The sequence below is a fragment of the Ectopseudomonas composti genome, assembly GCF_001567565.1.
Lineage (GTDB): Bacteria > Pseudomonadota > Gammaproteobacteria > Pseudomonadales > Pseudomonadaceae > Aquipseudomonas > Aquipseudomonas composti_A.
On the sequence record NZ_LSSW01000017.1, the window covers coordinates 1 to 221,493 of the forward strand.

Sequence of the window (221,493 nt, forward strand, 5' to 3'; positions counted from 1 at the left end):
GCGCGGCATCGGCAGGCGCGCCCGAGGCAAGCGTGGTTGAGCAAGCCAAAGGGGCTATTGGCTCCTTCATCAATCCGCTTGGCCAGCAGGCGCCTGAGCAAGACAGAAAGAACCCCGCCAGCTACCTGACCGACCGAACACCTCGGGTGCCGCAGCTCCCGGCCTCGGCTCCGATCTATGACGACCTGACCAAGCCTAAGGCCTTTCCGCGGCTGTACTGCATGTCCAGCCATGACCCCGATATCTACGCCCGCAAGTTCGCCAGCGCCCCGAGCGCCACCGTCAACGGCAGACCGACTGTGTGCCAGTGCTACACCCAGCAGGGGACCAAGGTGAAAACTGATTTTCGGTTCTGCCTGGATATCGTCGAGAACGGCTATTTCGATCCCGCGATACCTGATCGCACCCAGCCCGAGTACAGCCAGGCCCCCGCCGCCCAGCCTCCCAGCTCGCCCCCTGCTCAGACGCCCCCACAGCCGCAGCCAAGCAACGGCGTCACCATCGTGACCTATGAGAAGGGGCGTTTCTTGTGGTGATCCCTCGGGGCGTCCTGGGCGTGTTCTGCATACGCCTGCGAGGGACGAGCGGGCGCGCAGAACGCGCCTGCTGACGCCCTTGTAGCACGTCAGATAAACCGATTTCGAAATGGCAAGTAATGGCCAGTAAGGAAACCCAAGCATGAAAGTTAAAGACTTTGCCCGACTCGACCTGAACGGTGAGCACAATCCATTGGGCCGTATCTTTGTTGATCCTGGTACTGCTGAAATCGTCGATCTGTCGAAAGCCAGAATCTTGGCCTGCAGCGTCGATACCGTCCGCCAGCTGTACCGTGGCCTGATCCGCCCGGAAATCATGTGTCTGTTCGACAAGCCAGGGACCATCGTCGATTTCGCTGGCCAGCGCTGGCACTCCGGTCGTGTCAGTAAGGACTCTGGTTACCAGTACAAGCTCCAGAATGCAGACCTGGGCATCATCCTGCTGGTGAAGAACTTCAACGCCAAAATCGAGAACATCGGCCCCCACCTGAAAATTGAGGTGTCACCGCATGCCATCGATCAGTTCTGCCCCGAGCGCCTTCAGGAACGTCTCGACTACTACGCCGGCCACGTCCTGACCAACATTGAGCGCAACCAATGCGCCGTCCACCTCGCGCTAGACCTGCAGGGATGGCAACCGCCTGCTGATCTGGTCGCCCGTATGCACTGCCGCGCACGTGCTGCCCGTGATATTTCCGGCATCAAGGAAATTCAGTGGACTCTGGAGTCTGCCACCTACGGCAAAGGCCAGTCCTACCTGTTCGGCTCCGCTGGTGGCGTCCAGCTGGGGATCTACAACAAGACCGAACAGGCCCGCTCCATCGACAAGCTCGACTATTGGGAAAACGTCTGGAAGCGTCGCGACAGCTTCGACGAAGCCGACCCGGACAACTATGACCCCGAGCAAGACGTGTGGCGCGTAGAACTGCGTTATCACCACTCGGTTATCCAGCAATTCGCGTCCGGCTCGTTCGACCTGCAGACCAGTAAGATCATCGAAACCAACAGCTACGCAGCATTCGCACCGCACCTAGACGGCCTGTGGCGCTATGGCCTGCGCCAATTCAAGCTGCTGGCTCGCCCTGGCTACTTTGAGCCCATCTGGACCCTGATCCGCGACGATGTGCGCGTAGATCTGCCAGTCGATTCCCTGTTGGATGACACCGAGTACAAGCGCCAATACAAGACCTCGCGGGGCTTCTCGGGAAAGAACGTCGAGCTATTCCTGGGAAACTTCGTCAGCCTGCTGGCACGGGAGCGAGTGGGCGCTAGAAAGGCTTTCTACCGGCTCAAGGATTGGGAATGCTGGCCGGTGATCCGCGACCACTATGCCGCCAAAGGCATGGATGAAGACGGGCTGTATAAACACATCAAGGGCATCCTTGAAGAACGGCATGTGCGTTGGGGGCGTGCTGTCTGATGGCAATAGAGCAACTGCCTGACGGACGCTGGAAAGTCGACGTTGAACCCATCAAGGGCCGTCGCTTCCGCAAGACCTTCAAGACCAAGGGTGAAGCCCAGCGCTTCGAGGCCACCTGCAGGGCCAAGGTCATCAATGCACCTGAGTGGGCACCCAAGCCAAAGGACCGTCGCAAGCTCTCAGAGCTGATCGACCGTTGGGCAACACTGCATGCCCATACCTTGAGCGATGGTGAAGCAAGGCGTCGCTTGCTGGATGCGCTGGCCAAAGAACTGGGCGATCCGGTAGCCATCAAGATGACCGGCAACGAATATGCCGAGTATCGAACTCAAGCCATCAAAGCCGGTGCCAATCCGAAGACGTTGAATAATCGCCTGGGCTACCTGCGCTCAGTGTTCAACGTACTGCGCCAGCTCGGCGAAATCGACTACGCCAATCCGCTCGCTCGCGTCCGCCCTCTCCGCCTGCAGGAAAAAGAGCTGGCCTACCTGACCGATGACCAGATAGAGACCCTGTTCGCCACCATTCACCGCTATTGCCGGACGCCCCACGTCGCCATGGTCGCCGCCATCTGCTTGGCCACGGGCGCTCGTTGGGGTGAGGCTCAGGCACTGACACCCGACCGGGTACGCAACCAGTTGGTTACGTTCGTGAACACCAAAGGCAAGCGAGTACGCTCTATCCCTATTGCCCTTGAGCTGGAGCAACAGATACACCGGCACTTCAAGCAATACGGCCTGTTCAGCAACTGCCTGAACAGTTTTGGCAAGGCCCTGGGTGAGTCTCGCTTGCCAGTGCCTGCTGGCCAATCGTCACACGTGCTTCGGCACACCTTCGCCAGTCACTTCGTCATGAACGGTGGCAACATCCTGACACTGCAGAAAATCCTGGGCCACACCACTCTGGCCATGACTATGCGTTACGCGCACCTTGCATCCGATCACCTGCAGGACGTCGTCAGGTTCGGACCGGCTAGCGATCACCAGCGCTTTCTCGGCATCATCACCCCATAGCCATATCGAACCATGGGGGGCATCATGCGTGACTTCATTCAACAGCAGTGTAAGGCCAGGCAGCATGATGAATTCTTGCAACGCAAGGTTGCCGCTGCCAGGGCATCGCTAGAGTCTGGTCGTGGTCGTTCCAATGACGATGTAGAGGCTGAATTTTCCGCTCGTCGTGCCAAAACCTAGCCTTATCGCGCTGACAAGAAGTCAGCACGAGTACATTCCTTATTGGCGCGGCGTCAGTTCGATGTCGTGAATGTTCTGGTTACCCACACTCTTGGTGTAAATGTTGTAACCGGGGGCGTTCACGAAAATGACATGCTGAGGAATAAATGGGCCGGTAACTGAATAGGCCCCCATGGCATTTGTCGTGGTGCTTACGTTGTTTATCGTTACCGCTGCCGATGAGATCGGGTTGCCAGTAGGTTTATCGCGTATCACGCCGCTTACGGTCGTGCAGCCTCCAATGAAGGCAGCAAAAGGGAGAACTATAAGAAGCTTCTTGAGGGATGGCATACATCTTCTTCCATGGTTGTAGTGTGCCAATGATTAGCACTTTGCCACTACGTGTCTAGCTTTCCTTCCTCGCTTTCGACACTTCTTCGACACCTTGCATGCCGCAGATAGCAAAAGCCCCCGAAACTCTAGGAATTTCAGGGGCTTAGGCTTGAGATATGGCGGGAAGATAGGGATTTGAACCCTAGGTGCCATTGCTGACACAACGGATTTCGAATCCGTCCCGTTCGACCACTCCGGCATCTTCCCAAGCGGCGCGCATGATAACAGTTGATTACGCTTTGGCGAAGCTTATTTTGAATTTTTTTCGTTTTCTATCAGGCGCTTGTGAAAAGACCGAGCAGTGCTCGGCCTTTTCCGGTGATGCTCAGCAGGTTCAGGCCATTAAACGCGTCAGCGCTTCGCGGTACTTGTCGGCCGTTTTCTGGGCCACGTCTGCCGGTACGGCCGGAGCAGGTGGTTGTTTGTTCCAGCCGGTGGATTCCAGCCAGTCGCGCACGAACTGCTTGTCGAAGCTCGGCGGGTTGCTGCCTTCGGCGTAGCTGTCGGCCGGCCAGAAACGGCTGGAATCGGGGGTCAGCACTTCGTCCATCAGGGTCAGGGTGCCGTCTTCGTCCAGGCCGAATTCGAACTTGGTGTCAGCGATGATGATGCCGCGGGTAGCGGCGTACTCGACAGCTGCGCTGTACAGCTTGATCGCGGTATCGCGCACCTTGGCCGCCAGCTCGGCGCCGATGATGGCTTCGCACTGCTCGAAGCTGATGTTCTCGTCGTGGTCGCCTACAGCGGCTTTGGTCGACGGGGTGAAGATCGGTTGCGGCAGCTTGGCCGCTTCCTTGAGGCCAGCCGGCAGCGAGATGCCGCAGACGGTGCCGCTCTTCTGGTATTCCTTCCAGCCGGAACCGACGATGTAGCCACGCACGATGGCTTCTACGGCAACTGGCTTGAGGCGCTTGGCCACGACGGCACGGCCTTCGACCAGCGGCAGCTCAGCGGCGGATACGACGTCCTCGACCTTGTCACCGGTGAAATGGTTGGGCACCACGCCTGCCAGTTTGTCGAACCAGAAGTTGGAGATGGCGGTGAGGATCTTGCCCTTCTCCGGAATCGGCTGCTCGAGGATGACATCGAATGCCGACAGACGATCGGTGGCCACCATCAGCATGCGCTTGTCGTCGATTTCGTAGAGGTCGCGGACCTTGCCCGAGTAGATCTTCTTCAGGCTCAGGGTGGTGGGTGTGCTCATGTCGGCATTTCCGTTTCTGGCAAACAAAACAGGCGAAACCTTTGCGGGTTTCGCCCATCGATTAACAGCTGAGGCGCGCTGCGCCGATCAGCCGAGATTATCCTGGATCAGGCTCAACACGCGGCGCGATACGTCGGCCGGGGCAACGGTGTTGAGGTCTTTCTCCACGGTGACCTGTACGCCATCGCCAACCGGCGTCAGACGCACCTGATAACGCTCGGCGCGGGCATCGATCTCTTCCTTGCTCGGCGCGCTGCCGAACATGCGACCGAAGAAGCCCGGCTTCTCCTCGTTGACCTGAGCACCTTCGGCCAGGTTGATGTAGTACAGACCCAGGCTGCGGTTGAGGTCGTCGACGCGCACGTCACCCAGCTCCAGCGAACGACCGACGCCCGACCAGGCACGGTCGAAGTCTGCGCCAAGGTTGAGCACCGGGTTGCCGTTGCCGTCTTCGCTCAGGCTCACACGGCTGGGAGCGTCGAAGTCTCGTGCAGCGAGCAGCGATACGGAACCGCCCTGCTCCACACCACGGGCCATGCTCACCAGCATTTCGTCGAGCAATGCGGCTTCGAGGCTGGCGTTGCCGCTATTTGCAGCGAAATCGACATCTGCAGTGCTGCCCGCAGGACGCTCGGCGCTGGTGACGAAGACTTCACTGGTGTTGCGCTGTACGCCCGGCTCGATGCGCACTCGCACGCGGGTTTCGGCATCCGGCGCAACGCCGGAGACGCGGCTGCTCAGGCGCCGGGCCATGCCGGTGGAGAGTTCGTCGAAACGCTGCCAGGAGGTGGTGAATTCACCGACCTGCGGGCGCTCGCTGGCGATACGAAAACCGTTGTCTTCGAAGAACTGGCGCGCCAGCGGCCAGACTTCGGCCGGTACGCGCTGAGCTACGACCCAGCGCGAATCGCCGCTGCGCTGCAGGCTGAACTCGCGCTCGTCGGCACGCACTTGCAGGCCTTGCGGGCGCGGCACCTCGAACTCGGCCGGGGTCGCGGTGGTGCTGGCGATCTGCGCGGGTACCGGCAGCAGGGGATCGAGGCGCTTGGCATCGACATCGGCAGGCAACTTCATGGGCGCGGTTTGTCGCGCTTCCAGGTAGTCGCTGCCACGATCACGGAAATAGCCGTTTTCACCCCAGAGCCAGCCACAACCGCTGGTGCTGGAGACGATCAGAGCAAGGGCGGAGAATCCGGCCAGTCGCTTCATGCGTAGAATCCTTGAGTTAAGCCAATACACCGCACTGGCGCATGGCCTGGCGCAGCGGTTCGTGACAGCGCGGGCTGAGCCAGGTCAGAGGCAGACGAATACCGTCCCCCATCAAGCCCATTTCATGCAGCGCCCATTTCACCGGAATCGGGTTGGATTCGAGGAACAGTGCCTTGTGCAGCGGCATCAGGCGGTCGTTGATTGCACGGGCGATGGCAGCCTCGCCACGCATCGCGGCAGCGCACAGGTCGCTCATGGCGCGCGGCGCAACGTTGGCGGTAACCGAGATATTGCCCTTGCCGCCTAGCAGCATGAGTTCGACGGCGGTGGCGTCATCACCGGAATAGACGAGGAAGTCCTTGCTGACACGCTCCAGGACGTCCTGGGCGCGCTGCAGGTCGCCGGTGGCTTCCTTGATGCCGATGATGTTGTCGATCTTCGACAGGCGCTCGACGGTCTCCGGCAGCATGTCGCACACGGTGCGACCCGGCACGTTGTAGAGAATCTGCGGAATGGATACTGCTTCGGCAATGTGGCGGAAGTGCAGGTACAGGCCTTCCTGAGTCGGCTTGTTGTAGTACGGGGTGACCAGCAGGGCCGCATCGGCGCCGACGTCCTGGGCGGCACGGGTCAGTTCGACCGACTCGCGGGTGGAGTTGCCGCCGGTACCGGCGATCACCGGGATACGACCGGCGACCTGCTTGACCACGCGTTTGATCACTTCGATATGCTCACCCACGTCCAGCGTGGCGGACTCACCGGTGGTGCCGACCGCGACGATGGCATTGGTGCCCTCTTGCAGGTGGAAATCCACCAATTTGCTCAGGGCCTCCCAATCAAGACCACCCTGCGCATCCATGGGCGTGACCAGTGCCACCATACTGCCCGCAATCATGCAACCGCTCCTGCCGGAAAAATTGAGCCGTAATGGTACTGGTGCCACCAGTCCGGCACAAGCAACGGACAAGGGCTTATCGGTGCTGGCCGTCGTCCGATGTACACGGCTGCGCCATTCCCCTCGGCGGTGCTTTTCGCTAACCTGCTGCCTTTGGTCCACGGCTTCTCGTGCGCGGACCGTTCATCGCTTTAGGAAGGCTGCATGTCCACCCCCCCCGTTCGCGAACAATTCCTCGTTATCAGTGCTCTCGGCCGCGACGCCATGGCGCTGACCAACCTGCTCAGTCGCACCAGCCATGAGAATCGCTGCGCGGTGATCAGCACTCGGCTGAGCCGCCACGGCGAGTACAGCGCGCTGGTGCTGCAGGTGTCTGGTAGCTGGGATGCACTGGCGCGCCTGGAGTCGAGCCTGCCGCTGCTGGCCAAGAAGCACGATTTCAGCGTCGATCTGATTCGCAGCGCCGCCGCCGAAGTACGCCCGCAAGCGCTGCCCTATGTCGCTTACGTCAGCGCCGTGTATCGCCCGGACATCCTCAACGAGCTGTGCCAGTTCTTCATCGATAACCGCGTCGAACTGGAAGCCCTGACCTGCGACACCTACCAGGCGCCGCAGACCGGCGGCACCATGCTCAACGCCACCCTGACCGTGACGCTGCCGGCCGGCACGCAGATCAGCTGGCTGCGCGACCAGTTTCTCGACTTTGCCGATGCATTGAATCTTGATGCGCTGATCGAACCCTGGCGCCCGCAAAACCCCTGATAGCCGCAAACAAGGAATTTCCATGTCCGTTGAACTCGACAAAGCCGTTGCCGACTTCCAGGCCGAAGCCACCAGTGGCCAGCAGGTAAAGCTGTCCGACCTCAAGGGCAAGCAGGTCGTGCTGTATTTCTACCCGAAGGACGCCACTCCAGGCTGCACCACCGAGGGTATGGACTTCAGCGCCCGCTTCGAGCAGTTCAAGGCAGCCAATACGCTGATCTTCGGCGTATCGATGGACAGCCTGAAGAAGCACGAAAGCTTCAAGTGCAAACAGGCCTTCCCCTTCGAGTTGATCAGCGACGAGGAGCACCAGCTGTGCGACCTGTTCGGCGTGTATCAGCTGAAGAAGAACTACGGCAAGGAATACATGGGCATCGTGCGCAGCACCTTCCTGATCGACAAGGACGGCGTGTTGCGTGAAGAGTGGCGCAACCTCAAGGTCGCCGGCCATGTCGACAAGGTGCTGGCCGCTGCGCAGGAACTGCACAAGCGCTGAGACCCGCCACCGTAGGAGCGGCTTCAGCCGCGAAGCTGACAAGCACCTCTGCCGGGCTATCCCGTACTCACGGAGAAGTGCGCATGAAAAAGGCCGCGAATGCGGCCTTTTTCGTTTGACCGGGGATACCGGCCCAGTCATGCACCTGTTTCGCGGCTGAAGCCGCTCCTACGGCCGGCCCTCTCAGGCTTGTGCAGGTTCTGGCTCGGTACGCGGCCAGGCGTTGATCACCGCCTTGAACAGCGTTGCCAGCGGGATGGCGAAGAACACGCCCCAGAAGCCCCACAGGCCACCGAACAGCAGCACCGCACAGATGATCGCCACCGGGTGCAGGTTGACGGCCTCGGAGAACAGCAGCGGCACCAGCACGTTGCCATCGAGCGCCTGGATAATGCCGTAGACCACCATCAGATAGAGGAACTGATCGCTCCAGCCCCACTGGAACAAGCCGATCAGCGCCACCGGCACCGTCACCACCACCGCGCCGATATAGGGCACCACGACCGATAGCCCGACCAGCAAAGCCAACAGTGCCGCGTAGTTGAGCCCCAGGTAGGCGAAGGCGATGTAGGTGACCACGCCGCAGATGATGATCTCGATGAACTTGCCGCGGATGTAGTTGGCGATCTGCTGGTTCATCTCCTGCGCCACCTGGGTGATCAGCGCGCGCTCGCGCGGCAGGTAACTGCGGAACCACTGACCGATCTGTTCGCGGTCCTTGAGGAAGAAGAACACCAGGATCGGCACCAGCACCAGATAGATCATCACGCTGACCAGCATCGGCAGGCTGGACAGGGAGAACGACAGCGCCCACTGGCCAAACTTGCCGGCCTCGCCACGCATGCTGGTGATCAGCTGCACGATCTGCGCATCGGTGATCAGGTTCGGGTAACGCTCCGGCAACAGCAGGAACACCGACTGCCACTCGGCCGCCATACGCGGCAGCTCGTTGAACAGCGTGCTCAGCTGCTGCCACAGCAGTGGCATCAACACCAGCATGAACACCGTCAGGCCGCCCATGAACAGGGCGAACACCAGCCAGACCGCCAGTACTTGCGGTACTTTCAGGCGCTCCAGACCGTTGACCAGGCCCTGCATGAGAAACGCCAGCACCAGGCCAGTCAGCACGGGCGCCAGCATTCCGCCCAGCGTCAGCACCAGCGCAAAGCCCAGCACCAGCAACACGGCCAGCACCACGGCCTGCTCATCGGAGAAGTAACGGTGCAACCAGTCGCGAATAACCTTGACCATCAACAATCCTTAATCTGCAAAAGAGCGGCGCTCTCTATTTTTAGCCTGCGTGATGGGGTACGGCTCAGGCCTTACGCAACCAGTAACGATAAATACCCGCGTCGACCTCTTCATGCAGCAGCGCATGCCCGGCCAGGCTGGCGAAGGCGCGAAAATCGCGCTGCGAGCCAGCATCGGTGGCGCTGACCTTGAGTACGGCGCCGCTGGCCAGGCGATTGAGCTCGAGCTTGGCTTTGAGCAAGGGCAACGGGCAGTTGAGCCCGCAGGCGTCGAGTTCGGCATCGAAGGCCGGTACGTCTGTCATCATCTACTCCTGATCGGTCGGCTAGGATACCCAAGCCGCCACAACCCTGGCCAGCGTGGTAGCTGGCCGGCTACAGTAACGCCTTTGCCTCCCGAGAGTCCTGAGTGCATGACTTTTCTGCGCCCTACCCTGCTGACGCTGGCCTGCCTGTTCGCCGCCCACACGGGTGCCAGTGACCTGCCGTCGCTTGGCGACGCCAGCTCCTCGATCGTCTCGCCCCAGCAAGAACACCAGCTGGGCCGTGCCTGGCTCGGCCTGCTACGTGGCCAGGTCTCGCAACTGGACGATCCGCAACTCAAGGACTTCGTCGAGTCGAGCGTCTATCGCCTGTCGGAAACCAGCCAGCTACAGGACCGACGCCTTGAGTTCATCCTGCTCAACAGCCCGCAACTCAACGCCTTCGCCGCGCCTGGCGGGATCGTCGGGGTCAACGGCGGCCTGTTCCTCTATGCCCAGACCGAGGCCGAGTACGCCTCGGTCATGGCGCACGAACTGGCGCACTTGTCGCAGCGCCACTTCGCCCGTGGCGTCGAGGCGCAGCAGCGCATGCAATTGCCGCTGATGGCCGCAATGCTTGCCGGCATCGTCGCTGCGGCGGCGGGTGCCGGCGACGCCGGTATCGCCACCATCATGTCGACCCAGGCAGCCGCGATTCAGGAACAGCGGCGTTTCTCCCGCCAGAACGAACAAGAGGCCGACCGCATCGGCCTGGTCAACCTGGAAAAGGCTGGCTATGACCCGCGCGCCATGCCGTCGATGTTCGAACGGCTGATGCGCCAGTACCGCTACGACGCCAAGCCGCCGGAGTTCCTGCTGACTCACCCGGTGTCGGAGTCGCGTATCGCCGATACCCGCAACCGCGCGGAGCAATACCCGGCCAAGGGCCGCGAAGACAGCCTGCGCTATCAGTTGATGCGCGCCCGCGTGCAGCTGACCTACGAAGAAACGCCGGGCCTCGCGGCCAAGCGTTTCCGCGCCATGCTCGACGAGAATCCAGGCCTCGATGCTGCGCGCTACGGCCTGGTGCTGGCACAGATGAAAACCGGCCAGCTCGCCGAAGCCGGTGAAACCCTGGCTCCGCTGCTGGCCAAGGCCCCGGACGACATCACCTACAACCTGGCGCAGATCGAACTGGATATGGCGGCCAATCGTCTGGATGCGGCGGAGCGTCGACAGAAGCGCATGTTCACCCTGTACCCGAGCAATTACCCGCTGCAGCAGACCCGTGTCGATCTGCTGCTCAAGCAGCAGCGCATCGCCGACGCCGAACGCGCCCTGGACGACCTGCTCAAGAGCCGCGACAAGGACCCGGACGTCTGGTACCAGGTTGCCGAGGTGCGTGGCCTGAGCGGCAACACCATCGGTCTGCACCAGGCACGTGCGGAATACTTCGCCCTGGTCGGTGATTACAACCAGGCCATCGAGCAGCTGGACTTCGCCAAGCGCCGTGCCAGCAACAACTTCCAGCTGGCCTCGCGTATCGATGCGCGTCAGCGCGAACTCGCCGAGGAAAAGCGCCTGGTCGAGCAGATGCTGCGCTGATCGGGAATGCAGCGAATAGCCTGATAGTGGCGGTGTGCACGGCGCACCCTACCTCCCTGATCCCGGATTGCATCCGGGCTTGGGATTTCCGTCTAGCGAGACAGACGACTCGCGGCGCTACCACCCTCTCCCCCAGCGTGCCCCCAGGGGCGCATATTGCGTAGAACGTGTGTCGTAGCCCGGATGAAATCCGGGGCGCTTTGCGCCTGACCTCGGATTGCATCCAGGCTACGCGACGGAACATATCCAACTGTATGACATGAAAAAGCCCCGCACTTGGCGGGGCTTTTTTATTTCAGCAAACGACTCAGGCGCTCTGCGCCAGATCCATCAGCTCACGGTTGGCCACGGCATACATGGCGTAGTCGGTGCCGGTGGCCGAACGCAGGTCGGCCAGCATCGCCTTCCAACGGTCAACCAGACGCTGATGCTGGTCGAGCCACAGCGCCACGCGCGCCTCGATTTCCTGCGGCCCGTCGACCATCTGCAGAACCGAGACAGTGACCGCCCGCTGCTGCCAGTCCAGATCGTCGCGGAACGCCTCGCGCGCCAGCGCCTGCCAGTTGTTCTCCACCGGCAGGCTGGTGATCTGCTGCAGATACCAGGACAGTTCCAGCGCGCCACCCACGGCGAAGTAAGCGGTGGCCACTTCAGTGGCATCCTTGCCGGTGACATCCGCCGCTTCGATGATCGGCAGCAGGGTGTACAGGTGGCCGGTACCGGCAACCACGCGCGCCAGCTCCTCTGGCGTGCCGGCCTCGACGAAACTCTGATAACGCGCCAGCCACTGCTCACGCGCCGGGCCTTCGAGCAATTCGTCCAGACGACCGACCAGCGCCTCGATACGCGGCGCGAAATGCGCCACGTCACGCGCAGCGTCCAGCTCGTTGCGGCGGCTGCGCAGGAACCAGCGGGTGGCACGACGGCCCAGGCGCATGAGTTCGTCCATCAGCTGCAGCTGCAGGTCGGCCGACACCTTGTAGTCCAGCGCCTCGATCTGCGCCCACCAATGCGGCAGGCGGAACAGGTCACGCACGATCACGTAGGCACCGGCGACATTGGCCGCGCTCATGCCGGTGGACTCCTTCAGGCGCTGCACGAAGGTGATGCCCATGTGGTTGACCAGATCGTTGGCGATCTGAGTGCTGACGATCTCGCGCTTGAGGCGGTGACGGCGCATGGCATCGCCGAACTTCTCGGTGAGGATGGCCGGGAAGGCCGTTTCCATCTCGCGGGCCAGGTAGTCGTCATCCGGCACCTGGGACTTGAGCAGCGATTCCTTGAGGTCGATCTTGCTGTAGGAGATCAGCACCGACAGCTCCGGCCGGGTCAGGCCCTGGCCGTTGTTGGTACGCTCGTTGAGCTCGTCGTCCGAGGGCAGGAACTCCAGGGCGCGGTCTAGCTTGCCGGCGCTCTCCAGCGCGCTCATCAGGCGCTTGTACTCGCCGACCCGCTCACGCGCGCGGCGCTCGGCCAGCGACAACGCCTGGGTCTGCTTGTAGTTGTTGCCCAGCACCAGCTCGGAAACATCGTCAGTCATCTGCGCCAGCAGCTTGTTGCGCTGCTTCTCGGTCATGTCGCCGCCCGAGACGATCTCACCCAGCAGGATCTTGATGTTGACCTCGTGGTCGGAGCAGTCCACGCCGCCGGCGTTGTCGATGAAGTCGGTGTTGCTGGCGCCGCCACCCAGGCCGAACTCGACGCGGCCGAGCTGGGTCATGCCCAGGTTGCCGCCCTCGCCCACCACCTTGGCGCGCAGTTCACGACCGTCCACGCGCAGGGCGTCGTTGGCCTTGTCGCCGACATCAGCGTGGCTCTCCTTGCTGGATTTCACGTAGGTGCCGATGCCGCCGTTCCACAACAGATCGACCGGTGCCTTGAGCAGTGCATTGAGCAGCTCGGTCGGCGCCAGGCGGTCGGCAGCGATGTCGAAGCGGGCCTTCATCTGCGGGCTGATGGCGATGCTCTTGGCGCTGCGCAGGAAGATGCCGCCGCCCTCGGAGATCAGCTTGGTGTCGTAGTCGGCCCAGCTCGAACGCGGCAGCTCGAACAGACGCTTGCGTTCGACGAAGCTCTTGGCCGCATCCGGATTGGGGTCGATGAAGATGTGCATATGGTTGAAGGCGGCGACCAACTGCAGGCTTTGCGACAGCAGCAGGCCGTTGCCGAACACGTCACCCGCCATGTCGCCGATGCCGATCACCGTGACATTGTCTTTCTGCACGTCGATGCCGCGCTCACGGAAGTGACGCTGCACCGAAACCCAACCGCCCTTGGCGGTGATGCCCATGCCCTTGTGGTCGTAACCAGCCGAACCACCGGAGGCGAACGCATCGCCGAGCCAGAAGCCGTACTCGGCAGCGATGCCGTTGGCGATGTCGGAGAAGGTCGCGGTGCCCTTGTCCGCTGCCACCACCAGGTAGGGATCGTCAGCGTCGTGACGTACCACGTTCTGCGGCGGCACCACCTCGCCATCCTTGAGGTTGTCGGTGATGTCGAGCAGGCCACTGATGAAGATGCGGTAGCAGGCGATACCCTCGGCCAGCACCTCGTCACGCGAGCCACCGACCGGCATCTTGCGCGGCACGAAGCCACCCTTGGCGCCCATCGGCACGATCACCGCGTTCTTCACCTGCTGCGCCTTGACCAGGCCGAGCACTTCGGTGCGGAAGTCTTCCTCGCGATCCGACCAGCGCAGACCACCACGGGCGACGTCGCCGAAACGCAGGTGCACGCCCTCGACGCGCGGGCTGTAGACGAAGATCTCGAACTTCGGCACCGGCCGCGGGATGTCCGGAATCAGACGTGGGCTGAGTTTGAAACTGAAGTAGGCCTTGCCCTGACCGCCTTCGCCGTTCTGATAGAAGTTGGTACGCAGGGTAGCCTTGATCAGGTCCAGGTAGCGCCGCAGGATGCGGTCTTCGTTAAGTACCGCAACGTTGTCCAGCGCGGCGAGAATGGCCTGTTCGAGCTTCTGCTGCTTGTCGTCGAGGTCTTCGGCGCTGAGCTTGCGTGCCAGGTAGAAACGCGTGCGGAAAAGGCGCACCAGCTCCTTGGCGATGTCGGCATGGTTGACCAGGGTCGCAGCGATGTAGCTCAGCGAGAACCCCAGGCGAATCTGCTTGAGATAGCGCGCATAGGCACGCAGCAGCGCCACTTCGCGCCAGGGCATGGCGGCGGTCAGCACCAGGCGGTTGAAGGCATCGCTCTCGGCATCGCCCCCGACGATATGGATGAAGGCATCCTGCAGGGTGTCATTGAGCTGCTGGATGTCCACGTCCAGGCCTTCGGCATAGGTGAAGGCGAAATCGTGAATCCAGAACTCGCGGCCATCGGCACGCCGCAATTTGTAGGGGAACTCGCCGAGCACACGCAGCCCGAGGTTCTCCAGAATCGGCATGACATCGGACAGCGGCAACGGCGCATCGGCGTGATACAGCTTGCAGTGCAGCTGCTGCCCGTTCTGCGCCAGTGGCTGGTAGAAACTCATCACCAGCGGCTTGTCGCTGCTCAGGCTGAGCAGATGCTGCATGTCGACCACCGCCGAGTGCGGGGCGAAACGCTCGCGGTAACCGGCTGGAAAGCCGTCCGGGAATTCGGCCAGCACGTTGGTGCCCTGCGCCTCGCCGAAGCCCTCCACCATCAGGCTGGCGTAGTCGTCCTTCCACGAACGGCAGGCCTGGATGACTTCCTTCTCCAGACGCACGGGGTCGATCTGGGTCTTGTTCTTCGGGTCGACACGCAGGATGAACTGCACGCGCGCCAGCACCGACTCAGAGAAGAAGGTCCAGAACTCGCAGTCGGTGGCCTGCAGACGCTCCATCAGCACCTGCTGGATCTTCACTCGGGTTTCGGTGGAGTACACGTCACGCGGCACATAGGCCAGGCAGTAGCAGAAGCGGCCGTAGGGGTCACGGCGCAGGAACACGCGAATCTTGTTGCGCTCCTGGATCTGCACGATGGACAGCGCCGTGCTGAACAGGTCATCCACCGGTGTCTGGAACAGATCGTCACGCGGCAGCACTTCCAGTACCTGGGCCAGCTCCTTGCCCAGGTGAGCGCTGCTGTCGAACCCCGAACGCTGCTTGATCACATCCACCTTGCGGCGGATATAGGGAATGTTCCATACGCTCTCGGCATATACCGCCGAGGTGTACAGCCCCATGAAGCGGCACTCCTTGACCACGTTGCCCTTGGCATCGAGCTCGCGGATGGAGACGAAATCCGGGTAGGCCGGACGGTGCACGCGGCTCGGAACCGCAGCCTTGGCGAATGACAGCAACTGCGGCTCGCGCAGATAGGCCACCGCCTCCGGCTCGATGTGCAGCTCCTCGGCCGACAGGCCGGTGCGCAGGCGCCTGGACAGACCGAGCAGGGATTTCTCGTCGTAGACCATGCTGCCGCCATCGGCGGTTGGCGCGACGGTGAACTCCTCGTAGCCGAGGAAGGTGAAATGGTTGTCCAGCAACCAGTTCAGGTAAATCTTGATTTCATCCAGCTCGGCCTTGTCCACCTTCAGTTTGGCGCGATCGAGCCAGGCCAGCAGTTCGCGCGCCTTGGCCTTCATTGGCTGGAAGTCGGCGACGCTCATGCGCACGTCACCGAAGACTTCGTTAATGGACTTCTCCAGGGTTTTCAGCTCGGCAGCGCTGGAGCAGCGATCGATTTCCAGAAACATCAGCGCTTCCTGCAACACGCCTTCGCCCTGAGTGCCGCGCGGCAGGATTTCCAGCAGCTGGCCGTTCTTGTCGCGACGCACACTGAACACGCTGTTCTGCAGGGTATGGATGCTGTAACCGTGACGGTTCAGCTCCATGCGCACGGAGTCGACCAAAAACGGGATGTCGCCATGCAGGATTTCCACCGCGGTGTGGGTGGACTGCCAGCCGTGCTTTTCGTAATCGGGGTTGAAGGTGCGTACTTGCGGGCTGGCGTGATCGAATTGCTCCAGCATGCGCCAGGCCGACAGCGTGCAACCGACCAGGTCGGACAGGCGCCGCTGGGTCAACTCTTCGAGGGCGATGATGCCGAAGAACTGTTCGGCGAAAAGGGCTACCTGTGGCAGCGCCTGCTCACTCACGTGCTGTGCCAGGGCTGCTTGCAGTTGGTGCTGGAAGTCAGCTTTGCTGGCCGCCGTAAAGAACGCCATGGTTTTGCTCCATTGGGCTGATGGTTCGACAGGAGGTCTGAATCGCTGCCGCTGGGTATTAGCAGGCTGTTGAAAAACTACCTACGTTGCCATTGCTGCGTTAAAAACAGGCTCAAAATGCTCATTTACAACTCGTAAACTGCGCTTTTTCGCCTGTTTTTGCCTTGCACTGGCTGCCTCGTCTACGTTTTTCAACGGCCTGCTCGTTCAACGTTAGTCCATGAAGCGACAATGACACTTGCGAGTCGCATGCGGACCGGCGTGAGGGAGCGACCGACGGGTCACATATAGCCGTTGAGCTTAACGAGGGACGCCCCATGACCGCTTGCGACGCTGCGACATTTTCTTTCAATGCTGCACCGACACGGTGCAAAGGGAAAAGAACCACGGCCCGCCACCGGAGAAGGGAACGGGCCGTGGAGAGACCTCAGGCCCCACGCATGGCCTCCGGAAGGCCGAGGACGATCTGCGGAAACACCGTGATCAGCACCGCTGCCAGGACCAGCAGCATGAAGAACGGAAAGCTGGCTCGCGCCACCGCGCCGAGGTTGCGCCCGGTGAGGTTCTGGATGACGAACAGGTTGAAGCCCACCGGCGGCGTGATCTGCGCCATCTCCACCACCAGGATGACGAAGATGCCGAACCACAGCAGATCGATTCCAGCGGCCTGAACCGCCGGCAGAATCACTGCGGTGGTCAGCAGGATGATGGAGATACCATCGAGGAAGCAGCCCAGCGCGATGAAGAACAGCGTCAACGCCAGCAGCAACAGATAGGGCGACAGCTGCTTGGCGATGATCCAGTCAGCCAGCGCGGCCGGCAGTCCGGTGAAGCTCATGGCCGAGGTCAGGTACGCCGCACCGAGCAGGATGAAGAAGATCATGCACGAGGTGCACACCGCGCCCATCAGGCTGGCCATGAAGGTTTCCCGGGTCAGCGCGCCGGAGCACAACGCGATCAGCAGCGCACCGACCACCCCTACGGCAGCGGCCTCGGTGGCCGTGGCGACGCCGCCATAGATCGAACCGATCACCGCGATGATCAGGCCCAGCACCGGAATCAGCAGCTTGGCCCGACGCAGCTTCACCATAAACGGCAGACGCTCGCCCTCCTCCGGCAGCTTGCTGCGATTGCAAGCTGCCCAAAGCATCAAATAGCCGCTGAAGATCGCCAGCAGCAGCAGGCCCGGCAGAATGCCGGCAATGAACAGTCGCGAGATCGACACCTGCGCTGCCACACCGTAAACGATCATCATGATCGACGGCGGAATAAGTAGGCCGAGCGTGCCGGCACCGGCCAGCGAGCCCATGGCGATGGACTCGGGGTAGCCGCGCGACTTCAGCTCCGGCAGGGAAATGCGACCGATGGTGGCGGCGGTGGCAGCGGAAGAACCGCTGACCGCCGCGAACATGCCGCAGCCGAACACGTTGACGTGCAGCAGCCGCCCAGGCAGCCCACGCATCCAGGGCGCCAGACCGTTGAACATGTCTTCGGAAAGACGCGTGCGATAGAGAATCTCGCCCATCCAGATGAACAGCGGCAGCGCCGTCAGTGTCCAACTGGCACTGGAAGCCCAACTGGTGGAAGCGAGGATCGAGCCGGCCGGCGCACCGCCGAACAGCTCCATGCCGATGATGCCGACGCCAAGCAACGACAGGGCAACCCAGACGCCGCCGCCAAGCAGAACGAACAGCGCCAGCAGCAGGGTGATTGTAATAATTGTGTAGTCCACGGGTTCACTCACGAATGCAGTGCGGCGATGGCCGCAATTAGGGGTCGAGCCCGCAGGCTCACTCGCTCATCGCCGTGCCGGCTTCGGCAGCTTCGAAGCGTTTGCCCTGACAGCTCAGCACCAGGCGCTCGGCCATGGCCACCACCAGAATCAACGTGCCGAACAACATCGGCAGCTGCGGCAACCACATGGGAATCGGCAACAGACCGGACGACACTTCCTTGAACTCGTAAGACTCCAGCACGAACAACGCGCAGTACCAGGCCATGTAAGCGGCTATCGCCAGGCCCACCAGCGTGGCCAGCACATCGACCACGCGGCGCCCGCCAGCGGGCAGCAGACGCAGCATCAGTTCCACGCGGATGTGCGCGCCGCGCTGCAGTGCATAGGGCAAGGCGAGAAAGCCCGATGCGGCCATCGCGTAGGCGGCGAACTCATCGGCAGCAGGCACCATGGTGCCCAATTGGCGAGCGACGATCTGTGCCACGACGAGCAGGCAGATCAGGACGAGAAACACACCGGACAACCATCCGGACAGGGTGTAGAGCTTGTGCAGTGGGGTCATGAACATCGGGCTCCCTGGGCAAGCCACAGAAAAGCCCGCCGCCAGGACGGCGGCGGGCAGCAGAATCAATGCTGGTAGCTATCAAGGATCGCCTTGCCATCGGCGCCGGCGCGCTTGAGCCACTCCTCGGTCATGGTCTGGCCGATCTGCGCGAAACCGCTCTCTACCGCCGCGGGCGCCTGTTCGGATACCTGCATGCCGTTGTCGGCCAAGATCTTGACCAGCTCACCAGTCTTCTCCTGGGCAATCGCCCAACCGCGCTGTTCGGCACGCTTGGCAGCATCCAGCACCGCCTTCTGGGTCGCCTCCGGCAGGCGGGCAAAGGCACGGGCGTTGACAATGACGAAGTTCTTCGGAATGAAGGCCTTGACGTCGTAGTAATAGGAAGAGAAGTCCCAGGCCTGGGAATCCACACCGGTGGTCGACGAAGTAAGCATGCCGTTGATCATGCCGGTGCTGAAGGCCTGCGCGATTTCACCGGTCTGGATCACAGTCGGCACTGCGCCCATCAGCTCAGTCATACGCGAGGTGGCCGGGTTATAGGCACGGAATTTCATGCCCTTGAAGTCGTCCATGCTGGAGATCGGCGTCTTGGTGAAGATGCTTTGCGGCGACCAGGGCATGGCGTACAGCAGCTTGATGCCCTGCTTGGCCAGGCGCGCCTCGACGGCAGGACGACTCGCATCCCACAGAGCCTGAGCCTGCTCGTAGTTGCGCACCAGAAACGGCACGCTGTCGATTTCGAAGATCGGATCTTCATTGCCCAGCACCGACATCAGCACGTCACCCACCTGCACCTGGCCGGTCTGTACGGCACGCTTGACCTCAGGACGCTTGAACAGCACCGAGTTGCCGTGCACGCGGATCTGCAGCTCGCCGTTACTGGTTTTTTCCACGTCCTGCGCGAATTCCTTGGCCACGGTGGTGATGAAGTTGCCGTCGGGATTCTCGGCGGTCATGTTCCAACGCTCGGCAGCCTGGGCGCCAAAGCCCAGTGCACAAGCCAAAGCGGTCATGGCGAAACGCGATGCGATGCTCTTCATGGTGCTCTCCTGTTCATTCTTGTTTGTGCGCCGCAAGGCGCGGCTGGAAGACGATTTCGAGTCTCAGCGCATCGCCCGACCCTGTCCAACTAGAAAAACCGGAGGCACATGATCAGAAATCGTTATGGGATGAATAGGTGCATTCCAGTGGCGAATGCACCAGCAGCGGGCATCCATTGACGGGCCCGCAGGCTGTTGCGCAACGGCGATCAGGCGCTTTGCTGTTCCGGCGTTGGCGCGACCCGTGCCATGCATGCCTCGCCCATCTCCTCGGCATAGACGTCCAGCGCCTCGCAGGCCAGGGCAATGATGTCTTCACTGAGTTCCAGGCCCACGCCCGTGCGCCAGGTGGCGACCACCGGCAAGGGCGGCGGCTCCGGCACCTCGTCGAGCGTGGTCAGCACCCCCTGCTTGAGCTCGTCATGCACCAGCGCTGGCGGCAGCGCGCCGATACCGAAACCGTCGCGGATCAGACGCGTCATCGCGGCGATGGAGTTGACGCAATTGATGCGCGGCGCGCTGACGCTGCCAGCATGCAGCAGGTTGAGAATGTCCTGATGCGGCCGCGAGTTCTTCGAGAAGGTGATGATGCGCTCGCGTGCCAGCTCCTCCATCGAGGCGTAGCGGCGGTGATACAGCGAACCGGTCGGCACGATCCAGCGCACCGGAAATGCGGCCAGTTCCAGATTGCGCACGCTGTCGCCGTTGACCATGTCGGTCTGGAACACGATATCCAGATAGCCCTTGAGCAGTTGCTCGTTGAGGTTGCGCGCAGTGTCGGCGGTCAGCTCGATCTCCACCGCAGGGTAGCGCTCCATCACTCGTGTTACGAACGGACTCAACCAGGTGTGAATGACGGTATCCATCGCGCCGACGCGAATGCGTCCCTGAATGTTGCCGGTATCGCTGATCGACTGCTTCAAGGCCTGCATGGTGTCGATCATGCGCTCGGCGTATTCGAGCACCTTCTGCCCTTCCGGCGTCAATGACACACCTTTGGAGTCGCGCAGAAAAAGACGGGTACCGAGTTCATCCTCGAGCGCGGCAATACGGCTGGAAATGGAGGCCTGGGTGCTGAACAGCTTCTCGGCTGTCAGGCGGAAGCTCTTGAGCCGCGCCACCCAAACGAAGGTCTCGAGAAATCTCAGATTCATGCCGTAACGCCTCTTCGCAATGTTCTCATAAGGGGCCGATTTGCAGCGCCCACGCAGCCTCAGGCGTAGCAGGTTGTATGCCAGAGGTTTTTCGCGCAGCCGATGAATTTTCCTATCGCTGGCCCCCTGTTTTTTCTCGTTGGACGCCGCCGAACAACGCTTTGAAGAATGGCGCCGCGCTCTGCGCAGACCACAACAACATCATTCAAAACGCGCTCTGCCAAGCAGCCGCTCTCGCCGCTGCGCGCTCCCAACAGGAGACACTGCAACCATGAAAACCTCTTACCCATTGGCCTCTGCGCTGCTGCTCGGCAGCGCCATGCCGACGCTGGCACTGGCCGACTTCATCGACGACAGCAAGGCCAGCGTCGAGATGCGTAACTTCTACTTCAACCGCGATTTCCGCCAGAGCGGCGCCCGTGACAAGGCCGAGGAGTGGGCGCAGGGCTTTCTGCTGCGCATGGAATCGGGCTATACCGAGGGCACCGTTGGTTTCGGTATCGATGCATTTGGGATGCTCGGCCTGAAACTCGACTCTGGTGACGGCACCGCCGGCAGCGGCCTGCTGCCGGCCGACCGCTCAGGCGGCTCGCAAGATGAATATTCCAAGCTCGCCCTGACCGGCAAGGTGAAGCTGTCCAACAGCACGCTGAAAGTCGGCGCTCTGCAGTTCCGCAGCCCGATCGTCTCGGCCAACGACTCGCGCCTGTTGCCGCAGACCTTCCAGGGCGCCCTGCTCAACGTGCAGGAAGTCGACAACCTGACCCTGCAGGGCGGCAAGATCAACCGCATCAAGGCCAACAGCTCCACCGACTACACCGAGATGACCGGCAACCGCATCGGCGGCAGCAGCGACTCCTTCATGTTCGGCGGCGGCGAGTACAAGATCACCCCGCAGCTGACCGCCGGCCTGCATTACGGCACCCTCGAGGATATCTACCAGCAGTACTACGGCACCCTGTTACATGTGCTGCCACTGGGCGATGGCCAGTCGTTCAAGACCGACCTGCGTTACTCGCAAAGCCGCGAGGACGGCAACTTCCGCGACCTCGACAACAAGGCCTTCGGCGCCATGTTCACCTACAGCCTGGGCGGCCATGCCTTCGGCGCCGGCTACCAGCGCATGAGCGGTGACGATCCGTTCCCGTACATCGCCAGCAGCGACCCGTTCCTGGTCAACTTCGTGCAGATCAACGACTTCGCCAACGTCGAAGAACGCTCCTGGCAGGTGCGCTACGACTACAACTTCGCCAGCATCGGGATCCCCGGCCTGACCTTCATGACCCGCTACATTTCCGGCGACAACGTCGAGGTCGCCGGTCGCAGCAGCGAAGGCAAGGAATGGGAACGCAATACCGATATCGCCTACGTGGTCCAGGACGGTCCGCTGAAGAACCTGGGGCTGAAATGGCGTAACGCCACCGTTCGCTCCAACTTCGGCAACGATCTCGACGAGAATCGCCTGATTCTCAGCTACACCCTGCCGCTTTGGTAAGCATTAAACCGATGACGGGGCCCTTGCGGCCCCGTTCGCATTTCTCGGAAAGCAAGAAGACCATAGACTTTTAATCAAGTTGTATGACAACTTGCCGATTCCTGAGCATCATCCCGAAGAAGATGGCGAGGCGTTATCGTGAGCTTTTTACTGTCCTGGCAACAAAAATTCCGCGCCCTTGTCGCGCTTACCCTGATCAGCCTGATGCTCATGGCGGCCGCCTCTCTGTGGGCCAGCCATAGCGTCAGCAGCGCATTACAGGCAAGGGAGCGGGCCGCTGCCTATGCCAGCGCGAGTACCCAGCTGATGAACCACTGGTGGCAACAGAACGCACTGCGCCAGCAGATCACGCCTGACCTGCAGGGCGCATTCGGCAACGGCCTCGATGAACTGCAAGAACTTGTCGGACATCTGTTAACACAAGCTCAAGCGTTGGACGATGACGCGACCGTGCAACACGCCCGGCAGATCCAGGCCGTACTGCTGGAGGAACTGGCGCAACAGCGCCAGTGGCTGAGCCTGAACCAGGCGCTGGGCCTGACGCCCTTCGAAGGCCAACGCAAAACGCTGACCGAGAAAGGCAAGGCGCTGGAGGCGATCAGCTTCGATCTGATCAAACCCTTCATCAGCAGCGCCCTGAGCAGCCAGCGTGACTACCTGTCGACTTTCGATCCAGCCTTCGCCCAGATTGCCCTGACGGCAATCGGCAAGCTGCAGGAGCAGATCGCGGATCTCGAATGGCAGGACACGCCGATCGGCAAGAACGTGCAGGGCTATGCCCAGGCGTTCACTGATATCCATGACAACATCGAGCGTATCAACGCGACCAATCAGCGTTTGCGTGAGCTCGGCGAACAGCTGCAGACGCGCGTCGAAGAGCAGGCGCAAGCCCTGCAAGGCGGCCTGCTGCTGCGCCGTACGCAGGAAGCCGAACAGGCCCGCCTGTCGGCACTGTGGATCATGGGCCTGAGTTTCCTCGCCGTCGCCGCCCTGCTCTGCTTTACCCTGCTGCAAGCGTCACGCACCCTGGTCACACGCCTGCGCAACGTCATTCAACTGCTCAGCCAGGTGGCCTCCGGCGATCTCACCGGCAAATTGCCCGTGGGTAGCAACCCGCGCGACGAATTCAACCAACTGGCCGATGCCGCCAACCGCATGATCCAGGGCATCGGCGGCATCGTCGCCGAGGTGGTGCGTGCCAATGGCGAGCTGAGCCGCCTGCATAATCACCTGGGCGACGCCATGCAGCAGTTGGGCGACAACAGCACCCAGGTGGAAATGCAGACCGAGCAGGCTGCCTCAGCCTCGCACCAGATCAGCGCCACCCTCAACGACATGGCGCAGCGCACGGCGCAAGTCGGCACCGCCACCACCAGCGCCTACGATGCCGCGCGTAACGGCGGCGAAGTGATCGCTGCCAGCGTCGACAGCATGAGTCGCCTGGCGCAGTTGATTCAGGACACCCACAGCCAGGTCGATGCCCTCGGCCAGAGCAGCGCGCGGGTCAATGGCATCGTCGATGTGATCAACAGCCTCGCCGATCAGACCAACCTGCTCGCGCTCAACGCGGCCATCGAGGCGGCGCGCGCCGGCGATGCTGGTCGCGGTTTCTCGGTAGTGGCCGATGAAGTGCGTTCGCTGGCACAGAAGACCGTCTCGGCAACCACCGACATCAGCGCCATCGTCGGCGAGTTCCAGCAACAGACCCGGCACATGCATCAGCTGATGAGCAACGGCCTGAACCTGGCCGCCGACAGCGAGCGACATGCCGCCCAGGTGGCGGATGCGATCACCTCCATCACCTCGGCGATGGAGCGGCTGACCGGCGAGATGAACCAGGTTGTGGTGGCCATCGAGGAAGTGTCCACCACCACTGAGGACATCGCCGACAAGATGGAAACCATCAACCTGCACACGGGCCAGAGCAAGGATCTGCGCCACGCCCTGGATGGCCACACCGAAGGGTTGTCGTCCCAGGTCGACGCACTGGGGCGCAGCGCCAGGCAGTTCCGCCTGGCCTGAGTAAAGCGAATACCCGCTCGGCGCTGTGCCGAGTGGGCATTGGCACAGGTGCGCTAACGTGGCTGTGCGTCGAGATAAGCTTCGATGATTTGCGCATGATCCTTGCCCGCACGCGCCAGCCATTCCTCGGTGAGCTGCTGCCCCACCTCGCTCAGCCCCCGGTGCAGTTGCGGCTCGATGTCCTGCACCACGGTCATGCCACGCCTGGCGAGCATCCGCGTCTGATAACCGGTCAACGCCCAGGACAATTCCCACCCGGCCCGCTCGGCGCGCTCAGCGGCATGCAGCAGTGCATGTTGCTGAGCCTTGGGTAATCGTTGGAAAGCACGCTCGTTGACGATGACGATGTTTTTCGGAATGAAGGCGCGCACATCGTAGAAATGCGAGACGAAGTCCCAGGCGCGCAGATCCATGCCTGTCGCGCTGGAAGTGAGCATGATATCCACCTGGCCATCGCGAAACGCCTGCGGTACATCCTCGGTGTTGATGGTCGTCGGCTGCGCATGGAGCAGATGGGCCAGACGCGAAATGGTTGGGTTGTAGCTGCGAAAGCGCAGGTCACGAACATCCTCGATAGCCCGCAGCGGGCGATTGCTGAACAGGCTCTGCGCCGGCCAGGGCACCGCGTAAAGCAGACGCACGCCATCAGCAAGCAGGCGCCGCTCCACCGCCGCACGGCTCAACGCCCACAGCTTGCGAGCCTGCTCGTAGTCGGTGGCGAGAAAAGGCAGGCTGTCGAGCTCGTAGATCGGATCCTCGCTGCCCAGCACGGACATGAACACATCACCCATCTGAATATCGCCGCGGGCAACTGCCGGCTTCACTTCAGGACGGCGATACAAGGTTGAGTTGGGGTGGACGCGAATATCCAACTGGCCATTGGTGGCCTGACGAACATTCCTGGCGAAGTCCACCGCCACTCGGCTGATGAAGTTGCCGGCGGGCTGTTCCACGGACATGGACCAACGTTCAGCGCCGTACAGGGGTAAAGCCAGAGGTAGAGCGACGAGCAATGCGCAGAGCGCGGGCATGCCAGGTGCGGTCTTCATTGGGATTCCCCCGTAGACTGATGGCCAGTTACTGAGTCGACTCGAAAGAAACGCAAAAACCCCCGGGTACGGGAGACGCCGGGGGTTGCGCCAGGACGGCGCCAAGGAGCGTCTCACCCAAACTACTGTCGAGGGCCGCGATAAGGCTGTCCAACGGGAAAAACCAGCGTCTGGCGATCGAAAAATCCGATGCCTGCCACCATCAGCTTTTCCTATCTCCGGCGGCTGTTTTTATTAGTTGGACGCCCTCAGGCGGCAGCGGAAAAATGAAGCCACACCGCAGAACAGCCCCTAGCTGTCGGACCACATCCATGCACGTCATGATTAGGATGCTCACTTGAACAGCCTGCTTTTGAATTGCGACATCGGCGAAAGCTTCGGCGCCTGGACCATGGGCCTGGACGCCGAGGTCATGCCTTATATCGACTGCGCCAACATCGCCTGCGGCTTCCACGCCTCGGACCCCAGCGTGATGCGCAAGACCGTGGCCCTGGCCATGGCCCACGACGTACGCATCGGTGCGCACACCGCCTATCAGGACCTGGTCGGTTTTGGCCGCCGTTCGATGGACTGCACACCCCAGGAAGTCGAAGACCTGATGCTCTACCAGATCGGCGCGCTGGAAGGCATCTGCCGTAGCCAGGGCGCGCACGTCAGTTACGTCAAACCGCACGGCGCGCTGTACCAGGACATGATGCGCAAGCCCGCCACCCTGCGCGCGGTGATGAGCGCCGTGGCCAAGTACGATCGCCAGCTGCCGCTGATGCTGATGTGCACCCGCGACAACGCTGCCGCCCAGGCACTGGGCGACGAATTCGGCCTGACCCTGTGGTTCGAGGCTTTCGCCGACCGCGCCTACGACGCCGACGGTTTTCTGCTCGGCCGCAGCCTGCCGGGCGCCGTGCATCACGACAGCGAGGTGATCGTCGGCCAGGCGCTGGCCCTGGCGCGTGGCGAAGCCCTTCAAGCCAACGACGGCAGTGCTCTGACGCTGGCCGCACAGACCCTGTGCGTGCATGGCGATAACGCCAGTTCGGTGGCCGCCGTGCAACGTATCCGTCAGGCCTTCGACAGCCTGACTCAAGCATGAAGGCGCCCAACCTGCGGCTGGAAGTCGCCGGCATCGACAGCCTGATCCTGCGCCTGTTCGACGTGATCGATGAAGCCAACATGCCGTGGATGCTGGCAGCCCGCACGCGCCTGCAGGACGCATTCGGCGAGGCACTGATCGATCTGGTGCCCTCCTACACCACGCTGCTGCTGCACTACGACCTGTGCCAGCTGGGCAGCGAGCAGGCGCGAGCGAAAGTGGCCGAGGCGCTCGACGGCTTGCAACCCGCCGACCTGCAAGGCGGCCGCGAGCACCAGTTGCCGACCTGGTACGACCGCAGCGTCGGCCCTGAACTGCAACTGCTGGCGCGCCGCAGCGGCCTCAGCGAAGCGCAAGTGATCGCCCGCCACAGCGGCCACGCCTACCAGGTATTCGCCCTGGGCTTCGCCCCCGGTTTTGCCTTCATGGGTCTGGTCGAGGAAATCCTCGCCACACCGCGCCTGAGCACGCCGCGCAAGCGCATCGCGCCCGGCAGCGTCGGCATCGCCGAGCGGCAGACGGCCGCCTACCCGGTGGTATCACCCGGCGGCTGGAACCTGATCGGGCGCACGCCAAGCCGCCTGTTCGGCAGCGACATCGAGGGTTACAGCCTGCTGCAGCCTGGCGACCGCGTACGTTTCGTGCCCATCGACCACGCCGAATTCATCCGCCTGGGCGGCGACGACAGTCCGCTGGAGGCCAGCCAATGAGCGCTATCGACGCCGGCCTGCGGGTCTTGCGCAGCAGTCCTTTCATCCAGCTGCAGGACGGCGGTCGCTTCGGCGTGCGCCATCTTGGCGTGACCCAGTGCGGCGCCCTGGACTGGATCGCTCATCGCTGGGCCAACTGGCTGTTGGGCAACCCTCTGACGGCCGCCGTGCTGGAGATCCCCCTGGGCAACGCCGAATTCGAATGCAGTCGCGACGCGACTCTGGCGCTGACCGGTGCCGACCTTGGCGCACGACTGGATGACCAGCCGCTGGCGCCCTGGCGCAGCTTCGAGGTGCGCAAAGGCCAGCGCCTGAGCTTTGCCCAACCACGCCAAGGCGCCCGTGCCTACCTGGCAGCGCCGGGAGGATTCCAGGCGCCCCTGGTGCTCGGCAGCTGCGCCAGCATGCTGCGCGAAGGTCTCGGCGGCCTGCACGGCGACGGCCGCGCCATCGCGACCGGTGACTCGCTGGGCTGGGGCGCGAGCGCCAGTGCAACGCGGCAAATGCCTGCCGAGCTGGTTCCCGAGTATCAGCATGCACCGCGCCTGCAGCTGGTGCTGGGCGCGCAGATTGGTGACTTTCGCGGCCAGAGCCTGTTCGACGCGTTCAACAGCCCATGGCTGATCGACCAGCGCGCCGACCGCATGGGCATTCGTCTCGATGGCCCGCCATTGCACTGTCAGCGCGGCTCGATGATTTCCGAGGGCATACCGCTGGGCGCCGTACAAGTACCGCCGGACGGCCAGCCGATCATCTTGCTCAACGACCGCCAGACCATCGGTGGCTACCCGCGCCTGGGGGCGTTGACGCCACACGCCGTGGCGCTGTTGGCGCAATGCCTACCAGGGCAGACCGTGCGCCTTGCACCCACCACCCAGGACAGCGCCCTGCACGCCCAGCGCCGACTCCTGGCGCAGTGGCAGTAGCGCAGCGCCGGGCGCCTCGATGGCCCGCCTGTACCAAGGGCGGGCCCATCGAAGCACAAGCGACGCCCTGCTCATTTTCTATTGCCAGACGGTTCATCACCAACGCCGCCGATAGCGGCTGAAGCGGCAAATGCATTAAAGTCGGCGGTCTGCACGCGCAGCCATAAAAAGCCGCGCCCATCTGCCAGAAGAGCCCGACGATGGAACACCGAGAAGCGCTGGTTGCATTACGCCAATTTCTCTCCACCCAGATTCTCGGTCAGGAAAAGCTCATCGAGCGTTTGCTGATCGCGCTGCTCGCCGACGGCCATCTGCTGGTCGAAGGTGCACCGGGCCTGGCCAAGACCAAGGCGATCAAGGAGCTGGCCGAAGGCATCGAAGGCGAGTTCCATCGCATCCAGTTCACTCCTGACCTGCTGCCCGCGGACATCACCGGCACCGAGATCTACCGCCCGGAAACCGGCAGCTTCGTGTTCCAGCAGGGGCCGATCTTCCACAACCTGGTGCTGGCCGACGAGATCAACCGTGCGCCGGCCAAGGTGCAGTCGGCGCTGCTCGAAGCCATGGCCGAGCGCCAGGTTTCGGTCGGCCGCTCGACCTACGACCTGTCGCCGCTGTTTTTGGTCATGGCCACGCAGAACCCCATCGAGCAGGAAGGCACCTACCCGCTGCCCGAAGCGCAGCTCGACCGTTTCCTGATGCACGTGAAGATCGGTTTTCCCGACGCGGCAGTGGAACGCAAGATCCTCGCCCAGGCCCGAGGCGATGCGCTCAACGGTGAAGCCAAGCCCGAGCACCGGGTCAGCCAGCAGGCTGTGTTCGCGGCGCGCAAGGAGATTCTCGGCCTGTACATGGCCGATGCCGTGGAGGAATACCTGGTGCAGCTGGTGATGGCCAGCCGTACACCAGCCAAGTTCGACACCGAGCTGGCCGACTGGATTGCCTATGGCGCCAGCCCACGCGGCTCCATCGCCCTCGACCGCTGCGCGCGCGCCCATGCCTGGTTGGCCGGCCGCGACTTCGTCAGCCCCGAGGACATCCAGGCGGTGCTGTTCGACGTGCTGCGCCACCGCATCATCCTGTCCTTCGAGGCCGAGGCTTCGGGCGTCGACCAGGACCGTGTGATCCAGCGCATCCTCGACGTGGTGGCGGTGGCCTGATGCAGCCGCGCCCCATGCGCCTGTCCCACGTAGCCCGGATGCAATCCGGGGCAGATCACGCAGCCTCCCCGGATTGCATCCGGGCTACGGGCTGAGCCCATGCAAACCCCAGCCAGCCAACCCGGCATCCATATCGCCCTCGGCGAGCTCATCGACATGCGCCACAAGGTGCATGAAGTGCCGCTGTTTTCCACCCCGGCCCGGCGCAGCCCGCTGACTGGCCTGCATCACTCCAAGCTGCGCGGTCGTGGCGTGGACTTCGACCAGGTGCGTATCTACCAACCGGGCGACGACGTACGCACCATCGACTGGCGCGTCACCGCACGTACCCAGGAGCCACACACCAAGCTGTTCCACGAAGAGCGCGAGCGCCCCATCTTCATCATCAGTGAACAGAGCCAGCGCCTGTTCTTCGGCTCCGGCCAGTGCTTCAAATCCGTGCTCGCAGCGCGCGCCGCCGCGCTGATCGGCTGGGCTGCGCTGGGCCATAACGACCGCATCGGCGGTCTGGTGTTCGCCGACAACGAGCATCACGAAGTCAAGCCACGGCGCAGCAAGCAGAGCCTGCTGCAACTGCTCAACCTGCTGGCCCGCGCCAACCAGGCGCTTGGTCCGCAGAGCCAGGCCAACACCGGGCGCGACAATTTCGGCCTGGCCCTGCGCCGCGCTCGCGAGGTGTTGCGCCCGGGCAGCCTGGTCATCGTGCTGTGCGATGAGCGCGCCCTCAGCGACAACGCCGAGCAGCAACTGACGCTGCTGGCGCGCCACACCGATCTGCTGCTGCTACCGCTGTCCGACCCACTCGATCACGCGTTGCCGGCTGCCGGCCTGCTGCGTTTCACCCAGAACGCTGCGCAGCTGGAACTCGACAGCCACAATGGCGACCTGCGCCAGGCCTATCGCGCCCAGGCGCAGGCCCGTGAAGCGCGCTGGCAGCGCCTGGCGCAGAAACTGGGGGTACCGCTGCTACCGCTGAGCACTCAGTTCGAGCTGGTCGAGCAATTGCAGGAGCAGCTCAGCACCCTGCATTCGAGAAAGTCGCTATGAACCCCATCGACCAGTTGCAGCCGCTGATCGACCCAGCGCCCGTGCCCTGGTGGCCGCCAGCACCGGGCTGGTGGCTGCTCGCCGTGCTGCTGCCGCTGCTTGGCTGGGGACTCTGGCGTCTGCTGCGCAGCTGGCGGCGGCGCCAGCCCCGTTCACAGACGGAACAAGCGCTCGACCCACTGCGCCAGGCCGCACTCGACGAGCTGTCACGCCTGAGCAAGCCCTACGACGGCGCACCAGCCGGCCCCTGGCTGCAACAACTCAACGCCCTGCTCAAGCGCCTGTGCCGCGAACGCTATCCTGAGAGCGCCAGCCACACCCTGAGCAGCCGCGCCTGGCTGGCGTTTCTCGACAATCGTTGTCCCGCAGCCGGACTGACCCGCTGGATGATCCTGGTCGACGGCAGCTACAGGCCGCAGTGCACCCTGAGCGACAAGGCCATCACCGAGCTCGATCAGGCCGTCGCCACCTGGATTCGCAAGCATGTTTGAGTTCGCCTGGCCCTGGGTCTTTCTGCTCGCGCCACTGCCCTGGCTGTTGCGCCTGCTGTTGCCGCCCGCTGACAGCGGCGACGCAGCGTTACGCGTCGGTTTTCTCGACGAGCTGCAAGCCCTGAGCGGCCGGCGCGCTCGTGCCGCCCTGCCCAGCTGGCGTCAGCAGGCGCCTCTGGTGTTGCTCTGGTGCCTGCTGCTGTGCGCTGCGGCGCGGCCTCAGTGGGTCGGCGAACCACTGCCGCTGCCAGCCAGCGGCCGCGATCTGCTGCTCGCTGTGGATGTTTCGGGGTCGATGGATTACGCCGACATGCAGTGGGACGACGAGCCGATCAGCCGCCTCGAACTGGTCAAACGCCTGCTCGGTGACTTCATCGAGGGGCGCCGTGGCGACCGAGTCGGCCTGATCCTGTTCGGCAGCCAGGCTTATCTGCAGGCCCCGCTGACGTTCGATCGCGTCACCGTGCGCACCTGGCTGGACGAGGCCCTGATCGGCATCGCGGGCAAGAACACGGCCATCGGCGACGCCATCGGCCTGGCCGTGAAACGCCTGCGTCAGCGCCCGGCGCAGAGTCGCGTGCTGGTGCTGATCACCGATGGCGCGAACAACGGGGGCGAGATCGATCCGATGGTAGCTGCGCAGTTGGCCGCCGACGAAGGGATACGCATCTACACCATCGGCATCGGCGCCGACCCGCAGCAAAGCGGTGCGTTCGGCAACTTCGGTTTCAGCGCCCTGGACCTGGACGAAACCAGTCTGCGTGCCATCAGCGATGTCACCGGCGGCGAGTACTTCCGCGCACGCGACCAGGCCGAGCTGCAACAGATCGAACTGACCCTCGATCGGCTAGAGCCGGTTGCCCAGCAGCCCACCCTGGCCCGCCCTGCCCTGGCCCTCTATGCCTGGCCACTGGCACTGGTGCTGCTGGGCTCGCTGCTCCTGGTCGGCCAGGTGCTTTGGCCTGATCTGCCGCAGCGGCTGCGGAGGCGCGCATGAGCATGCTCTGGCCGGAATGGCTGCGCCCATTGTGGTTGCTGGCGGTGCCCGTGCTGGCCTGGTTGCTCTGGCGCCTGTGGCATCGCGAGCGCCAGAGCGGACGCTGGCAACTGCTGCTGCCGGCCGCCTTTCATCAGGCGCTGCTTACAGGCGGCAGTGGCCGCTCCAGCAAGCTGCCCTGGCTGGCGCTTGGCCTGGCCTGGTTGCTGGCCGTGCTGGCGCTGCTCGGCCCGAGCTGGCAGCGCGTGGAACAGAGCCCGCAGAAACCGGCCGATCCGCTGTTGATCCTGCTCGAACTGACGCCGCAAATGCTTGCCACCGACGGCCGCCCCAATCGACTGGAGCAGGCGCGGCGCAAGCTGCTCGATCTGCTCGAGGCACGTCGCGACGCCCAGACGGCCATCATCGTCTATGCCGGCAGCGCCCACAGCCTGGTGCCGCTTTCCGACGACCTGGCCACCAGTCGCAACCTGCTGGAGGCGCTGAAACCATCGTTGATGCCGGAACCGGGCCGTCGCGCCGACCTGGCAGTGGCCCGCGCGTTGCAACTGCTCGACCAGGCGCAACTGGGCCAGGGTCGCCTGTTGCTGATCACCAGCGCCCTCGATGCAGAGGAACGCAGCGGTATCCAGCAGGCACTGGAAAAGCGCAAGGTGCCGCTGCTGATTCTCGGTGTAGGCAGCCGCGAAGGCGCTCCGGTGGTGCAGGAGGACGGCAGCTTCCTCAAGGACCAGCGCGGCGCCATTCAGATTCCTCGCCTCGATGCGCGTGGCCTGCGGGAGACCACCGAAGCCCATGGCGGCCGCTACGCGCCGATCCGCCTGGACGACGAAGACCTGCGTCGTCTGGGCCTGCTCGATGGCCCACAAGCCATGCGCGCTGCGGGTGAGCCGACATTGCTCGATAGCCACATCGACCAGGGCTACTGGCTGTTGCTGCCCCTGCTGTTGCTGGCGGCCTGTGCCGGCCGCCGTGGTTGGCTGTTCTGCCTGCCGCTGCTGCTGATGCTGCCGCCACAAAGCAGCCAGGCCTTCGAATTCGAGGACCTCTGGCTGCGCCCCGATCAGCAGGGTCAACGCCTGCTCGAAGCCCAGCGCCCGGACGAGGCCGCACAGCGCTTCGTCGATCCGCAGTGGCAAGGCAAGGCGCTGTATGAGGCCGAGGACTATGCCGCCGCCGCTGAACGCTTCGCCAAGGGCGACAGCGCAGTTGACCACTACAACCGAGGCAACGCCCTGGCCAAGGGCGGCGAACTGGAGGCCGCGCTCGACGCCTACGAGCAGGCCCTGGAGCGCCAGCCTGAACTGACTGCCGCACAACACAACAAGGCGCTGGTGGAAGAAGCGTTGCGCCAGCGCGAAAACCAGCAGCAGTCCACCGATGGCGATTCGGACGAGCAGCAGGAGCCCGCCAAGGAGCCGCCGCAGGAGAACGAATCGTCAGCCGGGCAGCCCGCCGAGAAGGACACCGGGCAACCGGCCAAGCCAGGCAGCGCTGGCGAACACAGTGAGAGCAACGAGGTCCAGGGCAGCGCCAACGGCGCCGGTGAGGACGACGTGCAGCCCGCCCCCGGCAATAAAAGCCTGGACGACCTCGAGCCCGTCGAGCAAGCGCGTACGGAGGCCGACCTAGGCACTGCGGCAGAACGCCGGCAAGCGCTGGAACAATGGTTGCGGCAGATCCCGGACGACCCGGCCGAACTGCTGCGGCGCAAATTCTGGTATGAACAGCAACAGCGTCAGGACTCGAACCGATGAACCGTCTGGTCTTCCTGCTTCTCCTACTGCTCGCGGGGCAGGCCTACGCCGACGCCTTTTTCGCCAGCGTCGACCGCACTCGCTTAAGCGAAGGCGAAACCGTGGTGCTGACGCTGGAATCGACCGACCCAACCCGCTTCGGCCGACCTGACCTGAGCCCGCTGGATAAGGACTTCGAAGTGCTCGGCAGCCGCCAGGTCAATCGCCTGAGCAGCATCGGCGATACGCCACGCGCCAGCACCCGCTGGATCCTGACCCTGCAACCGCGCAGCAGCGGCGAGGTGACGATCCCGGCTATCCACCTGGAGGATGCCCAGACCCTGCCGATCACGCTCAGCGTCGAAGAAGCCGTCAGTGCCGGCGACGGCGACAAGCTGGCGCCGGTGTTCATCGACGCCAGCCTCGATCAACCCAGCGTCTACGTGCAAGCCCAGGCCGTGTTGACCCTGCGCATCTACCACTCGGTGTCCATGTATGACGACAGCAGCTTGACGCCGCTGCGACTGCCCGATGCACGCGTCGAACAACTGGGCGAACCGCGCACCTACGAAAAGAGCATCGGCGGTGTGCTGCACGGCGTGATCGAATTGCAGTACGCCATCTATCCGCAGCGCAGCGGTGAGCTGGTCATTCCCGGGCAAACCTTCAGCGCGACCCTGGTCGACCGCTCGCGCAACAATGAGTTTCTGCCATTCGGCCCTCGTGCCGGCAAGGTTTCGCGGGTCAAGTCGCCCGACATCCCGCTGCAGGTCAAACCCAAACCGGCTGACTACCCGCCTGACGCGCCCTGGCTGCCAGCACGCGCGCTGGGCCTGGCGGAAACCTGGAACCCGCAACCGGAGCAGAGCCAGGTCGGCGATTCCCTGACCCGCCGCCTGATTCTCAAGGTCGATGGCCTGTCCAGCGCACAGCTGCCGCCCTTGCCGGCGACCCGCGTCGATGGCCTGCGTCGCTACCCGGACCAGCCGCAGATGAGCGACCAGAAGAGCGAGAACGGCATCATCGGCACCCGAGAAGAACGCGAGGCACTGGTGCCCAATCGCAGCGGCAGCTTCGAACTGCCGCCGCTGGAAATATTGTGGTGGAACACCCAGACCGACACGCTGGAACGCACCACCCTGTCCGCCCGCACCCTGCAGGTCGCCGAAAACCCGCTACTGCAGAACGACGAACAACCCACTACACCGATGGTCACGCCCCAGGTGATCGAGGGGCCAGAACTCTGGCCCTGGCAACTGGCCTGTGCCCTGCTGAGCCTGACCACCCTGCTCGGCTTCGGCCTGTGGTGGCATGCCCGCCGGCAACCGGCAATCCAGCGCGCGGCACAGGCCGGGCCCAGCCCGCGCACGCTGCTCGATGATCTCAAGCGCGCCTGCCAGGCTGGCGATGCCCAGGCCACCCGCCATGCCCTGGACGCCTGGGCCCGCCAACAACCGGAAACCCTCGCCGACATGGCGGCGCGCTATGTGCCGCTGTCGGACGCACTCGATGGTCTCAACGGCGCGCTGTACAGCGAGACGGGCCAGCAGTGGCAAGGCGAGGAACTGTGGAAAGCGATTCGCAACCTGCCCGCCGCACAGGAACCCAGTGCGGCGCAGCAGGACAGCAGCGCACTACCGCCGCTGTATCCGCGCTAAGGTATCCACGCGCCCCGGATTGCATCCGGGCTACGGGCCAAGGCATCCGCGCCACGCATTGCGGTTGGGAAAAGCGGCCAAGCCGCATCCACCATGCGCTCTGAACAGTATCGCGGCTGAGGCCCGGCCACTCCCCCCACAACAGCGCGCGGGTGCCCCGGCATGGCGCATGGCACCTGCGGGAGCGGCTTTAGCCGCGATCAAAGCTCGCCGCTAAAGCGCCTCCCCCCCCATCGCCGCACGACGGCTCGTGGCCCGGATGCAATCCGGGGCCAGCGCTCAACTGCATCGCAAAAAACAAAAACCGCGGCCCGAGGGCCGCGGTTCTGGTCTTGCGAGCCAGGCTTCAAGCCTTGGCGCGCAACTTCTCCGGGTTGATCAGGAAACGCGCCAGTGCCGGCAGCAACCAGATCGCGCCGATCATGTTCCAGAGGAACATGAAGGTCAGCATCAGCCCCATGTCGGCCTGGAACTTGATGGCCGAGAAGATCCAGGTCGCCACGCCGATGGCCAAGCAGATACCGGTGAACAGCACGGCCTTGCCGGTGGACTTGAGCGTCTCGTAGTACGCGTCCTGCAGGGACAATCCCTGACGCAGGTAAGTCTCCAGGCGGCTGTAGATGTAGATGCCGTAGTCGACACCGATCCCCACACCCAGCGCGATCACCGGCAGCGTTGCAACCTTGACGCCGATGCCCATGAACGCCATCAGCGCGTTGCCCAGTACCGAGGTCAGCACCAGCGGCAGGATCACGCACAGCGTCGCAGCCAGCGAGCGGAACGTCAGCAGGCACATGATGCTCACCGCCGCATAGACCGCGATCAGCATGGTGGTCTCGGACGCCGCGATCACCTCGTTGGTGGCGGCCTCGATACCGGCGTTGCCCGCTGCCAGTACCACCTGCAGATCATCGGTGCTGTGCTGAGCGGCGAACTCTTCGGCGGCGGCCACGGCGCGCGACAGGGTCTCGGCCTTGTGATCCTCGAGGAACACCAGCACCGGTGCCACCGAACAGTCTGCGTTGTACAGCCCTTCAGCTCGGGCGATGGAGTTGTTCAGCACGTCCTGGTTGCGCGACAGGGTTTCCCATTTCAGGTTGCCCTCGTTCATGCCCTTGATCACCTGCTTGGACACGGTGACCATGGAGATGGCCGACTGCACGCCTTCGGTGTTCTCCATCTTCCACATCAGCTCGTCCATCGCCGACAGCGCTTCGTAGGTGGAACAGCCTTCGGTGGGCGTCTTGATCATCACCACCAGCACGTCGGAACTGGTCGAGTAGTTGCGGATGACGAAGTCGTTATCCAGGTTGTAGCGCGAGTCCGGATGCAGCTCCGGCGCGCCCTGGTCGAGGTCGCCGATCTTCAGGTTCTGGCCGTACCAGACACCGCCAGCCAGCGCCACCACGGCAACCACGACGGAGATGGGCGCCACCATCGGATGGGCAAAGTTGGAAATGGCACGCCAGAACGGATGGTCCTTGGCCGCCTCTTCACGACTGATCTTCACCGCCTTCTGACTGATGCCGATGTAGGAGATCATCACCGGCAGCAGGATCAGGTTGGTCAGAATGATCACCGCCACGCCCATCGATGCGCCGATGGCCAGTTCGCGAATCACGCCGATGTCGATCAGCAGCAGGGTGACGAAACCGACGGCGTCGGACAGCAGCGCCACCAGGCCAGGAATGAACAGCTGACGGAACGCCATGCGCGCGGCGGACAGGGCGTCGGTCGCCTCGCCCGACGCCATGGCGATGCCGTTGATCTTCTGCACCCCGTGGGAAATACCGATGGCGAATACCAGGAACGGCACCAGCATCGAGTAAGGGTCAAGACCGAAGCCCAGGGTGTGCAGCAGCCCCAGCTGCCAGATCACCGCGATCAGCGTGGTGGTGACCACCGCCAGCGTGCTCTTGAAGCAGTGGGTGAACCACAGCAGCAGGACGAAGGTGATACCGATGGCCACGGCGAAGAACAGCGCCACACCGATCAGGCCGTCGATCAGATCACCGACCTTCTTGGCGAAACCGATGATGTGCACTTTCACATCGGGGTTTTGCGCCTGGTACTTGTCGCGGATCTTCTCTTCCAGCTCGTGGGAGAACTTCTGGTAGTCGAGCTTGATCAGCTTGCTCTGATCGTTCGGGTCCGGGTAGGACTCCAGCAGCGGGATGTCGACGATGCTGGACTTGAAGTTGTTCGCCACCAGGCGACCGATCTGCCCGGACTTGAGGATGTTGCTGCGCAAGTCCTCGAGGCTGTCGGCAGAGCCGTCGTAGGTCTGCGGGATCACCTCACCACCGGCGAAGCCCTCTTCGGTCACTTCGGTCCAGCGTACGCTGGGACTCCACAGCGACTTCAGGCCGGAGCGGTCGACACCGGGAATGTAGAAGGCCTCGTCATGGATCTGCCGCAGCGTCTCCATGTACTCCTTGCTGAAGATGTCGCCATTGGTGGCTTCTACCGAGATACGTACCGTGTTGCCCAGGTTGGCCAGGTCGTTACGGTGTTCGAGCATCTTCTGGATGTAGGGGTGGCCCAGCGGAATCATCTTCTCGAAGCTGGTCTGCGGGCGCACCTGCGCAGCCTGATAGAACAGGAAGATGCTGATCAGCAGGCAGATCAGAATAACCGCCGGGCGATTGTTGAAAATCAGCCGCTCAAGGAAGGAAGCTGGCTGTTGTTGATGCTTACTCATGCAAAGGCTCCCGGCTTGTTATTGTTGGCCCAGATCGGCGCCATTCGAGGCGGCGAGGTGAACGCCGCCCTGACCCACCAGAATCAGGTTGCCGTTATCCAGTGCAGTTACCCCGGCCAGGGAAAGACGGTCGGGGCGATTGATCAGGCTGAAGGTCTGACCATGATCCTTGCTGCGCAGCACGGTGCCGCCATGCCCCACCACCACGACGCTGCCATCCTTTAGCAGCGTGCCATCGGCCAGACCGAACTCCAGCGGGCCATTGTTCGGCGTGTTGAGCATGACCTGCTGCCAGCTTTGCCCGAAGTCGGTGGAACGAAACAGGTGGCCGCGCAGACCGTAGACCAGCAAGGTCGCCGGCTGGTCGGTACCGACCACGCCGAACAGCGAACCCTCGTAAGGTACGTCCTCGATGCGCTCCCAGGTCTGTCCCCAGTCGGCGGAGCGGAACATCTGCCCCAGCTCGCCGACGATGAACAGACCGGAGTCCTTCACCGCGGCAATGGCATTGAGGTGATAGGCGTCTTCGTTGTCGAGACGATCGCTGACGTCTTCCCAGTTCTGGCCGCCATCGGTGGTTTCCAGCAACGCCCCATACGCCCCAACGGCGTAACCGGTTTGCAGGTCCTTGAACCAGATGTCCAGCAGCGGCGCTTCGCGCTCGAGGTCCTCGAACTGTTTGGTCCAGGTCAGGCCACCATCGCTCGTTGCGAGAATCTGCGCATCGTGACCGACCACCCAACCATGCTGGGCATCGACGAAGAACAGGGACGTCAGCATCTGCCGGGTTGGCACCTTGGCCTGCTGCCAGCTTTGTCCCTGATCGTTGGAATAGAGAATGTGGCCGCGGTCGCCAACGGCAACCAGGCGCTCGCCGGTGTTGACGACATCGAGCAGCAGGCTGTGTACGGCCTTGGGCGACTCGATGGCATAGCCGGCCTCGGCTTTAGCCGTGGTCTCGGCCTGCAAGGGTGCGGCAGCGAAGGCCAGGATGGAAAGCACACTGCACAGCGAGAGCGCTTTAGCCAGCGGCGAATGGACACGGAGCGCCGATTTGCGCGCCAGATTGGGCGCCAGACCGGACTGGGTGCGCCGCATGACGGGCTCACTCATATACCTTCCCCCTTTCTTGTTATAGGCGGTACTACTGATCACGCCCATCCTAGCGAGCTTAGGAAAGCCCTGACAATTGGCGCGACGTTATGTTTTGTTAAAGCAAAAGCCGCGTTATAGAAGCCTATTCGCCACGCTGATGCGAAAAGGCCGCTACTACTGTAGCGGCCTTCGCTGGAGACTACACAACTATTATCGAGTGCCGCGGCGACGCAGGGCAGCTGGCTTGAAATAGCCGTCGTCCGGAACCGCCTGGGTGAAATCGATGGTGTTGTTCTCTTCGTTATCCAGGTTCTGCACGTGGTAGCGACGCGCCTGCAGGTCATGGAACACATCGAGCGCAGACCAGGTGGTCGGCAGATCGTAGTAGTTCTTCAGGTAGGCGATGGAAACGCGCCACAGCTCACCACGACCGTCGTACTGATCGACCACTGCAGCCTGCCAGCTGTCCTCGTCGAGGAACAGAGTGCGCTTGGAGTAGATATGACGGGCGCCGGACTTCAGCGTGCCTTCCACAACCCATACGCGGTGCAGCTCGTTACGGGTCAGCGCCGGATTCAGGTGACCGACCTGCAGCAGATCCTTGTACTTAACGTCAGGGCTGGTGACCTTGTAGTTGTTATACGGGATGTAGATTTCCTTCTTGCCGACCAGTTTCCAGTCATAGCGATCCGGGGCACCGTTGAACATGTCGGTGTCGTCGGCAGTACGCAGGCCGTCGGCCGCAGCGATCGGCGTGTCGTAAGCCAGGTTCGGCGCACGGCGCACACGACGCTGACCGGCGTTGTAGCCCCAGGCCTGACGCGGTTCCTTCACCTGATCGAGGGTCTCGTGAACCAGCACCGCACCACCGGCCAGACGCGCCGGGCTGGTGGTGAAGGACAGGTAATAGAACATGATGTTGTTCAGGTCGGCGAAGGAGCCATTCTGCAGGTAGTACTTGAACAGCGCTTCCTGCTGGGAGGTGACCAGCGAGTAGGCACCGTTGCGCTGTACCGCCACTTCCGAGGCACGCCGCACGATGTAGGTGCCGCGGTAGCGGGCGATGTGGTTCCACAGCGCTTCCACGCCGTTTTGCGGAATCGGGAACGGGATACCGCCGTAGGCATCGGAGAAGCCGTTGCCGCCATCGACCAACTTGGCAGTGGTGGCGTTCTTGATAGTGTTGTCATAGACCCACTGCGGCGCAGAGCCGGAGCGGCGGGTCTGGTAGACCGGCATCTGGTAGGTTTCCGGGTAGGCCTTGAACATGGCGATCTGACCGGGGGTCAGGTTGGCCTCGTACTGGCTCAGGTTGGCCGCGGTAATGGTGAACAGCGGCTTGTCATCCGGGAACGGATCGATGTGGTGCTGGCCGGAACGGGTGTAGCCAGCCGGGGCCTGGGTGATGCCACCGGTCCAGGCCGGAATGGTGCCGGCAGCGTTGCCAGCCTTCTCGGCGCCGAAGGGGGTCAGCGTGTCGCCGAGCTTGGCCGCTTCCTGCGAGGAAACGGCAGCCAGAGCGGAGCCGGCAGAAAACGCCAGTGCAACGGCTACGGCCATCAGCCTGTGCTTGTTCAGCATGGGTAATTCTCCGTGAAGAGTCTGGCCGGGCGCCCGAGAGCGCCCGGCGTGTTTCTGGTTATAGGTACACAGGGTGTCTGCACAGCAATACAGCAGCCAATGCAGACGCCCCCCCTTAGAAGGAGTACTTGACGTTCAGGCCAATATTGTCGCGATCACGCGAACCGTTGTTCTGGCCAGCGCCATAGAACTCGGTGTACTGGATCTCGGCTTCCAGGCTGTTCAGGTAGCTGGCGCGCATACCAACGGTGTACGCCTTGCGACCCTCGATGAAGTTGCCGGTCTGGTGCGAGTTACCCTCGAAATCGTGCTTGAACACGGCGAACGGCGACAGGTTCACACCAGCATAAACGTCGTTCCAGGTACCCGAGAGCACCAGGGTATAGCCGTAGGCGTTCTTGTTGACCTGATCGTCACGATCGTAGCCGGAGATGTAGGAGCCGTTACCGCGGCCGGCGTAGTAGCGCGTGCCGTTGCGCGAGTTGTACTGCAGGCTGTCGCCACGCAGGTGCTCGGAGGCCAGCTCGGCAACGCCGAACAGCGAATCGAAACCAAAGCTCGGACCGAAGTTGTAGATGGTGCCCAGGGAGGTATTGAAGGCTTCGACACGGGTGTAGTTGTGGATCTGGTCACCCAGCTGCACTTGCTGGCCGCCGATATTTACACGGCTACCGCCAGCCAACTGAGGCGCCTGGGTCAACAGATCGCCAAGCAGGTCATTGGTGGCTGCAATACCTACCGGCAGGTTGGGACGGTAAGACAGCTCACCGAATACCGAGGCATTGCCAACAGTGGTGTTGAAGCTGAAGCCGTACATACGAATGTCTTCGGCATACTCACGGCGAGCGTTGACTTGGTTGGCAACGTCGATGGTGGCAACGCCACCTGCAGCCTGAGCGAAGTTAGCGAGCACAGTGGGATCCAAGCAAAGAGCGCCTAAACCAGCTGCACCACAAGCACCTTGCGCAATGGCAGTTAAATCCAGCCCCTCGTAGGCCCCTAAATCCGCGTAAATAGTCGGCTCTTTGGCATGGTAATTGACGAAGTAGAAACCAAACTCGGTGGAATTGAGCTCTTCAGCGATATAACGGAACGCGACACCAAACTGGCCATCGTTCTTGGCGTTGATATCCGGACCGACATTGGCAACCTTGATATTCCCGTTCGCGTCAACTGTGCGTCCACCCTGAAGTCCGCCAACACCGGCGGCGCTTAGACCGGAATAGAGGTCTGCTGCGGGAATAAGCGCTGTCTGAGTCGAATAGGCCGTGTTACCACCATCGGCAAACAAGTCGGTCTCAGAGAAATAAGTCCCTACCGGATCGATAGCGGTCTCTTTCCAGTTCCACTGGTAAAAGGCCTCCATGGACAGGTTGTCGGTCAGGCCCAGGTTGAAGCTGAGCGCCTCGACCGGCACCAGTACTTCCTTCACTTCGGAGCCTGGCAAACGGAACTTGGCAGCATCGACCGGGTTGGTGGTATTGATGCCGTTGCGGTAGAACAGGCCTTCACCCCAGTTGAACACCTGCTTACCCAGGCGACCGGAAACCGGCATATTGCCCACATCCCAGTTGCCATAGACGTAAGCATCGAGAATCTGTGCGTCGCGGCCGGCCTTGTGACGGGTTTCGCGAGTGAAGCTATTGTCGCGAGGAGCACTCTGACTCGGCTGAGCGGGAGAGTTGGCGTCGTAGTAATCGTTGCGTTTGTCCATGATCTGAGTGTCATAGAACGCGGTACCGCGGATAAACACGCCGTAATTCTGGTAGGACGCCTCCAGATCCGAGGTGATCTTGAACACCTCGGAGACCAGGCCGGTATCGAAGTTGCGATTGCCATCGTTGGTGTTGATGTCGTCGTTGGTCTTGTCCTGACCCTGTACACGCCACAGTTGACCGTAGGAGACGGTGGTATCGATGGAGCCGGTGATTTCGTTATCGGCGAAGCTGAACTCCACCGCCTGAGCATGAGCGGCAACCAGCAACGGCAGAACACCAGCGAACGCAAAGCCGGCCTTGGCCGGGGCAAAACGTAGAACGGGCTTGCGGGACTTAATTTCCATCGAGACTCACTCCGTGGACAGATCATTCTTTTGAGCGATCCCGTAACCGGGTCGCGATATGCCGCACTGGCGACGGCTTCTTTTTTATTTGCTGCGACGAGTTCCAACGACCGACGAGCGCGCACTCGCGGTCAAATCCTGTTCAGCACTGCAACCATGGTGCCAATTCAAACAGTTGTATCAGCGCAAACAGGCTTGGGAGAGCCATCGCCGAGTTTCATTTCGTGACTGATCAGCCACTGACCAATGCGTCAGCTATTCCACGAAAAAATGGCGCACTTTGTCCTACGATCCGACGCTTTATGCCACTCACCACGGGCCCTGTAGCGATGCCAGACTGCGAAGACACATTCGCTGTCAAGCCACGGCGCCCTAACTTAAGTGTGCAAACGAATAACGAATCGCATACATATTTCATTGGGTAACAAAAAAGTGTTACCAACCAGAGGTCGGTAACACTTCTTGTAGAGCAAAACCCGCCTTAGGCCAGGCTTTTGCTCACCACCTCATAGACGTCGCTGGACAGCTCACCGGACGCGAGGATGCGCTCCAGCTCAGCCTTCATCTGCGCCTGGCGCGCCGCACCGTACTTGCGCCAGCGGGTCAGCGGCGCCAGCAGGCGCGAGGCGATCTGCGGGTTGAGGGCGTTGAGGGTGATCACCTGATCGGCGAGAAAGCGATAGCCCGAGCCATCGGCCTGGTGAAAGTTGATCAGGTTCTGGTTGGCGAAGGCGCCGATCAGCGAACGCACCTTGTTCGGGTTCTTCAGGGTGAAGGCTTCGTGCTGCATCAACGCATGCACACGCTCCAGGCCGCCCGGCAGCGGACAGCCCGCCTGCACGCTGAACCACTGATCCATGACCAGTGGGTTGTCCTTGAAGAAATCGGCGAACATCGCCAGGGCCTTGCTCTGCTCTTCCTGGAACGGCGAGTTGACCAGCACGGCCAGAGCCGACAGGCGCTCGGTCATGTTGTCGGCGTTATCGAACTGGTCGACGCAGGCCGCCAGCACCTCGGGCCTCTCGCTGAGCATCAGGTACGACAGCGCGATGTTCTGCAGGCTGCGACGGGCGAAGTGCGCCGCCTCGGCCACGTAAGGCGTGGCCTTGGAGACTTCGCGGTTGTCCTGGTAACGCTTGAGCAGCGGTGCGAACAGCGCATCGGCCAGTGTCTTGCGGGCGAACTCACGCGCCGCGTGGATGGCCTCGACATCGGCCACTTCACTGATCTCGGTGAGGTAGGCCTCGCCCGGTAGCGAGAGCATCTCCGCGACCATGGCCTGGTCCAGCGACTCGTCTTCCAGCAGGGTACGCAGCGCGGCGACCAGGCGCTGATCCAGCACCAGGGCCTCACCGCGCTGGTGCTGGCCGATCAGTTCCTGCAGCACCTGCACTGACAGCTGCTGGCCGGCTTCCCAGCGGTTGAAGCCATCCGAATCGTGCTGCATGAGGAACATCAGCTGATCGCGGCTGTAGGGGAAGCTCAGCTTGACCGGCGCACTGAAGCCGCGCAGCAGCGACGGCAGCGGTTGTTCGGCGATGCCCTCGAAGGTGAAGGTCTGCTCGGCTTCGGTGACCGACAATACGCGGCTGTTGCCCTGTGCGGCCGCTTCGCCCAATAGACGCAATGGCAGCTCATTGCCCTGCGCATCGAGCAGGCCAAGCGCCACCGGAATCACGAACGGCAGCTTCTCGCTCTGCCCCGGCGTCGCCGGGCAACTCTGGCGGAAGGTCAGGCTGTAGGTCTGCGCGGCAGCGTCGTAAGCCTCGCTGACCTGCAGACGCGGCGTGCCCGCCTGGGTGTACCAGCGCTTGAATTGGGTCAGGTCGATGCCACTGGCATCTTCCATGGCCTTGACGAAATCGTCGCAGGTCACGGCCTGGCCGTCGTGGCGCTCGAAGTACAGATCCGAGCCCTTGCGAAACAGCTCCGGGCCGAGCAGGGTGTGGATCATGCGCAGCACTTCGGCACCCTTCTCATAGATGGTCAGGGTGTAGAAGTTGGAGATTTCCATGTACGCATCCGGGCGCACCGGGTGAGCCATGGGGCCAGCATCCTCGGCAAACTGGTGAGTGCGCAGGTAGGCCACGTCCTCGATGCGTTTGACCGTGCGCGAGTGGGTGTCGGCGGAGAACTCGCTGTCACGGAACACGGTGAAACCTTCCTTGAGCGACAGCTGGAACCAGTCGCGGCAGGTCACGCGGTTGCCCGACCAGTTGTGGAAGTATTCGTGCGCCACCACCGCCTCGACGCGCTGGTGCGCAGCATCGGTGGCGGTGTCGGCCTTGGCCAGCACGCAGCTGGAGTTGAAGATGTTGAGGCCCTTGTTCTCCATGGCGCCCATGTTGAAATCGTTGACCGCGACGATCATGAAGATGTCCAGATCGTACTCACGGCCGTAGACCTCCTCGTCCCACTTCATCGAACGCTTGAGGCTGTCCATGGCGTGTTGCACCTTGTCGATGTTCTCCGGCTCGACGTAGATACGCAGCGCCACTTCGCGGCTGCTCATGGTGGTGAAGCTGTCCTCTACGCACCACAGATCGCCGGCGACCAGGGCGAACAGATAGGCCGGCTTCTTGAACGGGTCTTCCCAGGTCGCCCAGTGGCGACCGCCCTCTTCCGAGCCGCTGGCAATCGGGTTGCCGTTGGACAGCAGCACCGGGTAGGCATGCTGCTCGGCGCTGACCGTGGTGGTGAACTTGCTCATCACGTCCGGGCGGTCGAGGTAGAAGGTGATCTTGCGAAAGCCCTCGGCCTCGCACTGGGTGCAGAACATCGTGCCGGACTTGTACAGGCCTTCCAGCGCGGTGTTGCTCTCCGGGTGGATGCGCACGCTGCTGTCGACCACGAAGCGCTCCTGAGTCGGCTGCAGGGTCAGGTGGCTGTCGGTCAGGCTGTAATCGCCCGCACCCAACTCGCGGTCATCGAGTTTGAGCTCGAGCAACTCGAGCTGCTGGCCATCGAGCACCAGCGCTGGCAAGCCGGCACCGGCCTCGGGGTTACGACGCATGACCAGTTGCGCATGCACCAGGCTGTGATCCTCGAACAGCTCGAAGGTCAGGTGAGTCTCGTCGATCAGGTAATCCGGTACCTGATAGTCCTTCAGATAAATGGTCTTGGATTGTTCGGTGCGCATGGCTCTCGGCCCCTTGTCGGCGGCGCCGTCCGGCGCCGGGTAGCAATCAGGTATCAGCCGGCGATCTCGTGGACAGCCAGCTGGTAAGCGGTGTACTTGCGGATATTGATCACGCCGGTGTCGAACATCAGGTACTGGCCCTTGATACCGAGCAGAGTACCCTCGGCCAGCGGCTGCTTGTCCAGATTGAAGCTGGTGATCTTCGCCGGGTAGGCCTCGATCGGGTAGCGGATGTCCAGCACCTCGGCATCATTCAGCGGCTGGATGGCCTGCAGGCCGAAACGCTGCTGCAGCTCGGCAATGCCCGCGCCACAGCTGTCGAACAGCTGTTCGCGAATCGCCGGCAGATCGACCGGTGCGGCATCGCCCTTGAGCAACGCGCGCCAGTTGGTCTTGTCCGCCACGCGCGTACGCAGCAGATCCTCGACGAAGCCGGACTGCTGCCGGGTGGCCACGCGCAGGATCGGCAGCGCCTGGGTCGCGCCCTGATCGATCCAGCGTGTCGGCACCTGGCTGGAACGGGTGATGCCGACCTTCACGCCACTGGAGTTGGCCAGATAGACGATGTGGTCGGTCATGCAGAACTGCTCGCCCCAGCTCGGCTCGCGGCAGGTGCCGGCGTCGTAGTGGCACTTCTCGGGACTCATGATGCACACGTCGCATTGCGCCAGCTTCTGCATGCAGGGGTAGCAGTAGCCCTGGCTGAAACTGGTCTTGGTCTTGCGCCCGCAGTGCGTGCAATGAATGGCGCCGAGGTACTCAAGGCGCAGGCTCTTGCCCACCAGCGGGTTGACCGGCACCTCTTCATCGCCCAGGCGAAAGGCGTACTGCACCGGCGCATCCAGATGCGCCTTCATCTTGCTCAGCGAGCCACGTCCAAGCTCGAACATCAGTGCAGAGTCTCCGAGGACTTGAACAACAGGTTCGGTACCAGCTCGGACTTGGACTTGCACGCCTGCTCGCCCATGTAGCCGGTGCGTTCTTCTTCCGGCAGATTCTGCATTTCCCAGGCGATCATCGCCTGCAGGCTCAGTTCTTTCTGTTCCTGGGTCAGCTTGCGGCCATCGGGCCATTTGCCGATCTCCACGGCCAGCTTGAGACTCTCGTAAATTTCCGGGGTGATGTTTTCAATCGCATCGAGAAAGGACGACATTCAGGTCTCCAGATAAATCGTAGAGCGGGTAGGCCCCGCCTATACACTGCATTGGCGAGCGGCACTCGCCCTGCAGGTCAAAACAGTCGAATCAAGCGCTACGTCGGGCCAGCATACCGCCAAGCAAGCCTGTCAGGCAGCCGGTGAGCAAGCCGCCGACATGCGCACCGTTGGCAATGGCACCCACACCCAGCGTTTCGAAGATGCCGGTCATGCAGACCACCAGCCAGATCAGCATCATCACCAGCACGCCGGGCGGCAGACGATACGCAGCGTTAGGCGCCAGACGCTGGTAGATCCAGCAATGCCCGAGCAGGCCATAGAGCACGCCAGACAGGCCGCCGAACAACGAGGGGCCGGCCCACCAGTATTGGGCGAAATTCGACGCAAGGCCGAACAACAGGGTCAGCCCCAGCAAACCAACGGCGCCCTGGCGAAACTCGATACGCCGCCCCAACTCCCAGTACCACAGGCTATTCATCGCCAGATGCAGCCAGCCAAAGTGGATCAGCATCGGAGTGATCAGCCTCCACCACTGGCCGCTTTGCAGCGTGGCGTCCAGGTAATTGAGGTAGATGTTGCCGCCATCGATACGGTAGTCGACGAAGCTGAGCCAACGAATCGCGGCGTGGTTCTCGCCGGCCAGGGTCACGGCGAAGACGATGAAAGTCGCCAGCAGCACCAGCGCCGTGACCGGATTGCGGCGCAACTGAGTGAAGAAGCTGTCGCGCACAGGGGCAACGCTTACCGGCAACTCTGTGCCGGCGTCACCCTGCGGGTGATTGGCATAGAGCTCGCGCACCTGCTCGGCCAGTTCCTGCCCCGGCACCCAGAGCACCTGCTCACCGCCCTCTTCCGCCACCCGGTGCGGTACGCGCAAGCGCTGCAGCAGCGCGACGAAGCCGCTCAAATCGGTATCCAGCGGCAAGCGCAATACCACTACTGCCGTCATCGTGGTGCCTCCTGCGGATCGACATCGACCCAGACGAATTTACCCGCATCAAGACGTGTTTCCTGATCCAGGCGATAAGCAACCAAACGGCCACCGACCACCGCACTGTAATCCAGGCAGGCCAGGTTGGGCCTGATCGGCGCGGGCTTGCCGCGCCGCCAGTAGTGCCCGACGAACAGCAGCGGCTCGTGCGCGCCATACCTCAGCAGCTCGTCTTTCTGCAGTTCGGTCAACGGCGTCTGCGCCGCCAGCTCTGGCAAGGCATCAGGCTGGAACACGATATCGCCGTAGGTTTGCGGATTTTCTTCCCAGAACTTGGTGCGAAAGAAGGAACGCGTGAAGCCGTCGCCGCCGGTCAAGGTCAGGCCATGCGGCAGGCGCATGTCGGTACCACGCAGCAGGCGGTCGAGCGCCATATTGGCGAAGCTGCCAGGTACGGCGGCCGCCTGAAGGAAATGCTCGTCGATGCAGCCGTCGGGAAACTGTGCCTTGAGCGGCGTGATCAGCTCGGCATCCCAGCAGGCGTGCACGACACGAAAGCGCCCGGCGTCGATGAATAGCGGCATCTCGTAGAACCAACGGAGGAATTCACGCCATTCCTGCGGATAATTCTCGAACTGCGCCAATGTCTCGCGTATCAGCCGTTGGTGGCGCGGGCTGTGCTCGCGTACGTACTGACGACCACTACCCGGCGGTGCCGGCGTACTCCAGCCCAGCGCGTTGAATTCGTGGTTACCCATGATGCACAGCGCCTGACCGGTACGCACCATGTCATGCACCAGGTGCAGGGCCTCGCGAATGCCAGGGCCGCGGTCCACCAGGTCGCCGAGGAAAATCACCATGCGCGTCGGGTGGCGCCACACGCCACTCTGCAGGCTGTAACCGAGGCGTTCGAGCAGGCGTTCGAGGGTGCGCGCACAACCGTGGATATCACCGATCAGGTCATAGCCACGATGGGGGTCGAGGGACATTCAGTCCTGTCCTCCCAGGCGGCTGCCCCAACCCAGTTTGGTACGGCAGACCTCGTAATAGTTGTGATCCAGCGGATGGATCAGACGCAGCTTCTGCGCCTTCTTGGCCACGTGCAGGGTGTCGCCCGGCGCGCAGGTAAAGTGGTTCTGGCCATCGCAGGACACCTGCGGGTAGATGGTCATGTCAGGCGACACCACCACTTTCAGCTCACTGTGGCCATCGACCACGATGGGCCGACTGGACAGCGTATGCGGGTACATCGGCACCACCACGATCGCGTCGAGCTTGGGATGCATGATCGGCCCGCCTGCGGACAACGCGTAAGCCGTCGAACCGGTGGGCGTGGCGACGATCAGGCCATCGGCCTTCTGGCTGCAGACGAACTGACCATCGATATACAGCTCGAACTCGATCATCCGCGTCGACTTGCCGGGGTGCAGCACCACATCGTTGAGCGCATCGCCCTGACCGATGGCCTCACCCTGGCGGCGCACCTCGACTTCCAGCAGGAAGCGGTTTTCAGTGAGGTACTGGCCTTCGAGCACCTGCGCCACCTTGAGCTCCAGCTCATCGGGGCGAATATCGGTGAGAAAGCCCAGACTGCCACGGTTGATCCCCAGCACCGGCACCTTGTGCCGCGCCAGGGCTCGGGCAGCGCCGAGCATGCTGCCGTCGCCACCGACGACGATCACCAGGTCACAGACCTCGCCGAGCATCTTGCGCGAGGAGGTCTGCAGGCCATGCCCTGGCAGCACATCAGCGATGGTGTCCTCGAGGATCACATGCAGGTGACGGTCGATCAGAAAACGCTTGAGTCGCCGCACGGTTTCCAGAACCCGCGTGCTGCCCAGGCGCCCGATGATGCCGACATTGCGAAATTGCTCCATGGGACTCCCGCCAGACAGATAAGAAACGATGAGGGATTATCGGCCAAAGGCCTGGGCCGCAGCAAACCGAGGCTGTTACTGCGCTATGCTCGGGGTCATGACCCCTGCTGACTTGCTGCATGACCTTCTGCAGAGCCTGCGCACCCCTGCCGTGCGCGACCTGGCCTGGGCGCTGTGTGCGCCTCCCTTGCTCGGTGAGACCACGAAAACCCAGCGTCATCCGCTACAGGCCAGTTGCTGGTCACACCAGCCGCAGCGGCTGGCAGACTGGCTTGCGCTGCAGGACAGGGATCCCAGCGCCATTCACACCTGGCTGGCGGCAAAACCGGTGCGCCGCCTCGGCCTCTATTACGAACGCCTGTGGCAGTTCGCCCTGCACGCTGCGCCTGATGTCGAGGTGATCGCCGCCAACCTGCCGATCCGCCAGGGCGGCCAGACCCTGGGCGAGCTGGACTTGTTGCTGCGCGACGACGAAGGCGAACATCATCTGGAGCTGGCGGTGAAGTTCTACCTGGGCACGCAGGGCAGCGGCGCAGCCGATTGGCTGGGCCCCGGCAGCCATGATCGTCTCGATCTGAAACTCGGCCACCTCGCGCAGCACCAACTGCCCCTGTCATCACGCCGCGAGGCACGCGGGACCTTGAACGAACTGCAGTTAGCCGAGCCTCGATCCGCCTTCTGGCTTGGCGGCTACCTGTTCTACCCCTGGCCCGATGCCTGCCCGCCACCTCGCGGCGCCACGCTCGAACACTGTCGGGGCAGCTGGTTACGCCAGCGCGACTGGGCTGATTTCGCCGCAACGCAGGCGCACGCCCGCTGGCAACCACTGCCGAGGCTGGCCTGGCTGGCACCGGCGCGGGTAAGTGCCGACGGGATCTGGCCCGCCGCAACCTTCCAGCAATGGCTGAGTACGCTGAGGCCCGAGGCCAACGCGCAGTTGCTGGTAAGGCTGGAAGCAGATGATGCCGGGGACTGGCGGGAAATCGAGCGGGTCTTTCTGGTCAACGATCAGTGGCCAGTGCAGTCATAGTCCAGGCCATCGGCCAGCTACAGGCGTCGAACCGCTCAACGACTGCGCTCGGTTCGACCACCGGAACGCGCCAGGTACCCCGCACCGTTTTCGCACAGCAGCGCATCACGCTGCACGCCCGGCAAGGCATCCAGACCACCGCGCAAGGCGTAAACGCTGTAACCCAGTTGCGCCAGGAGAAATACGGCGCTACCACTGCGTTTGCCACTGTCGCAGTAACAGAGATAGGTGCGTGAACGTTCCAGCAGGCGCGCCTTGAGGCGCAACAGCTGCAGCGGCATATGCAACGCCTGAGGGGCGTGCGCCTTTTCGTACTCCTCCTGCAACCGCACATCCAGCCACTGAGCGCCCTGCGCAAGCAGTCTGGCGGCCTCGCCCAGCGACACTTCGGCCACCACTGGCGCCTTGAGCAGGGCGAAGAAATCCTGACGATCGAGGCGCAGCACGCTACCGGCTTCGACCATGGTTACCGTGGCATTGCGCGGCCGATCGGCAAGCAGCGCTTCCTCGCCGAAACAGGCGCCTACCTCGAGTTCCGCCAACACCTGATGATTGCTGCCGGCACGGCGAATCACCTCGGCGCGGCCACTTTCCAGGAAATAACAGCAATCACCGCTGGCGCCCTCCTCGAGAACCTGGCTGCCTGCAGCAAGCTCGACCCGCTGCAGGCGCGCCAGCATGTTCTGCACATTGGCGGGCGGCACCTTGGCAAACAGCGGATTTTCCAACAGCCGCTCCAGCCATTCCATATCGGCGCCAGCCTGCTGCAGCGCCAGCAACAGGTCCTGATGCGCCAGGCGCCAGGTCAGCAGACGATCCAGCGTGGCGCTGTCGATCATCAGCACACTGACATCGGTCAAGGCGCGGGCGTCATGCAGCCGTGGCAAGCTCGGCGACAACGGATGGCAGCTGATCTCGCTACCGGCTTGCAGGGTCTGCGTACGCCCCTCGGCATCCTGCAACTGCAGCTCACCAGCGAGCAGATAGCAGGTCAGCCGAGCCTGGTCGCCCTGGCGAAACAGCAGCTGCCCGGCCAGCAGGGGCTGCGGTACCAACTGGCTGCGCAACTCCCGCCACTGCTGCTCGGAAAGCACATTGAGCGGGGTCAGGCTGCGCAGCTGTTCGGGGGTAAGGGGTTCGCTCATGAGGATTTCCAGGCTCCGCTGGTCAGACCTGAGTGTAGTCGGCACTGGCGCCCATCAACACCCGACGACCTTGCAAGCCGCCAGTATGAATGAAGATCAGCCGAGTGCCGCGTGCGAATAGGCCACGCTCGCAGAAATCGCGCAGCGCCATGAGCGCCTTGCCGGTATACACAGGCTCCAGCGGCAGAGCGCAGGCCTGTTCGGCGTGCAGGATGAATTGGCGTAACGGCTCATCGAGCCGCGCAAAACCGCCGCGCGCGGCCTCGATCAGTTGGTAGCTGCGCCCCGACACCCCAGCCTCGTCGAGCAGCGCGGCGACCTGGTTGGCAACCCCGTGATCGCCGGGCACCGCCTGCGCAGCGAAAACCTTGCGCCGCGGCTCACCCAGCAGCAGACCGGCCATGGTGGTTCCCGTCCCAGCCGCCAACCACCAGGCATCGAAATCAGCCCAACCGATATCGGCCAACTGCGCCTCGGCCATCTCCACCAGCGCGCTGCAACCTCGAGCGCCCTGAAGCCCCAGACCACCCTCGCCCACCACCTGAAAATCCGGATACCGGTTCAGCCAGGGCGTCCAGAAATCCGCCTGATGACGCGCGCGATAGCCGCCATAACCCAACCAGTGCAGCTGCATGCCCATGCGCTGCAGGTCATCTATGGTGGGCGTCCGTTGCGGCTCCCCACGCAGCAGGCCGATGCTGGCGAAGCCAAACCGCTGGCCCGCCGCGGCCAGCGCATGCAGATGGTTGGAGTGTGCACCACCCAGACTGATCAGGCCCTGCGCACCGTCGGCAACGGCCTGCTCGACATAGGGCGCGAGCTTGAACCACTTGTTGCCGGAAACCAGCGGATCGACCAGGTCCAGACGCAGGCAGGCAAGCTCGACGCCGGCAGCGTCGAGCCAGGGAAGCGTGAAGGTTTGCAGCGGCGCCTGAGGGCGCCAGTGCGCAATCCGTACCGCCAAACGTCAGCCGACAGTACGCAGGCGGCTACTCGCCTTGTGCCGCGCACAGCAATTCGAATCACCCAGCGTGAAGCGACTGGGCGTATCGACGCGATCGATGGGAATGGCGCAGCGCTCGCCACTGGGCAGGGTGGCATCACAACTGGGCTGCTGATAATGCGCCAGCCAGTGACGGTATTGCTCTTCGGAAACGAAGCACTTGCCAGCGGCGTAGGCCATGGGGCTGTCCTGGTAACGGGCAACGTCCTGCAGCGGAATGGTCAGGTGCCCGGCGCCAGGATGGTACACCACGAACACCACGCCGAGTTTGGCCAGGCGCTCCAGCACCTGATCACCGCCCTGACTGGCGAAGGCGTCACGTTCACGCTTGAGACGCTCGATTTCCGCCTGCCGCTGAGCATCCAGCTCGTTGCGATAGGCCAGCTCGACATCACGTACGTCGATCTGCTCCTTGTACTCCGCCACCGCAGCCGCGATCTTCGCGCGCATTTCGCCCTCGAACTGCGCACGCAGAATATCGCCCTCGGTACGCCCATGACGCTCGAGCGCACGCAGCTGCTGCGTCATCTCCTCGCGGCTGCTCTGAAAGCTTTCTGCCTGCGCGCTCAGTTGCGCCTTGAGATTGGCATTGAGCTCTTCCTGCTGACGCAGGGCCTGGTGCAGCCCATGCAGCTGGGCCTGCAGGTTCTTGCTCTGCTCCTCACTGGCCAACTTGAGCTTGGCCAGCTCTTGCTCATGCTGCTGGGTCAGGCTGGTAATGCGCAGGCGTTGCTGCTGAATCAGTTGCGCGGTCTTGGCGCGGTGTTCCTGGTCCATCTTCTGGGCCAACTGATCGGCCACTTCCTTGGCCGGATCTGGCGCATACCATTTGTCTTCCGAAGCCACCTGCAAACGCTCGGCGACCACCGCCTGGGCACTGTCGTCCTCGATGAGCAAGCCGAGTTGGTTGCGCTTGGCGGCATCACGCAGCAGCACCAGATCATTCTGCCCCGGCGCCAGACTGGGGTCCCACAGATGCATCTGGTGCCAGGACACCGGGCACTGGCTACGACAGGCCAGGCGAATCGGCCCGGCGCCGAGGTCGGGGCCTCGACCGGCACGTTCGGCCAGGTGTTGCAGCGGAATGTTCCAGCCCTTGTCGGGACGACCGTCCTCGTCGAAATCCAGAAAGAAGAACACCGCAGCCCTGACCAGCAGGCGCGGATTGATCACCACGAACACCGCGCGCATCTGCTCGTCCGCAAACTCAGGCATGTTCACCACACCGTCGAGCAACGCCTCGAACTCGGGGAACATCATCTGTTTGCAGATACCGCGTTCACTGAAGAACATCACGGCTTCCACCATCTGCGGCTTGTTCTGCATGCTCATTTAGGACCCTCTGGACCAACCGGGGAGTACGCGCGCACGTAGTCGCGTGCCGGAGCAGTGAATGCGCTGACACGAAATATCGTCCCTGACACGTCTGGCAAGTCTAGGGGAAAACCGAACCAGAGCAATGTGACTGGGTTGGCAGTCAGTCCGCGAGCCGGGCCGGAAAGATCACAGCTAGTAGCAAAATGTGACGAGAGCGCAGCATCGCCCCCTTTGCCAGGCGCCGGCGGCCGAAAATCTCTCGACCGATTCAGCCCCCATGCAGCCAGCCAATCGGCGGATTCTTGCCATTTTCCCCAGACAGACAAGCAGCTTTCCGCCGATGCGAAGCCGCGAGCGATCAGTCGCCAGGCTCTAGAGCAGTGGTCTGACAACCTGGCACGTCATCTGCTCGGGCCGAATGAGCTCGCACTGCCGTCGCGCGGGCCGGACTGATAAAAAAGACAAGAGGTCAGCCATGTTCTGCCATCGTTTGCCCATCCTGCCTCTCACCTCGGCCCGCCGAAGAAGACCATCAACGCAACGCTGACACCGCCTTAGCCAAACAAAATAACAACAATGGAGAATTCCCATGCGCTTAGCCAAGTCTCTTGGCCTGCTCGCTGCTGCCGCAATCCTGGCCACCAGCCCCAACGCTCACTCCAATCCAACCTCGATCAACATCCTCACAGGCGGCACCAGTGGCGTCTATTACCCGCTGGGCATGAGCCTGTCCGAGCTATACAGCGAGAACATCGCGGGCTCCAGCACCAGCGTGCGCGCCACCAAGGCGTCGGTGGAGAACCTCAACCTGCTGCAGATCGCCCGCGGCCAGTTGGCTTTCGCGCTGGGTGACTCGGTAGCCGATGCCTGGAAAGGCGACGAAGAGGCCGGTTTCAGAGCCCCTCGTGACCGATTGCGGGCCATCGCCGGGATATATCCCAACTACATCCAGATCGTTGCCAGCCAGGCATCGGGAATCAACAGCCTGGAAGATCTACGCGGCAAGCGCATTTCCGTCGGGGCGCCACGCTCGGGCACCGAGCTCAACGCCAGGGCGATCTTCAAGGCCGCCGGCCTGAGCTACAGCGACATGGGGCATGTCGAATTCAAGCCCTACGCCGAATCGGTAAGCTTGATCGAAAAGGGCCAGTTGGACGCCACCCTGCAATCGGCCGGTCTGGGCATGGCAGCGATTCGTGAGCTGGCCGAACGCGTACCGGTCAACTTCGTCGCCATTCCAGAGCAAGTGGTGTCGCGCATCGGCGGCAGCGCCTATCAGTCAGGCACCATCCCGGCCGGCACCTACAAAGGCCAGACCAGTGACGTGACCACGGCGACCATCACCAACGTTCTGGTCAGCCAGACCAGCGTCTCCGACGATATCGCCTACCAGATGACCAAACTGCTCTTCGAAAACCTCGATCGCCTGGCCGAAGCACACCCGGCCGCCAAGGCCATCCGACTGGAACGGGCGACCAGCGGCCTGCCAATTCCGCTGCACCCTGGCGCGGAGCGCTTCTACCGAGAAGCGGGCGTTCTCAAGTAACGCCTGACTCAGCCCTTGGCGGCGGCGAGAAAGGGCGCCAGGCGCTGCGCCATCTCGGCGCCAAGCGCCTGCAAGCCGCTCATCGGGCGCACCATCACCTCGAACTCGACGATGCGCCCCGACTCGTCGAAGCGGATCATGTCGATGCCCTTCAATTCGCGCCCGCCGACCCGCGCGGAGAACTCCAGCACTACATTGAGACCGTCGGTGCTGGCCAGTTCGCGGTGATAGGCGAAGTCTTCGAACACCTTGAGCACAGTATTGAGGATCAGGTTGACCACCTGCGCACCCGGATAAGGCGTATGTGCCATGGGAGAACGGAACAGCGCCTGCGGATGCAGCAGCTCGGGCAAGGCGCTTAGGTCCTTGGCGGCGACGAACTGGTGCCAGCGCGCCAGAGTGGCTGCGGCTGCAGGGTTGAGCTGGGCGTCGAGTGACATCGGCTTCTCCTTGTTATTTTCAGGCCAGATAGCCAACGCCCCGCACTGGGCGGGGCGCTGTTCCGATCAGAGTTCGGCCGCCAGGCGCGAGCCCTGGTTGATGGCCCGCTTGGCATCCAGCTCGGCGGCGACATCCGCGCCGCCGACCAGATGCACGCGCTGGCCGGCGCTTTCCAGACCGTCCTGCAACTCACGCAGCGGATCCTGGCCGGCGCAGACGATCACGGTATCGACCGGCAGCACCTGCTCCTCGCCACCGGCGATGCGAATATGCAGACCCGCATCGTCAATCTGCAGGTACTCGACGCTGTTGAGCATCTGCACGTTCTTGTTCTTCAGGCCAGCACGGTGAATCCAGCCGGTGGTCTTGCCCAGGCCATCGCCGACCTTGGATTTCTTGCGCTGCAGCAGGAACACCTGACGCGCTGCCGGGTGCGGATGGGCCGCGACGCCCGCCACGCCACCACGGGCCTCGAGCGCGGGGTCGATGCCCCACTCCTTCCAGAACTCGTCACGGTCGAGGCTGGTGGCCGTACCCTGATGAGTGATGAACTCGGAGACATCGAAACCGATGCCACCAGCGCCGATCACCGCCACGTTCTGACCGACCGGCTTGCGTTCAAGAATGGCGTCCAGATAACCAATCACCTTGGCATGCTCGATACCCGGAATCTCCGGGGTACGCGGGGCGATGCCGGTGGCCAGAATGATCTCGTCGAAGCCGCCCTTGACCAGGTCGTCCACCGAAACACGGGTATTCAGGCGTACATCGACGCCGGTGGTTTCCAGCTTGCGCTTGAAATAGCGCAGGGTCTCGAAGAACTCTTCCTTGCCCGGTACGCGCTTGGCCACGTTGAACTGGCCACCGATCTCGCTGGCCGAATCGAACAGCGTCACGCTGTGGCCACGCTCGGCAGCGACGGTGGAGGCCGCCAGGCCAGCCGGGCCGGCACCGACCACGGCGATCTTCTTCACCTGCGTGGTGGGGATGTAGTTCAACTCGGTCTCGTGGCAGGCACGCGGGTTGACCAGGCAGCTGGTCAGCTTGCCACCGAAGGTGTGATCCAGGCAGGCCTGGTTGCAGCCGATGCAGGTGTTGATCTCGTCCGCGCGGCCCTCGGCGGCCTTGTTGACGAAGTCCGGGTCAGCGAGGAACGGACGCGCCATCGAGACCATGTCGGCATCGCCCTCGGCCAGCACCTGCTCGGCGACTTCCGGGGTGTTGATGCGGTTGGTGGTGATCAGCGGGATCGACACCTCACCCTTGAGCTTGGCGGTGACCTTGGTGAAAGCCGCGCGCGGTACCTTGGTGGCGATGGTCGGGATGCGCGCCTCGTGCCAGCCGATACCTGTATTGATGATCGTCGCCCCGGCCTGCTCGATGGCCTTAGCCAGCAGCACGATCTCGTCCCAGGCGCTGCCGCCCTCGACCAGATCGAGCATCGACAGACGATAGATGATGATGAAATTCGGCCCGACCGCCTCACGCACGCGGCGGACGATCTCCACCGGTAGGCGCATGCGATTCTCGAAGCTGCCGCCCCAGCGGTCGCTGCGATGGTTGGTGTGGGTCACCAGGAACTGGTTGATGAAGTAGCCTTCCGAGCCCATCACCTCGACACCGTCGTAGCCGGCCTGCTGCGCCAGCGACGCGCAATTGACGAAATCGGCGATCTGCTTCTCGATACCCTCCTCGTCCAGCTCACGCGGCTTGAACGGGTTGATCGGCGCCTGGATGGCGCTCGGCGCCACGGACTTTGGGCTGTAGGCATAACGCCCGGCATGCAAGATCTGCATGCAGATCTTGCCACCGGCCTCGTGCACGGCCTGGGTGACGACCTTGTGCTTCTCGGCCTCTTCCAGCGTGCTCAGCTTGGCCGCGCCGGCATAGACACCGCCCTCCTCGTTCGGACCGATACCGCCGGTAACCATCAGGCCAACGCCGCCCCGGGCACGCTCGGCGAAATAGGCCGCCATGCGCTCGAAGCCGCCCGGTTTTTCTTCCAGCCCCGTGTGCATCGAGCCCATCAGGGTGCGGTTCTTCAGCGTGGTGAAGCCCAGATCGAGCGGGGCCAGCAGGTGCGGGTAACGAGCAGTCATGGAATTCTCCACATCGCGGTGCAGTTCACGGATCGCCGCGGTCTCATGGGCACGCGGTCGGTTATGGAGCCAGACGATAAAGAGGCCAAACGACAGGCTCAATGATCAAATCTGACAAGATAATGATCAAAAATAACAGCCTTGCTTGGCTTCGGGCTTCGTCCGACCTACCCTGAACAGACCAACCAGCGAAAGACACCCATGCGTCGATTGATCAACCTTTGCCTCGCCTGCCTGCTGCTCGGCAGTCTCACGGCCTATGCCTACTGGTGCGGGCAGCGACCGCAAGTCCCCTACCTGTCGGACCTGCGCAGCCATCTGGCCCTCAATCAGGGTAGCCCCGGCGCGGACGGCAACCTGCTTGGCATTCAGCCCGAACTGGTCACCGGCGACTATCAGAGCCTGGAGCGCCTGCACCTGAAGCTGTCGGCTTACCTCGACCGGGCCCGCGATCTGGGCCTGCTCAATCCGCGCACCGTGGTGGTGTTGCCCGAACATATCGGCACCTGGCTGTTCGCCATCGGCGAGAAGGATGAGCTGTATCAGGCTCGCGACCGCCAGCACGCCTTGCAATGGTCAGCGGCGAGCAACCCCCTGGATTTTCTCCCGGCGCTGCTCACGGCCGAAGGCGACGCTCGTCTGCAGGACGCCCTGCTGCGCACCAAGGCTAAGCGTATGGCACATGACTACCAGCAGCTGTTCGGCGGCCTGGCACGTGACTATGCCGTGACCCTGGTGGCCGGCTCCATCGTCTTGCCTGAACCACGCCTGGAGCATGGCCAGCTGCAGGTCGCCAGCGGCCCGCTGTACAACGCCAGCCTGGTCTTCGACCGCTCCGGCAAACCACTGGGGCAACCACAGCGCCAGGCCTTCAGCGCCGCCACAGCCAGCAGCCTGGCGCCAGATACACCGCAGGCCGTCGACACACCGGCAGGCCGCCTGGGCATAGTGCTCGGCGGCGATACCCGACACATAGCCGCTCACGACCAGCAGTCCATCGAGCTGCTGGTCATGCCCAGCGATATCGACAACAAGCCGGATGCCTCCGAATTCGCTGCGCACCTGCAAGCCCAGGGCATCCGCGCAGCGCTGCAAGTCCACACACGCGGACGCCTGTGGGAACGCAGCGGCCAGGCGCCAGCGCTGGCCTTCTCGGCCGGGCAGGTCAGCCTGGGCGACAGCAGCCGTGGCGCGCAACTGATCAATCTCTGGTTATGAAAGCCTCACGCGTTCGCCTGGGCGATCTCTCCGTCGGTTTCACCCAAGCGCTGGCAGCCGCGCTGAGCGCACATGACCATGATCCACGGCCCTTGCTACAGCAGTTCGGCCTCGATACCACGCGCCTGAGCGAAGCGCGCGCACGCCTGTCGATCCCGCGCTTCATGCGCCTCGGCCACAGCGCCATCGCGCTGTGCGGCGAACCTGCGCTGGGCCTGGACATGGGTCGTCACAGCCACCCAAACCAGATCGGCCTGGCCGGCGTCTGCGCCATGCAAGCGCCCGACCTACGTGAAGCGGCGCGCACGCTGACGCGCTTCGAGCCGCTCTACGCCGCCAACTACCGCGGCCGCTCGAGCTTCGATGAGGACCCGCGCGGCGCCTGGCTGCACTTCTATTCCATCAGCCCGTACAACGCCTACAACCGCTTCGTGGTGGATTCAGTGCTGGCTGGCTGGCAGGTCAATCTGGCGCATGTGGTCGGCCACGCCATCAACCTGGAAAGGGTCGAAATCGAATTTCCGGCACCGCAATACGGCGAGCGCTACGAAAGCCTTTTTGGCTGCCCGGTGGAGTTCGCCGCCAGCGCCAATCGCTTGCGCCTGAACAACGAAACCCTGGCCCTGCGCAATCCGCACCACTGCCCCGGGACCTGGCGCCACCTGCTGGAGCTGTGCGAGCGTGAGCTGGAGCAATTGACTCGCACCCGCAGCCTGCGCGAACGGGTCATCCAGCTACTCGGACCGCTGCTGCACGGCCACGAACCGGATCTGGAGGAAGTGGCCCGGCGTCTGCACCTGCCGAGCTGGACGCTGCGGCGCAAGCTCGCCGAAGAAGGCACGCAGTTTCGCACCATCCTAAACGACACCCGCCGCGACCTGGCCACGGCCTACATTCGTGATACCGAACTGGCCTTCGGCGAGATCGCCTATCTGCTCGGTTTCGCCTCGGCCGAAGCCTTCCAGCGCGCGTTCAAGCGCTGGCTCGGGCAAACGCCCGGTGACTATCGCCGCGCTCAGCGCAGGGCCACTGGCGACGCTCAGAGCTCGGTAGCGTCGTCCGATTCGGTCACGTCTTGATCGAAGGCATCGCGTTCGAGCAATTCTTCCTGATAGTCATCCATCTGCGTTCTCCTGGATCATTTATCTGCTCATTAGCAAGCTACTTTGCCTGCATGAAGACAAGATGACGGAACGCCGCAGGGGCGCTCGACCGGACAGGAGGCAATAAAAAACCCGTCGATCTTGCGATCAACGGGTTTCGTATATGGCGCAGCGGACGGGACTCGAACCCGCGACCCCCGGCGTGACAGGCCGGTATTCTAACCGACTGAACTACCGCTGCGTGTCGGTTGGACTTTCGTCCATAAAACTCTTGAAGCTCTGTAGCGTCTGATGGCACCCTTGCGGGTTTTGCCACCTCAAACCGACGAAACGTCGATCTGGGAAATAATGGCGCAGCGGACGGGACTCGAACCCGCGACCCCCGGCGTGACAGGCCGGTATTCTAACCGACTGAACTACCGCTGCGCGTCGGTGGACTTTCGTCCTTCTCACTAGGCTATGGTGGGTGATGACGGGATCGAACCGCCGACCCTCTGCTTGTAAGGCAGATGCTCTCCCGGCTGAGCTAATCACCCGTGTGCCTTAGCGAGGCGCGCACTTTATGCAGGCGGCGACGCTAAGTCAACACCCTGCTTGAATTTTTTCTGAAAAAAGCACGCCACTCTCAGTCCATCTCGCCGCACAGCTCGGCCGCTCTCAACAGGGCCGCGGTCAGGCTATGGCGCTCCCAATCGGCCAAAGCGGCAAAACGCTGGTTGAATTCCGGCGGCATCAGCGAGGGCGCCTGCTGAATCAGCTCGCGCCCGGCATCGCTGATCAACAGCCACTGACGCCGGCGATCCTGATCATCGCGCTGGCGCTGCAGCAGGCCATGCTCTTCGAGACGGTCGAGTAGACCGGAGAGCGTCGCAGCGGTAAGGCTGACACGGCTGCTGAGCACGCTGGCGGTCATCCGCGTTTCGGTGGCCAGCACTTGCAGCACCATCAACTGCACGGGCGTGAGCCCGCCAAAACGGGCCAGGCGCTTGGCATGCACCTCACCTGCCTGCTGCAAACGGCGCAAGGCCTGGAACAGTGGCATTTCAACGGCCATGACAGATGACAAATCTATTTCATCAGGAACTTTTTTATCACTCACAAGCACCAACCCACATTACCAAAAACTTTGACATGAAAGCATTTTCTTGTTTTGGTGTAAAAGGTTCGGCTGAGCCGAGCCCCATCCCCAACGGCAATACCGGTAAGGAATTATGTGCGGAATAGCTGGAGAACTACGTTTTGATCGACGCCCCGCGGACCTGGCGGCAGTCGAGCGCATCACCCACCACCTAGCCCCTCGCGGCCCCGATGCTCATGGCTTTCATAGCCAGGGCCCCATCGCCCTGGGCCATCGCCGCCTGAAGATCATGGATCTGGCCGAAGCCTCGGGCCAGCCGATGATCGATAGCGATCTCGGCCTGTCGATGGTGTTCAACGGCGCCATCTACAACTACCCCGAACTGCGCGCCGAGCTGGAGGCGCTGGGTTATCGCTTCTTCTCCGGCGGTGACACCGAGGTGCTGCTCAAGGGCTATCACGCCTGGGGTGAAAAGCTGCTGCCCAAGCTCAACGGCATGTTTGCCTTCGCCGTCTGGGAGCGTGACAAGCAAAGCCTGTTCATTGCCCGTGACCGTCTCGGCGTAAAACCCCTCTACCTGTCGCGTACTGGCGAGCGTCTGCGTTTCGCCTCGTCGTTGCCCGCCCTGTTGCAGGGTGGCGACATCGCCAAGACGCTGGATGCCGTCGCGCTCAACCACTACCTGAATTTCCATGCCGTGGTGCCGGCGCCGCGCACCATCCTGGCGGGCGTGGAGAAGCTGCCGCCGGCCACCTGGATGCGCGTCGACGCCGACGGCAAGGTCGAGCAACAGACCTGGTGGACGCTGCAGTTCGGCCCGCAAGGCGAGGAAGTGAATTACGGCTTCGAAGAATGGCGTGACCGCACGCTGGAAACCATGCGCGAGGCGGTGGAAATTCGTCAGCGCGCGGCCGTGGATGTTGGCGTGCTGCTCTCCGGCGGTGTCGATTCGAGCATGCTGGTCGGCCTGCTGCGCGAGGCGGGCGTAGAAAACCTGCTGACCTTCTCCATCGGTTTCCAGGACGCCGGCGGCGAACGTGGCGACGAATTCCAGTATTCGGACCTGATCGCCCAGCGCTTCGCCACCCGCCACCATCAGTTGCGCATCGGCGAGCACGAAATCATCGACCAACTGCCGCAGGCCTTCCGCGCCATGAGCGAGCCGATGGTCAGCCACGACTGCATCGCTTTCTACCTGCTCTCGCGTGAAGTCGCCAAGCATTGCAAGGTGGTGCAGAGCGGCCAGGGCGCCGACGAGCTGTTCGCCGGTTACCACTGGTACCCGCAGGTCGACGGCGCCAAGGATGCCTTCGCCGCCTACCGCGCCGCCTTCTTCGACCGCGAGTACGACGAATACGCGGCCTGCGTGCAGCCAGCCTGGCTGACCGGCGACATGGCCGGTGAGTTCGTCCGCGAGCACTTCGCCATGCCCGGCGCCAGTGCTGCAGTGGACAAGGCGCTGCGCCTGGACAGCACGGTGATGCTGGTCGACGACCCGGTCAAACGGGTGGACAACATGACCATGGCCTGGGGCCTGGAGGCGCGCACGCCGTTCCTCGACTACCGCGTGGCGGAGCTGTCGGCGCGCATCCCGGCGCAGTTCAAGCTGCCCGAAGGCGGCAAGTACGTGCTCAAGGAAGCGGCGCGCAAGGTCATCCCCAGCGAGGTGATCGACCGACCCAAGGGCTACTTCCCGGTACCGGGCCTCAAGCACCTGGAAGGCGCCACCCTCGGCTGGGTGCGCGATCTGCTGCTCGACCCCAGCCAGGATCGCGGCCTGTTCAACCCGACCATGCTCGACCAATTGCTGACCAACCCGCAGAGCCAGCTCACCCCGCTGCGCGGCTCCAAGCTGTGGCAACTGGCGGCGCTCAACCTGTGGCTGAGCGAACAGGGTCTGTAACGGTAAAGGAGCGGCTTCAGCCACCAAGTTCGGTGGTCAAGCCGCTCCCGAGCGTTCAATGCACGGTCGTCGCCCGGATGTCATCCGGGGTTGTCGCGACTCAACACTCGATCCGGCTCAGACCGGACGTAGCGATCAAGGACAACTCATGCGCTCCCCTGCCTTCAAACAACGCCTGATCCGCGGCCAGACGCCCTCCTACGAGCGCCTGCAGGCACGCCTGGCCGAAGATCACACCAGCGAGCCGAGCCAGCCGCAGGCCATCCACTGCGGCTGGGGTCGACTGCTGGTCGGCCACACGTACCCGGACGCCACCGCGCTGGCCGAGTCCCTGCTCGATGAGCAGCCCGGCGAGCGCGACATCGCCCTGTACGTCGCGGCGCCGCATCAGGTGCTGGCCCACGCGCCGCAGCAGCTGTTCCTCGACCCCTCCGACACCCTGCGCCTGTGGTTCACCGATTACCGCCCGGCGCGCCGCAGCTTTCGCGGCTTCCGTATTCGCCGTGCGCAAAACGATGCCGATTGGCAGGCGATCAACTGCCTATACCAGACCCGCAACATGCTGCCGATCGACCCGGCCAAGCTCACCCCTTACAACGAAGGCGGGCCGACCTACTGGCTGGCCGAAGACGAGGACAGCGGCGCGGTGATCGGCAGCGTCATGGGCCTCAACCATCAGCGCGCCTTCCGCGACCCGGAAAACGGCAGCAGCCTCTGGTGCCTGGCGGTCGACCCGCAGTGCAGTCGCCCTGGCGTCGGTGAAGTGCTGGTACGCCACCTGATCGAACACGGCATGAGCCGTGGCCTGAGCTACCTCGACCTGTCGGTGCTGCACGACAACAAGCAGGCCAAGAAACTCTACGCCAAACTGGGCTTTCGCGAGCTGCAGACCTTCAGCCTCAAGCGCAAGAACGGCATCAACCAGCCGCTGTTCCTCGGCCCCGGGCCACAGGCCGAACTCAACCCCTACGCACGCATCATCGTCGACGAAGCACTGCGCCGAGGCATCGAAGTGCAGGTCGATGACGCCGAAGCCGGGCTGTTCACCCTGAGCAACGGCGGTCGCCGCATCCGCTGCCGCGAGTCGCTGTGCGACCTGACCAGCGCGGTGAGCATGACCCTGTGCCAGGACAAGCGCCTGACCCATCGTGCCCTGTCACGCGCCGAACTCAGCGTGCCGGCCCAGCGCCTGGCGGGCAGCGCCGAAGACAACGCGGCATTTCTCGCCGAGCACGGCTCGGTGGTGGTCAAGCCGGTCGATGGCGAGCAGGGCCAGGGCGTCGCCGTGGACCTGCGCACCCCCGGCGAGGTGCAACAAGCCATCGAGCGCGCCAGCGTGTTCGACCAACGCGTACTGCTGGAAAGCTTTCACGAAGGCCACGACCTGCGCGTACTGGTGATCGGTTTTGAAGTGGTGGCGGCCGCCATCCGCCGCCCCGCCGAGATCATCGGCGACGGCCGCCACAGCATCGGCGAACTGATCGACGCGCAAAGCCGCCGTCGCCAGGCCGCCACCGGTGGCGAGAGCCGCATTCCCAAGGACGCCGAAACCCTGCGCACCTTGCACGGTGCCGGCCTCGACTACGACAGCGTGCTGCCGGCTGGCGAGCGCCTGGCGGTGCGCAAGACCGCCAACCTGCACACCGGCGGCACCCTGGAAGACGTTACCGCGATCCTGCACCCGACGTTGCGCGACGCAGCCATCAAGGCCGCACGCGCGCTGGACATTCCGGTGGTCGGCCTCGACCTGCTGGTACCGGCCGCCGACCAGCCCGAGTACGTGTTCATCGAGGCCAACGAACGTGCCGGCCTGGCCAACCATGAGCCGCAGCCGACCGCCGAGCGCTTCGTCGACCTGCTGTTCCCGCTGAGTCAGGCCAACGGCTGACTGCAGCAGCACCTGCGTCCGCACCTGCCGAGAACCTGACGGCAGGTGCCGATCCGGGCGCTACACCCGATAGACAAGGAGACACCATGCAGCCACTTCCCGCACCCGATCTCGACTACCTGCAGAAAGTCCTGCTGGAAATGCTCGCCATACCCAGCCCTACCGGTTTCACCGACACCATCGTGCGCTATGTCGCCGAGCGTCTGGAGGAGCTGGAAATTCCCTTCGAGCTGACCCGGCGCGGCACCATCCGCGCCACCCTGCGCGGGCGCCAGAGCGAATACGAGCGCTTCGACCGTGCCGTTTCCGTACACCTGGACACCATTGGCGCCATCGTCCGCGAGATCAAGGACAACGGCCGCCTGGGCCTGGCCCCGGTGGGCTGCTGGTCGAGTCGCTTCGCCGAAGGCAGCCGCGTCAGCCTGTTCACCGACAACGGCGTGATCCGTGGCAGCGTGCTGCCGCTGATGGCCTCCGGGCATGCCTTCAACACCGCCGTCGATACCATGCCGGTGAGCTGGGATCACGTCGAACTGCGCCTGGACGCCTACTGCGCCACCCGCGCCGATTGCGACTCGCTGGGCGTTTGCGTCGGCGACTTCGTCGCCTTCGACCCGTTGCCGGAGTTCTCCGAAAGCGGTCATATCAGTGCCCGCCACCTGGACGACAAGGCCGGCGTCGCGGCCCTGCTGGCGTCACTCAAGGCGATTCGCGATCACGGCCTGCAACCGATGATCGACTGCCACCCGCTGTTCACCATCACCGAGGAGGTCGGCTCCGGCGCCGCCGCTGCCCTGCCCTGGGATGTCAGCGAGTTCGTCGGCATCGACATCGCCCCGGTCGCACCCGGCCAACAATCCAGCGAGCATGCCGTCAGCGTCGCCATGCAGGACTCCGGCGGCCCCTACGACTATCACCTGTCACGCCAGCTGCTGCGCCTGGCGGCCGAACAGGAAGTGCCGGCACGCCGCGATCTGTTCCGCTATTACCACAGCGACGCACAATCGGCGGTCACTGCCGGTCATGACATTCGAACCGCGCTGCTGGCCTTCGGTTGCGATGCGACTCACGGCTATGAACGCACCCATATCGACAGCCTCAACGCCCTTAGCCGCCTGCTTACGGCGTACATGATGAGCCCACCGGTATTCGCCAGCGATGCGCAACCGGCGCAGGGCTCGCTGGAGCGCTTCAGCCATCAGCTGGAGCACGACGCGCAGATGGAAAGCGATACCCGTGTCCCACCCGTGGACAGCCTGGTAGGCCAACATGATCGGGAGACTTGAAGGCCTCCGCGCATAAGGGCAAAGTGACACGAAAGGACGACAGGGGAGCACCAGCTCCCCTTTTTCTGGCCTGCAGTCAGTGGCCAACCTTCAGGTCGTCGCCAAGCGACGTTGAACATGACACTCCGGCCATTTTCCATGGCCTTCTGAGGTTCACGGATGCCTCGCGTCTTTCTGGCTGTGTTGCTGTTCTGGCTCGCCTGCCCAAGTTGGGCCCTTACCCCTGCGCCGCTGAATAGCGACGACCTGCGCCTGTCCCTGGGCCCCTACACCGGCTATTACGAGGACGTGAACGGCACTCTCAGCGTCGAGCAGGTGCAGGCACTGGATGATGCCGCCTTCAAGGGGCTGAGCGGCGAACATGCCAACCTCGGCAAGAACGCATCGGTGTGGTGGTTCAAGGTTCGCCTGGTCAACGGCCTCAACCATCCACTGGGCGGCTATCTCGAAGTCAACTATCCGCTGCTCGATCATCTGCAGGTTCATCTGATCACCCCTCAGGGCAAACGTCTGGAACAGGAAAGCGGCGACAGCTTCGCCTTCTCCCAGCGGCCGGTACAGGTGCGTAATTTCTGGTTTCCCATGCAGCTGGAGCCCGGCGCCAGCACCCTGCTGGTCCGCGTGGAAACCACCAGCACGGTGTTCGTGCCGCTGTTCTTCGCCACCTACGGCGCCAGCGCGGCTGCGCAGGAAAACCTGATGGGCTTCAACGGCGCGTTCTATGGCGTGCTGTTCGCCATGTTCTGCTACAACCTGTTCCTCTATCTGTCACTACGTGAATCGGCCTACCTCTGGTACCTGGCCTACAACCTCAACGTCGGCCTGCTGGCAGCCTGCTTCGACGGCATGCTGTTCAAACTGCTGCCCGAGCACGTGGCCTTGCAGTCGGTCAGCATCTACATCCTGATGTATGTGCACTGCCTCACGGCCATCCAGTTCAGCCGCCATTTCCTGCACGCACGCCAGTATTTCCCGCGCCTGGACACCGGCCTGCGCCTGCTGATGCTGATCTGCGTCGGCTGCCTGCTGTCGGTGCCGCTGATCGGCTTCGCCGCCTGGAACATCCTGGCCAGCGTCACCGTCTCCGTGGTGTCGCTGATTCTGCTGCTCACAGGTATCTACATCTGGCGCCGGGGCGTGCGCTACGGCTCCTACTACACCCTGGCCTGGGCCATTCTGTTGTTCGCCTTCATCCAGGCCACCACCGGTTCGCTGGGCCTGGAGGTGTTCGGCGTATTCGGTGCCACGGTAGTGAAGATCGGCGTCACCATCGAGCTGATCACCCTGTCAATCGGCCTGGCCGACCGCATCAACCTGCTCAAGGAAGAAGGCTTCAAGTCGCGTCGCGCCGCCGAGCAGGCGGCGTTCGAAAGCCAGGCCAAGAGCCGTTTCCTGGCCAAGATGAGCCACGAGATCCGTACGCCGCTCAACGGCGTGCTGGGCATGCTGCAACTGTTGCGCGAAACCCGCCTGGATCGCAGCCAGCGTTTCTATGTCGACACCATCTCCAGCTCCGGCAGTTCGCTGATGGCTGTGATCAACGACATCCTCGACTACGCTCGCATCGAGTCCGGCAAGCTCAGCCTGGAACAGATCGAGTTCGACCTGGAAGACATGATTTCCGAGACGCTCAGCCTGTTCACCGGCCAGGCGCTGGATAAGCGCCTGCGCCTCTACGTCAGCCTGGAGAACGGGGTGCCGCGGCGCATTCAGGGCGACCCGACACGGCTCAAGCAGATCCTGATGAACCTGCTCAGCAACGCCCTGAAATTCACCGCAGAAGGCCATGTGGCAGTCAGCGTCAGCCGTCGCAGCGACAGCCTTGGCAATCCGCATCTGGTGTTCGCCGTCAGCGACAGTGGTATCGGCATCAGCGAGCAGGCCCTGGCGCAACTGTTCGAATCCTTCGCGCAAGGGGACTCCAGCACGACCCGTCGTTACGGCGGCAGCGGCCTGGGCCTGGCCATCAGCAAGGAGCTGGTGGAGATGATGGGCGGTAGAATCGAGGTGCAGAGCACCCTGGGCCAGGGCACTCGCTTCGCCTTCGACATAGCGCTGCTGGCCGAGCAGGATACGCCCGACGAGCTGGGCGGCCTGTTGGCCGGACGTACCGCCCTGCTCGCCTCTCTCGATGGCCTGGGGCTGGATGCCTTGAGCCGCTTGCTTGGGCGCTGGGGCATGCGCACCGAGCGCTGTCAAACGCCGGAGCGACTGCTGGATTATCTGGAGGACTTCACCGCACCGCCGCTGCTGGTGCTGATGGCGCCCTGGCCTGGCGGCGTCAGTCACTGGCTCGATTCACTCAGGCCCCAGCTGCAACCGCAACAACGCGTGCTACTGGTCTGTCCACCCGAGGCCTGCCAACATCTGCCAGCGCGCCACGGCCTGCGTTTGCAACACCTGGCCCAGCCAGTCGCGATCAACGCACTGCGGCAGGCCTTGAGCGAGCTGTACGAAGAACCCAGAGCACAGGTACATCAGTTGGTCAGAGAAATACGCAACGACAACAGCAGCGCCCCCTGCATCCTGGTGGCGGAGGACAACCCGGTGAACCAGCTGGTGGTTCAGGGCTTCTTGAAGAAACGTGGCTACAGCGTGCGCCTGGTAACCGACGGTCAGGCGGCCGTGCAGGAATACGGCCGCGACCCGGCTGCAGTGCATTTGATCCTGATGGATTGCGAGATGCCGGTGATGGACGGTTTCGAAGCCACGCGGCAGATCCGCCGCCTGGAACGCAGCCAGCAACTGGCCGCCGTGCCCATCATCGCGCTGACCGCGCATATCCTCGAAGAGCACCGCCAGCACGGCCTGGACGCCGGCATGGATGACTTTCTCGGTAAGCCGTTGGATAGCGGGCTGCTCTACAGCACACTGGAACGCCACCTCAAACGCACCAGCGACTTGCACTGAGCGCACTCGCAGCGCGGCGCCCTATGGCTCTATCATGGGCGCCCAACAGGCCGCTGAAAAACCCAGGCGACGACTGCATGAATGCAGAAGGCCAAAGCCGAGGTAGTTTTTCACCCGCCTGCCAACACTGGAGTCATACGTTGTGCTGATCCCCGCCGACCTGCTGCAAGCCGACACTCTCACTGCGCTGATCGAAGACTTCGTCACCCGCGACGGTACCGACAACGGCGATGAAACCCCGCTGGAAACCCGCGTACAGCGCGTGCGCCGCGCCCTGGACAAGGCCGAGGCGGTGATCGTCTTCGACCCTGACAGCCAGCAATGCCAACTGGCGATGAAGCGCGATGTGCCCAAGGAGTGGCTGGAGGCCTTGCAGCAATCGCTCAATGATTGACCGTATGCGCCAGCATCACCGATAGCTGACACAGCGGTCGACCACTCTCGGCCCGCCACTGGTTGAATGCCGCCTGCACTGCCGCCAGGTCTTTCAAGCTGGTCGGCGCCTTGTCGATGATGTCCTGCGCCTTGAGCGCGGCGACCATGTCATCGGTGGGAATGAAGGTGTCCTTGCCCACCATGCGCAGAAAGCGCGGTGCTGACAGGCCGCCAAGCTGGCTACCGTGCTTGGCCAGGTACTTCCACAGACCGACGATGTCGCTGACCGGCCAATCGGCGATCAGCGCGCCATAGCTTCCTTTCTCGCGGCGCACATCGAGGATGAACTGAGCGTTGCGCGGCACGCTCTTGAGCTTGCCCAGATGGCGGATCAGCCGCGCATCCTGCATCAGGTTCTCCAGGCGCTCGCCGCCCATCAGCACCACCTTTTCCGGGTCGAAGCCGAAGAACACCTCCTCGAAAGCCGGCCACTTGGCGTCCACCAGGCTGTGTTTGAGGCCAGCGCGGAAGATGCGCAGGCTGATCAACGACAGGTAGCGGTCATCGCTCAACGCGCGCAGCTCGGCATCGCTGCGCGGCTGCGGCAGCATGGCCTCCAGCGCCTTGGCCGAGCCGAAGCGATTAAGGCAGAACTCGTGCAGCCACTTGTAATCACGCATGAATCGAATCCTTCATGAAACGGACGACGAAGCCTGCACGCAGATGCCCACCTCTCGCAAGACTCAAGCGCGCAAACGCTCAGCCGCCTGACGCAGCGCCAGCTCGGTACCACTCCAGCCCAGGCAGCCGTCGGTGATCGACACGCCGTAACGCAGCTCGCCGGAGAGCGCCTGGCAACCCTCGAACAGGTGGCTTTCCAGCATCACCCCACGCAGACTGCCGTCGCCGCTCAGGCGCTGATCGATCACGCTCTGCAGAACCGCAGGTTGACGCAGCGGATCCTTACCGCTGTTGGCGTGGCTGCAGTCGACCAGAATGCGCGGCTCGATGCCCTGACGCTGCAACGCCTCACGCGCGGCGGCAACACTGGCCGTATCATGGTTCGGCGCGCCATGACCGCCACGCAGCACCAGATGGGTGTCCGGGTTGCCTGCCGTGTGCAGCAGCGCCGGGTGGCCAAGATCGTCGATGCCGAAGTGCCGATGCGGGTGCGCCGCCGAACGCATGGCATCGCAGGCGATGCCGACACTGCCATCGGTGCCGTTCTTGAAGCCCACCGGCAGATCCAGGCCGCTGACCATCTCGCGGTGCACCTGCGACTCGCTGGTGCGTGCGCCAATCGCCGCCCAGCCGAGCAGATCATCGAAGTAACCGACGGCCATCGGTTGCAGCAGCTCGGTGGCCAGCGGCAGGCCGCGCTCGAGGATGTCCAGCATCAGTTGCCGCGACTGGCGCAGGCCTTCGGCCATGTCACCACTGCCATCGAGATGCGGGTCGTACAACAGCCCTTTCCAGCCCACCGTAGTGCGCGGTTTTTCCACGTAGGCGCGCATCACCAGCAACAGTTGGTCATCGACCTGCGGCGCCAGCTCGGCTAGGCGTTCAGCGTATTCGAGCGCCGAGGCGCGGTCATGCAGGGAACAGGGGCCGACCACCACCAGCAGGCGCGGGTCACGGCCATCGAGCACGGCGCGGATGGCGTCGCGGTCAGCGGCGATACGTTCGGCGAGTGCAGAGGGCAATGGCAGGCGCTGGCGCAGTACGGCGGGGCTGGGCAGCGGTTGAGCACTGCGGCGGGCGATGGAGGTGACGGTGGAGGCGAGTTGAGCGGAGCTGTTCATCATCTGGCGGTTCCTTGGCCGGCGCGGTCTGCGCCGCGCGGCGCTAACTGAGTGTTCGTTGCAAAGGTGTCAGGGCGGTGGTGACGCTGCTAAATCGCCAGTCATAGCGGTAGTTGCGGTAATAACGGTTCATCTGTGAATCCTCGGTCTGTGGCCGTTTTCGGCCGGAAAAAACAAAACCCCCGGTCGGGTTGCCGACCGGGGGTTTTCTGGAAAACGTCTCTGGTGGCGACCCTGGTGTCTCAGGCCGCCTGTGGGTATCAGGCGCGCCTGTGGCTAAACCAATACCCAAAGAAATAATACGCCGCCGCCACGCACAGCTGCGCACGCGCCAGCGCGGCGCGCGAGGCACCGACTTGCAGCATGGACAGAAGATTGAGGCTGGTGGACATGGAGTTCTCCAAAGCGATGGCCGCACCATACTCCAGGCCTTTGCGGCCTGGCAAGCGTCGCGGCTAAAGCCCCTCCCACGGTTCGTACGGGGCGTAGGGTGGATGTCGCCTTTTACATCCACCAATCCCCATGCCGGTGGATCGGTGAAGCGTGATCCACCCTACAGGCTCATCACATCGAGAAAGCGCGGCGTGGCGCTGTCGTCGATCTTCAGGCTCTTGAAGTCGAACAGGTTGCGGTCGGCCAGCTGCGAAGGGTGCACGTTCTGCAGCGCACGGAACATGATCTCGACCCGGCCCGGGCTCTTGCGCTCCCACTCCTGCAGCATCTCCTTGACCACCTGGCGCTGCAGGTTCTCCTGCGAGCCACAGAGGTTGCACGGGATGATGGGGAATTCCTTGAGCTGGCTGTAGGCCTCGATATCGGCCTCGGCGCAGTAGGCCAGCGGGCGGATCACCACGTTACGGCCGTCATCGGAGAGCAGCTTGGGCGGCATGGCCTTGAGCGTGCCACCGTAGAACATGTTGAGGAAGAAGGTTTCCAGAATGTCGTCGCGGTGGTGCCCCAGCGCCATCTTGGTCGCGCCGATCTCGTCGGCGTAGGTGTACAGCGTGCCACGACGCAGACGCGAGCACAGCGAGCAGGTGGTCTTGCCCTCGGGGATCTTTTCCTTCACCACCGAGTAGGTGTCCTTCTCGATGATGTGATACGGCACGCCGAGGGCTTCCAGGTAGGCCGGCAGCACGTGCTCGGGGAAGCCGGGCTGCTTCTGGTCCATGTTCACCGCAACGATCTCGAACTTGATCGGCGCTACCTTCTGCAGATACAGCAGCACGTCGAGCATGGTGTAGCTGTCCTTACCGCCGGACAGGCAGACCATCACCTTGTCGCCATCCTCGATCATGTTGAAATCGGTGATGGCTTCGCCGGCCAGGCGGCGAATGCGCTTCTGCAGTTTGTTCTGGTTGACCGAGAGGGTGCCCATGGTGCGTCGAAATCCGAGGGAGTGGGAACGAAAGCGCGACATTTTACGCACAATGGCGTCTCGCCCCTACCCCACCTGCAACGAAATGCTAGGCTCGGCCGATGAATGACGACCTAAACCCCACTCATGACCTCGCCGAGCAGGTGCTGCAATTGCTGCAAGCCGCTCCCGAGGGGCTTGCCGAATACGCGCTGATCCAGCAGCTGAAGGAGCGCCACAGCGGCCACATCCCCAATTTGCCGCTGGCCGACAAGCTGGTGCTGTTTCGCACGCATTTCCTGCTGTTCAACGCCCTGTATCGCCTGCGCGACCAACTCTGGCAACAACGCACGCACCTGCTGCAGATCAGCCCGCTGAGCATCCGCCTGCTGCCTTACCAGCCAGGCAGCGCGGCGCTCAGCGTGCGTGATGAACTGCGCGACTACTACCTGGACATGCGCAACCTGCAAGACACCGACGAGCGTGACGTCGAACGCCTGCTGACCAGCTTCTGGACGCGCATGCAAGGCGGCGAAGAGAAGCAGGCGGCGCTCGAACTGTTCGAGCTGAGCGATGAACGGGTGATCGATCTGCCCCGTATCAAGCAGCGCTACCGACAGATGGTCAGCGAGCACCATCCGGACCGAGGCGGCAGCACAGAGCGGTTGCAGTCGATCAACCTGGCCATGGAAATTCTGGAGCGCTATTACCGCTAGGCCCGAGAGAGCGATTTGCTCTAAAGCCAGACACCACGCCTGCTCCAGGGCCTGCCTATACTGCGACATAAGGTCGCATAGATTCGGCCTGACACCCGGTAGCGCTGTACACGCGCGCCGGGCGTCCGCTGGGGGGCGACCGTCATAAGAATGAGGAGGTGTCTGGCATGATCCACCACGTTTGGGGGCTCTTCACCCATCCTGACCAAGAATGGCAAGAAATCCGTGGCGAGGAAGAATCCATCAGTCACATGTACCTGACCCATGTGCTGGTTCTCGCAGCGATTCCCGCAATTTCAGCCTACATCGGCACCACCCAGGTTGGCTGGGCCATTGGTGACCGAGCACCCGTAATGCTCACCGAAGGCAGTGCGGTGGTGATGACCATCATGTCCTACCTGGCGATGCTCGCTGGCGTGGCCGTGATGGGCGCTTTCATCCACTGGATGGCGCGTACCTACGATGCCAATCCCAACCTGACCCAGTGCGTGGTATTCGCGGCCTACACCGCCACCCCGCTGTTCATCGGCGGCCTGGCAGCGCTATATCCACACCTGTGGCTGGGAATGATCGTCGGCACGGTGGCGATCTGCTACACCGTCTACCTGCTCTATGTCGGTATACCGACCTTCATGAACATCCCCGAGGACGAGGGCTTCATGTTCTCCAGCTCGGTGCTGGCAGTCGGTCTGGTGGTACTGGTGGCGATGATCGCCAGCTCGGTGATCCTCTGGGGCATGGGGGTCGGTCCGGTCTACACCAGCTAGCGCTGACGCGCGTCGACAGGGAGGGCCGGCAGCGATGTCGGCCCTTTTGCATGTGGGCAACCATTCGTCGGCCGGGAAGACGGTGCGGCCCGCAGGTCAGGGCAACTTCGCCGTATCCCTGGTGCTTGCGGCATAATCCCCCGTCGAACCGCAGCCGCTACCTGCCATGCCCGAACAGATTGATGCCCGCGTCGAAGCCTGCTACCAACAGGCCGAGGCCTTCTTCAAGCAACGCTTTGCCCGCCCCGAGGTCAGCTTCAAGCTGCGTGGGCAGAAGGCGGGTGTCGCTCACCTGACGGAAAACAAGCTGCGCTTCAATCTGCAGCTGTACCAAGCCAATCATGAGGACTTCCTGCGCCAGACAGTGCCGCACGAAGTCGCCCACATGATCGCCCACCAGCTATTCGGTCCGCGCATTCAGCCACATGGCGAGGAGTGGCAATTGATCATGCGCGGCGTTTACGAATTGCCCCCGCATCGCTGCCACAGCTATGAAGTCGAACGACGCGAGGTCAAACGCTTCATCTACCGCTGCAGCTGCCCCGATGGAGAGTTCCCCTTCTCCGCCCAGCGCCACGCCTTGGTCGCCAAGGGCCGTCGCTATTACTGCCGACGCTGCAAGGTGACGCTGACCTTCACTGGGGAGCAGCGTCAGGCGTGATGCACTGCGCGAAGGCAGCGAGAGCGGCGTCTAGGGTTCGAAAGACTCCAACCAGCGGGTGCGTGCCTGCGCCTGCTGCGCGTGGCACTCCGACTCCCAGAACCCGGTCCAGGGCGATCCTTGCACTCGGCTGCGAGCGTACAGGCTGCAATCCTGCTCACGGAGCTTGATCCACAGGCGCTGGGCGTCCCGTAGTTCATTGGCGAGCGCCGGATCATACTGCTTGAGCGAGGCCATCACGCGCTCGTAGGTATCCTGCAGCCTTTGCTCGGCGGCCTTCCAGGCCGGTCCCTGGCACATGAAAGCCGCCATGGCGCTACCCTGCTGGCACGGATCGTCTGGGTCCTCAGCGGCCTGCACTGGCATCAGGGCAACGGCCAATCCCGCCGCCAAGATCCATCCCGCGATGCCTGGCACCCTCCCTGCGACTCCCTTCATGCATGACGCTCCTCCGCGAAAAAGGCGCCCATCCTAAGCCGGCCCCATAGCGGGTTCAACCGAACACCCGGGCCTCGCGTAGCGCCGCAATTCGCTCGCTGTCATAACCCAGCTCCGCCAGCACTTCGGCGGTGTGCGCACCGACTGCCGTGCCGACATGCCGTGGAGGCGGCAAGCCTGCGGAGAACTTCAGCGGGCAGGCTAATTGCGACTGCGCCGGCAAACCCTCACGCGGCACTTCGACGACTAGCCCACGGGCCTTGACCTGCGGATGTTCGACCGCCTCGGAAAGCGCCAGCATGGGTTCGACGCAGGCATCCAGCTCAGCGAAGATCGCGCACCACTCGGCGAAATCGCGCTTCTCGAACTCGATCTCGAGTTCGCGCTTGAGCGCCTGCTGATCCTCGGGCATCTGCGACAGCCCCCGCGCCGTCAGCTCGGGGCGACCAAGGGCGGCGCAGAACTGCTGCATGAACTGCGGCTCCAGGCTGCCCACGGAAAACCAGCGACCGTCACGGGTGCGGTAGTAATCGTAGAAGCTGCCACCATTGAGCGCCTGGTTTTCCATCTGCGGCTCGACTCCGGCACCGAGATAGCCCGCCCCGGACATACCATGCAGGCTGAAGGCGCAATCGGTCATGCTCACATCGACCTGCTGACCCAAACCGCTGACCTGGCGCTGCACCACAGCGGCGAGCAAGCCGATCACGCCATGCAGCGAGCCGCCCGCCAGGTCGGCCAGCTGCACGCCGAGGGGCAGCGGGCCACTGTCGCGACGCCCGGTGTAGCTGGCGATGCCGGCCAGCGCCAGGTAGTTGATGTCGTGTCCGGCACGGTCACGATAAGGTCCGCTCTGCCCGTAGCCGGTGATCGAGACATAGATCAGCCGTGGATTGATCGCCTTGAGCGCCTCATAGCCGACTCCCAGCTTGTCCATCACACCGGGTCGAAACTGTTCGAGCACGATGTCGTACTCGCCGACCAGTTGCTTGACCACCTCCACCGCTTCCGGCCGCTTGAGGTCGAGGGCGATGCTGCGCTTGTTGCGGTTGAGATAGGCATGGCTGGTGGAGACGCCGCCGTCGTGCGGTGGCAGCACGCGCACCAGGTCCATGCGAGTGGGCGACTCCACCCGCAGTACCTCGGCGCCCATATCCGCCAGCAGCAGTGACGCGAACGGCCCTGGCAGCAGCGTGGAAAAATCGAGAATCTTCAGCGATGACAAAGGACCGGACATGGCGACTCCAGATTGCAAAGAATGACGTAGCGCCGATCAGCCCGCCCCCAGACCGTCGACCTGGCACCAGCGGCAGTCATGCAGGACGCCCTTGACCGCCGGCAGCTGGTTGAAACACGTGCGAGGCCGTTGCAGGGCCTGGGCCAGGCATCTTCTTTGTTATTGGATTTCTCCAGGTCATCGGGGTGTAAGCGTTATGACGATAGACCTCGATGGCGCAACCGTGCGCAAACCTACAACTTCATTGCGCGACTGATGATCTCCTTCATGATTTCCGAGGTGCCGGCGAAGATCCGCTGAATCCGCGCATTCGCGTACATCTTGCAGATCGGGTATTCCCACATGTAGCCCCAGCCGCCGTGTAGCTGCACGCCCTCGTCCACCACCTTGCCGAGCAGTTCGGTGGTGAACAGCTTGGCCTCGGCGGCCACCTCCGGGGTGAGCTTCTTCTGGTTGTGATCCATCACGCAGCGGTCGGTGAAGACCTGAGCCACATCGATCTGCGTACGCATCTCCGCGAGTTTGAAGCGGGTGTTCTGAAAGTGCGCCACCGAGCGGCCGAAGGCCTGGCGCTCCTTGACGTACTCGATGGTGGCCTGCAGCGCCGCCTCGGCGCCGGCCACCGCACCACAGGCATTGGTCAGACGCTCCTGGGCGAGCATGTTCATCAGGTAGAAGAAGCCGCCCTTGGCGTCGCCCAGCAGGTTTTCCTTGGGCACCCTGACCTCGTTGAAGAACAGCTCGGCGGTGTCCTGGCTGTGCATGCCAAGCTTCTTCAACTTCTTGCCGCGCTCGAAACCCGGCATACCGCGCTCCACCAGGAACAGGCCCATGGCGTGCTTGTTGGCTGGATCGGTCTTGGCCGCAACGATCACCACATCGGCCAGATAGCCATTGGAGATGAATACCTTGGAACCGTTGAGCAGCCAGTGATCGCCCTTGTCCACTGCCGTGGTGCGCATGCCGGCCAGGTCCGAGCCTGCCGCAGGCTCGGTCATGGCCACGGCGAGGATGGTCTCACCGCTGATGATGCCTGGCATGAACCGCGCTTTCTGCTCGGCATTGCCGTATTCGGCGATATAGGGCCCACATAGCGCCGAGTGCAACGGAATCATGAAACCGGGCTCATTGATGTGCGCCAACTCCTCGCACATGATCTGCTCGTAGCGAAAATCCTTGAGCCCCGCGCCGCCATATTCCTCATCCGCCCAAGGCAACAGAAACCCCATCTCGCCTGCCTTGCGCCACACGCTGCGATCCACCATGCCGGCCTCTTCCCAGGCCTGCTGATGGGGCACCACTTCCTTCTGCAAGAACGTCGCGAAGGCATCGCGGAACAGGTTGTGCTCGGTGTCGAAATGGTTGCGTTGCATGAGGCGGGTCCTCCGCTGTTGTTATGCAGCTGAGGTTAAGTGCCACGCCTATCTCCCTCAATGACCCATACGCTCAGCCTCGCTTGACCCAATCGCTCGGCTGGCTTGCCGTGGCCGAGAGCAACTGCCTACCATCGACCTCCATCGACAGCGGAAGCCCAGCATGCGCGAACGCACCATCGCCAGCCACTTCGTCCGCGCCGCCTTGCGCGGTGCCAATCGCCGCGGCCTGGCCTGCGAGGCGATTCTGCGTCAGGCTGGCATTCAGCCCGCCGTGCTGGTCGAGCCGCGCGCACGCATCGCCCCCGAGCAGTTCGCCCGACTGATGCAGCTGTTGTGGGAAGCACTGGACGACGAATACCTGGGTTTCGGCCGTCAGCCGAGCAGACCCGGCACCTTCGCCATGATGGGCCACGCCATCATCCACTGCCACAACCTGGAAAAAGCCCTGAGCCGCGGCGCGATGTTCTACGGACTGTTCGCCGATGCACCGAGAATCCGCCTGCAACGCGAAGGCGACTGGGCACGACTGAGCGTGGACGACAGCACGCTGTGGGACCCGGACCATTTTCTGCTGGAGAGCCTGCTGGTGATCTGGCATCGCCTCGGCAGCTGGCTGATCGGCCAGCGTATCCGCCTGGAAGAAGCGAGCTTCGCCTACCCCGAACCCGAGCACGCCGCCGAGTACGAACTGCTGTTCCCCTGCAGCCGCCGTTTTGCTGCCGGGCAGACCAGCCTGCTGTTTCACGCGCGCTACCTGACGATGCCGTTACTGCAGGACGAACGCACCCTCAAGCAGTTCCTCCAGCACTCCCCTGCCGACCTGCTGGCGCGGCCCGACGGCGGCGCCAGTTTGATCAGCCAGATTCGTCGCCTGCTCGGTCGCGACTGCCGCACCTGGCCCGACCTGGAACACACGGCCCAGCAACTGCACACCAGCCCACAGACGCTGCGTCGCCACCTGCGTGAAGAAGGCACCAGTTTTCAGGAACTCAAGGACCACCTGCGCCGCGACCTCGCCATCTACCACCTGGGCCGCGACGAGCTGGCGATTCAGGATATCGCCGAGCAGCTCGGCTTCTCCGAACCCTCGGCCTTTCACCGCGCCTTCAAGAAATGGACAGGGCTGACGCCGGGGGCCTATCGAGCTCAGGAAGGATGAAGTTAGTGCCGTTGCGGCTCAGTCGTACAAACGCACCCTGAAGCAGGCGCCGCCCAACTCGGAGTCTTCCAGGCTCAGCTCGCCGTCGTAGCTTTCGACGATATCTTCGACCACCGCCAGGCCGATGCCCTGCCCCGGATTCTGCACGTCCAGACGCTCGCCGCGCTGCAGCACCCGCGCACGCTGATGCGGTGGCACGCCAGGACCGTCGTCTTCGATGGTGATCAGGCAACCGCCGACCTGAGGCTGCAGCCTGACGCGCACATGACGCAGGCAAAGGCGGTAGGCGTTCTCCAGCAGGTTGCCGAGCAGCTCCATCAACGCGCCACGCTCCATGGTGATCTGGCTGTGCTCGGGCACTTCCAGCGTCGCTTCCACGCGCTTGTCGCGATAGACCTTGTCCAGCGAACGGCACAAGCCTTCGAGCAGCGGCCAGACCTGCTCACGATGACGCACCAGGCCGCTGCGACGCAGGCTGGCGCGCTGCAGTTGGTAGCCAACCTGCTGACTCATGCGCTCGATCTGCGCCTGCATCAGCTGCGCCTGCTCGCGATTCTCCGGGTGCACGGCGAGGGTTTCACCGATGCCCTGCAGCACGCTGAGTGGCGTTTTCAGGCTATGGGCGAGATCTTCCAGCGAATCGCGATAGCGCTCGCGCTGACGCCGCTCGCTGTCGAGCAAGCGGTTGAGGGAGTTGGTCAGGCGCAGCAGTTCGCGTGGATGCTCGTCACTCAGGCGCTGCCGAGTGCCTGCCTCCACACCGTCGAGTTCGTCGCTAAGACCGCGCAGGCTGCGAAAGCCCCAGGTCAGGCCAAACCAGAGCAGGCCCAGCAAAACCAGCAAGGCGATACCCAGCCACAAGCGCAGCTGCCAGGCAAAGCCGTTGAACAGCCCCTGGTACTCGCGCGTGGGCTGCATGGTGACGATGCTCAGGGCGGTTTCATCACCCCGCAGCAGATCCACCTCGATGTCATACACGAAGTATTCCTGGCCGCCGTCATCGCGAATGCGGATGAACTCGTGGCCACGACCATCGTAGCGCGGCAGGTAGCGCACCAGCTCGTCGGTGGACGAGCGCGAACGCCAGATCATCTGCCCGTCACGGTCGAAGATGAAACCCAGCAGGTGTGAATCGAGGTTGTCGAATTCCTCGTCCGGCATCTTGTCCGGCATATGCAGCTGGCCGTCATGGATGCGCGCAGCAGAAATCAACGCGGCCGCATCGGAGGCCAGACGCTTCTCCACGGTCTGCTCCAGGGCCATGAGAAACACACCCTGCAACACCGGCATCAGCAACAGCATGAACAGCATCGCCAGCGCTGCGCTGGCCAGCATCAGGCGCAGGCGCAACGAGCGAAAACGCATACGCAGTTTGCGCAGAACCACGCGCGCTCGGCTCACTTGCAGCGCTCGTTGAACATGTAGCCCTGGCCGCGCACGGTTTCAATCGGCTTGCCGCCGATCACCCCTTCGAGCTTGCGGCGCAGACGACCGACCAGTACCTCGATGACGTTGGGGTCGCGCTCGTCATCGCCTGGGTAGAGCTGCTCCATCAGGCGCTCCTTGGCCACCACCTGCTGGTGATGCAGCATGAGGTACTCGAGGATGCGGTATTCATAGGCGGTCAGCTGCAACGATTGCTCGTCTACCGTGGCCTGCTTGCGGTTGAGATCCAGCACCAGCGAACCGGCCTCGATGGTCGACTTGGTGAACCCGGAGGAACGGCGCAGCAACGCGTTCAGGCGCGCTTCCAGCTCTTCGAACTGGAACGGCTTGACCACGTAATCGTCGGCACCACAGGAGAGGCCTTCGACCTTGTCCTGCCAGTTACCGCGCGCGGTGAGGATAAGAATCGGAAAGTTCTTGTCCTGGCTGCGCAGCTGACGGATCAGGTCGATACCGCTCATGCCAGGCAGACCAAGGTCGACCAGGGCCAGATCATGATTGAAGGACTCAGCGCGATACAGGGCTTCTTCGGCGGTGCGTACGGCATCCACCACGTGCCCGTTTTCGCTGAGGCGAGTGAACAGATGGTGACGCAGCAGCGCCTCATCCTCCACCACCAGCAATTTCATGAGACTCCCCCTTTCAATAGTACGAAGGCCGGACTGATGCCCGGCCCGGTAACGCGAAGCCCTCGTTAGAAGGCAAAGTTGGCGCCAAGGTAGAGCTGCGAACTGCTGTGCAGATCCAGCGACCCGGCCTTGCCTGCACCCTGCGGTGCCATTTCTGTGCTGGCGTTGGTACGCAGGTAACGATAGCCGGCTTCGATCGATGTATTGCTGTTCAGTTCCTGCAGGATACCGGCCTGCAGACCCGCGGCAAATCCGATGTCGCTGTCGCGGGAAAAGCCGCGGCTTTCCTGCTCGAGCTTGACCAGACCGGCGGTTACACCACCGAACAGCTTGGTGTTGTTGTCCCCCAGCGGTACGAACATGTCGTAGCTGCCGAGAAGGTTCTGCTGACGCAGCTTGTAGCCATTGTGACTGTCCGAGACATTCTCATAAGTCGCGTAATAGCGACCATCGGCGCTTTTCTGGCCGGCACGGAGGCCCCAGGTACCCTCGCCGTTGATCACCTTGTCCAACTTGGGATTGCCGAGATTGGCATTCAGCGCGTTGGACTTCTGAATGTTGTTGTCAGTCTGCCCCCAGGTCAGCCCAAGGAAATTGTCGTTGGCCTGGGCAGCGCTTGTGCCCAGAGCCAGGCAGCTTGCCAATGCAATACGGTTCAGGGTGATTTTCATTGAATCCTTCCTCTCGTTGCAGTTTTGATCAACTCGGCAACGAGTCTGCGGGAAGACTACTGAATACCCGCTGAATCCTCCTTGAACCTGCACTGAACGGCTGGCGAACAGCCTAAATACGCCGTACCAGAGCCCCTGCGACAACGAACAACGAAGCCAGAACGGCCAGCAGCGCCAGCCAGCCGGCGTGCTCCCAGACATACCCTCCCACGTAGCCCACCAGGCTGGAGCCGAGGTAATAGGCACACAGGTACAGTGCCGAGGCCTGCGCCTTGGCCCCTTGCGCATGGATACCGACCTGCCCGCTGGCAACCGCATGGGCGGCGAAGAACCCCAGGGTGAACAGTGCCAGACCGATTACCGCCGAACTCAACCAGGGCATCGCACACAGCGCCACCCCCAGCAGCATCAGCCCGATACCGCCGTGCAGGACCTGACGTGCGCCGAAACGCGGGACCAGACGCCCAGCCCAACCAGCGCTGAAGATACCCAGCAGGTAGACGGTGAACAGCAGGCCGATTACCGTCGCCGACAGATTGAATGGCGCACTCGCCAGGCGAAAGCCGACGTAATTGAACATGGCAACGAAGCCGCCCATGAGCAGGAACGCCAGGGCGAACGGCACGCGCAGTCGCGGGTTGCTCAGGTGCTGGGCGAAGTTGCGCAGCAAGCCAGGCACGGAAAGCGCCTGCGCGGTGAAATGCCGCGACGGCGGCAACAGCCAGAGGAACAGCCCCAGCGCCAGCAGACCGAGCCCGGCAATGCCGCCAAGGGCCCAGGGCCAACCGCCCAGGTCACTGAGCAGGCCCGCCAGCAAACGCCCGAGCAACCCACCCAGCGCCGTACCACCGATGTAGAGGCCCATGGCGGCCGGCAGCGCTTCGGGATCGAACTCCTCGCCAACGTAGGCCATGGCCAACGCAGGCAAACCGCTCAGAGCCAAACCCAACAGCGCCCGTAGAAACAGCAGGCTGCCCCACTCCTCCACCAGTGCGCAGGCGATCCCCAGTATCGCCGCCAGCCCCAGCGCCGCAGCCATCACCGGCTTGCGCCCCCAGCTCTCGGCCAGCGCGCCGGATACCAGCAGGCACAGCGCCAGGCTCAAGGTGGTCAGCGACAGCGCCAGACTGCTGCTGGCCGCAGAAACCTGAAAATGCGCCGCCAATAGCGGGAGCAGCGGCTGCACGCAGTAGAGCATGGCGAAAGTGGCGAAGCCGGCGCAGAACAGCGCCAGGGTGGCGCGCCGGTAACCGGCGCTGCCGCGGGTGAGATGGGTAGCGGACATCAGGCAGACTCATGAAGCACGGCGCAGGTTCGGCCGGAGCAAAAGCTTAGCATGCTACCTATTGATGCGACCGCCCACCGCAGTGGTTTTCGTCGTCTCTCTACTGGCCGCGCAAGCGCTTGAGGTGCTCCTGCAGCCCTGCGGAGGTCTGCTCGCCCACCAGGCGTTCGCGCAGTTTGCCGTCAGCATCGACGATGTAAGTCACCGGCAACACATCGTTGTGCGGCAGCTCGAAGCGCGCCGCCGGGTCTTGCGCCAGCACGGTGAAACGGATGTCGAAGCTGTCCGCCGCCCGCTTGAGGTCCTCGCCCTGCAAGGCATCGAAGTTGACGCCGATCACACGCGCCGACTGGTTTTTCAGTTTTTCCTCGAGCGCGTTGAGCTCAGGAATTTCCGTGCGGCACGGCGCGCACCACTCGGCCCAATAATTAATGACCAGCCACTGGCCATCCAGGCTGTCAGCCGTTACCTTTCGTCCATGCTGATCAGGGCCGAAATCTTCGGCACAAGCCGTCAGCAGCAGACCGGCGCAGATACCCAAAACAGCCTTGCCGACATTCCGGAGCCCTAAGCCCATGTACTCGATCCTCGTCCACTCGGGGTTGATATGACGCTGGATGCCCTGCGCCTGGAAGTACCGGACATCCGCGAGGACAACAGCGTATCGCCAGCGGAGGTCGCCCAGCGACTCGCGGCAGCTCGCCACCTGGAGCCCGAACATGGCCTGCAACAAGTGCTCGGCCTGTTGTTTTCGCTCAATCGCAGCGGCCTGACCTTACTGGAAAGGCAGCGTGCGCTGCAAAATTTCAGTGACGAATATCGTCATTACGCCAGCCTTGCCATTCACCAGCACTCGCCGAGCGCGCTGTTCGTGCGCCTGTGCGGCGAGCTGGCGACTGGTTTCAAGCGCCTGCTGCTGCAAATCCTGCAAGGTCGCCAGCCGTCGCTGCCGCATCTGGCCTGGTGCCTGTACATGGCCCAGCATTTCCTCGCCCAGCAGTTGCTGCGCCACTACCAGCTATATCAGGAGCCACCGGCGGCACTGTGGCGCGACAGCCACTTGCTGTACTGGATCGGCGAGCACCAGCAGTGCCTGGACGAGCCAGTGGCTGCCGCCTTCGAGCCGAAGCCGGCCAGCGACCTGCGCGGGCTGTACCAGCAGATGTTGCTGCTGGCATTGAGCAATCCCTTCCACCTTGACGAAGGCGAATGCCTGACGCTGTTCGGTGCACTGGCTCCACTGGCTGGGCTGGCCAGGCTGCAAGCCTGGGACGAGGAGGACGAAAGCGAAGGCCCGATAGTCGACCTCAGCGAATCGCAGGCCTGCCTGGGCTTCGAGCAACCGGTGGAAGGCGAAGCGGCCAATCTGCGTCGCTTCGAACTGGGTGCGTTGCTGATCGCCCTGCACGAACCGGCCCCCCTGCAAAGTGCCCAGGAACGCCAGTTGCTCGAACGCGTACGTCAGCACTGGCTGGGACGCCAGCAACGTCGCCATGAGCGCGCCGAGCTGGACGGGCAATGCAGCCTGGTGGTTGGCCTGCCCGCCATCCATGCGCAACTGCTGGACAAGCTGCCGCAGCGTACCGAGGCGCAGTTGCTCGATGCCAGCCCAGGCGGCGCGCGCCTGCTGTGCAACGCCGACGAAGGTGGGCAACTGCAGGTAGGGCAACTGGTCCTGCTGCTCACCAACGGCACGCCGACGCTCGCCCTGGTGCGCTGGCGCCACCTCAATACCGAAGGCCTGCATCTGGGATTGCGCTACCTCAAAGGCCTGCCACGGCCGGTGTGGCTGCGCCGTGCGCCCAATGCCCAGACTCACCCGGGTGTGCTGCAGAGCACCCCCGCTCCGGGTAATGGCTGGCACCACGGCCTATGGCTGCCCAATGGCCAGTTCACCTACGGCGAACATCTCTGGCTGCAGCTCGCCAGCGTAAATAACCAGGCGATCCTGCCGCTGCCCGAGAGCAACCTGCAGACCTCATCGGTGAGCCGCCATCCTCTGCGCCTGGCCTGATATGCGAAACTGCGACCCCAATCACGCGCTCTGTCTGCCGAGTGCACAGTTTCACCAGCAGGTGGCTGCTTATAATTCCTGGCACTGAAGTCTCACCAGCCTGGAACTCCACCATGTCCCATGTGCAAGACAAGCTGATTGGCTCCGTGCCCTCGCGCATCGTCGACGTCGCTCGCCTGCTGGTAACGCCCTACGAGGGCCGTGTGGCCGAATACAACGTCGCTACCTGGCTGCAATTGCCCGGCCTGGCCAACCTGCCGGTATCGCTGCTGATCAGCTATCGCGACGGTGACAAACGCCGCGAAGTCAGTGTCGACCACGGCAAGGTCAATGCCCACGGCAAGATCCTGCTCTCCGGCATCGCGCGCATGCCGGTGCGGCATAAAATCGAAGACATGCAGGTACGCCTGCGCTCGGCGGTGCCGGCGCAGAGCCTGGTCGTCGAGGAATTCTTCGTGCAGGCCGTCGAACTGTCCAACAACGAGAGCCTGCAGGCCATGGCCTGAACCTCAACGGCAACGACGACCCCGCGCATCGACGCGGGGTTTTCGTTTTAGCCGGAGGAAATGCCTGAGCTGGGCGCAGGCTGCGCCGCTGAGTCGTCGGCATCGTGCTGCAGATCATCTGCAGCGACATGCTCGAGCAGCGACTCCGGCCAGCGGGCGAAACGCAGCCCGGTGATTCGGTTGAGCCGCGTGAGCGCTTCCTGCGGATCGCGCCGGTGAAGGTGGATGACCTTGTTCTTGCCCGTCATTACTGCCTGAGTCCTCAGCGATCCCTGCCCTGCTGGCAGTTCGATAGCAACTGATTCTGCAACTGCCAAAAGCGTGCCAGTCCGTTAAAAGCGCCATCAGTGACGCCCAGTCTTGCCGCAACGCCACAAGGCGGTGGGATGACGCCGCAAACTGACGTTTTTTGTCACACCGGACAGACCAATGCCAGGTGGCCTCAATCCACTGCGCTCAACCCTTGCCCGGCAACCATTCGCCCAGGCTGGCGCCGAACTGCTGCTCACGCTCGGCCTGCAAATGTTCCAATCCCTCGCGCAACGCCGGGTACCAGGGCTCATCGAGCTTGGCAGGCAACTGTGACAGGCTCGGCAACGGCCAGGGACTGCACTCGAACAGCTGATGTACGGAAAAAGCGTGCAGATCACGGCTCAACACCCAACCGCCGCCACTGGCCTTGCACGCCAGACGCTCGCGCTCGAGAAAATCCATCACCTGAGCCCACTCGTCCTCAGGCAAGCGCCAACCAGCACGCTGCATATCGCCGTAATGCAGGGCTTCGCCCTTCTGCTGACGCTTGAGCATAAGCCGCAGCACCACCAGCAGAATCAGCCCTTTGGGGATCGGCTCGCGGCGCCAGTGCCGTGGTTGCGACAAGCCGTATACCAGCTCGGCGCCCAGCAGCACGATCAGCCAGGACAGATAGATCCACACCAGAAACAGCGGGACCGTGGCGAAGGCACCATAGATCAGGTGATAACCGGGAAACAGGCGCACGTAGAGGCCGAACAGCGCCTTGGCCACCTCGAACAGCACGGCGCTGAACAGGCCGCCGAGCAGAGCGTGGCGCAAAGGTACCCGAGTATTGGGAACTGCCGCATAGAGCAAGGTGAACGCCGCGATACTGGATAACAACGGCGTGAACGCAAGCAGGGTCTTGGCGCCCACCACGGCATCCGGCCCGGAGATCAGCGAAAGCGAAGCGATATAGGTGCTCACCGCAAAACCGGCCCCCAGCAGCAGCGGCCCAAGGCTGAGAATCGCCCAGTACAGCAGGAAGCTGGACATACCACGGCGCGGCTGACGCACCCGCCAGATCACGTTGAAGGTCTTCTCAATGGTGACCAGCATGAGAAAGGCGGTGACGGCCAGCAACCCGACGCCGAACCAGGTCAGTTGCCGGGCCTGGGAGGTGAACTCACGCAGGTACTCCTGCACCGTTTCACCGGTGGAGGGCACGAAGTTATGGAAGATGAAACCCTGGATCTCCTCGCCCACGCCCTGGAACGCCGGAATCGCCGACAGCATGGCGAAGGTCACGGTCATCATCGGCACCACGGCGAACAGAGTGGTATAGGTCAAGGCTGCCGCGTTACCTGCACCGCGGTTCTCCATGAAACGCTGATACAGGCACACCCAGAAACCCAGCCAGTCCTTCAATCGCCCCCGCATGACCTCTCCTTAGCCCCAAAACCGTTCAGACAGTGCACCGCGTGAAAAGGTCGCAGCAACAGCCCGTTAGCGGTATGCGTGCATCTGCCTATCAGGCGGTTAGAATAGCCGCCACCTCAAGCCGGATGCGAGTCCCCATGACCGACCTGACCCTCTATCACAACCCGCGTTGCTCGAAATCCCGCGGTGCTCTGGAGCTGCTGGAAGCACGCGGCCTGCAACCGAAGGTAGTGCGCTATCTGGAAACGCCCCCCAGCGCCGCTGAACTCAAGAGCCTGCTCGGCAAGCTGGGCATCGCTGCGCGCGACCTGCTGCGTACGGGTGAAGACGAATACAAGGCACTGGGCCTGGCCGACGCCAGCTTGAGCGAAGCGCAGCTGATCGAGGCGATGGTCAAGCATCCCAAGTTGATCGAGCGCCCGATCCTGATCGCTGGCGACAAGGCGGTCATCGGTCGCCCACCGGAGAACGTGCTGGAGCTGCTGGCATGAGTGCGCCCTACATCCTGGTGCTCTACTACAGCCGCCATGGCGCCACTGCGCAGATGGCCAGACAGATCGCCCGTGGTGTCGAAATGGCCGGCCTGGAAGCTCGCCTGCGCACCGTACCGGCAGTCTCCAGCGAATGCGAAGCCGTAGCGCCGAGCGTGCCGGAAGAAGGTGCCATGTACGCCACCCTGGACGATCTGAAGAACTGCGCGGGCCTGGCGCTGGGCAGCCCGACCCGTTTCGGCAACATGGCTGCGCCGCTGAAGTACTTCATCGACGGCACCAGCAACCTGTGGCTGACCGGCGAGCTGGTCGGCAAGCCAGCCGGTGTCTTCACCTCCACTGCTAGCCTGCATGGCGGCCAGGAAACCACCCTGCTGTCGATGATGCTACCGCTGCTGCACCACGGCATGCTGGTCTGCGGCCTGCCCTACAGCGAAGCGGCTCTGCTCGAAACCCGTGGTGGTGGTACGCCTTACGGCCCCAGCCATCATGCCGGCGGCGACGGCAAACGTGCGCTGGACGAACATGAAATCGCCCTGTGCCGTGCATTGGGTCAACGCCTGGCGCAAACCGCCAGCAAACTGGAGCGCTGAACGTGGCCCGAGCGAAGAAACCCTTGCCCAGTCTCGAATGGCTGCAGCCGCGGGTAAAACTCAGCCGAGCGCTGAGCCTGTTCAGCTTCATCGCCCTGCTGACCCTGCTGCTGGTGTGGAACCTGGCCTTCGCCGACCTGCATGGCGCGCGGATTGGCGTGGTGCTGGCGATCCAGTTGCTGCCACTTGCGCTGCTCGCCCCCGGGATACTGATGGGCAACGCCCGCGCTCATGCCTGGGTATGCTTCGTGGTCAACCTTTACTTCATCCAGGGCGTACTCGCCGCCATCGACCCGGCGCGTGCATTGTTCGGCGCACTGGAGGCGGTGATCAGCTTCGGCCTGTTCTGCTGCGCCCTGCTCTACACCCGCTGGCGCTTCCAGTACGATCGCAAGTTGGCTGGGGAAGCCTGATGCGCCTGGTGCTGCTGCCCGGTCTGAACGGCAGCAGCCACCTCTTCGCACCACTGCTCGACGAACTCCAGGACATCGATTGCCAGGCCCTGAGCCTGCCTGATCACGGGCCGCAGGACTACGACAGCCTGGCCGACATGCTGATCCAAGACCTGGGCAACAGGCCTTTCATGCTATTGGGCGAGTCCTTTTCCGGCCCGCTGGCCTATCGCCTGGCGTTACGAAACCCCGAAGGTTTGCGCGGCGTTATCTTCGCGGCCTCATTTCTGAGCAACCCTTTCGCACCTCTGGCATTGCTCAGGCACTTGCCCATCCCCCTGGCTCTGGCGACGCGCCCCTGGATGCTCCGCACCCTGTGCCTCGGCGACGGGGCCAACGACGAAACGCTCAGGCTTGTACAAGGGGAAATCCGTCGTCTGGATCGGTCGCTGCTACGTGCTCGCCTCGCCAGCCTGGCAACACTGCACGCCCCGCAACAGCGCCTCGCCCTACCGGCCCTGCATCTGTGGCCACAGCAGGATCGACTGGTCACGCCCCATAGCGCCAAGCGCCTGGCCGAGCACTGCGACGACTTGCGTCAGGTGCGCCTGAAAGGCCCGCACTTCATCCTGCAGACGCAAGCACAAGCCTGCGCGGCAGCGATTCGCACCTTCATGGCGGAACAGGCGCCGGATGAAACGCGACAAGGGTGAGGATCACTTCGCTACCTCGCCCCTCTTGCGTCTACCAGCCCAGGGTTTCCTTGAGAAAAGGAATGGTCAGCTTGCGCTGGGCCTGCAACGAGGCCTGGTCGAGGCGTTCCAGCAACTCGAACAGCGCGCTCATGCTGCGCTCGCCACGGGTGAGGATGAATCGGCCGACCTCGTCGCTCATCTGCAGGCCACGGCGCGAGGCACGCAACTGCAGCGCACGCAGCTTGTCTTCGTCGGACAGCTCATGCAGCTGAAAGACCAGCGCCAGGGTCAGTCGTGACTTCAGGTCAGGCAGTTGAATCGGCAGCTCGCGCGGCGACATGGTGCCGGCCAGTAACAGACGTCTGCCGCTGTCACGCAAGCGGTTGAACAGATGGAACAACCCCTCTTCCCAGTCGCTGCGTCCGGCTATCGCATCGAGGTCATCGAGGCAGACCAGCTCACACAGCTCAAGGTTGTCGAGCAACTCAGGGCCATGTTGCACCACCTCGCCGAGTGGCAAATACACCACGGCTTCGCCACGCTGCTCGAAACGCAGACAGGCGGCCTGCAGCAAGTGGCTGCGGCCGACGCCTTCGGCGCCCCACAGGTAGATCAGGCTTTCCGTCCAGCCGGCATCCGCCTCGCACAGACGCTCGACATAGCCCAAGGCCGCGGCATTGGCGCCGGGATAGTAGTTGGCGAAGGTGGCGTCATCACGCAGACGCACCCCCAGAGGCAGCTGGATTGGTTTCATGCAGGGGGCTCGTCGGAACCGCTGGTCTCTCCGTAAAGGCCGGAAAGTTTATACAAATCATGGGCATGGCGCAGCAAAACCATGATCACAGCGGCAACTGGCAGGGCCAGCAGCACGCCGGTAAAGCCAAACAGCTGGCCGCCAGCGAGGATTGCGAAGATCACCGCGACCGGATGCAGGCCAATGCGATCCCCCACCAGCATGGGCGTCAGGACCATGCCTTCGAGCAACTGTCCGATCATGAACACCACGCCGATACCGATCAGCGGATACGGCTCGAGGCCGAACTGGAACAGCGCAGCGGTCAACGCCGCACCGATACCGACGATAAAGCCCATATAAGGCACGATGCTCGCCAGGCCCGCCAACACACCGATCAACAGCCCCAGTTCCAGCCCAACCAGCATCAGCCCGCTGGCATAGATGACGCTCAACGCCAGCATCACCAACAGCTGTCCGCGCAAGAAGGCGCCGAGCACCTCGTGGCATTCGCCAGTCAGCTTGACCACCAGGCCTTCGCGCTGACGTGGCAGCAGCCTACGCACACGTTCGACCAGCACATCCCAGTCACGCATCAGGTAGAAACTCACCACCGGAATCAGCAGCAGGTTGCCCAGCCAGCCCAGCAGTGCCAGCCCGGAGGATGTCGCCTGGGCCAGCACCGCCTTGAGCACATCGGTGGTCTTACCGATGTTGTCGGTGAACACCTGTTTGAGCTGATCGACCTGCAGCAGGTCATTCTGCAAACCGAGGTGCGACTGTGACCAGGGCAAGGCCGTGCCCTGCAGCCAATCGAGCATTTCCGGCGCCAGCTGATAAAGACGTACCAGTTGCCGCCCCAGCATGGGCACCAGCACCAGCAGCAGGATGAGGAGTACCAGCGCGAACAGCGTGAACACCACGATCACTCCACCGGTGCGTGACAGCCGGTGGCGCTCCAGCCGGTCGACCAGCGGGTCGCCCATGTAGGCCAGCAGGATGCCGATCAGAAATGGGGAAAGAATCGGGTGCAGCAGGTACAGCAACCAGCCGAGCAGAAACAGCCCAGCCATCCATAGCCAACGGGTGGAATCGGTCATGCTCGCGTCCTCGATGCGAAACGGCGCCTTGAAGGCGCCGCGTAACTGGGCCTTGATTCAGCCGCTGCAGAGCTTACCAGCGAAAACGCAGCTGATCGGTGCTCGGTTTCACCTGCGGCGCCTCGGTTGCGCCGGCCTCCGGGTTGGTTGCAGGCTCGGTCGCCTCGAGCGGCTCACTGACTTCCTGCAGCTGCCCCAATGCCAGCTGCGCGCGCAGTTGCTCCGGGCTGGCACTGACCTGATAGACCAGACGCTGGCCATCGACTTCCTGCAAACGTGCGGCGAAGGGTTCGAGCAGACGCTCCAGCGCGGCGAAACGCGCCAGATCAGCGCCTTCGACCACCAGCGTCAGGCTTTGCGCGGCCCCCGGCTTGACCAGAAAACGCGGCGCCAGGCGCTCGGCCACCGCCAGCATCACGGCATCGGCCAGTGCAGCCTGGTCGGCGGCCTCCGCCTTGCCCTGCTCGCGCTCGTCCCCCAGCCACAGACGCCAGGTCGCTTGCCAGCTGCCGCCGCTGTCGGTCGCCTGCACGGCCAGCAAGGCATCGGCCGCGTAGCGTTCGGAAGCCTCGCGCAGGGCCTGCGGGTCGTTGGCCAGCAGCGCATCGGCAGTGCCCAGCGCCTGCTCGCTCAGGTCCGCCAGCGGCAAACGCAGTGGCAGACCACGATGTTGAGCGGCGGCGCGCAGCAGCGCCGACGCACTCTGGCTTTCGCCAACCAGTTGGCTGCCTTCGGGCGAATCGTTGAGCCACCAGGTCAGGATGGCCGGACGATTGGCGCCCCACAGGGCCAGGCCAGCCTGGCGCAGCTGGCGCTCGGTGCTGCCCGGATCGAACTCGACCAGCAGTGCATCGCCTTCGTAACCGTACTGGCTGACGATCTGCTGCGGATCCTTGCGTAGCGCTTCCAGCCCGGCGTTCTGCACCGCCTTGGCATCACCGGTCAGACGCAGCACCAGCGTCTGCAGGGCCTTCTGCATGGCGGCGTCGCGACTTTCCGGCTGCTGATCGGCCACAGGCTCGCGCACCTGATACAGATCGGTAACCGGCGCGGCCAATGCCGACAGGCTCAGGAGCGACAGACAGAAGAACAGCAGGCGGACAGACAGACGCATGGGGCGGGCTCTCGCGAAGGATGGCGGCGCGCTTGCCGACCTCTGAAAACCCTGGGCGAGGCAGCCAGTGCAAGGCGCCACGGCCAACGGGGTTCACAGCCTAGGACTGGCCCGATGGGGGAGCGCCAACGCATCAAACAGGCGAGCAACGATCGGGTCGGACTCGACCTGACGGGTTGCAAACAAGGATTGCGAACCTGTTTTCAACGCAGCAATGGCAACGCGGCTGGTTTTTCAAATGCCTGACGGCGTGCGCAAAGGCCTATACCTTAAACAGCCGCCTGCGCCCCGGCAACCAGAGCCCACGCCTGCGACGAAGCGCATGCACGCGAGTGGCCGCTACCGGGCAAGCCTGATAAAATCGCGCGCCTTCGCCAGCCGGTACGCGCGCCGGGCTCCTTGGATGAGCCTGCGCCACGTCGGCGCCTACACGAACTCCCCATCCAAAGGCCCGGATCTATGAGCAAGCAACCCTCCATCAGCTACAAGGACGCAGGCGTCGACATCGATGCCGGTGAAGCCCTGGTCGAACGCATCAAAGGCGTGGCCAAGCGCACTGCCCGTCCGGAAGTCATGGGTGGCCTGGGCGGCTTCGGCGCCCTGTGCGAGATCCCGGCCGGCTACAAGCAGCCCGTGCTGGTATCCGGCACCGACGGCGTCGGCACCAAGCTGCGCCTGGCGCTGAACCTGAACAAGCATGACAGCATCGGCCAGGACCTGGTCGCCATGTGCGTCAACGACCTGGTGGTCTGCGGCGCCGAGCCGCTGTTCTTCCTCGACTACTACGCCACCGGCAAGCTCAACGTCGACGTCGCCGCCACCGTGGTCACCGGCATCGGCGCCGGTTGCGAACTGGCCGGCTGCTCTCTGGTCGGGGGTGAAACCGCCGAAATGCCGGGCATGTACGAAGGCGAAGACTACGATCTGGCCGGTTTCTGCGTCGGCGTGGTGGAAAAGAGCGAGATCATCGACGGCTCCAAAGTCGTCACTGGCGACGCCCTGATCGCCCTGCCGTCCTCCGGCCCGCACTCCAACGGCTACTCGCTGATCCGCAAGATCATCGAAGTCTCCGGCGCCGACATCGAGCAGGTGCAACTGAACGGCAAGGCCCTGGCCGATCTGCTGATGGCGCCGACCCGCATCTACGTCAAGCCGCTGCTCAAGCTGATCAAGGACACCGGTGCGGTCAAGGCCATGGCTCACATCACCGGCGGCGGTCTGCTGGACAACATTCCGCGCGTATTGCCGCAAGGCGCCCAGGCCGTTATCGACGTGGCCAGCTGGGATCGCCCGGCCGTGTTCGACTGGCTGCAGGAGCAAGGCAATGTCGACGAGCATGAAATGCACCGCGTGCTGAACTGCGGCGTCGGCATGGTCATCTGCGTCGCCCAGGAGCAGGTCGAAGTGGCCCTCGCCAGCCTGCGCGCCAGCGGCGAGCAACCCTGGGTCATCGGCCAGATCACCGCAGCGGCAGAAGGTGCAGCCCAGGTTCAGCTGAACAACCTGAAAGCTCACTGATGCCCTGCAATGTCGTCGTCCTGATCTCCGGATCAGGCAGCAATCTGCAAGCGCTGATCGACAGCGTCGCCCACGACGGCAATCCGGCCCGCATCGCCGCGGTTATCTGCAACCGCGCCGATGCCTATGGCCTGGAGCGAGCGCAACAGGCCGGCATCGCCACCGGCCTGCTCGACCACAAGCAGTTCGACGGTCGCGAAGCCTTCGACGCGGCCCTGATCCAGACCATCGACGCCCACCAACCCGACCTGGTGGTGCTGGCTGGCTTCATGCGCATCCTCACACCGGGTTTCGTTCAGCACTACGCTGGCCGCCTGCTGAATATTCACCCCTCGCTGCTGCCCAGGCACAAGGGGCTGCATACCCATCAGCGAGCCCTGGAAGCAGGCGACACCGAGCACGGCTGCAGCGTGCACTTCGTGACCGAGGAACTCGATGGTGGCCCTCTGGTCGTACAAGCTGTGTTGCCGATTAAGGCAGACGACACGGCCGAAAGCCTTGCTCGCCGTGTACACCAGCAGGAACACCAGATCTATCCTCTGGCGGTACGCTGGTTTGCCGAGGGCCGCTTGCGTCTTGGCGCTCAAGGCGCAATGCTGGATGGCCAGCCGCTGCCCGCCAGCGGCCACCTGATTCGAACCTAGGAGAGTCTATGCGTCGTGCCCTACTGTTCGCCCTGACACTGTTCAGCCTGCCAGCCCTTGCCGAGAACCTGCTGCCTTTCTCCGCCAGCTACACCGCGGACTGGAAGCAGTTGCCCGTCAGCGGCAGCGCCGAGCGCAGCCTCAAACACGAGGACGACGGTCGCTGGACCCTCAACTTCGAAGCCTCGATGCTGGTCGCCGGCCTCACCGAAGAGAGTACCTTCCGCGTCGATAACGGAACCCTGATGCCGCTCACCTACCGCCTCAACCGCAGCGGCCTGGGCAAAGGCAAGAAAGTCGAACAGGACTTCGACTGGGAACAGAAACAGGTGATCGGCAGCGACCGTGGTGACGCCGTGCGCTTCCCGCTCAATCGCGGCCTGCTGGACAAGTCGACCTACCAGATCGCCCTGCAACAGGACGTTGCGGCCGGCAAGAAGAGCGTGAGCTACCAGGTGGTCGACGGTGACGAAATCGAAACCTACGACTTCCGCGTGCTGGGTGAGGAAGTGGTGCGCACCAAGGCCGGCCTGATCGATGCGATCAAGGTCGAGCGCGTGCGTGACCCCACGCAAAGCACCCGCAAGACCGTGCTGTGGTTCGCCAAGGACTGGGGCCACCTGCTAGTGCGCTTGCATCAGGTGGAAACCGACGGCAAGGAATACCAGATCATGCTCAAGGAAGGCACGGTCGACGGCAAACCGGTCGAAGGCCGCCGCGACTGATCCGCAATCGAATAAAAAACCGGGCGAATGCCCGGTTTTTTATTGCCCGCTCGGGCGCTGTCAGCCAGCGCCCGCCAAGCGCCTCAATCCTGGCTGACCGCACCGATCTTGTGAATCGACAGATCGGCGCCGTTGTATTCGTCTTCCTGGCTCAGGCGAATGCCCAGCGACGCCTTGAGCAGGCCGTACACCGCAAAGCCGCCGACCAGCGCAACCGCCACGCCCAGTGCAGTGCCGATCACCTGACTGGTGAGACTCACCCCGCCCAGGCCACCGAACGCTTCCAGCCCGAAGATGCCGCAGGCAATGCCCCCCCAGACGCCGCACAGGCCGTGCAGCGGCCAGACACCGAGGACGTCGTCGATCTTCCACTTCACCTGCGTGGCGGTGAACGCCCAGACGAACAAGGCACCGGCAATCGCCCCCGTCACCAGGGCACCGATCGGATGCATTAGGTCCGAGCCAGCGCAGACCGCGACCAGACCGGCCAACGGGCCGTTGTGCAGGAAGCCCGGGTCATTGCGCCCCACCAGCAGCGCGGCGACCGTACCGCCGACCATGGCCATCAGCGAGTTGACCGCCACCAGGCCACTGACGCCTTCGAGCGTCTGCGCGCTCATCACGTTGAAGCCGAACCAGCCGATGATCAGGATCCAGGAACCCAGCGCCAGGAACGGAATGTTCGACGGCGCCATGGCCACCAGCTTGCCATCGCGATAGCGGCCATTGCGCCGCCCCAGCAATACCACCGCGCCGAATGCCAGCCAGCCACCCATGGCATGCACCACCACGGAACCGGCGAAATCATGGAAGCCTGCACCGTAACGCGCCTCGAGCCAGGCCTGGAGGCCATAGTTGCCATTCCAGATCATGCCTTCGAAGAAGGGATACACGAATGCCACGATCAACACCGTGGCGCACAACTGCGGGCCGAACTTGGCGCGCTCGGCAATACCGCCGGAGATGATAGCTGGAATCGCAGCGGCGAAGGTGAGCAGGAAAAAGAACTTCACCAGGCCATAGCCATGGTTCTGCGTCAGCACCGCAGCGGGTTCGAGGAAATTGATGCCGTAGGCGATCCAGTAGCCGATGAAGAAGTACGCCAGGGCGGAGATAGCGAAATCCGAGAGAATTTTCGATAACGCGTTGACCTGGTTCTTCTGCCGCACCGTGCCCACTTCGAGGAAGGCAAAGCCGGCATGCATGGCCAGAACCATGATGGCACCCAGCAGGATGAACAGGGTATTGGAGCCGTGGATCAGTGTGGCCACGGCACTGTTGATGTTTTCCATCGAGAAAGAAAACTCCGGAGGCAGAAGAAAAGGCACCAAACAAAGGCACAAAGCCGAAAATGCGCACCACAATGCAGCCACACAATGAAGCGCGCCCTCGAAAAGTGCCGTCCAGTGGCCCTGAAATGGCGCCACCGAAATCTGACTGATCGATGCTTATTTCTTGTTAATCAAATGGTTATGCGCGAAATCGACCATCCTGAGCCTTGCCGATAAAGCCCCATCAAGGGGCATTACCCGACCTTCGCGCACCAGCAAAATGCAATCGCTATACCAAACGCCAAACCGGTCACTTCCCGACTATGCTTGCGGAACCCTCGCGCTACAGAACACTCGTAATACAGTACACACCCAACGCAGAGGACTGCTCACCATGCCACGCAAAGCCGCTACGCCAAGCACCAAGGACGCCCTGCTGGATGAATTCCAGGCTCTGGTCAGCGACACCGAGAAGCTCCTGCAACATTCCGCCAGCCTCGCCGGCGAACAGGCCGAAGCCCTGCGCGATGACATTCGCGACAGCCTTGGCCGCGCCCGCGACACCTTGCACAAAGCCGAGTCCGGCTTGCGCGAACAAGGCAAGGTCGCCGTCGACGCCACCGAGGACTACGTACACAAACATCCGTGGCAGGCGCTCGGCCTGTCGGCCGCTATCGGCCTGGTACTGGGCCTGCTGATTAGCCGCCGTTGACAGCGCCCATGCCCAACGGACCGTCGCCACGGCGCTTGGGAGCGGCCCTTCTGGGGCTGCTCCAGGGCCATGTGGCGCTGCTGGCCCACGAACTCGAAGAGCAACGTAACCAGGCACTGCGAGCGCTGCTTCTCGGCGGCCTGTGCCTGGCCTTCGCCCTGCTGCTGCTGATCGGCCTATCCGCCCTGCTGCTGATCATCTATTGGGACAGCCATCGCCTGGCGGTAGCCACCGGCCTGTGCCTGTTCTACGGTTGCGGTCTGCTCGGCTGCGGCACATGGCTGCTGATCAGCCTGCGCAACGCTGAAACGCCATTCAGCGCCAGCCTGGAAGAACTGCAACGTGACCGCGAGCAACTGCTGCCATGACCTCGACCCTGCCCCCGGGCGCTTCGCGCCGCCAGTTGCGTAAAGCCGTCCTGCGCATGCGCCTGGAAATGCACCGCCAGGAACTGCGTCATGAAATGCTGCAGATCAGCCAACCGTTGAAGCAGGTACGGGAGTACGGGCAACGCCTGCGCCAAGGCAATGCACCATTTTTGCTCACTGGCGGCGCACTGGCGCTGGCCGGCCTGCTCGGCGGTAAGCGCGGCTGGCGACGCTGGCTGCGCCTGGCATTGATCATTGCGCCGCTGCTCCGGCGCCGGCAAAACGGCGTCGACTGAAACAGTCATTGGCCTGAACCTGGACTGGCCGCGATCTTGCTAGGTTGAGCAACCCGGCCGCCATTAGGCGGCTCAACCGCTGAGCGCTAAGGACACCCCAGGTGATCGACGGACTTCCTTTTGCCGTCTTCCAACCCTTCATCGACACCGCTACCGGCCGTATCGCTGGCGTCGAGGCGCTGGCACGGCTGCGCACCGCCGATGGCCAGGCGCGCTCGGCCGGACCTCTTTTTGCCGACCCGAAGACACCGCCCGCCGCCCTGCGCCGCCTCGACCGCCAAGTGCGCGAGGATGCCTTGCGCCGCTTTCACCAGGCTCCGGCGGACTGGTTTCTGAGCCTGAACATTTCGCCGCGCTGGATCAGCCGCTTGCGCCCGGCGCAACCCCTGCCTAGCCTGATCCAGCTGCAACGCAGCGGCATCGACCCGACACGCATCGTCTTCGAAATCACCGAACTCGGCGGCGCCAGCCAGCGACTGCCTGACGTGGTATCGCGCTACCGCGATGCCGGTGCCCGCATCGCCATCGACGATTTTGGCGCCGGCTACTCACAACTCGATCGGGTGCTGGCGCTGCAACCGGACATCCTCAAACTGGACATGCGCCTGTTCCAGGAAGCCGCCCGCGGAGGCCCCAGCGGCGAAGTGGTCAAGGCACTGGCGCAGATGGCCGAAAAAACCGGCTGCTGGATCATCGCCGAAGGGGTGGAAACCGAAGCCGAGCTGAACTTCGCCTTGGAGTGCGGCGCACGCTACGTGCAGGGGTTCCTGTTCGCCAAGCCGGAAGAAGAGCTGTTTGCCAGCGATGCCTTCGTCGGCCGTTTCGCCAGTCTGCGGGACAACTACGTGCAACAGAAACTCGCCGAGCGCGCGCGCCTGGTCAACCTGCGCCAACAACTGGCCGAGCTGATGTCCGAACTCAGGCTCTGGGCCGAAAGCGGCGCCCCGGCAGCACAGCTGATGGCTCCGGACAATTACCCCTGGTTGCTGCGCATCTATCAGTGCGACCGCCACGGCACCCAGCTCACGCCGAATCTGGAGTGGCGCCACGGCGCATGGCAGGCCGATGATCGCTACCTCGGCCACAACTGGTCATGGCGCCCCTACTTCTATCAACTGCTGGCCGAAGGCTGGGAAGAACGCCGCCTGACCCTCTCCACCACTTACCGCGACGCCACCACCAACCAGTACTGCCTGACGGCAGGCCAGTTCATCGACAACGGTCGTAGGCTGCTGCTGGTGGACATCGACGCCGCCGGCCTGTAAGCAAAGCGGGGTTGCAGCCGACAGCACGAACACCCAAGCTAGGCGCCTGGATCAACCTGGCGAGGACAGGCCTTGGATTGGCACACCCTGCTCAACCGCGAACGTCTCGGCAAACCTGCACCCAGCTCGGCAGAGCTAGGCCGTAGCCCCTTCCACAAGGATCATGACCGCATCATCTTCTCCGGTGCGTTCCGTCGCCTGGGACGCAAGACCCAGGTGCATCCGGTTTCGAGCAACGACCATATCCACACACGCCTGACCCACTCGCTGGAAGTCAGCTGCGTCGGCCGTTCGCTGGCCATGCGTGTCGGCGAGATGCTGCGTGACGAACTGCCCCACTGGTGCACGCCGAGCGACCTAGGCATGGTGGTGCAGTCGGCCTGCCTGGCCCACGACATCGGTAACCCGCCGTTCGGTCACTCCGGCGAAGATGCGATTCGCCACTGGTTTCAGCAGGCCGCCGGGCGCGGTTGGCTGGATGCGATGAGCGATGCCGAGCGCGCCGACTTTCTCAATTTCGAAGGCAACGCCCAGGGTTTTCGCGTGCTTACCCAACTGGAATACCACCAGTTCGACGGCGGCACGCGGCTCACCTACGCGACCCTTGGCACCTATCTCAAATACCCCTGGACCGCCCGCCACGCAGACGCCCAGGGCTACAAGAAGCACAAGTTCGGCTGCTACCAGAGCGAGCTGCCGCTGCTCGAACAGATCGCCGCCAAACTCGAACTGCCACAACTGGAGACGCAGCGCTGGGCACGCCACCCGCTGGTCTATCTGATGGAGGCCGCGGACGACATCTGCTACGGCCTGATCGACCTGGAAGATGGCGTGGAAATGGAGCTGCTCGACTACACCGAAGTCGAGGCGCTGCTGCTCGACCTGGTGGGCGATGACCTGCCGGAGACCTATCGCCAGCTCGGCCCGAAGGACTCGCGCCGACGCAAACTGGCGATCCTGCGCGGCAAGGCCATCGAACACCTGACCAACGCTGCAGCCAGCGCCTTCGTCGAGCAACAACAGGCGCTGCTGGGCGGCGGTCTGCAGGGTGATCTGGTGGAACACATGCACGGCGCCGCCAAGCATTGCGTGCAGAGCGCAAAGTCCCTGGCGCGCGAGAAAATCTTCCATGACAAGCGCAAGACCCTGCACGAGATCGGCGCCTACACGACGCTGGAGATTCTCCTCAATGCCTTCTGCGGCGCGGCGCTGGAACAGCACAGCGGCCGTGCACTGTCGTTCAAGCACCGGCGCATTCTCGACCTGCTCAGTTACTACGCCCCGGAACCGGGCTGGCCACTGTATCGCTCATTTATGCGCGTGATCGACTTCATCGCCGGCATGACGGACAGCTACGCTACTGAAATGGCGAGGGAGATGACGGGCCGTTCGAGCCCGGTCTGACGAAAACAGCGCATGAAAAAACTGCTTCGCAACAGTTTTACCTGGCACGCCGGCCCGCCGGCCTGGGGTTCGGCCGTGGTCGCCGTGCTGGGCTGCGCCTTGCCGCTGGTGCTGGGCCTGTTCACCGCGCACAGCGGCTTTCTCTGGGCGTCTGCAGGAGCCTTTCAGGCGGCTCAGGCCACCCCCCTGCACCGCTTCGGCATGCTGCGCATGCTGCTGCTCACCGGCCTGGGCGCCTGTAGTGCCGGCCTGGGTTTCTGGGCCGGCAATTACCCGCTTGTCAGCCTGTGCACGTTCGCCGCGTTCGGCCTGCTACTGGCCTGGCTGCAACGCTTTGGTAGCGAGGCTGGCAAGCTCGGCATCGGCCTGTGCATCTGCCTGTGCCTCGGTCAGGGACAGTTCGGTATCGGCAACCTGCACAACCCTTATGCGGTGGCCATGCTGTTCATCCTCGGCGGGCTCTGGGTGATGCTGCTGGCCTTCGGCCTGCGCGGCCTGCATGGCCTGCGCATGTGGCCATACATGCCGCGCTTCATCAGCATCCTCAAGGTACTCAAGCGCCACGCACAGCGCCTGCCACGGCAGCAGTGGCGCCTGCACGCCCTGGCCTGCATGCTGGCTTTCGCCGCATCGGGACTGATCGTCAACCTGGCCGGCCTGTCGCGCGGCTACTGGTTGACCCTGACCGTCATCAGCACACTGCAGCTGGAATTTCAGGGCAACCTGGTGCGCGCCCTGCAGGCGAGCCTGGCCAGTCTCGCCGCCGCCGGCCTGCTGATCATCCTCGGCCACAGCCTGCAAAGCCCGCCAATGATGGTGATGATCCTGCTGGTGCTGGTATTTCTCAGCCGGGCACTGCAGGCCAATCACTACGGCCTGTTCGTACTGCAGACCAGCCTGTGCTTCGTGCTCCTGGCCGAGAGCCTGGCGCAGGACTGGCACCTGGCCGAAGTTCGCCTGCTCAACGTGCTGATCGGTGTCGCCCTGAGCCTGACGATCGCGCTCGCAGTGCATGCCCTGCGCCTGCAACTGAACAAACCCGGCAAGCCCGAGGACAGTTCGCAGCGGCCTTTATAGCGTTTCGGCAGATTCGCTCACTCTTCACTATGCTGTTGAAGCCTGCAGCGCCCGCAAGGAGTGAAGTGCGATGCCCAACTCTGCCGTTCCCCGTGAACGCCGCTTTCCCCTGCACGTTCATATCAGCATCCTGTTCACCTTTCTGCTGCTGTTCACCGGCGTGATACTCGGGTTGTTCAACTACCAGCAGACCAGCCGACTGATCTTTTCCAGCAGCTCGACGCTTTTCGAACGCATTCAGTACGACGTACAGAAGGACCTCGACAGCACCTACCGCCCCATACGCCACGTACTGAGCCTGCTGGCACTGCACCCGGCCTCGCAGGCCGGCACGCTCGACGAACGCCTGCAGATGCTGCCACTGTTCGTCCAGGCCCTGCGCGACAATCCCAAGCTGGCCTCGATCTATCTCGGCTATGAAGATGGCGACTTCTTCATGGTCAGACCGCTGCGCAGCGACATGCTCAAGCAGCGCTTCGATGCGCCGGACAAAGCCGCCTACCAGGTCTGGGCCATCGACCGGAGCAGCGCCGGAATCGAGAGCGACTACCTGTTCTATGACGGCTCGCTGAACCAGATCAGCCGCCGGCAGAAGCTCAGTGAACCCTACGATCCGAGGCAGCGTGAATGGTTCAAGCGTGCACGTGGCGACGGCGGACAGATCACCACTGCGCCCTACCTGTTCTTCTCCACCCAGGAGATCGGCACCACCCTGGCCAGGCGCGCCGGCCTGACCACGGTGATCGGCGCAGACCTCACCCTCGATGACCTATCCGCCACCCTGGCCAACCACAAAGTCACCCCCAACAGCCAGGTGGTACTGGCCGACAGCCAAGGCAACGCCGTGGCCTACCCTGATAGCAGCCGCCTGCTCAAGGAGGTCGATGGCAAGTTTTCGCTGGTGAAGGTCAGCGAACTCAACCCCGCCCTGGGTGAACTGCTGGCCGGTCAGTTGAGCGATCAGGACGAGGGCGTCGTCGAACTGTCCAAACAGCGCTGGGTCATGGCGCACCGGCACATTCAGGAAGGCGGCCCGCAGGGCTTGGATCTGGTACTGCTGGTTCCCGAACACGAATTGCTGGCACAGGCCTACCGCATCCGCTGGCAGGGCGCCCTGATCACCCTCACCACCTTGCTGCTGTGCCTGCCACTGGGCTGGCTGACTTCACGCCTGGTGGTCAAACCGCTGCGCAGCCTGGTGCAGGAAGCGCAGGCCATCCGCCGCTTCGATTTCGCCTTTCCGGCCACTGGACGCTCGCCCATTCTCGAGGTCGACCAGTTGGCGGTATCGATGAGCAGCATGAAGGACACCCTGTCCAGCTTCCTCGACATCGCTGCCAGCCTGTCTGCAGAAACCCATTTCGAAGCGCTGATCAAACGGGTAATGGACGCCACCGTCTCCATCAGCGAAGCACAGGGCGGCCTGCTCTATCTGCTGGATAACGACAGCGGCCGACTGGAACCCCAGGGGCTGATCATCGACGGCCAGGGCCGTAGCCTCGCCGATCTGGGCATCCAGGGTCTGGCCCATGACGATCCAACCCTGCCCGCCTGGTTGCAACGACCGGCCAGTGGCGGCGACAGCGTCGCCACCTCCATCGGCTTCGATCAGGCTGGCAAATTCCAGGGGCTGCTCTCGGCCATGGACAGTCCGCGTCTACACCTGATCGCGGCGGGCCTGCACAACCGTCAGGGTGATACCGTCGGCGTACTGGTGTTGCTGCAGCGCGATACCGGGGAGAATAGCGAGAGCATGCTCAGCCCGGACCGTATCGCCTTCGTCGACGCCGTCTCGGGCAGCGCTGCTCTGTGCATCGAAAGCCAGCGCCTGCTGGCTCGGCAGAAGCAGTTGCTGGACGCCTTCATCCAACTGATCGCAGGCGCCATCGATGCCAAGAGTCCCTATACCGGCGGCCACTGCCAGCGAGTACCGGAAATCACCCTGATGCTGGCACGCGCCGCCGCCGAGAGCGACGCGCCGGAGTTTCGCGACTACAGCCCCACTGACGAAGAATGGGAGGCCCTGCATATTGCTGCCTGGCTGCACGATTGCGGCAAGGTCACCACCCCCGAATACGTGGTCGACAAGGCGACCAAGCTGGAGACCCTGTACGACCGCATCCACGAAGTGCGCATGCGCTTCGAGGTGCTCAAGCGTGATGCCTGGGTCGCCTACTGGCGTGCACGCGCCGAAGGCGGCGAGGAGACGGCACTGGCCGCACTGCGTGACCGGTTGCTGAGCGATCTGGATGACGAATTCGCCTTCGTTGCACGCATCAACCTGGGCGGCGAGGCTATGGCCGATGCCGATCAGACACGCCTGCAGCAGATCGCCGAGCGACGCTGGCTACGCACGCTGGACAACCGTCTGGGGGTTTCCTGGGAGGAAGCCAAACGCCTGGAGCGCTCGGCGCCAAGCAGTCTGCCGGTGGAAGAACCACTGCTCGCCGACCGCCCGGACCACCTGATCGAGCACACCAACCAGGAAGTAATCACGCCGGATAATCGCTGGGGCTTCAGGCTCGAAGTGCCGCAGTACAAGTTCAACCGCGGCGAGCTGCACAACCTGAGCATCGCCCGCGGCACGCTGACGGCCGAAGAGCGCTACATCATCAACCACCATATCGTGCAGACCATTCTGATGCTCGACCGCCTGCCCTTCCCCAAACACCTGCAGAACGTCGCAGAGATCGCCGGCGGACACCACGAGAAAATGGACGGCAGCGGCTATCCCAAACGCCTGACGCGTGAGCAGATGAGCCTGCCGGCACGCATGATGGCGATCGCCGATATCTTCGAAGCCCTGACGGCGGTGGATCGCCCCTACAAGAAGGGCAAGACGCTGTCGGAGGCGCTGAACATCATGGTTGGCATGTGCAAAGGCGCGCACATCGATCCGCAGCTGTTCGCCCTGTTCATCCGCTCCGGCATCTATCGGCGCTATGCCGAACGCTTCATGCAGGCCGAGCAGATCGATCAGGTAGACGAGCAGGTGCTGCTGGAAAAGGCGGGGGTCATCTAGGATGCGCCGGGCGCATTGAGCGCCGGCACCAGGTCAGTTGCCCGCTGCGCAGCAACGCCCTGGCAGGGGCCATAAGGCGCCGGAGAACCCGGCGCCAAATATCGCTTACGCCTGGTTGATCGGGTTTTCCGGATACCAGACATCCTGCAGCGGGCTGAGCTCGAACTTCTCCAGTTCGTCACGGCCCTTCAGCCAGGCCTCGACGGCAGCGCGCTGCTCCTCGTTGACCGAGCCACGCTTGGCCAGACAGACCAGACCGAAGTCTTCGCCACCGACATAATCCAGGCCATTGCCAGCGATAGCCTGATCGAGGAACTGATCGACGAAATCGTCGAGGGTCTGGTCGCTCAAGTCGGCCTTGAAGTTCAGGGTCAGCTCGAAGCCCAGCTCCTGAAATTCATCGACACAGAGCTTCTTGCGCAGACGGCGGGAACGGTTGGTCGCCATGAAACAATCCTCAAAGGTGATAACGCGCGGCACTCTAGCAGTTTCGCCGGCCGAGCGCCCGCCTTGTGTCGCACCAACAGCCCTTCTCAGATGTTGAACGCCAACTGTTTGCAACCATTGTTTTTAAGCGGGCGCGGCCGACTGCGGGCAGAATCTTGCGGCATAATGCCGGCAACTTTTCCCCGATTCGGACTGTCGTTTGTCTGTCTCCCTCGTTACTCCCGCCTGACTGCGGAAGGTCCTCGTCCATGATTCAACGGTTTCGCCAACTGGCGCTGAGCGTCGTGCTTCTCCCCCTCGCCCTGTCCTGCCACGCTGCCAGCGCCGCGCTCCCTGCAAAGGTCGAGCAAGCGCTGAAAGCCAACAAGATTCCCGACCATTCGCTGTCAGTGGTGACCGTGCCACTGAGCGGGCAAGCTGGCGGCCTGCAATTCAACGCCGATGTCTCGGTCAACCCGGCCTCCACCATGAAACTGGTGACCACTTACGCGGCGCTTGAGCTGCTGGGGCCCAACCATCAATGGAAGACCGAGTTCTACGCCGACGGCCCGCTCAAGGACGGCGTGCTGCATGGCAACCTCTACCTCAAGGGTGGCGGCGACCCGAAACTCAACATGGAAAAACTCTGGCTGCTGCTGCGCGACTTGCGCATCAATGGCGTGCGTCAGGTTCAAGGGGACCTGGTGCTCGACCGCAGCTTCTTCCTCGCTCCGCAGCTGCCGGCCTTCAATGACGACGGCGGCGATTCCAACAAACCCTTCCTGGTCAAACCCGACTCACTGCTGGTCAACCTCAAGGCACAACGCTTCATCACCCGTGCCGAAGACGGCAAGGTGAAGATCGCCATGGACCCGCCCATCGCGGCCATCCGCATCGATAATCAGGTTCGTGTGCTCAAGGCCGCCAAATGCCCGGCCTGGCCGGACATCCGCTACAACGCGGTAGACCAGTACGATGGCACCACGCTGATCGTCAGCGGCCAACTGGCCGAGGGCTGCACTGCGCAGACCTACCTGTCCCTGCTCGACCACCCCAGCTACGCGGCCGGCGCAGTGCGCGGCATCTGGCAGGAGCTGGGCGGCAAGATTCTCGGCAAGGACCGCCTGGGACCGGTGCCGGAAGACGCCCGCATGCTGGTGCGCGCCCTGTCCCCGGACGTGGTGGAAATCGTCCGCGACATCAACAAGTACAGCAACAACACCATGGCCCGGCAGCTTTTTCTCAGCATCGGTGCGCAGTTCCGTACCGACGCCGACAAGGACGATGCCCTGGCCGCACAGCGCGTGATCCGCAACTGGCTGGCACGCAAGGGCATCACCGCACCGCATCTGGTGATGGAAAACGGCTCTGGCCTGTCACGTGCTGAGCGCATCAGCGCACGGGAAATGGCACTGATCCTCCAGGCTGCCTGGCGCAGCCCCTACGCTGCGGAATTCCGTAGCTCGATGCCGCTGGTAGCGATGGATGGCACCATGCGCCGCCGCCTGCAGCGTACGCCGCTGGTGGGCGAGGCACATATCAAGACCGGCACCCTGAACAACGTGCGCGCCATCGCCGGCTACAGCCGCGACAGCAATGGCCAGGACTGGGCCGTGGTCGCCATCCTCAACGACCCGAAACCCTGGGGCGCCACCTCGATTCTCGATCAGGTGCTGCTGGAAACCTACAAACAGCCCAAGCGCTGACGACCACGTGGCCCGGATTGTTCCGGGCTACGCAATCAGCGTGCGGTAAAACGCCAGGCGCGGTGGATCTTGGGATTGCGCGCGAAATCCGGATCCAGCGTCTGCGCACTGATCTCCTCGACCTGGTAACGCGCCACCAGGCTTTCATCCAGCTGGAACTTGCGGAAGTTGTTGGAGAAATACAGCACACCGCCGCGGGCCAGACGCGCCATCGCCAGGTCGAGCAGTTCGACATGGTCGCGCTGTACATCGAACACGCCTTCCATCCGCTTGGAATTGGAGAAGGTCGGCGGATCGATGAAGATCAGCTCGTACTCGCCGCGGTCTTCGCCCAGCCAGGCCATCACATCGCCCTGCTCCAGGCGATGCTTGTCGGAAAAGCCGTTGAGCGACAAATTGCGCCGCGCCCAGTCCAGGTAAGTTTTCGACAGGTCGACGCTGGTGGTGCTGCGCGCCCCGCCCTTGGCCGCATGCACGGTCGCCGTGGCGGTGTAGCAGAACAGGTTGAGGAAACGCTTGCCGGCCGCCTCGCGCTGAATACGCAGGCGCAGCGGACGATGATCGAGAAACAACCCGGTATCCAGGTAGTCGGTGAGATTGACCAGCAGCTTGACCCCGCCTTCGTTCACCTCCATGAACTGGCCCTTAGCAGCCTGACGCTGATACTGCTTGGTGCCGGCCTGGCGCTCACGTCGCTTGATCACCACCCGCTCCTGCGCCACGCCCAGCGCCTGCGGGATCGCTGCCAGGGCATCGAGCAGACGCGCCTGCGCCTTGTCCGGGTCGATCGAACGCGGCGCCGCATACTCCTGCACGTGCACCCAGTCGCGATACAGGTCGACCGCCAGGGCGTACTCAGGCATATCGGCATCGTACAGCCGGTAGCACTCGACGCCTTCGCGGCGTGCCCACTTACCCAGCTGCTTGAGATTCTTCTGCAGGCGATTGGCGAACATCTGCCCGCCTTCGGACAAACGCGCTTGCTGGGGCGCCTCCGCAACCGGCTCATCGGCGGCCTTGGCGCGCCGTTCACCGGTGACGAACTGCTCGGTCTGCACCTTGATCAACAGCAACTTGCAGGGCAATGCACCGTTCCAGAAGGCGTACTGCTTGTGGCTACGCAGCCCCATGCGCTTGCCCAGCTCGGGAGCGCCGGTGAACACCGCCGCCTCCCAGCCCAGACAGGCCTGACGCAAGCGATCACCGAGATTCTGATAGAGGTAGAGCAGGCTGGCTTCATCGCCCAGGCGCTCGCCGTAAGGGGGGTTGCTGATCACCAGACCCTTCTGGTTCTGATCCGGACGTGGTTCGAAGCTGCCCAACTCACCCTGATAGATCTTCACCCAGTCGGACAGACCGGCGCGCTCGACGTTGTTGCGCCCCGGCTGAATCAAACGCGGGTCAGCTTCATAGCCACGAATCCACAGTGGCGGCTTGGCCAGGCCCGCTGCAGCACGCTGCTCGGCCTCGGCATGCAGCTTCTTCCAGATTGCCGGCACATGGCCAAGCCAGCTGGAGAAGCCCCAGCGCTCACGCTTGAGATTGGGCGCGATGTCAGCGGCCATCAACGCCGCCTCCACCAGGAAGGTGCCCACACCGCACATCGGGTCAGCCAGGGCGCCCCCTTCGGCGGCGATACGCGGCCACCCGGCCCGGATCAGTACCGCGGCAGCCAGGTTCTCCTTCAGTGGTGCGGCGCCCTGCTGCAGGCGATAACCACGCTGGTGCAAGCTATGCCCGGAAAGGTCCAGAGACAGCACCGCTTCGCCACGATCCAGACGCAGATGCACACGCAAGTCAGGGTTGAGTTTGTCGATGCTGGGACGTTCACCACCGGCCGTACGCAGCCGATCGACGATCGCATCCTTGACCTTGAGCGCACCGAAATGGGTGTTGTCGATGCCCGAACCATTACCGCTGAACTCTACCGCCAGGCTACCCGAAGGCTCGAGATGGTCGCGCCAGTCGACCGCCTGGACGCCATCGTAAAGCTCGTCGGCGTTGTTCATGGCAAAGCGCGACAGCACCAGTAGCACGCGGTTGGCCAGGCGCGACCACAGACACAGGCGATAGGCCACCTCGATCTCGGCATGCCCCCGGACCGCGGCAGTCTGCTCGCGCGCTTCCTCCAGGCCCAGCGCCTTGGCCTCTTCCAGCAACAGGCCTTCGAGCCCCTTGGGGCAGGTCAGCACGATTTCATAACGGTCAGACATGGATGTTCCACTGCCTATGGCAATCAGGGAGGTGCAGCGGCGCACCTCGACTCAAAATAAGTGACAAAAGGTCACAGCGCGACCCTTCGTCGGAATAAGCAAGCACTCTCATTTGCACTAGCAAAATGAAGTCATCGCCGTGCATAGCCAGATATGACGGCGTCTGGCTAAAAGAGGCTGGATATATTCCCAGCCTCCTTATGGCTTCACCCGCATTTAGGTTACGCCCTTATGACAAAACGATCATTCACAGGCCCCGGTGCATTCGTTAGAACACTACCTAAGGCTTTCGCTGCAACAGCGCAGGCACAGAAGGTTCGCCACGCCGGCAGCGGACTTTCGTAGGCAGAAAATTTCTGCCTGGCCTTGCTACAAGGCCAACGGGACATAACAGTCAACAGTGAGGGCAACACCCTATGAGAAGACTTAAGCGTGATCCGTTAGAAAGAGCTTTTTTGCGCGGCTATCAGTACGGCATCAATGGTAAATCCCGCGAACTTTGCCCCTTTACCCTACCCTCGGTTCGTCAGGCCTGGCTCAATGGCTGGCGTGAGGGCCGTGGTGACAACTGGGATGGGCTGACCGGCACCGCCGGTATTCATCGACTCAACGAACTTCACGCTGTCGGCTGATCAGGATCACACCCGACTTCACCATGCCGACCCCATCCGGGCGGCGGGCGCAAGCCCAAGGGCTCCTTCGGGAGCCCTATTTATTTGCGCAGCTTATTTAGGCAGCGCGGCAATCGCATCCACGGCCTCACGGATCAGCGCAGGCCCCTTGTAGATAAACCCCGAATAGATCTGCACCAGACTCGCACCCGCAGCGATCTTCTCTGCAGCATGCTTGCCTTCGGTAATACCACCGACCGCGATGATCGGCAGACGGCCCGACAACTCGCCCGCCAGCACCTTGACGATATGCGTGCTCTTGTCACGCACTGGCGCACCCGACAGACCGCCGGCCTCATCGCCATGGGCCAGCCCTTCGACACCTTCACGACTGAGCGTGGTGTTGGTGGCGATCACCGCATCCATATCGGCGCCCAGCAGTGCTGAAGCCACCAATGCGGTCTCTTCATCGCTCATGTCCGGGGCAATCTTGATCGCCAGCGGTACACGCTTGCCGTGCTCCTGAGTCAAATCTTCCTGACGACGACGCAGCGCCTCGAGCAGCTCTTTGAGCGAATCGCCGAACTGCAGGCTGCGCAACCCCGGAGTATTGGGCGAACTGACGTTGACCGTGACGTAGCTGGCGTGGGCGTAGACCTTGTCCAGGCAAATCAGGTAATCGTCCACCGCTCGCTCGACCGGAGTATCGAAGTTCTTGCCGATATTGATACCCAGCACGCCCTTGAACTTAGCCGCCCTGACGCGCTGCAGCAGATGATCGACGCCGTGGTTGTTGAAGCCCATGCGGTTGATCACCGCCTCGGCCTCCGGCAAACGGAACAGGCGCGGCTTGGGATTGCCCGGCTGAGGACGCGGGGTAACGGTGCCGATCTCGACGAAACCGAAACCGAGCTGGGCGAAGCCGTCAATGGCATCGCCATTCTTGTCCAGCCCTGCTGCCAGCCCGACCGGATTAGCGAACTGCAGGCCCATCACGTTTACCGGCAGGCTGGTCGGTGCCTTGGTCAGCAGGCCATTGAGCCCCAAGCGGCCACCGGCACCGATCAGGTCGATGGACAGCTCATGAGAGGTTTCCGGGGACAGTTTGAACAGCAGCTCGCGGGCCAGTGAGTACATGGGCAGGCTTAGCTCGACAGGTTGAAGGTGGGCAGGCCGGCGATTATAGCCGCGCAGGCACCGACGGCGCGAGGCAAGCGCGCCAGATCAATCCAAAGGGCGTAAGCTCAGCAACTCGCCGCTGCTGCTGAATTCCAGCACGAAGGAACCATAGATCCCGGCATGAGTCAGATACGGCCGCAAGTGATGGGCCGGTAAACTGACGCGACGCCCGTCGCGGCTTTGCGCCATAATCCGGCTGGCATGACCCCGGTAGATGGCCTGCAATCGTTCGGCCGATAACGCGATATCCAGCACCAAGCTGGGCATGGAGGCACCCTCGCAAATGAATGCGGCTATTTTGCCACAGACCCACAGCGCGACAGGCACGCAAGCGCCGCGCTACGCTATACGAGCAATAGCCGTCCACGTCTGCCACACTGCGGTAGACGCTTCAGGAGCGATCTGCCGGCCATGAGCCTGTCCGAATCCTCAACTCTCAGTAGCCGCCTGGCAGCCCTGGCTCAGCGCATGGGCCTGCTCGGTCGCAGCTCACGACAGATCTTCGCCAAAGCCAGCGGCCTGCGCCTGCCCTTCAAACCGCTGCCGGCGGCGGTAGAGAGCATCTGCTGGCATGAAGGTCCGCAATTACAGCTGTTGTTCAACCTGCCGCTCGGCGCGCTTTCAGGCCCCGTACAGGAAGACAAGGCCCAAGCGCACGCGGCGTTGTCTCAGGTAGTGGAAGCTCAAATCGAACAGCTACAGTCCTTCGACCTGCGTCTGATTGACGGCTTTGCCTGCTCGCCCGCGTCTGGCTACGCAAGTTTCGAAGACTACGCCGCAAGCGAGCACTGCAAACAGGTGCGCATCATCAGTTACAAGGACTTCGTCAAAACCATCAGCGTGGCGCTGCCACGCTTTCTGGCTGGCGAACCGATCGAGCTGCGTCAGGCCAACTGGCGTGGCGCTCGGACCTTCTGGTCGGGGGAAATACAGGGCGAAGCCTTCGCCGGGGCGATCGCCTATGCGCGCAGACGCGGGCTGGAAGTGTTTCTACCAGCCAACCTGCTGCGTTATCGATTGAATGAGACAGGCCTGGACAACCTGCAGAGTCGCTATCACGTACTCGCCATGCCAGAAGCGGCCTGGAGCGACCCTGGCTTCATGGGGTTGCTGCTGGACAACGGCATCCCCTATGCGCGCCTGTCACTACTGAAAAAAGCCGGCACGCCAGAGTTCCTCCTGCTACCCAAAGAGCATCAGGAGGCCACGGCATTGGGTGAGGGTTTGCGCCTGGCCGGAGCACCTGACGTACCGGGCCATTTGCGCCAATTGGCGATCCAGCCAACCTGAACAGAGCGGCGCTCTATTCGTCGCAACCTCGCAGCAAACGCCCGATCATATCCAGCGAATAACCGCGATAGGCCAGAAAACGACCTTGCTGAGCACGTTCGCGGGCGTCAGCCGGTAGCTGACCGGCGAACTTGCGCTGCCAGGTTTCACGCAACTGCTCGAACCAGTCGATACCACTTTCACGCAGTGCCTGGTCGACGTCACCACGAGCCAGTCCACGCTGGCCAAGCTCTTCACGAATACGCAGCGGCCCGTAACCGGCACGTGCCCGATAAGCGACGAAGCTTTCCAGATAGCGGGCCTCGGATAACAGACCCTCCTCTGACAACCGCTGCAAAGCGGTCTCAATCATGTCTTCGGGAGCGCCACGCTTGCGCAGCTTGCGCGTCAGCTCGACGCGGCCGTGCTCGCGTCGAGCCAGCAAGTCCATTGCCGCTCGCCTGACGGCGAGCGGGTTATCCAGCACAACCGCCATGTTCGGTCAGCTTAGAAGTCGACTTCTGCGTCGGCCAGATCGTCAGCGGAGGCTTTGGCCGGCGTGCTGGGAACCAGCAACTTCTGGCGAATCTGACCTTCGATCTCACGCGCCACTTCCTTGTTGTCTTCAAGGAACTTGGCGGCATTGGCCTTGCCCTGGCCGATCTTGTTGCCCTGATAGCTGTACCAGGCACCCGATTTTTCGACCAGGCCCTGTTGCACACCAAGGTCGATGATCTCGCCATTACGGTAGATGCCCTTGCCATACAGAATCTGGAACTCTGCCTGACGGAACGGTGGCGCGACCTTGTTCTTGACGATCTTCACGCGGGTTTCGCTACCCACCACCTCCTCGCCTTCTTTCACCGCGCCAGTACGGCGGATGTCCAGGCGAACCGAGGCATAGAACTTCAGCGCGTTACCGCCAGTAGTGGTTTCCGGGCTACCGAACATCACGCCGATCTTCATGCGAATCTGGTTGATGAAGATCACCAGGCAATTGGCGTTCTTGATGTTACCGGTGATCTTGCGCAGTGCCTGGCTCATCAGGCGAGCCTGCAGGCCGACATGCATGTCGCCCATCTCGCCTTCGATCTCGGCCTTGGGTACCAGAGCCGCCACGGAGTCGACGATGATCACGTCGATGGCGTTGGAGCGCACCAGCATATCGGTGATTTCCAGAGCCTGCTCACCGGTGTCCGGCTGCGAGACCAGCAGATCATCGACGTTGACACCGAGCTTGCCGGCATAATCCGGATCCAGCGCGTGCTCCGCATCGACGAAGGCGCAGGTCGCGCCAAGCTTCTGAGCTTCAGCGATGACCGACAGGGTCAGCGTGGTCTTACCAGACGACTCCGGACCGTAGATTTCAACGATACGGCCTTTCGGCAAACCGCCAATACCCAGCGCGATATCCAGGCCCAGCGAACCGGTGGAAATGGCCGGAATTGCCTGACGCTCATGATCGCCCATGCGCATGACTGCGCCCTTGCCGAACTGCTTCTCGATCTGCCCCAGGGCAGCCGCCAAAGCGCGCTTCTTGTTCTCGTCCATTACCATCCTCACGTGTTCAGAAGGGCCTCAGCGGCCGCCAACAACTGTATAAGTAGCCAGTATTATTCCACAGAGCAAGTCGTCCGCCTACCCCATTGCCGGATTTTCCTCTGCCAACAGACGCAGAAGCCCGGCCAGCGCGGCCTCGACCGTTTGTCGGCGCACCTCGTCCCGATTGCCGGTGAACTGCTCACGCACACTGAAGAGACGCTCGCCATCCCCCCAGGCCAGCCACACGGTGCCTACCGGCTTTTCCTGCGAACCACCAGCAGGCCCAGCCACACCACTGACGGCAACCGCGTAACGCGCACCGCTGTGCGCCTGAGCGCCGCGCACCATGGCTTCGACCACCTCCCGGCTAACCGCGCCGACACTGGCGAAAAGCTCCGCGCAGACGCCCAGCTGCTTGGTTTTCTGAGCGTTGGAGTAGGTCACGTAGCCCGCCTCGAACCAGGCAGAGCTCCCGGGTATACGGGTGATCGCTTCCGCGATGCCGCCACCGGTACAGGACTCGGCAGTGGTGACCTGCGCAGCCTTCGCGTTCAAGGCTGCACCCAGCTGCTCGGCCAGTTGGCTGATTCTATCCATGCCCGCTCCTCACTCATCGGAACGACAAACCCTACACAGCTTGACCTGTCAGTGGAAACGGCAAATTTCGTCTACTGCCACTTAGGACGACGAAACGAAAAGAGGCACTGCAGAAAGCCATCATCATTCCAATCATTCGCGGCATTGCCGAGCAGGCCAAGCTACTGGCGCTCAATGCCGCCTGGCGATGTGATTCGCGAAATTCGCAATGAGCCTTAACGCGTGGTCGAAGCCGTGGTCCAGTTCTCGGTGACCTTCAGCGACTGACGGGTAATTGCGTCAGATTCGCAGCCCACCCGAAGGGCGAAGTATGGGAAAATTCCTGGCTTCGTCACACCCACTGCACGTAAGGCCTGGCATGACCGATCTCTCCGCACACACCCCGATGATGCAGCAATACTGGAAGCTGAAGAACCAGCACCCGGATCAGTTGATGTTCTATCGCATGGGTGACTTCTACGAGATTTTCTACGAAGACGCGAAGAAGGCAGCCAAGCTGCTGGACATCACCCTGACCGCACGCGGCCAGTCGGCTGGCCAATCGATTCCCATGTGCGGCATTCCTTTCCATTCGGTCGAGGGTTACCTGGCCAAGCTGGTCAAGCTTGGCGAGTCGGTGGTGATCTGCGAGCAGATCGGCGACCCGGCCACCAGCAAGGGCCCGGTGGAGCGTCAGGTAGTGCGCATCATCACCCCTGGCACCATCAGCGACGAAGCGCTGCTCGACGAGCACCGCGACAACCTGCTGGCCGCCGTGCTGGGCGATGAACGCCTGTTCGGCCTGGCCGTGCTGGACATCACCAGCGGCCGCTTCAGCGTGCAGGAAATCAAGGGCTGGGAAAATCTGCTGGCCGAACTGGAACGCCTGAACCCCGCCGAACTGCTGATCCCGGATGATTGGCCACAGGGCCTGCCCGCCGAGAAGCGCAAGGGTTCGCGCCGCCGCGCCCCTTGGGACTTCGAGCGCGACAGCGCCTTCAAGAGCCTGTGCCAGCAGTTCGGCACCCAGGATCTGAAAGGCTTCGGTTGCGAGAACCTGACCCTGGCCATTGGCGCCGCCGGCTGCCTGCTCGGTTACGCCAAGGAAACCCAGCGTACTGCCCTGCCCCACCTGCGCAGCCTGCGCCACGAGCGCCTGGACGACACGGTGATTCTGGACGGCGCCAGCCGTCGCAACCTGGAGTTGGACATCAACCTCGCCGGTGGTCGCGACAATACCCTGCAGTCGGTGGTGGACCGTTGCCAGACCGCCATGGCCAGCCGCTTGCTGGGGCGCTGGCTGAACCGCCCGCTGCGTGATCGCGCAGTATTGGAAGCACGTCAGGACGCCATCGCCTGCCTGCTCGATGGCTACCGTTTCGAAACGCTGCAACCGCAGCTCAAGGAAATCGGCGACCTGGAGCGCATCCTCGCTCGCATCGGCCTGCGCAATGCCCGCCCACGTGACCTGGCTCGCCTGCGTGACGCTCTCGCCGCGCTGCCCGAACTGCAGCAGGCGATGGCCGCACTGGACATACCGCACCTGCAACAGCTGGCCAGTACCATCGCCACCTATCCGGAACTGGCCGACCTGCTGGCCCGCGCCATCATCGACAATCCGCCGGCAGTGATTCGTGACGGCGGCGTGCTCAAGACCGGCTACGACGCCGAGCTGGACGAACTGCAGGCGATGAGCGAGAACGCCGGGCAGTTCCTCATGGACCTGGAAGCCCGCGAAAAAGCTCGTAGCGGCCTGGCCAACCTCAAGGTGGGCTACAACCGCGTACACGGCTACTTCATCGAGCTGCCGACCAAGCAGGCCGAATCGGCGCCGGCCGACTACATCCGCCGGCAGACGCTCAAGGGTGCCGAGCGCTTCATCACCCCCGAATTGAAAGAATTCGAAGACAAGGCGCTGTCGGCCAAGAGCCGTGCCCTGGCACGCGAGAAGATGCTTTACGACGAGCTGCTCGAGCGCCTGATCGGACATCTGGCGCCGCTGCAGGACAGTGCCTCGGCCCTGGCCGAACTGGACGTGCTGAGCAACCTTGCAGAACGCGCGCTGAACCTCGACCTGAATCGCCCGCGCTTCGTCGACGAGCCCTGCATGCGCATCGACCAGGGCCGCCACCCGGTGGTCGAACAGGTGCTGACCACGCCCTTCGTGGCCAACGACCTGAACCTCGACGACAACCGCCGCATGCTGGTCATCACCGGCCCGAACATGGGCGGTAAATCCACCTATATGCGTCAGACTGCGCTAATCGTGCTGCTGGCCCATATCGGCAGCTTCGTCCCGGCCGCAGCCTGCGAGCTGTCACTGGTCGACCGCATCTTCACCCGTATCGGTTCGAGCGATGACCTCGCTGGCGGTCGCTCCACCTTCATGGTGGAAATGAGCGAAACCGCCAATATCCTGCACAACGCCAGCGAGCGCAGCCTGGTACTGATGGACGAGGTCGGCCGTGGTACCAGCACCTTCGATGGCCTGTCACTGGCCTGGTCGGCAGCCGAACACCTGGCCCACCTGCGCGCCTTCACGCTGTTCGCCACCCACTATTTCGAGCTGACCGTGCTCCCCGAAAGCGAACCTGTAGTGGCCAACGTGCACCTCTCGGCGACCGAGCACAACGAGCGCATCGTCTTCCTCCATCACGTGCAACCCGGCCCGGCGAGCCAGAGCTATGGCCTGGCCGTGGCGCAACTGGCCGGCGTGCCTGGCACGGTGATCAGCCGTGCGCGCGAGCACCTGGCGCGCCTGGAGGCTACCAGCCTGCCGCACGAACCGCCCCGCCAGGAGCCCGGTAAACCGCAGGCGCCGATGCAGAGCGACCTGTTCGCCAGCGTGCCGCACCCGCTGCTGGAGCAATTGGGCAAGATCAATCCGGATGATCTGACTCCGCGCAAAGCGCTGGAGCTGTTATATACATGGAAGACGCAGATCTAACGCTCAATACAACAAACTGCTAGAATCGCGCGCAATTTTACGACCGCCCGGTTTACAGCCTGAGCCGCGGCCACAGACAGAGCGCCTGGCAGCCCTTCAGAGAAAGAGCCCAGAACGCCGCCCGAGGAGAGAATCAGACATGACCTTCGTCGTCACCGACAACTGCATCAAGTGTAAATATACCGACTGTGTGGAAGTCTGCCCGGTGGACTGCTTCTACGAAGGCCCGAACTTCCTGGTCATTCACCCGGACGAGTGCATTGATTGCGCCCTGTGCGAGCCGGAATGCCCTGCCCAGGCGATCTTCTCGGAAGATGAAGTACCGGAAGATCAACAGGAGTTCATCGAGTTGAACGCCGACCTGGCGGAAGTGTGGCCGAACATCACCGAGAAGAAAGAAGCACTGCCGGACGCCGAAGAGTGGGATGGCGTGAAGGACAAGCTGCAGCATCTGGAGCGCTGAGTTCGCCCAGAAACACAAAGACCCGCCAAGTGCGGGTCTTTTACTTTCAGCAGCTCACACTGCTCGGCAAGCCTGCAATCTTGAATGGCGGGCAAAAAAAGGGGCGGCTCACGCCGCCCACTTTTATTCCCTAGTCCCTTTGTTTCCCAACTCATCGTCCTGATGAATCGCTTCTTGCGATGTTCCTGGTCATCATCCTGATGACCTGTGCTTGTCCCTGAGCACGGTTGTGATATTAGCCGTTCCAAACAGAGGCACAACCCGCCAATTCTCGCCCAGCAGGCGAGCATTAATTTTTAAAAATCCTTACAAAACAACAATTTAATAAAAAAACCAGTGAAAACTCTGGGTTTTCACAACAAACACTGACAGCTTATGTAAGCGATGACTTACATCAAGGCGCATAAAAAACCCGGCCGGAGCCGGGTTCGTGATCGAGGCGATCACCTCACTGGAACAAGGCGTCGCTGGACAAGCCGTTCTTCTCGAGGATCTCCCGCAAACGCTTGAGCGCCTCAACCTGAATCTGCCTTACTCGTTCGCGAGTCAGGCCGATCTCCTGGCCAACCTCTTCCAGGGTACAGCTCTCATGACCGCGTAAGCCGAAGCGACGCACGACGACTTCACGCTGCTTGTCGGTCAGGTCAGAGAGCCACTGATCGATGCTCTGCGACAGGTCATCGTCCTGCAACAGCTCGCAAGGATCGGTCGGACGATCATCGGTCAGGGTATCGAGTAGCGTCTTGTCCGAGTCCGGACCAAGCGAAACGTCCACCGAAGACACCCGCTCGTTGAGGCCGAGCATACGCTTGACCTCACCCACCGGTTTCTCCAGCAGGTTGGCTATCTCTTCCGCTGAAGGCTCATGGTCGAGCTTCTGGGTCAGTTCACGCGCCGCGCGCAGGTAGACATTGAGTTCTTTGACCACATGAATCGGCAAACGGATGGTTCGCGTCTGGTTCATGATGGCGCGTTCGATGGTCTGGCGAATCCACCAGGTTGCGTAAGTCGAGAAACGGAACCCCCGCTCCGGATCGAATTTTTCCACGGCGCGAATCAAGCCGAGGTTGCCCTCTTCGATCAGATCGAGCAGAGAAAGACCACGGTTGACGTAACGCCTGGCGATCTTCACGACCAGACGCAGGTTGCTCTCGATCATGCGCTTGCGCCCGGCAGGATCGCCCTTCTGCGCCAGACGCGCGAAGTGCACTTCCTCTTCGGGAGTGAGCAAAGGAGAGAAACCGATTTCGTTGAGGTAGAGCTGAGTGGCGTCTAGCGCCCGGGTGTAGTCGATGTATTTGTGCTGCTTGGAGGGGGTGGCGTTCTTGGCCTTGGTACGTGCGACCGGTGCTTCCACCTTATCGCCCGGAACCTCGCCGAATACGATGCCAGGCTCCATGAGGAGCAGTTCATCGTCGACGTCAAACTCCGGCGCTTCTTTTTTGATGAGAGCCATTGTTGTTGTCCCTAGCTGAGTTCGACAACAGACTCTGGCTGAACCGTCCTGGCCATACCTGAGCCCGTCCCACCTACGTGATGGAATGAGTCAGCGGCGGATCAACGACGTGGCAGATATTGCAGCGGATCGACAGGTTTACCTTGGCGGCGAATCTCGAAGTGCAGTTTCACCCGGTCGGCCCCTGTGGACCCCATCTCGGCAATGCTTTGCCCGGCTTTGACCTGCTGCCCCTCCCGTACCAACAACCTGCGGTTATGACCGTAGGCACTTACGTAGGTATCGCTGTGCTTGATGATGATCAACTCGCCGTAGCCCCGCAAACCACTCCCGGCGTACACCACTGAACCATCAGACGCAGCTAAAACAGGCTGTCCTAATTCCCCCGCGATATCAATGCCTTTATTCAAACTACCGTTTGAGGAGAATCGACTGATCACCGCGCCCTGAGTGGGCCATGACCAGCCACTGGCAGAGCGGCTCACCGGCGTCACCGGTGTGGTCGCCGGCGTGTTGGTTACCGGCGGTCGGGCCGGCTGCGTAGCAGGCGGCGCTGTCACAGCAACGGGCGGACGATTGGGCACCGGCCGGGTGACTACAGGTGAAGTGGCAGGGGTCGAGGCAACTGGGCGGCTGCTGGCTACCGGCCGGTTGTCGAAACGAATCGCCTGACCAACTCGGATCACGTAAGGATCGCGCAGGCCGTTATGAGCAGCCAGCGCCTTCCAGTCCCAGCCGAAACGAAATGCAATGGAATAGAGCGTATCGCCACGCTGCACCACATAGTGGCCGTTGCGCACGGGCTGACGCTGTATCACCGGAGCACGCCCCTGGTTCTGCCCGCGCTCGACCACCTGCACACCACCTGGAGGCGAGCTTGCGCAGCCGACCAGGGCGCAGGCAGCAAGCATCGCCAGAGGCAGGCGAACGGCTGCTACTGCGCGGACTAGCACGTGAAGGACGCTCCAACTCACCCAACTGCTCCCTGAATGATTCCGAGTAAGACGTCTATTGTGCCGTATTTATTCACTGCGGCCAGTATCGACCGGCCGACGACTTGCCAACCACTCAAGACCCAATACCAGAACGACACCGCCGATTGCCAGCGCCACGGCGAACATCACCTGCGGATCCTGACCACTGACTTCGGCAAAATGCCCCGGCAGAAGATTGCTTTCCAGCAATGGCACCTGCTCGCCTTTGCTGTCGATACGCCAGCTCAGGGTTTCTTTCCAGGGCCATACCTTGTTCAGCGAACCCAGCATCAGGCCGGTCAGAAACGCCAGGCTCAGATCGCGCCAGCGTGAAAGCAGCCAGCTGAGTAGGCGAGCGAAGCTGAGAATACCCACCAGACAGCCACTGGCGAACACCGCCAGGACCAGCAGATTGAAGTCCTTCACGGCCCCCAGCACCACCGAATACAGGCCCAGCAGCAGCAGAATGAAGCTACCCGAAATACCCGGCAGGATCATCGCGCAGATGGCGATGGCACCCGCCAGAAACAGGGTCGGCAGATCGCTGCCCCACTGCATGGGCGCGGCGACGGTGATCCAGTAAGCGAAAGCCAGGCCGAGCACGAAGCTCAGCGCCCGGCTCCAGTTCCAGCGGTTGATTTCCCGCCCAACCAGGTAGGCGGATACCAGAATCAGGCCAAAGAAGAACGACCACACCGGAATCGGGTGGTGGTGCAGCAGGTATGTGATCAGACGCGCGAGCGTGAGAACGCTGGTGAGGATGCCGCACAGCAGCACCAGCAGAAAGGTCGCGTTGGCCATCTGCCAGGCGTCCTTGATGCGACCGCGCAGCAGCAGCAGGAGCGCTTCGGGAACATGAGCGATGGAACGCAGCAACTCGTCGTAGATGCCGCTGATGAAAGCGATGGTGCCACCGGAAACGCCGGGCACGACATCCGCAGCGCCCATGGCCAGGCCCTTGGCATAGAGCAGGAAATGTTTCTTCATGGATCCTTCCAGATCGATAGAGCGATCAGGCCAAAGGCCCGTTGAGTAGCGGTACGAAGCGCACGGCATCGAGGATGTGGCGGGAAAAACCATCCTCTTCACGAATGATCAGCAGCAGCTGCTGGACATCGCCGCTACCGACCGGAATGACCAGGCGCCCACCCGGGGCCAGTTGGTCGAGCAAGGCCTGCGGCACCTGCGCTGCGGCAGCCGTGACGATGATGCCGTTGTAAGGGCCGAGTGCGTTCCAGCCTTCCCAGCCATCACCCCAGCGAAAGACCACGTTGCGCAGCTTGAGTTCGACCAGGCGCTCCTTGGCGCGATCCTGCAGCACCTGTATGCGCTCCACCGAGAATACCCGCTCGACCAGCTGCGCCAGCACGGCAGTCTGGTAACCGGAACCGGTGCCAATCTCCAGCACCTTGTCCAGCGGGCCGGCGGCCAGCAGCAGCTCGGTCATGCGACCGACCATGTACGGCTGGGAAATGGTCTGGTTATGGCCGATGGGCAGCGCGGTGTCTTCGTAAGCGCGATGGGCCAGCGCCTCATCGACGAACAGATGACGCGGTGTACGGCGGATCACTTCCAGCACCCGCGCGTTGGACAGCCCTTCCTCGTAGAGGCGCTGAATCAATCGTTCACGGGTACGCTGCGAGGTCATGCCGATCCCGCTTCGCTGCATGTCGTCCTGTCCACGCATCAGAAGATACCCTCCAACCAGCCATCCATAGTTTCAAGGGCCTCATTGAACGTGCGATCGAGCCGTAGCGGCGTGATCGATACATAACCCTGCATCACAGCATGAAAATCGGTGCCCTGGCTGCCGTCCTCGACATCCCCGGCCGCCGCGATCCAGTAACCTTCCTTGCCGCGCGGGTTGACCACCTTGACCGGCGCCGCAGCGCGGGCACGATGGCCCAAGCGGGTCAATTGCACGCCACGAATGTGCTCCAGCGGCAGGTTCGGCACATTGACGTTGAGCACCGTGCGCGGTGGCAACTCCAGGGTCGCATGCGCCTCGACCAGCTTACGCGCGAAGTAGGCAGCGGTGGGCAAGTTGTCGGGCAGGCGCGAAAGTAACGAAAAGGCGAACGCCGGCTTGCTCAGAAAGCGACCTTCCAGCGCCGCAGCAACGGTGCCGGAATAGAGCACGTCATCGCCCAGATTGGCGCCCAGGTTGATGCCTGAGACGACCATATCCGGCGTCTGCTCGAGCAAGCCATTAAGGCCCAGGTGCACACAGTCGGTCGGTGTGCCATTGAGGCTGATGTAACCGTTGGCCAAGGCCATCGGGTGAAGCGGACGATCGAGCGTCAGCGCACTGCTGGCACCGCTCTTGTCTTCGGCAGGCGCGATCACCACACATTCGGCGTAGTCAGCCAGAGCCTGGTGCAACGCAGCGATACCGGGGGCGTTCACCCCATCGTCGTTGGAAATCAGAATTCGCATGGAGTATCCGTCTGCCCTGCTGGCACCAGATCGAGCAGTTCGCGCACCACCACGGTGGCGAAACACCCGGCCGGCAGGACGAATGCAAGTTGCAGAATATCGGGCTCGGGATAATGCCATGACAGGCCGCCAATGGGGAGGCGCAGAATTCGCCGTTCGTGCTCCATGTCCGCCTTGATCAACCATTGCACCAGTTGCGCAGCCTCATCGGCCACGCTTTGCTCAAGCTGCTGGGTCTGCCCAGCAGTCGGCAAAGGCCCGTCGCCCCACAGCGGACCGGTCGGATGCAGATCGAGAATGGCCAGGCGTGGGTCAGCGCACTCGGCCTCGCCGGCCATGAAGAAGCTGCGACTGCCGGTGAACGCCAGCAGGTCACCGATCTGCGCCTGGTTCCAGGTGCCGGCAGCCACGCGCCTGGCCAGTACCTGGTTGAACAGGTAGCTGCGTGCCGAGGAAAGCAGGCGCGAGCGCAGGTTGCGTTGCACCGGCAGCTCTAGCCGCGAGGCGAAGTCACGTGCCTGCTCGACATTGCCGCCATCGAAGCCGAAACGCTGCAAGCCGAAATAATTGGGCACGCCTTGTTCGGCGATACGCTGCAGGCGTTGCTCCAGTGCATCGCGATCCGCGTCCAGGGCAGTCAGGCGCAAGGTGAAACCATTGGCAGCATGAGCACCACGCTGCAGCTTGCGGTTGTGCCGCTGAGCGCTGAGAACAGCCAGGTCATCGCCCTGCGCTGCAGCCAGATCGGGATCGGCCTTGCCCGGCAGATGCAGGCTGAACCACTGCCGAGTCAGCGCCTGACGATCCTTGAGCCCGGCATAGCTGACAGCCTTGAGCGGCAGACCAGCAGCGCGGGCGATACGTCGGGCGGCCTCCTCGGTATTCAGGCCACGTTTTTCCACCCACAACCAGAGGTGCTCGCCCTGGCCGGTGAGCGGAATGTCCAACACTTCGTCGACCTGGAAATCCTCGGCCGTGGCCTTGAGCACCGCACGCCCACAGGCCTCGCCATGAGCGCGCGGGCCCAGCAGTTGCAGCTCGTTCATGCCTTGACCAGCAGGGTCACGGCGTGCACCGCGATACCCTCCTCGCGCCCGGTGAAACCGAGCTTCTCGGTGGTGGTGGCCTTGACGTTGACCTGATCCAACTCGACACCCAGATCCTCGGCGATGCGCTCGCGCATGCTCTGGATATGCGGCGCCATCTTCGGTGCCTGGGCAATGATGGTTGCGTCGACATTACCCACCGCGTAACCCTTGGCGCGCACCAGCCCCATCACATGGCGCAGCAGCACACGGCTGTCGGCGCCCTTGAAGGTCGGATCGGTATCGGGGAAGTGCTTGCCGATATCGCCCAGCGCCACCGCACCGAGCAGGGCATCGCTCAGGGCATGCAGCAGTACGTCGCCATCGGAATGGGCGACAAGACCGAATTTATGGGGAATCCGCACGCCGCCGAGGGTGATGAAATCACCTTCGCCGAAGCGGTGTACGTCATAACCATGACCGATACGCATAAAGAACAACGCCCTGAAAAAGTCAGGGCGTGATTCTACATGCACCGGCACCACCTGGGGTGCGCGTTGCGCACCTTACGCCAGGGCATCCGCGTGGTGGCGCAGGTGATCATCGATGAAGCTGGCGATGAAGTAGTAGCTGTGGTCATAGCCTGGCTGCATACGCAGCGTCAGCGGGTGACCGGCAGCCTTGGCAGCAGCCTGCAACGCCTGCGGCTTGAGCTGCCCTTCGAGGAAGTCGTCGCGATCTCCCTGATCCACCAGAATCGGCAACTTTTCGCTGGCCTCGGCCATCAGCACGCTGGCATCCCACTCACGCCAGCGCGAACGCTCTTCACCCAGATACAGTGAAAGCGCTTTCTCGCCCCACGGACAGTTCATCGGATTGCTGATCGGCGCGAACGCCGATACCGATTGATAGCGCCCCGGATTCTTCAGCGCGCAGATCAGCGCCCCGTGACCACCCATGGAGTGACCGCTGATACCGCGCTTGTCCGAAACCGGGAAGTTGGCCTCGATCAACGCCGGCAACTCCTGCACCACATAGTCATACATGCGGTAGTGACGCGCGAAAGGCTCCTGAGTCGCGTTGACATAGAAGCCGGCACCCAGACCGAAGTCATAGGCACCGTTGGCGTCGTCGGCCACGCCTTCGCCACGCGGACTGGTGTCCGGCGCAACGATGATCAGCCCCAGTTCAGCAGCCATGCGCTGGGCACCGGCCTTCTGCATGAAGTTCTCATCGGTGCAGGTCAGGCCACTGAGCCAGTACAGCACCGGCAGCTTGCCGCCCTGCTCGGCCTGTGGTGGCAGATAGACGGCGAAGACCATGTCGCAATTGAGGGTGGTGGAACGATGACGATAACGCTTGTGCCAGCCGCCGAAGCTCTTCTGGCAGGAAATGTTTTCCATGAAACCTCCCGCGAAAGAGGAAACTGCGGCCCGGGGCATCAGGCCCCGGGCGCGTCAGTGACTCAGAAGTGAATGACGGTACGGATGCTCTTGCCTTCGTGCATCAGCTCGAACGCTTCGTTGATCTCGTCCAGGCCCATGTTGTGGGTGATGAAGGTGTCCAGCGGAATCTCGCCCTTCTGCGACTTCTCGACATAGCTCGGCAGCTCGCTGCGGCCTTTCACGCCACCGAAGGCGCTGCCGCGCCAGACGCGACCAGTGACCAGCTGGAACGGACGGGTGCTGATCTCGGCACCGGCCGGCGCCACGCCGATGATGGTCGACTCACCCCAGCCCTTGTGGCAGCACTCCAGCGCCGCACGCATCAGTTGCACGTTGCCGATGCACTCGAAGCTGTAGTCGACGCCGCCATCGGTCATCTCGACAATGACGTCCTGAATCGGCTTGCTGTGCTCTTTCGGGTTGACGAAGTCGGTCACACCCAGCTCGCGGGCAACCGCTTCCTTGGCCGGGTTTATGTCGATGCCGATGATGCGCGAGGCCTTGGCCATCTTCGCACCGATGATCGCCGCCAGGCCGATGCCGCCCAGACCGAAGATGGCCACGGTCGCACCCTCTTCCACCTTGGCGGTGTTGAGCACGGCGCCGATACCGGTGGTCACACCGCAACCGAGCAGGCAGACCTTGTCCAGCGGAGCTTCTTTGGGGATCACGGCAACCGAGACTTCCGGCAACACGGTGTACTCGGAGAAGGTCGAGCACCCCATGTAGTGGTAGACCGGCTCACCGTTGTAGCTGAAGCGGCTGGTGCCGTCCGGCATCAGGCCCTTGCCCTGGGTGGCACGCACCGAGCTGCACAGGTTGGTCTTGCCGGATTTGCAGAATTTGCACTCGCCGCACTCGGCGGTGTACAGCGGGATCACGTGGTCACCGACCTTTACCGAGGTCACGCCCTCGCCGACAGCCTCGACGATACCGCCACCCTCGTGACCCAGCACGCAGGGGAACACACCTTCGGAGTCCTGACCGGACAGGGTGTAAGCGTCTGTATGGCAGACACCGGTAGCGACGATGCGCACCAGCACCTCGCCAGCCTTCGGCGGCTCGACATCGATCTCGACGATCTTCAGCGGCTCGTTAGGAGCGAAAGCGACGGCAGCACGGGACTTGATCATGAAAGCTCTCCTGAGCGTTACGAAAGTGCGGAGTAGTCTAGGTCAAGGCAACGCGGAGATAATCAGCCAAATATCAAAACATTATTGCAGCACAGGGATAATATGCACTACCACGAATACCAGAGGAGAACGCCATGAGTCGCTGGGAAGGACTCGACGAGTTCGTCGCAGTCGCCGAATGTGGCCAGTTCAGTGCTGCCGCCGAGCGCCTGGGCCTGTCCACCTCGCAGGTGAGTCGTCAGGTGGCGCGCCTGGAAGACCGGCTGCAAAGTCGCCTGTTCTATCGCAGCACACGCCGTGTGGCCCTGACCGAGGCCGGTGAACTGTTCCTGCAGCACTGCCAGCGCCTGCAGGATGCGCGTGAAGAGGCATTGCGAGCGGTCGGCGACCTCGGAGCTGAACCCAAGGGCCTGCTGCGCATGACCTGCGCGGTGGCCTACGGCGAGCGCTTCATCGTACCGCTGGTGAATGACTTCATGGCCCGCCACCCGCAGTTGCGCGTCGAGATCGAACTGTCCAACCGTCAACTGGATCTGCTGCACGAAGGCCTCGACCTGGCCATCCGCCTCGGCCGCCTGCAGGACTCGCGACTGATGGCGGCGCGCCTGGCACCGCGCGAGATGTACCTGTGCGCCGCCCCCGAGTACCTGCAGCGCTATGGCCGTCCGCACTCGCTGTCGGAGCTGGCCCGCCATAACTGCCTGATCGGCAGCAGCGAGCATTGGAGCTTTGCCGAGAACGGCCGCGAAACCCAGGTACGGGTCCAAGGCAACTGGCGCTGCAACAGCGGCCAGGCGGTACTCGACGCAGCCCTGCGTGGATTCGGCCTGTGCCAGTTGCCGGACTATTACGTACTGGAACACCTGCGCAGCGGCCGGCTGACCTCCCTGCTGGAACAGCACCGCCCACCCAATACAGCGGTCTGGGCGATCTACCCACAACAACGCCATCTCTCGCCAAAGGTGCGTCAGTTGATCGACTCGCTGCGCCTGGGCCTGAGCCAACGCGCCGAATACCTCGATCCGAGCTGACGCCCTGCAACAACCTTGTCACTCAACTGAACGGTCACGGAATGTCACAAGCCGGGGCGAAACTTGAGCCAGGCCGCCGCGTCACAACCAATGCCCCACCGAACGGGGCCTCACGAACTCAGCAGCATGAGGAAATGGTTATGCAGGTTCTGGTCAACAGCGGTAAGCACGTTGCCTCGTCGATGACCTTCAAGGAGGACATCAGCAGCCGCGTCCGCGAAAAGCTCCAACGCTACGAGGATCGCCTCACCCGCATCGAAGTCCACCTTTCCGACGAGAACGCGCTCAAGAGCGGCCCCCAGGACAAACGCTGCAAGGTCGAGGCACGGATGAAAGGCCGTGACCCGCTGACGGTGTCACACGATGCCGAAGAACTTCATCAAGCCATCGAAGGCGCCATGAACAAGCTGACCAACGCGCTGGATCGCAACCTTGGCAAGGACGCAAAACGCTGGACGCACTGAGGTCGGAACCGACTCAATGGCCGTGCGGCCATAGCGACTGCAGATAGTGCAGATCTTCCGGGCGGGTGACCTTGAGGTTGTCCGCCCGGCCCTCGATCAGACGTGGCGCCAGTCCCACCCACTCCATGGCGGAGGCCTCATCGGTGATCGCCACCTGCGCCTGCAGGGCCTGAGTCAACGCGCGATGCAGAGCCCCGAGGCGGAACATCTGCGGCGTGTAGGCCTGCCAGATCACGCTGCGATCCACTGTCTGCGCCACGCGGCCATCCGCTCCGGCACGCTTGAGCGTATCGCGCGCCGGCACCGCCAGCAGACCGCCGACAGGGTCATCGGCCAGATTGTCCAACAGACGATTCAGGTCATCCCTGGCCAGATTGGGACGTGCGGCGTCATGCACCAGCACCCAGTCCTCGGCGCCAGCGCCCTCGGCCAGCAGCGCCTGCAACCCTGCCAATACCGAATCGGCCCGCTCGCGCCCACCAGGCGCGCGACGTACACGCGGGTCGCTGGCAACCGGGAGTTGCGGCCAGAACGGATCGTCCACCGCCACGCACACCGTGGCGCCCAGCAGGCCGGGGTGATCGAGGAAGCAATGCAGGCTGTGTTCGAGAATGCAGCGACCTGCGATCTGCAGGTACTGCTTGGGGCGGTCGGCAGCCATTCGCGCACCAACGCCGGCAGCTGGAATCACCAGCCAGAACCTGGTGCTCATTCGGTCAGCAGATAGAGGGTTTCACCCTCTTTGAGCATGCCCAGCTCCTGACGCGCACGCTCTTCCACGGTTTCCATACCGCGCTTGAGCTCCATCACCTCGGCCTCGAGGATCCGGTTACGCTCCAGCAGGCGCTCGTTCTCGCCTCGCTGCTCGGCAATCTGCTGCTGCAGGCGACTCACCTGGGCAAGGCTGCCCTCGCCGACCCACAGGCGATACTGCAGCCCGGCCAGCAACAGGATCAGCACGATGAACAGCCAGTACGGACTACGCATGGAGCGACTCGCAGATTGAGTAATCGGCATGGTAGGGGCTGCGTTCATGCTTGAAAAGAAGCCGGCTGATGAGTGACATGGGGTTTCAGTACCTGCATCCGTGCAATGGTTCCCAGAGATCGACGAAGCGTCCACGAAAAAGGCCATATCAGCAACGGCGCAAGGTTTGTAGGAGCGGCTTGAGCCGCGAAAGATCGCGGATAAATCCGCTCCTACATGCCGCACCAGCGCTGGAGCCGCCACGAAAAAGGGCGACTTGCGTCGCCCTTTTCTCATACGCAGTGCTTAGCCGCGGAACTCGGCACGGCCCTTGTAGGGTGCCTTACCGGCCAGCTGCTCTTCGATACGCAGCAGTTGGTTGTACTTGGACACGCGGTCGGAGCGGCACAGCGAGCCGGTCTTGATCTGACCTGCGGCAGTACCCACTGCCAGGTCGGCGATGGTGCTGTCTTCGGTTTCGCCACTACGGTGCGAAATCACCGCGGTGAAACCGGCAGCCTTGGCCATCTGGATGGCTTCCAGGGTCTCGGTCAGCGAGCCGATCTGGTTGAACTTGATCAGGATCGAGTTGCCGATCTTCTCGTCGATACCGCGCTTGAGGATCTTGGTATTGGTCACGAACAGATCGTCGCCAACCAGCTGTACCTTCTCGCCGATCTTGTCGGTCAGGACTTTCCAGCCAGCCCAGTCGGACTCGTCCATGCCATCTTCGATGGAGATGATCGGGTAGCGCTCGGTCAGACCGGCCAGGTAATCGGCGAAGCCTTCGGCGCTGAATACCTTGCCTTCACCTTCCAGGTCGTACTTGCCGTCTTTGAAGAACTCGCTGGAGGCGCAGTCCAGAGCCAGGGTCACGTCGTCACCCAGCTTGTAGCCGGCATTGGCAACGGCTTCGGCGATGGCCGCCAGGGCGTCTTCGTTGGAAGCCAGGTTCGGCGCAAAACCACCTTCGTCACCGACGGCAGTGTTCAGGCCACGGGCCTTCAGGACGGCCTTGAGGTGGTGGAAGATTTCCGCGCCCATGCGCAGTGCGTCGGCGAAGTTCTTGGCGCCAACCGGCTGCACCATGAACTCCTGGATGTCGACGTTGTTATCGGCATGCTCGCCGCCGTTGATGATGTTCATCATCGGCACCGGCATGGAGTACACGCCCGGCGTGCCGTTCAGGTCAGCGATGTGCGCGTAGAGCGGCACGCCCTTGGCCTGGGCAGCAGCTTTGGCGGCAGCCAGGGACACGGCGAGGATGGCGTTGGCGCCCAGCTTGGCCTTGTTCTCGGTACCGTCGAGCTCGATCATCGCGTGATCCAGAGCCTGCTGATCGGCCGCGTCCTTGCCCAGCAGCAGGTCACGGATGGGGCCGTTGATGTTGGCGACAGCTTTCAACACGCCCTTGCCCAGGTAACGGCTCTTGTCGCCGTCACGCAGCTCCAGCGCTTCGCGCGAGCCGGTGGAGGCGCCGGACGGAGCGCACGCGCTGCCGACGATCCCGCCTTCCAGAATTACATCCGCTTCCACGGTCGGGTTGCCGCGGGAGTCGAGAACCTCACGACCCTTGATGTCGACGATCTTTGCCATTCTTGATAACGCTCCAAAGGTTGACGATAAGACGGCAGCAGCAGGCTGCACTGGGCCATCGCTGCCCGAGGGCAAAGCGACGGCTCACTCTGACTCACGGGTCAGGGGGATTTTTCTCGGGCGGCACTTTACCGGATTACGGCCGGCTCAGGCAGTCTCGATTGGCGGAAAACTCTTCACCAGATCGTCCAGCTGCTTGAGTTGGGCGAGGAACGGCTCCAGCTTGTTCAGGCGCAGCGCGCAAGGGCCATCGCACTTGGCGTTTTCCGGATCCGGGTGCGCTTCGAGGAACAGCCCGGCCAGGCCCTGGCTCATGCCGGCCTTGGCCAGGTCGGTAACCTGGGCACGGCGACCGCCAGCAGAGTCGGCGCGACCACCCGGCATCTGCAGGGCGTGGGTCACATCGAAGAACACCGGGTACTCGAACTGCTTCATGATGCCGAAGCCAAGCATGTCCACCACCAGGTTGTTGTAACCGAAGGAGGAACCACGCTCGCAGAGGATCAGTTGATCATTACCGGCCTCTTCGCACTTGGTCAGGATGTGCTTCATTTCCTGCGGGGCGAGGAACTGCGCCTTCTTGATGTTGATCACCGCGCCGGTCTTGGCCATGGCCACCACCAGGTCGGTCTGCCGCGAAAGGAAGGCCGGCAACTGGATGATGTCGCACACCTCGGCAACCGCAGCCGCCTGATGCGGCTCGTGCACATCGGTGATCACCGGCACGCCGAAGGTCTTCTTCACTTCCTCGAAGATCTTCATGCCCTCTTCCAGGCCGGGGCCACGGAAGGAAGTGACGGAGGAGCGGTTGGCCTTGTCGAAGCTGGCCTTGAACACGTAAGGAATGCCGAGCTTCTCGGTCACCCGCACGTATTCCTCGCAGGCCTGCATGGCCAGGTCACGCGACTCGAGCACATTAATGCCGCCGAACAGCACGAAAGGCTTGTCGTTGGCGATCTCGATGTCGCGAACCTTGATGATCTTCTGTGCCATGGATCAGACCTTCTTCGCTTTCTGCGCCAGAGCGGCGTTGACGAAACCGCTGAACAGCGGATGGCCATCACGCGGCGTGGAGGTGAACTCCGGGTGGAACTGGCAGGCGACGAACCACGGATGCTCCGGCGCCTCGACCACTTCGACCAGCGCGCCATCGCCAGAACGACCGGTGACCTTCAGGCCCGCCTCGGTCAGGCTCGGCAGCAGGTTGTTGTTCACCTCGTAACGGTGACGGTGCCGCTCGACGATCACGTCCTTGCCGTAGCAGCCGTGCACCAGGGAGCCGGCCTGCAGCTGGCAATCCTGCGCGCCGAGGCGCATGGTGCCGCCCAGGTCGGAGCTCTCGCTGCGCTGCTCGACGCCGCCTGCGGCGTCTTGCCATTCGGTGATCAGACCGACCACCGGATGCTGGCTGGCCATGTCGAACTCGGTGGAGTTGGCATCGGCCCAGCCCACCACGTTGCGGGCGTACTCGATCACCGCCACCTGCATGCCGAGACATATACCCAGGTAAGGAATCTTGTTCTCACGAGCGTATTGCACGGTCTTGATCTTGCCTTCCACGCCGCGCAGGCCGAAGCCGCCCGGAACCAGGATGGCGTCGACGCCTTCGAGCAGAGCAGTGCCCTGATTCTCGATGTCTTCGGAGTCGATGTAACGCAGGTTGACCTTGGTACGGTTCTGGATGCCGGCGTGACTCATCGCTTCGATCAGCGACTTGTACGCATCGAGCAGCTCCATGTACTTGCCGACCATGGCGATGGTGACTTCTTTTTCCGGGTTGAGCTTGGCGTCGACCACGCGATCCCACTCGGACAGGTCGGCACCGCCGCACTCCAGACCGAAGCGCTCGACGACGAAGTCATCCAGGCCCTGGGCATGCAGCACACCCGGGATCTTGTAGATGGTGTCGACGTCTTCCAGGCTGATCACCGCACGCTCTTCGACGTTGGTGAACAGGGCGATCTTGCGCCGCGAGGAAACGTCGATCGGGTGATCGGAGCGGCACACCAGCACGTCCGGCTGCAGGCCGATGGAGCGCAGTTCCTTGACCGAGTGCTGGGTCGGCTTGGTCTTGGTCTCGCCAGCGGTGGCAATGTAGGGCACCAGGGTCAGGTGCATCAGCATGGCGCGCTTGGCGCCCACTTCCACACGCAGTTGGCGGATGGCCTCGAGGAACGGCTGCGACTCGATGTCGCCCACGGTGCCGCCGATCTCCACCAGGGCCACGTCGGCATCGCCGGCACCCTTGATGATGCGGCGTTTGATCTCGTCGGTGATGTGCGGAATGACCTGGATGGTCGCGCCCAGGTAATCACCACGGCGCTCCTTGCGCAGCACATCTTCGTAAACGCGACCGGTGGTGAAGTTGTTGCTCTTGGTCATCGTGGTGCGGATGAACCGCTCGTAGTGACCCAGGTCGAGGTCGGTCTCGGCGCCGTCGTGGGTGACGAACACCTCACCGTGCTGGAACGGGCTCATGGTGCCCGGATCGACGTTGATATAAGGGTCCAGCTTGAGCATGGTGACCTTCAGGCCCCGCGCCTCCAGGATGGCCGCCAGTGAAGCCGAGGCGATGCCTTTCCCCAATGAAGAAACAACACCACCCGTGACGAAGATGTAGCGCGTCATGAAAAACCCTAGAAGTCTGCGTTTAAGCGGTCAATGCCGCCGGGGAAAGCGAAGGAGCGCCATCAATAGCAAAAATGGCAAGCTCGCCAAGCTCCCTGAGGGAGTCGGCAAAAGCTGTAGTAAGACGGGAGCGTAGTCTACCCGAAAGGCCTTACCAGCTCAAACCTTGCACGCCGATAGGCGGCGACCAGCGCACATGCGCCCCGCTCGCCTCGATTACTGACGACTGCGTCAGATTTGCCACCGCCACCAGCTCATCGCCATCGAACAATAGCGGCAGGCGCGGACGCACGAATGCCGGTACCCTCAGCTCATTGAGCAGACGCTTGAGATCGCGCCGACCGCGCCCTGGCACTTGCAGCGACTCCCCGCCCTGGCGATAGCGCAGACGCCAGCGACCTGGTGGCAGCTCACCGAGCACCTGCACATGACCGTTACCGGGAAGCGCCAGAGGCTGCGAACACAGATCGGCGGACAGATCGATCGACTCAGGCGTGCCGAGCCACTCGCCGCCGAGCCACCACAGCCGCCCATCGGCACGGTGCAACTCGCCATCGGCCAGCTTCCAGATCGGCGTCGCATCGATATCGGCGTCGCGCAGATCGCGCCAACCAGCCCAGTGATCCTGATCGGGCATGCGGGTCAGCGGCGCCAGCCAATGCCGCAGCAGATTGCGCTGACGCGCATCACTCAGAGCGGCTAGCGCCGACAGCTGCAGAGACGGCAACGCCAGCCAGGAAAATGCCGGAACGCCACGGGCAGCACACAAATCCATCTCAGCCAACTCATCCAGCAGTTGCCGAGACTCCGTCTGATGGGCTGCGCTGCGCGCCAGGCTGGTGACCACCTGCGGCCAGCGCTCGGCCAGCAGCGGGATCACCTGGTGGCGCAGGAAATTACGACTGAAACGCTCATCGGCGTTGCTCGGATCCTCGATCCAGACCACACCCTGATCCTGCGCATAGGCCTGCAACTCGGCTCTGGAACAGCTGAGCAGCGGCCGGACCAGGCTACCCTGCCCCAAGGCTCGACTGGACGGCATCGCCGCCAGACCACGCACACCGGCGCCGCGCAACAGACGAAACAGCAGGGTTTCGGCCTGATCATCGCGATGCTGGGCACTGAGCAGCACCTCGCCAGGCTCGAGCCGCTCAGCAAACGCCTGGTAACGCGCACGGCGCGCCGCCTGTTCGAGGCTGGCGCCTGGCGCGACGCGAACCCTGACCGTGTCGAGCGCGATGCCCAACCGCTGGCAGACCCGCGCACAATGCTCAGGCCAGGTGTCGGCCGCCGCCTGCAGGCCATGGTGAACATGGATGGCGCGAAGCGGTGGCAGATCCTCGCGCCGGGCGAGATCCGCCAGCAAGTGCAGCAGCACACTGGAATCCAGGCCACCGGAAAAGGCGATACGCCAGGCACGGGCCGCACGCCAGGGCTGCAGAGCCTGGCGCAGGCGAAGTTCGAGAGCTGTCATGGGCCAAGCTTAAACAACAACGGGCCCGAAGGCCCGTTGAGATGTACGCAGGAAGAACTCAGGCGATGCCGTAGCTCATCAGGCGATCGTAGCGACGCTTGAGCAGCGCGTCGGTGTCGTGCGTCTGCAGGCTGGCCAGTTGCTTACTGAGCTCCTGACGGATCGACTCGGCAGCCGCAGCCGGATCGCGATGAGCGCCACCCAGCGGCTCGGCGATGACCTGATCGACGATACCCAGATCCTTCAGACGCTCAGCGGTGATGCCCATGGCTTCAGCGGCATCCGGCGCCTTCTCGGCAGTGCGCCAGAGAATCGAGGCGCAGCCTTCCGGCGAGATCACCGAGTAGGTGGAGTATTGCAGCATGTTCAGTTGGTCGCAGACGCCGATGGCCAGCGCGCCACCGGAACCACCTTCACCGATGACGGTGGCGATGATCGGGGTTTTCAGGCGAGCCATCACACGCAGGTTCCAGGCGATGGCCTCGCTCTGCCCACGCTCTTCAGCATCGATGCCCGGATAGGCGCCGGGGGTGTCGATGAAGGTGAGGATCGGCATCTTGAAGCGCTCGGCCATTTCCATCAGGCGACAGGCCTTGCGATAGCCTTCCGGACGCGGCATGCCGAAGTTGCGGCGCACCTTCTCACGCACTTCACGGCCCTTCTGGTGACCGATGATCATGACCGGCTGCTCGCCCAGGCGCGCGATACCACCGACGATGGCAGCGTCGTCGGAGAAGTGACGATCACCATGCAGCTCATCGAACTCGGTGAAGATGTGCTGGATGTAGTCCAGGGTGTAGGGGCGGCGCGGATGGCGAGCCAACTGCGCGATCTGCCAGCTGGTCAGGTTGCCGAAAATGCTTTCGGTCAGAGCGCTGCTCTTGTCCTGCAGGCGGGCAATCTCATCGCCGATGTTCAGCGAATTGTCGTTACCAACCAGGCGTAGCTCTTCGATCTTGGCTTGCAGGTCGGCGATCGGCTGTTCGAAGTCGAGGAAATTCGGGTTCATAGTCATCCGTCTTGCGTCGACGGCCAAGTGGCCGGGGAGCTGTATCCATTAGGCGCCCTACCTTAAGGGATAGGGCGCAGCGGGTCGACACCCTCGGGTGCCTTTGCCAATGAGCAAGGGGTTTAGCCCCCTCTCGCATCAGCGGTAGTGCAAAAAGACGTTGTCGCGCCCGAACTGGTCACGCAATGCCTGAATCAAAGTGTCGGCCGGGTCGATTCTCCAGGCCTCGCCAAACTGAAGCAAGGCGCGTGCCTGCTCGCCACTATAGTCCAGCGTCACCGGGCAAGCGCCCTTGTGCTTGCTGCACAGCTCGGCCAGCCAACGCAGGCGATCGCCCTTGAGTGCCTCGCTGGCGACCTTGACCCGCAGGCTGTCGGCCAAACCGGTGCGCGCCTCCTCCAGGCTCATCACGCGCTTGGCACGCAGACGCAGGCCACCGGAGAAGTCGTCGTTACTGACCTCGCCCTCGACCACCACCAGCGCATCGTTCTGCAGCAGCGCCTGGTTGCTGGCAAAAGCGTCGGCGAACAGTGAGGCCTCGATACGCCCGGAACGGTCGTCGAGGGTGATGAAGCCCATCTTGTCGCCCTTCTTGTTCTTCATCACCCGCAGGTTGACGATCATCCCGGCGATGGTCTGGGTATCACGCGCCGGCTTGAGTTCGACGATGCGCTGACGGGCAAAACGGCGAATCTCGCCTTCGTACTCATCGATGGGGTGACCGGACAGGTAGATACCCAGCGTGTCCTTCTCGCCTTTCAGGCGCTCCTTGATCGGCAGCTCGCGGGCCTTGCGGTGGTTGGCGTAGACATCCGCCTCGGGCTCGGCGAACAGGCCGCCGAACAGGTCCATATGGCCGCTCTCGGCGCTACGCGCGGTCTGCTCGGCGGACTGCACGGCCTCTTCCATCGACGCCAGCAGCACGGCGCGGTTCTTGTCCACGCTGGCCTGGTAGGCCTTGAGCTCGTCCTGATAGTAGGGGCCGAGGCGATCCAGCGCGCCGCTGCGAATCAGCGCCTCGAGGGTGCGCTTGTTGATGCGCTTGAGGTCGACGCGGTTGCAGAAGTCGAACAGATCCTTGAACGGCCCGCCTTCGGCGCGGCATTCGACGATAGCCTCCACCGGCCCTTCACCCACGCCTTTGACCGCGCCGAGGCCGTAGACGATACGACCGTCGTCATTGACGGTGAACTTGAACTCGGAGACGTTCACGTCTGGCGGCTCGATGCGCAACTTCATGTTGCGGCACTCTTCGACCAGGATCACCACCTTGTCGGTGTTGTGCATATCCGCCGAGAGTACCGCCGCCATGAACGGCGCTGGGTAATGCGCCTTCAACCAGGCCGTCTGGTAGGACACCAGGCCGTAAGCGGCCGAGTGCGACTTGTTGAAGCCATAACCGGCGAACTTTTCCACCAGGTCGAAGATGTTGCCCGCCAGGTTGGCGTCGATACCGTTGCTGGCACAACCTTCGATGAAACCGCCGCGCTGCTTGGCCATCTCCTCGGGCTTCTTCTTGCCCATGGCGCGGCGCAGCATGTCCGCCTGGCCCAGGGTGTAACCGCCCATGACCTGGGCGATCTGCATCACCTGTTCCTGATAGAGGATGATCCCGTAAGTCGGCTTGAGCACCGGCTCCAGACCCGCGTACTGGTAGTCCGGGTGCGGGTAGGACAGCTCGGCGCGGCCGTGCTTACGGTTGATGAAGTCGTCCACCATGCCGGACTGCAGCGGACCGGGGCGGAACAGCGCCACCAGTGCGATCATGTCTTCCAGACAGTCGGGCTTGAGCTTCTTGATCAGCTCCTTCATGCCGCGCGATTCAAGCTGGAAAACCGCGGTGGTCTCCGCCTTCTGCAGCATGTCGTAGGTTTTCTTGTCATCCAGCGGGATGAAGTCGATGTTGACCAGGTCCTCATCCGGCGCACCGTCGCGCTTCTGGATGCGGTGGACGGTTTCCAGCGCCCACTTGATGATGGTCAGGGTGCGCAGGCCGAGGAAGTCGAACTTGACCAGGCCGGCCTGCTCGACGTCGTCCTTGTCGAACTGGGTCACCAGGCCGCCGCCTTCCTCGTCGCAGGCAATCGGCGAGAAGTCGGTGAGCTTGGTCGGCGCGATCACCACACCCCCGGCGTGCTTGCCGGTACCGCGCACCACGCCTTCGAGCTTGAGCGACATGTCCCAGATTTCCTGGGCCTCTTCGTCGTTCTTGAGGAACTCGCGCAACGGCTCCTCCATCTCGAAGGCCTTTTCCAGGGTCATGCCCACTTCGAAGGGGATCATCTTCGACAGGCGGTCGGCCAGGCCGTAGGACTTGCCCTGCGCCCGCGCCACGTCACGCACCACCGCCTTGGCCGCCATGGAACCGAAGGTGATGATCTGGCTCACCGCGTTGCGCCCGTATTTCTCGGCCACGTAGTCGATCACCCGGTCGCGGCCGTCCATGCAGAAGTCGACGTCGAAGTCGGGCATGGAAATCCGCTCGGGGTTGAGGAAGCGCTCGAACAGCAGGTCATAGGCCAGCGGGTCGAGGTCGGTGATCTTCAGCACGTAGGCCACCAGCGAACCGGCACCCGAACCACGGCCCGGGCCGACCGGCACGCCATTGCTCTTGGCCCACTGGATGAAGTCCATCACGATCAGGAAGTAACCGGGGAAGCCCATCTGGATGATGATGTCGAGCTCAAAATTGAGGCGGTCGATATAGACCTGCTTCTTCGCCTCGTAGTCCGGCGTGTCCTTGGGCAGCAGCACTTCGAGACGCTCGTCCAGGCCTTCGAAGGAGGCATGCCGCAGGTAATCGTCGATGCCCATGCCGCCTGGCGTGGGGAAGTCCGGCAGGAAGTATTTGCCGAGCTGCACCTCGATGTTGCAGCGCTTGGCGATCTCGACGGTGTTCTCCAGCGCCTCGGGCAGGTCGGAGAACAGCTCCCACATCTCTGCGGCGCTTTTCAGGTACTGCTGGTCGGAGTAATGGTGCGGCCGACGCGGGTCGTCCAGGGTGCGCCCTTCGCCGATGCAGACACGGGTTTCATGTGCTTCGAAGTCGTCCTGCTTGATGAAGCGCACATCGTTGGTGGCCACCAGCGGCGCCTCGACACGATCAGCCAGGGCTACGGCGGCGTGCAGGTATTCCTCGTCACCGACTCGGCTGGTGCGCTGCACCTCCAGGTAGAAACGATCTGGAAACACCGCCATCCACTCGCGCAGGCGCGTTTCGGCCAATGCCTGGTCACCGGCCAGCAACGCCATACCGACCTCGCCCTCGCGAGCACCGGACAATGCGATCAGACCTTCGGCGGCGTCCTTGACCCAGTCACGCTGGATGATCACCAGGTCGTTGCTCTGCCCTTCGAACCAGCCGCGGGAGATCAACTCGGTGAGGTTGCGGTAGCCCTTGGCGTTCATCGCCAGCAGGGTCAGGCGCGTCAGCGGGCCGTCCTCTTCGGCGCTTGCCAGCCAGATGTCAGCACCACAGATCGGCTTGACCCCGGCGCCCATGGCCGCCTTGTAGAACTTCACCAGCGAGCACATGTTGCTCATGTCGGTGACGGCCACCGCAGGCATGCCGGCCCCGGCGACGGCCTTGATCAGCGGTTTGACCCGCACCAGGCCATCGACCAGGGAGTATTCGGTGTGCAGACGCAGGTGGACGAACGCTTGAGTCATGGGCGGCCTTGCAGGTGGAAACGACAAAGCGCGGATTGTAGCCTAAGCAGGTCTGGCTGAGGGCCAGAGGTTCAGACTTCGAGAAGCGCGCGGACCGGCCCGAAGGAACGCCGATGAATCGGTGTCGGCCCCAGACGCTTGAGCGCCTCGAGGTGCACCGGCGTGGGATAGCCCTTGTGCCCGGCAATACCATAGCCGGGGTAGAGACGATCGATCTTGAGCATCTCGCGGTCACGGCTGACCTTGGCCAGGATCGAGGCCGCTGCAATGGCCGGCACCCGGCTATCGCCCTTGACCACCGGCGCACTCGGCACCGCCAGTTTCGGGCAGCGGTTGCCATCGATCAGCGCCAGCCTCGGCGTCACCGAGAGTCCTTCTACGGCGCGCTGCATGGCCAGCATGGTGGCATGCAGGATATTCAGGCGGTCGATTTCCTCAACCTCAGCGCGGGCGATGCACCAGGCCAGCGCTTTTTCGCGGATCTCGTCGAACAGTGCTTCGCGGCGCAGCTCGGTCAGTTTCTTCGAGTCGTTCAGCCCGAGGATCGGCCGCGCTGGGTCGAGGATCACCGCTGCCGTTACCACCGCACCGCAGAGCGGGCCACGGCCGACTTCGTCGACACCGGCGACCAGTTCTTCAACCAGCGTGAAGTCGAGCCCCAGCTGCATCAGGTACGCCCCGCAAGCTTGATCACCGCATCGGCTGCCGACACCGAAGCATCACGGCGCAGCGCACGATGGATCACGTCGAAACCCTCGGTCTGCACCTGACCACCATCGATCAGTGGCGCCACAGCCTGAGCCAGAGCCTCTGGAGTCGCCGCATCCTGGATCAGCTCGGGCACCAGCAGGCGCTCGGCCAGAAGATTGGGCAGCGAGATATAGGGACTTTTGACCAGGCGCTTGAGAATGCGATAGGTCAGCGGCGCGACGCGGTAGGCCACCACCATGGGGCGCTTGTACAGCAGCGCCTCCAGGGTAGCGGTACCCGACGCGATGAGCACGGCATCACAGGCAGCCAGGGCATCATGCGAGCGGCCATTGAGCAGAGTCAGCGGCAGATCACGTCCGGCCAGCATCTGCTCCAGCTGCTCGCGACGCTCGGGCGTGGCGCACGGCAGCAGGAATCGAACCCCCGGGCGAAGCGCACGCAGACGAATCGCTGCATCGAGAAACAGCTCACCGAGACGCGCCACCTCGCCGCCGCGACTGCCCGGCATCAAGGCCACGACCGGATCGTCCTGCGGCAAATCCAACGCTTCACGCGCGGCGGCACGGTCGGCCTGCTGGGGAATGGCATCGGCCAGTGGATGGCCTACGAAGCGCACGGGCACCTGGTGCTCGTCGTAGAACTGCGCCTCGAAGGGGAACAGCGTAAGCATCAGGTCGCAGGCTTCGCGAATCTTCAGCACGCGCTTCTGCCGCCAGGCCCAAACCGAAGGACTGACGTAATGTACGGTCTTGATTCCGGCACGGCGCAACTTGAGCTCAAGCCCCAGGTTGAAGTCGGGCGCATCGATGCCGATGAATACGTCGGGCTGTGCAGCGATCAGATCACGCGCAAGCTGGCGCCGGCGACCCAGCAGCTCGAACAGGCGGCCGAGCACCTCGACCAGGCCCATGACGGCCAGGCGCTCCATCGGGAAATAGGATTTCAGACCCTCGGCCTCCATGCGCGAACCGCCAACACCGATGAACTCGGCATCTGGATGGCGCTGCCTGATGGCCTGCATCAGACCGGAGCCGAGGATGTCACCGGACGCCTCACCGGCGACCAGTGCGACGCGAAGGGGTCTGGTCATAGATATTTAGAACCTGTCCGATATGTCGCAAGCTGGAGCCATGCAAGGCAAGAGCAGGCGAAAACGGAGTTTTAGTGGGTGAACACTGTATTCGGACTCATGCCCGAGCCTGCTCTCAGCGCAGCAAGGCCGATACGCAGCAGATTTGCACAGGCTCTTAGCGGGTAATGCCGCGCGTAGAAGCCTGGATCGAATCGCGGAAGATCGCCACCTCAGGGAACTGAGCAGCGGACTCGGCCAACTCGGCCAGCGCCTGCTCAACGGTCAATCCCTGGCGATAAACCAGCTTGTAGCCCTTGCGCAGCGCCACGATGGCCTCGTTGGAGAAGCCACGACGACGCATGCCCTCGAAGTTCATGCTGCGCGCTTCGGCAGGGTTGCCAAATACGGTGACGAAAGCCGGTACGTCCTTGCCGATCGCAGTGCCCATGCCGGAAAAGCTGTGCGCACCGATACGGCAGAACTGGTGCACCAGGGTGTAGCCGGACAGAATCGCCCAGTCATCGACCCAGACATGGCCAGCCAGCGCTGTGTTATTGACCAGGATGCAATGGTTGCCGATCACGCTGTCGTGGCCGATGTGGGCATAGGCCATGATCAGGTTGTGATCGCCAATGGTGGTCTCGCTGCGATCCTGCACGGTGCCCCGGTGAATGGTGACGCCTTCACGGATCGTGTTGTGATCACCAATGACCAGGCGTGTTGGCTCACCCTTGTACTTGAGGTCAGGGGTATCTTCGCCAACCGAAGAAAACTGGTAGATGTGGTTGTGCTTGCCAATCACGGTCGGTCCTTTGAGCACAACGTGCGGACCGACTACCGTACCCTCGCCAATTTCCACATCGGGCCCGACAATGCTCCACGGGCCGACGACGACGTCGTCGGCCAATCTGGCACTGGGGTCGATGATCGCGCGAGGGTCAATCGAACTCATAGTTTGCGTTCCGCACAGATGATTTCAGCGGAGCAGACTTCCTTGCCGTCGACGGTGGCGCGGCACTCGAATTTCCAGATGCTGCGGCGGTCGCTCAGGTACTTCGCCTCCAGTATGAGCTGGTCACCCGGAGTAACGGGAGAACGGAAACGCAGCTTGTCGGAGCCGACGAAGTAATACAGGGTGCCATCGGCCGGCTTCACGCCCATCATCTTGAAACCGAGAATCCCGGCTGCCTGCGCCATGGCTTCGATGATCAGCACGCCCGGCATGATCGGGTGCTCGGGAAAGTGGCCATTGAAGAACGGCTCATTGATGCTGACATTCTTGTAGGCGCGAACGGTCTTGCCTTCGACGTCCAGGTCCACCACACGATCCACCAGCAGGAAGGGATAGCGGTGCGGCAAATATTCACGAATTTCGTTGATGTCCATCATGTCCGGTTAAGCCTTAAGAAAAGAAAAGAGCACGGCAACGCCGTGCTCAGACATCAGATGAGACGTTCGCCGTCTGGGTCACGGCTGCCAGCTGTTTTTCCAGCTCACGCAGACGCTTGGCCATCTCGTCCAACTGACGAATACGCGCCGCACTCTTCTTCCACTCGCCAGCTGGCTGCATGGCGGTACCCGAAGAATAGGCCCCAGGTTCGGTGATCGAACGAGTCACCATGGTCATACCGGTGACGAACACGTTGTCGCACACCTCGATATGACCCACCATGCCGACGCCGCCAGCGATCATGCAGTTCTTGCCGATCTTGGTGCTGCCGGAAATCCCACAGCAGCCGGCCATAGCCGTGTTGTCGCCGATCTGCACGTTGTGCGCGATCATGATCTGGTTGTCCAGCTTGACCCCATTGCCGATCAGGGTATCGGACAGCGCACCACGATCCACCGTGGTGTTGGCGCCGATTTCGACGTCATCGCCGATGGTCACCCCACCGATCTGCGCGATCTTCTGCCAGACGCCCTTCTCGTTGGCGAAACCGAAGCCTTCACCACCGATCACCGCTCCGGACTGGATCACCACACGCTTGCCTATCTGCACGTCGTGGTACAGCGTCACGCGCGGTGCCAGCCAGCCGCCCTCACCGATCACGCTGCGCGCACCAACCACGCAATGCGCGCCGATGCTGACATTGGCAGCAATACGTGCACCACTTTCGATGACAGCGTAAGCACCGATGCTGGCACTCGGATCGACCTGCGCGTCATCGGCAACCTGCGCAGTCGCATGGACCCCAGCAGCAGCCTTGGGCTTGCGATCGAACAGGTGTGAAAGCTGCGCGTAAGCCAGATAAGGGTTGGCAACGACCAGGGCATCTCCTGCATAACCCTCAGCGTCGGCAGCGGTGAGCAGCACGGCACCGGCCTGAGTCTGAGCCAGGAACTTGCGATACTGGGCATTGGCCAGGAAGCTCAACTGCTCGGGCCTGGCCTCCTGTAAGGTGGCCAGGCCCGTGATGACCTTCCCTTCGGCGCCACGCAGGGTGGCGCCCAGGCGCTCGGCCAACTGGCCGAGGGTGTATGTAGCGGTCATGCTCAACGCATCTTGTTCATGCGCTCGATGACTTGGCGAGTGATGTCGTACTGAGGTTTGACATCGATCACCGCGCCGCGCTCGAGCACCAGATCAAAGTTACCGTTCTTGATCACTTCTTCGACGGCCTTGTCCAGGTTCGGCTTCAGCTTGGCCAGCATCTCGCGGTCAGCGATGGCTTTGGATTCGTTCAGCTCCTTGGACTGGAACTGGAAGTCACGGGCCTTCTGCTTGAATTCAAGCTCCAGGCGCTCGCGCTCGGCCTGCTGCATCTTGTCGCCATCTTTGACCATGCGATCCTGAATGCGCTTGGCGTCGCTCTCCAGGGTCTTGAGCTTGCTCAGTTGCGGGCCGAATTTTTTCTCGGCATCGACGGCGTAGCGCTTGGCCGCATCGGACTCGAGCAGCGCCATCTGATAGTTCAGCACGGCCACTTTCATCTCGGCGAACGCCGGAGTGGCGATCAGAGCGGCGGTGAACAGAACCAGTTGAGTCAACTTACGCACAATGCACTCCTGCAACAAAACTGTTGGCTTTCGGTGAATGAGTTTTTAGAACGTCTGGCCCAGGGAGAACTGGAACACCTGAGTATCGGCATCATCCGGCTTCTTGATCGGCATCGCCAGGCTGAAGCTCAACGGCCCCAGCGCGGTGATCCAGGTCAGGCCGACACCCACGGAGCTGGCCATACTGCTGAAATCGATATTGCAGCTGTCGCTGAGCTTCTTCTGGGTGGACGAACAGTTGGTATCGAAGACGTTACCCACATCCCAGAACAGCGCCGTGCGCAGCGACCGCTGATCCTTGACGAACGGCAGCGGGAAGAGCATCTCGACACCACCCTGGACCAGAACGTTACCACCGAACGGCAGCGGATCCTGGTCCGGGTCACGCAGCGTGCCGGGCTTGGCACCGGTGCTCGGGGTGCTACGCGGGCCCAGGCTGCTGTCCTCGAAGCCACGTACCGAGTTGAAGCCACCGGCATAGTAGTGCTCGTAGAACGGCAGTTCCGCAGTACTACCGTAGCTGTCGCCATAGCCAAGCTGGGTGTGGAAGCGCAGGGTGTAGTTCTCGCTGATCGGGGTGAACACCTGGCCACGGTAGTCGAGCTTGTAGAACGACAGGTCGCTGCCCGGCAGAGTGGTTTCCAACACCAGGCTCTGCGAGTGGCCACGGTTGGCCAGCACGCCACGGTTCAGGGTCGACTCGCTCCAGCCGATGGAGCCCTTGAAGTTCAGGTAGTCGTCACCCTCGGCGTCGATGAAGTCGAAGATCTCGTCGACGGTATAGCGCCCCGTACTGATGCTGTCCTGCTGCACGGTCAGGCCGTAAGTCAGGCGCGCGGTCTCGCTGATCGGGTAACCGATGTTGACGCCTGCCCCCAGGCTGTCCACCGAGTAGCTGGATACATCGACATCGAGCTCATCGTAGTCAGTGGTGCGGTAGAAGGCGTTGTAGCCCAGGCTGACGCCATCGACGGTCCAGTAGGGATCGACGAAGCCGAAGCTGTAGCGGGTCTGGTATTCGCTGCGGGTCAGGCCAATGCTGACCTTGTTACCCGTGCCGAGGAAGTTGTTCTGACTGATCGAACCACCGAGGATCAGACCGGCGTTCTGGGCAAAACCGACGCTGGCCGTGATCGAACCGGAAGGCTGCTCTTCGACGCTGTAGTTGACGTCGATCTGATCGTCAGTACCAGGCACCTGCGGGGTCTCGACGTTGACTTCCTTGAAAAAGCCCAGGCGCTCCAGACGTGTCTTGGACTGATCGATCAGATAGGTCGAAGCCCAGCCACCTTCCATCTGACGCATTTCGCGGCGCAGCACCTCGTCTTCGGACTTGGTGTTGCCACGGAAGTTGATGCGGTTGACGTAGGCGCGCTTGCCCGGATCGACGAAGAAGGTGATCGAAACGGTGTTGTCCTCATCGTGCGCTTGCGGCACGCCGTTGACGTTGGCGAAGGTGTAGCCCTCGTTACCCAGGCGACGGGTGATCAGCTCGCTGGTAGTGGTCATGATCTTGCGCGAGAAGACCTGCCCTTCCTTGACCAGCAGCAGCGCACGCACGTCCTCTTCCGGCACCTTGAGGTCACCGGACAGCTTCACGTCGCGGACGCTGTACTTCTCGCCCTCTTCGATGTTGACGGTGATGTAGACGTGCTTCTTGTCCGGGGTAATGGATACCTGGGTGGAGCTGATATCCATGTTGATATAGCCGCGATCCAGGTAGTAGGAGCGCAGACGCTCCAGGTCGCCGGACAGCTTTTCGCGAGCGTACTTGTCGTCGTTCTTGAAGAACGACAACCAGTTGGTGGTCTTGAGTTCGAACAGGTCAGTCAGGTCTTCATCGCTGAACACGGTGTTGCCGACCACGTTGATGTGCGAGATCGCCGCCACCGTACCTTCATTGATGGTGATCTTCAGCGCCACGCGGTTACGCGGCTGCGGAATCACTTCGGCTTCGATCTCGGCCGAGTAACGGCCCTGAGCCACGTACTGGCGCTGCAGTTCGTTACGCACACCTTCGAGCGTCGCACGCTGGAAGATCTCGCCCTCGGCCAGACCGGACTGGTTCAGGCCCTTGAGCAGGTCTTCGGTGGAAATGGCCTTGTTGCCTTCGATCTCGATACCGGAGATGGAAGGACGCTCGACCACGGTGACGACCAGCACATCGCCATCGCGACCGAGCTGGATGTCCTGGAAGAAGCCGGTACGGAACAGGGAACGGGTGGCGTCGACCAGTTGGCGATCATCCACCTGCTCGCCCACATTGAGGGGCAGCGCGCCGAATACGCTGCCCGCGGAAACCCGCTGCAGGCCGTTGACGCGTATATCGGAGATGGTGAAGGACTCGGCGTGAACTTCGGCGATCATCAATGCGGACAGTACCGCAGGTAGCAGCAGACGTTTCATGAAGTCCTTTCTTATTCCAACTGACGATAAAAACTGCCGCTTGAGCGACACTTCTTTTGAATCTCAAGAACGTGATTCAGCAATGCTCACAGGCGGCTGAGGTCGTTGACCAGGGCAAGCAACATGACCCCGATGACCAGACTGATACCGATCTGCATCCCCCAACCCTGAACCCGCTCAGACAAGGGGCGACCACGCACCCACTCGACCAGATAAAACAGCAGATGCCCACCATCCAGTACAGGAATGGGCAGCAGATTGAGAACCCCCAGGCTAATACTCAGATATGCAAGGAATTTCAGGAAATCCCCCAGCCCTGACTCAGCTGAAGCGCCCGCCACTTTAGCAATGGTTATCGGCCCACTCAAGTTTTTTACCGAGAGCTCTCCGAACAGCATTTTCTTCAGCGAATCGAGGGTCAGCACGCTCATCGCCCAGGTCTGGCGTACGCCTTCGACCACACCATCGAGCGGCCCGTAGCGCACCTCGCGCAGCATCTCGGGCGGCCATTCGACGCCCTGCACGCCTGCGCCAAGGTAGCCACTGCGGGCCTGCCCTTCGCCGCGCGACGCCAGCGTCAGCTGCACATCCTGCTCCCGTCCAGCGCGCTCGAAGCGCAGCGTGACCAGCTTCCCAGGCAAGGCCCGTACGCGATCGACCAAATCCTGCCAATCGGCCAGCGGCTCACCATTCAGAGCCAGCAGGCGATCCCCGGCCTGCAGCCCGGCGGCATGGGCCGGCCCCTTCGAGTCGACCTCGGCCAGCACCGGCTCCAGCACCGGACGCCAGGGGCGAATGCCCAGCGAACCGATCGGATCCGGCTCATCGACGCCACGCAACCAGTTATCCAGCCGCACCTGCTTGGGCGTTTCCACCGTAGAGCCTGGCTCGATCACCCGCAGATCGAGCGTGCCGCTCTCACCCAGGCGCCTTACCAGCTGCAGATTGACCGCCGCCCAACCGCTGGTCGCCTCGCCGTTGATTGCCGCGATCTCTTGCCCCGCACGCAGCCCGGCCGCTTCCGCCAGGCTGTCTGGCTGTACGGCGCCAATGACAGGTCGCACCTGCTGACTGCCGAGCATGGCGACAAACCAGAAGAACAACAGCGCCAGCAGGAAATTGGCCAGGGGGCCGGCTGCAACGATGGCGATGCGCTGGCGTACGCTCTTGCGATTGAAGGACTGCTCGACGAGCTCGGGCGGAACATCGCCCTCACGCTCGTCGAGCATCTTGACGTAGCCGCCCAGCGGAATGGCGGCAATGACGAATTCGGTGCCATGGCGATCATGCCAGCACAGCAAAGGCGTACCGAAGCCAACGGAAAAACGCAGCACCTTGACGCCGCAACGGCGCGCCACCCAGAAGTGTCCGTACTCGTGAAAGGTGACCAGGACACCCAAGGCGATCAGGGTGCCAACCAGCATGTACAACCCACTCATTTCACTTCTCCAGCCCCTGGGGCCGTTCAAATTCTGATGCAGGCCAGACCCATGCCGGCCGTGTCAACGACCCGCCAGCCACTGCCCAGCCAGTTCACGCGCACGCGCATCGGCTTCGAACACCGCATCGAGCGCTTCGACAGCCTGCGCCGGCTGCGCGTTCAATACCGAATCAATCATACGCGCGATATCGGTGAAACGGATGCGCCGCTGCAGAAACGCCTCGACCGCCACTTCGTTGGCCGCATTGAGCATCGCCGGCGCACTGCCGCCGGCCTGCGCAGCTTCACGCGCCAGACGCAGACAAGGAAAACGCTGCTCGTCGGGACGCTCGAAATCCAGGCGCGCAACGGTAAACAGATCCAACGGCGACACCCCCGAGTCGATGCGCTCCGGCCAGGCCAGGGCATGGGCGATGGGCGTGCGCATGTCCGGGTTGCCCAACTGGGCCAGCACCGAACCGTCGACGTAGTCGACCAGCGAATGAATCACGCTTTGCCGATGGATGACCACCTCGATCTGCTCGGGGCGGGCATCGAACAGCCAACAGGCCTCGATCATCTCGAGCCCCTTGTTCATCATGCTGGCCGAGTCGACGGATATCTTGCGCCCCATCGACCAGTTCGGATGCGCGCAGGCCTGCTCCGGCGATACACGCTCCAGCTCGTCCAGCGGCGTTTCGCGAAAGGGACCACCGGAGGCAGTGAGCAGGACACGCCGGACGCCGACCGCCTGCAGGCCTCGCGAGTAGTCACCCGGCAGGCACTGGAAAATGGCGTTGTGCTCGCTGTCGATGGGCAGCAAAACCGCCCCGCTCTGCCTGACCGCCTGCATGAACAGCGCGCCGGACATCACCAGCGCTTCCTTGTTGGCCAGCAATACCTTCTTGCCGGCCCGGACAGCCGCCAGGGTCGGCCTGAGACCTGCCGCACCGACAATGGCCGCCATCACGCAATCGACAGCCGCATCGGCCGACACGGCGCACAATCCCTGCTCGCCAACCAGCACCTCGGTCGCCAGCCCGGCAGCACGCAGATTGCTCTGCAACTCGAGCGCCGAATCGGCATCAGGCACCACGGCGTAGCGCGGGCGATGCTGGATGCACAGAACCTGAAGCTCGGCCAGACGCGAGAAGCCGGTCAACGCGAATACGCTGTAGCGCTCGGGGTGACGGGCAATCACATCCAGCGTGCTGAGGCCGATGGAGCCGGTCGCTCCCAGCACCGTGACCTGCTGCACTGCGCTCACAGCGAGCCCCAGCCTGCCAGCCAGAGCAACGCAGCAAACAGCGGAACGGCCGCAGTAAGGCTGTCGATGCGGTCCAGCACACCACCATGACCCGGCAGCAGATTACTGCTGTCCTTGATCCCTGACTGACGCTTGAACATGCTCTCGGTCAGATCACCGACCACGGAAATCAGCACCACCACAGCAGCGCCCGCCAGCGCCAGCAGCAGCCCTGTAGCGGACCAGCCCTGCTGAAGACCGACCACCAGCGTGATCAGCAAGCTGGCAGCAAGGCCACCATAAAGCCCTTCCCAGCTCTTGCCGGGACTGACCTTGGGCGCCAGCTTGCGCTTGCCGAAAGCCTTGCCGGAAAAGTAGGCGCCAATGTCCGCCCCCCAGACCAGCACCATCACCGCAATGATCAGCGCATTGGCCTGCGGCCACTGCTTGAGCAGGACCAAGCCCTGCCAGGCCGGCAGCAAAATCAACAGACCAATCAACAAACGTCCCGGCACACCGCCCCAGTAGCGACTGCTATCGGGGTAGGTCAGCACCAGGAAAGTCGCAGCCAACCACCACAGCACCGCCACCACCAACAGCACTGGCGCGAAGACCGGAACCACGTAAAGCGCAGCGAGCAACACGGCCACCACTGCGGCATAGGCTACGCGCCTGGACTGCGCCTGAAACCCCGCCAGGCGGGCCCATTCCCAAGCCCCCAGCGTGACCACTGCCCCGATGAACAGAGCAAAGGCAGCGCCGTCGAGCAGGAAAAATCCACCCAGGGCGATGGGCAGCAGCACCAGCGCCGTGATGATTCGTTGTTTCAACATTAAGAGCGCGCCTCAGCTTCCACCTGCTCGCTGGTCTTGCCGAAGCGACGCTGGCGGGTAGCGAAATCGGCCAGCGCCTTGCGCATGGCCTCGTGCTTGAAGTCCGGCCAATAGAGGTCGGAAAAGTACAGTTCGCTGTAGGCGAGCTGCCAGAGAAGGAAATTGCTGATGCGGCGCTCGCCCCCGGTACGAATGCACAGGTCGGGCATAGGCAGATCGCCGGTAGCCAGACAGCCCTGCAGCAATTGCGCAGTGATGTCTTCGGGCTGCAGATGGCCTGCCTGCACCTCACGCGCCAGGCGCTGAGCGGCCTGGGCGATGTCCCACTGACCGCCGTAGTTGGCGGCGATCTGCAGGGTGAAACGGCGATTGCCGGCGGTCAGCAACTCCGCTTCGCGCATCGCCGCCTGCAGCTCGGGATGAAAGCGCGAGCGATCACCGATGATGCGCAGGCTGATGTCGTTATCCTGCAGCCGTCTGGCCTCTCGGCGCAGCGCCCCCAGGAACAGCTCCATCAGTGCACCGACCTCATCGGCCGGTCGCTGCCAGTTCTCGCTGGAGAAGGCGAACAGCGTCAGCACCTCGACACCCGACTCGGCACAGACCTCGATCACCGCGCGTACCGCGTCGACCCCCGCCTTGTGCCCAGCCACACCTGGCAACAGGCGCTTTTTCGCCCATCGGTTGTTGCCATCCATGATGATGGCGACATGCCGCGGCACCGCCCCCTGCTTGTTCTTGTCCATGTATGGGCGCCCAGCCGTCAAACGGCCATCAGGTCCGCTTCTTTCACCTCGAGCGCCTTGTCGACTTCACCGATGAACTTGTCGGTGATCTTCTGCAGCTCATCAGCAGCGCGACGCTCTTCGTCTTCACTGATTTCCTTGGCCTTGGACAGCTTCTTCAGCTCAGCCAGGGCATCACGACGCACGTTGCGCACGGCCACCTTGGCATCTTCGGCAACGCCACGCGCCTGCTTGGTGTAACCCTTGCGGGTTTCTTCGGTCAGCGCCGGCATCGGCACGCGAATGGTGGTACCGGCACTGCTCGGGTTCAGCCCCAGGTCGGAGGTCATGATGGCCTTCTCGATGGCCGCACCGAGGTTCTTGTCGTGCGCGACGATCTTCAGGGTGCGCGCATCCTCGACAGTGATCGCAGCCACCTGATTGAGCGGCATGTCGCTGCCCCAGGCCGGCACCTTGACGCTATCGAGAATGCTCGGATGGGCACGGCCCGTACGGATGGAAGCCAGGTTGCGACCCAGCGCCTCCAGGGACTTGCTCATGCGCTCCTGAGCGTCTTTCTTGATGTCGTTGATCATTGTGCATCCTCCTCGATCAGAGTTCCTTCAGCGCCACCCACTACAACGTTCAGCAGGGCGCCGGGCTTGTTCATGTTGAAGACCCGCAGCGGCATGGCGTGATCACGGCACAGGCAGATGGCAGTCAGGTCCATCACGCCCAGCTTGCGATCGAGCACCTCGTCATAGGTCAGGCGCTCGAATTTCTCGGCATGCGGATCCTTGAACGGGTCGGCAGTGTACACGCCATCGACCTTCGTCGCCTTCAGTACCACGTCGGCATCGATCTCGATGGCGCGCAGGCAGGCGGCAGAATCGGTGGTAAAGAAGGGATTGCCAGTGCCGGCAGCGAAGATCACCACCTCACCGGTCTTCAGATGGCGCATGGCCTTGCGGCGGTCATAGTGATCGGTGACACCGACCATGGAGATGGCCGACATGACGATGGCCGGGATGTTCGAGCGCTCCAGCGCATCGCGCATGGCCAGCGCGTTCATCACGGTCGCCAGCATGCCCATGTGGTCGCCGGTGACGCGATCCATGCCCGCAGCGGACAGCGCCGCACCACGGAACAGGTTGCCGCCACCGATCACCAGGCCGACCTGTACGCCGATGCCGACCAGCTGGCCAACTTCCAGCGCCATGCGATCGAGCACCTTGGGATCGATGCCAAAATCTTCCGAGCCCATCAGGGCCTCGCCGCTGAGTTTGAGCAGAATGCGTTTATAGCGAGGTTGGCGACCAGTCGTCTGCTGAGCCATTGCAAGTCTCTCCTGCGGCGATATGAAATGCTTGAGCAACACCCTCGAGCGTTGCAATTATCCGGCACTTCGAACGTGCCGACGACCTTAGGTTGCAAGGCCGCTGTAGATATTTGTCATCCCTTATTCGGCAAAGAGGCTGCACGCGCAAGCGGGCAGCCTCTTTGGGACAACTAGCCGTACCGCCGATTACTGCTTGCTGGCAGCAACCTGAGCGGCAACTTCGGCAGCGAAGTCGGTCTCGGCCTTCTCGATGCCCTCGCCCACTTCGTAACGAACGAAGGAAACGACTTCAGCACCGGCTTTCTTGACCAGGTCACCGACCTTGACTTCCGGATCCATGATGAAGGCTTGCTCGACCAGGCTGGCTTCGGCCAGGAACTTGGCGATACGGCCTTTGACCATGTTCTCGACGATGTTTTCCGGCTTGCCGGCGATCTTCTCGGCGTTCAGCTGCAGGAAGATTTCCTTTTCCTTGGCAACCAGCTCTTCGGAAACCTGGTCCGGCGAAACAACGGCCGGGTTGGAAGCTGCAACGTGCATGGCAACGTGCTTGGCCAGTTCGTCGTTGCCGCCTTTCAGGACAACCAGAACGCCGATACGGTGGCCGTGCAGGTAGGCACCAACGGTGTCACCGGAGACAGCGGTCAGGCGACGGATGTTGACGTTCTCGCCGCACTTGGCAACCAGCGCTTCACGAGCGGATTCGCGCGAGGCGATCAGCGGAGCGGCGTCAGTCAGGTTCTTCTCGAAAGCTTCATCGAGGCTTTCTTTGACGAAGCCCTTGAAGTCATCCTGCAGAGCCAGGAAGTCGGTCTGCGAGTTGACTTCGATGATCAGGCCACGGCCGCCTTCGACGCGAACGGCAATGGAGCCTTCGGCAGCGATGTTGCCAGCCTTCTTGGCAGCCTTGATGGCGCCCGAAGCACGCATGTCATCAATGGCTTTCTCGATGTCGCCACCAGCGGCAACCAGGGCCTTCTTGCATTCCATCATGCCTTGGCCGGTACGCTCGCGCAGTTCTTTAACCAGGGCTGCAGTAATCTCTGCCATCTTGAAAATCCTCTCGGTAGGTCTTCAACCAAATCAAAATCTGTGAGTGGCAAAAAGGGGGCCTAGCCCCCTTTTTGCTCAGCACGTAACGCTATATGAGCGACGTTACTGCTTAGCCTTCGGCAGCTTCAGCGGCCGGAGCTTCTTCGATGAACTCTTCGGTGGCGCCGCCAGCGTTGCTGCGACCACGAATCACGGCGTCGGCCATGGCACCCATGTACAGCTGGATGGCGCGGATGGCGTCGTCGTTACCCGGGATGATGTAGTCAACGCCTTCCGGGCTGCTGTTGGTATCGACGATGCCGATGACCGGGATGCCCAGCTTGTTGGCTTCGGTGATAGCGATGCGCTCGTGGTCAACGTCGATCACGAACAGAGCGTCCGGCAGACCGCCCATGTCCTTGATACCACCCAGGCTGCGATCCAGTTTTTCCAGATCACGGGTACGCATCAGGGCTTCTTTCTTGGTCAGCTTGGCAAAGGTGCCGTCCTGGGACTGGGTTTCCAGCTCGCGCAGGCGCTTGATCGAAGCACGGATGGTTTTGTAGTTGGTCAGCATGCCGCCCAACCAGCGGTGATCGACGAACGGCGAGCCGCAACGAGCAGCTTCTTCGCGAACGATCTTGCCAGCGGAACGCTTGGTGCCGACGAACAGGATCTTGTTCTTGCCAGCAGCCAGCTTCTCAACGAAAGCCTGAGCTTCGTTGAACATCGGCAGGGTTTTTTCGAGGTTGATGATGTGAATCTTGTTGCGCGCGCCGAAAATGTACTTGCCCATTTTCGGGTTCCAGTAACGGGTCTGGTGGCCGAAGTGCACACCGGCCTTCAGCATATCGCGCATGTTGACTTGGGACATGATAGTTCCTTGATAAGTCGGGTTAGGCCTCCACGTATCCCAGCTTCCAACCCTCGAACTTGTCGAAAGGCACCCAGGAAACCGTGTCGATACGTGTGTGGGTTTAGGCTTTCGGGCACGGATGCCCGTAAAGCGGCGCGTTTTATACCACACAAAGCCGGCGCAGGCTACAAGCGCGGGCAAAGAACGCTGTAGCGCCCCACGCCCTTTGGGGCTGGCGCGGCGAAGCTGCTAATATAGCGCCCTTTCCGTTCGTGCCCGAGAGCTTCATATGACCGTCACCATCAAATCCGCCGAAGAAATCGAGAAAATGCGCGTCGCCGGCCGCCTGGCTGCCGAAGTGCTGGAGATGATCGGTGAGCACGTCAAGCCAGGCGTCACCACTGAGGAAATCGACCGCATCTGCCACGACTACATCGTCAACGTGCAGCAGGCCATTCCAGCCCCGCTCAACTACAAGGGCTTTCCCAAGTCGATTTGCACCTCGATCAATCACGTGGTCTGCCACGGCATCCCCAACGACAAGCCCCTGAAAGACGGCGACGTGCTGAACATCGACGTCACCGTGATCAAGGACGGCTACCACGGCGACACCAGCAAGATGTTCATGGTGGGCAAGGTCGCCGAGTGGGCCGAGCGCCTGGCCAAGATCACCCAGGAATGCATGTATAAAGGCATCGAACTGGTCAAACCCGGCACGCGCCTGGGCGACATCGGCGAAGTGATCCAGAAGCACGCGGAAAAGAACGGTTTTTCCGTGGTCCGCGAATACTGTGGTCATGGCATTGGCGCGGTATTCCATGAGGAGCCGCAGGTGCTGCACTACGGCAAGGCCGGCACTGGCATGGAGCTCAAGGAAGGCATGACCTTCACCATCGAGCCGATGATCAACCAGGGCCGCCCGGAAACCCGCCTGCTCGGCGACGGCTGGACCGCCATCACCAAGGACCGCAAGCTCTCCGCACAATGGGAGCACACCGTGCTGGTCACCGCTGACGGCTACGAGATCCTGACCCTGCGCAGCGACGATACCCTGCCGCGCACCTCGTCCGGCCAGTAATTCGCCGTTTCAGCCCATGGTGCGCGCCGCGCACCTTACGACCTATATAAGGAAGGCGACTGCATGCCGCAGATGGACCCCGAACTGTTTGACCGCGGTCAGTTCCAGGCCGAGCTGGCGTTGAAATCCAGCCCCATCGCCGCATTCAAGAAAGCCATCCGCAGGGCACATGAGGTACTGGACGCGCGTTTTCGCGACGGCCGCGACATTCGCCGCCTGGTCGAAGATCGCGCCTGGCTCGTCGATCAGATCCTGCAGGAAGCCTGGAAGCGCTTCACTTGGAGCGAGGATGCCGAAATCGCCCTGCTCGCGGTCGGCGGTTACGGTCGCGGCGAGCTGCACCCCTACTCGGATATCGACCTGCTGATCCTGCTGGGCAGCGACGATCACGAGATTTTCCGCGAGCCGATCGAAGGCTTCCTCACCCTGCTGTGGGACATCGGCCTGGAAGTCGGTCAGAGCGTGCGCTCGGTCGAGGAATGCGCCGAGGAAGCGCGCGCCGACCTGACGGTGATCACCAACCTGATGGAAAGTCGCACCATCGCCGGCCCCGAGCATCTGCGCCAGCGCATGCAGCAGGTGACCAGCACCGATGCCATGTGGCCGAGCAAGCACTTCTATCTGGCCAAGCGCGAAGAGCGCAAGGCACGCCACGGCAAGTACAACGACACCGAGTACAACCTCGAACCCAACGTCAAAGGCTCGCCCGGTGGCCTGCGCGACATTCAGACCGTGCTCTGGGTCGCGCGCCGTCAGTTCGGCACGCTCAACCTGCAGGCGCTGGTCAGCCACGGTTTCTTGCTGGAAAGCGAATACGCCCTGCTCTCCTCCAGCCAGGAATTCCTGTGGAAGGTGCGCTACGCCCTGCACATGTTCGCCGGGCGCTCCGAGGACCGCCTGCTGTTCGACCACCAGGCCAGAATCGCCGCGCTGTTCGGCTATCAGGACGGTGACGGCAAGCGCAGCATCGAACACTTCATGCAGAAGTACTACCGGGTGGTGATGGGCATTTCCGAGCTGTCGGACCTGATCAACCAGCACTTCGAGGAAGTCATCCTGCGCGCCGGCGAACGCGGCCCGGCCACGCCACTGAACAGTCGCTTCCAGGTGCGCGACCGCTACATCGAAGTCACTCACCCCAACGTCTTCAAACGCACCCCCTTCGCCATCATCGAGATTTTCGTGCTGATGGCGCAGCATCCGGAAATCAAGGGCGTGCGTGCCGACAGCATTCGCCTGCTGCGCGACAGCCGCCACCTGATCGACGACGATTTCCGCAAGGACATTCGCAACACCAGCCTGTTCATCGAGCTGTTCAAGTGCAAGGAAGGCATTCACCGCAATCTGCGCCGGATGAACCGCTACGGCATCCTCGGCCGCTATCTGCCGGAGTTCGGCCATATCGTCGGGCAGATGCAGCACGACCTGTTCCACATCTACACGGTCGACGCGCACACGCTCAACCTGATCAAGCACCTGCGCAAGTTCCGCTGGCCGGAGCTGGCGGAGAAATTCCCGCTGGCCAGCAAGCTGATCGAAAGGCTGCCCAAGCCAGAGCTGATCTACCTCGCCGGTCTTTACCATGACATTGGCAAGGGCCGTGGCGGCGATCACTCGGAACTGGGCGCAGTGGACGCCGAAGCCTTCGCGCGCCGTCATCATCTGCCCGCCTGGGACAGCGCCCTGATCGTCTGGCTGGTACAGCACCACCTGGTGATGTCCACCACCGCGCAGCGCAAGGACCTGTCCGACCCGCAGGTGATCCACGACTTCGCCCAGTTCGTCGGCGACCAGACCCACTTGGACTACCTCTACGTGCTGACCGTGGCCGACATCAATGCCACCAACCCCAGCCTGTGGAACTCCTGGCGCGCCAGCCTGCTGCGCCAGCTCTACACCGAGACCAAGCGCGCCCTGCGCCGCGGCCTGGAAAACCCGCTGGACCGTGAAGAGCAGATTCGCCAGACGCAAAGCGCGGCCCTGGACACTCTGGTACGTGGCGGCACCGACCCGGACGACGCCGAGCAACTGTGGAGCCAGCTCGGCGACGACTACTTCCTGCGCCACACCGCCAGTGACGTGGCCTGGCACACCGATGCCATTCTCCAGCACCCGGGCGATGGCGGCCCGCTGGTATTGATGAAGGAAACCACCCAACGCGAGTTCGAGGGCGGCACGCAGATCTTCATCTACGCGCCGGACCAGCATGACTTCTTCGCCGTGACCGTAGCTGCGATGAGCCAGCTCAACCTCAACATTCACGATGCGCGGATCATCACCTCCACCAGCCAGTTCACCCTCGATACCTATGTGGTGCTGGATGCCGACGGCGGCTCGATTGGCAACAACCCGGCGCGCATCCAGCAGATTCGCGAAGGCCTGATCGAAGCCCTGAAGAACCCGGACGACTACCCGACCATCATCCAGCGCCGGGTACCACGCCAGCTCAAGCACTTCGCCTTCGCCCCGCAGGTGACCATTCACAACGACGCGCAACGCCCGGTGACCATACTCGAGCTGACCGCACCGGACCGCCCCGGCCTGCTGGCACGTATCGGGCGCATCTTCCTCGAATACGACCTGTCACTGCAGAACGCCAAGATCGCCACGCTGGGCGAACGCGTCGAGGACGTGTTCTTCGTCACCGACGCCAACAACCAGCCGCTGTCCGACCCCGAATTCTGCGCGCGCCTGCAGGAAGCGATCATCACCAAGCTCTCGGAGCCCAGCACACCCAGCCCGGCGCAGATCACCTTCTGAGCCGTGGATGCGCCGGCGGCGCATCCACGGCCGGGCTCAGATCCTGAAGCTGTCCACCAGTTGCTTGAGGCGCCCGACCTGCTGATCCAGCTCGGTACAGGCGCTGAGACTGGCCTGCAGATTGCGCACGCCATCCTGGTTCAGCGTGTTGATCTCGGTGATGTCCATGTTCAGGCTCTCGATCACCGAGGTCTGCTCCTCGGTGGCCGTCGCCACTGACTGGTTCATGCCGTCGATCTCGCCGATACGATGGGTCACGCCGCGCAGGTTTTCCCCAGCCTGACCGCCGATGCGCACGCTGTCATCGCTGAAGCGGCGGCTCTCGGCCATGGTCGCCACGGCGTCGCGGGCGCCAGTCTGCAACTGCTCGATCATCTGCTGAATCTCCAGCGCCGAACTCTGCGTCCGCTGCGCCAGGTTACGCACCTCATCGGCCACCACGGCGAAACCGCGCCCGGCCTCACCGGCACGCGCCGCTTCGATGGCGGCATTGAGTGCCAGCAGGTTGGTTTGCTCGGAAATGCCCTTGATCACATCGAGAATCTGACCGATGTCGTTGCTCTTCTCGCTGAGCAGTTCGATGTGCCGACCGGAAGCCTGGATCTTCTCCGACAGCTCGCCCATCGAGCTCAGCGTGCGCTCCACCATGCCCTGGCCTTCCTCGGCATCATGGCGCGCATCGCTGGCCTGCACCGATGCATCGGCAGCATTGCGCGCGATTTCCTGGGCAGCCGCGCCCAGCTCGTTGATCGCCGCCGCGACGCTGTCGGTGCGTGCGGCCTGCTCGCTGGAGTTGCCCATGGACGCGTTGGAAGCCTGCACCACGGTGCTCACCCGCGCATGCACCTCACGGGTCGCCGAGGCCACTTCGCGGATGGATTCGTGAATACGCTCGACGAAGCGGTTGAAGGCTCCGGCCAGCTCACCGAACTCGTCACCGGAAGCGATCGTCAGGCGCTGGGTCAGATCCCCTTCGCCGTCGGCGATACCGCCCATGGCGTGGCTCATCACGTGCAACGGACGCAGCAGGATGCGGATCAGCGCACCCAGCAGGATCAGGATGGCGACCACGCCGATGACCGTGACCATCAGCGCAGAAACGCGAAACTCGCTGAGCGCGGCGAAGGCCTTGCCCTCGTCGACGGACAGGCCGACGTACCAGCGCACGCCTGCCAGCCCCTGTACCGGCAGGAAGGTGACCAGCCGGGCACTGCCATCGCTGGCCGACGCCCCCTGCAAGCCCGGCTGCAGTCGCGGCGCACCGCTAGGGAACGCCTGCGCCAGGGTCTTGAGCACCAGGCTCTTGTCCGGATGCACCAGCACCGTGCCCTGCTCGTCGACCAGAAAGGCATAGCCCATCCCGCCAAGATCGAAGGAATTGAGGATGTCGTCGATCGTCTGCAGCTTCAGGTCGCCGCCGACCACGCCCTGCAAGGCGCCACCAGCGCTGACCGGCCGGGTGATGGTGATCAGCAGACCGTCACGCGGATCGGCCGCCAGATAAGGCGCGGTCAGCCCCGGGCCACTGCTGCCCAGCGCACTCTTGTACCAGGGGCGCTCGCGCGGATCGTAACCGGCCGGCAGCTCACTGGCCGGGAACTGGGTGTAAGTGCCGTCCGCCTGACCGAAATAGGCATAGAGGAAGGCCGAGGCAATGCTGCGGTGCTGCAGGTTGCGGCGCAGCGAATCGGAGGAGCTGTCGTCCTGTATCGATTCGGCGAGGTTGTCCAGCAATTGCATGCGCCCATCGAGCCAGTGCTGGATGTTGCCGGTCGACACCAGGCCGACGTCATTGAGGTAGTTCGACAGGTTGTCGCGGATCGCGTTGCGCTGCAGGTAATCGTTGTACAACGCAAACGCCGCGAAGGCTGCGACGACCACCAGGGAAGCAGCCAGCATGATCTTGTGACTGAACTTGAGAGTACGCATGGAGAGAGCTCGCCAGAGAGGGTTAAGCGGATAGCGCGAAAATTATCGGCTGGGCCTCCGCCGCCTTGAGCCGCAACGGCATCGGTTTGGCGACCTAAACGGATGGAAAACGGACGGACGAAGGGAATTTCCCAGAAAGGCCTGCCGTGCTAGTGTCGCCAGCTTTGTCGCCGCCTCACAAAGGACCCGTCGGATCATCATGAACCACGCCCTCGCCCAGCTGCAGCCCTACCCGTTCGAAAAGCTACGCGCCCTGCTCGCCGGCGTGCAACCTGCCGCCGACCGTTCGCCGATCGCCCTGTCGATCGGTGAACCCAAGCACCGTTCGCCGGACTTCGTCGGCCAGGCACTGACCGCCAACCTGGACAAACTGGCGGTGTATCCGACCACCCTGGGCCTGCCAGAACTGCGCCAGAGCATTGCCAGCTGGTGCGAGCGCCGCTTCGGCGTGCCAGCTGGCTGGCTGGATGCCGCACGCCACGTTCTGCCGGTCAATGGCACGCGCGAAGCGCTGTTCGCCTTCACCCAGGCCGTGGTCGACCGCGATGCCAAGGGCCTGGTGGTCAGCCCTAACCCGTTCTATCAGATCTACGAAGGCGCAGCCTTTCTCGCCGGCGCGCAGCCGCACTACCTGGCGTGCCTGGAAGACCATGGTTTCAACCCGGACTTCGATGCGGTGCCGACAGAGGTCTGGCAGCGCTGCCAGATTCTGTTCCTCTGCTCGCCGGGCAACCCCACCGGCGCACTGATCCCACTCGAAACACTGAAGAAACTGATCGCCCTGGCCGACGAGCATGACTTCGTCATTGCCGCCGACGAGTGCTACAGCGAGCTGTACTTCGACGAAGACGCTCCGCCGCCCGGCCTGCTCAGTGCCTGCGCCGAGCTGGGCCGCAGCGATTTCGCCCGCTGCGCGGTGTTCCACAGCCTGTCCAAGCGCTCCAACCTGCCTGGCCTGCGCTCGGGCTTCGTCGCTGGCGACGCCGAAATCCTCAAGCACTTCTTGCTCTACCGCACCTACCACGGCTGCGCCATGCCGGTGCAAACCCAGCTGGCCAGCGTGGCCGCCTGGAACGACGAAGCGCACGTGCGCGCCAACCGTGACCTCTATCGTGAGAAGTTCGATGCCGTGCTTGAGATCCTCGCCCCGGTGATGGACGTGCAGCGCCCCGATGGCGGCTTCTACCTGTGGGCCCGCACACCGGGCGACGACGCGCAGTTCACGCGCGCACTGTTCGCTGCCGAGCACGTCACCGTGGTGCCCGGCTCGTACCTGTCGCGCGACGTGAACGGCGTCAATCCGGGTGCCGGGCGCGTACGCATGGCGCTGGTTGCGCCGCTGGTCGAGTGCATCGAGGCCGCCGAGCGCATCGCCCGCTTCATTCGCGGCGCCTGAGGGCCTCAACCGTCGCGGCTAAAGCCCCTGCACAGGGGGTCTAGCCGCGAACGCCAGCCTGCGGACTACGCCTCTAGCGAATCAACTCCTGTTCAGGCGCGCCTCGGCGATATCCAGATCACGCAGGATCTCGCTCAGCATATCGTCGTCCAGCTCGTTGTCCTTGCGCATGCGATACAGCTCCAGGCGCTGAGTGCGCAGCGCCTGCAGACGCAGGCGATACTCCAGGCGGTCGACCTCACGCTGCTGCTCGCGCGCTTCGTCACCCCCACGGGCACGCTCCAGCAGATCGCGGTATTCGCTCATCAGCCGCGCCTTCACCTCCACCGAGGTGATCGCACCCTCGGCATCGGCCGCGCGCTCATCCTCGGACTCCAGGTAGCGAATCGCCGACTCCAGCATCAACGCGCGATGGCGATTGAGTTCGCGCTCGCGCAGGGCGGCGTTGTCCTGCGGCAGTCGCGGCAGAATCCGCGGCAGGGCCACGCTGGCCACCAGCAATGACAGCAGGATCACCCCGGCAGCGAGCAAAATCAGCAGGTCGCGCTGCGGAAACGCCTGGCCACTGTTGAGCAGCAACGGCAGCGACATCACGCCGGCCAGGGTCACCGCACCGCGCACACCACCCAGGGTCAGCACCGCACTCAGGGCGATACGCGACTGCCCGGAAAAACGCGTCGCCTCCCCACGCAGGCGCCGCAGCGCACCCGAGACCCGCCAGTAGCTGTAGACCCAGACGAAACGCAGCAACATGAGCACCGCATAGACAGCCAGCACCATGCCCGCCGCTTCCAGCGCAAACGACCAGGGCGCCGCGTGTTCGCCCACTGCAGCGGCAAGGATGTCGGGCAACTGCAGGCCCAGCAGCAGGAAGATCAGACCGTTGAAGGTGAACTCCAGCAAGGTCCAGACACTGCGGTTGAGCAGGCGCGTGGAGGTCTGCCTGGGCAGCAGATCGAGGCGGCTCTGCATCATCCCCGCCGCGACCGCCGACAGAATGCCGGACAACCCCAGGTGCTCGGCGGCCACATAGGCGGCGAACGGCAGCAGCAGAAGCAGCAGTACGTGCGGCGCCGGGTCCTCCCAACTGCGGGCGATCATCCAGGCGCGCAAACGTCCCAGCATGAAGCTGAGGGCGACACCGATGGCCAGACCGCCGAAGGCCACCAGGACGAACTGCAGGCTGGCATCGGTGATCGAGAACACGCCGGTCAGGGTCGCCGCCACCGCGAACTTGAACGCCACCAGGCCGGAGGCATCGTTCATCAACGCCTCGCCCTGCAGCAGGTTGTTCAAGGTACTCGGCAAGCGCCCGTGGGTGATCGCCGAAACCGCCACGGCATCGGTCGGCGACAACACCGCAGCCAGGGCGAAACAGGCCGCCAACGGCACCTGTGGCAGCAGCCAGTGGATGAAATGCCCCGCCCCGAGAATGGTGAAGAACACCAGGGCGAAGGCGAGCAACAGGATCGGTGTACGCAACTGGCGAAACTGCCCCTTGGGCATACGCCAGCCGTCGACGAACAGCAGCGGCGGAATGAACAGCAGCAGAAACAACTCGGGATCGAGCCGAACATGCAGGCCCAGCGCGGGAATCGCCAGCAGCGCGCCGATCAGAATCTGCAGCAGCGGCAATGGCAGGGGAATGAACTGGGCAGTAATACGGGTGCCACTGACTACCAGCAACATGGTCAGAATGGTGTAGAGCAATTGCATGGCGCGAAACCGGCGGGAACGAGCGGGAGGCCGCGATTCTAGCGCCGCAACACATCACAGCGACAGCCACCGCCCAGCCGCGACATGACGTGGCATAATGGCCCGCCGTATTTCCCGGACCTTCCGGCACGCCACTCATCAGAGGAAGATCAATGAGTTACGTCCTGTATGGCATCAAGGCCTGGGACACAGCAGCAATGCGCAGATTTTCCTTCAATATCAACGCATTAGGCCGATTTCGGCCATCAAAAAAGCGTCCGCTGGCGTAACCACAGAATCAGGCGTGCAGCTATGGTTTTGGGGAAAGCAGGCGCACCCTCTTCGCCCGTCCTGGGCAACTACTCTCCCCATCACTGACACGCTTCGATAGCAGCCTCCAGCCGCAGCTCATAGGCCTGGCGCTGCTTCCTTTCCGCCCGCAGGGCGCGCATCTGCTTGTCGATCGACGCGCCGATCGGCAGCGCGTCGACGGCGAACGCCGGCTTCTGCACTCGATCAGTTCGGCACGGTACCTGCACCGGTACCTCTACGCGCACGACCTGCGGCTCAGGCTGATCTGCAACCTGGCCGGCGCACCCGGCAAGCGCTGCGCACAGTGCGATCGCAACAACCCTCATAGCTCGCGCTCCCGCTTCAGCTCATTGTCGAATGCAGCCGAGGCATCAGCGCACGCATCAGCCCCGATCGGCGTCTGCTCCTGCAGGACCTCCTGCGCTTGTCGATCGACATTGGCGGCGTCCACCTCTGCCTTCTGCTGATCTTCCTTGGCCTTGGCCGATCGCTCCTGCTCTGCCGATCGCAGTCCGGCGATCGCGCTGTTCTGCTCGATCACCTGACCGAGCAGCGTGGTGCGGGTGGCGCGGCAGGCGCCAAGCTTCTCGCTGGCTTCCAGCAATGATGACCGCTCGGTCTCAAGCTGGGACTGAAGACTGTAGACGCGGACCTGCTGCACGCCGCCGACCACCATGGCCAGTACCATGCCTGCTGCGCCGGCCCAGGCCCAGGACGGGACCAGCTTCAGCCAGGGGATCATGACGCGGCCTCGAACATAGCGCGCTCGGCAGCACGGCGAGCAACAAGCCCCTTCAGCACCTTGCCGCCCGCCTTGTTCCATCGATCTAACTGAGCCGCAGCGCCCATGTAGTCGCCAGCGTTGAGCAGGCGCGCCAGGGTAGAGTTGGCCAGGTTCCCGGCGCCGAGGTTGTATGTGAACGACACCAGTGCATCGAACTGGCCTTGCTTCAGTGGAACCTTGATAGTGCGCAGAACCTGTTCCTCTACCTTGGTCACGTCATCGCGCAGCAGTTCTTCGGCGCGCTCCGACGTGATCACCTGCCCAGGCTGTACGCCGTAAGTCGTGCCGTAGCCGATAGTCCACACGTCAGCCGGGCACTTATAGGCAGACAGGCGAAGCCCCTCGAAAGACTTGATCAGGTCAAGCCCTTGCTGTGATGTACGCATGATTTCTCCAGGCACAAAAAATCCCGCACTAGGCGGGCTTGATCAGAAGAACTGGCGTTCGATATCCGCACGACTGGCTCACCGTCCATGAACCTCCAGGCGTCGTCCCGCCAGTGAACTCAGCAAAGCAGGCACTCGCAGCGCACGGCTGACCAGTTGTGGTGTCCCCCTGATTAGACGCCAGCGGGTATGCGGTGACGCTCGCACCGGTTGATACGCCAGCTCTGGCAAGGACGTTCATCTGCAGGTAATTAGCAGATGCCTGGCTCACTGTGCCGGCATTCACGGTAAGCGTCGTTCCGCTCGTACCAAGTGCTGCCGTGGCGCCCTCAATTACCGGACTGCTTACATTGAATGTCCCAGCCGTGAACGTCACAAGGCGGCTTGCTCGCCGTCCTGAGCCAGTCGAGACAAACACGGGGTCAGCGTCTCCCGACTGAAGGATGCGCCACACAACGTCACAGGTAAGCGCCGGAGAGCCAACCCCGTAACGGCTAACTCTTGTCCAACCGGCCGGGTCTGAAGCGGTCGTGTTGGCCGCCGAAACAACTGTGACGATTACGCAAAGCTGGCCCGCGCTCCAGCCTGCTGGGAGCGTTACGGTATGGCTCGTTGCAGAGGTCAACTGCTGTACGCCGGTATGCGAGACGATCTCGGGGAAAGATGCCGGCGGGGCTCCGGCGCCGAAGACGTATGGATTAATGATCATGCTCATGTTGGAGTGCCGATCAGCGCGACCTTCAAGCCCTTGGCGGTTCCGTCGCCGATCTGGTCTACGTCAATGGTGATCTCGGCGTCGTCAGCCAGGCTGCTGTCTGAAATTACCGCCGCTGTAGCTGCGGTAGTGCTGGTCTTCTCGGTGTTATCAATTGTCAGCTTTGTGCTGAGAATGGACGTTCCGCCCTCGTTTATGTCGATGGTGACGATGCTGCCACCCGTTTGAGGGGTAGAAAGGGATGCGCGCACAGATGTGAGCGTGAACGCATACGGCATGCGGAAAGTCACCTTTCCCGCGCCCGCGGTAATCGCTGTGGTTTCGTCACTGCATGCGATGATTATGGATTGACTTTCACCTGATGCTGCAGAGTCGATCACCCAGGCGGAACCATTCCACCGATAGTCCTTGGCCTCGTCGCTAACCCAAACACGCCAACGGTCATTTGCCCCCGGCACCAGAAAAGACCACGCGCCCTCCGCCGTCAGGTAGAAAGCGATCTGACCAGACTTGCCAGACCATGCACCTGTTGCACCTGCCGCCACAATGTACGCTGCTCCATTGGCCGGAGAACCTGGCGGCGTGGCCAGATCCTTATCAATTACTCGCTGGTGAACAAGCTGATCTATCTGCGCAAGCGCCTTGTTCACGTTAAGGTAATTTGACTGCCCGTTTGCGGTTTCTTGAAGTTGGTTTTTTGCGGTACTCACAAGCTCACCTCATAGGCATATCCGCGCCCAACAACTGCGCTAATTTGATAGATGCGAAATATAATTGACGACTGAGCAGATCCAAAATCAGTGGTCTGGTCTGCCGCTGAATAACTGAAGGCTGGAGAGCCTACGCTGATGGTCCTTACCACTGAAGAACCATTTATCACGTCAATCTGATAGGACTCTGATTCCTCGCCAATTTGTGCCTCAACTCCATTTGTCCACCAGCTGCTGCTGAGTCTGCTACGCCTAGTAAATGAGCCGCTGAAATTGCCAGACACATCACGAACGCCTCTACCATAAACAGGGCTAAGGCATTTAAGGTTTACCCCATCATATTCGAATGAGACATCAGAAGCGCTGTCAATCGATGCTCCTGCTGTAACTCCACGGTACAGGCGACCCAATCCAATAGACTCAATTGGCGAACCAATGAAAATATTGTCAGGGTCATCAAGAAGAACAAAATAATCACCAGCCTGGTGAAGCCCTGTAGTCCATTCAGTTCCTCGATCACCCCTGACAAAACCACTGACAATGTAGCTGCCGTCAGACTGCAGAGCAGCATTCTGAAATCTGATTATTTCCCATCGTCCATCAGCGCCATAGGCGGCATAGTTCGCACCTAAAAGCATTTGGTCTCTTGTTACGCTTTCAATCTCACCCGTAAGCAAGTCGACTATAAGGCCTCTACTGTCAATCAGCGTGCAGCTGCTTACAGGGAGAGTCCCTCTGGCTGTTCCAATCGTTGCTTTTCCGCTAAACCCCTGGATCTCTGCCCATGTCTGCCCATCATCATTGGATCTGACCAATATTGCGCCAGGCCATCCAGAAGTGATTCCAGTCATAGCCCCAACAAAACCAACATCGTTTTGCACCAGCTCATCAACAACGGGTATATCGAGAGGAACGAATACGGAGGCGCCAAGTAATGGCACGCTTCCTTCAGGATCAATACCACTTCCGCCTGAAGCGCTGGGAATGAACAATCCTGCAGCGCTCTTTCTGGCTGTACACATGATGCGACCAGAGCTCGAATACTGCGCCTCTGCAATGCGCAGTTGATAAACAGCATCATCCGCATCAACAGTGACGATATCCGATGGCTCTATCCCTAGGTAGGTGGGCGGTAAACTGAATGTGAACACCGACCTTTCCAGCCACGCCAGGTTTTGAAGAACCTCAGCAACACCTGCAGCTTCGTCAGCAGTCAGCACAACCGGAATTTCACGGTCAACTCGGTTGACAGCTTCAGTGCCGATTCTTTCTGAAGTCTGCGGTAGCACAGAATATTCACGGCCGGCATCAATTACTGTGATAGTAGTGCTAGCAGGAAGCTGAGTATCCATCTCTCGGGTTTCTTTCAGAAAGTCAACTGACTCTGATGAATCAGATGCCCCGAGATCGCTCCATGGGACTGTCAACAACGATACCTGTCCGCGCGGCACGCACTTAATCTTGTATCCAGACTGAATAACATCGAATGGGAATGCAGCCTGAAGAGGCTCAATGGCAGAGCGAATCGACCCACCGCTTACCCTGTAACCCCTTGTGCTTGACGTAATGCCAGAAACAGAAACATCTGAATCTGTCAGAAGAGATGACAATGAAACTTCGCTTTGTATAATCTGAGATACAGGGAATTGGCCGGCGTCCAATATAAAAGGGGCATTTGCAACGATGTCGTATCGGCCGACGCCGCTAAACATAGAAGACGCTATTAGCCCATCCCTAAAAGTTATTGAAGACGGAACATGTGCTATGCCAACAGGGAAGTTATTTAACTCATAGTAACCTATCAATGAAACAGGACTTGTGCTTATGTGAAGATAAGCACCAGTGCCAGGAAGAGATGGGTTTCCTGGGGCCGATAGGTTACCAATCGAAACCCATAAAGTTCCGTCATCTGCTTGGTACCCAACCGACGATGCGCTTGTTACCTGCAATGATCCCATTGCATCGCTTCTAGTAAGCGTGAACGTTCCCGTATTAATTATGTCAAATTCTTGGTCATACGACGAAACTGTTACCGTTGCCGTGTTCTGCAATGATTCCATTTGAAAGTTTACAGAAACGACGCCGCCGTCATATTTTGGGATGATGCACGAAGAAACTGTGAACAGATCAGAATATGCTTCTATTTCATATACACCGCCACCCCTGGTAAGCCTTGCTACATACTTCCTGCCAGAAACAGCAGGGAATCCCGTTGCTAGAGAGAACGATACAAATAGAAAACCAGCTCTTTCATAAAAACCTGGAGATATAAAATCATAGGCGAGAGTGTTATTTCCAAATGAAAAATCATCAGCAGTTATTAATGCAGGAGGCGTCGACCCATCTCCATCCGCTCCGGTCCAAAATACAGCACTAAGCGTATCTAGTGATGAGTTTGAAAATGAATTGCTAATACTGTAATCAACGTCATAACCAAGCTCTTCCCATATATTCTCAAACCTTGGGACTTTGATAGACTGAACGATACCGTTTATTCTCCTAGCGTACAGTGTTGGTGAAATGTCGCCAGGGTGGATTATTGAGTAGTAAGATGAATTTGATCTTCCAAACGGGTTATGTGTAAGCCGTGCGCTTGTCGCACCTGTAGCGCTTGAAAAAGAGATGCTTTGCGAAACAGTATTAGCGCCAATTCCAACAACCTCGACTTTGAATTGAGCCGCCTGCAATGTATTGCTGAAGTCGGCCAGGGCGAAATCATAGAATGCCAGATATGCAACGCCGCGATACGCAGGAGCATTACCAGCCCCAACACTTGCCTCATACCTAGGATCCGGCATCTGATCGTCCGTGCCAAGGTATAAGCGCCACCCGGAAGCCGCTTGGTTGCTAGCAATAATTGTCTCTAGATCATCGCTTCCTGCGTTATATATAAGTTTGTCCATACACCATATCCTGCGCACGCCAACAATAGGACCTTGGCACAGCGCAAGAATAAATGTTGCCGAATAACTAAACGTCTCAATGGTTGAGCTTCCGCCGCCGCCCTTCCCGCCTGATTTCTTTTTCCTGGATGTTTCTCTAAGCCGATTATTCTCAAGCCAGACAATATTTCCTGAGATGCCGACAGTTCCATAAATTCTCGGGATGAATGCGCCGTATGTACTTGTCTGTACAGTAAGGTCAGACAGTCTAGGCCCGCTTACTGTTGGGCCTTTGGGTGGATCTAAAGCCCCGCCAAGAGCGGCACCGTATGCTGCGCCGTAAACAGCACCGACAGGGCCGCCGTAGGCGAAAAATCCAACTACAGCGCCAACTACGGCACCAGCAATTTGACCGCCAGAACTCATATCGCGCCCTCAAACCGGTAGGCCCTGACAACGCGTTTTTGCCATATGTCGGCAAAGCGGTGCTCGACAACCTTCCCGGATTTCTCGTAGGAGTGAATAACAGTTTCTCCAGCATGAATTGCAATATGCTGAGGCTCGCGGTCAAAGCGCATCAATAGAATGTCGCCAGATTGCATCTGCGCCAATGGAACCTTTACCAAAAATGGTTGACGTTCTATGCACTGCTCCAGCAGACCTTTGAACGGATTGCGACCGTATCCGACCTCATCAATGACTGGGAGACCAAGCACTCGGCAAACATGCACAAAGACCCCGGCGCAATCAAGGCCAATCCCTGGAACCCTACCCTGGTGCCTGAATGGAGTTTCTTTAACGCTTCTTGCCGCATTAAGAATTTCGTCTACAGTCATCATCTTCTGCCTACCTGATTTGCGACAGATGGGGCCGGGATATGCGGATGACCGCCAAAATTGATTCCGTTACTCCACTTGCCAATGCAGTCATCTGCATGGCGCTTCCTGCATCCAGGGATCATTTCATATTCATCACCAACTTCAGGCATATAAAACAGTTCTTCATGCAGCAAGATTGCTCCGCCTGAAGTAAACGCCTTGATCTGCACAGGCTTTAGGCCGGCATTTGCGCCAGTAGTAAATCTGATAGTTCCATATGAAAACCAATCAGCAGCTTCAGATCTTGATGAATCAGAAAACATGTACTGATCAGTAACGGATGTTAGCGATCCTGATACTTTGAAGTCATCCAGCGCCGGTCCGTCTGGATTTGCGCGTGGTCCGGTGCACCGGCTTTGCGATACCGGCAGAACACGACCATCAAGCGTTTCGTCGAATAGCGTCCATGGGCATGATGGTGCATAGCTTCGGCCGGTTGACTGACTAAGCACGTCGATTGCACCCATTAGTTGGGTGGTATAACGCCCATCAGTTATCTCTACCTTTCCCCAAAAGAACAGGCCGCAGTCCTCTTCATCCTCAATCGGATCAGCCCACGAAGTTGCAAATAGATAGACGCGAGCGTTGTCGTAAACGCCAGATGCAAGGTCGATCTTGCTTACTGCGCCTTGCTGCAATATTCCGCTTAGATCAAGACTTGAACTTGCAAAAGTGCTGGTGCTGTCAAGGCCAGAAAAATCATACCCGCTTTCGGTTAGGTATACCTCGCCATTGCTCATCGGCAGGTCAACCGGATAACCAGCCAGACGCACGATTGGCGCATCATTGGCCGGCTCAATGCGGACGCAATAAACTCGCGTCTGCCAGTCTGCTACGTGTGATTTCATGGGGTTGGCTCAGGGATTTAGTATTTCTAAGAGCTGGATGCTCGGCGTAGCCAGCGTGTCCCACTGCGAGAAGTTGCCGCCAAGGTCGGCGTTGAAGCGCATGGGTACATGGAACTTGAAACCGGCCTTGAGAACCTCGCCGGGAATCGGCTGGGTCTGAACTGTGCCGCCGCTGACGTAAGTCGTGAACGCGCTGGAATTGATGTTGACCGTGATTCGGTTTGCATCCGGCTTGGCGGTAATCGTGCCGCGCAGTCCGTTGATCTGCGTCATGCCAGAAACACCGCTGATTGCGACCGTCTCGCCGATTGCAAAGGTGTTGGCACCAACCTCGATGACGGCGCTTGATGCCTGGGTTATTGAGGTTATGCTGCGCGATTTGTTAACCGCCATGCTGACCAGACCGGTAGTTGAGCTTACGCTCCACTGAGCAGATGGCAGCACGATTGATCCAATGCTTACAAGAACAGTTCCGGCTTGCGGCTTTCGGATGCGGCGGCGGGCACAGGCCGGATTACTGCTATCGCCGTACCAGCGAGTTAGCTGGTAGACCCCAGCTACTGCAGGATTGGCCAAAGGAAGCAGCTGATCGAATGCTGTAGGTACGCCAGAGTAGGAATTGCTTGAGTAGTCAATAGGATGGAGAACCCTGAAGCCGCGCAGAGTGCCGCCTGCCCGGTTGTTCAGATCGATGATCTGGTCTACTACGAAGTTGGTCTGCCGCTCAAATTCGATAGTCAGCGTCGCCTTGACGAACGGGTGGCGCTGGCTGCGGTACTCATCACCGCCAGCGGTAGTGACAATCTGGTTGGAGTATTCAGCAGAAAATCCGCTGCCATAGTCGGCTTCTTGCGGGAACTGCTCTTCGAGGAACATGGCCATCAGGTGTACCTCGCCGATGATTGAACGACCTGGGCGATTTGGCGTGCTGCTGTGGCAGTAGCCTGGCGCGCTTCCTTCGCGTCGGTTATGCCGGGGAACACCATCTGGCCGATCTGCACGGTGCGGGAATTCATCATCTGCGCGGTATCCTGGCGCCCTGTCACGTTGGCGGGTCCGCGAACCAGTTCGGGGCCGCGCTCACCAACCACGCCCCAACCTCCAGCCGGGATCCTGCCACCAGAGTCGAAGAAGCCGGCAAAGCTGGAAATCAGGCCAAGCCATCCTGCCGCATTACCGGTACCGCCTGCCCCACTGCCTGCTGATGCCCCAGCCGCGCCACCGAATGCGCCAGATAGGCCGCTCGCTGCGCTTGATACGAGCTGACGAGCGGCTATCCTTGCAAGGTCGGCAAGGATGGAGTTGGCCAGGTCGGTAAAGCTCAGTTTGCCAGTAGTGACGAACTGCGTGATGCCGTCTTCAAGACCGGTTAGCGTGGTATTGGTCACGTCCTCGAACTGCGAGGCCAGGTCGTTTGCGTTGTTGATGTAGTCCTGGGTCGCCTTGTTCACGCCATTGATGCCGTTGGCGCGCGCTTCGTCCTTGCGGCGCTCTCCTTCTTCGACAAGGCGGATTTCCTCTTCCATGGCGCTTCGCAGTGCGTCTACGCGTGCTTGGTAGGCTTCCTGGCTGAGCGCTGCTGAGGTGCCCTGTGCCCTGGCCAGCTCTTCCAAGCGCTTGGCGTATTCGAACTCAAGCTCGTTCAGCTGACGCAGCGTCTCTGCCTGTCGTTCACCGACGCCGATGGCCTCGATTTCGATATCAATGGAGTTGCGGCGAGCCGTGATCTGGTCGCGCAGCGCAGCCACGTACTGCTCTGTGGCTGCCGCCTCTTCGCGGTTCTTCTTGATCTGATTGAGCTTGTCGATTTCCTCGGCCAAGCCGATCAGTCTTTCCTGCTGGGCGCCATTAAGCTTGGCCAGCTCTCCGTTCTCGACCTCATAGCGAACCCTGGCCGCTTCTGTGGTCTGGCCAAACAGGGCGACTTGGCGTGCCAGCCCCTGCTCTGTGCTCTGATACAGCTGCTGCAGGCGCTCAGCGTTGCGCTGCGCCTCCTTGGCTGCCTTGTCAGCGCCACCGGCACCGCCAAGGATGATCTCTCTACCCTGCAGTCCTTTGCGCAGGTCTGCGATCTGTTGCTGCCGAGCAGCACGGTCGGCGTCGCGCTGCTTGCGTTCCTCGGATGCGCGCTGGCGGCTTGCCTCGGCGGCCTGAAGGATTGCGTCACGCTCGCTCAGGATCGTGTCCAGGCTTTCGCCGCGCACACCGTTGATGCGGACCAGCGTTTGCTCAAGCTCTTGCGCAGCCTGGGCCTCTGTGGCGTCCGTGAAAGCTGCTTTGATGGCGCTACCGGCGTATTGCGCATAGGCAACAGCCTTGTCGAACAGTGAGGCGACCTCGACTGTCGCGATCTGAACCGCTGAACGCAGGTTGGCCGGCATCTGCTGGAAAGCGTCCGCGAGGAATGAGGCGACGCTGCTGCCATTCTCCTGCAGGCCGTCGAACTCCAGTTCTAGCGATGCGATGTCGTTGCCAATGGCGTCGATGCTGGCCGACCAGATGTTGAAGGTCTCGATCAAGCCGTCGGTGAGGCGGCCTGAGTCGAGGAAGCTGGCCAAGCCAACCACTGAATCGGCGAAAAGCGCGCTGGAACCGGTGGCGCTGTCGAGTTCGCCAATGACCTTGGTCAGACTGTTACCCAGCACGGTCAGCGCCTGTCCGCCCGTGGTCTGGATGTTGCCGAATGACTGATCAACTGCATCGCCGCTCTTGATGATGGCCTGGGCAACTGCGTCGGCGGTGAGCTTCCCTTCTGCGCCGAGCTTGCGTAGCTCGCCCACGGTTACGCCTAACCCGTCAGCAATGGCCTTGGCAAGCGGCGGCGCGGCCTCAAGTACGGCGTTCAGTTCCTCGCCGCGCAGCTGGCCGGATGCGAAGGCCTGACCCAGCTGAACCAGGGCGCCAGATGCGGCTGCCGCGCTGCTGCCGCTGATAGCCAACGTCTTGTTGACCGTATCCACCACGGACACGATCTCGTTCGCCGACAGCCCCAGTTCCTGAGAGTTTGCGGCAATCCGCTGGTAAAGCTCTGCTGTCGCTGACAGTGGCTGGCGGGATTCCTGGGCGATCTTGAAGACAGCATCTTGCGCCGCTACGAGCTCTTCCGTACCGTTCGTAACCAGGCGCAGGCGGTTCGTCAGGTTGGTGTAGCTCTCTGCGGCCTGGGCGATCTCTCGCGCACTGATGACGGCCGCAAGGGGGCCAGCCAGACGGCGAAACGCACCGGTTAGCTGATTGGTTGTCGACTCAGTACGGCCAGCCGTCCGCCCAAGTCGGTCAAGGTCGCTATCAGCCGTGCGCACCTGTCGGCTGTCGACGCTGACGACAAGCTTCGCGTATTCGGTCATATCCAGACTCGCTGCAGATCGGCCAATACCTCAGCTTCCCAAGCGCGCAGATTGCGGCGGGTTAGCTGAGACCAGTGGAAAAGCTCGGTGAAGTTGAAACTGCGCGGTAGTTGCCAGAACCATTCCCACAGGTAGGAGAGTTCGGCGGGGCATTCCGGGTGATCGGCCAGTTCCTTCGGCCGGTGCCCGGTGACTTTCTCGATTTGCTGCAGGTGCTCGCGCAGTGGTCGATCAGACCCAGGCGGCGGGCGCAGCAGGATCAGCTCAGACTTTCCCCACTCGACAAGCTGGCTGATCCTTTCCCGAAAAAACGCCGGTCGTCCTCGGCGATCTTCTCGACGTGAAGCAGGATTTGCGGGGCCTCCAGAAGGAAGTCGAAGGCAGCCTGTTCGCTGAACTCCAGATCCTCGAAAGACCATGCAGCGATCAGCGAGGCCGAAAGCTTGGCGCGACGCAGGCGGTCGGCCTCATGCTTGAGGTCGGCCGCTTCCTCCGGGCTTGCTTCGGCAAGACGTTTGCCGTCCTCGATGGCCTGGCGGATCAGCTCAGATCGGGCGGACTGGTAGTCGTCAGACCATACCGAGCGGACCTGCAGCCAGTGCTCGGTCGGCGTTCCGTCCGGTTGCGCTAGGGCGATGCGAATCCCTTCGTTCGCCTTGCTGCGCGTCTTGAATGCGTCGATTCCCGTCATGCTTAGCTCCGGGTGATGCTCATGGTGGTGGTGCCGTCATAGCCGGCAGAGAAGGTGTACTGCGGAATCACCGCGCCTGGGCCGCTTACTTGCTTCTGGCCCTGGGTGTAGCGCAGCTTCGGCAGCTCGATGGTGTAGCTATCTGCGCCCTCTTCCAGCACCACAACGTGGTTGGTCTCGGTTTCATTCAGCACCTTGGCCCACAGAGTGCCGTCCTTCAGGTAGGCGCTCATGGTGCCGCTGACGGAGGCGATGCCGTTGGTGACGCAGTAGGCCTCGCGCTGGAACAGGGAGAAGGCCGCTTCCATGCCGTTGTCCAGGGTCACGTTCCATTCGGTAGCGTAGGTGATGGCGTCGCCGTCTTCGGTAAGGGAGCCGTTCGTGGTCACCATCATGTCGCTGGTGGTAGCCGCAGCGAAGGTAGCGCCGCCAGGTACGGTGTATTCCTCGGCCTTGGTGCCGATCATGCCGAAGGTGATGGTGGCTTTGTCGCCCAGCGGAGCGGAGATGTTCATGGTGGCCACGCGGCAACCGCGATACACGTAGTCCTCGTTGATGTCCGTATGACGCTCCAGAATCGCAAAACTGCGCTCAGTGGAACCAATCACCAGTTCATCGGCGGTCCAGGTGCCTTGCATGGCGGCCTCGATCAGATCGTCAAAGCTGGCGAAACTCACCTCGGCGGCGATCTCGCCGGCAACGCTGTAGGTGCCGCCACGGCTCGGGGCGCGCTGACGGGCTTGGTTGATCTCGTTGGACTGGATCTGGTTGATGTTTGGGCTCAGGCCTTCGGAGACGAAGCGGATCGGCTTGAACTCCGGGTTTGCCGGGATTCCGCCTTCCTGAGTGATGGTTACGGTGTCGCCGGCCGCCTCGTCCACCAGCGTGACCGCGTTGCCGTAGATATCGGTAACGGTCATGGAACCGGCGACCACGGTAGCGACCTTGAACTTGCCGTTGTTAGCGGCAGTGGTGAAGCCGGACACCTCGATGATGTGGCCAACGGCGAACTTGCCGGCACTGATGAAGCCAGAGCCGGAATCAGCGAACGTCGAGCCGGAAGCGGCTGCGCTGATGGTGTCGGCTGTCATCGTGCCGTATTCGCGCACGTAGAAGAGCTTGACGGCAGAGCCGTTCGCAAAGCAGGTCATGGGTTATACCTCCGGGCGGATGGTGTAGGCGCTGTAGTAGATGGAGACGTTGATTTGCTGCCAGCCGTCGACGGGCCGGAGGTTGTTGCGGGTGACGCGCTCGACCTTCACGCACTGGCCTTGGTAGACCAGGCGGCGGCCGGCGACGAAGTAATCGCGGAGCTTTTGGACGGCGGACAGGATGTTGGCCGTGCCGTCGTTGAGCGGGTAATTCAGGTTGACCTGGAAGATGCCGGTGGTTTCGTCGTTGCCACCGACGCCGAGCGATGCCACGTCGGTGGAGGCTGGCAGGTTGAACCAGTCGGCCCAGGCGGTTGTGGGGCTTGGCGGCTTAAAGTCTCTGCCCTCGCCGCCTGTCGCAATGCCGAGCGCAGCGGCGTTATAGCCCTGCACTAGCGCGGCCTGAATTTTGACTTCGGACATGTCAGACCCTGAATTTCGAGATAGCGGCTTGGACGATGCGCTGAACGCGGGCCAGGTTGCGACGGACCATGCCGGACGGGGCCTGCTGGCTGTAGCCGTACTCCAAGCGGTCGATGTACGGAAGCGAATTGGCCATGGTCGTTTCCTGGCCTGCGCCCTCTGGCGTCTTGGCGATGACCTCGGCGATTGCTGCGGCGCCGGACGTGTCGTCGCGCGCGATCACGCCTTGGGCTGGAGTGCCGACCTGGGTCACCCAGTTGCCACGGGCACGTCCGGTATCCACCGGGGTATCGCGGATGGTGCCGCTGAATAGGTCGATTGTCGCGGTGCGCACGATCTGGTTATGCGCTTGCTCAATCTTGCGCGTCGCCCTGGCCATATCGCTCTTGAAGCTCATCACTTACGACCCTGGCAGAAGTAAACGAGCGGCGTACCGGCCGGGTTGGCTTCCTTGACGTTGACGATCTGCCAGAGCACGCCGTCGACATCCACTTTCGTAGTGAGCGAAGGCGGCCAGGCTAGATCCTTGGCGGCGATGATGATCTTCTTGTCGCCTTTCTGGATCTGCGAGCCCTCGGCGTACATCAGTCCGGATTCCTGCAGCGTGTAGTCCAGCAGGATGAGCTGTGCGGGCTGCTCAAGGTCGGTTGGCTCAGTAGTCCACTCCCCAGCGACTTCGTCGTACACGCCGGCTGTCACGTCGCGCAGGGTTTGTTCGGAGCCGAAGCGCGCGATCAGTCGCAGCGCCGTAGCCGCCATGCGGTCATAGAACGCACTCATGCGCGCACCAACTTCCCGCTGTACTGACCCAAGGTGTACTTCGAGAAGAAGCCGTCCGACTGGCGGCCTGACACAGGCTTCCCCTTGTAGCTGGTGATCTCGGCGTACTGCACGTCGACAGCACCTTCCACTCGCTCGCGGGTCACCGCACCTGTTCTCGCCTCGGGCGGATCGGTGTCGTCTTGGTAGATTTCGCATGCCAGCGCCATCTGACCCAGCTTGATTGCGCGCGGCAGCGATGCGCCGTCAGCGATGAAACCGCGACGGATCGTGTAGTAACGCGGCCAGGGCAAGCCCTGCTCGTCGTGGTACTGGTTGCCGACCCATTGGAAGCGCCACATCTCAACGCCGGCACGGCGCAGCAGAGATTCCTGATCTGCGGTACCGGCCGGCACGGTGAACCCGTAGTCGACGGCGAACTGTGCGAGCTCGGCAGCCGTAGCGAACGAGTCCGCGTCAGCCTTGCCGCTGCCGTCTTCGATTACGAGTGCCATGCGCTTACTCCACCACGACGAAAGAGGCTTGCTGATGCGCGGTGCGAGCCAGCGGCTCAACCTTGCGGCCATGCTTGGCGATCCATTCGCACAGCGCTTTCCACTCACCGTCACGCCAGTTCGGATACCAGGACTCGGCGAAGTCGACCAGCTCGTCGAACACAAGCACGGTTCCGGGCACGATGCGGTTATTCATGCCGCTGAGCACTTCGGCGGCCGACTCGTACAGATCGCAGTCGATGTGCACCAGGGCAAGATGCTCGTCATGCTCTGCCAGCCAAGCCGGAACGGTGTCGGCGAACCAACCCGGGACCAGGTGGGCGCGGTTCGGCAGGTCAGTCGGCAGGTCAGTGGCGAAGTGGCCGACAGGGTGCGGCTCACCTGCGCCGGTATCCCAGGCGCTCGGCAGGCCCTCGAACGAGTCGAAGCCGTAGGCCAGGCCCTTGCGCACGTCGATGATCGCGGCAAGCGAGTTGCCAGTGAATACGCCGAACTCTGCCGCCGTTCCTGCCGGCGCCTTGCGCGCAGCGTGCTGCAGGTGCTCACGGCGGCTATCGATGACTGGCGCGGCCTTGATCGCGTCCAGCAGGGCGACTTCGGCGGCCGGTTGGGCAGCCTTCTTCACCACTTCGGCGGCCGGTTGGGCAGCAGGTGCTCCACCAGAAACCGCGCTGCTGTTCCGCTTCGAAACTCTTGCCATGTCCATTGCCCCCAAGCGCACCGGTAGAAGTGCGCGAGACGTTGATTGATGTCCGGCAACTGCTCGCCAGACAGCGATTCCCAGGCGGCGCCAGGGAAAGTCGAGATGACCGGCACGCCGGCCAGCAGGGCGTCATGCCCCATGTTGCTGTTGCCTGTTACGACCAGGCGCGCACCTGCCAGCGCATCGCCCATGTCGGGCGGTGCCAGCGTTAGTCCGTAGGTCAGTTCAGGCGATTTCGGGTGCGGCCTGATGCGCGCTTTGGGATAGCACTCGGCCTGTTGCTGCACCCATGCCGCCATTGCGCCCAGATCGCAGCCGTGAGCGGCGTCTCCGGGCATCTGCGGGCATATCAGGGCGTATCCATCAGGATCGCCACCGCGTTCTGCTACACGCAGCCCAAGCGCATCAAACCGGTCAGGCGGGCAATCCCACGGCGGGAGCTGATTCAGGCCGCCAAGACCAACCTGCCAATGGCCTGTCTGAAAGTCGGCCTCGCCGTGCACGCGCCGGAGATAGCCATAGTCGACGACGACAACCGGCGTACCGGCGTAGTCGGCGCGGATGATGTCGCCTTTGCCGCGAAGGCCGAAGACAGCGACAGCATCAAACGATTCGGTGCAGCCAGGCGCGTGGTCAGACAGCGACCTTAGCCTGGCTTGGTGTCCCGCTTCGACGAGGCCCTGGCGAAACGCCAGAGCCCCCTCGAATCCATCACGGGCGTAGATGCCCCACTGCATTAGCGGGACTGGATCACCACGCCGGCGAAGTCCTTGTAGGAGCCGCGAACAGCGTCCCAGTTGGAACCGGTGCCCAGGGTGGCGTCGGACGGGTTGGCACCGCCGTTGGCGATGTCCCACTTGAAGCCCTTCACGCCCAGGTTGTAGGCGAACTCGCCTTGCATCCGGGTGATCAGGTTCTCCTTGCCGGTGACGTTCTCGATCACCAGTTCTTCTTCCTCGGTGTTCTCGACGATGAGCGCATCGGCGGTCAGACCCAGGGCGAAGTAGTCGGTGGTCGCGGCCGAGCCGGAGCCAGCGGTGACAACGAGCGCGTCGGAGTCGGTCACCAGAACCGGGCGGTTCAGGGTAACCGGAGTGCCGGTAGCCACGTTGAAGTTGGACACACCGTCGATGTTGGCGGTGATCTGAGCCTGCACCAGGTCGTAGTACTGCTTGGAGTGCATGACCCAGCAGACGATCTGGCCAGCGGCGTCGCCGAACTTCGACAGACCGGTTACCAGGCCAGCAGTGTTCAGGGTGCCGTTGGTGGCGATGGTGTGCTTGACCGCCGACTGCGCGTTCAGAGCAGCGCGACCGGCGCGCAGGGCGGAGTTCAGCATTTCCACTTGCATGGCCTTGGCAGCCATCTCGCCGAGCAGGAAGCTCATTTCGTCTTCAGCCAGACCAGCCATGATCTTGCGGAAGGCGTCCTTGGTCTGGTCGACCGGGCCGATCTTGCGGTTCAGCTTGACGCTGATCCACTCGTCCTGGGCCATGCCGAGGATGGTGGCGTCGGATACCGAGGTGGTATCGCGGCGGGTGATCAGGTTCGCCACGTTCTTGAAGAACGCCTGCTGCGAATAGTCACCGCGACGGCTCAGGGTGCTGAGGCTGATGGCGCCGGCCGAAGCGGCGTTGAATGCGTTGCTGTTCTGGGTCAGGGTCTCGACGATACCTGCCTGGAACTGGTCCTGATAGACCTTGAAGTCAGAAGCTTTACCTGCGGCCATGATGGATTCTCCCGATATGGCTTGATTCAGTTAGGGAGCGCCAGATAGGCGTCTTTCCCGTGTTTGCTGATGAAAGCGGCCTTCTGCTTGGCAGACATCTGGCTGCGCGGCGTACCTGGCCGTGCGTCGCTGCCGGTCGGACCCGAGCCACTGCCGGTGGCGTTGGCGGGGAACCAGTGCGGGCGCGTTTCTTTCATGTCCGCGAACCACTCCTTGAGGGTCAGCGGCTTACCGTCTTTGCCGAAGCGACCTTCTTTGGCGATGGGGTTGCCCTCGTCGTCCAGTTCGAAGTCGCGCGAAGCAGCCAGCATGGCGTCCTCCATGGCGAACTTGTGCACACCGGCTTCGGATGCGGCACCGATCACTTCGCCCTTGAGCACGCGGGAAGCGAACTTCTCGGTTCGGGACTGGTGACGGGTGGCTTCCTGGCGAGCGGCCTCAAGGTCGCGGTCATAGCTGGACTTCATGCGTTCGGTGCGCTTGTTCAGCACTTCGTCGAGTTTGCCGGCTGCGATCAGCTTGGCTTCCTCGTCATCTGCAAAGCGCTGCAGGATTCCGCGTACTGCGTCGGGGTCGATCCCTTCGAAGCTTCTCAGCTTCTCGCGTTGCTCTGTGAGCTTGCCGATCAGCTCGCCGTTTTTGGCCTTGAGGCCGCCAACTGCTGCGTTGACCTGAGCATCGATCAGAGCTTGGATCTCGGGAGTGATCTCCGGCCCTTGGCCGCCACCACCGTTACCGCCGTCGCCGCCTTCTTCCTGCATGAACAGCTGCTTGAGTTGGAACATGTGTTATCCCCTTGGGACTGTTGGCGCCCTTGGCGCATAAAAAAGCCCCGGCATTGCCGAGGCTGGAAATTTGTGCTCTGTGTGTCCCTTGTCCCAGGACAGCGGACATGAAAAAGCCCGCTCAGTGGCGGGCTTTGGTATCAATCATTTTCTCTGGAGGATCGCTTGCGTCGCCGTACCAGATAATTGGCGGCGGCGGCAAACCTTTTTCTTTGCCTACCCAAGTACACCCGTGCGGGCTGAATGGGATTGGTCGGTCATACGGCACGTTGTTGTTCAGGCTGATGACGCTCTGATCGCTTCGCAGAACATCGCGTATAAGGTCAATGATTCGTTTCATCCAATCACCACCCTCTACTCGCTCACTCGCCGGCCAGCCTAACGTCACATCCAGCATAAACACCGGAAGGATACATTTCGCTGACGACATGTCGCTCCATGACTTGAATGCCAACTGCGGTTGGTGTGTCGCCAAACTCTTGCTTGATCTCAGAGAATGCCGCCTGCATATGACGGTCGATTATTGCCCGCATATCTGCCTTGATAGCGCGATATTCACCGATTGTTTTCTCGATGCTCATAAAACCACCCTCTCCCCACGCATGAAACAGGAAGCGCACAGCAACTGCTTCGTGCCGCCGCTCTTCTTGCCGGCCTTGATCGTCACGCCGGTCTTGGTTTCGATGACTTCCATTCCGCCGCATCTGTGGCAGCTGACGATATCAGCCGGCCGCGACGCCTTGATCCGATCCAGCACACGCTGTTTCGGCGTGTCTGGCGGTGGCGTGCCGTTGATGACGGTGAATGTTGGCTTATCGGTCATGCGGCGATCTTACGCCGCAATCCCAGCCCGCTCAAACAGCGCTTCGTCTCGCTTACGCAGCTCTTCCAGGGTGTAGACCTTGCCCTTGTCGTTGGTGAAGCGGTCGATGTCCACTTTTCCTTCGCGGAACAGCTTGCCACGCGTGGCGCCCAGGACTTCATCCTGAAACGCTGCCGGCTTGTTGCGCAGCCACTGCGTGTAGGTCACGTCGTCTGCCACGTAGCCGTCCATGCTCGCCTGTGTGCCCTTGCCGATCTCTTCGGCGGACAGGCCTAGCTCTCGCCAGCCCTTGATCACCGGAACCGACGTGCTGCGGCAGTTGATGTGGCGCGGCGGCTGCGGGCCTTCGCCAATCGGGAAGGTCTTGCCCGACAGACTTGCGCAGGTAATGGTGGTGCGCCCGTCCAGGGTGGCCAGAAACTGCCACTCGCTGACCAGATCGTCGTTCGCCGCGTAGAAAGCCTGCCGCGTGTAGTTGCTCAGGTGGTTGACGGCTGTCCTGACAATCGCCTCAGCATCTCGGCGGTCAGTCTCAAGCAGCCCGTCAGCGTACCCGTTGGCGCGCGTGCCACGAATGCGGCGCACCATCTGGTCAACCGTCTCGCCTTCCACGAACCCGATGCGGATTGCATCGCGGATTCGTGTCAGTCGGTTGGCCTCGATGTTCTGCGTGTACTCGCGTAGCAGCTTGCCCTGAAAAGGCCTGGCCATCGCTGCGGCGTAGACTTGCTGAGCGTTTACCGAGTTGATCGGCACCACGACCTGCACGGCCTGCGGGATGGTCGCGGTCAGCAGGTTCTGCTGAAAATTTGCCTCATACTCGGCATAGGCCAAAAGCTCTGCGTCCAGATCGCTCCGGAGCGCTGCGTAAGCCTGCGAGTTCAGCGACTGAACCGACAGTAGCAGCTGATCCAGGCGTTCAACGGTGAAGCTGCCAGGCGGCATCTGCTCGATTGCAGCCATGAGGCGAGCAAACAGGTCAGCGTCCACCCGGTTCAGCAGCGCGATCATGCGCCGTACAACGCCGTTGCTGAACCGCTGCATGCTCACGGCATGGCTGATCTCGGCGTCAGCAAGGATGTTATTGACGGTGGCCATCAGACCAGACCCAAGCTAGGCCCTTGCTGATCCAGGCGCTCGCGCTCGTTTGCCCAATCCAGCTCACTGGCCAGCACGCCACGACGCTTGTACTCGCTGAACAGGGTCTCATCAGACAGCTTGCCTTGCGCGGCCATGTTGAGCAGCAGCGGCAGGGTTGTCTCGGGAACGTAGTCGGCGGCGAAGTTACCATTGGCCTGGACGTGGCCGCCCTCTGCCTCGCCTATGTAGTCGGCCATGATCTGCAGAACCTGGGCGTAGGCGTCTTCGAACTGGGTTGCCATCATCTGCAGCGGGGACATCTCGATTGCTGCGTCTTCCTTGGCCTGCTCGGCGGTCTTCGGCGATGCATTCTCGACGCGGAGCAGCTTGGCGCCGGCAATGCGCATCTCTTCCAGCAGATCCTTGAGCGATACGCGGCCGGCTTCTATGGCCTTGCCGGTGTGCTCGACGAACGAAAGCTTGGACTCGGCGTTATCGTTGCGCACCAGGCGACCGCCGCCCACTTCGATCTCTGCATCCTTGTCGAAGCCGGCGCCGAACAGGATAGGGACGCGGGCATAGTGCAGGATGGTGTCCTGATCACTCTGGCTCTGCCAGTGCTTGACGTTCAGATGAGCCAGCTCAAGCAGCGGGGGCTTGGCCGACATGAAGCCTGTGCGCTTGGTGTAGAGCGCCACGATTGGGATGTAACCCAGACTGGTCACACCTTCATCGTACAGCGCCCATCCGTCCTTCCCGTTGTTGCGGTAGACAGCCCAATAACCAGGCTCCAGCACGCGAACTTGCTCGATGTGCTTCTCGGCGAATGCGCCCTGCTCTTCGGAAACCATCTCCATGAAACGGAACTGGGTCAGCTGGCCGCCGTCCTCTTTCCAGCCAAGCAGCTGCTCAGGGCGGACGTGGATGGCATAAGGACGGGCATTGACTGCAATCAGGTCAGCCGCCGTCACCACGCCTTCAGGCTGATCGGGCTGCGCGATGTTCTGGAAATCGACATAGGCAAAGCTGATGGCCTTGCCCAGGGCATCCTCGAACCAGACGCGCCCGAACACGGTGCCATCGTTGCCCTGCTGGTCGATGTCCTGCCAGTACTCCATCAGGCGCGCCGGCACATCGTCACCAAGCTGGATCGGCTCGGCAAACACGCGGCTGCCCATGTTCGATATGGTCTCGCTGTATGCTGGCAGCAGCGTCGAAGTCAACAGGCGGCACTTGTACGCCTCGGAGTCCTCAGCCGGCCAGCGCGGCAGCAGCGCTTCCCCAGCCTCGCGCATAGCCAGCGTTCCGCCCAGCAGCGGGCCGACGATAGACAGGTACTCGCGCATCTTCACCACAGCCGGGTGCAGTACGCTCGGGTCGTCGGTCATCGGTCACATCCTTAGAGGCTGAGAGGTCGCCACTCGGCGAACAATCGGGTATTCGTGGTGTATGAAGTAGCCCCCGGCGTCAGGCCGGTGGTCATTGCCCTGCGACTTGTCGGGCTCGCCATTGGCTGCCCAAACCTGCTGCTCCAGGTCGTCGGCGTACATGGGGCACTTGTCGGCGTTGACCTTGTACCGGCGCTCGCCTGCTGCGTTGTGAAACATTGCGTTCATGGCGTTGACCCGATCCTTGACGGGCGGGTTAGCGGCCGGGGCCTTAACCTTGAAGCCTGCCTGCTTGAGCAGGTCGATATCGGTCGCGCTAGCGTTCACCGACTTGCGGGAATCGCCAGAGGCGTCCGGGTAGATCAGGATCTCGCACGTCTTCTGGTACGCGCCGTTCTCGTAGCGCCAGTAGCGCTCCTTGATGCGCTTGATCATGTCCGGCGTGTCGTAGCCGTCCACCAGCTCATCCACGGCGCATGGCATGCCGTCGCGCTTCACGTGGGTGATCGCGCTCATCTTGCCGACGTTGAAGTCCATCCCGATGTGCAGCGCCTCACCAGGCTGGTGCACTTCCTTGCATCCGTTCAGCTTGCGGTCGTAGGCGTGGTAGACCGTGCCAGACAGCAGGTTGACGAACTGGCCATCCAGATAGGCCTGGATCAGCTGCGGCGGGTAGGACTCTTTGAGGGAGTCGATGTAGTCACCCGGCAGGTTCAGCTCGTTGTCGTAGGTTGACGCCTGAATCAGCCCGTACAGCGCCTGCAGGTGCGGCTTCTCGCGCAACTGCTTCACGAACTGCTGATAGACGAACTTGAATCCCTCGGGTGTGGTCGTCACGTCGACGCCGTTCTTCAGGCCGTCCACGTTGTAGCGCATCCGGGCAATGATCTTGCGCCAGGCATGCTGCGCCTTGAGCACCGGCAGAACATCAAGCTCATCGACCAAGGCGTGTCCGATCTTGAAGCCTACGATGGTCTGCGGCTTCTCCATCGACCGACAGATGGTCGTGCTGCGCCACCGTCCACCAGAGTAAAACTCGACCTCTTTGTCGCCTTCCTTCGTCTTGACCTTCAGGCCCCAGTCAAAGGCAACTTCCTCGATGGTCGGGAAGAAGATGTCGCGGATCTGCGGGTACGTCGGGGCGAAGTAGCCGGAGTTGATCCCTGGCCACTCCCAAACGTGCTTGCAGATGCCAGCCGAACCTACCCAGGTCTTGCCTGAGCCGAACCCGGCAACGAATGCCCTGAACTTGTGCGGCAGGCCAATGAACTGCCCTTGCGGCACGTTAAGCGTCGGCATCGCGCTTCCTGGCGTCGACGATCTCGACCTCTACCCTGGTCGGCGTAGTGTAGCCCGGGTCAGCCTCGGCCTTGGTCTGCCGATTTACGTAAACATCGCCGCATTCCTTCGCAGCCTGCTCGAGCACCTGCAGGGCAAGGCGAGCGTTGCGGCTGCTCTCGGCTTTCTCGACCAGCCGGCCCAGCATGCGGAGACGGTACGATCGATTGGCGATTGGAATCTCGGCAGTGTCTTCGCGGAACCGCTTGCGGGTGTCGTGGAACAGCGTCACCCAGCGCTTGGCGAGATCTCGCCCCGCCCGCTTGGTCGGGTCGTGCTGCTCACACTGCTGGCGGCTGACCTCAATGCCAAACTCTTCCTTTACCGAGGCGGCAACTTGCGACGGCGTGTCAAAGCAGGCCAGGGCCTGAACTATGAAGCTCTTCACCTCATTATTCAGAGCTGCCATAGGTTCACGTCCGTCTCGGGTCTGTCAGAGGTCATGCCGACTTCAGCAGACAGGTTCCGCAGGCCCTCGCAATGTTGATCTTGGCCACCTCGGGCGCCTTGTTGGCTGCCTCAACCATGGCCTTTACGCCTTCGCTCGCACCGTACCGGCGAACGACACCAACGAACTCTTCGACGTCATGGCCGCGCAGCTTCAGCTTCGGCTGGCCTTCATCGGTGAACTGCGGCTCACCTTCAGAGTTGGTCTTCTGTTCCATGTGGTACAGCTCATGCTCTACCAGGGCGCAGAACTCAGCATCAGAGCATTCTGCGCAGTAATCGGCGGCCAGAGTGATCAGGAAGCTCGGCACGTAGCCGAACCACTGCAGCATCTGCTGTTCCTGCCTGCCCTTCTGCCAGGCGCCGCAGCGAAACGTCACGTCTTCACACTGACCGAGCACCCAGCGGCCTTGCTTCTCGAATCCACCTGCAGCCCACAGGAACGCGATTGGCGCGTCCTTCAGGTGTGCGTGGTCTTCGTTGAATAGCGGAGCGCCTTCAAGGACGAACGTGTCCATGGCCCACTGCAGCACTTCAGGTGCTGGTATGTAGGCGTCTGCCCAGTCCTTGCCATCGGCGAACTGGCCAATGGACTCGGGCGGCATTGGGCGGGTCACTACTTCTTCGCCTCAACATGAAAGCGAGCGGCCTTGATGATCTTGTCCGATACCTTCGGCCAGTCAGGCTCTGCGCCGGTCAGCCAGCAGGTAATTGCAACGCCGTACATGTAGGCGCGCCACCACCAGGGTAGTCGTGCGCGCATTACCAGATAGGCTTTTGCCGTCACTCAAACCACCCTGTCGCCTCGTTACCGCAGCCACGGCAGTACACCGCACCACTGGCGTGGCCAGGCTTGCGCGAGATGTAGAAGTCGAAGCTCCCGCAATCACACTTGAAGCTCTCATCGCCTTCGCACGGGCCGAATGGATGCTTGAACGCTCCACGGTAAGTCGCGCACTTCGGGCACTCAAGCTGAGTTGTTCCGGCCGGCGCGGTGGTTACCCATTCATGCCGGCAGTTACCGCAAACTGCGTCTCCGACTGAATGTCTAACCTTCGGCTTAAGCTCTACGACGCTCATGCCAACGCCCACCCAACCAGCAGAACCAGGCTGTAGATCAGCGCAATGCAGATCAGCAGCAATGCAGCGAAGAAGCGCACCCAGGCGACGAGATGGTCGTCAGTACGGAACGACAGGCGCCAGAACACCACCGCAGCCAAGAACAGGAGTGCGGGGATTAGCCAGGCCATGGTCAGATGCCTTCGTATTCTTCGCGCTTCACTTCCACACCGCCTGCTTGATCTCGCGAATCATGTCGATGAAGCCCGTGCCTTGGCTGCGTGCTTCTGCGTATGCATAGAAGGCGCGGACCAGCACCCAGGCCGGCAGGCCGCAGGCGAACACCACGCCAGCCAGGGCAACCAGGCCAACGTAATCGTGTGCCCAACCAATCAGGCCGAGCTTCATCACGACGAATGCGCCACCGCCGAGGCTGAACACCACGGTACTGATCAGCGCAACCACGAACTCCTTGATGGTCTTCGGCAGGGTCATGGCCATCACGACGATGGTTGCGAGCACTACTGCCAGGACGATAAGGCAAGTGGCCAGCTTCCACAGAAGGAACCCTCCTGCGGTTGTCGATGCTGGCTCGGTCATGGTCGGCAATCTCATAGGCATTCCTGGCCCTTCGCCGGGCCGGTGCTGCTGGGTAAATGGCTGACACGGCAGGACTCGAACCTGCGACCAGGCGATTAACAGTCGCCGGCTCTACCAACTGAGCTACATGTCATCAATGGTGCCGCCACCAGGCTTCGAACCCAGGACATCCTGCTTACAAGGCAGGCGCTCTACCGGCTGAGCTATAGCGGCATGAATAAAACGCCGACCGAAGTCGGCAGAGAGCGCGGGGAGGCGCTGGAGCGATCGGCATCAGACTGCCGGCCTTTCACCGGCATCCGAGCATTTCAGGCACCAAAGTGCCGAATAGGAAGCCCGCCAGTTGGCTCAACCTTTCGATGAATTCGGCTGGTCGGCGGGCTAAATCGTGGCGCCTACCTGGATCAGGCAGTCGCTGTAAATGGCGTTCTTGGCTTCGTCGTCGAGCGGAAGCGGGATCTCTGAGACTGCTTTTGCGCAGAACTCCATTCGCTCCATCACGCGCTCTGATGAAACGCGGCTAAACGCAACCTGATACGGCTCAGGCTGTGCCGCGCAACCGGTCAGCAGCACGGCTAACAGAGCGAGTCTGAGCATGCTGCCTCCAGAAACGAAAAAGCCCCGGCACTAGGCCAGGGCTTCAAAGCGGTAAAACCGCATCATTAGCCGAAATACTACTCCAGTGGCTGCCAGTGTCAAGCCTTGTTATGCGGCATCTGCATACTGCTCTAGCGATCCATCAATCCATCCTGCACCTACAGACACCAGCTTCTCTACTTTCGAATGGTGCATGCCCATGAGGCGCCCAAGCTGACGGTATGTCATTCCGGCATAACGGTAGTAGTTCCACAGCGCCTGGCCGCACTCTGGATAGCGCTCGTACAGACGGGCAATGTGCCGGTCGATCACCATTGCCATGTCGTCACTGATCGCCGGAGAAGGCCCGCCATGCATCTGCACGTTATCGCGCATCAGTGCGTATTGAGGGGAGACGTAGCGAGGTACACCGGCCTGAACGCGAACCCAAATGCCCCATTGCAACAGCAGGTATTCGATATCGAGCTGTTTCATGCTGCTGCCCCCTTGAGCATGTCTGGGTTTACGGTGTGACGAGCGACCTCGCCGTGCTCCTTGTGCAAGACGATGCACTTCATGTTCTGCCGCGATCTCCAGCCGCCCGAGTGCGCGTAGCTGTCACCCGGGGCCAGCGTGTTGAACGACTCGACCACGCACCCTGGGTATTCCTTCTTGCTTTCGTGGTGAATGTGGCCGGTGTACCAGTAGCGGTGAGAGGTTTCGCCCCAGTCCTGGGCGCGGTCGGTGGCCATGACGCCAGGAAGCTTGTCAGCCTTCGCCGTGTGTCCGTGGTGCATGCCGATCAGGTTCTTGCCCCAGCGGTAGTAGCTGAACACGCTAGGGGTCGTCTCGACGGTCACGCGGGGCTCTTTGCTGTACAGGTGATCGAACAGGCGGCTAAGCCAAACTGCGCCGGTTTCGTCGTGGTTTCCGATGACATGCACGACGTGGACATAGCGGTGCTTGGCCAGGGCCGACTCTACGCACTGCCGCATAGCCATGATCAGCACGTCGACCATCTTGGCGTAGCGGCTGTCTGCGTCGAGGTGGTGGCCAGAGCGCGGCGTCACGGCGATCATCGAGTCATAGTGCGCGGCGTCGCCCAGGTTGATGATCACGGCGCGCTCTGTTGCCGGCGCAGCGCTGACCAGGCTTGCCATGGCACCACAGTGCACGCGCTCCGCAATGGTCAGGTCCCAGTCCTTGCCGCACTCGTCGCCCCATATGTACTCACCGAAGTGTGGGTCTCCGATGGGATAGCAGGTCAGCAGATGGTCAAGGTATTCGCCCTTGGCTTTCTTCGGCACCACCACGGGGAGGTCCTTTACCGCCGCCTTGCAGGAAGCCTCGAACAGCTCGCGCTGGCGGTCCTCGTCGATGGTCGACTTCACCCATTGGCCACGCGGCTTTCCGTCGCCGTCGTAGAAGGTGCTCACGCCCTTTACCTTGTAGCCATCAGGCACAGTCTTGGTCATGTCGTGCTCGGGGCTGAAACCCTGCCGCGCCAGTCGCGCCTTGTGCTCGTATACCCGGCGCTCATGCATGCCAAGCATTTCGGCCGCCTCGGCAACGGTATGGCCTTCGAGAGCGGCCATGATCTCTTCGTCTGTCGCTTTGCGCGCTGCCATGTCACTTCCCCTCTGCAGTCGAGCTGATCGTGTAATGCTGAGGAGACTTCCCGGCGTGCAAGTCCTTCAGGCGTGACACGTGACCGGTCAGGTCGGTGAGCAGCGCGCGATAGCCACCAGGATGCATCCGGTCGTCATTCAGCTTGCCGGCCGCTTGGGCATCCACGACAATGGCAAGGCATGCTAGGGCGTGCGCCAGGTGCGGCAGGCCGCTATCCGGGTCGCAGTCCTCACCTTCAAACCAGGCGTTGAGGTGGCGATTGGCCGCGTCGAAGTAGATCGACGCACGCACGCCGGATGCCCGCCAATTGCTGCGCCCGTACTTGAGCATGCCGTCAAGCAGGCCAAGGCTTCCCATTGCCGTGGCAGTTGTTGGCCAAAGGTGAATGGGCAGCTTCCCGCTACCGATTGCGTCTTTCGGGTTGGTCGGCTTGGTATCGGTCATGCCCTGTCCCCTTTTCGATGAAACTTGCGGTCGTACCAGCGATAGAAGTACTGCGCGAAGGTGATGCCTAGCGATCCACCAAAGCCTGAGATCAGCAGGAACGGCGCGGTATCGATCTTGGCGTGAGCAACGGCCCAGATGTAGGCGAACTGGGCCAGAGTGATCAGCCAACTGACGACGAAGCCAGCGGCGATCTTGTCGTCGCGCAGAAGCTTGCTGTTCAGCCCCAGCAGGAAAACCTGGGCGAACGCGGAGACGAAGACCATGACGGCCTGAAGCTCAGGGCTCATCAGAATTCCTCCACTTTCCAGCCGCCACCGGCTTTCTTAGATTGCGCTTTCACTGCCACGATTCGGAACGGGTACTGATCGGCCGCGACCTTCGTCTTGACCCTCGCGTCGTCCGTCCAGAAGCCCTTCACCTCGTGCAGCTCTATAACGCCGTCAGCGCGCATGACTGCAAAGTCAGGGGTATAGAAGGTGTTGTCGGCCAGCCGCAGCTTTACGCCTTCAAAGCGGTACCAAGCGATCTCACCAGCGAGCTGTTTATGCTTCAGGTGAGCGTCATATGCTGCTTCTGTCTTGTTCATCTGGCCGACCTTGAGACGGCCTAGCGCCTGCGTGGCGGTCTTAGCGCGGGAGTTGGTCATTGGTAAATGCTCCCAGGCTGACCGCTTTCATTGCTTCCTGTGCACGCTAGATCGTGGTCACTGGCATGCGGGCAACGCTTATTGCCGCACAAAGGGCAGAGGATCATCTTGGTGCTCGACAGAGGAAGCCAGCCAAGGCTGCTTTGTGAGCCGATGTTCTTCTCCCAAATGCAGCGATGGCACTCGCACTTCAAGAATTCATTCATGCCGGCTCATCCCCATCCATGATCATGACCAGAGGCCCCATTGAGGCCTCCGAACTGATCTCTGCGAATGCGTCGTTGATGAAGATCTGCATCAGCTCCATGTCGCGATACTTCTCAAGCACCTGGCGCAGTCCGTCCATCATCGATTCGTGCATCGCCAGTTGATTGGCCAGCCGATCAGGCTTCACATTCAGTGGGGTGACGTTGGTCATGCGGCTACCTTCCCTTCCTTCAAGAGGATTGCTTGGGTTCGGATTACGCCTTCAAGGTGCGCCAGGGCAGCGCTATCGGCGTCGATACGGCGGGTCCGGCGATCTATCTCGTCATGGCACGACGAGCACGCCCAGGCTCCCAGCAGGTCATGAGGCTTGATACCCATGCCGCAGGTGCCGGCGAGACGGTAGTGAGCGAGAACTGTCGTTTCCGGGTCGTGGTTGCAGATGCCCGGCAAGCGCACCTGACATTCGCGTCCACGGGCCAGCTTGGTGAGCTTGCTCATGCTGCGTTCTCCCCAAGCAGGTCAGAGAATACGACACCCTTGGCAGAGAACTCGGCCACGATCTGGTCGGTGTAGGCGATGCCCTGGGCGCGATTGAAAAGTCGGGTTACGGGGAAGCCGTCAGGACCGAACAGGTTGCATGGCCCCATCAGGTGCAGCTTTTCCTCGTAGGTCAGGTGCAGGAACGAGCGGTTCCATGCGTTGAAGAAGTCCACATCAGCCTTGCGCATGATCGGCACCCCGAGATGGAGCTTGCACCAGCGGCGTACGTCCTCTATGTCGCCCATCTGCGTCATCTGAGCGATACGCTGGTACATCGCCCACCACAGGGCGTTCTGGTCAAGCGTGCGGTCCTTTCCCTCGCGCATGCTGACCACCACAAACTTCTTGTCCCGATAGAGCTGGGTCAGCTTGTGGATGGCCTCGGAGAGCTTCGACGCGCTGTTTACGGAGATGCGTTCAGTCATGGCCGGCACCCCGCATAACCCGAGCCACAAACTCCATATACCCACACGCACCGATAGCCCATATCCAGCACAGGGCGCGGAAGGCGTAGTCGTAGAGGTCAGGCATGATTGGCCTCCTTCGCAAGCAGCGCCCTGGCCTTCGCAATCTCTCCGCAGGTATGGCGCTCCCAGCCCGTCGCATCTGATATGTGGATCAGCGCCCGTAGCTGGCTCTTGTACGCCTCAAGTTCAGCTAAAACGTCGCGTTCTGCTTTGCTTTGGCTCGGCAGGCTGCACCAGCATGTTTCAACCGTGCTGTGTTCATAGAACACGCCTTCGCCCTTGCAGATTGAGCAGTTCGGGTTAGTCATGGATGGCCTCCAGCGACACAGCGGCGTCGATCCTGCGGCTTACTTCTTCGCGCCATCCATCCACCGGTAGATCGAATCGGCAAACCAGCACTGGAACCTGCTCGCCGCTATAACTGCCAACCGCATTCTCAAGAAGATTCCGATACCGCTCCGCATCCTTCCTGCACGCCTCAAGCTCAGCCAAAGCTGCGTCCCGCTCTTCCTGCAACTGCGCAATACCAGCAGACAGGTATTCATCCAGCTTTGCGTCTGTGCTGCGTCGGCTCCATGACTCGGCGAAATGGCGAGTGGTCAGTGCCATCAGCGTGTTGTCTTTGGCGTCGAGTTCGTCCAGGAGGGATAGGACGCCATCCGCATTGATGATAACGGCAGGTACTGGATCACCATTTCCGCCAAGGCCGGCAGCTAGTGCGCGCTCCGCATATTTTCGCAGCTCTGCCCTGTTAGTCATGGCGGGTCTCCATGCGATCCTTCCTGATCACTGCATGCAGGCTGCCAGTAACAACCCTGTCATGGTGGACAATGCCCATTGTCTTCGCCTGTAGCGCGCCACGACGAAGACGGGAGTATTTGGAGTCTTTGTAAATCTCCCAAACGACAAAAAACCTGTCGTAGACGTTGAGGGCCATGTTCACCAAAAGCGTCTGATCCAAAATGCTCATTGGCTCACCCCCACACGCTCGTACACGTCGCCAACGCGGCGCAGGCCAGGCATCTGCTGCTCGATCAGAATTCCTTCTACGATGGTCGCGCTACGGTCACCGCAGGCGATGCACAGCGGGTCGCGGCAGGAGACGCGCCAGCCGGCGGACAGCAGGTTGTCGAGTTGCTTGCGCAGGCCGAACATGTGGCGCTGGTTCTCATGCATCGCCCGGTAAGCGCTGATCGCTCGGGTGATCGAGCCGACCGCCGACCAGAACACAAAGCCCGGCTCATGCGCCGTCTTCATCTGGTCCGCCTTCAGGTGCTGCGCGAACTGCTTACCGTCCCAGTCCGCAACAATCAGCCAGCCGCCATCGTGGCGCTCGCAGTGCCATTTGGTGTTCATTGCAGTTGCTCCTTGAGGGCCTCAACCCTCACCTGGGCCCAAGCAACAGCGGCGTCGCTGGCCTCTTCTTCGTGGATCACAACGCCGTCATTCAGCTCGGCGGTGGCCTTGATGGACTCAATGCGGGCGGCCGCATCGTCAAAGCTGTCTGCGTAGATAGCGATCTGGTACAGGTCGCCGTTGTGTGCGTATTCGAGCTTGAACTTAGCCATGGGCATTCACCTCCAGCGGCAGCAGCCAGGATTTGCTCGACTTTTCCGGCGCGTTGAATGCACCGCCGTCTTCGCGCAGGAAGGTGCGGACTTCTCGACCAATGCGGACCTTGAACAGGCGTGGCTTGATGTCGGATACGCGACCCACAACGTCGCCAGTGAGGCGTGTCACGCGCACGGACTGGCCGACGATCAGCGAGGCCAGGAATTCCTTGGTGGGACGCTCGCTCATGACGCAATCCCCCACCCTGCGTATGAGGAAGCCGGGCGGCGGTAATCCTCAGGTAGAGGAAACCGCCAGCCAGCAATGAACAACGCACCCGCGACAACGATTGCGATCTTCATGCCGCGTCCTCCATGTCGGCGCCCATGATCTGCAGGTGGTTCTCGCAGATGGTTTGGGCTTCCTTGGCGTCGTCGCACACGCGGCCGATGAACTCGCCGCGCACGCTGGCCCGGTACTTGGCTTGGTCACCAACCATGAACTTGGCGACCTTGTAGGGCGGATTGCTGTCGCTCACAGCAACGCAGTCAGAACGCTTGGCCCATTTCATTGGATGGCACCCCGCTCAGACGGCCAGTTGAACAGCAGTACGATCACGCCACCCTCGCGCAGGCGGTCGGCAGAGCGTTCGCCCAGGGCAACCTTCACTTCGTCAACGCACAGGTTGGAGATGATCACGGTGGGCAGCTTCTGCTCGTACCGGCCGTTGATGATCGCGAAGGTCATGCGCAGCTCGAAGTCGCTAGGCTGCTCCTTGCTCACGCCAACCTCGTCCAGCACCAGAAGGTCAGCGCGAATCAGAGGCTCGAGAATCTGGCCTTCGCTCTTGCTGCCCTGATCGCCGTAGCTCTCGCGTATTGCCTGGAACACGGAGCCGATGGTCCGGTACACAGCAGTAGCGCCGCTATGCTTGATCACGTGGTTCGCGATAGCGGTACCGAGATGGGACTTACCGGTCCCAGGGGTGCCAAGCATCATCAGGCAGCGCCCAGCGTCACTGTGCTTGTCGAAGTTTTCCGCGAAGTCGATGCAGGTCTCCAAGGCTTTGACCTGACCACGGCTGACAGCCCTGTAGTCCTCGAAGCACTTACCCTCAAAACGCTTCGGGATTGCAGCGGAGCCAAGGCGAATGTTCATGTCCATGCGACGCTGCCAGGCCTCTCGAGCGGTCTTCTCTTCCAGCTCTCTGGCCAGTTGTTCGCCATGGCAAACAGGGCAAGGAGACGTGAACACCTTGCTCAGGATCTTGGTCAGCTTTTGCTGGAACGGGCCATGCGTCTCGCAAATTGCCTGCTGGAACTGCGGCGCAGAGACAGCTTCAGCGATGCTCACAACGTTTTCAGAAGCCATAGGTTCCACCCTCCCGTTCGACCAGGCCTGCGGTGTAGTCGCGTTCGGCAAAGTCGTGGTGCTTGCTGGTTGGCAGGTGGTGAACGTTGTCCGGCAGACGAACTTCGTCCTCCCAGCGCTTGCCGTTCAGCCATGTGGTCGGATGCGGGATGTACTGGCCGCCATCCTTGCGCCAGTCAGGCGACGCAACCTGAGCCGCCAAGCCGGATGTGATCTTGGCGAACAGGCCGGAGTCGACCTTGAGCTTTGCCCAGGCCTTGGACGCTTTGTCTTTGCCGACCTTGCGGGGGTAGAGATTCCAGAACCGAGCGAACAACTCTTCGCAGCTCGGCTCGTCCTGCTGCGCTTGCGCAGTGAGGGGATCAGGAATCAGGTTAAGGGAATCAGTAGAGAGGGAATCAGCCGGAGCGCTTCCGATTTTCTCGGAGCTAGTACCGATTTTCTCGGAACGAACACAACCATCTGATACAGAAGGGATTTCAGACGACGGCTCATTCTTGTGCGGGTTCTGGTGCTTGGTGAAGTTGTCGATCTGAATGTAGTGCTTGCCATCGACCGAGTAGCGAATGATGAAGTCTTTTTCGTCCAGCCAGTCGAGCATCTGGTCGATGTTGATCCCATCGCGGTAAGGGAAGATTTCCGCCTTAATCCGCATCGGGCGATCCTCTAGGCGACCATCACGATCAGCCAGGAGCCACAGACCTTCGAACAGAAGGGTAAGCAGCGGATCGGCTACACCAAGAATCTCGTTCTTGAAAAGGGCAGGCTTGATGTTGCGTGCTCTAGCCATTTGCAATTTCCTCCATCGCAGCCCTGAACTCTGTCCAGTTTTTGACCGTCTTGGAGAACTCGATCAGCTCTTCAACATCAAGGCCAGCCTCAATTGCGTTGGCCATGAGCGGCATTACTATCGAATGGTTTACATAGATGCGGCGACGCAATATGCCTCTGGCATAGAGCATCTTTTGCTTAACCTCTGGAAGGCGCCTCGTAACGCAAATACGAGGGATTGCGTCAAAGCACTCATTCACCTCTTCCTGGTCCGGCGAAGAGCTCATCTTGTCTGCGGCAACATCGAGCGCATCCAGGATTTCTTCAACTGAGAACTTTTTGATCCAATTCCTGATTAATGACCTGCCGTGCTCATTGATTGAATGGCCTGGCATGCGGGCAACAATCCGCTCTGCAACGAGATCTACAGTGGTATCACCAAAGGATTGGAGCTCGTCGCGCCAGGCAAGCATCATTTCAAGCTGTTCACGACGCTCATTGAGGCCCTCAAGCTGGGCCCTCTGACGATCAATAGAGGAGCTATCGGAAAGAACGCGGTCTGACTTCCCAAGGTTGCACGGCTGGCAAGCAGTCACCAGATTGATGATCTCGTTGTCGCCGCCCTTGCTGACCGGGTTGATGTGATCAACATGCAGGATCACATCTGGCGCCTTTGCTCCGCAGTATTGACAGGTGAAGTTGTCGCGCTTGAACACCTCGAAGCGGACTGACTTGCGGATCGGTTGTCTTGTGCTCATAATCATCCTCGAACTTTGCTTCAACGAATCAGCCGGGCCGTCATCCCGGCTTTTTTGTGCCTGTCGTTCAGGCCGCCTTTACCGATTGCTCGAGCACGTCGAGCGCCTTGCGGGCTCCGGCGATCTCGCGCTTGATCAGTGCTTTCTCTGTCGAGCTGACGCGGCCGTCTTCCAGGGCGTCGGTAACGCTCTTGGTCACGTCAGCGACTTCCGCGTGCATGTGGAGAACGGCTTGCGGGAGGTTCTGCGCGGCGACGGCTTCCTTGGCGACCAGCTCATAACCGAACTCAGCAGCCAGGGCCTGCAACGGGCGCATATCGCCGGAGTGGGTCAGGATCTGGAACAGGTGGTTGATCGTCAGCTTGTGCGCGTCGTTGTCCGGGTTTGCACGCTGCAGCAGGCTGACGTGAGGCAGGCCCATATCCGCAGCCAGGCGCTTGGCGTCTGCGTCCTTCACGGCGTCGTGGCAAGCCCTCAGAAAATCGTCCATTCGTAAAACCTCGCTGGTGTTTCCGTGGCGCCATCGACTTGGCGTTGGCAACCTGTCATCACTCGATCAGCCGACAGGTGAAAACCCATGCAACCGACCATCGAAACTCTCCAGGGCGAACTGCTTGCCCTTCGCTGCCACATCGCTGCGCTCATGGAGCTGCAGCCTCTTCAATCTCAGTTGCGGTTCCGGGCTAAGCTGGAATCCGCCTGCTTACTGGTCCGTCCTTGCCAGCGTGGTGCTCGGCAGGATGGGTTTGATCAGGTGGTAACGTCGCTGGCGGTCAAACGGCGGCCTGCAGAACTTTCTGAGCAATAGCCACCAGATCAGGGCGAAGGCCGGCGATAGTGATTTCGCCGCCAGAGGCCTCTTGAAGCCGGCCGGCAAGTTCTGGCGAGGCTTTGCGGTGACCGCCCGACAGCTGCCATAGATGGCCAACTGTCGTGCCGGCAGCCTTAGCGACCTGTTCACGGCGATCAGCGCTGGTCTTAGCCAGCCAGTCGCGCAGATGGTCATTCATGGTTCGCTTCTCCTATGGTTTATGGAGAAGAATTTAGCTCAAGGCTAACGAACAAGCAAGCACACATTTAGCTGAGCGCACATTTAGCAGCGAGCTAATCAATGACAAGATCTGCGAATGGACATTTACGAAATCCGCAAGGCCAACCTGGTCGAGCTAATTGGCAATCGCCGAAAGAAGGAATGCGCAGACAAGTGGGAGCTGAACCCGGCTCACTTGAGCCAGATCCTTTCCCTGAAAACCGAAAAGAACCTCGGCGACGACGTTGCGCGCCGGATCGAAGATAGAGAGGGACTGCCGCGTGGATGGCTAGATGCCTTGCGGCACTCGGCTGCAGAAGCCGCCGAAGGCTTTACCCACAACGTGGTGGCATATGATCCTGAAGACGCAATGCCGGACGGGGCTGTTGCGATAAGCGAGTATCAAGTGAACTTCTCAGCCGGAAATGGACACCAGGCGCTCTACGAGATCATTGAGGAATCGGACCCGGCGATTTACAAGCTGTCGTGGTTCCGCGCTGAGCGGATCAAGCCCGAGAAGTGCAAGCGCTTCAGGGTGAAGGGCGACAGTATGGAGACGACGCTATTCGACGGCGATTCAGTGCTGGTCAACATGGAAGAGAACGAGCCCACCAAGATCATTGACGGCAAGGTCTATGCACTGCGATACGGGAACGATCTACGCATCAAGCGGCTGTTCAAGAAGCTGGACGGCAGCCTTCGCCTGGTCAGCGATAACCAGGCCTACCCGATTGAGGACATCGCCGCAGATGTCGCCCAGGAACACATAACCATAATCGGCCGCGTGCGGGATAAAAGCGGGAAAGGCGGCCTCTGAAACCAATGACAAGGAGGTTGCCATGCGCGCCGCCATTCTACTGCTTGCTGTCACCCTACTCGCTGGGTGCGCTCAGCAACCTAAAGCCCCGCGCGCGCCTATTCAGGTAGCGCCATCGCCAATATGCGCGACGCCAGCGCAATGCTCTGCGGGTTGGCTCAAGGCGCACGACCAACTGCAGACGATGACTGGAATGCGTCTGGCTGTGGCGTCAGACACCTACATCGCCACTTACCCTATGCGCCGACTTCCTAACATGATCGGCGAGGCATACAGGATCAATAACGGGGACGGTACGTACACCATAAAAGCGCGTTTCAGCTGCCGGAATGGCTGCGATGGCCTGGATCAGAGCGCCGAAAACTTGTTCAACACTACTGTTGGCATGAGCATCAAGTACGGAGCCCAATAAGCTGGCTAAGCTTCTATCCCACAAAGCCTATCGATAAGGAGATCTACATGCGATCCGCAATAATTGCTGCATCAATAGCGTTTTCCATCTCAGGCTGCGCCAGCATATTCAGTGAGCAGACCTACCCCGTCCAAGTAACCTCTGAGCCATCCAGGGCCTCTATTGAGATCAAGGACGAAGACGGCAATGTCGTTTACAACGGCAGCACTCCGGCCACCGTCAAGCTGACATCCAGCGCCGGTTACTTTGACGGCGAGCGCTACACCGTGACCTTTCGCAAGGATGGCTACGATGATGAGCAATTCGTGATCAACTCAGGCATCGATGGCTGGTACTGGGGCAACATTCTGCTTGGGGGCATCCTTGGCATGCTGATCATCGACCCAGCTACCGGCGCAATGTATGACCTACCGAGCAAGGCCGGCGCAACGCTCAAGCCATCTGTCGACATGACTGCGACAAGTCAGGCGGTGAGCGTTTCTGATCAGAGCATGAGCAAAGGGCAATGGCAGCAACAGCAGCTCCAGCAACTGATGTCCGAGAAAGGCCTGTCCTATGAAGAGTACCAACGCCGCTATCGGCAGATCATGAGCCAATAGCCACAGCCATTCCGCAAATAGAGCCCGCCTAGAGCGGGCTTTTTTGTGCCTGCATGAAACGAATTGCGCGCAAAAGATAACAGCGCAAATCGAAAAATCAGGCTTTAGCTAGAAATTTAGCTCAAAGCTATTGACGAGACTTTAGCGCATGGCTAAATTTACTCACAAGCCAGCCACAACTGGCCAGGCGAAAGCCAACGCTCTTTACACAATCAGGGAACCTCGCGGCGTGATCCGGGCAACCGTACAGCGCGAGCAAGAAATTCACGCCCCATGCAGGCTCTGGAACCTGCCGGACTCCCCATATGGGAGGACGCCAATCTCATGCGAGCCAGCCAGGGCGAGCCAGTAGCACCCTGGTCAGTGATACGAATCGGGCAATGCGTGACGCATGAGAGTGGAACAAACACAACAGGAGAACCCAGCCAATGAAGAACTAAGCCCAGCCGACAGATCGGGTCGGCAATCCGCGCATACGTGCCCACTACCCACCGGGCCGCCGGGCTGCACTCAAGCGCGGAGCAACACGATGCCCCATGACCACCGCCCTATTCAGATTGCAGGCGATGCGAGGGAAGCCCAAGGCCAAAACACTGAGCGCCGAGCTGCCATCTGAGGCAGTGAAGCCATACCGACATAAGTGCGGAAAGCCCCGCAAGAAGCCAGATCGCTGCGCGGGGTTAGCAAAACAGATTTCCTCGATGCCATTCGCAAGAGTGGCATCACCAATGCGCGCTTAGGGTTCGCATCGGTGATTAACGCCGCAGGGTATCACTCAAGAGGAAAGGACATGCGCCGCATTGGAGAGACCAGCCAGCGCTCTGTAATCGCAAGCATCGCCGAGGTCATTGCCGAGTGCCGAGAGAGCGCACGCTGGACATCGGATCGCGAGAACGGTATCGAATGGTTCCACATTCACCGCGCGAAACTGCGCACGAAAATTTCCGCAGCGCCACGACTTCCATGAGCCACCGCCCTGCCTAGCAGGGCAGATGGCATCGGTGATGGATGAATGCGGAGTGATGATCCGCAAGTGCCTAGTGGACTGAGAGCGGCCAAGTCGAGGCATCGACCATGGCAAAGAAGGTGCCGGCCTTCCATCAAAAACCGGGAAACAGGCGATCCGCAGGCAAACGACGTGGGCGCAACCTTGCCGGGCTCACGCGGCGAACGGCTACACAGCGCGCGGCAGCAAGCCGGACTTCATCACCGGCCATCCATCAACCGATGTCATCTACCGCAGCACCCTCCCTTGCCCGTGCACTGCGGGCCTTTTGCCGGTTAGCCGGCTCCCTACTCCCACTCTCCACGCACACATAGCGAGGATTGATCATGGCTATTACCACTGAGCCTGCCCAGGTTTACCGGGGTGGCGGGCGGCGCTATTTCACGCTTCGCGCAGCCGCCAGGGCTGAGGCTAAGGCGCTGATCAACAAGCACTGCCACTGCGACTACTGCGATCACGAAGGCTATGGCAGGGAGCATCTGCCGTGCCGACGCCATCAGGACGAACACTTTGAGCCGCTGGTTGAAAAGCTGGCCGCTCGCTTCATTCGCAATTACAGAAAAGACCGAGGTGCCTCATGAGCGCAGCCCTAGACCTTCTCCAGTGGCGCCACGATATGGCCGAGCCGGAGTTGCCGCCGCAGGAAACGAAGATCGGCAAGCAATGGCTGGAAGAGTCGATTCACACGCTGATCCTTGGCCTGAACGTTGAAGTAGGCCCGGTCACCATCCTGGCCCGCGACTTCATCAGCGAGTTCGCGCAGCGCTCTATCGAGCTGCAGGCGCAAGACACCGAGTTCCACCTTGAATGGGCATTTGCCCGTGGCAACGCAGTGTTCGCCGGCACCGAGTATCAGAAGCTTGCCCGCGAAGTGGCCGAGCGCATGCTGATGCCGCACATCAACGAAGCAATCCTGCGCAGGAAATGGCTGGAGGAAGACCATGACTAACCCCGCCAGCATCTACGAACAGTGCGCCAAGGTGGCCATAGACAAGCTGTCGGTGTCCAAGGCGCCGATGAACGAGCTTGATCCGGTGCTTGGGTTTATCACATCGGGCTGCCCTGGCTACTACGACGAAGAGCGGCGCGACTCTCTTCTTAGCCTGGCGCGCCACGTAGCAAACAAGCAGCGCGAACGAATCCGCGATGGGCAGATGATTGGGAGAACAGCATAGTGCGCTACTACATCACCACTACCGAAACCCGCTACGTCGACGCCTTGCGCGAACTCAAGGCCATGGCTGGCGCTCGATATCGCTTCTTCAAGGGCAAGATTGCCGATCTCGGCTTCGACGAATTGGGTATGCATGAGTTCGGCGTGCCATGCTTCTTCTACAAGATGTGCGAAGACCAATTCAACCCTGAGCGCAAGGGGCCTGCCGTCGACGGATTCAAAGGCGGTGACCGTGTTTACGAGAACGGCAAATACTACTTCAAGTACGCCGTTCGCGGCCGTGGGAAGGCCTTCTATGAAAAGCTTGTCGACGGGGCACCGGAAGCGCCGAAAGAACTGAACAAGGGCGACTTCTACCGCAAGCCTGACATAAATACCGTGTTCTGCATGCGTCTCGGCCTGCCCGATGGCGTTTTCAACGAGCGCGCAATCCTTTTCGGCCAGGTCTTCCTGCTACACAACGACACAATGGTCGCCTGCAGCCTACCGTTCCGCGATGACGACTCAAAGGAAGCGGCGCCTGCCGTTATCCCGGAAGGCTTCACCGAAGTGACCGAGCGCGCGCTGCAAGCCGAGATCAAGAAGCACAACGAAGCATTGGTGACGCCATGACCATAACCATCCGCCTACCGAAGCCCGCCGAGATGATCAAAGCGGGCTTTTTTGTGGCCTGCTTCCTTGGGTCTATCTATGTATTTGCGTCGGCTGTGGCCGAGGTGGTGAGTTGATGAGCAAGCACATGGGACAGATGCATATCGTCTACGGCGAGTGCGGACACGTCATCGCGGCATGCTGGGTGACTGGCAACGAAGCCGACGCCGCCAACTTCAAGCGCCGCAAGTTGCGCGCAGGCCAGCGCATGGAAACGGTCGAGCGCTATGCCGGCGACCCAATGCCGGAATGGTGCACGGCTTCGTGCCCTCGCGTGCCGGGAGTTCAGCCATGACCCGCCGCCAACGCGCCCTGCGCTGCGCAATCTATCGCGGCGCCTTCTCCGGTATCTGCTTCTTCACTGTACTCATCGGCGCATTGGGCGCTGTTGATTGGATTGCGGGGTGATTTATGAGCGAATGGATTAAGTGCAGCGACAGGCTGCCAGATGAGGACGTGATTGTTATCGGCTCTGGCTTTCTATACGGAAAGCCTGAAAACGGACGATGGGTTGAGCCCACCATACTTGCTGATGGTGAGTTTCATGGCCTATTCACTAACGAAGTTGGCGAGGTTGTTGCCGACTTCGACGGAACAATGGAGCCAACGCACTGGCAGCCATTACCAACTCACCCGCAAGACTAGTCACAACCCGCGCTCGACGGGCCGGCTAACCGGATATTCGAGACGGGATAAGCCGGCAGTGCCCGAGGCTTAACACCGGCAGCTGCGAGCGGGTAGCACCTCCAAGCGAAACCCTTGCGTCCGTGATCGCGCCGAGTAGCCCGCGTTAAGGGCTCACCAATTCACAACTGGAGTCAGCCATGAAAGACCCTGACGCCGGCAAGTATCAGAAGCGCTTCATGCGCGAGTTCAAGTCAGTGCAGCAAGCATTGTCAGAACGCGGCGGCGACCTTCAGTGGTCAACCCACGATTGGCAGTGCTTCACGTACCGGGAGCCTGGCGTGTCGCTGGTCTTTTACCCGCATCGCGGGCCGAGCAGCCGGCTGCAATGGATCCGCGTACGCAACCAGGGCAGCAAGGCGGCAGAAGCCTTGAGCGAAGTCCTGGCCATCCTGGCTGATAAAGCCGACATCCGAACCAAGTAATCCCCTCTCCCACAACATCACCAGCGCCCTGGAGGGCGAAGCTATGTCTAACGCACTCTCGACCATCACGAGCGATATCTACGGTGCTCGCGATGCGTTTGCATCCGTCCTGACCGATCGATCGCTCAACTTCGAGCGTGAAGCCGAGTTCGCGATTCAGACGATCGCGGCCAACGACTACTCGACCAAGCTGGCCCTGAACAACCGCCAGTCGGTCGTCAACGCCGTGACCAACATAGCGGCGATCGGCATCAGCCTTAACCCGGCGAAGAAGCAGGCCTATCTGGTCCCTCGCGACGGCAAGATCTGCCTCGACATCAGCTACATCGGCCTCATGGATCTGGCCATGAATACCGGCGCCATCCGCTGGGCTCAGGCCGAGCTGGTCTACAGCGGCGACAACTTCGCGCTGAACGGCTTCGACAAGCCGCCGACCCACTCATTCAACCCCTTTGCCAAGGATCGAGGCGACGTGATCGGGGTGTATGTGGTCGTCAAGACAGCCGACGGCGACTACCTGACCGAGACCATGAGCATGGATGAGGTCAACGCGATTCGCGATCGCTCGAGCGCCTGGAAGGCATACGTCGAGAAAGGCAAGTCGTGTCCGTGGGTGACCGACCCCGGCGAGATGGCCAAGAAGACCTGCGTAAAGCGCGCCTACAAGTTCTGGCCGAAGACCGATCGGCTTGAGGAAGCGATTCACTACCTGAACACAGAAGGCAACGAAGGGCTGGCCAATCTGAGCAAGCCGGCCAATGACTCCGACCTGGCCGTGCGCTGGATCGATCAAGCGGTCAAGGCTCAGTCCAAGGAAGCGCTACAGCAAGTCTGGATATCCGGGCTTGCTGACATAAAGCAAGCGAAGGACAAGGTTGCCTACCCACAGTTCAAGGCTGCCGTCGAGAAGCGCAAGGCCGAACTCGAGGCGCCGGAGAATCAGCCGATCGAAGGTGAGACCGTATGATCCTGATCGAATGCGAACAAGGCAGCCCTCAGTGGCACCAAGCCAGGGCTGGATGCATAACGGCGAGCATGTTCGAGGTGGCTCGCTCTCGAGTAGACGGACTGACGGCGCAGCAACAGAAGTACGTCGACGCGCTGCTGGCCGGCAAGAGCGAGGCAGAAGCGCGAGACGCTGCCGAGTACAAGGCGGCGCCCAAGGCTGAGGCCGTGAAGAAGGCGCTGGCCGGCGAACCCGTTGGCCGCCCATCTGACGCAGCGCTCAACTACGCATTCAGCCTGGCGATCGAACGCATCAGCGGCATCCCGCTCGATAACGGCTTCGAGACCTGGCACATGAAGCGCGGCCACGAACTCGAGCCGGAAGCGCGCATGGAACACGAGATGCAGACAGGGCTGATCATCCAGCGCGCCGGCTTCGTGACCACTGACGACGGCGCTTTCGGTGCCAGCGCTGACGGCCTGATCGGTGAGGACGGCGGCAGCGAGTACAAGTGCTTCCTGGCCCCGGAGAAGCTGCGCGCCTTCCACATCGACAACGACGCCAGCGGGATCATGGATCAGGTCATGGGCTGCATGTGGATCACCGGACGCAAGTTCTGGCACGTCGGCATGTACTGCCCAGCGCTCGAGCCGGTCGGCAAGCAGCTCTGGTGGCGCGAGTTCCAGCGCGACGAAGACTACATCGAAAAGCTCGAGGCCGATCTGTGGCAGTTCAAGCTGCTGGTCGACGAGTACGAAGCCAAGTTGCGGCAGAAAGCCGCCTAAGAACCCCGCCACCACGACACGGGGCGCCACCGGCAAAGCTTGGAGCCGCGCCGTAACGACAGGCTGGCCACCTGGGCATTCGGCCATCTAATTCGAGGTATCCGACATGTACACAGCAAACCATCACCTGGCCACGCAAAACCTGCCGACCGTCCAGAGCTGCGCGGAGAACCGCGCCTGGCTTGAGCAGGCCATGGCCGAGTTCGAGCAGCGCGGTGGCGTGGTTCAGGAATGCGCTATCCGCGTCGGCGGCGACGTTGGCGGCAAGTGGAACGGCGCCGGGGCGATTGTGCTGAGCAACGAAGATCGCACGAAAGACGCAGAAGACGCACAGCGCATTCGCGTCCTCGCCGACAAGGGCGCCGGCATAACGGCGATCAAGTATCACCTCAAGATCGACCTGCGCCGCATCAAGCGCCTGGCTCAGGCCTACGGCATCAAGATCGACAGCAAGCGCGGCGCCACTGGATGCAAAGGGCCAAACGAGGCGAACCGCAAGGCCACCGCAGAGCGAGGCCGCAAGCACCGTCAGCAACTGGCGCGCCAGGCCATGCCGATGATCGCAGCCGGCGACTCCATGAACACCATCGTCAAGGCGCTCGGTTGCAGCAAGCCGACCCTGGCGCGAGCAATCGAGGAAAACCCCCATGTCGCCGATTGAGCTATTCGAGCATCAGCGCCACCTGTACGCGGCCATCCATGAACTGGAAAAGCGCATCCCGATCATGGACGAAGAGACCAAGCGTCGAGCCTACAAGACGCTGGACAACCTCGAACGCGAACACGCCAGAGCCGTCGAGATGGCGGCTACCGGGATCATCCAGTGACCATCTACTGCCGCACATCCTGGGCGCCCGTGCCGTGTGGATGCGTGCGCTGTAACCCGCCACAACGCTAACCAGCGGCGCCAGCCGCCTGGAGTTTCCCGTGAGAAAGATACCCGTATCTGAGCTTGCGCTCGCCTACGAATTGAGGTGCGCGGGCTGCCACTGGAAGTGGATATGCCACGTCCTTGGACGCGACTACACATGCCTGCGCAACGCCATGAACTACGTGATCAGGACAGGATTCAGGAGTAACGCATGAACATGATCGAAGTGAAGACGGCTGAGCTGAGTGGCGCGGCGTTGGATTGGGCGACTTTCTGCGCGGTCTTCAGCGGAATGCAGCCAACCATCCGCAAGATTGAAAGCGTGACCATTGAGCGGCAGCCGTTCATCAAGCCGCTCACTTTCCCCAGCGCTGTTTACCTGACGTATTCAGGCGCATACGGAGTGGAATGCAACTGGAATCCATCTTCTGCGTGGGAAGACGGCGGCCCGCTGATCGTTAGCAGAATGGTGGCGATTGATTACCCCAGGCCGCTGCGTGACGGAGAGCTTCCGAAATGGGTTGCCCAGTGCTGGAGGCCTTATGGCTGCGGCGAAGCAGAATCCCCACTTGTCGCCGCCTGCCGCGCCATCGTCGCCGCCAAGCTCGGCGAAACCGTGCAAATCCCTGCTGAGCTACTGCCATGAACGGCATGGAACAGAGCGCCACGGTGCGGCGGATCAATGCTCAGCTCGAACGCTGGCACCACAAGCCGAGCGGCCGGCGCGGCTGCGTGATCTTCGAAGTAGCCGGCGTCTGCGAGCTGCAAGGAATCGACGGGCGCAGCTTCTATGCGAAGCGCGCTGATCTGGATAACAACGAGGTGTGGGAGCGGATTTTATGAGCGAGAAGATGATGGGTGATGCGTGGCTTTGGTCTGATCTGCGAGCGCAGTGCGGAGACGACAGCGACGCGGAGAAAGGGTTCTACGCTGGCTGGCAAGCCCGAGCCAGCCAGTCCGTGGGTGCGCCGGATCTATCGGAAGCACTGGCTCTCGCACAAACCGTCTTTGCGCGGATGGAACTGGCAGAGCCAAAGGGCAAAAAGCTTTCTGAGAAGCACGTAGCCCGTCGCTTGCTGGCCGAGCTTGAACGACTGGCCGCCACCCCAACCGTCAAGACTGAGCAGGTGCGGTGCGATACATGCCACGGGCAAGGCGAGATTTGCGTGGGCCAGCAGACATTCGGCTACATGAGCATGCAGCCGCCTGAGCCAATCATGGAAGTTTGCCCAGAGTGCGGCGGTGAAGAAGCCCCCTCCCTGCCGGCTGCCGGATCGGCTGGGGAAGAGGTGGAGGTGGTTGGTTACTACGAGCCTAGCCGAAACTCGCTATTCAACGACACATCGCACCCGCACCTGTTTGATCAGCTCATGACCGTCGCCCAGCACAACCGCATCGTCGCCGCCTATCAAGAATGGGGCGACGCCAGAGGCCGCGCAATGATCGGGCTCGAGCAGATCAAGGATGCCGAGATTGAGCAGCTACGCGCCGCCCTTTCCGCCCAGCAGTCCGCGCCCGAGCGGGTGAGCGTGCCGCGTGATGCGCTCCAGTGGCCGCTTGAAGTAGGCGTCGAAGCGCAACAGAAAGCCGCTGACGTTGGCTGCGACCGCGAGGACTGCCTTCACGATGGCCTGCAAGCAATGCTGGCTGAAATTGCCAGCCATGGGCGGGGTGAAGCATGAAGCCAGCAGAGTTCCGCGCCGAGCTGAACAAGATCATGCCCGGCTACAAGTGGACGGTGAAGGCCAAGGGCAGCTCCGAGACTTTTCTTGAGGCAGAAGGCATCCAGACCAGTGGTTTCAATCGCCTGTCCACGTTGCGCGTCACATGGCGCTGCATCAACGGGCGGGAGACATACGAGGCGAAGAGCGCGGGCTATGGAACTCGGTCGCCATGGAAGCATGAGACCAAAGAACGCACGCTAGCCAAAGCTCTGCGTAGCCTGCAAGAGCACTACAAACGCATGGCCGACGACTACCGAAGTCTTGAGTCTGCGTTGCAGACTGGCCGAGCCAGCCATGCGGAGGGCGGGAAGGTATGAGCAGCCAACGCGATCCCCGCCAAGACCCGCGCAAGGGCGACCGACTGCGCGATGAATCCGGCCGAATGATGACCGTAGACGGCGTGCATGCACTGCGCACAAACCCCAAGGCGCGCCAGGTGAGCTACACGGTCGGCGAGCGTGACAGCGGACACGTCTGCGGCCTCGGCAATTGGCGGAGCTACTACAAGCGCGCCGAGGTGCTGCACACCGCTGCCACCGAAGAAGGAGAGGTGTGATGCCAGCCGACAACGTTACGAGCTTCGACTACACCGACCGGCTGGGCATCCAGAAGATGCCAGCCGGCTATCTGTTGATCGGCCTGGATAGCGGCCACTTCATGTGGGAGCGCGTAAGCGACGAGGAAGAGTCAGCCATTCACTGGAACAAGTGGGAGGTCCGGCGCTGGGCTTGGCAGGACCACAACGAGCGCGCAGCAGGAGGTCAAGATGAGTGAGCAAGTGAAACCCAGCGTAACGGCGGCGCTTGCCATGCAGATACTAGCTGACCTGGCAAAGCGCACTCCGCTGCGCCGGATGGAAAGCTTGTGCGAGCAGCAGAAGCAGGTAGGCACCGCGAAGCTGGCCGAACACTTGGAGAGGGCCGGCGATCAGATTGCCGGCTACGCCTACAACCTGCGCCGTCACTTCGACGCCCTGCACGCAGAGGCCGAGGCGCTGCGGGCTGAGAATGGGCGGCATAAGCGCGACATCGACTACGTGCAGGAGAACTTGACGGCCGCGCATGCCGAGCGTGTGCAGTTGCGGCAAGAGCTGGAGGCGGCGCGGGGATTGCTGGCCCAACTACGCGGCATGATCAACTGCACAGCTGAGAATGACGCCGACAAGATGCCGGTATGGATCAGCACGAAGCATCCTGTAATCGAGCAGATCGACGCTTTCCTTGCCACCCCGGCGCCGGAAGTGCAATGCAAGGCGTGCAACGACACCGCCTGCGATCCATCGCATGAAGAACTGGTGCCGTGCCCTGAGTGCGCTGCGCAGCCGGCGCATGTCGACGATTTCCATGGCGACGATACAGCTCTGGTCAGCAGCGCAAAGGCCCTGCTCGCTCTGGACGAGAAAGGCGCGCTCACTGACGGCGGTATCGGTGGTCATGCGCGGACGATCATCGGAGCCTTCATTGCCAGGATGGCCGAGCAGGGAGATAGGCAGGAGGCGGTGCACTGGAGAGCGCTACTCCATCCAGACCAGAGGCCTCAGCAGCCTCACGATAAACATGTCGTTGGTTTCACAGCAAGGGAATCCGCAGATGCATGGGTGGCGGAGAAAAGGGACTTTCAGGGCTGGGACTATTCGATTGAGCCGCTCTACACCACCCCACAGCCCGGCCCGGACGTGCGGGGGCTGGTGGAAAAGCTGGTTCGCGCAGCCGAGTTTGCACGCATTGATCTATGCAGCTGGATTGATAAATACCCAGCCGCGAGTCACTTCAACACAAATCGGGCAATCAACTATCTTGATCAGGCTCTCGCCGCCAACCGCAAGGCGCAACAAGGAGAGCAGCATGACTGACCTGAAAATGCTGAGCGCACAGGCAGCGCTTGTGAAGCTGTTCGATCAGGACTACTTCAGCATCTGCACTATCGACAAAATCTCCAAGATGATGGGCATCAAGCCAGAGCGAGAGGCATACCAGATCCTGAACACCCTGCATTGCGTCCACTACGACCAGATGCCTGCCGACCTGCTGCAAGCTCTCCCTGAGCTGATCATGCGCGTCATGCAGTCACCCGCCCTTGATGCCAGCCGCATCAACATCGTCAGCGAAGGCAGCAGCCTGAAGCTGGTCAAGCACTAAACCAACCACCCCACCCCATCCCCTTTTCTATCTGCCCACATAGGGCGGGAGGATTTGCTGTGTCTGAATACATCGTGATCAGCCTGAAACACACTAAGCGCCGGCATAAAGCAATCACGCTCTGGCGGCCTGATGACAAGGGTTACTGCTGGACTATGGATCGTGCCGGGATCTACCAGGAAGCACGAGTGCTTGAGCATCTCGGCTATTACAACAGCGGCTGCTCAAACATCGCCGTGCCTTTGGCCATAGCCAAAACGCTGGCGAAAGAAGTCGAGTATGACACCAAAGAGCACGGCCTTTGCCTGCCCAATAACGCGGCAACGTGGAAACGTCTGCTCGCCGCAGTCATCCGCCCAACTCAGTACCAAGCTCAGCCTGAGTACAGGGGCGCGCCGCGATACAAGGAGGCCGCATGAAACTGATCACGCTTGAGAAGTGGGCGGAGACGCACCTTGACCCGGTGCCGTCTCCCGCAACCCTGCGCATGTGGGCCAGGACGAACCGTTTCGACCCGTCGGCGCAGAAGGTGGGCCGCTGCTACCGGGTGGACGAGCACGCTCGATACTGCGAACCTGAAGTGCCGGTAGAGCTGCCGGATGACGGCTCGCTTCACAGTCGAATCATGAGGGCACGCTATGGCGCCGCGACCAAGGAATCACGGATCGAAAGACCTGCCGCCTAACCTGTACCGCAAGAAGGACAGCCGCAACGGCGTCATCTACTACAGCTACAAAGACCCGGTGACAGGGAAGTTTTTCGGGCTCGGCAAAGACAAGGCCCTTGCGGTGGCCACTGCGCATGCAGAGAACCAGCTACTGCCGGCCGGGCCTACCCTGCGTGAGCGCATGGAGAGGCCAGCGGCGCGCCCATTCAGCAAGTGGCTGGCAGAGTACGGCCGGATCATCGAAGAGCGCGAGATCGAGGACAACACCAAGCGCAATCTGCGCATGCGGATCAAGCGGCTGGATGCTGAGTTCGGGAAGCACGACATCAACGCCATCACCACGATCATGATTGCCGACTACCTTGGCGGGATGGTCAAGGCCGGTAAGTCGCACATGAGCCGCGCAATGCGGTCTCTGCTGCGTGACGTGTTCATGGAGGCGATGGCGGCGGGATGGACGGCGGGGAACCCGGTCGAAGTGACCAAGGCCGCGAAGGTCAAGGTCAAGCGGGAGCGCCTGACGCTGGAGGTGTGGCGGGCGATTCATGCCAGGGCCGGTACGGACTGGCTGAAGCGTGCGATGGAACTGGCGCTGATCACCGGCCAGCGGCGGGACGACATCGCATCCATGCTGTTCAAGGACGAGCAGGACGGTTATCTGCACGTCGTTCAGCGCAAGACCAAGCAGCGGCTGCGCCTCAGCACCTCAATTGGCCTGCAGTGCATTGGCCTGGATCTGGCCAGCGTGATCAAGCTGTGCCGCGACAACGTGGTATCCAAGCACCTGGTGCACCACGCCCGCACGATCAGCAAGGCCAAGGCCGGCAGCCCGATCATGCTGGACACGATCAGCAAGAAATTCGCCGAGGCTCGAGACGCTGCTGTGTCGGCCGGTGAGATCGTGGTGAGCGGTAGCCCGCCGACCTTCCATGAGATGCGATCACTGGCAGCTCGACTGCACGCAGCCGAAGGGCGCAACGCCCAGGCGCTGCTTGGACACAAGTCGGCCAAGATGACGGACCTCTACAAGGACAGCAGGGGCGCCGAGTGGATCGACGTGGCATAATGAAAGGCGTTTTGGAGGAATTTTGGAGCGGTTTTGGAGAGAACCAAAACCAGTAGGAGAATCAATGCCTTACACCCTATACGGCATCAAGGCCTGCGACACCATGAAAAAGGCCAGAAGCTGGCTCGATGAACACCAGGTCGACTATGCCTTTCACGACTACAAAAGCGTCGGGATCGACCGGGCAAATCTGGAAAAGTGGTGCAACGAGCATGGCTGGCAGACTGTCCTGAACCGCGCAGGCACCACCTTCCGCAAACTCGATGACGCGCAGAAAGCCGACCTCGACCAGGCCAAGGCCATCGAACTGATGCTGGCCCAGCCGTCGATGATCAAGCGCCCGGTACTCGACCTGGGCGACAAGACCCTGGTCGGCTTCAAGCCGGATAACTACCAAGCCGCGCTGGCCTGATCAATCTCACCCGATTTCGTTGCAAGGAACCCATCTAATGAGCACCTCCCTTTACAGCATCGCCTTTGGTGTTGGCACCCAGAACCGCCAGGGCAACTGGCTGGAAGTCTTCTACGCTCAGCCGCTGCTCAATCCGGCCAGCGAGCTGGTCGCCAAGGCCGCCGAGAAGCTCGGCTACCAGGGCGGCAACCAGGCCATCGCCTTCACCAGCGCACAGGCCGCTGACCTGGCCGAAGCCCTGAAAGGCGTGGATGCCGCGCAAGCAGCGCTGCTGACCCGCCTGGCCGAAAGCCACAATCCGCTGGTCGCCACCTTCCTGGCCGAAGATGCCGCGCTGACCAGCACCCCGGAGGCCTACCTCAAGCTGCACCTGCTGTCGCATCGCCTGGTCAAGCCGCACGGCCTGAGCCTGGCCGGCATCTTCCCGCTGCTGCCGAACGTGGCCTGGACCAGTCAGGGCGCCGTCGACCTCGCCGAGCTGGCCGAGCGCCAGCTCGAAGCGCGCCTCAAGGGCGAGCTGCTGGAGGTGTTCTCGGTGGACAAGTTCCCGAAAATGACCGACTACGTGGTACCGACTGGCGTGCGTATCGCCGACAGCGCGCGCGTGCGCCTGGGCGCCTACATCGGTGAGGGCACCACCGTGATGCATGAAGGCTTCGTCAACTTCAACGCCGGCACCGAAGGCCCGGGCATGATCGAAGGCCGCGTTTCGGCGGGCGTATTCGTCGGCAAGGGTTCGGACCTGGGCGGCGGCTGCTCGACCATGGGTACTCTGTCCGGCGGCGGCAACATGGTCATCAGCGTCGGCGAAGGCTGCCTGATCGGCGCCAACGCCGGCATCGGCATCCCGCTGGGTTACCGCAACACCGTCGAAGCCGGCCTGTACATCACCGCCGGCACCAAGGTGAACCTGCTCGACGAGGGCAACGCCCTGGTCAAGGTGGTCAAGGCGCGTGAGCTGGCTGGCCAGTCGGACCTGCTGTTCCGTCGCAACTCGCTGACCGGCGCCGTGGAGTGCAAGACCCACAAGTCGGCCATCGAGCTGAACGAAGCCCTGCACGCCCACAACTGATCCCACCCAGGGTGCGCCGCGCGCGCCGCTCAGCCATGCGCTCCGGTACGCATGGCGCACCCTACGGGATAGGCTCCTCATGTCATTGATCTCCCCCTGGCGCGCCGACTTCCCCGGCATTCTCGCCCTCGAAGCCGAAGGCCAGACCTACCTGGACAGCGCCGCCACCGCGCAGAAACCGCAAGCGGTGCTGGACGCCCTGCTCGCCTACCTGGCCGGCGGTGTGGCCAACGTGCACCGTGCCCAGCACCTGCCGGGTGAGCGTGCCACCCGCACCTTCGAGGCGACGCGCGGCAAAGCCGCGCAGTGGCTGAATGCAGCCAGCGCCGAGGAGATCATCTTCACCCGCGGCACCACCGAATCACTGAACCTGCTGGCCTACGGCCTGGAGCACCTGCTGCAGCCCGGCGAGCAGATCGTCATCAGCGCGCTGGAACACCACGCCAACCTCCTGCCCTGGCAGCAACTGGCCAAACGTCGCGGCCTGGAGCTGCTGGTACTGCCGCTGGATGACACCGGCAGCGTCGACCTGCAGCAGGCCGCTCGGTTGATCGGCCCGCGCACCCGCCTGCTAGCGGTCTCGCAGTTGTCCAATGTGCTTGGCCGCTGGCAGCCGCTGGACGAACTGCTGGCGCTGGCTCGCACCCACGGCGCCATCAGCGTTGTCGACGGGGCACAGGGCGCGGTGCATGGCCGCCCTGACATGCAGGCACTGGGCTGTGACTTCTATGTGTGTTCCTCGCACAAGCTCTATGGCCCGGACGGCGTCGGCCTGCTCTACGGCCGTCGCGAGCAGCTGAACAAGCTGCAGCACTGGCAGTTCGGCGGCGAGATGGTGCTCGATGCCGACTATCAGGCCGCCCGTTTCCGCCCTGCTCCACTGGGTTTCGAGGCCGGCACACCGGCGGTCTCTTCGGTCATCGCCCTGGGCGCTGCGCTGGGTTGGCTGAGCAGCCTGGATCACGCAGCTGCGGCCCGCCACGAAGCGGCCCTGCACGCCGAGCTGTTGGCCGGTTTACAGGCACGTGACGCTGTTCGCCTGCTGGGTCAGCCTCGCCTGGCGCTGGCCAGTTTTTGTGTCGATGGCGTGCATAACGCCGATCTGGCTCACCTGCTCAGCGAGCAGGGTATCGCCGTGCGCGCCGGGCACCACTGCGCCATGCCCCTGATGAAAGGGCTCGGCCTGAGCGGTGCAATTCGTGCCTCGCTGGGCCTGTACAACAACGGCGAGGACTTACAGCGATTCTTCAGCGCCCTGGACAACGCCCTGGAGCTGCTGCGATGAACCGCCGCCATCGTCTTTCCGTAGGAGCGGCTGGGCGGCATTCCGCTTCAGCCGCGAAAGGACGCGTACGAACCTTCGCGGCTGAAGCCGCTCCTACGCGCTACGCGGGCCTCTTGCCATGAGCCTGCCAGCCGCCGCTCAAGAGGCACTGGAAGCATTCACCGCCTGCCCCGGCTGGGAGCAGCGCGCGCGCCTGCTGATGCAATGGGGTGAACGCCTGCAGCCGCTGAGCGATGCCGAGCGGACCGATGAACACCGCGTACATGGCTGCGAGAGCCTGGTCTGGCTGGTCGCCGAGCGCCGCGGCAAGCACCTGCACTTTCGCGCCAGCAGCGATGCCCGCCTGCTACGCGGCTTGCTGGCCGTACTGCTGGCTCGGGTGGAAGGCCTGAGCGATGAACAGCTGGCCTCGCTCGACCTGACCGACTGGTTCGCTCAGCTTGGCCTGCAACGTCAGCTTTCCCCCTCTCGCAGCAACGGCCTGAATGCGGTGTTGCAGCGAATGAGAACGCAAACACGGGAAAACTAGAAGCGCGCCCTGCTCGATCGACAGCACTGGGTTATATTCCCGCCCCCAAAAACTCATGGAGCGAGTCATGCCTGCAGCTATGCGCATCGGGCTAAGTGCCCTGGTATCTCTGATCGTGCTGTACTTCAGCCCACAGCTGCTTCCCCACCTCCTGGTCCTGCTTCCAGAGAGCGTCGCCGCAGCGCTGCCGATAGAGCCTTTTATTCTCAACCTGCTGCTATCGAGCCTGCTGAGCGGCGTCTGCCTGGCACTACTTGCGAGCAATCGCCGTCTGGCCACCGCCGGGTTGGTCGCGCTTGGTTTGCTGGGAATCTACGCTGTCGGCTTCTACAGCAATCTTTGCAGCGTGGAAGAGGTGCAGCGAATTCACGCCGAAATGGAGGCCATGCCCATGTACAACCTGGGACGCCCCGCAGATGCCGAGCCAATCCCCATCGACTCGATTTCCAGCTTGAGCTACGCCTGCATCCTGCCGGAGGAGCGCAGTGACAACCTGTTCACCATGACGTGGGATTTCCTCCTCAGGCTGGCCGCGATGTTCGCGGGCACACTGCTGGTACCGCGTCGACGCTAGCAGGCGGAACGTCTCGCCCAGTGAACCGATGAATCGATCGGGCTCAGCCCCGCTCGCGCAGCGTCAGGCCACGCAGGAAATTGCGCAGAATCTGGTCACCACACTCCCGATAGTGCTTGTGGCCCGGCGCACGGAACAGAGCGCTCAGCTCGGTCTTGGTCATCGGCAGATCGGCCGATTGCAGAATCCCCTGGATATCCTCATCACGCAGCTGAAAAGCCACCCGCAGCTTCTTCAGAATGAGGTTGTTGCTCAGGCGCTTTTCCACCGGCACGCGCGCTCGACTGTCGTCCTTGCCGCGCTTGTGGAACACCAGCCCTTCGAGCACATGAGCCAGCAATACATCGTTGCATGGACGATAACCGGCCTCGTCCTCGCGCAGCAGGCAAGCGGAAATCAAGCCTGGCTCGACGGAGTAATCCGCAAGCTGGCAGAACGCCTCAAGCGTGCTATCACTGACATCCAGCAGATAGCGCAGGCTGCGCAGCACATCGTTATTAAGCATGCAGATAACTCTAGGTAGAAGTAGGTCGGCAAGTGTCGCTCAATCCGGCGCGACGTGCGCAGAAATGGTCGGCATCCAGTCATCGGCATTGCCCGTATTCAGGGCCTGCTGCAGACGCTGCAGGTCACCCCGCTCGGCGAACTTGCGAAGGCCGGCATTGAACAGGCGCAGCAGATTGGCGGCCTTGGCATCGTCCTTGCGAAATAGCAGACGCAGCGGCTCGGTGTTGAGCTGACGCGGATGGTGGGTGATGTTGCCGCCATCTTTGGGAAACAGGCGACGCAGCATGGCGTAGCCTACCGCCCGGTCCTGAGGATGCAGGTCGACACGCCTCAGTTCAAGCAGGCGAAAGCTGGTGTCTTCCTTGCCGTTCTGCTGCACGCTCAAACGGCCCGCCTGCAGCGCTTCGTCGAATGCCGGGCCGTAGGAATATCCCAGAGTGGTGCCGATGCGATATTTCGGCAGGTCCTCGACCCTGGCCCAGTCGAACGCCTGGTCGCGACGATGGAACAGGACAATCTCGCCACGTACCAGCGCATCGCTACAGATACCGTAGTTGAGCCGACTGGGCGCGCAGCTATAGGGCATGATCGCGTGCAACTGGCCCTGCTGCAGCATCAGCACGTTGCGGTCCCAGGGGTGGAAGACGTACTCGACCTGATAGCCAGCCTCGGCAAACACCGCGCTGATCAATCGCGCCAGAGCGCCACCGTCGCGGCGCTTCTGATCGACGTAAGGTGCCCAGTCACCGGTGCCGATACGCAGCTTTTTCGGCTCGGCCTGAACGGCGCCCAGGGCTAGCAGCCACAGGGGCAGCGTCAGGGAGGCGAGCATCCGTGCCCAGCGTCTTCCTGGCGAGACGCAAACAAACAGGTACGACACAAATCACCTCGGATACGGATCATCTTCGACGCTTCCCTGTCCGCTACTGCACTCTCTCCCTTTGCCCCAGCAGGGTCAAACGCACCGTTCAGCGGCGCTGCTCAACTCTTCGCCTGGCGCTCCGCCGGGCGCCGAGTGCCGGCCACCAACTTGTCCACCAGCCTGGCCGCGGCGGCCATGCCAAAACTGGCGGTGACCATCATCACCGCCCCGAAACCACCGGCGCAGTCGAGGCGTACGCCTTCACCGACGAAACCCTTGGCCTGGCACACCGTGCCATCGGGCTTGGGATAGCGCAGCTGCTCGGTGGAGAACACGCAGGGCACGCTGTAGGTACGCCCCGGCGTCCGCGAGAAGCCGTAGTCGCGGCGCAGCATGCTGCGCACCTTGGCCGCCAGTGGATCGTTGAACGTCTTGTTCAGATCGGTGACCTGAATCTGCGTCGGGTCGACCTGCCCGCCCGCGCCACCGGTGGTGACGATCTGGATCTTGCGCCGCTTGCACCAGGCGATCAGCGCCGCCTTGGCCGGCACGCTGTCGATGCAGTCGATCACCCCGTCGAGCTGCTCGGTGATGTACTCGGCCATGGTTTCGCGGGTAACGAAATCCGCCACGGCGTGCACCACGCAGGCTGGATTGATGGCGCGGATGCGCGCAGCCATCTCATCGACCTTGGCCTTGCCCACCGCGCCTTCGACGGCGTGCACCTGGCGATTGGTGTTGGTGATGCAGACGTCGTCCAGGTCGAACAGGGAAATCTCGCCGACCCCCGAACGCGCCAGGGCCTCGGCCGCCCAGGAGCCAACCCCACCGATGCCGACCACCGCCACGTGGGCTGCAGCCAGGCGTTGATAGCCTTCCTGGCCGTAGAGCCGGGCTATGCCGCCGAATCGCTGATCGTCTGTATTCATCCATCCCCCTGCCGAACCGCGCGCATTATAGAGATAGCACCTTGCCCACCCAACCCCGAAAGGCAGGTCAACCGTCGGCCAGTCGTGGTTGCCTGCATTTACAGCGAATACGCCGTACAGCGCGCCTTATCACCTGATCGGTAACGACTTTTGCTTTAAGATGGCCAGCCTTCACGCCAGCCGCCGTACCGGAGCCATCATGACCGCCCCCCTCACCCCGACCCTGAAGCTCGCCTTCGACCTGATCCGCCGTCCGTCCGTGACCCCGGTCGACGAAGGTTGCCAGGAACTGATGATGCGGCGCCTGGCCGCCTGCGGCTTCGATGTCGAGCGCATGCGCATCGAAGAGGTGGAGAATTTCTGGGCCAGGCGCGGTGGCGATGGCCCGGTGCTGTGCTTCGCCGGCCACACCGACGTGGTGCCCACCGGGCCGCTGGACGCCTGGCAGTATCAGCCGTTCGACGTGCGCATCGATGAAGACGGCATGCTCTGCGGCCGTGGCGCGGCTGACATGAAAGGCAGCCTGGCGAGCATGATCATCGCCGTGGAGCGTTTCGTCGCCGATTACCCGAACCACAAGGGCGCGATCAGCTTCCTCATCACCAGCGACGAAGAAGGCCCGGCCCAGCACGGCACCAAGGCGGTGGTCGAGCGCCTGCGCGAACGCGAGGAACGCCTGGACTGGTGCATCGTCGGCGAACCGTCGAGCACCACCCTGCTCGGTGACGTGGTCAAGAATGGCCGCCGCGGCTCGCTCGGCTGCACCCTCACCGTGTACGGCAAGCAGGGCCACGTGGCCTACCCGCACCTGGCGAAGAACCCCATCCACCTGGCCGCGCCGGCCCTGGCCGAACTGGCCGCCGAGCACTGGGATCATGGTAACGACTACTTCCCGCCGACCAGTTTCCAGGTGTCCAACCTCAATTCCGGCACCGGTGCGACCAACGTAATCCCCGGTGAGCTGAAGGCGGTGTTCAACTTCCGTTTCTCCACCGAGTCGACCGTCGAAGACCTGCAGCAACGCGTCACCACCATCCTCGACAAGCACGGCCTGGACTATCACCTGGAATGGGCGCTGTCCGGCCTGCCCTTCCTCACCCAGCCGGGCGATTTGCTCGACGCGGTGGCCGCCAGCATCAAGAACGTCACCGGGCGCGACACCACCCCGTCGACCAGCGGCGGCACCTCGGACGGGCGCTTCATCGCCACCCTCGGCACCCAGGTGGTCGAACTCGGCCCGGTCAACGCCACCATCCACCAGATCAACGAGCGTGTGCTGGCCAGCGACCTCGACCTGCTGACCGAGGTTTACTATCAAACGATGGTAAAACTGCTCGCATGAAAATCCATGAATATGCCTGCTGCGCACACCGATAGCTGCGTGACTCGCGATGCTCGCCCTTCGGGCCCGCCTGCGGTTCAGCCGCAAGCGGCTGTGAGGCGGTACTCGCTCCTCGCCTATCTATTCGATATGTCTCGTCGCTGCGTTCCGTCCGCCTTACTCTCGGCGCGCTCGCGACGGCCTATTCACGGATTTGACGCATGTTGATCTGCCCCATCTGCCAGTCGCCGCTCGAGCCCAACGGCAGCGGCCTGGCTTGCGAAAACCGCCACAGCTTCGACCGCGCGCGGCAGGGCTACTACAACCTGTTGCCGGTGCAGCACAAGAACAGCCGCGACCCCGGCGACAACGCCGCCATGGTCGAGGCGCGCCGGCGCTTTCTCGACGGCGGCCACTACGCGCCGCTGGCCAAACGCCTGGCCGCACTGGCGGCCGAGTACAAGCCCGCGCGCTGGCTGGATATCGGCTGCGGCGAAGGCTATTACACCGAGCAGATCGGCCACGCCCTGCCAGCAGCCGACGGCCATGCCCTGGACATCTCCCGCGAGGCGGTCAAACGCGCCTGCAAACGCGCCCCGCAACTGAACTGGCTGGTGGCGAGCATGGCCCGCGTGCCCTTGGCCGATGCCAGCTGCAACCTGCTGGCCAGCGTGTTCAGCCCGCTCGACTGGAGCGAGGCCAAGCGCCTGCTCTCCCCCGGCGGCGGCCTGCTGCGCATGGGCCCGACCCGCGGACATCTGATGGAGCTGCGCCAGAAGCTGTACGATGAAGTCCGCGACTACGACGACGAGAAGCACCTGGCGCTGATTCCAGCGGGCATGCACCTGGCACATAGCGAAACCCTCGAATTTCCGCTGCACCTGGCCGATGCCCAGGCCCGCGCCGACCTGCTGGCCATGACCCCGCACGGCTGGCGCGCCAGCGCCGAACGCCGTGAAGCGGTGATCGCCGAGCCCTTCGAAGTTACCGTCGCCATCCGCTACGATTGGATCGTCAAAACCCAGAGCCCAGGCTCTCAGGACTGAATGCCATGCGCCAACCCGACATCGAGATCTACCTGAAAGACGCCGAACGCGACGCCGTGGCGCAGTGGCTGGGCGAAGCCCTCGGCCCCTGCAGCGACTGGCAGCAGAAGGGCCAGACCTTCAAATGCCAGGCCGGCGACGTGCCGGTGACCTGGCTGCCCAAGGCCGTGGGCAAATGGCACAGCCTGTACCTGGAAAGCGACGCCACGCCCTGGGACGATGACCTGGCCTGCGCCCGCGCCGCCCATGCCGCGCTCGGCGTGCAGGTGCGCTGCGCACCCGGCACCTGGGTCGAAGACGAGAGCGATGAAGAAGCCGACCGCTGGATCAAGGTCGATGCCGATGGCGAAACCGAGATCGTCTGGCGTACCGAATGAAAGCGGCCGCTTCGCGGCCATCTGATGCCCCTCTCCCCCCCCCTCTCCCATAAAGGGGAGAGGGGCGCTATCCGTGCAACCCGCCACACCTTTCGCCAGCCCCTACGAAATACAGCGCCTAGAAACGACAAGGCCCGTCATCGACGGGCCTTGTTGAGTAACGAGCTGGGCAGTCAGAGCGCGGACACGTCTTCCGCCTGCAGGCCTTTCTGGCCCTGGGTCACGCCGAACTCGACCTTCTGGCCTTCGACCAGAGTGCGGTGGCCTTCGCCGCGGATGGCGCGGTAGTGAACGAATACGTCCGGGCCGCTTTCGCGCTGAATGAACCCGTAACCCTTGGAATCATTGAACCATTTGACGGTTCCGGTCTCACGATCTGCCATTACCAACTTCTCCAAACTCGCTATGTTTTTATTGTCCCGAAGGTGCTTTGACGGCTCGGTAAAAACGGTCTTCTCAGCGTTCGCCACCCCTGGCAATCGAGCATGGAGCAGGTCAAGCGATTCGCGTTCTTGCTGCAGCCGAAGGCCGAGTATAAAGCATCAATTGTGACTGAAAAGCACTTTTTTAGAGCCGACACGAACCCAGAAGATACGCGGGTTACAGCGGGTTTTATGGGCTTTTGACCAACAGATCGCGCAACTTTTTCGTCAAGCGCTGGACCTGTTCAGGCTCCAGCCGGTACGCCCAGCCACTGCGCGCACTGACCTCGCCGGGCTTGAAACCATCCTGCTCACCCAGCACCAGCCAATGCTGCTCGCCCTGCTTGTACAGCGCGCCATCGAGTTTCTCGCCAGCGAATCCCGCGAGGCTGAATTGCAGCAGCGGCGCCTGCTTGAAACCTATCTGCGCCAGCGGCGCGGCATCGGCGAACTGCAGGTTGGAGAACACCAGTGCAACGCCATTGGCCGCGCCCTCGAAACTGAGCGTCTGGTCCTTGCGCAGCGCTTTGATAGCGAAATTGTGCTGCTCGGCATCGCTACGCGTCAGCGTGAGTTTCTCGCCATCGGTGTAGCGCAGCTCGAGCCGCGCGATGCGGGTAAAGGGGATGTCGGTGACACGGCGATCCAGCCAGTCCAGCTCACGAGTCGGCACCTGCAACTGCTGATCGATCAGCCAGACCTGATCCTCCCCGGCACGCCGGACCAGTTGCCCATTGCCCTGCCGAGAGGGATTCCCCAGGCGCAGGGCCAAATCCGGATGCCCAGCGAACGACAGCTTGAGGCGTAGCGCCTGTGCATCGGCCTCGCCCTCCTCGGCCAGGCCCAGACGAGCATGCCACTGC

Annotated in this window: 232 protein-coding genes, 6 tRNA genes and 1 pseudogene (1 of these 239 only partly in view); 89 read left to right on the forward strand and 150 right to left on the reverse strand. The window is 62.0% G+C overall.

Annotated elements, in window-relative coordinates:
• The 3 genes and pseudogenes from PCLY_RS25000 to PCLY_RS04130 form a co-directional block, all read left to right on the forward strand.
• Positions 1 to 536, forward strand: a pseudogene (locus tag PCLY_RS25000) (zonular occludens toxin domain-containing protein); the annotation flags it as partial.
• Positions 537 to 678: 142 nt separating this feature from the next.
• On the forward strand, positions 679 to 1,956 hold the full coding sequence (locus PCLY_RS04125) for a hypothetical protein (RefSeq protein ID WP_061238029.1): 1,278 nt from the start codon (positions 679 to 681) through the stop codon (positions 1,954 to 1,956).
• On the forward strand, positions 1,956 to 2,969 hold the full coding sequence (locus PCLY_RS04130) for a phage integrase (RefSeq protein ID WP_061238030.1): 1,014 nt from the start codon (positions 1,956 to 1,958) through the stop codon (positions 2,967 to 2,969). Before PCLY_RS04125 ends, PCLY_RS04130 begins: the two co-directional genes overlap by 1 nt.
• Positions 2,970 to 3,188: 219 nt before the next feature.
• Here the strand turns inward: PCLY_RS04130 and PCLY_RS04135 are convergent, their stop codons facing one another.
• The 5 genes from PCLY_RS04135 to dapA form a co-directional block, all read right to left on the reverse strand.
• Positions 3,189 to 3,479: a carboxypeptidase-like regulatory domain-containing protein gene (locus PCLY_RS04135; protein ID WP_061238031.1), complete on the reverse strand. Its 291-nt coding sequence runs from the start codon at positions 3,477 to 3,479 to the stop codon at positions 3,189 to 3,191.
• Between the two features lie 159 nt (positions 3,480 to 3,638).
• Positions 3,639 to 3,728: transfer RNA gene (locus tag PCLY_RS04140), tRNA-Ser, on the reverse strand.
• 127 nt (positions 3,729 to 3,855) lie between these two features.
• A complete protein-coding gene (locus tag PCLY_RS04145) occupies positions 3,856 to 4,725 on the reverse strand; it encodes a phosphoribosylaminoimidazolesuccinocarboxamide synthase (RefSeq protein ID WP_061238032.1) in 870 nt (289 codons plus the stop codon).
• An 87-nt stretch (positions 4,726 to 4,812) separates the two neighbouring features.
• A complete protein-coding gene (gene bamC, locus PCLY_RS04150) occupies positions 4,813 to 5,934 on the reverse strand; it encodes an outer membrane protein assembly factor BamC (RefSeq protein WP_061238033.1) in 1,122 nt (373 codons plus the stop codon).
• 16 nt (positions 5,935 to 5,950) lie between these two features.
• A complete protein-coding gene (gene dapA, locus PCLY_RS04155; RefSeq protein ID WP_061238034.1) occupies positions 5,951 to 6,829 on the reverse strand; it encodes a 4-hydroxy-tetrahydrodipicolinate synthase in 879 nt (292 codons plus the stop codon).
• Between the two features lie 204 nt (positions 6,830 to 7,033).
• Here dapA and PCLY_RS04160 point away from each other — a divergent pair, with 204 nt between their 5' ends.
• Positions 7,034 to 7,591, forward strand: a complete 558-nt coding sequence (locus tag PCLY_RS04160; RefSeq protein ID WP_061238035.1) for a glycine cleavage system transcriptional repressor — start codon at positions 7,034 to 7,036, stop codon at positions 7,589 to 7,591.
• A 22-nt stretch (positions 7,592 to 7,613) separates the two neighbouring features.
• Complete coding sequence (locus PCLY_RS04165; protein ID WP_061238036.1) at positions 7,614 to 8,087, forward strand: peroxiredoxin; 474 nt, start codon at positions 7,614 to 7,616, stop codon at positions 8,085 to 8,087.
• 183 nt (positions 8,088 to 8,270) lie between these two features.
• Here PCLY_RS04165 and PCLY_RS04170 read toward each other — a convergent pair whose 3' ends face one another.
• Together PCLY_RS04170 and PCLY_RS04175 are read right to left on the reverse strand one after the other, a co-directional pair.
• Entirely contained in the window at positions 8,271 to 9,338 is a 1,068-nt protein-coding gene (locus PCLY_RS04170; RefSeq protein ID WP_061238037.1) for an AI-2E family transporter, read from the reverse strand.
• Positions 9,339 to 9,402: 64 nt separating this feature from the next.
• Positions 9,403 to 9,642, reverse strand: a complete 240-nt coding sequence (locus PCLY_RS04175) for a sulfurtransferase TusA family protein (protein WP_013716292.1) — start codon at positions 9,640 to 9,642, stop codon at positions 9,403 to 9,405.
• Between the two features lie 108 nt (positions 9,643 to 9,750).
• Between PCLY_RS04175 and PCLY_RS04180 the strand changes: the two genes are divergently transcribed.
• Complete coding sequence (locus PCLY_RS04180; protein WP_061238038.1) at positions 9,751 to 11,184, forward strand: M48 family metalloprotease; 1,434 nt, start codon at positions 9,751 to 9,753, stop codon at positions 11,182 to 11,184.
• Between the two features lie 307 nt (positions 11,185 to 11,491).
• On the opposite strand, the gene PCLY_RS04185 is transcribed toward PCLY_RS04180, so the two are convergent.
• The 5 genes from PCLY_RS04185 to PCLY_RS04205 all read right to left on the reverse strand — a co-directional run bounded on the left by PCLY_RS04185 (position 11,492) and on the right by PCLY_RS04205 (position 20,827).
• Positions 11,492 to 16,333 carry an NAD-glutamate dehydrogenase gene (locus tag PCLY_RS04185; RefSeq protein ID WP_061238039.1) on the reverse strand — a complete coding sequence of 1,614 codons (4,842 nt, stop codon included), beginning with the start codon at positions 16,331 to 16,333 and terminating at the stop codon, positions 11,492 to 11,494.
• A gap of 427 nt (positions 16,334 to 16,760) precedes the next feature.
• On the reverse strand, positions 16,761 to 18,065 hold the full coding sequence (locus PCLY_RS04190) for a TRAP transporter large permease (RefSeq protein WP_061238040.1): 1,305 nt from the start codon (positions 18,063 to 18,065) through the stop codon (positions 16,761 to 16,763).
• A 58-nt stretch (positions 18,066 to 18,123) separates the two neighbouring features.
• Positions 18,124 to 18,630 carry a TRAP transporter small permease gene (locus PCLY_RS04195; protein WP_061238246.1) on the reverse strand — a complete coding sequence of 169 codons (507 nt, stop codon included), beginning with the start codon at positions 18,628 to 18,630 and terminating at the stop codon, positions 18,124 to 18,126.
• Positions 18,631 to 18,695: 65 nt separating this feature from the next.
• Positions 18,696 to 19,673, reverse strand: coding sequence for a TRAP transporter substrate-binding protein (locus PCLY_RS04200; protein WP_061238041.1), 978 nt, complete (start codon positions 19,671 to 19,673; stop codon positions 18,696 to 18,698).
• Between the two features lie 209 nt (positions 19,674 to 19,882).
• The gene (locus tag PCLY_RS04205) at positions 19,883 to 20,827 is read right to left on the reverse strand and encodes a LysR family transcriptional regulator (RefSeq protein ID WP_061238042.1); all 945 of its coding nucleotides are present in this window, start codon (positions 20,825 to 20,827) and stop codon (positions 19,883 to 19,885) included.
• Positions 20,828 to 21,098: 271 nt separating this feature from the next.
• Between PCLY_RS04205 and PCLY_RS04210 the strand changes: the two genes are divergently transcribed.
• Both PCLY_RS04210 and PCLY_RS04215 read left to right on the forward strand, forming a co-directional pair.
• The gene (locus PCLY_RS04210; protein WP_061238043.1) at positions 21,099 to 22,322 is read left to right on the forward strand and encodes an OprD family porin; all 1,224 of its coding nucleotides are present in this window, start codon (positions 21,099 to 21,101) and stop codon (positions 22,320 to 22,322) included.
• 138 nt (positions 22,323 to 22,460) lie between these two features.
• The gene (locus tag PCLY_RS04215; protein ID WP_061238044.1) at positions 22,461 to 24,344 is read left to right on the forward strand and encodes a methyl-accepting chemotaxis protein; all 1,884 of its coding nucleotides are present in this window, start codon (positions 22,461 to 22,463) and stop codon (positions 24,342 to 24,344) included.
• Positions 24,345 to 24,397: 53 nt separating this feature from the next.
• Here the strand turns inward: PCLY_RS04215 and PCLY_RS04220 are convergent, their stop codons facing one another.
• Positions 24,398 to 25,303, reverse strand: a complete 906-nt coding sequence (locus PCLY_RS04220; RefSeq protein ID WP_082768014.1) for a TRAP transporter substrate-binding protein — start codon at positions 25,301 to 25,303, stop codon at positions 24,398 to 24,400.
• A gap of 427 nt (positions 25,304 to 25,730) precedes the next feature.
• On the opposite strand from PCLY_RS04220, the gene PCLY_RS04225 reads away from it, so the two are divergent.
• From PCLY_RS04225 to PCLY_RS04265, 9 genes are all read left to right on the forward strand, one after another.
• On the forward strand, positions 25,731 to 26,483 hold the full coding sequence (locus PCLY_RS04225) for a 5-oxoprolinase subunit PxpA (protein WP_061238046.1): 753 nt from the start codon (positions 25,731 to 25,733) through the stop codon (positions 26,481 to 26,483).
• Entirely contained in the window at positions 26,480 to 27,193 is a 714-nt protein-coding gene (locus PCLY_RS04230) for a 5-oxoprolinase subunit B family protein (RefSeq protein ID WP_061238047.1), read from the forward strand. The genes PCLY_RS04225 and PCLY_RS04230 overlap by 4 nt, the downstream gene beginning before the upstream one ends.
• The gene (locus PCLY_RS04235) at positions 27,190 to 28,119 is read left to right on the forward strand and encodes a 5-oxoprolinase subunit C family protein (protein WP_061238048.1); all 930 of its coding nucleotides are present in this window, start codon (positions 27,190 to 27,192) and stop codon (positions 28,117 to 28,119) included. Before PCLY_RS04230 ends, PCLY_RS04235 begins: the two co-directional genes overlap by 4 nt.
• A 200-nt stretch (positions 28,120 to 28,319) precedes the next feature.
• Positions 28,320 to 29,279: an AAA family ATPase gene (locus PCLY_RS04240; protein WP_061238049.1), complete on the forward strand. Its 960-nt coding sequence runs from the start codon at positions 28,320 to 28,322 to the stop codon at positions 29,277 to 29,279.
• A 99-nt stretch (positions 29,280 to 29,378) separates the two neighbouring features.
• On the forward strand, positions 29,379 to 30,326 hold the full coding sequence (locus PCLY_RS04245; protein WP_061238050.1) for a DUF58 domain-containing protein: 948 nt from the start codon (positions 29,379 to 29,381) through the stop codon (positions 30,324 to 30,326).
• Positions 30,323 to 30,817 carry a DUF4381 domain-containing protein gene (locus tag PCLY_RS04250; protein ID WP_061238051.1) on the forward strand — a complete coding sequence of 165 codons (495 nt, stop codon included), beginning with the start codon at positions 30,323 to 30,325 and terminating at the stop codon, positions 30,815 to 30,817. The genes PCLY_RS04245 and PCLY_RS04250 overlap by 4 nt, the downstream gene beginning before the upstream one ends.
• On the forward strand, positions 30,810 to 31,814 hold the full coding sequence (locus PCLY_RS04255) for a vWA domain-containing protein (protein ID WP_061238052.1): 1,005 nt from the start codon (positions 30,810 to 30,812) through the stop codon (positions 31,812 to 31,814). Before PCLY_RS04250 ends, PCLY_RS04255 begins: the two co-directional genes overlap by 8 nt.
• Positions 31,811 to 33,571 (forward strand): VWA domain-containing protein, encoded by a 1,761-nt coding sequence (locus tag PCLY_RS04260; protein ID WP_061238053.1) that lies wholly within the window; start codon positions 31,811 to 31,813, stop codon positions 33,569 to 33,571. The genes PCLY_RS04255 and PCLY_RS04260 overlap by 4 nt, the downstream gene beginning before the upstream one ends.
• Positions 33,568 to 35,208, forward strand: a complete 1,641-nt coding sequence (locus PCLY_RS04265) for a BatD family protein (RefSeq protein WP_061238054.1) — start codon at positions 33,568 to 33,570, stop codon at positions 35,206 to 35,208. Before PCLY_RS04260 ends, PCLY_RS04265 begins: the two co-directional genes overlap by 4 nt.
• 346 nt (positions 35,209 to 35,554) lie before the next feature.
• On the opposite strand, the gene PCLY_RS04270 is transcribed toward PCLY_RS04265, so the two are convergent.
• The 10 genes from PCLY_RS04270 to PCLY_RS04315 all read right to left on the reverse strand — a co-directional run bounded on the left by PCLY_RS04270 (position 35,555) and on the right by PCLY_RS04315 (position 49,750).
• Positions 35,555 to 37,909, reverse strand: coding sequence for an efflux RND transporter permease subunit (locus PCLY_RS04270; RefSeq protein WP_061238055.1), 2,355 nt, complete (start codon positions 37,907 to 37,909; stop codon positions 35,555 to 35,557).
• Between the two features lie 18 nt (positions 37,910 to 37,927).
• On the reverse strand, positions 37,928 to 39,022 hold the full coding sequence (locus tag PCLY_RS04275; RefSeq protein WP_061238056.1) for a WD40/YVTN/BNR-like repeat-containing protein: 1,095 nt from the start codon (positions 39,020 to 39,022) through the stop codon (positions 37,928 to 37,930).
• Positions 39,023 to 39,214: 192 nt separating this feature from the next.
• On the reverse strand, positions 39,215 to 40,585 hold the full coding sequence (locus PCLY_RS04280) for a DUF1329 domain-containing protein (RefSeq protein WP_061238057.1): 1,371 nt from the start codon (positions 40,583 to 40,585) through the stop codon (positions 39,215 to 39,217).
• Between the two features lie 115 nt (positions 40,586 to 40,700).
• The gene (locus PCLY_RS04285) at positions 40,701 to 42,647 is read right to left on the reverse strand and encodes a DUF1302 domain-containing protein (protein ID WP_061238058.1); all 1,947 of its coding nucleotides are present in this window, start codon (positions 42,645 to 42,647) and stop codon (positions 40,701 to 40,703) included.
• Between the two features lie 481 nt (positions 42,648 to 43,128).
• Positions 43,129 to 45,786, reverse strand: a complete 2,658-nt coding sequence (pepN, locus tag PCLY_RS04290) for an aminopeptidase N (RefSeq protein WP_061238059.1) — start codon at positions 45,784 to 45,786, stop codon at positions 43,129 to 43,131.
• 53 nt (positions 45,787 to 45,839) lie between these two features.
• Positions 45,840 to 46,676, reverse strand: a complete 837-nt coding sequence (locus PCLY_RS04295; protein WP_061238060.1) for a DUF2797 domain-containing protein — start codon at positions 46,674 to 46,676, stop codon at positions 45,840 to 45,842.
• Positions 46,676 to 46,939, reverse strand: coding sequence for a YeaC family protein (locus PCLY_RS04300; protein ID WP_061238061.1), 264 nt, complete (start codon positions 46,937 to 46,939; stop codon positions 46,676 to 46,678). Before PCLY_RS04300 ends, PCLY_RS04295 begins: the two co-directional genes overlap by 1 nt.
• Before the next feature lie 91 nt (positions 46,940 to 47,030).
• Positions 47,031 to 47,891 carry a rhomboid family intramembrane serine protease gene (locus PCLY_RS04305; protein WP_061238062.1) on the reverse strand — a complete coding sequence of 287 codons (861 nt, stop codon included), beginning with the start codon at positions 47,889 to 47,891 and terminating at the stop codon, positions 47,031 to 47,033.
• A complete protein-coding gene (locus PCLY_RS04310; RefSeq protein WP_061238063.1) occupies positions 47,888 to 48,862 on the reverse strand; it encodes a metallophosphoesterase in 975 nt (324 codons plus the stop codon). Before PCLY_RS04310 ends, PCLY_RS04305 begins: the two co-directional genes overlap by 4 nt.
• A complete protein-coding gene (locus tag PCLY_RS04315) occupies positions 48,863 to 49,750 on the reverse strand; it encodes an NAD(+) kinase (protein ID WP_061238064.1) in 888 nt (295 codons plus the stop codon).
• A 97-nt stretch (positions 49,751 to 49,847) separates the two neighbouring features.
• Between PCLY_RS04315 and PCLY_RS04320 the strand changes: the two genes are divergently transcribed.
• The gene (locus PCLY_RS04320) at positions 49,848 to 50,780 is read left to right on the forward strand and encodes a DUF1853 family protein (RefSeq protein WP_061238247.1); all 933 of its coding nucleotides are present in this window, start codon (positions 49,848 to 49,850) and stop codon (positions 50,778 to 50,780) included.
• Between the two features lie 35 nt (positions 50,781 to 50,815).
• Here the strand turns inward: PCLY_RS04320 and PCLY_RS04325 are convergent, their stop codons facing one another.
• Genes PCLY_RS04325 through PCLY_RS04335 form a run of 3 tightly spaced genes read right to left on the reverse strand, consistent with a single transcriptional unit; the run spans position 50,816 to position 54,260 of the window.
• Entirely contained in the window at positions 50,816 to 51,925 is a 1,110-nt protein-coding gene (locus PCLY_RS04325; protein WP_061238065.1) for a cyclic nucleotide-binding domain-containing protein, read from the reverse strand.
• 22 nt (positions 51,926 to 51,947) lie between these two features.
• Positions 51,948 to 52,889 carry a 1-aminocyclopropane-1-carboxylate deaminase/D-cysteine desulfhydrase gene (locus tag PCLY_RS04330; protein WP_061238066.1) on the reverse strand — a complete coding sequence of 314 codons (942 nt, stop codon included), beginning with the start codon at positions 52,887 to 52,889 and terminating at the stop codon, positions 51,948 to 51,950.
• Positions 52,890 to 52,892: 3 nt separating this feature from the next.
• A complete protein-coding gene (locus PCLY_RS04335; protein ID WP_061238067.1) occupies positions 52,893 to 54,260 on the reverse strand; it encodes a coiled-coil domain-containing protein in 1,368 nt (455 codons plus the stop codon).
• A gap of 574 nt (positions 54,261 to 54,834) precedes the next feature.
• Here PCLY_RS04335 and PCLY_RS04340 point away from each other — a divergent pair.
• Positions 54,835 to 55,791 (forward strand): TAXI family TRAP transporter solute-binding subunit, encoded by a 957-nt coding sequence (locus PCLY_RS04340; protein ID WP_061238068.1) that lies wholly within the window; start codon positions 54,835 to 54,837, stop codon positions 55,789 to 55,791.
• A gap of 8 nt (positions 55,792 to 55,799) precedes the next feature.
• On the opposite strand, the gene PCLY_RS04345 is transcribed toward PCLY_RS04340, so the two are convergent.
• Together PCLY_RS04345 and PCLY_RS04350 are read right to left on the reverse strand one after the other, a co-directional pair.
• Positions 55,800 to 56,231, reverse strand: coding sequence for a nuclear transport factor 2 family protein (locus tag PCLY_RS04345; protein ID WP_061238069.1), 432 nt, complete (start codon positions 56,229 to 56,231; stop codon positions 55,800 to 55,802).
• Between the two features lie 66 nt (positions 56,232 to 56,297).
• On the reverse strand, positions 56,298 to 58,331 hold the full coding sequence (locus PCLY_RS04350; protein ID WP_061238070.1) for an NADPH-dependent 2,4-dienoyl-CoA reductase: 2,034 nt from the start codon (positions 58,329 to 58,331) through the stop codon (positions 56,298 to 56,300).
• Between the two features lie 201 nt (positions 58,332 to 58,532).
• Here PCLY_RS04350 and PCLY_RS04355 point away from each other — a divergent pair, with 201 nt between their 5' ends.
• Entirely contained in the window at positions 58,533 to 59,549 is a 1,017-nt protein-coding gene (locus PCLY_RS04355; RefSeq protein WP_061238071.1) for a carbon-nitrogen hydrolase family protein, read from the forward strand.
• Positions 59,546 to 60,628: an AraC family transcriptional regulator gene (locus PCLY_RS04360; RefSeq protein ID WP_061238072.1), complete on the forward strand. Its 1,083-nt coding sequence runs from the start codon at positions 59,546 to 59,548 to the stop codon at positions 60,626 to 60,628. Before PCLY_RS04355 ends, PCLY_RS04360 begins: the two co-directional genes overlap by 4 nt.
• 188 nt (positions 60,629 to 60,816) lie before the next feature.
• Here PCLY_RS04360 and PCLY_RS04365 read toward each other — a convergent pair.
• The 4 genes from PCLY_RS04365 to PCLY_RS04380 form a co-directional block, all read right to left on the reverse strand.
• Positions 60,817 to 60,893, reverse strand: a tRNA-Asp gene (locus PCLY_RS04365).
• 108 nt (positions 60,894 to 61,001) lie between these two features.
• Positions 61,002 to 61,078, reverse strand: a tRNA-Asp gene (locus PCLY_RS04370).
• Between the two features lie 34 nt (positions 61,079 to 61,112).
• Positions 61,113 to 61,188, reverse strand: a tRNA-Val gene (locus tag PCLY_RS04375).
• 89 nt (positions 61,189 to 61,277) lie between these two features.
• Entirely contained in the window at positions 61,278 to 61,706 is a 429-nt protein-coding gene (locus PCLY_RS04380; protein ID WP_394326846.1) for a MarR family winged helix-turn-helix transcriptional regulator, read from the reverse strand.
• A gap of 157 nt (positions 61,707 to 61,863) precedes the next feature.
• Between PCLY_RS04380 and PCLY_RS04385 the strand changes: the two genes are divergently transcribed.
• From PCLY_RS04385 to PCLY_RS04405, 5 genes are all read left to right on the forward strand, one after another.
• Entirely contained in the window at positions 61,864 to 63,633 is a 1,770-nt protein-coding gene (locus tag PCLY_RS04385) for an N-acetylglutaminylglutamine amidotransferase (protein WP_061238073.1), read from the forward strand.
• A 148-nt stretch (positions 63,634 to 63,781) separates the two neighbouring features.
• A complete protein-coding gene (ngg, locus tag PCLY_RS04390) occupies positions 63,782 to 65,521 on the forward strand; it encodes an N-acetylglutaminylglutamine synthetase (protein WP_061238074.1) in 1,740 nt (579 codons plus the stop codon).
• An 86-nt stretch (positions 65,522 to 65,607) separates the two neighbouring features.
• Complete coding sequence (locus tag PCLY_RS04395; protein ID WP_061238075.1) at positions 65,608 to 66,807, forward strand: osmoprotectant NAGGN system M42 family peptidase; 1,200 nt, start codon at positions 65,608 to 65,610, stop codon at positions 66,805 to 66,807.
• 159 nt (positions 66,808 to 66,966) lie between these two features.
• Positions 66,967 to 69,717 (forward strand): hybrid sensor histidine kinase/response regulator, encoded by a 2,751-nt coding sequence (locus PCLY_RS04400; protein WP_061238076.1) that lies wholly within the window; start codon positions 66,967 to 66,969, stop codon positions 69,715 to 69,717.
• A gap of 142 nt (positions 69,718 to 69,859) precedes the next feature.
• Positions 69,860 to 70,111, forward strand: a complete 252-nt coding sequence (locus PCLY_RS04405; protein WP_061238077.1) for a YheU family protein — start codon at positions 69,860 to 69,862, stop codon at positions 70,109 to 70,111.
• On the opposite strand, the gene PCLY_RS04410 is transcribed toward PCLY_RS04405, so the two are convergent.
• The 4 genes from PCLY_RS04410 to ttcA all read right to left on the reverse strand — a co-directional run bounded on the left by PCLY_RS04410 (position 70,101) and on the right by ttcA (position 73,272).
• Positions 70,101 to 70,772, reverse strand: a complete 672-nt coding sequence (locus tag PCLY_RS04410; protein WP_061238078.1) for a DNA-3-methyladenine glycosylase I — start codon at positions 70,770 to 70,772, stop codon at positions 70,101 to 70,103. The genes PCLY_RS04405 and PCLY_RS04410 overlap by 11 nt on opposite strands.
• 63 nt (positions 70,773 to 70,835) lie before the next feature.
• The gene (locus tag PCLY_RS04415) at positions 70,836 to 71,894 is read right to left on the reverse strand and encodes a 3-deoxy-7-phosphoheptulonate synthase (RefSeq protein WP_061238249.1); all 1,059 of its coding nucleotides are present in this window, start codon (positions 71,892 to 71,894) and stop codon (positions 70,836 to 70,838) included.
• A 260-nt stretch (positions 71,895 to 72,154) separates the two neighbouring features.
• A complete protein-coding gene (locus PCLY_RS25280) occupies positions 72,155 to 72,286 on the reverse strand; it encodes a hypothetical protein (protein ID WP_269451518.1) in 132 nt (43 codons plus the stop codon).
• Positions 72,287 to 72,447: 161 nt separating this feature from the next.
• Positions 72,448 to 73,272: a tRNA 2-thiocytidine(32) synthetase TtcA gene (gene ttcA / locus PCLY_RS04420; RefSeq protein ID WP_061238079.1), complete on the reverse strand. Its 825-nt coding sequence runs from the start codon at positions 73,270 to 73,272 to the stop codon at positions 72,448 to 72,450.
• A gap of 101 nt (positions 73,273 to 73,373) precedes the next feature.
• Here ttcA and PCLY_RS04425 point away from each other — a divergent pair, with 101 nt between their 5' ends.
• The 3 genes from PCLY_RS04425 (at position 73,374) to PCLY_RS04435 (ending at position 75,395) form a co-directional block, all read left to right on the forward strand.
• Positions 73,374 to 73,967, forward strand: a complete 594-nt coding sequence (locus PCLY_RS04425; RefSeq protein WP_061238080.1) for a DNA-J related domain-containing protein — start codon at positions 73,374 to 73,376, stop codon at positions 73,965 to 73,967.
• Between the two features lie 167 nt (positions 73,968 to 74,134).
• Positions 74,135 to 74,734, forward strand: a complete 600-nt coding sequence (locus tag PCLY_RS04430; RefSeq protein WP_061238081.1) for a Yip1 family protein — start codon at positions 74,135 to 74,137, stop codon at positions 74,732 to 74,734.
• 166 nt (positions 74,735 to 74,900) lie between these two features.
• Positions 74,901 to 75,395, forward strand: coding sequence for a SprT family zinc-dependent metalloprotease (locus PCLY_RS04435; RefSeq protein ID WP_061238082.1), 495 nt, complete (start codon positions 74,901 to 74,903; stop codon positions 75,393 to 75,395).
• Positions 75,396 to 75,425: 30 nt separating this feature from the next.
• Here PCLY_RS04435 and PCLY_RS04440 read toward each other — a convergent pair whose 3' ends face one another.
• The 3 genes from PCLY_RS04440 to PCLY_RS04450 form a co-directional block, all read right to left on the reverse strand.
• Positions 75,426 to 75,707: a lysozyme inhibitor LprI family protein gene (locus PCLY_RS04440; RefSeq protein ID WP_231740105.1), complete on the reverse strand. Its 282-nt coding sequence runs from the start codon at positions 75,705 to 75,707 to the stop codon at positions 75,426 to 75,428.
• Positions 75,708 to 75,888: 181 nt separating this feature from the next.
• Positions 75,889 to 77,070, reverse strand: coding sequence for a CaiB/BaiF CoA transferase family protein (locus PCLY_RS04445; protein WP_061238084.1), 1,182 nt, complete (start codon positions 77,068 to 77,070; stop codon positions 75,889 to 75,891).
• Positions 77,071 to 77,303: 233 nt separating this feature from the next.
• On the reverse strand, positions 77,304 to 78,443 hold the full coding sequence (locus tag PCLY_RS04450) for an acyl-CoA dehydrogenase family protein (protein WP_061238085.1): 1,140 nt from the start codon (positions 78,441 to 78,443) through the stop codon (positions 77,304 to 77,306).
• Between the two features lie 163 nt (positions 78,444 to 78,606).
• Between PCLY_RS04450 and PCLY_RS04455 the strand changes: the two genes are divergently transcribed.
• Positions 78,607 to 79,605 carry an AraC family transcriptional regulator gene (locus tag PCLY_RS04455; protein ID WP_061238086.1) on the forward strand — a complete coding sequence of 333 codons (999 nt, stop codon included), beginning with the start codon at positions 78,607 to 78,609 and terminating at the stop codon, positions 79,603 to 79,605.
• An 18-nt stretch (positions 79,606 to 79,623) separates the two neighbouring features.
• Here the strand turns inward: PCLY_RS04455 and PCLY_RS04460 are convergent, their stop codons facing one another.
• The 5 genes from PCLY_RS04460 to PCLY_RS04480 all read right to left on the reverse strand — a co-directional run bounded on the left by PCLY_RS04460 (position 79,624) and on the right by PCLY_RS04480 (position 84,213).
• A complete protein-coding gene (locus PCLY_RS04460) occupies positions 79,624 to 81,006 on the reverse strand; it encodes an ATP-binding protein (protein WP_061238087.1) in 1,383 nt (460 codons plus the stop codon).
• Positions 81,003 to 81,680 carry a response regulator transcription factor gene (locus PCLY_RS04465; protein WP_061238088.1) on the reverse strand — a complete coding sequence of 226 codons (678 nt, stop codon included), beginning with the start codon at positions 81,678 to 81,680 and terminating at the stop codon, positions 81,003 to 81,005. Before PCLY_RS04465 ends, PCLY_RS04460 begins: the two co-directional genes overlap by 4 nt.
• 65 nt (positions 81,681 to 81,745) lie before the next feature.
• Complete coding sequence (locus tag PCLY_RS04470) at positions 81,746 to 82,351, reverse strand: outer membrane beta-barrel protein (protein WP_061238089.1); 606 nt, start codon at positions 82,349 to 82,351, stop codon at positions 81,746 to 81,748.
• Between the two features lie 112 nt (positions 82,352 to 82,463).
• A complete protein-coding gene (locus PCLY_RS04475; protein ID WP_061238090.1) occupies positions 82,464 to 83,636 on the reverse strand; it encodes an MFS transporter in 1,173 nt (390 codons plus the stop codon).
• A 100-nt stretch (positions 83,637 to 83,736) separates the two neighbouring features.
• Entirely contained in the window at positions 83,737 to 84,213 is a 477-nt protein-coding gene (locus PCLY_RS04480) for a TlpA disulfide reductase family protein (RefSeq protein WP_061238091.1), read from the reverse strand.
• Positions 84,214 to 84,243: 30 nt separating this feature from the next.
• On the opposite strand from PCLY_RS04480, the gene PCLY_RS04485 reads away from it, so the two are divergent.
• Complete coding sequence (locus tag PCLY_RS04485; RefSeq protein WP_061238092.1) at positions 84,244 to 85,650, forward strand: PilZ domain-containing protein; 1,407 nt, start codon at positions 84,244 to 84,246, stop codon at positions 85,648 to 85,650.
• A gap of 113 nt (positions 85,651 to 85,763) precedes the next feature.
• Positions 85,764 to 86,156 (forward strand): hypothetical protein, encoded by a 393-nt coding sequence (locus PCLY_RS04490; RefSeq protein WP_061238093.1) that lies wholly within the window; start codon positions 85,764 to 85,766, stop codon positions 86,154 to 86,156.
• Positions 86,157 to 86,203: 47 nt separating this feature from the next.
• On the opposite strand, the gene PCLY_RS04495 is transcribed toward PCLY_RS04490, so the two are convergent.
• Both PCLY_RS04495 and PCLY_RS04500 read right to left on the reverse strand, forming a co-directional pair.
• Entirely contained in the window at positions 86,204 to 86,404 is a 201-nt protein-coding gene (locus PCLY_RS04495) for a hypothetical protein (protein ID WP_061238094.1), read from the reverse strand.
• 208 nt (positions 86,405 to 86,612) lie between these two features.
• The gene (locus PCLY_RS04500) at positions 86,613 to 87,830 is read right to left on the reverse strand and encodes a virulence factor BrkB family protein (RefSeq protein ID WP_061238095.1); all 1,218 of its coding nucleotides are present in this window, start codon (positions 87,828 to 87,830) and stop codon (positions 86,613 to 86,615) included.
• Between the two features lie 137 nt (positions 87,831 to 87,967).
• On the opposite strand from PCLY_RS04500, the gene arsC reads away from it, so the two are divergent.
• From arsC to PCLY_RS04520, 4 genes are read left to right on the forward strand one after another with little or no spacing between them, the layout of a single operon-like run.
• On the forward strand, positions 87,968 to 88,321 hold the full coding sequence (gene arsC / locus PCLY_RS04505; protein WP_061238096.1) for an arsenate reductase (glutaredoxin): 354 nt from the start codon (positions 87,968 to 87,970) through the stop codon (positions 88,319 to 88,321).
• Positions 88,318 to 88,914, forward strand: a complete 597-nt coding sequence (wrbA, locus tag PCLY_RS04510; protein WP_061238097.1) for an NAD(P)H:quinone oxidoreductase — start codon at positions 88,318 to 88,320, stop codon at positions 88,912 to 88,914. The genes arsC and wrbA overlap by 4 nt, the downstream gene beginning before the upstream one ends.
• Positions 88,915 to 88,916: 2 nt before the next feature.
• On the forward strand, positions 88,917 to 89,327 hold the full coding sequence (locus tag PCLY_RS04515) for a DUF2069 domain-containing protein (RefSeq protein ID WP_061238098.1): 411 nt from the start codon (positions 88,917 to 88,919) through the stop codon (positions 89,325 to 89,327).
• Positions 89,327 to 90,019: an alpha/beta fold hydrolase gene (locus tag PCLY_RS04520; protein ID WP_061238099.1), complete on the forward strand. Its 693-nt coding sequence runs from the start codon at positions 89,327 to 89,329 to the stop codon at positions 90,017 to 90,019. The genes PCLY_RS04515 and PCLY_RS04520 overlap by 1 nt, the downstream gene beginning before the upstream one ends.
• A 31-nt stretch (positions 90,020 to 90,050) precedes the next feature.
• Here PCLY_RS04520 and hda read toward each other — a convergent pair whose 3' ends face one another.
• The 3 genes from hda to PCLY_RS04535 all read right to left on the reverse strand — a co-directional run bounded on the left by hda (position 90,051) and on the right by PCLY_RS04535 (position 92,948).
• Positions 90,051 to 90,755, reverse strand: a complete 705-nt coding sequence (gene hda / locus PCLY_RS04525; RefSeq protein ID WP_061238100.1) for a DnaA regulatory inactivator Hda — start codon at positions 90,753 to 90,755, stop codon at positions 90,051 to 90,053.
• A complete protein-coding gene (locus PCLY_RS04530) occupies positions 90,752 to 91,834 on the reverse strand; it encodes an AI-2E family transporter (protein WP_061238101.1) in 1,083 nt (360 codons plus the stop codon). The genes hda and PCLY_RS04530 overlap by 4 nt, the downstream gene beginning before the upstream one ends.
• A gap of 73 nt (positions 91,835 to 91,907) precedes the next feature.
• Complete coding sequence (locus PCLY_RS04535; protein WP_061238102.1) at positions 91,908 to 92,948, reverse strand: DUF2066 domain-containing protein; 1,041 nt, start codon at positions 92,946 to 92,948, stop codon at positions 91,908 to 91,910.
• Positions 92,949 to 93,407: 459 nt separating this feature from the next.
• Between PCLY_RS04535 and purM the strand changes: the two genes are divergently transcribed.
• The 3 genes from purM to PCLY_RS04550 are packed head-to-tail and all read left to right on the forward strand — an operon-like array spanning position 93,408 to position 95,835.
• Positions 93,408 to 94,466: a phosphoribosylformylglycinamidine cyclo-ligase gene (purM, locus tag PCLY_RS04540; RefSeq protein ID WP_061238103.1), complete on the forward strand. Its 1,059-nt coding sequence runs from the start codon at positions 93,408 to 93,410 to the stop codon at positions 94,464 to 94,466.
• On the forward strand, positions 94,466 to 95,110 hold the full coding sequence (purN, locus tag PCLY_RS04545) for a phosphoribosylglycinamide formyltransferase (RefSeq protein WP_061238104.1): 645 nt from the start codon (positions 94,466 to 94,468) through the stop codon (positions 95,108 to 95,110). Before purM ends, purN begins: the two co-directional genes overlap by 1 nt.
• Before the next feature lie 8 nt (positions 95,111 to 95,118).
• Complete coding sequence (locus PCLY_RS04550; RefSeq protein WP_061238105.1) at positions 95,119 to 95,835, forward strand: DUF3108 domain-containing protein; 717 nt, start codon at positions 95,119 to 95,121, stop codon at positions 95,833 to 95,835.
• A gap of 83 nt (positions 95,836 to 95,918) precedes the next feature.
• Here the strand turns inward: PCLY_RS04550 and PCLY_RS04555 are convergent, their stop codons facing one another.
• Positions 95,919 to 97,127, reverse strand: coding sequence for an ammonium transporter (locus PCLY_RS04555; protein ID WP_061238106.1), 1,209 nt, complete (start codon positions 97,125 to 97,127; stop codon positions 95,919 to 95,921).
• Positions 97,128 to 97,500: 373 nt separating this feature from the next.
• Between PCLY_RS04555 and PCLY_RS04560 the strand changes: the two genes are divergently transcribed.
• From PCLY_RS04560 to PCLY_RS04590, 7 genes are all read left to right on the forward strand, one after another.
• Positions 97,501 to 97,818: an ElaB/YgaM/YqjD family protein gene (locus tag PCLY_RS04560; protein ID WP_061238107.1), complete on the forward strand. Its 318-nt coding sequence runs from the start codon at positions 97,501 to 97,503 to the stop codon at positions 97,816 to 97,818.
• A gap of 8 nt (positions 97,819 to 97,826) precedes the next feature.
• Entirely contained in the window at positions 97,827 to 98,186 is a 360-nt protein-coding gene (locus PCLY_RS04565) for a phage holin family protein (protein WP_061238108.1), read from the forward strand.
• The gene (locus PCLY_RS04570) at positions 98,183 to 98,482 is read left to right on the forward strand and encodes a hypothetical protein (RefSeq protein WP_061238109.1); all 300 of its coding nucleotides are present in this window, start codon (positions 98,183 to 98,185) and stop codon (positions 98,480 to 98,482) included. Before PCLY_RS04565 ends, PCLY_RS04570 begins: the two co-directional genes overlap by 4 nt.
• 101 nt (positions 98,483 to 98,583) lie before the next feature.
• Positions 98,584 to 99,747 (forward strand): EAL domain-containing protein, encoded by a 1,164-nt coding sequence (locus PCLY_RS04575; protein WP_061238110.1) that lies wholly within the window; start codon positions 98,584 to 98,586, stop codon positions 99,745 to 99,747.
• Between the two features lie 72 nt (positions 99,748 to 99,819).
• Positions 99,820 to 101,151, forward strand: coding sequence for a deoxyguanosinetriphosphate triphosphohydrolase (locus tag PCLY_RS04580; protein WP_061238111.1), 1,332 nt, complete (start codon positions 99,820 to 99,822; stop codon positions 101,149 to 101,151).
• Positions 101,152 to 101,163: 12 nt separating this feature from the next.
• Complete coding sequence (locus tag PCLY_RS04585) at positions 101,164 to 102,228, forward strand: FUSC family protein (protein WP_061238112.1); 1,065 nt, start codon at positions 101,164 to 101,166, stop codon at positions 102,226 to 102,228.
• 70 nt (positions 102,229 to 102,298) lie between these two features.
• Complete coding sequence (locus PCLY_RS04590; protein ID WP_061238113.1) at positions 102,299 to 105,250, forward strand: HD domain-containing phosphohydrolase; 2,952 nt, start codon at positions 102,299 to 102,301, stop codon at positions 105,248 to 105,250.
• A gap of 105 nt (positions 105,251 to 105,355) precedes the next feature.
• Here the strand turns inward: PCLY_RS04590 and PCLY_RS04595 are convergent, their stop codons facing one another.
• Positions 105,356 to 105,697, reverse strand: a complete 342-nt coding sequence (locus tag PCLY_RS04595) for a YggL family protein (protein ID WP_045735171.1) — start codon at positions 105,695 to 105,697, stop codon at positions 105,356 to 105,358.
• Positions 105,698 to 105,945: 248 nt separating this feature from the next.
• Here PCLY_RS04595 and dacB point away from each other — a divergent pair, with 248 nt between their 5' ends.
• On the forward strand, positions 105,946 to 107,382 hold the full coding sequence (dacB, locus tag PCLY_RS04600; protein WP_061238114.1) for a D-alanyl-D-alanine carboxypeptidase/D-alanyl-D-alanine endopeptidase: 1,437 nt from the start codon (positions 105,946 to 105,948) through the stop codon (positions 107,380 to 107,382).
• A 35-nt stretch (positions 107,383 to 107,417) separates the two neighbouring features.
• On the opposite strand, the gene rlmKL is transcribed toward dacB, so the two are convergent.
• Positions 107,418 to 109,595, reverse strand: coding sequence for a bifunctional 23S rRNA (guanine(2069)-N(7))-methyltransferase RlmK/23S rRNA (guanine(2445)-N(2))-methyltransferase RlmL (rlmKL, locus tag PCLY_RS04605; protein WP_061238115.1), 2,178 nt, complete (start codon positions 109,593 to 109,595; stop codon positions 107,418 to 107,420).
• A gap of 416 nt (positions 109,596 to 110,011) precedes the next feature.
• On the opposite strand from rlmKL, the gene rmf reads away from it, so the two are divergent.
• Positions 110,012 to 110,227 (forward strand): ribosome modulation factor, encoded by a 216-nt coding sequence (gene rmf / locus PCLY_RS04610; RefSeq protein ID WP_003244273.1) that lies wholly within the window; start codon positions 110,012 to 110,014, stop codon positions 110,225 to 110,227.
• Positions 110,228 to 110,320: 93 nt separating this feature from the next.
• Here rmf and PCLY_RS04615 read toward each other — a convergent pair whose 3' ends face one another.
• Together PCLY_RS04615 and PCLY_RS04620 are read right to left on the reverse strand one after the other, a co-directional pair.
• Positions 110,321 to 111,343: a quinone-dependent dihydroorotate dehydrogenase gene (locus tag PCLY_RS04615; RefSeq protein WP_061238116.1), complete on the reverse strand. Its 1,023-nt coding sequence runs from the start codon at positions 111,341 to 111,343 to the stop codon at positions 110,321 to 110,323.
• An 87-nt stretch (positions 111,344 to 111,430) separates the two neighbouring features.
• Positions 111,431 to 111,652: a DUF2835 domain-containing protein gene (locus PCLY_RS04620; RefSeq protein ID WP_061238117.1), complete on the reverse strand. Its 222-nt coding sequence runs from the start codon at positions 111,650 to 111,652 to the stop codon at positions 111,431 to 111,433.
• Between the two features lie 144 nt (positions 111,653 to 111,796).
• Here PCLY_RS04620 and PCLY_RS04625 point away from each other — a divergent pair, with 144 nt between their 5' ends.
• A complete protein-coding gene (locus tag PCLY_RS04625; protein ID WP_061238118.1) occupies positions 111,797 to 112,675 on the forward strand; it encodes a DUF6685 family protein in 879 nt (292 codons plus the stop codon).
• Positions 112,676 to 112,688: 13 nt separating this feature from the next.
• Here the strand turns inward: PCLY_RS04625 and recX are convergent, their stop codons facing one another.
• The 3 genes from recX to PCLY_RS04640 all read right to left on the reverse strand — a co-directional run bounded on the left by recX (position 112,689) and on the right by PCLY_RS04640 (position 114,793).
• Positions 112,689 to 113,150: a recombination regulator RecX gene (gene recX, locus PCLY_RS04630; RefSeq protein WP_061238119.1), complete on the reverse strand. Its 462-nt coding sequence runs from the start codon at positions 113,148 to 113,150 to the stop codon at positions 112,689 to 112,691.
• Positions 113,151 to 113,161: 11 nt separating this feature from the next.
• Positions 113,162 to 114,205: a recombinase RecA gene (gene recA / locus PCLY_RS04635; protein ID WP_061238120.1), complete on the reverse strand. Its 1,044-nt coding sequence runs from the start codon at positions 114,203 to 114,205 to the stop codon at positions 113,162 to 113,164.
• An 87-nt stretch (positions 114,206 to 114,292) separates the two neighbouring features.
• Positions 114,293 to 114,793, reverse strand: a complete 501-nt coding sequence (locus tag PCLY_RS04640) for a CinA family protein (protein WP_061238121.1) — start codon at positions 114,791 to 114,793, stop codon at positions 114,293 to 114,295.
• A 358-nt stretch (positions 114,794 to 115,151) separates the two neighbouring features.
• Between PCLY_RS04640 and mutS the strand changes: the two genes are divergently transcribed.
• Positions 115,152 to 117,719: a DNA mismatch repair protein MutS gene (gene mutS / locus PCLY_RS04645; RefSeq protein WP_061238122.1), complete on the forward strand. Its 2,568-nt coding sequence runs from the start codon at positions 115,152 to 115,154 to the stop codon at positions 117,717 to 117,719.
• 139 nt (positions 117,720 to 117,858) lie between these two features.
• The gene (fdxA, locus tag PCLY_RS04650) at positions 117,859 to 118,182 is read left to right on the forward strand and encodes a ferredoxin FdxA (RefSeq protein WP_017678218.1); all 324 of its coding nucleotides are present in this window, start codon (positions 117,859 to 117,861) and stop codon (positions 118,180 to 118,182) included.
• Between the two features lie 448 nt (positions 118,183 to 118,630).
• On the opposite strand, the gene rpoS is transcribed toward fdxA, so the two are convergent.
• From rpoS to PCLY_RS04695, 9 genes are all read right to left on the reverse strand, one after another.
• Positions 118,631 to 119,638: an RNA polymerase sigma factor RpoS gene (rpoS, locus tag PCLY_RS04655; RefSeq protein ID WP_061238123.1), complete on the reverse strand. Its 1,008-nt coding sequence runs from the start codon at positions 119,636 to 119,638 to the stop codon at positions 118,631 to 118,633.
• Between the two features lie 101 nt (positions 119,639 to 119,739).
• Positions 119,740 to 120,549, reverse strand: coding sequence for a peptidoglycan DD-metalloendopeptidase family protein (locus PCLY_RS04660; protein ID WP_061238250.1), 810 nt, complete (start codon positions 120,547 to 120,549; stop codon positions 119,740 to 119,742).
• A gap of 111 nt (positions 120,550 to 120,660) precedes the next feature.
• On the reverse strand, positions 120,661 to 121,599 hold the full coding sequence (locus PCLY_RS04665; protein WP_061238124.1) for a polyprenyl-phosphate transporter: 939 nt from the start codon (positions 121,597 to 121,599) through the stop codon (positions 120,661 to 120,663).
• A 25-nt stretch (positions 121,600 to 121,624) separates the two neighbouring features.
• Positions 121,625 to 122,299, reverse strand: a complete 675-nt coding sequence (locus tag PCLY_RS04670) for a protein-L-isoaspartate(D-aspartate) O-methyltransferase (protein WP_061238125.1) — start codon at positions 122,297 to 122,299, stop codon at positions 121,625 to 121,627.
• Entirely contained in the window at positions 122,299 to 123,048 is a 750-nt protein-coding gene (gene surE / locus PCLY_RS04675) for a 5'/3'-nucleotidase SurE (RefSeq protein WP_061238126.1), read from the reverse strand. Before surE ends, PCLY_RS04670 begins: the two co-directional genes overlap by 1 nt.
• Positions 123,036 to 124,094 (reverse strand): tRNA pseudouridine(13) synthase TruD, encoded by a 1,059-nt coding sequence (gene truD / locus PCLY_RS04680; RefSeq protein WP_061238127.1) that lies wholly within the window; start codon positions 124,092 to 124,094, stop codon positions 123,036 to 123,038. Before truD ends, surE begins: the two co-directional genes overlap by 13 nt.
• Positions 124,091 to 124,564 (reverse strand): 2-C-methyl-D-erythritol 2,4-cyclodiphosphate synthase, encoded by a 474-nt coding sequence (ispF, locus tag PCLY_RS04685; protein ID WP_061238128.1) that lies wholly within the window; start codon positions 124,562 to 124,564, stop codon positions 124,091 to 124,093. The genes truD and ispF overlap by 4 nt, the downstream gene beginning before the upstream one ends.
• A gap of 75 nt (positions 124,565 to 124,639) precedes the next feature.
• Entirely contained in the window at positions 124,640 to 125,476 is an 837-nt protein-coding gene (fghA, locus tag PCLY_RS04690) for an S-formylglutathione hydrolase (RefSeq protein ID WP_061238129.1), read from the reverse strand.
• A 62-nt stretch (positions 125,477 to 125,538) separates the two neighbouring features.
• Positions 125,539 to 126,651 carry an S-(hydroxymethyl)glutathione dehydrogenase/class III alcohol dehydrogenase gene (locus PCLY_RS04695; RefSeq protein WP_061238130.1) on the reverse strand — a complete coding sequence of 371 codons (1,113 nt, stop codon included), beginning with the start codon at positions 126,649 to 126,651 and terminating at the stop codon, positions 125,539 to 125,541.
• Positions 126,652 to 126,785: 134 nt separating this feature from the next.
• Between PCLY_RS04695 and PCLY_RS04700 the strand changes: the two genes are divergently transcribed.
• Positions 126,786 to 127,682, forward strand: a complete 897-nt coding sequence (locus PCLY_RS04700) for a LysR substrate-binding domain-containing protein (protein WP_061238131.1) — start codon at positions 126,786 to 126,788, stop codon at positions 127,680 to 127,682.
• 140 nt (positions 127,683 to 127,822) lie between these two features.
• Positions 127,823 to 128,146, forward strand: coding sequence for an HPF/RaiA family ribosome-associated protein (locus PCLY_RS04705; protein WP_061238132.1), 324 nt, complete (start codon positions 127,823 to 127,825; stop codon positions 128,144 to 128,146).
• Positions 128,147 to 128,159: 13 nt separating this feature from the next.
• On the opposite strand, the gene ispD is transcribed toward PCLY_RS04705, so the two are convergent.
• The 23 genes from ispD to rpsB form a co-directional block, all read right to left on the reverse strand.
• On the reverse strand, positions 128,160 to 128,858 hold the full coding sequence (ispD, locus tag PCLY_RS04710; RefSeq protein WP_061238133.1) for a 2-C-methyl-D-erythritol 4-phosphate cytidylyltransferase: 699 nt from the start codon (positions 128,856 to 128,858) through the stop codon (positions 128,160 to 128,162).
• Positions 128,855 to 129,133, reverse strand: coding sequence for a septum formation initiator family protein (locus PCLY_RS04715; RefSeq protein WP_037053844.1), 279 nt, complete (start codon positions 129,131 to 129,133; stop codon positions 128,855 to 128,857). Before PCLY_RS04715 ends, ispD begins: the two co-directional genes overlap by 4 nt.
• A 285-nt stretch (positions 129,134 to 129,418) precedes the next feature.
• Entirely contained in the window at positions 129,419 to 130,708 is a 1,290-nt protein-coding gene (gene eno, locus PCLY_RS04720; RefSeq protein ID WP_061238134.1) for a phosphopyruvate hydratase, read from the reverse strand.
• A gap of 147 nt (positions 130,709 to 130,855) precedes the next feature.
• A complete protein-coding gene (gene kdsA, locus PCLY_RS04725; RefSeq protein WP_061238135.1) occupies positions 130,856 to 131,701 on the reverse strand; it encodes a 3-deoxy-8-phosphooctulonate synthase in 846 nt (281 codons plus the stop codon).
• A gap of 3 nt (positions 131,702 to 131,704) precedes the next feature.
• Complete coding sequence (locus PCLY_RS04730) at positions 131,705 to 133,336, reverse strand: CTP synthase (RefSeq protein ID WP_061238136.1); 1,632 nt, start codon at positions 133,334 to 133,336, stop codon at positions 131,705 to 131,707.
• A 151-nt stretch (positions 133,337 to 133,487) separates the two neighbouring features.
• Entirely contained in the window at positions 133,488 to 134,810 is a 1,323-nt protein-coding gene (gene tilS, locus PCLY_RS04735) for a tRNA lysidine(34) synthetase TilS (protein ID WP_061238137.1), read from the reverse strand.
• Positions 134,811 to 134,868: 58 nt separating this feature from the next.
• Complete coding sequence (locus tag PCLY_RS04740) at positions 134,869 to 135,819, reverse strand: acetyl-CoA carboxylase carboxyltransferase subunit alpha (RefSeq protein ID WP_061238138.1); 951 nt, start codon at positions 135,817 to 135,819, stop codon at positions 134,869 to 134,871.
• A gap of 138 nt (positions 135,820 to 135,957) precedes the next feature.
• Positions 135,958 to 139,488 carry a DNA polymerase III subunit alpha gene (dnaE, locus tag PCLY_RS04745; RefSeq protein WP_061238139.1) on the reverse strand — a complete coding sequence of 1,177 codons (3,531 nt, stop codon included), beginning with the start codon at positions 139,486 to 139,488 and terminating at the stop codon, positions 135,958 to 135,960.
• Positions 139,489 to 139,559: 71 nt separating this feature from the next.
• The gene (rnhB, locus tag PCLY_RS04750) at positions 139,560 to 140,156 is read right to left on the reverse strand and encodes a ribonuclease HII (RefSeq protein WP_061238140.1); all 597 of its coding nucleotides are present in this window, start codon (positions 140,154 to 140,156) and stop codon (positions 139,560 to 139,562) included.
• A complete protein-coding gene (gene lpxB, locus PCLY_RS04755) occupies positions 140,156 to 141,289 on the reverse strand; it encodes a lipid-A-disaccharide synthase (RefSeq protein ID WP_061238141.1) in 1,134 nt (377 codons plus the stop codon). Before lpxB ends, rnhB begins: the two co-directional genes overlap by 1 nt.
• A gap of 157 nt (positions 141,290 to 141,446) precedes the next feature.
• Positions 141,447 to 142,223: an acyl-ACP--UDP-N-acetylglucosamine O-acyltransferase gene (gene lpxA / locus PCLY_RS04760; protein ID WP_061238142.1), complete on the reverse strand. Its 777-nt coding sequence runs from the start codon at positions 142,221 to 142,223 to the stop codon at positions 141,447 to 141,449.
• Positions 142,220 to 142,660 carry a 3-hydroxyacyl-ACP dehydratase FabZ gene (fabZ, locus tag PCLY_RS04765; protein ID WP_061238143.1) on the reverse strand — a complete coding sequence of 147 codons (441 nt, stop codon included), beginning with the start codon at positions 142,658 to 142,660 and terminating at the stop codon, positions 142,220 to 142,222. Before fabZ ends, lpxA begins: the two co-directional genes overlap by 4 nt.
• A 46-nt stretch (positions 142,661 to 142,706) precedes the next feature.
• The gene (gene lpxD, locus PCLY_RS04770) at positions 142,707 to 143,768 is read right to left on the reverse strand and encodes a UDP-3-O-(3-hydroxymyristoyl)glucosamine N-acyltransferase (RefSeq protein WP_156458553.1); all 1,062 of its coding nucleotides are present in this window, start codon (positions 143,766 to 143,768) and stop codon (positions 142,707 to 142,709) included.
• Entirely contained in the window at positions 143,765 to 144,268 is a 504-nt protein-coding gene (locus PCLY_RS04775; protein WP_061238145.1) for an OmpH/Skp family outer membrane protein, read from the reverse strand. Before PCLY_RS04775 ends, lpxD begins: the two co-directional genes overlap by 4 nt.
• A gap of 45 nt (positions 144,269 to 144,313) precedes the next feature.
• A complete protein-coding gene (gene bamA, locus PCLY_RS04780; protein ID WP_061238146.1) occupies positions 144,314 to 146,674 on the reverse strand; it encodes an outer membrane protein assembly factor BamA in 2,361 nt (786 codons plus the stop codon).
• Between the two features lie 86 nt (positions 146,675 to 146,760).
• Positions 146,761 to 148,113: a sigma E protease regulator RseP gene (gene rseP / locus PCLY_RS04785; protein WP_061238147.1), complete on the reverse strand. Its 1,353-nt coding sequence runs from the start codon at positions 148,111 to 148,113 to the stop codon at positions 146,761 to 146,763.
• Positions 148,114 to 148,176: 63 nt separating this feature from the next.
• On the reverse strand, positions 148,177 to 149,361 hold the full coding sequence (ispC, locus tag PCLY_RS04790) for a 1-deoxy-D-xylulose-5-phosphate reductoisomerase (RefSeq protein WP_061238148.1): 1,185 nt from the start codon (positions 149,359 to 149,361) through the stop codon (positions 148,177 to 148,179).
• Complete coding sequence (locus PCLY_RS04795; protein ID WP_061238149.1) at positions 149,358 to 150,173, reverse strand: phosphatidate cytidylyltransferase; 816 nt, start codon at positions 150,171 to 150,173, stop codon at positions 149,358 to 149,360. Before PCLY_RS04795 ends, ispC begins: the two co-directional genes overlap by 4 nt.
• Entirely contained in the window at positions 150,173 to 150,919 is a 747-nt protein-coding gene (gene uppS / locus PCLY_RS04800) for a polyprenyl diphosphate synthase (protein WP_061238150.1), read from the reverse strand. Before uppS ends, PCLY_RS04795 begins: the two co-directional genes overlap by 1 nt.
• A gap of 17 nt (positions 150,920 to 150,936) precedes the next feature.
• On the reverse strand, positions 150,937 to 151,494 hold the full coding sequence (gene frr / locus PCLY_RS04805; protein ID WP_061238151.1) for a ribosome recycling factor: 558 nt from the start codon (positions 151,492 to 151,494) through the stop codon (positions 150,937 to 150,939).
• Positions 151,491 to 152,234, reverse strand: a complete 744-nt coding sequence (pyrH, locus tag PCLY_RS04810) for a UMP kinase (protein ID WP_061238152.1) — start codon at positions 152,232 to 152,234, stop codon at positions 151,491 to 151,493. The genes frr and pyrH overlap by 4 nt, the downstream gene beginning before the upstream one ends.
• A gap of 189 nt (positions 152,235 to 152,423) precedes the next feature.
• Positions 152,424 to 153,287: a translation elongation factor Ts gene (gene tsf / locus PCLY_RS04815; protein WP_061238153.1), complete on the reverse strand. Its 864-nt coding sequence runs from the start codon at positions 153,285 to 153,287 to the stop codon at positions 152,424 to 152,426.
• 112 nt (positions 153,288 to 153,399) lie between these two features.
• The gene (rpsB, locus tag PCLY_RS04820; RefSeq protein ID WP_061238154.1) at positions 153,400 to 154,143 is read right to left on the reverse strand and encodes a 30S ribosomal protein S2; all 744 of its coding nucleotides are present in this window, start codon (positions 154,141 to 154,143) and stop codon (positions 153,400 to 153,402) included.
• Between the two features lie 271 nt (positions 154,144 to 154,414).
• Between rpsB and map the strand changes: the two genes are divergently transcribed.
• Together map and PCLY_RS04830 are read left to right on the forward strand one after the other, a co-directional pair.
• Positions 154,415 to 155,203, forward strand: coding sequence for a type I methionyl aminopeptidase (gene map, locus PCLY_RS04825; protein WP_061238155.1), 789 nt, complete (start codon positions 154,415 to 154,417; stop codon positions 155,201 to 155,203).
• 63 nt (positions 155,204 to 155,266) lie between these two features.
• Positions 155,267 to 157,963, forward strand: a complete 2,697-nt coding sequence (locus tag PCLY_RS04830; RefSeq protein ID WP_061238156.1) for a [protein-PII] uridylyltransferase — start codon at positions 155,267 to 155,269, stop codon at positions 157,961 to 157,963.
• 36 nt (positions 157,964 to 157,999) lie between these two features.
• Here PCLY_RS04830 and PCLY_RS04835 read toward each other — a convergent pair whose 3' ends face one another.
• Positions 158,000 to 159,892 carry a methyl-accepting chemotaxis protein gene (locus PCLY_RS04835; protein ID WP_061238157.1) on the reverse strand — a complete coding sequence of 631 codons (1,893 nt, stop codon included), beginning with the start codon at positions 159,890 to 159,892 and terminating at the stop codon, positions 158,000 to 158,002.
• A 199-nt stretch (positions 159,893 to 160,091) separates the two neighbouring features.
• On the opposite strand from PCLY_RS04835, the gene dapC reads away from it, so the two are divergent.
• The gene (dapC, locus tag PCLY_RS04840) at positions 160,092 to 161,288 is read left to right on the forward strand and encodes a succinyldiaminopimelate transaminase (protein WP_061238158.1); all 1,197 of its coding nucleotides are present in this window, start codon (positions 160,092 to 160,094) and stop codon (positions 161,286 to 161,288) included.
• 81 nt (positions 161,289 to 161,369) lie between these two features.
• Here the strand turns inward: dapC and PCLY_RS04845 are convergent, their stop codons facing one another.
• The 55 genes from PCLY_RS04845 to PCLY_RS05100 form a co-directional block, all read right to left on the reverse strand.
• Complete coding sequence (locus PCLY_RS04845) at positions 161,370 to 163,004, reverse strand: Na+/H+ antiporter (protein WP_061238159.1); 1,635 nt, start codon at positions 163,002 to 163,004, stop codon at positions 161,370 to 161,372.
• Between the two features lie 350 nt (positions 163,005 to 163,354).
• The gene (locus PCLY_RS04850) at positions 163,355 to 163,621 is read right to left on the reverse strand and encodes a hypothetical protein (RefSeq protein ID WP_061238160.1); all 267 of its coding nucleotides are present in this window, start codon (positions 163,619 to 163,621) and stop codon (positions 163,355 to 163,357) included.
• Complete coding sequence (locus PCLY_RS04855; RefSeq protein WP_061238161.1) at positions 163,618 to 164,037, reverse strand: hypothetical protein; 420 nt, start codon at positions 164,035 to 164,037, stop codon at positions 163,618 to 163,620. Before PCLY_RS04855 ends, PCLY_RS04850 begins: the two co-directional genes overlap by 4 nt.
• Positions 164,034 to 164,465 carry a lysozyme gene (locus tag PCLY_RS04860; RefSeq protein WP_061238162.1) on the reverse strand — a complete coding sequence of 144 codons (432 nt, stop codon included), beginning with the start codon at positions 164,463 to 164,465 and terminating at the stop codon, positions 164,034 to 164,036. Before PCLY_RS04860 ends, PCLY_RS04855 begins: the two co-directional genes overlap by 4 nt.
• A gap of 711 nt (positions 164,466 to 165,176) precedes the next feature.
• Positions 165,177 to 165,890, reverse strand: coding sequence for a DUF2793 domain-containing protein (locus PCLY_RS04865; RefSeq protein ID WP_061238163.1), 714 nt, complete (start codon positions 165,888 to 165,890; stop codon positions 165,177 to 165,179).
• Positions 165,887 to 169,198 carry a phage tail protein gene (locus PCLY_RS24340; protein ID WP_082768017.1) on the reverse strand — a complete coding sequence of 1,104 codons (3,312 nt, stop codon included), beginning with the start codon at positions 169,196 to 169,198 and terminating at the stop codon, positions 165,887 to 165,889. Before PCLY_RS24340 ends, PCLY_RS04865 begins: the two co-directional genes overlap by 4 nt.
• Complete coding sequence (locus tag PCLY_RS04880) at positions 169,195 to 169,611, reverse strand: NlpC/P60 family protein (protein WP_061238166.1); 417 nt, start codon at positions 169,609 to 169,611, stop codon at positions 169,195 to 169,197. Before PCLY_RS04880 ends, PCLY_RS24340 begins: the two co-directional genes overlap by 4 nt.
• The gene (locus tag PCLY_RS24345; RefSeq protein WP_082768018.1) at positions 169,608 to 170,498 is read right to left on the reverse strand and encodes a DUF2163 domain-containing protein; all 891 of its coding nucleotides are present in this window, start codon (positions 170,496 to 170,498) and stop codon (positions 169,608 to 169,610) included. Before PCLY_RS24345 ends, PCLY_RS04880 begins: the two co-directional genes overlap by 4 nt.
• Positions 170,499 to 170,507: 9 nt before the next feature.
• Positions 170,508 to 171,380 (reverse strand): DUF2460 domain-containing protein, encoded by an 873-nt coding sequence (locus PCLY_RS24350; protein ID WP_082768019.1) that lies wholly within the window; start codon positions 171,378 to 171,380, stop codon positions 170,508 to 170,510.
• On the reverse strand, positions 171,380 to 173,845 hold the full coding sequence (locus PCLY_RS04895; protein ID WP_061238169.1) for a phage tail tape measure protein: 2,466 nt from the start codon (positions 173,843 to 173,845) through the stop codon (positions 171,380 to 171,382). Before PCLY_RS04895 ends, PCLY_RS24350 begins: the two co-directional genes overlap by 1 nt.
• Positions 173,842 to 174,141, reverse strand: a complete 300-nt coding sequence (locus tag PCLY_RS25470; RefSeq protein WP_463439601.1) for a phage tail assembly chaperone — start codon at positions 174,139 to 174,141, stop codon at positions 173,842 to 173,844. Before PCLY_RS25470 ends, PCLY_RS04895 begins: the two co-directional genes overlap by 4 nt.
• A complete protein-coding gene (locus tag PCLY_RS04900) occupies positions 174,105 to 174,536 on the reverse strand; it encodes a hypothetical protein (RefSeq protein WP_061238170.1) in 432 nt (143 codons plus the stop codon). The genes PCLY_RS25470 and PCLY_RS04900 overlap by 37 nt, the downstream gene beginning before the upstream one ends.
• Before the next feature lie 2 nt (positions 174,537 to 174,538).
• Positions 174,539 to 175,687 (reverse strand): phage tail tube protein, encoded by a 1,149-nt coding sequence (locus tag PCLY_RS04905; protein ID WP_061238171.1) that lies wholly within the window; start codon positions 175,685 to 175,687, stop codon positions 174,539 to 174,541.
• Positions 175,688 to 175,690: 3 nt separating this feature from the next.
• Positions 175,691 to 176,110: a phage tail terminator-like protein gene (locus PCLY_RS04910; protein ID WP_061238172.1), complete on the reverse strand. Its 420-nt coding sequence runs from the start codon at positions 176,108 to 176,110 to the stop codon at positions 175,691 to 175,693.
• Between the two features lies 1 nt (position 176,111).
• Positions 176,112 to 176,507, reverse strand: coding sequence for a hypothetical protein (locus PCLY_RS04915; RefSeq protein ID WP_061238173.1), 396 nt, complete (start codon positions 176,505 to 176,507; stop codon positions 176,112 to 176,114).
• Entirely contained in the window at positions 176,507 to 176,890 is a 384-nt protein-coding gene (locus PCLY_RS04920) for a hypothetical protein (RefSeq protein WP_061238174.1), read from the reverse strand. Before PCLY_RS04920 ends, PCLY_RS04915 begins: the two co-directional genes overlap by 1 nt.
• On the reverse strand, positions 176,887 to 177,384 hold the full coding sequence (locus PCLY_RS04925) for a DnaT-like ssDNA-binding protein (protein ID WP_061238175.1): 498 nt from the start codon (positions 177,382 to 177,384) through the stop codon (positions 176,887 to 176,889). Before PCLY_RS04925 ends, PCLY_RS04920 begins: the two co-directional genes overlap by 4 nt.
• Positions 177,385 to 177,388: 4 nt before the next feature.
• Positions 177,389 to 178,009: a TylF/MycF/NovP-related O-methyltransferase gene (locus tag PCLY_RS04930; protein WP_197432141.1), complete on the reverse strand. Its 621-nt coding sequence runs from the start codon at positions 178,007 to 178,009 to the stop codon at positions 177,389 to 177,391.
• Positions 178,006 to 178,824: a hypothetical protein gene (locus tag PCLY_RS24760; RefSeq protein ID WP_061238177.1), complete on the reverse strand. Its 819-nt coding sequence runs from the start codon at positions 178,822 to 178,824 to the stop codon at positions 178,006 to 178,008. Before PCLY_RS24760 ends, PCLY_RS04930 begins: the two co-directional genes overlap by 4 nt.
• Positions 178,824 to 179,816, reverse strand: coding sequence for a major capsid protein (locus PCLY_RS04940; protein ID WP_061238178.1), 993 nt, complete (start codon positions 179,814 to 179,816; stop codon positions 178,824 to 178,826). Before PCLY_RS04940 ends, PCLY_RS24760 begins: the two co-directional genes overlap by 1 nt.
• Positions 179,817 to 179,842: 26 nt before the next feature.
• A complete protein-coding gene (locus PCLY_RS04945; protein ID WP_061238179.1) occupies positions 179,843 to 180,601 on the reverse strand; it encodes a hypothetical protein in 759 nt (252 codons plus the stop codon).
• Positions 180,602 to 180,722: 121 nt separating this feature from the next.
• Complete coding sequence (locus PCLY_RS24765) at positions 180,723 to 180,941, reverse strand: hypothetical protein (RefSeq protein WP_156458554.1); 219 nt, start codon at positions 180,939 to 180,941, stop codon at positions 180,723 to 180,725.
• 22 nt (positions 180,942 to 180,963) lie between these two features.
• Complete coding sequence (locus PCLY_RS04950) at positions 180,964 to 181,182, reverse strand: hypothetical protein (RefSeq protein ID WP_061238180.1); 219 nt, start codon at positions 181,180 to 181,182, stop codon at positions 180,964 to 180,966.
• Entirely contained in the window at positions 181,179 to 181,424 is a 246-nt protein-coding gene (locus PCLY_RS04955; protein ID WP_061238181.1) for a hypothetical protein, read from the reverse strand. Before PCLY_RS04955 ends, PCLY_RS04950 begins: the two co-directional genes overlap by 4 nt.
• Before the next feature lie 9 nt (positions 181,425 to 181,433).
• Positions 181,434 to 182,522, reverse strand: a complete 1,089-nt coding sequence (locus PCLY_RS04960; protein WP_061238182.1) for a phage head morphogenesis protein — start codon at positions 182,520 to 182,522, stop codon at positions 181,434 to 181,436.
• Positions 182,522 to 183,892, reverse strand: coding sequence for a DUF4055 domain-containing protein (locus PCLY_RS04965; RefSeq protein ID WP_061238183.1), 1,371 nt, complete (start codon positions 183,890 to 183,892; stop codon positions 182,522 to 182,524). The genes PCLY_RS04960 and PCLY_RS04965 overlap by 1 nt, the downstream gene beginning before the upstream one ends.
• Positions 183,893 to 183,895: 3 nt before the next feature.
• Positions 183,896 to 185,191, reverse strand: a complete 1,296-nt coding sequence (locus PCLY_RS04970) for a terminase large subunit domain-containing protein (protein ID WP_061238184.1) — start codon at positions 185,189 to 185,191, stop codon at positions 183,896 to 183,898.
• Entirely contained in the window at positions 185,178 to 185,639 is a 462-nt protein-coding gene (locus tag PCLY_RS04975) for a DUF2280 domain-containing protein (RefSeq protein ID WP_061238185.1), read from the reverse strand. Before PCLY_RS04975 ends, PCLY_RS04970 begins: the two co-directional genes overlap by 14 nt.
• Positions 185,640 to 185,670: 31 nt before the next feature.
• Positions 185,671 to 186,294 carry a putative metallopeptidase gene (locus PCLY_RS04980; RefSeq protein WP_197432142.1) on the reverse strand — a complete coding sequence of 208 codons (624 nt, stop codon included), beginning with the start codon at positions 186,292 to 186,294 and terminating at the stop codon, positions 185,671 to 185,673.
• Positions 186,294 to 186,464 carry a hypothetical protein gene (locus PCLY_RS24770; protein WP_156458555.1) on the reverse strand — a complete coding sequence of 57 codons (171 nt, stop codon included), beginning with the start codon at positions 186,462 to 186,464 and terminating at the stop codon, positions 186,294 to 186,296. Before PCLY_RS24770 ends, PCLY_RS04980 begins: the two co-directional genes overlap by 1 nt.
• A gap of 289 nt (positions 186,465 to 186,753) precedes the next feature.
• Positions 186,754 to 186,927 carry a hypothetical protein gene (locus PCLY_RS24775; RefSeq protein WP_156458556.1) on the reverse strand — a complete coding sequence of 58 codons (174 nt, stop codon included), beginning with the start codon at positions 186,925 to 186,927 and terminating at the stop codon, positions 186,754 to 186,756.
• Positions 186,928 to 186,955: 28 nt separating this feature from the next.
• The gene (locus PCLY_RS04985) at positions 186,956 to 187,351 is read right to left on the reverse strand and encodes a hypothetical protein (protein WP_231740106.1); all 396 of its coding nucleotides are present in this window, start codon (positions 187,349 to 187,351) and stop codon (positions 186,956 to 186,958) included.
• Between the two features lie 42 nt (positions 187,352 to 187,393).
• Positions 187,394 to 187,469, reverse strand: a tRNA-Asn gene (locus tag PCLY_RS04990).
• Between the two features lie 4 nt (positions 187,470 to 187,473).
• A tRNA-Thr gene (locus tag PCLY_RS04995) sits at positions 187,474 to 187,549 on the reverse strand.
• 168 nt (positions 187,550 to 187,717) lie between these two features.
• Positions 187,718 to 187,933 carry a hypothetical protein gene (locus PCLY_RS05000; protein WP_061238188.1) on the reverse strand — a complete coding sequence of 72 codons (216 nt, stop codon included), beginning with the start codon at positions 187,931 to 187,933 and terminating at the stop codon, positions 187,718 to 187,720.
• Positions 187,934 to 188,041: 108 nt separating this feature from the next.
• On the reverse strand, positions 188,042 to 188,407 hold the full coding sequence (locus PCLY_RS05005) for an antiterminator Q family protein (RefSeq protein WP_061238189.1): 366 nt from the start codon (positions 188,405 to 188,407) through the stop codon (positions 188,042 to 188,044).
• Positions 188,404 to 189,540, reverse strand: a complete 1,137-nt coding sequence (locus PCLY_RS05010) for a helix-turn-helix domain-containing protein (protein ID WP_061238190.1) — start codon at positions 189,538 to 189,540, stop codon at positions 188,404 to 188,406. Before PCLY_RS05010 ends, PCLY_RS05005 begins: the two co-directional genes overlap by 4 nt.
• A 1-nt stretch (position 189,541) precedes the next feature.
• Positions 189,542 to 189,985 carry a dATP/dGTP diphosphohydrolase domain-containing protein gene (locus PCLY_RS05015; protein WP_061238191.1) on the reverse strand — a complete coding sequence of 148 codons (444 nt, stop codon included), beginning with the start codon at positions 189,983 to 189,985 and terminating at the stop codon, positions 189,542 to 189,544.
• The gene (locus tag PCLY_RS05020) at positions 189,982 to 190,275 is read right to left on the reverse strand and encodes a hypothetical protein (protein WP_061238192.1); all 294 of its coding nucleotides are present in this window, start codon (positions 190,273 to 190,275) and stop codon (positions 189,982 to 189,984) included. Before PCLY_RS05020 ends, PCLY_RS05015 begins: the two co-directional genes overlap by 4 nt.
• Positions 190,275 to 190,634, reverse strand: a complete 360-nt coding sequence (locus tag PCLY_RS05025; RefSeq protein ID WP_061238193.1) for a DUF1064 domain-containing protein — start codon at positions 190,632 to 190,634, stop codon at positions 190,275 to 190,277. Before PCLY_RS05025 ends, PCLY_RS05020 begins: the two co-directional genes overlap by 1 nt.
• A gap of 202 nt (positions 190,635 to 190,836) precedes the next feature.
• Positions 190,837 to 191,052, reverse strand: coding sequence for a hypothetical protein (locus tag PCLY_RS05030; protein WP_061238194.1), 216 nt, complete (start codon positions 191,050 to 191,052; stop codon positions 190,837 to 190,839).
• Positions 191,049 to 191,339, reverse strand: a complete 291-nt coding sequence (locus PCLY_RS05035) for a DUF1364 domain-containing protein (protein ID WP_061238195.1) — start codon at positions 191,337 to 191,339, stop codon at positions 191,049 to 191,051. Before PCLY_RS05035 ends, PCLY_RS05030 begins: the two co-directional genes overlap by 4 nt.
• Positions 191,336 to 191,806, reverse strand: coding sequence for a recombination protein NinB (locus PCLY_RS05040; RefSeq protein ID WP_061238196.1), 471 nt, complete (start codon positions 191,804 to 191,806; stop codon positions 191,336 to 191,338). The genes PCLY_RS05035 and PCLY_RS05040 overlap by 4 nt, the downstream gene beginning before the upstream one ends.
• A 98-nt stretch (positions 191,807 to 191,904) precedes the next feature.
• Complete coding sequence (locus tag PCLY_RS05045) at positions 191,905 to 192,156, reverse strand: hypothetical protein (RefSeq protein WP_061238197.1); 252 nt, start codon at positions 192,154 to 192,156, stop codon at positions 191,905 to 191,907.
• Complete coding sequence (locus PCLY_RS05050) at positions 192,149 to 192,607, reverse strand: hypothetical protein (RefSeq protein WP_061238198.1); 459 nt, start codon at positions 192,605 to 192,607, stop codon at positions 192,149 to 192,151. Before PCLY_RS05050 ends, PCLY_RS05045 begins: the two co-directional genes overlap by 8 nt.
• Positions 192,600 to 192,818 carry a hypothetical protein gene (locus PCLY_RS05055; RefSeq protein WP_061238199.1) on the reverse strand — a complete coding sequence of 73 codons (219 nt, stop codon included), beginning with the start codon at positions 192,816 to 192,818 and terminating at the stop codon, positions 192,600 to 192,602. The genes PCLY_RS05050 and PCLY_RS05055 overlap by 8 nt, the downstream gene beginning before the upstream one ends.
• A complete protein-coding gene (locus PCLY_RS05060; RefSeq protein ID WP_061238200.1) occupies positions 192,815 to 193,204 on the reverse strand; it encodes a hypothetical protein in 390 nt (129 codons plus the stop codon). The genes PCLY_RS05055 and PCLY_RS05060 overlap by 4 nt, the downstream gene beginning before the upstream one ends.
• On the reverse strand, positions 193,201 to 193,416 hold the full coding sequence (locus PCLY_RS05065) for a hypothetical protein (RefSeq protein ID WP_061238201.1): 216 nt from the start codon (positions 193,414 to 193,416) through the stop codon (positions 193,201 to 193,203). Before PCLY_RS05065 ends, PCLY_RS05060 begins: the two co-directional genes overlap by 4 nt.
• A complete protein-coding gene (locus tag PCLY_RS05070; protein WP_061238202.1) occupies positions 193,409 to 193,648 on the reverse strand; it encodes a preprotein translocase subunit YajC in 240 nt (79 codons plus the stop codon). The genes PCLY_RS05065 and PCLY_RS05070 overlap by 8 nt, the downstream gene beginning before the upstream one ends.
• Before the next feature lie 109 nt (positions 193,649 to 193,757).
• Entirely contained in the window at positions 193,758 to 193,970 is a 213-nt protein-coding gene (locus tag PCLY_RS05075) for a hypothetical protein (protein WP_061238203.1), read from the reverse strand.
• Positions 193,967 to 194,770: an ATP-binding protein gene (locus tag PCLY_RS05080; RefSeq protein WP_061238204.1), complete on the reverse strand. Its 804-nt coding sequence runs from the start codon at positions 194,768 to 194,770 to the stop codon at positions 193,967 to 193,969. The genes PCLY_RS05075 and PCLY_RS05080 overlap by 4 nt, the downstream gene beginning before the upstream one ends.
• On the reverse strand, positions 194,760 to 195,560 hold the full coding sequence (locus tag PCLY_RS05085; protein ID WP_061238205.1) for a hypothetical protein: 801 nt from the start codon (positions 195,558 to 195,560) through the stop codon (positions 194,760 to 194,762). Before PCLY_RS05085 ends, PCLY_RS05080 begins: the two co-directional genes overlap by 11 nt.
• Complete coding sequence (locus PCLY_RS05090; protein WP_197432143.1) at positions 195,553 to 196,299, reverse strand: HNH endonuclease; 747 nt, start codon at positions 196,297 to 196,299, stop codon at positions 195,553 to 195,555. The genes PCLY_RS05085 and PCLY_RS05090 overlap by 8 nt, the downstream gene beginning before the upstream one ends.
• A 67-nt stretch (positions 196,300 to 196,366) precedes the next feature.
• Positions 196,367 to 196,789, reverse strand: coding sequence for a phage regulatory CII family protein (locus tag PCLY_RS05095; protein ID WP_061238207.1), 423 nt, complete (start codon positions 196,787 to 196,789; stop codon positions 196,367 to 196,369).
• Positions 196,790 to 197,072: 283 nt separating this feature from the next.
• Entirely contained in the window at positions 197,073 to 197,309 is a 237-nt protein-coding gene (locus PCLY_RS05100; RefSeq protein ID WP_061238208.1) for a helix-turn-helix domain-containing protein, read from the reverse strand.
• A 117-nt stretch (positions 197,310 to 197,426) separates the two neighbouring features.
• On the opposite strand from PCLY_RS05100, the gene PCLY_RS05105 reads away from it, so the two are divergent.
• The 30 genes from PCLY_RS05105 to PCLY_RS05245 all read left to right on the forward strand — a co-directional run bounded on the left by PCLY_RS05105 (position 197,427) and on the right by PCLY_RS05245 (position 215,166).
• Complete coding sequence (locus tag PCLY_RS05105) at positions 197,427 to 198,146, forward strand: S24 family peptidase (protein ID WP_061238209.1); 720 nt, start codon at positions 197,427 to 197,429, stop codon at positions 198,144 to 198,146.
• A 459-nt stretch (positions 198,147 to 198,605) separates the two neighbouring features.
• Complete coding sequence (locus tag PCLY_RS05115) at positions 198,606 to 199,157, forward strand: hypothetical protein (protein WP_197432146.1); 552 nt, start codon at positions 198,606 to 198,608, stop codon at positions 199,155 to 199,157.
• Between the two features lie 790 nt (positions 199,158 to 199,947).
• Complete coding sequence (locus tag PCLY_RS24780; protein WP_156458557.1) at positions 199,948 to 200,124, forward strand: hypothetical protein; 177 nt, start codon at positions 199,948 to 199,950, stop codon at positions 200,122 to 200,124.
• Between the two features lie 365 nt (positions 200,125 to 200,489).
• Positions 200,490 to 200,744 carry a hypothetical protein gene (locus PCLY_RS05120; protein WP_061238211.1) on the forward strand — a complete coding sequence of 85 codons (255 nt, stop codon included), beginning with the start codon at positions 200,490 to 200,492 and terminating at the stop codon, positions 200,742 to 200,744.
• Positions 200,741 to 201,112, forward strand: a complete 372-nt coding sequence (locus PCLY_RS05125; protein ID WP_156458558.1) for a hypothetical protein — start codon at positions 200,741 to 200,743, stop codon at positions 201,110 to 201,112. The genes PCLY_RS05120 and PCLY_RS05125 overlap by 4 nt, the downstream gene beginning before the upstream one ends.
• Positions 201,105 to 201,338, forward strand: a complete 234-nt coding sequence (locus PCLY_RS05130) for a hypothetical protein (protein ID WP_061238213.1) — start codon at positions 201,105 to 201,107, stop codon at positions 201,336 to 201,338. The genes PCLY_RS05125 and PCLY_RS05130 overlap by 8 nt, the downstream gene beginning before the upstream one ends.
• Positions 201,338 to 201,949: a hypothetical protein gene (locus PCLY_RS05135; protein ID WP_061238214.1), complete on the forward strand. Its 612-nt coding sequence runs from the start codon at positions 201,338 to 201,340 to the stop codon at positions 201,947 to 201,949. The genes PCLY_RS05130 and PCLY_RS05135 overlap by 1 nt, the downstream gene beginning before the upstream one ends.
• A 115-nt stretch (positions 201,950 to 202,064) precedes the next feature.
• Positions 202,065 to 202,283 (forward strand): hypothetical protein, encoded by a 219-nt coding sequence (locus PCLY_RS05140; RefSeq protein ID WP_061238215.1) that lies wholly within the window; start codon positions 202,065 to 202,067, stop codon positions 202,281 to 202,283.
• A 116-nt stretch (positions 202,284 to 202,399) separates the two neighbouring features.
• On the forward strand, positions 202,400 to 202,633 hold the full coding sequence (locus PCLY_RS24365) for a DUF551 domain-containing protein (protein WP_082768023.1): 234 nt from the start codon (positions 202,400 to 202,402) through the stop codon (positions 202,631 to 202,633).
• A gap of 179 nt (positions 202,634 to 202,812) precedes the next feature.
• Positions 202,813 to 203,097: a hypothetical protein gene (locus tag PCLY_RS05145; protein WP_061238216.1), complete on the forward strand. Its 285-nt coding sequence runs from the start codon at positions 202,813 to 202,815 to the stop codon at positions 203,095 to 203,097.
• 43 nt (positions 203,098 to 203,140) lie between these two features.
• Positions 203,141 to 204,064, forward strand: coding sequence for a recombinase RecT (locus PCLY_RS05150; protein ID WP_061238217.1), 924 nt, complete (start codon positions 203,141 to 203,143; stop codon positions 204,062 to 204,064).
• Positions 204,061 to 204,828, forward strand: coding sequence for a lambda exonuclease family protein (locus PCLY_RS05155; RefSeq protein ID WP_061238218.1), 768 nt, complete (start codon positions 204,061 to 204,063; stop codon positions 204,826 to 204,828). The genes PCLY_RS05150 and PCLY_RS05155 overlap by 4 nt, the downstream gene beginning before the upstream one ends.
• A gap of 106 nt (positions 204,829 to 204,934) precedes the next feature.
• Positions 204,935 to 205,489 (forward strand): hypothetical protein, encoded by a 555-nt coding sequence (locus tag PCLY_RS05160; RefSeq protein WP_061238219.1) that lies wholly within the window; start codon positions 204,935 to 204,937, stop codon positions 205,487 to 205,489.
• A complete protein-coding gene (locus tag PCLY_RS05165) occupies positions 205,476 to 205,655 on the forward strand; it encodes a hypothetical protein (RefSeq protein WP_061238220.1) in 180 nt (59 codons plus the stop codon). The genes PCLY_RS05160 and PCLY_RS05165 overlap by 14 nt, the downstream gene beginning before the upstream one ends.
• Before the next feature lie 255 nt (positions 205,656 to 205,910).
• On the forward strand, positions 205,911 to 206,345 hold the full coding sequence (locus PCLY_RS05170; protein WP_061238221.1) for a phage protein NinX family protein: 435 nt from the start codon (positions 205,911 to 205,913) through the stop codon (positions 206,343 to 206,345).
• On the forward strand, positions 206,342 to 206,542 hold the full coding sequence (locus PCLY_RS05175) for a hypothetical protein (protein ID WP_061238222.1): 201 nt from the start codon (positions 206,342 to 206,344) through the stop codon (positions 206,540 to 206,542). Before PCLY_RS05170 ends, PCLY_RS05175 begins: the two co-directional genes overlap by 4 nt.
• The gene (locus PCLY_RS05180; RefSeq protein WP_061238223.1) at positions 206,539 to 207,381 is read left to right on the forward strand and encodes a DnaJ-like cysteine-rich domain-containing protein; all 843 of its coding nucleotides are present in this window, start codon (positions 206,539 to 206,541) and stop codon (positions 207,379 to 207,381) included. Before PCLY_RS05175 ends, PCLY_RS05180 begins: the two co-directional genes overlap by 4 nt.
• A complete protein-coding gene (locus tag PCLY_RS05185) occupies positions 207,378 to 207,740 on the forward strand; it encodes a hypothetical protein (RefSeq protein ID WP_061238224.1) in 363 nt (120 codons plus the stop codon). Before PCLY_RS05180 ends, PCLY_RS05185 begins: the two co-directional genes overlap by 4 nt.
• 65 nt (positions 207,741 to 207,805) lie before the next feature.
• Positions 207,806 to 207,979, forward strand: a complete 174-nt coding sequence (locus tag PCLY_RS05190) for a hypothetical protein (RefSeq protein WP_156458559.1) — start codon at positions 207,806 to 207,808, stop codon at positions 207,977 to 207,979.
• On the forward strand, positions 207,979 to 208,197 hold the full coding sequence (locus PCLY_RS05195) for a hypothetical protein (protein ID WP_061238226.1): 219 nt from the start codon (positions 207,979 to 207,981) through the stop codon (positions 208,195 to 208,197). The genes PCLY_RS05190 and PCLY_RS05195 overlap by 1 nt, the downstream gene beginning before the upstream one ends.
• Positions 208,190 to 209,275 carry a hypothetical protein gene (locus PCLY_RS05200; RefSeq protein ID WP_061238227.1) on the forward strand — a complete coding sequence of 362 codons (1,086 nt, stop codon included), beginning with the start codon at positions 208,190 to 208,192 and terminating at the stop codon, positions 209,273 to 209,275. The genes PCLY_RS05195 and PCLY_RS05200 overlap by 8 nt, the downstream gene beginning before the upstream one ends.
• On the forward strand, positions 209,268 to 209,561 hold the full coding sequence (locus tag PCLY_RS05205) for a hypothetical protein (RefSeq protein WP_061238228.1): 294 nt from the start codon (positions 209,268 to 209,270) through the stop codon (positions 209,559 to 209,561). Before PCLY_RS05200 ends, PCLY_RS05205 begins: the two co-directional genes overlap by 8 nt.
• 59 nt (positions 209,562 to 209,620) lie before the next feature.
• Positions 209,621 to 209,980, forward strand: a complete 360-nt coding sequence (locus PCLY_RS05210) for a hypothetical protein (RefSeq protein WP_061238229.1) — start codon at positions 209,621 to 209,623, stop codon at positions 209,978 to 209,980.
• Positions 209,977 to 210,246 carry an excisionase gene (locus PCLY_RS05215; protein WP_061238230.1) on the forward strand — a complete coding sequence of 90 codons (270 nt, stop codon included), beginning with the start codon at positions 209,977 to 209,979 and terminating at the stop codon, positions 210,244 to 210,246. Before PCLY_RS05210 ends, PCLY_RS05215 begins: the two co-directional genes overlap by 4 nt.
• On the forward strand, positions 210,200 to 211,294 hold the full coding sequence (locus PCLY_RS05220; RefSeq protein WP_061238231.1) for a phage integrase Arm DNA-binding domain-containing protein: 1,095 nt from the start codon (positions 210,200 to 210,202) through the stop codon (positions 211,292 to 211,294). Before PCLY_RS05215 ends, PCLY_RS05220 begins: the two co-directional genes overlap by 47 nt.
• 64 nt (positions 211,295 to 211,358) lie before the next feature.
• Positions 211,359 to 211,706, forward strand: coding sequence for an ArsC family reductase (locus PCLY_RS05225; protein ID WP_061238232.1), 348 nt, complete (start codon positions 211,359 to 211,361; stop codon positions 211,704 to 211,706).
• 37 nt (positions 211,707 to 211,743) lie between these two features.
• Positions 211,744 to 212,778 (forward strand): 2,3,4,5-tetrahydropyridine-2,6-dicarboxylate N-succinyltransferase, encoded by a 1,035-nt coding sequence (dapD, locus tag PCLY_RS05230; RefSeq protein WP_061238233.1) that lies wholly within the window; start codon positions 211,744 to 211,746, stop codon positions 212,776 to 212,778.
• A 79-nt stretch (positions 212,779 to 212,857) separates the two neighbouring features.
• Positions 212,858 to 214,063 carry an aminotransferase class V-fold PLP-dependent enzyme gene (locus tag PCLY_RS05235; protein WP_061238234.1) on the forward strand — a complete coding sequence of 402 codons (1,206 nt, stop codon included), beginning with the start codon at positions 212,858 to 212,860 and terminating at the stop codon, positions 214,061 to 214,063.
• Positions 214,064 to 214,181: 118 nt separating this feature from the next.
• Positions 214,182 to 214,592, forward strand: a complete 411-nt coding sequence (locus PCLY_RS05240; protein WP_061238235.1) for a SufE family protein — start codon at positions 214,182 to 214,184, stop codon at positions 214,590 to 214,592.
• A 67-nt stretch (positions 214,593 to 214,659) separates the two neighbouring features.
• Positions 214,660 to 215,166: a hypothetical protein gene (locus PCLY_RS05245; protein ID WP_061238236.1), complete on the forward strand. Its 507-nt coding sequence runs from the start codon at positions 214,660 to 214,662 to the stop codon at positions 215,164 to 215,166.
• 43 nt (positions 215,167 to 215,209) lie between these two features.
• Here the strand turns inward: PCLY_RS05245 and PCLY_RS05250 are convergent, their stop codons facing one another.
• The 3 genes from PCLY_RS05250 to tcdA all read right to left on the reverse strand — a co-directional run bounded on the left by PCLY_RS05250 (position 215,210) and on the right by tcdA (position 217,464).
• Positions 215,210 to 215,671 (reverse strand): YehS family protein, encoded by a 462-nt coding sequence (locus tag PCLY_RS05250; protein WP_061238237.1) that lies wholly within the window; start codon positions 215,669 to 215,671, stop codon positions 215,210 to 215,212.
• A 39-nt stretch (positions 215,672 to 215,710) separates the two neighbouring features.
• Positions 215,711 to 216,505 carry a substrate-binding periplasmic protein gene (locus tag PCLY_RS05255; protein WP_061238238.1) on the reverse strand — a complete coding sequence of 265 codons (795 nt, stop codon included), beginning with the start codon at positions 216,503 to 216,505 and terminating at the stop codon, positions 215,711 to 215,713.
• A 149-nt stretch (positions 216,506 to 216,654) separates the two neighbouring features.
• Positions 216,655 to 217,464: a tRNA cyclic N6-threonylcarbamoyladenosine(37) synthase TcdA gene (gene tcdA, locus PCLY_RS05260; RefSeq protein WP_061238239.1), complete on the reverse strand. Its 810-nt coding sequence runs from the start codon at positions 217,462 to 217,464 to the stop codon at positions 216,655 to 216,657.
• Between the two features lie 199 nt (positions 217,465 to 217,663).
• Here tcdA and dapE point away from each other — a divergent pair, with 199 nt between their 5' ends.
• From dapE to PCLY_RS05275, 3 genes are all read left to right on the forward strand, one after another.
• Positions 217,664 to 218,806 (forward strand): succinyl-diaminopimelate desuccinylase, encoded by a 1,143-nt coding sequence (dapE, locus tag PCLY_RS05265; RefSeq protein ID WP_061238251.1) that lies wholly within the window; start codon positions 217,664 to 217,666, stop codon positions 218,804 to 218,806.
• Between the two features lie 200 nt (positions 218,807 to 219,006).
• Positions 219,007 to 219,831 carry a putative RNA methyltransferase gene (locus PCLY_RS05270; RefSeq protein ID WP_061238240.1) on the forward strand — a complete coding sequence of 275 codons (825 nt, stop codon included), beginning with the start codon at positions 219,007 to 219,009 and terminating at the stop codon, positions 219,829 to 219,831.
• Between the two features lie 5 nt (positions 219,832 to 219,836).
• The gene (locus PCLY_RS05275; protein WP_061238241.1) at positions 219,837 to 220,208 is read left to right on the forward strand and encodes a hypothetical protein; all 372 of its coding nucleotides are present in this window, start codon (positions 219,837 to 219,839) and stop codon (positions 220,206 to 220,208) included.
• 173 nt (positions 220,209 to 220,381) lie between these two features.
• On the opposite strand, the gene PCLY_RS05280 is transcribed toward PCLY_RS05275, so the two are convergent.
• Both PCLY_RS05280 and PCLY_RS05285 read right to left on the reverse strand, forming a co-directional pair.
• The gene (locus tag PCLY_RS05280; RefSeq protein ID WP_013716441.1) at positions 220,382 to 220,591 is read right to left on the reverse strand and encodes a cold-shock protein; all 210 of its coding nucleotides are present in this window, start codon (positions 220,589 to 220,591) and stop codon (positions 220,382 to 220,384) included.
• A 229-nt stretch (positions 220,592 to 220,820) separates the two neighbouring features.
• Positions 220,821 to 221,493, reverse strand: the 3' portion of a protein-coding gene (locus tag PCLY_RS05285) for a DUF4340 domain-containing protein (RefSeq protein ID WP_061238242.1). It continues 320 nt past the right edge of the window; the window shows 673 of its 993 coding nt (coding positions 321-993); its start codon lies off the right edge, out of view; its stop codon occupies positions 220,821 to 220,823.

Excerpts from the sequence above, each read along its gene's own strand:
- PCLY_RS04125 (WP_061238029.1), top strand. The coding sequence starts at position 679 with ATGAAAGTTAAAGACTTTGCCCGACTCGACCTGAACGGTGAGCACAAT.
- PCLY_RS04130 (WP_061238030.1), top strand. The coding sequence starts at position 1,956 with ATGGCAATAGAGCAACTGCCTGACGGACGCTGGAAAGTCGACGTTGAA.
- PCLY_RS04135 (WP_061238031.1), bottom strand. The coding sequence starts at position 3,479 with ATGCCATCCCTCAAGAAGCTTCTTATAGTTCTCCCTTTTGCTGCCTTC.
- PCLY_RS04145 (WP_061238032.1), bottom strand. The coding sequence starts at position 4,725 with ATGAGCACACCCACCACCCTGAGCCTGAAGAAGATCTACTCGGGCAAG.
- bamC (WP_061238033.1), bottom strand. The coding sequence starts at position 5,934 with ATGAAGCGACTGGCCGGATTCTCCGCCCTTGCTCTGATCGTCTCCAGC.
- dapA (WP_061238034.1), bottom strand. The coding sequence starts at position 6,829 with ATGATTGCGGGCAGTATGGTGGCACTGGTCACGCCCATGGATGCGCAG.
- PCLY_RS04160 (WP_061238035.1), top strand. The coding sequence starts at position 7,034 with ATGTCCACCCCCCCCGTTCGCGAACAATTCCTCGTTATCAGTGCTCTC.
- PCLY_RS04165 (WP_061238036.1), top strand. The coding sequence starts at position 7,614 with ATGTCCGTTGAACTCGACAAAGCCGTTGCCGACTTCCAGGCCGAAGCC.
- PCLY_RS04170 (WP_061238037.1), bottom strand. The coding sequence starts at position 9,338 with ATGGTCAAGGTTATTCGCGACTGGTTGCACCGTTACTTCTCCGATGAG.
- PCLY_RS04175 (WP_013716292.1), bottom strand. The coding sequence starts at position 9,642 with ATGACAGACGTACCGGCCTTCGATGCCGAACTCGACGCCTGCGGGCTC.
- PCLY_RS04180 (WP_061238038.1), top strand. The coding sequence starts at position 9,751 with ATGACTTTTCTGCGCCCTACCCTGCTGACGCTGGCCTGCCTGTTCGCC.
- PCLY_RS04185 (WP_061238039.1), bottom strand. The coding sequence starts at position 16,333 with ATGGCGTTCTTTACGGCGGCCAGCAAAGCTGACTTCCAGCACCAACTG.
- PCLY_RS04195 (WP_061238246.1), bottom strand. The coding sequence starts at position 18,630 with ATGACCCCACTGCACAAGCTCTACACCCTGTCCGGATGGTTGTCCGGT.
- PCLY_RS04200 (WP_061238041.1), bottom strand. The coding sequence starts at position 19,673 with ATGAAGAGCATCGCATCGCGTTTCGCCATGACCGCTTTGGCTTGTGCA.
- PCLY_RS04205 (WP_061238042.1), bottom strand. The coding sequence starts at position 20,827 with ATGAATCTGAGATTTCTCGAGACCTTCGTTTGGGTGGCGCGGCTCAAG.
- PCLY_RS04210 (WP_061238043.1), top strand. The coding sequence starts at position 21,099 with ATGAAAACCTCTTACCCATTGGCCTCTGCGCTGCTGCTCGGCAGCGCC.
- PCLY_RS04220 (WP_082768014.1), bottom strand. The coding sequence starts at position 25,303 with ATGTCCGTGGAACAGCCCGCCGGCAACTTCATCAGCCGAGTGGCGGTG.
- PCLY_RS04230 (WP_061238047.1), top strand. The coding sequence starts at position 26,480 with ATGAAGGCGCCCAACCTGCGGCTGGAAGTCGCCGGCATCGACAGCCTG.
- PCLY_RS04235 (WP_061238048.1), top strand. The coding sequence starts at position 27,190 with ATGAGCGCTATCGACGCCGGCCTGCGGGTCTTGCGCAGCAGTCCTTTC.
- PCLY_RS04240 (WP_061238049.1), top strand. The coding sequence starts at position 28,320 with ATGGAACACCGAGAAGCGCTGGTTGCATTACGCCAATTTCTCTCCACC.
- PCLY_RS04245 (WP_061238050.1), top strand. The coding sequence starts at position 29,379 with ATGCAAACCCCAGCCAGCCAACCCGGCATCCATATCGCCCTCGGCGAG.
- PCLY_RS04250 (WP_061238051.1), top strand. The coding sequence starts at position 30,323 with ATGAACCCCATCGACCAGTTGCAGCCGCTGATCGACCCAGCGCCCGTG.
- PCLY_RS04255 (WP_061238052.1), top strand. The coding sequence starts at position 30,810 with ATGTTTGAGTTCGCCTGGCCCTGGGTCTTTCTGCTCGCGCCACTGCCC.
- PCLY_RS04260 (WP_061238053.1), top strand. The coding sequence starts at position 31,811 with ATGAGCATGCTCTGGCCGGAATGGCTGCGCCCATTGTGGTTGCTGGCG.
- PCLY_RS04265 (WP_061238054.1), top strand. The coding sequence starts at position 33,568 with ATGAACCGTCTGGTCTTCCTGCTTCTCCTACTGCTCGCGGGGCAGGCC.
- PCLY_RS04270 (WP_061238055.1), bottom strand. The coding sequence starts at position 37,909 with ATGAGTAAGCATCAACAACAGCCAGCTTCCTTCCTTGAGCGGCTGATT.
- PCLY_RS04275 (WP_061238056.1), bottom strand. The coding sequence starts at position 39,022 with ATGAGTGAGCCCGTCATGCGGCGCACCCAGTCCGGTCTGGCGCCCAAT.
- PCLY_RS04280 (WP_061238057.1), bottom strand. The coding sequence starts at position 40,585 with ATGCTGAACAAGCACAGGCTGATGGCCGTAGCCGTTGCACTGGCGTTT.
- PCLY_RS04285 (WP_061238058.1), bottom strand. The coding sequence starts at position 42,647 with ATGGAAATTAAGTCCCGCAAGCCCGTTCTACGTTTTGCCCCGGCCAAG.
- pepN (WP_061238059.1), bottom strand. The coding sequence starts at position 45,786 with ATGCGCACCGAACAATCCAAGACCATTTATCTGAAGGACTATCAGGTA.
- PCLY_RS04295 (WP_061238060.1), bottom strand. The coding sequence starts at position 46,676 with ATGTTCGAGCTTGGACGTGGCTCGCTGAGCAAGATGAAGGCGCATCTG.
- PCLY_RS04300 (WP_061238061.1), bottom strand. The coding sequence starts at position 46,939 with ATGTCGTCCTTTCTCGATGCGATTGAAAACATCACCCCGGAAATTTAC.
- PCLY_RS04305 (WP_061238062.1), bottom strand. The coding sequence starts at position 47,891 with ATGACGGCAGTAGTGGTATTGCGCTTGCCGCTGGATACCGATTTGAGC.
- PCLY_RS04310 (WP_061238063.1), bottom strand. The coding sequence starts at position 48,862 with ATGTCCCTCGACCCCCATCGTGGCTATGACCTGATCGGTGATATCCAC.
- PCLY_RS04315 (WP_061238064.1), bottom strand. The coding sequence starts at position 49,750 with ATGGAGCAATTTCGCAATGTCGGCATCATCGGGCGCCTGGGCAGCACG.
- PCLY_RS04320 (WP_061238247.1), top strand. The coding sequence starts at position 49,848 with ATGACCCCTGCTGACTTGCTGCATGACCTTCTGCAGAGCCTGCGCACC.
- PCLY_RS04325 (WP_061238065.1), bottom strand. The coding sequence starts at position 51,925 with ATGAGCGAACCCCTTACCCCCGAACAGCTGCGCAGCCTGACCCCGCTC.
- PCLY_RS04335 (WP_061238067.1), bottom strand. The coding sequence starts at position 54,260 with ATGAGCATGCAGAACAAGCCGCAGATGGTGGAAGCCGTGATGTTCTTC.
- PCLY_RS04340 (WP_061238068.1), top strand. The coding sequence starts at position 54,835 with ATGCGCTTAGCCAAGTCTCTTGGCCTGCTCGCTGCTGCCGCAATCCTG.
- PCLY_RS04345 (WP_061238069.1), bottom strand. The coding sequence starts at position 56,231 with ATGTCACTCGACGCCCAGCTCAACCCTGCAGCCGCAGCCACTCTGGCG.
- PCLY_RS04350 (WP_061238070.1), bottom strand. The coding sequence starts at position 58,331 with ATGACTGCTCGTTACCCGCACCTGCTGGCCCCGCTCGATCTGGGCTTC.
- PCLY_RS04355 (WP_061238071.1), top strand. The coding sequence starts at position 58,533 with ATGCGTCGATTGATCAACCTTTGCCTCGCCTGCCTGCTGCTCGGCAGT.
- PCLY_RS04360 (WP_061238072.1), top strand. The coding sequence starts at position 59,546 with ATGAAAGCCTCACGCGTTCGCCTGGGCGATCTCTCCGTCGGTTTCACC.
- PCLY_RS04380 (WP_394326846.1), bottom strand. The coding sequence starts at position 61,706 with ATGGCCGTTGAAATGCCACTGTTCCAGGCCTTGCGCCGTTTGCAGCAG.
- PCLY_RS04385 (WP_061238073.1), top strand. The coding sequence starts at position 61,864 with ATGTGCGGAATAGCTGGAGAACTACGTTTTGATCGACGCCCCGCGGAC.
- ngg (WP_061238074.1), top strand. The coding sequence starts at position 63,782 with ATGCGCTCCCCTGCCTTCAAACAACGCCTGATCCGCGGCCAGACGCCC.
- PCLY_RS04395 (WP_061238075.1), top strand. The coding sequence starts at position 65,608 with ATGCAGCCACTTCCCGCACCCGATCTCGACTACCTGCAGAAAGTCCTG.
- PCLY_RS04400 (WP_061238076.1), top strand. The coding sequence starts at position 66,967 with ATGCCTCGCGTCTTTCTGGCTGTGTTGCTGTTCTGGCTCGCCTGCCCA.
- PCLY_RS04410 (WP_061238078.1), bottom strand. The coding sequence starts at position 70,772 with ATGCGTGATTACAAGTGGCTGCACGAGTTCTGCCTTAATCGCTTCGGC.
- PCLY_RS04415 (WP_061238249.1), bottom strand. The coding sequence starts at position 71,894 with ATGAACAGCTCCGCTCAACTCGCCTCCACCGTCACCTCCATCGCCCGC.
- PCLY_RS25280 (WP_269451518.1), bottom strand. The coding sequence starts at position 72,286 with ATGTCCACCAGCCTCAATCTTCTGTCCATGCTGCAAGTCGGTGCCTCG.
- ttcA (WP_061238079.1), bottom strand. The coding sequence starts at position 73,272 with ATGGGCACCCTCTCGGTCAACCAGAACAAACTGCAGAAGCGCATTCGC.
- PCLY_RS04425 (WP_061238080.1), top strand. The coding sequence starts at position 73,374 with ATGAATGACGACCTAAACCCCACTCATGACCTCGCCGAGCAGGTGCTG.
- PCLY_RS04430 (WP_061238081.1), top strand. The coding sequence starts at position 74,135 with ATGATCCACCACGTTTGGGGGCTCTTCACCCATCCTGACCAAGAATGG.
- PCLY_RS04435 (WP_061238082.1), top strand. The coding sequence starts at position 74,901 with ATGCCCGAACAGATTGATGCCCGCGTCGAAGCCTGCTACCAACAGGCC.
- PCLY_RS04440 (WP_231740105.1), bottom strand. The coding sequence starts at position 75,707 with ATGGCGGCTTTCATGTGCCAGGGACCGGCCTGGAAGGCCGCCGAGCAA.
- PCLY_RS04445 (WP_061238084.1), bottom strand. The coding sequence starts at position 77,070 with ATGTCCGGTCCTTTGTCATCGCTGAAGATTCTCGATTTTTCCACGCTG.
- PCLY_RS04450 (WP_061238085.1), bottom strand. The coding sequence starts at position 78,443 with ATGCAACGCAACCATTTCGACACCGAGCACAACCTGTTCCGCGATGCC.
- PCLY_RS04455 (WP_061238086.1), top strand. The coding sequence starts at position 78,607 with ATGCGCGAACGCACCATCGCCAGCCACTTCGTCCGCGCCGCCTTGCGC.
- PCLY_RS04465 (WP_061238088.1), bottom strand. The coding sequence starts at position 81,680 with ATGAAATTGCTGGTGGTGGAGGATGAGGCGCTGCTGCGTCACCATCTG.
- PCLY_RS04470 (WP_061238089.1), bottom strand. The coding sequence starts at position 82,351 with ATGAAAATCACCCTGAACCGTATTGCATTGGCAAGCTGCCTGGCTCTG.
- PCLY_RS04475 (WP_061238090.1), bottom strand. The coding sequence starts at position 83,636 with ATGTCCGCTACCCATCTCACCCGCGGCAGCGCCGGTTACCGGCGCGCC.
- PCLY_RS04480 (WP_061238091.1), bottom strand. The coding sequence starts at position 84,213 with ATGGGCTTAGGGCTCCGGAATGTCGGCAAGGCTGTTTTGGGTATCTGC.
- PCLY_RS04485 (WP_061238092.1), top strand. The coding sequence starts at position 84,244 with ATGACGCTGGATGCCCTGCGCCTGGAAGTACCGGACATCCGCGAGGAC.
- PCLY_RS04490 (WP_061238093.1), top strand. The coding sequence starts at position 85,764 with ATGTCCCATGTGCAAGACAAGCTGATTGGCTCCGTGCCCTCGCGCATC.
- PCLY_RS04495 (WP_061238094.1), bottom strand. The coding sequence starts at position 86,404 with ATGACGGGCAAGAACAAGGTCATCCACCTTCACCGGCGCGATCCGCAG.
- PCLY_RS04500 (WP_061238095.1), bottom strand. The coding sequence starts at position 87,830 with ATGCGGGGGCGATTGAAGGACTGGCTGGGTTTCTGGGTGTGCCTGTAT.
- arsC (WP_061238096.1), top strand. The coding sequence starts at position 87,968 with ATGACCGACCTGACCCTCTATCACAACCCGCGTTGCTCGAAATCCCGC.
- wrbA (WP_061238097.1), top strand. The coding sequence starts at position 88,318 with ATGAGTGCGCCCTACATCCTGGTGCTCTACTACAGCCGCCATGGCGCC.
- PCLY_RS04520 (WP_061238099.1), top strand. The coding sequence starts at position 89,327 with ATGCGCCTGGTGCTGCTGCCCGGTCTGAACGGCAGCAGCCACCTCTTC.
- hda (WP_061238100.1), bottom strand. The coding sequence starts at position 90,755 with ATGAAACCAATCCAGCTGCCTCTGGGGGTGCGTCTGCGTGATGACGCC.
- PCLY_RS04530 (WP_061238101.1), bottom strand. The coding sequence starts at position 91,834 with ATGACCGATTCCACCCGTTGGCTATGGATGGCTGGGCTGTTTCTGCTC.
- PCLY_RS04535 (WP_061238102.1), bottom strand. The coding sequence starts at position 92,948 with ATGCGTCTGTCTGTCCGCCTGCTGTTCTTCTGTCTGTCGCTCCTGAGC.
- purM (WP_061238103.1), top strand. The coding sequence starts at position 93,408 with ATGAGCAAGCAACCCTCCATCAGCTACAAGGACGCAGGCGTCGACATC.
- purN (WP_061238104.1), top strand. The coding sequence starts at position 94,466 with ATGCCCTGCAATGTCGTCGTCCTGATCTCCGGATCAGGCAGCAATCTG.
- PCLY_RS04550 (WP_061238105.1), top strand. The coding sequence starts at position 95,119 with ATGCGTCGTGCCCTACTGTTCGCCCTGACACTGTTCAGCCTGCCAGCC.
- PCLY_RS04555 (WP_061238106.1), bottom strand. The coding sequence starts at position 97,127 with ATGGAAAACATCAACAGTGCCGTGGCCACACTGATCCACGGCTCCAAT.
- PCLY_RS04560 (WP_061238107.1), top strand. The coding sequence starts at position 97,501 with ATGCCACGCAAAGCCGCTACGCCAAGCACCAAGGACGCCCTGCTGGAT.
- PCLY_RS04565 (WP_061238108.1), top strand. The coding sequence starts at position 97,827 with ATGCCCAACGGACCGTCGCCACGGCGCTTGGGAGCGGCCCTTCTGGGG.
- PCLY_RS04570 (WP_061238109.1), top strand. The coding sequence starts at position 98,183 with ATGACCTCGACCCTGCCCCCGGGCGCTTCGCGCCGCCAGTTGCGTAAA.
- PCLY_RS04585 (WP_061238112.1), top strand. The coding sequence starts at position 101,164 with ATGAAAAAACTGCTTCGCAACAGTTTTACCTGGCACGCCGGCCCGCCG.
- PCLY_RS04590 (WP_061238113.1), top strand. The coding sequence starts at position 102,299 with ATGCCCAACTCTGCCGTTCCCCGTGAACGCCGCTTTCCCCTGCACGTT.
- PCLY_RS04595 (WP_045735171.1), bottom strand. The coding sequence starts at position 105,697 with ATGGCGACCAACCGTTCCCGCCGTCTGCGCAAGAAGCTCTGTGTCGAT.
- dacB (WP_061238114.1), top strand. The coding sequence starts at position 105,946 with ATGATTCAACGGTTTCGCCAACTGGCGCTGAGCGTCGTGCTTCTCCCC.
- rlmKL (WP_061238115.1), bottom strand. The coding sequence starts at position 109,595 with ATGTCTGACCGTTATGAAATCGTGCTGACCTGCCCCAAGGGGCTCGAA.
- rmf (WP_003244273.1), top strand. The coding sequence starts at position 110,012 with ATGAGAAGACTTAAGCGTGATCCGTTAGAAAGAGCTTTTTTGCGCGGC.
- PCLY_RS04615 (WP_061238116.1), bottom strand. The coding sequence starts at position 111,343 with ATGTACTCACTGGCCCGCGAGCTGCTGTTCAAACTGTCCCCGGAAACC.
- PCLY_RS04620 (WP_061238117.1), bottom strand. The coding sequence starts at position 111,652 with ATGCCCAGCTTGGTGCTGGATATCGCGTTATCGGCCGAACGATTGCAG.
- PCLY_RS04625 (WP_061238118.1), top strand. The coding sequence starts at position 111,797 with ATGAGCCTGTCCGAATCCTCAACTCTCAGTAGCCGCCTGGCAGCCCTG.
- recX (WP_061238119.1), bottom strand. The coding sequence starts at position 113,150 with ATGGCGGTTGTGCTGGATAACCCGCTCGCCGTCAGGCGAGCGGCAATG.
- recA (WP_061238120.1), bottom strand. The coding sequence starts at position 114,205 with ATGGACGAGAACAAGAAGCGCGCTTTGGCGGCTGCCCTGGGGCAGATC.
- PCLY_RS04640 (WP_061238121.1), bottom strand. The coding sequence starts at position 114,793 with ATGGATAGAATCAGCCAACTGGCCGAGCAGCTGGGTGCAGCCTTGAAC.
- mutS (WP_061238122.1), top strand. The coding sequence starts at position 115,152 with ATGACCGATCTCTCCGCACACACCCCGATGATGCAGCAATACTGGAAG.
- fdxA (WP_017678218.1), top strand. The coding sequence starts at position 117,859 with ATGACCTTCGTCGTCACCGACAACTGCATCAAGTGTAAATATACCGAC.
- rpoS (WP_061238123.1), bottom strand. The coding sequence starts at position 119,638 with ATGGCTCTCATCAAAAAAGAAGCGCCGGAGTTTGACGTCGACGATGAA.
- PCLY_RS04660 (WP_061238250.1), bottom strand. The coding sequence starts at position 120,549 with ATGCTTGCTGCCTGCGCCCTGGTCGGCTGCGCAAGCTCGCCTCCAGGT.
- PCLY_RS04665 (WP_061238124.1), bottom strand. The coding sequence starts at position 121,599 with ATGAAGAAACATTTCCTGCTCTATGCCAAGGGCCTGGCCATGGGCGCT.
- PCLY_RS04670 (WP_061238125.1), bottom strand. The coding sequence starts at position 122,299 with ATGCGTGGACAGGACGACATGCAGCGAAGCGGGATCGGCATGACCTCG.
- surE (WP_061238126.1), bottom strand. The coding sequence starts at position 123,048 with ATGCGAATTCTGATTTCCAACGACGATGGGGTGAACGCCCCCGGTATC.
- truD (WP_061238127.1), bottom strand. The coding sequence starts at position 124,094 with ATGAACGAGCTGCAACTGCTGGGCCCGCGCGCTCATGGCGAGGCCTGT.
- ispF (WP_061238128.1), bottom strand. The coding sequence starts at position 124,564 with ATGCGTATCGGTCATGGTTATGACGTACACCGCTTCGGCGAAGGTGAT.
- fghA (WP_061238129.1), bottom strand. The coding sequence starts at position 125,476 with ATGGAAAACATTTCCTGCCAGAAGAGCTTCGGCGGCTGGCACAAGCGT.
- PCLY_RS04695 (WP_061238130.1), bottom strand. The coding sequence starts at position 126,651 with ATGATCAAGTCCCGTGCTGCCGTCGCTTTCGCTCCTAACGAGCCGCTG.
- PCLY_RS04700 (WP_061238131.1), top strand. The coding sequence starts at position 126,786 with ATGAGTCGCTGGGAAGGACTCGACGAGTTCGTCGCAGTCGCCGAATGT.
- PCLY_RS04705 (WP_061238132.1), top strand. The coding sequence starts at position 127,823 with ATGCAGGTTCTGGTCAACAGCGGTAAGCACGTTGCCTCGTCGATGACC.
- ispD (WP_061238133.1), bottom strand. The coding sequence starts at position 128,858 with ATGAGCACCAGGTTCTGGCTGGTGATTCCAGCTGCCGGCGTTGGTGCG.
- PCLY_RS04715 (WP_037053844.1), bottom strand. The coding sequence starts at position 129,133 with ATGCGTAGTCCGTACTGGCTGTTCATCGTGCTGATCCTGTTGCTGGCC.
- eno (WP_061238134.1), bottom strand. The coding sequence starts at position 130,708 with ATGGCAAAGATCGTCGACATCAAGGGTCGTGAGGTTCTCGACTCCCGC.
- kdsA (WP_061238135.1), bottom strand. The coding sequence starts at position 131,701 with ATGGCACAGAAGATCATCAAGGTTCGCGACATCGAGATCGCCAACGAC.
- PCLY_RS04730 (WP_061238136.1), bottom strand. The coding sequence starts at position 133,336 with ATGACGCGCTACATCTTCGTCACGGGTGGTGTTGTTTCTTCATTGGGG.
- tilS (WP_061238137.1), bottom strand. The coding sequence starts at position 134,810 with ATGACAGCTCTCGAACTTCGCCTGCGCCAGGCTCTGCAGCCCTGGCGT.
- PCLY_RS04740 (WP_061238138.1), bottom strand. The coding sequence starts at position 135,819 with ATGAACCCGAATTTCCTCGACTTCGAACAGCCGATCGCCGACCTGCAA.
- dnaE (WP_061238139.1), bottom strand. The coding sequence starts at position 139,488 with ATGACTCAAGCGTTCGTCCACCTGCGTCTGCACACCGAATACTCCCTG.
- rnhB (WP_061238140.1), bottom strand. The coding sequence starts at position 140,156 with ATGCAGCTGGGGCTCGACTTCACGCTGGTTGAAGAACTGGTCGCCGGT.
- lpxB (WP_061238141.1), bottom strand. The coding sequence starts at position 141,289 with ATGACCAGACCCCTTCGCGTCGCACTGGTCGCCGGTGAGGCGTCCGGT.
- lpxA (WP_061238142.1), bottom strand. The coding sequence starts at position 142,223 with ATGAGTTCGATTGACCCTCGCGCGATCATCGACCCCAGTGCCAGATTG.
- fabZ (WP_061238143.1), bottom strand. The coding sequence starts at position 142,660 with ATGATGGACATCAACGAAATTCGTGAATATTTGCCGCACCGCTATCCC.
- bamA (WP_061238146.1), bottom strand. The coding sequence starts at position 146,674 with ATGAAACGTCTGCTGCTACCTGCGGTACTGTCCGCATTGATGATCGCC.
- rseP (WP_061238147.1), bottom strand. The coding sequence starts at position 148,113 with ATGAGTGGGTTGTACATGCTGGTTGGCACCCTGATCGCCTTGGGTGTC.
- PCLY_RS04795 (WP_061238149.1), bottom strand. The coding sequence starts at position 150,173 with ATGTTGAAACAACGAATCATCACGGCGCTGGTGCTGCTGCCCATCGCC.
- uppS (WP_061238150.1), bottom strand. The coding sequence starts at position 150,919 with ATGGACAAGAACAAGCAGGGGGCGGTGCCGCGGCATGTCGCCATCATC.
- frr (WP_061238151.1), bottom strand. The coding sequence starts at position 151,494 with ATGATCAACGACATCAAGAAAGACGCTCAGGAGCGCATGAGCAAGTCC.
- pyrH (WP_061238152.1), bottom strand. The coding sequence starts at position 152,234 with ATGGCTCAGCAGACGACTGGTCGCCAACCTCGCTATAAACGCATTCTG.
- tsf (WP_061238153.1), bottom strand. The coding sequence starts at position 153,287 with ATGGCAGAGATTACTGCAGCCCTGGTTAAAGAACTGCGCGAGCGTACC.
- rpsB (WP_061238154.1), bottom strand. The coding sequence starts at position 154,143 with ATGTCCCAAGTCAACATGCGCGATATGCTGAAGGCCGGTGTGCACTTC.
- map (WP_061238155.1), top strand. The coding sequence starts at position 154,415 with ATGACCGTCACCATCAAATCCGCCGAAGAAATCGAGAAAATGCGCGTC.
- PCLY_RS04830 (WP_061238156.1), top strand. The coding sequence starts at position 155,267 with ATGCCGCAGATGGACCCCGAACTGTTTGACCGCGGTCAGTTCCAGGCC.
- PCLY_RS04835 (WP_061238157.1), bottom strand. The coding sequence starts at position 159,892 with ATGCGTACTCTCAAGTTCAGTCACAAGATCATGCTGGCTGCTTCCCTG.
- dapC (WP_061238158.1), top strand. The coding sequence starts at position 160,092 with ATGAACCACGCCCTCGCCCAGCTGCAGCCCTACCCGTTCGAAAAGCTA.
- PCLY_RS04845 (WP_061238159.1), bottom strand. The coding sequence starts at position 163,004 with ATGCAATTGCTCTACACCATTCTGACCATGTTGCTGGTAGTCAGTGGC.
- PCLY_RS04850 (WP_061238160.1), bottom strand. The coding sequence starts at position 163,621 with ATGAGGGTTGTTGCGATCGCACTGTGCGCAGCGCTTGCCGGGTGCGCC.
- PCLY_RS04855 (WP_061238161.1), bottom strand. The coding sequence starts at position 164,037 with ATGATCCCCTGGCTGAAGCTGGTCCCGTCCTGGGCCTGGGCCGGCGCA.
- PCLY_RS04860 (WP_061238162.1), bottom strand. The coding sequence starts at position 164,465 with ATGCGTACATCACAGCAAGGGCTTGACCTGATCAAGTCTTTCGAGGGG.
- PCLY_RS24340 (WP_082768017.1), bottom strand. The coding sequence starts at position 169,198 with ATGAGTTCTGGCGGTCAAATTGCTGGTGCCGTAGTTGGCGCTGTAGTT.
- PCLY_RS04880 (WP_061238166.1), bottom strand. The coding sequence starts at position 169,611 with ATGATGACTGTAGACGAAATTCTTAATGCGGCAAGAAGCGTTAAAGAA.
- PCLY_RS24345 (WP_082768018.1), bottom strand. The coding sequence starts at position 170,498 with ATGAAATCACACGTAGCAGACTGGCAGACGCGAGTTTATTGCGTCCGC.
- PCLY_RS24350 (WP_082768019.1), bottom strand. The coding sequence starts at position 171,380 with ATGGCCATGTTCCTCGAAGAGCAGTTCCCGCAAGAAGCCGACTATGGC.
- PCLY_RS04895 (WP_061238169.1), bottom strand. The coding sequence starts at position 173,845 with ATGACCGAATACGCGAAGCTTGTCGTCAGCGTCGACAGCCGACAGGTG.
- PCLY_RS04900 (WP_061238170.1), bottom strand. The coding sequence starts at position 174,536 with ATGACGGGAATCGACGCATTCAAGACGCGCAGCAAGGCGAACGAAGGG.
- PCLY_RS04905 (WP_061238171.1), bottom strand. The coding sequence starts at position 175,687 with ATGACCTGCTTTGCGAACGGCTCTGCCGTCAAGCTCTTCTACGTGCGC.
- PCLY_RS04910 (WP_061238172.1), bottom strand. The coding sequence starts at position 176,110 with ATGTCCGAAGTCAAAATTCAGGCCGCGCTAGTGCAGGGCTATAACGCC.
- PCLY_RS04915 (WP_061238173.1), bottom strand. The coding sequence starts at position 176,507 with ATGAGCTTCAAGAGCGATATGGCCAGGGCGACGCGCAAGATTGAGCAA.
- PCLY_RS04920 (WP_061238174.1), bottom strand. The coding sequence starts at position 176,890 with ATGAGTGCGTTCTATGACCGCATGGCGGCTACGGCGCTGCGACTGATC.
- PCLY_RS04925 (WP_061238175.1), bottom strand. The coding sequence starts at position 177,384 with ATGGCACTCGTAATCGAAGACGGCAGCGGCAAGGCTGACGCGGACTCG.
- PCLY_RS24760 (WP_061238177.1), bottom strand. The coding sequence starts at position 178,824 with ATGCAGTGGGGCATCTACGCCCGTGATGGATTCGAGGGGGCTCTGGCG.
- PCLY_RS04940 (WP_061238178.1), bottom strand. The coding sequence starts at position 179,816 with ATGGCCGCAGGTAAAGCTTCTGACTTCAAGGTCTATCAGGACCAGTTC.
- PCLY_RS04945 (WP_061238179.1), bottom strand. The coding sequence starts at position 180,601 with ATGTTCCAACTCAAGCAGCTGTTCATGCAGGAAGAAGGCGGCGACGGC.
- PCLY_RS24765 (WP_156458554.1), bottom strand. The coding sequence starts at position 180,941 with ATGAAACGAATCATTGACCTTATACGCGATGTTCTGCGAAGCGATCAG.
- PCLY_RS04950 (WP_061238180.1), bottom strand. The coding sequence starts at position 181,182 with ATGAGCATCGAGAAAACAATCGGTGAATATCGCGCTATCAAGGCAGAT.
- PCLY_RS04955 (WP_061238181.1), bottom strand. The coding sequence starts at position 181,424 with ATGACCGATAAGCCAACATTCACCGTCATCAACGGCACGCCACCGCCA.
- PCLY_RS04960 (WP_061238182.1), bottom strand. The coding sequence starts at position 182,522 with ATGGCCACCGTCAATAACATCCTTGCTGACGCCGAGATCAGCCATGCC.
- PCLY_RS04965 (WP_061238183.1), bottom strand. The coding sequence starts at position 183,892 with ATGACCGACGACCCGAGCGTACTGCACCCGGCTGTGGTGAAGATGCGC.
- PCLY_RS04970 (WP_061238184.1), bottom strand. The coding sequence starts at position 185,191 with ATGCCGACGCTTAACGTGCCGCAAGGGCAGTTCATTGGCCTGCCGCAC.
- PCLY_RS04975 (WP_061238185.1), bottom strand. The coding sequence starts at position 185,639 with ATGGCAGCTCTGAATAATGAGGTGAAGAGCTTCATAGTTCAGGCCCTG.
- PCLY_RS24775 (WP_156458556.1), bottom strand. The coding sequence starts at position 186,927 with ATGGCCTGGCTAATCCCCGCACTCCTGTTCTTGGCTGCGGTGGTGTTC.
- PCLY_RS04985 (WP_231740106.1), bottom strand. The coding sequence starts at position 187,351 with ATGAGATTGCCGACCATGACCGAGCCAGCATCGACAACCGCAGGAGGG.
- PCLY_RS05000 (WP_061238188.1), bottom strand. The coding sequence starts at position 187,933 with ATGCTCAGACTCGCTCTGTTAGCCGTGCTGCTGACCGGTTGCGCGGCA.
- PCLY_RS05005 (WP_061238189.1), bottom strand. The coding sequence starts at position 188,407 with ATGAAACAGCTCGATATCGAATACCTGCTGTTGCAATGGGGCATTTGG.
- PCLY_RS05010 (WP_061238190.1), bottom strand. The coding sequence starts at position 189,540 with ATGGCAGCGCGCAAAGCGACAGACGAAGAGATCATGGCCGCTCTCGAA.
- PCLY_RS05015 (WP_061238191.1), bottom strand. The coding sequence starts at position 189,985 with ATGACCGATACCAAGCCGACCAACCCGAAAGACGCAATCGGTAGCGGG.
- PCLY_RS05020 (WP_061238192.1), bottom strand. The coding sequence starts at position 190,275 with ATGAGCCCTGAGCTTCAGGCCGTCATGGTCTTCGTCTCCGCGTTCGCC.
- PCLY_RS05025 (WP_061238193.1), bottom strand. The coding sequence starts at position 190,634 with ATGACCAACTCCCGCGCTAAGACCGCCACGCAGGCGCTAGGCCGTCTC.
- PCLY_RS05030 (WP_061238194.1), bottom strand. The coding sequence starts at position 191,052 with ATGACCAACGTCACCCCACTGAATGTGAAGCCTGATCGGCTGGCCAAT.
- PCLY_RS05035 (WP_061238195.1), bottom strand. The coding sequence starts at position 191,339 with ATGAGCAAGCTCACCAAGCTGGCCCGTGGACGCGAATGTCAGGTGCGC.
- PCLY_RS05040 (WP_061238196.1), bottom strand. The coding sequence starts at position 191,806 with ATGACTGAACGCATCTCCGTAAACAGCGCGTCGAAGCTCTCCGAGGCC.
- PCLY_RS05045 (WP_061238197.1), bottom strand. The coding sequence starts at position 192,156 with ATGACTAACCCGAACTGCTCAATCTGCAAGGGCGAAGGCGTGTTCTAT.
- PCLY_RS05050 (WP_061238198.1), bottom strand. The coding sequence starts at position 192,607 with ATGACTAACAGGGCAGAGCTGCGAAAATATGCGGAGCGCGCACTAGCT.
- PCLY_RS05055 (WP_061238199.1), bottom strand. The coding sequence starts at position 192,818 with ATGAGCATTTTGGATCAGACGCTTTTGGTGAACATGGCCCTCAACGTC.
- PCLY_RS05060 (WP_061238200.1), bottom strand. The coding sequence starts at position 193,204 with ATGAACACCAAATGGCACTGCGAGCGCCACGATGGCGGCTGGCTGATT.
- PCLY_RS05065 (WP_061238201.1), bottom strand. The coding sequence starts at position 193,416 with ATGGCTAAGTTCAAGCTCGAATACGCACACAACGGCGACCTGTACCAG.
- PCLY_RS05070 (WP_061238202.1), bottom strand. The coding sequence starts at position 193,648 with ATGAGCGAGCGTCCCACCAAGGAATTCCTGGCCTCGCTGATCGTCGGC.
- PCLY_RS05075 (WP_061238203.1), bottom strand. The coding sequence starts at position 193,970 with ATGAAATGGGCCAAGCGTTCTGACTGCGTTGCTGTGAGCGACAGCAAT.
- PCLY_RS05080 (WP_061238204.1), bottom strand. The coding sequence starts at position 194,770 with ATGGCTTCTGAAAACGTTGTGAGCATCGCTGAAGCTGTCTCTGCGCCG.
- PCLY_RS05085 (WP_061238205.1), bottom strand. The coding sequence starts at position 195,560 with ATGGCTAGAGCACGCAACATCAAGCCTGCCCTTTTCAAGAACGAGATT.
- PCLY_RS05090 (WP_197432143.1), bottom strand. The coding sequence starts at position 196,299 with ATGAGCACAAGACAACCGATCCGCAAGTCAGTCCGCTTCGAGGTGTTC.
- PCLY_RS05095 (WP_061238207.1), bottom strand. The coding sequence starts at position 196,789 with ATGGACGATTTTCTGAGGGCTTGCCACGACGCCGTGAAGGACGCAGAC.
- PCLY_RS05100 (WP_061238208.1), bottom strand. The coding sequence starts at position 197,309 with ATGAATGACCATCTGCGCGACTGGCTGGCTAAGACCAGCGCTGATCGC.
- PCLY_RS05105 (WP_061238209.1), top strand. The coding sequence starts at position 197,427 with ATGGACATTTACGAAATCCGCAAGGCCAACCTGGTCGAGCTAATTGGC.
- PCLY_RS05115 (WP_197432146.1), top strand. The coding sequence starts at position 198,606 with ATGCGATCCGCAATAATTGCTGCATCAATAGCGTTTTCCATCTCAGGC.
- PCLY_RS24780 (WP_156458557.1), top strand. The coding sequence starts at position 199,948 with ATGCGCCGCATTGGAGAGACCAGCCAGCGCTCTGTAATCGCAAGCATC.
- PCLY_RS05120 (WP_061238211.1), top strand. The coding sequence starts at position 200,490 with ATGGCTATTACCACTGAGCCTGCCCAGGTTTACCGGGGTGGCGGGCGG.
- PCLY_RS05125 (WP_156458558.1), top strand. The coding sequence starts at position 200,741 with ATGAGCGCAGCCCTAGACCTTCTCCAGTGGCGCCACGATATGGCCGAG.
- PCLY_RS05130 (WP_061238213.1), top strand. The coding sequence starts at position 201,105 with ATGACTAACCCCGCCAGCATCTACGAACAGTGCGCCAAGGTGGCCATA.
- PCLY_RS05140 (WP_061238215.1), top strand. The coding sequence starts at position 202,065 with ATGAGCAAGCACATGGGACAGATGCATATCGTCTACGGCGAGTGCGGA.
- PCLY_RS24365 (WP_082768023.1), top strand. The coding sequence starts at position 202,400 with ATGAGCGAATGGATTAAGTGCAGCGACAGGCTGCCAGATGAGGACGTG.
- PCLY_RS05145 (WP_061238216.1), top strand. The coding sequence starts at position 202,813 with ATGAAAGACCCTGACGCCGGCAAGTATCAGAAGCGCTTCATGCGCGAG.
- PCLY_RS05150 (WP_061238217.1), top strand. The coding sequence starts at position 203,141 with ATGTCTAACGCACTCTCGACCATCACGAGCGATATCTACGGTGCTCGC.
- PCLY_RS05155 (WP_061238218.1), top strand. The coding sequence starts at position 204,061 with ATGATCCTGATCGAATGCGAACAAGGCAGCCCTCAGTGGCACCAAGCC.
- PCLY_RS05160 (WP_061238219.1), top strand. The coding sequence starts at position 204,935 with ATGTACACAGCAAACCATCACCTGGCCACGCAAAACCTGCCGACCGTC.
- PCLY_RS05165 (WP_061238220.1), top strand. The coding sequence starts at position 205,476 with ATGTCGCCGATTGAGCTATTCGAGCATCAGCGCCACCTGTACGCGGCC.
- PCLY_RS05170 (WP_061238221.1), top strand. The coding sequence starts at position 205,911 with ATGAACATGATCGAAGTGAAGACGGCTGAGCTGAGTGGCGCGGCGTTG.
- PCLY_RS05175 (WP_061238222.1), top strand. The coding sequence starts at position 206,342 with ATGAACGGCATGGAACAGAGCGCCACGGTGCGGCGGATCAATGCTCAG.
- PCLY_RS05180 (WP_061238223.1), top strand. The coding sequence starts at position 206,539 with ATGAGCGAGAAGATGATGGGTGATGCGTGGCTTTGGTCTGATCTGCGA.
- PCLY_RS05185 (WP_061238224.1), top strand. The coding sequence starts at position 207,378 with ATGAAGCCAGCAGAGTTCCGCGCCGAGCTGAACAAGATCATGCCCGGC.
- PCLY_RS05190 (WP_156458559.1), top strand. The coding sequence starts at position 207,806 with ATGATGACCGTAGACGGCGTGCATGCACTGCGCACAAACCCCAAGGCG.
- PCLY_RS05195 (WP_061238226.1), top strand. The coding sequence starts at position 207,979 with ATGCCAGCCGACAACGTTACGAGCTTCGACTACACCGACCGGCTGGGC.
- PCLY_RS05200 (WP_061238227.1), top strand. The coding sequence starts at position 208,190 with ATGAGTGAGCAAGTGAAACCCAGCGTAACGGCGGCGCTTGCCATGCAG.
- PCLY_RS05205 (WP_061238228.1), top strand. The coding sequence starts at position 209,268 with ATGACTGACCTGAAAATGCTGAGCGCACAGGCAGCGCTTGTGAAGCTG.
- PCLY_RS05215 (WP_061238230.1), top strand. The coding sequence starts at position 209,977 with ATGAAACTGATCACGCTTGAGAAGTGGGCGGAGACGCACCTTGACCCG.
- PCLY_RS05220 (WP_061238231.1), top strand. The coding sequence starts at position 210,200 with ATGGCGCCGCGACCAAGGAATCACGGATCGAAAGACCTGCCGCCTAAC.
- PCLY_RS05225 (WP_061238232.1), top strand. The coding sequence starts at position 211,359 with ATGCCTTACACCCTATACGGCATCAAGGCCTGCGACACCATGAAAAAG.
- dapD (WP_061238233.1), top strand. The coding sequence starts at position 211,744 with ATGAGCACCTCCCTTTACAGCATCGCCTTTGGTGTTGGCACCCAGAAC.
- PCLY_RS05235 (WP_061238234.1), top strand. The coding sequence starts at position 212,858 with ATGTCATTGATCTCCCCCTGGCGCGCCGACTTCCCCGGCATTCTCGCC.
- PCLY_RS05240 (WP_061238235.1), top strand. The coding sequence starts at position 214,182 with ATGAGCCTGCCAGCCGCCGCTCAAGAGGCACTGGAAGCATTCACCGCC.
- PCLY_RS05245 (WP_061238236.1), top strand. The coding sequence starts at position 214,660 with ATGCCTGCAGCTATGCGCATCGGGCTAAGTGCCCTGGTATCTCTGATC.
- PCLY_RS05250 (WP_061238237.1), bottom strand. The coding sequence starts at position 215,671 with ATGCTTAATAACGATGTGCTGCGCAGCCTGCGCTATCTGCTGGATGTC.
- PCLY_RS05255 (WP_061238238.1), bottom strand. The coding sequence starts at position 216,505 with ATGCTCGCCTCCCTGACGCTGCCCCTGTGGCTGCTAGCCCTGGGCGCC.
- tcdA (WP_061238239.1), bottom strand. The coding sequence starts at position 217,464 with ATGAATACAGACGATCAGCGATTCGGCGGCATAGCCCGGCTCTACGGC.
- dapE (WP_061238251.1), top strand. The coding sequence starts at position 217,664 with ATGACCGCCCCCCTCACCCCGACCCTGAAGCTCGCCTTCGACCTGATC.
- PCLY_RS05270 (WP_061238240.1), top strand. The coding sequence starts at position 219,007 with ATGTTGATCTGCCCCATCTGCCAGTCGCCGCTCGAGCCCAACGGCAGC.
- PCLY_RS05275 (WP_061238241.1), top strand. The coding sequence starts at position 219,837 with ATGCGCCAACCCGACATCGAGATCTACCTGAAAGACGCCGAACGCGAC.
- PCLY_RS05280 (WP_013716441.1), bottom strand. The coding sequence starts at position 220,591 with ATGGCAGATCGTGAGACCGGAACCGTCAAATGGTTCAATGATTCCAAG.